Genomic DNA, 230,686 nt, shown 5'->3' on the forward strand with positions numbered 1-230,686 from the left:
ATATGTTTTTAATTTCCGCAACGCTAATCGCACCCTACCCTTTACTGTTCCTAATGGGATTTGCTGCTCTTCTGCTACTTTTTGCTGCGTTAATCCCTTAAAATAAACGGATTGAATAATCTTTTTTTGGTCTTCAGACAATTTTGATACAGCGTGCCGTACTCTCTGCTGTTCTTCTTTCCACTGAAGCTGCTCGTCAATCTGAGGATGATCATCTTCAATAAAATCAAAAATCTCTTCTGAGAAAATAGGATCGGTTTTTCTTTTTCTCACAATATCAATCGCGGTATTTCTTGTAATCGTAAACAGCCATGATGAAAACTTCCCTTTTCCATCACTGTAAACTCCCTTTCCTCTCCACAGCTTAATAAATACTTCTTGAACAGCTTCTTCAGCAATATCAGAGCTATTTGTTAACCGGTATACAAACGAATAAAGAATTCGCTCATACTTGTCATACAGCAGTTCAAGGGCTTTTTTGTCTCGTTCTTTTATTCTATTGTATAAGACAACGTCGTTTTGCTCTTTCATACCCTTCTCCTTTAACTCTTATGAGTCTTATTATATAATCGAATTACCTTTGAATTCGGATCACTTTCACATCTTTTAAACGTACCTTTATTTTTCAAAAATGACAAGTAACTATACTTTTTTTATGGAATAGGAGCGAAATTGTCCAATGAAACATTTAATTCTTTTTGATGGTATATGTAATTTATGTAATAGCAGTGTTCAATATATTATTAAACATGATGAACAAGCTTTGTTTTCTTTCGCTTCTCTTCAATCAGATTTCGGAAAGCAGCAGCTAGCCTCTCACGGCTTACTTCCTGAGCAATTAGACAGCATTGTATATATTCATGGAAACCAAAGATATGTAAAATCAACGGCTGCTTTAAAAATCGCCAAGCGCTTAGATGGACCCGTTAAATTTTTATATGCTTTCATTATCATTCCTGCACCTATTCGAGATATAGTATACAACTGGATCGCTCGCAACCGATATAAGTGGTTTGGCAAACAGCAGCACTGCATGCTCCCAACTTCTGATACGAAAAAGCGGTTTGTTGATGACTAAAAAAGCTTGGGACATAGAGAAAAAACAGTTCTAAAGAGGACTATATTTATGTTAAGGAAGTCTATTCATTAAAAAATCCGAACTGATTCAACATTCTAATGAAAGAATGCTGAACTATAGTTCGGATTTTTCAGCTAACATATGGTTGTACGAGCTTTTTTAGCTTCCACCCATTGCTTTTCTATTCGTTGCTTCAATTGCCTGCTTTATTATTAAGGAAAAGTCTTGTTCTTTCATCACTTTTAACCCTTCGGCAGTAGCGCCGCCTGGAGTTGTTACCTGCTCTCTTAAAGACGCAGGATCTTTGGTTTCATGCAACATTTGTACAGAGCCATACATCATTTGAATAACTAAATCTTTGGCTGTTTTTTCGTCCACACCGTAAGCAGTAGTTGCATCAATTAACGATTCTGCAAAATAATATAAAAATGCCGGTGCACTGCCAGTTACAGCCGTTAGCTCATGTACTTCTTTCTCTGAACACTCATGCGCTTCACCAATTCCTTTTAAAATCATTTGAAGCACTTCTTTATGCTCTTTTGTGGCAGAAGTTCCAAGTGTATACAGTGACATCGATTGTCCAATCATAGCAGCTGTATTTGGCATAATCCAAGCGACAGGCGTATCCTGCGGAAGATGACTTTCTAAGTAACTCGGACCAATTCCTGCCGCTAACGTTACGACAAATTGTTGATTTAAATGAGTCGAAAGTTCCTTGAGCACGGAAGGATGGGCCTCGGGAGGCATCGCTAAAATAATAACATCCGAATTGTCAACTTCTTGGCGCCAATTTTGCGTCGTTTGTACGCCGTACGTTGTTTCAACACGCTGTAACCGCTCAATATCTCCGTTGTTTGACATCACCACTGCCTCAATACTGTCAGCGCTGCTCGTAACCAAACCAGCCGCTACAGCTTCAGCCATTCGTCCTGCTCCAATAAATAAAATTCGCTGTTTTTTCATCTGTTACTCCCAGTTATATGTCCAGAATTCTTCTCTAGTTAATAAACGTTCCATTTGCGGATAGTCAGATAAGCGATCGAAGTCAATTGCGTTCATCATTCCTTCTGTTTGAGAACGATGGGCTTTTAACGCTTCAATTTTTTTATCTTTCATCGCTGTTACATCAAAAATAACATCTGGTTCTCCAATATGTTCAATACGATCTTTTGAAAACGCATGACACCAAACAACCGGACGCTTTTCTTTTGGCATACGTTTTACCGCTTGAATCGTAGCTGCACCCGTAGCATTATGATCAGGGTGTACCGCAAAGCCAGGGTAATGCGTTAAAATGTGAGTCGGCTTTACATCGTTAATGATTTCTTCAATTTTATCTGCAAAAACATCAATATCAAGAAATTCCAGCGTTTTATCACGAAGCCCTAGCATACGCAAGTCTTGAATATCTAAAACGTTCGCTAAATCTAAAAGTTCTTTTTTTCGGATTTGAGGTAAAGTTTCACGGTTAGCAAACAGCGGTCTACCCATATTTCGTCCCATTTCACCTAGCGTAACACAGGCATATGTAACGGGCGTTCCTTTTTGTCTAGCTTGCGTGATCATTCCTGCTGCTCCATATGCTTCATCGTCAGGATGCGGAAATACAATTAATAATCTTTCTTCCATGTTCTATTCTCCTCTCTTTTCTGTTATGAAAACGGATGTTCACTTAATTGAAGGGCAACTGCTAAACGACCTTCAAAGTCATGCCCAGCTAGAAGAAGTCGGCCTTCTTCATCAATTTCCCAATCTGTTAATCCCTCTGCATAAATCCATCCTAAATCAATTTGAAGACCTACACGATAAGGACCTTCTCCAGTTATCTTTCCGTTTGAAATAGTGACTTTACCATTGCGAATAAAAGCCCCAACTGTCATTACTTTTTCATTTACGTGTGAAGCATATGCACCGTTTGTCGTTTCAAGGTGTACATATACGTCTTTATTTAAAAATGTTTGTATTTTTTTTTGGACTGTTTCTTTATGAATTGGTTGCACGCTTGTTACTCCTTTCTCATGTTCATAAATTGTATTGTACTAAAAATCATGAGCGAATCCTAATGTTTAGTTCTAGACTTTGAATTTCTTTATTCCATCGTTCATAATCATACATAAATGTTAATTTTTCCCAAGTCAACATACTGATTTCTTGAATGTCTATAATAATCTCAGCGAGTTCACGACTAAGCATACCTAGTTCTTTTCCTTCGACCAGCTTTTTTTTGTAACGATTAAAAGCTGGATCTAATTGTTCAATTTGTGCATAAATTTCATGGATAGAGCCATATTGTTGAATAAGAGGCAGTGCGGCTTTTTCTCCTACACCAGGAACGCCCGGAATATTGTCAGATTTATCACCAAGCAATGCTTTTACGTCCACCCATTGACGAGGATGAATATTGTATTCTTCTTGAAAGTGCTTAAAGCCATAAACAAGATCGCCAACCTGCTTTTTGGCAATAATTTGCGAAATATGTTGATCTAGAAGCTGAAGCAAGTCTCGGTCATTGCTATAGATGTACCCTGGACTTTGCTTTTCCTTACTCCACTTGCTTGCAAGTGCTCCAATTAAATCATCTGCTTCATAAGAAGACAATGACATTTGATAAATGCCTACTGTGTCAAAAAATTGTTTTAACGTTTCGTACTGCTGAATCAGCGGCTCAGGCAGCTCTGCTCTTGTTTGCTTATATAGGGCGTATGTATCTTTACGTTTTGTATCCTCACGCTTAACATCCCAAGCGACGAAAATATGGCTTGGCTCATATTGGTGAATCAATGCATGCATTTTTTGAATCGTTACTCTCAGGGCATTTGTAAATTGGCCCTTACTGTTTCTTGTCAACGCTGCTTCATCTCTGCCATAAGAAGTAGCAAAATAACAGCGGCTTAATAAATTAAATCCATCAATTACTAATAGTGTTTCGTTCACATAGTCACGTCCTTTGAAAACTTTGCTCCTTTAGCTTTTAGAGCAAACATACTATAGCACTTGTTCTTTGCACGCGTCAATGAAGCGCACAAAGCTCAAGACACGCCCATTTTTTTCTCTCAATGTAAATGTAGTATAAAGATGTTAAATTGTTGTTATGATTTATTCGTTTGACTTTTAGAACTTTTGACTATCCTATAAAATGAGGATGAAAGATCAATCCTACAAATGAAGGTGAAAAAAGTGAATAAAAACACGATGATTAAAACATTAAAAGTTATATCTGTTGTGTCGCTTCTCGCTTTGTTATTTATCATTGCTTATGATCGTTCCATGTCTACATCCATGATTATTTTGTTCAGTTCGCTCATTTTCTTTGTATTTGTACTTAGCGACTTTTTTTTTGATCGCAAGCCGTGGGGATTAAAAGGCCTTCAATTATATATATCACTGATGTTATTCATCATTGCCATTTTTGAAATGCATCAAGTTGTCAGTTCACTTTGCGTTATTTCCATTATGGCTCTACCAAAAGTTATTGACGAATTAGCTTAAGTGTGAATGATAAATGATAAAATCCATGATCACAATGATCATGGATTTTATTACGTTTTGAGTAATTTTTCAGAGATGCGAAGAGCTTCTTCTATGCCAAATTTACGCACTAAACTGATGGCTTCCTTTATTTCTCGTTTTTTCAAATCATGGGTCGGATTTAAATTTAACAACACTTGAATAACAACTAAATCCCGCATCGTAAACATCATATTCTTTTTCATATCTCGCTGAAATGTATACTGCTCTTTTAAGAGCCGGTCACTTATTGCTAACACTTTCGACTCCGGAAGATGTAGCTGCGCTCCTGCTTCTTGACAAGACCACAATTTTTTCACTCGATCTTCAGCATTCATATTTGCGACTCGTGCATATGTAATATCGCTGTTTTCTTGACGAATCTCTATCTCTTTTAACGTTGGCTTTAGCACCGTTTTTCGCTTGGAGACTTTTTTCTTATCAACTCCTGTATCCCTGAGGACTCTGCCGTGAACGGTGTAAATGTCGTATTCATTTTCTCTTTTTACATCTTGTTTATTGTATTTTGGAAAATAACCATTTACAAGCATCGTTCTCAGCATATCTAATTCTTTTTTTAATCCATGAACTTCAATATATCCAACAGCATAAATTTCTTTGTGGAATTTTTTTGTGTTGCTAACGCCTTTTCCTGCAACGTGAGCTCTTACTCTTTCTAATAGAGAGCCCGTCGTTGTTCCGATATACAAAAGCCTGCCGGGTTTATCAAAGAAAAAATAAATGCCGGGAGCGGAAGGCAATTGTCCTATTTCTGCTGTACTTAGCAGCTTCTGCAGTACCTGCATGACTGCTAAATCAATTTTCGCTGTCATTATTTTTGATAACCTTTTAACATTTCTTCATACACTTTTAGATGCGTATACACAGTTTGAAGAAGGGGTACGTGTATAGACGATTTTTCAGCTAATGTCAACAAATATCCTTGAAGGTGGTCTCCTTCAATTTGAAAACTTTTTTCCATATCACGCTGCATCGATGACTTCATGTCATACGTCATTTTGTCCATCGTATTCATATGCTGTTCAATAATCCCTTCAGCTAATGGTGCATCGTATGCCATCATAATATTTTCAACTTCTTTAAAAAGCTCTTGTACGAATTGACGCCCTCCTTTTGCCGCTAGCACTGGGCCAACAGGTGCGCGCATAAGAGTGGTCATGCCTGACATAACCGTAATAAATAAATACTTATGCCACATATCCTGTTCAATATATGAACTTTTTACAAACGAAGCTTTTGTACCACTGAACGCTTGCTCAATCAGTTGTAATCTTTCTGTTTCCTTCTGCTTAAATTCACCGAATACAAGTCTGTGAGCGGGACTCGTCTGGACGACATCTCCATCTTTGTTTAAAGTTGTTTCAATAAAACACAGTCCTCCAATGACTTTTTCTTCCCCAAAAGCTTCTTGTAAAGGAACGATGTGAGCCATACCGTTTAACAAAGGTACGACAACTGTCTGATTCCCTACAAAAGGACGCACATCCTCAATTGCTTGTTTAAGATGATAAGCCTTAGTTGTGAACAAAATAACATCATAAGGCTCTTTCATCTCAGATTTTGTAATAGCTTGTACAGGTGAAGTGAAGTCACCGTGTATGCTCTTGATAACAAGTCCATTTTGTTCCAGCTCTTTTTTTCTGCGTTCTCTAACAAGAAAAGTAACATCCTCTCCTTTTTCCACAAGCCTGCCTCCAAAATAACCTCCAACGCCGCCTGCGCCTAAAACTAATATTCGCATAACTTTTGCTCCCCTTTTTCTTTTTCTTTTATTGTAGCACAGCTAGTTTGAAATTTTATAATATTCTTATTTCATTGTATTTTGAGTTTTTTACAAAAGATAGCCATAGTGCTTTTAAAGTTGTTATAATGAATACAAAAAAGCATAAAAATTTACGCATAGATATTTATCCCCTCTTGGATATACTATTTACCAATCCGTAATCGGAAAAGTTTCGATTTAAACAATGTTATTTACATAGGAGAGACTGAAATGAAAACAGAAATCTACATTTTATCTGGATTTTTAGGCAGCGGAAAAACAACGTTACTTAAACAGCTGCTTCAGCAAGAAAAAGATCGTAATCGCAACATTGCTGTTGTGATGAATGAGCTTGGCCAAGTTTCGATTGACTCAAATGAAGTAGAAAAAGACACGCCGTTAAAAGAATTGCTAAACGGCTGCGTGTGCTGTACTATTCAAGGTCAATTTGAAACTCAGCTTCATTCACTTCTACAGGAGAACACATTGGATGCTATCTATATAGAAACAACCGGAGTTGCACATCCCATTGAAGTGTTGGATGCCTGTATGTCTCCTCTTTTTGCGCATCAAGTCACGATTAAAAGTATTATCACCACACTCGATGCAACAAGGTGGAAAGAACGTGGGTCCTTAAGCATTCAACTTCAAAAACTTCTTCAAGAACAAGTAAAACATGGGGATGTAATTTTATTAAATAAAACGGACATGCTGTCTGAGGCAGAAAAGTCTTCCCTGCTTTTTGAGGTTCAATCAATTAACGCTCGTGCAATAACATTATTAACGACATTTTCCCGCGTGAAGCTTGACGTGATTCAAAGAGCTCAGCTGTCTCAAAAACAGCCGCACCATAAGGCTCATGTTGAAGATCATCTTCATTTGAAAACATTTGTATATGAGTTTACAAAAAAAGTGGATCTTGAATTATTTGAAAATTGGCTGCGCCAAATGCCAGATACCATCTATCGTATTAAAGGCTATATGCGCTTTACTCATTCGGATGATACGTATTCGTTTCAATATTCATACGGCATGCCTCTATATATGAAAGAAATGATGAAGCTGCCCACCACTCTTGTCTTTATAGGGGAAAACCTCGACCACACTAAGATGAAACAAGAATTATTTAATCTTGAACAGCAGCCCAATTAAAAATCCCGCCTAGAGCGGGATTTTTTTTATTACTTATAAACAGGCATTTTGTACTCTGCGCAAAATTTCATATGCACGATTTCCAGCTAACTCTGTCAACTCTTCAAATTTTTCATCTCTTTTCAAATCAAGTTCAATAATTTCTTTTGCCAGCTCAATAATCTCTTCTTTTTTCAATTGTTGCACAGCCATTTAAAACGCCCTTCCCTTTTAGAATTTATGTATATTCTCACATTTATTTTCTATTCATCATTTTGAAAGCAAGTGGTTAACCACAAAGCTTTATCCTGTATGGTTAACCACTTGGGATCGAGTTAATCATTAGTTTATAGGACTCTTTTCCCTATTTCATTATTTATGTCACTTTTTCTCACATAGTAATTCAAAAATATAACATATATATGTTAGAATGTATTACATGTTATAAATTTTTGTATTTTTTTCCTTTATAATAATAACATACTACTACGTACTCAGGGGTGAGGGAGATTGTCTACGAATGAAGCGTCATATCGAGATAAAAAAGTCATGTCTATTGGGATTGTAAAAGAATTAACCGGTTTATCAGAAAGGCAAATTCGCTACTACGAGAAAAGAAGCCTGCTCTTTCCGGACCGAACCAATACGGGTATCCGGAAATATTCGTTTTCAGACGTCGAACGATTAATGGATATTGCCGATCGCATAGAAGAAGGAGTTCAAACGAGTGAAATACGCACAGAACTGGCCAAAAAAGATGAAGCGAGAAAAATGAAAGAAGTAAAAAACCAAATGCTTCAAGGTCAGTTGAACGCTCATTTCAAGCGGAAGCTATAAAGTATACATACGGTGACTTTCCCGTCTCCGTTTTTATTTCTTTACGGCAGACAAAAAAGCGCATATCTAAAGATATCCGCTTTTTTGTCCGTTAAGCTGAGCGCCCTTTAAAGAATTTCGGCTGATGAGAACTCATGAACTTAGTTTTAGATAAAATGAACATAACCGATCCGCCCCAAATGAACAAAAAGGCAATCATCTCTACGCTAGAAAACGGTTCATGATACACGAATACCCCTAATAAAAGCGTCATGGTAGGAGCAATGTACTGTAAAAAACCGACCATCGATAGCGGAATAAGCGGGGCCCCTTTAGCGAAATATAATAGTGGCATAGCTGTAGCAACACCGCCTCCAATTAAAAGAGCACTCAGATCAAGCGACTGAAGGGAAAAACTTGAAGATCCTTTCACTAAAAGAAAAATAAAATAAATAACTGCAATAGGTGCAACCATCATCGTTTCAATCGTTAATCCTACTTTTGCTTCTAATTGAATAGTCTTTTTTACAAGACCGTACAAACCAAAGCTAAACGCTAAGCTTAATGATACCCATGGGATATGCCCGTATGTAACTGTCATAACGATAACACCTATAGCAGCTAATCCAACAGAAGCACCCTGCCAAAAATTAAGCTTCTCTTTTAAAACGACTATACCAAGTAAAATACTAACGAGCGGGTTGATGTAGTAACCTAAACTTGTTTCAATAATATGATTATGGTTAACCGCCCAAATGTAAACGAACCAGTTGATGCTGATCAGCACTGAAGCCACAAATAAAATGACCGCTTGTTTCGTATTACGAAATAATAAACCAAGCGTCTTCTTTAAAGCACTCATTTGCTTTGTCACAAGCAAAAGTAAAAGCATAAAAACAAATGACCATATGACACGGTGAGCGAGTATTTCATTCGCATTCACCTCGCCAAGAAGCTTCCAGTAAAGCGGAAAAAGCCCCCACATAACGTAAGCGCTGGCTGTATAAACAATACCTGCTCGTTTAGAATCTTGATTCATTTCTCAACCTCTTTTCTTTATCTCTCTGTCTCTTATCATTATAGATGCATTTACCTCTTTTTTACAGCTTTATTTTGTCTATCGAAATAGCTCATTAAAAAAAACGATCGCTTTTAGCTCGACCGTTTTTTATACCTTATTTTTTAGGCTGTTTAAATACTTTGGCACTGCGAATATATTCTACATCTTGTACATTTTCTCGCGCGTTAGCGATTCGAGCCGCAGCAAAGAAATAATCGGATAAACGATTTAAATACTGAAGCACCGCCGCATTAATTTTATACTCACGCTGCACGCCAACAACAAGCCGTTCTGCGCGGCGTGTAATCGTCCGGCAAATATGAAGCGTTGTCGCTGCAGGTGTGCCTCCAGGTAAAATAAAACGCTCAATGGCCGGCGCTTCTGACATATAGACATCAATGCGTTTTTCAAGTACTGATATCATGTCGTTTGTTACTTTGTACGGATGATCATCTTTTGCAAATGCTAAATCACTTCCACAGTCAAAAAGCTCATGTTGAATCGTAATTAGCTCTTCTTTTACATCTTTTAATGTTGTTTCATCCAGCTGATAAATCGCTTGACCTACAAAGCCATTTAGCTCATCAATCGTACCGTATGCTTCCACTCGAATATCATCTTTATTTACTCGTCCTCCAATTAAGCTTGTCTGCCCTTTGTCCCCTGTTTTTGTGTAAATGTTCATTATATTTCCTCCTTCAATCGATTAGCAATTCCGTACCAAATGTGATCTACTTTCCGGGCATGTGCCGCTAAATGCTGATACGCATACCCGCATTCATCTCTCCACTGCCGTTCTGTTGGATCTAAAGGAACAATCCCTTTGCCGACTTCAGTTCCAATCACTATTAACTTTTCCCATACACCGCTGTCTCTCCACTTCTGTATTAACTTTTTAACAACAAGGTGCGGAGACTCCAGCTCGCTATGTATTAATTCCTTAACATAGTGCTCAAATCCTTCTAGCACTATGTAACTTTCTTCGAACTCAAGCGCTGGTAAAACAGGGTTTTCATACAAACAATGCCATTTTACCAACTCACTGGCATAATGCTGCTTCACCCATTTTCTTTTGCCGGTAAATGCACCGCCGAATACGAAATGCATGCTCTTCTCTCCTTTGCCTGTTTGTATGTACACGCTACTGAAAAACCTTCTCCATAAGAAAAAGAAACATCCCAAAGCGACGCTGTCTGTTTAAAGTGGGATGCAAGTAAACGCAGTGGTCCGCCGTGTGAAACAATAGCAATGTGACGCAATTGCTGACTGGCCGCCAAATCGACCGCTTCTTCCCACGCTGCCCAAATTCGGTTTGAAAAGCTTGAGAAGCTTTCACCATTCGGAGGCGTATGTTCTGTCCAGTGATCAATCCAATTTCTATACGCCCGTATGTTTTTTAAATCTTCATACGTCTTCTCTTCCCAATCTCCAAAATGCAGCTCACGCCAATTTTTACTTTTAACCACCTGAGATTTTGGAAAAACAACTGCACTTGTTTCTAGCGCTCTTTTTAAGTCACTGGAAATAACGAGCTGAGGTTCTAGAAAAAGCTCTTTCAATTCATTTTTCCCTTCTATACTTAAAGGCGGATCACTCCACCCTATATATTTTTTCTGTTGATTTTCAAGCGTCATGCCGTGACGAATACATGTGATAACCAAAGAATTATCCATAAAAGCGTTTCTCCTCCTTCAATGGTTGCCCCTATAACATCTCCTGTTACGCCACCAAACTGCGAACGATAAAATCGTATCCAGAGCCATAGAAAACCGGCAAAGAAAAGAATAATGAATTTATTGTCCATAAAAATAACGAAAATAGCAACTAAGAATAGGCTCATGATGATAAATCCGTAAATAGACCGTTTGGTGACTCCTTTTTGAAAATATGCAGCCAGACCCGTCTCTTTAGCGGGCTTATCTCTCAACAACAAAAAGGCTGCTCCAATTCTTGGAAGCGTAAAGACAATTAAGCATGCCCAAATTGATAAAGAAGAAAGAGACACTAATTCATAGATCGCACTAAAACGCAGCAGCAGCAGAACCATAAGAGAAAGAATAGCAAAAGACCCAACGTGCGGATCACTTAAAATCTGCAGTTTTTTTTCCTTTGACTGATGAGAAAAATACGCATCGCTTACGTCCATCCAGCCGTCTAAATGAAGGCCACCCGTTAAAACAAGCGGTAAAAGCAAAACTAAAATACTATCAACAATCGTAGTGATAGGTGAAGATTGAAGCAGCTGTAAAAAGCTATAAAACATCAAGCCTAGTAACATACCAATCCAAGGCAGCACAAAAAGTGAGCGTGCCGTTCTTTTTTCAGTCCATTGAACGGTTTTAGCCAGTGGTAAGATCGTAAAAAACTGGAGAGAAATTCGTAGTATAGCTATCCATTCTTTCATATATCTACACATTCCTTTCCTTTTTTAAAACGATAAATTCCCGCTTCTACACAAATAGCCACATCTGCTTTTTCTACAATATACTGATGTAATTTCCCTAACATCTTCATATAGCTATATGTGGGCTCTTCTAATACGCCCGCTTCAAACAGTTCATTAGATACTAGCACAACCGTCTGAGACTGCGCAAACAGCTTATCGAGCGTTTCTATCATATGAAGAAAAACCGCTTGTTTCCCTTCTTTTGTTTGCCACCTTCTTTCTGTTAAAAAAAGCTCATTGGCAAGCCAATTCGTGACACAATCCAAAAGTATAGCATCATCACTTTGAAGATTTGGCAAAATTTGTTGTAAATTTACAGACTGTTCGATCGTTACCCAAGGCGTGTTCGCTGCTTGGCGTTCTTTTTGATGAAGCTGGATGCGTTTTTGCATTTCCTTATCTGTTTGCCTGCTTGTGGCAATATAAACAGCGCGCTTTGTACAAAAAGTTTGAACCATATTCTCCGCTCCACGTGATTTTCCGCTTCGAACGCCTCCGCTAATAAAGATGATCATATTTCATCGAGTCCTTGTTTGATTACTTTAAGTAAATAGTCATTTTCTTCTTTCGTTTTCACGGCCAAACGGATATAGCGTCCATTTAAAAATGGAAAGTTTTCAGTATGACGAGCTACCACGCCATGGCTTGCTAAATAGACAAGCCATTCGCGCGTTTTAATAGAAGACGGAACGCTGCAAAGATAATAGTTTGTTTGAGAAGGAGAAACCAAAAGCCCCCATTCTTTTAGTTGACTCAAGATCCGTTCCCGTTCTTGTTTAATATAATGTACGGTTTTTTTCACAAAATCTTTTTCATCCACACATATCATTCCTACTTGCTGCGACAATCCATTTACACTCCAAGGAGGCTGCTTTTTAGACATCTTGCTAATGATTTTTTCATTTGCCAAAATATAGCCAAGACGAAGCCCGGCAATATTAAACATCTTTGTCATGGAACGCACCACAATGATATGCTCATAATCCAGAATAAGAGAATCAAATGAAGGCTGATGTTCGACAAAATCAATGAATGCCTCATCAATTATTAAGTATGTACCATGATGAGCAGCAGCTTTTACTACTTTCATCCATTCCTCATGACTATACATAACACCCGTTGGATTATTTGGATGGCAAATCCACAGTACTTTTATGTCCGGAAGAATACTCATAATCAACTCTATATCCCAGCTCCAGCCATTTTCTTCAGCTAAAGGAACGTATGTCACTTCACATCCATAAGCTTTACTTGCCTGTTCATATTCAACGAAGGTCGGCTGTACAATCCCTGCTTTCTCTCCTGAAAATAACGAAGCAATAAGGAAAAACGCTTCAGCGGCGCCATTTGTAGGCAGCACTTGAGCAGCTGAAACATGATGATGAGCTGCAAGTTTATTTTTCAGCTCTGTTACTTGAGGATCAGGATAACTAAACGCTGCATCCTTGAATTCGTTCCACTTTTCGTGAAGCACAAGGGGAGCCCCTAAAGGATTTGTATTCACGCTAAAGTCTTTTATATGCGATAAATTCTCGGCCCCTATTGCTTTTAAAAAGACATTAGGATTAGCTCCATGTGTAGGTAATAGCACTAATAACTCCTCCTAACAAAAGATATAATAACCACGTAGCATAGACCGTCCTTTTCATAATGAAAACAGCTTGTTCAATATGACCGGCTTGCAGGGGAATGAGTGGTTCACCCATTTTTGCACGATTAGATTCTATGCCTTTATATGTATTAAGCCCGCCGAGTTGAATACCTAAAAGAGCAGCCACTGCGCTTTCCCCGTATCCGCTATTTGGGCTTGGATGCTTCTTAGCATCACGCTTAATCAAACTCGTTACATGCCCAAGAGAATACTGACTTTTTACTACATTAACAGCCGTCATCACTACTGCAGTTAGCCGACTTGGAATATAGTTTAATACGTCATCGGTTTTTGCACTAAAGTAGCCGAACAGAAAGTAGCGGTCATTTTTGTACCCAACCATCGAATCACATGTGTTAATAGCTCGGTAAAAAAAGGCTAGGGCTCCTCCTCCTATAAATGCATAAAAAAGCGGAGCTGTAATACCATCACTTGTATTTTCAGCCACGGTCTCTACCGTCGCTCTGGCAATTTCTCCTTCTGACAAACGATCTGTATCTCGTCCCACAATCATACTTACTTCATATCTAGCTTTCTCCATATCTCCTAGCTGAAGCGGCTTTTGTACCTTATAAGCAGCTTCGCTTAAAGAACGAGTGGATATAGTAGTTGCAATCATTACGCCCTCTACTAAAACACCTGCTATAAAATCAACTCCGTACAAAGCATGGAGGAACAAAAAGGGAACAACTCCTGCTAGCACAGCCATACTTATCACAAGAAGCAATCCTTTGAATCGTTTTCCTGCACCTTTATTTAATCTGGAATCCATCCAATAAATCCACTTGCCAAACCAGCGAACGGGATGCGGCCAATTTTCGGGGTCGCCTATGATTCGGTCAATTAGTAAAGCAATCGTCATGGCCGTCATGTGTGCAATTATCGCTTGTGTAATACTCATTTTTTCACCTCTTTCCCTTAAGTCCCTGCTCTAAGCTTATTTTCACCAGCTTGGCTACCGCTTGACCTAAAGCGGTCATAGAGCCTGCATATTCATATAATGGTCCTTGCTGAGACGCTGCAACTGAGATGCTGTCCGTAGATGTTCCCGTAGCAATCGTCTTTGTAGCTGGATCTATGACCCCCAGCTGTGACAGCGTTTTTGTTTTAGCTTCTGTGGCCGCAATAAAAAGCTGTAAAAACGCAGCATCCGTAAGCGTACCTTCCACGAAAAAAAACATATTAATTGTACCGGGAGAGGAATAGAACGGGACAGCTTCGTCAGCTGTAATATCTACTGCGTTTCCTACTCCAGCCGTTATCACGGAAGCTACTCTTACTCCGTAGCCTTCATAACAGTAAACCGCTCTTTCTTTTAACCAAACGGCTGTCATCAACCCTACGATTTGCTCATGGCGTACATTTTCTTTCATCAAATATTGCTCATACTCCATAGAAGGAGTATCTGAATAATAGTCTTTGTGAACAAATCGATTGTAAAAGGTGTCCGTTTCCGTAATGCCTGTTCCTAAAACCCCTGAGCTGTATGTTTTATAAGAAGTCTCGGTTTTCATGATTAAAAGCTCAGGCCGTTCTTCAATTTTAAGATGTGAAAAGGGACCAATCCCCTTTTCAATTCGAACTGGAATATGGTCCCTCTTCTTATTTATTGTACACCTCAGGGTATACTGCTTTTGCTAAGTCCTCTAAGCCATCTACAATACGAGGTCCTAAGCGGTTGATTTTGTTTTGATCAACCTTCTCGATGTTACCCTCTTTTACAGCAGTCATGCTGCTCCAAGCGGGACGCTTCATAATCTCATTTTTGTCTGCATCATACGTTGCGATAATAACGTCAGGGTTTAACTTAACAACTTGCTCTTCAGAAAACTTAACCCAACCCTTTTCACTACCCGCTACGTTATCAGCACCGATCATAGTAAGCATTTCGTTCATGAACGTACCTTTTCCTGTTGTATAAATCTCAGGAGCTCCTGATACCTCTATCCATACTTTTTTACGATCTTCTTTTGAAATCGTTTTTGCTTTTTTCTCAATTGAAGCTACTTTTTCTTTCATGTCTTTAATTGTTTGATTAGCTTCTTTTGTTTTACCTGTTAATTTACCGATTTGCGTAATAGAATCATAAACCGTATCAAACGTTGTTGAATCTTTTACAACAAATACCGGAATACCCGCACTTTCAATTTGTTTAAATACTTCATCCGAAACGCCCATACTTGAAGCGTGTGCCAGCACTAAATCAGGATTTAAAGCAATAACTTTTTCTGCATTAACGTTCATATCTCCTACCTGCGCTTTTTTCTTTACGCTTTTAGGATAATCATCGTTGCTTGTAACACCGACTAATTCTTTTTCAAGGCCAAGGGCATATACAATCTCCGTATTACTTGGCATTAATGAAACAATTTTCTTAGGCTGTTTTTTCAACGTAATTTCTTTATCACGCGCGTCTTTTACCTTCACTGGAAATGCAGCTTGTGACGTTTGTGCCGTATCTTGCTTCGTTTTTTTATCACTGTTGCTTTGGCTGCCTGCACCGCATGCAGCAAGTACGATGACTAACAGTGCAATAATGGAATACGAAAGCCATTTTTTCATCTAAATACTCCCCCTATATATTGTTCATTGTGAATACGAAACCTCCACGTTAAAGAAAAAGCAAATGATCATGCAAAAAGCAGCGCTATCCCGTTTTTCCGCTTTGACTATGTATACTGCTCGCCGGCAGCTTCAAAATAAAAAAGCTTTACTTTCAATTGAAAGCAAAGCAGGTAACGTCAAGATAAGCAGGAAAAGAATCCGTTCACTATACTTGATATGTATGTTCATTACCCTGCTTCACCCTTCCTCGAAGGTTTCACAGCTAACAATAAGGCAGGTCTCCTGACTTACGCACAAAGCGCTTACAGTGGCGGGACCGCGCTGGTTTTTCACCAGACTTCCCTTTTCACTCAATCTTTAAATTGAGACCTTATTGCTTTACGATTATTCACTTGTCCTAGTATACCCCACTCATGGAAAAATGGAAATAGCCATTCTCACAAAAAAAGCTGCGAGAATGCTCTCGCAGCTTAAGGAATTAAAGAGTTGCTAAAAATTCACGGACCGCTTCAGGCGTTTTAGCATTTGCACTGTGCAAGTGTGCAATTTTTTCACCGTTTTTATATACAAGAAGAGAAGGAATACCCATTACATTGTTTTCAGCAGAAAGTTCTTCAAACTCATCCTTGTCAATTTTAAACCATGCTTTATCTGTATTTTCGTCAACGATTTCATCAATGAACATATCCAAACGTTTGCAATCAGGACACCACGTTGTCGTAAAAATCCCAACGCTTAGTGTTTCGTTCTTAATTTGTTCGCGAAATTGTTTTTCTTCCGTAAATTGTTTCATTGTGTTACCTCCAGCATCTATTCGTTCCTTCTCACTATTCTATGGTAAGAAGTCTGACTTCATTATAAACGATTTTTTTATCGTTGTGCTAATGTTTCAGCTTATTTAGACCATAACGGTTTTAGACGTAAAAAAATGCTAGCTTAAAAAAGCTAACATTTCGAAATCGTAGAATGTTGTGTCTATTATCAGCTAAACCATTTAGGCGGCATGTTTCGGTTCCAATAAATTTTCCCTAAATCATAATGCTTTTGAAAATTATCTGCAGCCGCATGATAGTGAAAATTAAACCAGTATCCATCTTTTGGAGGATTTTCACGCCGTACGTGAAACCGTATTAAGTCCTGACCGGTCTCCCGGTCATATACATGGAAAATCTTTTCACCGTAGCCAGCAGCAGGATGCTCGCTTATCTCGAGATTCTGAATTGACTGTTCACGTTCAGTGCCAATGTCGGTCAGCACTTCTTCAATTTTAGGTAACACTGCTTGACGAAATTCATCTTCAATGACAGGCCCAATTTTTGTTCCGAATTTTTCCACTGACTGTTTTTCAGCTGATTCCATTGCATACGTAACAAATGATGAAACGTCTTCGTATTTTGGTTCTTCATATGGCAAATGAATATCTTCTATAACAGCTGTGACAGGAGTTGTTTCTCTTACATACCCTGCTTTATGTTGCTTGTCCGCTTTTGCATCATCAACGTATAAATATTCTGGTGGAGTGACAAGCCCAAATGTAAATACTGTAATAAATACAACTAGCATTCTTTTTATCCATCTAGGCATTCGTATCTTTCCTTTCTCATCTTTTCCCATATGGTCTTTTCATATCGTAAAATTCATTGTTATAACTCACTAGGTATTGTATCATACTTATTAATTTTTTACCTATATTTGCTTATTCATTTATGCTGCCTACGGGCATTCGAAGACTTTTTAGTTAGCACCTTCCTTCTTCTGTTTGAGGTTGTCACACCGAGCGGAAACCTATACAAGATATTCCTTTTTTGCTGGATGCTTAAACACAAAAGTATTTTTATGTTCAAAAATATATCATACTTTTATGAACTTTAGATGAAATTCATAAAAAAAAACTTCCAAAACTTTTTAATTCCTAAAAGGTTTTGGAAGTCTTTTCAATGATCGGAATTCATTTTACTTTTTTGTTTATTATTGTATATCAATTGTCCCGTAATGAAATTTTGATGTTTTTCGTTTTTGTACGGTAAATCCATGTTCTTCAAAACGACTGCTTTTCCAATGATCTTTTAGCACGATCTTTTGTTTGGCTACTCTTTTTGCTTCTTGTATAGCCATTGGCGTCAGCGTAGTATACAGTGCTATTGCTTTAATACCGTTAATTCCATTCGATTCATCAATTTGCTCTTGAAACATAGGATCAAAGTAGACAACATCAAAAGAATTATCTTCACAACACGCCAAAAACGATTCAAAATTTTGATGAACCACGTTTATACGCTTCATTGCATCGTTCAACTCTTGTACGTCACTTTCCCAATTTAAAAGTCCTTGTTTGACTAAATAAGCTACATAGCGGTTGCCTTCTAGTCCGACAACTTTCCCGCTTTTCCCTACCGCTGCGCTCGCCATCATACTATCCGATGCAAGACCAAGTGTACAGTCAAGCACGCTCATTCCTTTTTCTAAACCAGCAGCTTCAATAAACGGATCACGTTCTCCGCGCAGCCATCTCTTCACTCTAAACATAGCGGAATTTGGATGAAAAAAAATAGGTTCCTCTTCGTTTTGAACGTGCAACTCTACTCTATTCTTACCGACAACCAGCACGTCTGCAGCTTGAAGATTCTGAAGATCGGCAACGGATTTCTTCTCTCTTACTACAAAAGGTATACTTAAATCAGCGGCTACTTGTTTGGCTTTTACAATCATCTGTTCATTTGTTCGACCAGCAGTCGTAACAATCACTTTCATAACTCCCCCTACACTGTTTGGCTATTTACATAAAGAAAAAGGATGCCGATAGACATCCTTTTTCTTATAAAGTATATGCGATTTTTCTCTAAAAATCTATATACTAGATGTGACAAAAGCAGGACATTTTATGAACAGTGCTGCTTAAAGCCATTTAAAATGTTTTCAAAAATAACTTCTAACGGCTGACCTTCAATTTCATGTCGAGGAATAAAATGAACGACTTCTTTTCCTTTTAAAAGCGCCATAGACGGTGATGAAGGCTCAATGTCCCCAAAATATTCACGCATTTTAGCTGTTGCTTCCTTATCTTGACCGGCAAAAACAGTTACCACTTGATCTGGTTTTTGCTCAGACTGTAAGTACGCTTGCGTTGCTGCAGGACGTGCTAAACCAGCAGCGCATCCACAAACTGAATTAACGACAACAAAAGTTGTTCCTTCTACGTTTTCCATAAAATCAACTACGGCTTCCTCTGTTGTTAATTCTTCATAACCAGCTTGAGTTAATTCTTGACGCATTGGTTTAACTAACTGACGCATATATTCTTCATATGCCATTGACATATTAACATTCCTCCTAACAATCATTCACGCTAAAAGCATACTATAAAAACCAGGAAAAATCTAGCTACTCACTCTTCAAATCCTTATCGTTGTCCCATTCTCATTTTTCATTTGACAAAAAAGATTAAAACCGGGTCATATCATCTAATTTTTTTCCATAAAAATGTCGATTTTTACTATTAATATTCCATTTTTTGTACTATAGTAGTAAATAGTAGTTTAGTAGAAAGGATTTTCAAATTGAACCAGCGATTTAAGCCAAACAAACGATTTAAGCCAAACAAACGATTTTATGCATTTTTGTCTTTAGTGTTAGTGATCGTCGCTTCTTTGTTTTTTATTACAGAAGTCAAAGGAAGTGAATCCGCTGCATCTCAGCAAGTCTTAGCATCTACTGCTTTGCCGCTGAAAGAAGCTGCATCTTCAGTACAGCCTGAGAAGCTGCTTAATACACTTCACCATAATATGTATGTAGGAAATACATTAAACGATCAAAATCAAGCTCTTACACAGCCTGTTTACCTTACGTTTGACGATGGCCCAACACCTGATACCCTTCACATTTTAGATGCTTTGCGTCAATATAACGTAAAAGCAACTTTCTTTATGTTAAAGCATCAAATTGAGGCTCACCCTGAAATTGCTAAAAAAGTAGCACAGGAAGGACATGCTATCGGCTGTCACGGTGTCTCTCATGATATTCATGTCATGTATAGTGAAGATGGCGCAGCGTTAAAAGAAATGCAGGAGTGTCAAGCGACAGTTAAGAAAGTAACCGGTGTTGACAGTAAGTTAATCCGCGTTCCTTACGGCAGCGTTCCTTATTTAAAAGAGCCCCACCGTACAGAGTTGCTAAGCCACTTTAAATTATGGGACTGGAATGTAGACAGCGAAGACTGGGCACTTCGTTCTGCACCTAGAATTATTCAGGGCCTTGAACCTCATATTCAAGGGGTTAACTCCAATGGAAGAACACCAGTCATTTTATTTCATGATAAATCCTTTACGGCACAATCCCTTCCTGCTATTTTGACTTACTTAAAGCAGTCGGGCTATCAGCCTATTAAAATTGATAACACTATGCAGCCTATGCAGTTTCCAACTCCCGCTGCAAAACAGTCGTAAAAAAAGATCATTCAAGTGAATGATCTTTTTTTATGCTTTTCTGCTTTCCGTCATTTGTTTCCAAACAGAACCTTTTGCTTCTTCTCCGCCTTCGATACGTTCAATTGCTAGCTTGATTTGTAAATCTACCTCAAATTCTTTATCATTCTCTGCTGCTTTTAATGCAGGAAGAGCCGTCTCGTCCCCTACCTCGTATAAATACATAGCTGCACGCCAGCGAACAAGCTTGTTTTTATCACCAAGAGCTTCACACATTGCCGGAATACCTTCTTCAAAACCTAAATCTGACATGCAGTCTCCAGCAGTACGGCGCACAGTGACTGATTTATCTTTTAATGCTTTGTATAAATAAGGCAGTACCGCTTTTGATTCAATCATTCCTAAGTAGACCGTAGCTAAGCGGCGAATAGATGCTTTTTCATCATCAAGCGCTTTATTTAAAACGTCTAAATCAGCTTCTGTTGGATCCATTTGTTCTAAATGGGCATAGCGCACTGACCAATCGTTGTCTTCTAGCATTTCTTCTGTAACTTTATAGGTTTTACGCGGCTGTACAACTTTTCCGCCTTCTTTTTCTTCTTGTGCATTAGACACAAGGCGAGTTAATCTTTCTTGCGGATATGCTGCTGCTAACTCTTCCACTACTTCGTCTCCGATAGCCGATAACTCTCCATAACGAACGCCTTGTTCTTTCCATTTCCGTTCTAATACCACATTATCTGAAAAACGTTGAAGTTCTGCTACCGCTTTTGCAAATCGCTCGGGCAGACCAAAGCGCTTTTCTTCATTTCCGTCCGTTAGCTTGACTTGCATCGGTACATTTTTGAACATTTGAACTGACACATTGACCTCACCAAAATGCTCATTCATTTTGTGCTGTTCACTGTTGCTTTGCAAATCTTCACCAAACGCTGCACGAACTTGCGGCAAAATTTGCTTCCAGTCATATTTGGCATTTCGCTCTACTGCCAAGAAGTCCGCTACGTGGTAGACTCCTTTTACCCCTTCTACTTTCAAAATGTCTTGAACAACTTCAGGGGCTGCTTCAGCATTTTTTTCCGTATAGTTATTGCTTTTTCCGCCTGATAGCACTTCGTCTAAATTAATTTTCATTGTATTCGGACTTGGCGTTGGCTCAATTGATTTAATGTTCATGTCGTATCGTACTCCTCTCATTAAAATTGTAGCATGTGGCTTATACTCAGTCTAACGACTTGTTTACGCGTTTTCAATTTCTTCAATCAGCTCTGAAAGCTCTGCCCAGCGATCAAGCAGTGCACTTAATTCTTCATTTGCTTTTTCTTGTTCTAACGATAGGTTATGCGCTTTTGTATAATCGCTGCCCACCTGTTCAATTTCACTTGTTAAGCGTTCAATTTCTTCTTCTTTTGCTGCAATATTATCTTCGATTTCTTCCCATTCTTTTTGTTCTTTATACGTTAAACGACGCTTTTTCGTTTTCTCCGGCTGTTTTGGCTTTTCTTCTTTCACTTTAGCCTGCTGAACCATTGCCTGCTTCTTCATCGCTTCTTCCAATTGATCTGTATAAGCTCCAAAATAAATCGAAATGTTTCCTTCTCCTTCAAAAACTAGTAAGTAATCTGCTACTTTATCTAAGAAATAGCGATCATGCGATACGGTGATAACAACACCTGGAAATTCTTCGAGATAGTCTTCAAGCACCGTTAGCGTTTGAGTATCCAAATCATTAGTCGGCTCATCTAGAAGCAATACATTCGGCGATGTCATTAATAATTTCAACAAGTATAAACGACGGCGCTCTCCTCCGGACAACTTTTGAATCGGTGTTCCGTGCGTATGTGAAGGAAATAGAAATCTCTCAAGCATTTGCGAGGCAGAGATCATTTTCCCATCCGTCGTATGCACAACTTCTGCCGATTCTTTAATATAATCAAGCATGCGTTGATTCAAGTCCATATCATCGCTTTCTTGGGTATAGTAAGCAACTTTAACCGTTTGTCCTCTGTCAATTTCACCGCTGTCCGGCTCAATGCGTCCTGCAATCATATTCAAAAGAGTAGACTTTCCGCTTCCATTTTTTCCTACAATTCCAATTCGATCTTGTTTTTTCACGATGTGCGTAAAGTCTGAAAGAATGATTTTATTTTCATACGTCTTAGACACATCTTTTAATTCAAACACTTTTTTCCCAAGGCGACTGCCTGCTAAACTTAAATCCAGTGATTCTTTTTCAGAGGAATCGATTTTCCCTTCTAATTCATCAAATCGCTGAATACGCGCTTTTTGCTTAGTCGTACGCGCTTTTGCTCCTCTGCGAATCCAAGCCAATTCATTGCGGTATAAGTTGCTTAATTTTGCTTGAGTTGCTTTTTCCTGCTCTTCTCGAATCGCTTTTCCTTCTAGAAAAGCAGCATAGTTTCCTTTATAGCTATATAAATTTCCACCGTCTAATTCAAAAATTCGGTTTGTAACAGCATCCAAGAAATAGCGATCATGAGTAACAAGCAGCACGGCTCCTTGATATTTGGATAAATATTCTTCGAGCCATTTAACGGTCTCATAATCTAAGTGGTTAGTCGGCTCATCTAAGATCAGTAAATCAGGTGTTTGAATTAGACTTTGCGCAATGGAGACGCGCTTTTTCTGTCCACCTGAAAGCTCACCGATTTTTGCACTCATATTTGAAATTCCAAGCTTCGTTAAAATCGACTGTGCGTTAGAATTGGCTTCCCACGCGTTCATCGCATCCATTTTCTGCTGCAAATCATACAATGTTTGCTGATTTTTTTCGTTTGCAGAGTCTTGCTCTAACGCATACAGAGCTAGCTCATAGTTTTTTAATAAGTTAAGAAGAGGCGTATCTCCGCTGAAAACTTGCTCCAAAACCGTTAAGTCTTCATCAAAATCCGGATGCTGCGGTAAATATGTCACGCTGTAGTCTTTAGCATGAACAATATCTCCTTCGTCCCCGAGCTCTAAACCTGCGATAATTTTAAGAAGCGTTGATTTCCCTGTTCCGTTTACACCGATTAAGCCGATTCGCTCATTTTCCGTAATGGTAAATGTTAGTTGATGAAACAGCTCTTTTTCTCCATACGTTTTTGTTAAGTTTTCAACAGTCAGCATTTTCATAATGATAATTCCACTCTTTCTTAAATTGAACTAAAAATTCTTTCATATATGTATGTCGCTCTTGCGCTAGAGACCGTGCTGTTTGAGTATTCATTAACGCAGTGAGCTTTAATAACTTTTCATAAAAATGTGCAATAGCCGTTGATTTCCCGTGTCTGTATTCTTCTTCCGTCATCTCACTTCGTACAGCAATGTTTTCATCATACAAAACCGTGCCTTTAGCACCTGCGTACATAAACGTACGTGCGATACCAATTGCACCGATCGCATCTAAACGATCTGCATCTTGAACAATTTGACCTTCAAGCGTAGCCATAGCCGGACGGTTTCCGCCTTTAAATGACATCGTTTGTAAAATGTGAACGATATGCTTGCAGTTCTCTTCTTCTACCTGCTGACTCTTCAGCCACTCCCGCACTTCTTCGTACGCCTTTTCAACATCTTCCACTAGCTTATCATCTACAACATCGTGTAAAAGCGCAGCTAGTTCGATAACTTCCCGATTGCCGCCTTCTTTTTTATATAAAAGCACTGCATTTCGACGCACGCGATCGATATGCTGCCAGTCATGACCCGTTGTGTCATGCGCAAGCTTTGCTTGAACCCACTTTTCCGTTTCCACTATTTTATTCATTTGCTCACCTCAATTATATCCACCATTATTTTAGCACAAAGTAAGGCGCTCGTCTCACTGACAGCGGATCACCGTTTGAAAATCCTCGCTGAAAAATAAAAAACAGATGGAGATCCACCTGCTTTTACAGCAATTCTTTTATATCTTTTTGAATATCTTTTGGTGCAGTTTGAGGTGCGTATCGCTTCACGACTTCACCTTGACGATTCACTAAAAACTTTGTGAAATTCCACTTTATCCCTTTGGAACCTAGTAGACCCGGTGCTTGTTCTGTCAAGTATGTAAATAACGGGTGTGCATGCTCCCCTTTTACATCTACTTTTGCAAACATCGGAAACGAAACGCCATAGTTTAACTCGCAAAATTGTTCAATATCATTTGAACTTCCTGGCTCTTGACCACCGAACTGATTGCAAGGAAAACCTAGAACCGTTAGGCCGTTTTCTTTTTCTTCTTCGTACAGCGCCTGCAAATCTTTATATTGAGGGGTGAAGCCGCATTTGCTAGCTGTATTCACAATCAACAGCACGTCACCTTGATAGTTAGATAGCGATACGTCTTCGTCTTTAATTGTTTTTGCCGAGTATTCATACACGCTCATCAAAACGCCTCCTTTTCCCTATTGTAATTCACTTTATTTCGGAAGTACAACTGAAACGCTCTTATGATTTGTCGTAAAGAACCTTTAGCTGATCAGTCGTTTGCAGCATGTAATCAACCATCTCGATTAAATCTCCTACTTGGTCTTCGTAAATAAATCGGTTAAAGGTTACCTCAATATTGTTTTCGTATTCACTTCCTCCGACTTCATGAGTAATACGCTGCTTAACAACTCTTGTTGTTCCCCAGATCCTCTCACACATTTCCTGTATGTTTTGAAACTCAGCTTCTTCAAACGGTTTTTGTTTTTTCAGCTGAAAATGAATATAAACTGTACACCCTGGTTTTTCTACACGGGAAGGCGTTAATTCGGCATGAATGTTGTCTAAGTCGGTTGATAAAGTTAGCGACGCGGTACAGCAAAAATGCTGTTGAAAAGAAATGCGGTACGTTCGAGTAAACTGAGCTAAGTCTACAAAATCTTCGCGATTCGTAACAGATACTTGCCCAGATAAGTCAAGATCATAGATCTCTCCTTCTACAACAACTTTTAAATTATCAAATACAATCGGATCAAACATTTCAACTACTTCCTTTTTTATAAAATACGAACAGTCAGCTCTTCTTCTTTCTTGCCAAATTAATTCATAACATACCTGTTATTTTATTTTATATTGCAAGAAAGAGATTGAGACACAACTAAGTCCACCCAATCTACATCTAGAAGCCACTACACCCATGAAACTTATTTTTACCATAACTATGAAAAAATCCGAACGAGTTTGATTCTTCATCAAGAATCTTGCTTCATCGTTCGGATTTTCCTTCAACTAAAATACTCTTACCCTAGCCTCTTCTCTTAAAAAATCCCTAGTGCATGTCCATTCTCGTCAATATCCATATTGAGCGCAGCAGGTTTTTTTGGAAGTCCAGGCATTGTCATAATTGAACCTGTTAGCGCCACGAGAAACCCAGCTCCGAGTGAAGGACGGAATTCCCTTACCGTAATCTTAAAATCAGTTGGTCGCCCAAGCTTCGTCTGATCATCACTTAACGAATACTGCGTTTTGGCCATACAGATCGGCAGATGATCCCAACCGTTTGCTTCAAATTGCTGTATTTGCTTTAACGCTTTTGGAGCAAAATCTACGCCTTTTGCTCCGTATACGGTTTTAGCAATAGCTTCTACTTTTTCTGGAATCGAAGCTGACACCTCGTAAAGAGGAGAAAATTGACTTTCTGTCTCGTTCATGACTTCAAGAAGTTTTTCAGCAAGCATGACGCCGCCTTCTCCGCCTTTTTCCCAAACTTCTGTTAAAGCAACGGGAACATTCTTTGAAGTACACCAATTCATAAGCGCTTCTACTTCGCCTTTTGAATCCGTTACAAAACGGTTCACGGCTACAACATAAGGAACGCCGAATGCTTGAATCGTTTCAATATGCTTTTCAAGGTTTTCAATTCCCGCTTCTAATGCCTCAATGTTTTCTTCATTTAACCGCTCTTTAGGAACGCCTCCATGCATTTTCAGAGCGCGAATTGTCGCAACGATTACCACCGTTTCTGGTTTAATATCTGCCATACGAGCTTTAATATTTAGGAATTTTTCTGCGCCTAAATCTGCCCCGAATCCCGCTTCTGTTACTACATAGTCGCCTAGTTTTGCAGCCATTTTTGTTGCAATGACGCTATTGCAGCCGTGGGCAATATTAGCAAAAGGACCTCCGTGAATGAGAGCTGGAGTATGTTCCAACGTCTGTACAAGGTTTGGTTTAATCGCGTCTTTTAAAAGAAGAGTAAGCGCTCCTTGTGCACCTAAGTCTGCAACCGTTACAGGCTCATTATCCATGTTGTAAGCTACCACAATAGACGCTAAGCGACGTTTTAAGTCTTGTAAATCTGACGCTAAGCAGAAAATAGCCATAATTTCTGATGCCACCGTAATATCAAATCCATCTTCTCGAGGAACACCTTGCATCGGACCACCTAATCCAATGACAACCTGACGCAACGCGCGGTCGTTTAAATCAACCACTCGTTTCCACGTGATTTTACGTGTATCAATGCGCAGTTCATTGCCTTGATGTATATGGTTATCCAAAATAGCGGCCAGCGCGTTGTTAGCTGTTGTGATGGCATGCAGGTCTCCAGTAAAGTGCAAGTTAATATCCTCCATTGGAAGCACTTGAGCATAACCGCCTCCAGCGGCACCTCCTTTAATTCCCATTACCGGACCAAGAGATGGTTCACGCATGGCGACAATCGCTTTTTTACCTAATCTATGTAATGCCTGAGCTAAGCCAACCGTCACTGTCGACTTCCCTTCTCCTGCTGGAGTTGGATTAATAGCTGTAACTAAAATCACTTTTCCATCTTGTTTTGTGTGTAAACGTTCCATAACGGACAAAGAAAGCTTGGCTTTATAATGTCCATACGGCTCTAACTCGGCCTCTAAAATATCTAGCTGCTCGGCAATCTCTTTAATCGGTTTAATCGTTGCCTCTTGTGCAATTTGCAAATCACTTTTTATTTGCTTCTTAGTTGTCATATAAAAACCCCTTTTCTGCTGAGAATTCTTTTTAAACACTTCATCAAAAAAGGATAAAATCCGTTTTCTGGGGGAGATATGAAGTTTAATGAATACAGGAACGACTGTGCTATAAATTTTACTGAGTTTCAGTCACGCTAAAAAAGCATAGCAACGCTCCAGTTTAACCTTATTGTACCATTTCATTTTAGCCATTACGCATATTAATGCTCTTTTTTTTTCAAAATTCAATTGCTTAATATTCTGTATATTCCTATAATAGTATATTGTACATAAATGTTGAACCTCATCTTCACGTGAGAAAGAACATTTATACGCGTCATTACTTCGAAATCGAATAGGAGGAATTTTATTGCCTATTAATATTCCACGTGATCTTCCGGCAAAAGAAATTTTAGAAAAAGAGAGAATTTTCATCATGGACGACGTGCGCGCGGTTAACCAAGAAATTCGCCCGCTTAATATTGTTATCCTAAACTTAATGCCGGAAAAAGAAAAAGCTGAAACGCAATTATTACGTTTACTCGGGAACTCACCGCTGCAAGTGCATATTACACTTCTTTACACAGCAAGCCATAAAGCAAAAACAACGAGTAAAAATCACCTAGATCAGTTTTATAAAACGTTTGAACAAATTAAAGAACGAAAATATGACGGAATGATTATTACAGGAGCACCTGTAGAACATATACCATTTGAAGAAGTAAACTACTGGAAAGAACTTCAAGAAATTATGGATTGGTGTAAAACAAATGTGACTTCTACCCTTCATATCTGTTGGGGAGCTCAAGCCGGACTTTATCATCACTTTGGCATTGACAAGCGACCTCTTTCTGATAAATGCACGGGTGTATTTACACATGTTGTATCGAGTGAAGAACCGATTAAGCTGCTGCGAGGATTTGATGATGTCTTTTATTCTCCTCATTCTCGTCACACCGACGTCGACATGAATGAAGTAAAAAACCATCCTGACCTTGAGCTTCTTTCCTACTCTGAGGAAGCTGGTGTTTATATGGCGATGTCTAAAGACGAAAAGTTTGTTTTCGTTACAGGACACCCAGAATACGACGTTCAAACACTGCAGGAAGAATTTCTTCGAGATACAGAAAAAGGGCTAGAGCCAAAGCTTCCGGAACACTATTTCCCAAACAATGATCCTGACAAAAACCCTTTAAAAACATGGCGTTCTCATGCCAACCTGCTGTTTATGAATTGGTTGAACTATTATGTTTACCAAGAGACTCCATATCTGTGGGAATGAAAGAACCGCTCTGTCCCAGTGTTCAATTAAATTACGCATGCTCTTTTTTATGTTAAAACTGCAGCAAATGAGAAATAAAATAGAAAACCTGCTGCTCGTTTAGAGAAGCAGGTTTTCTATTACTAATTCTTCTTTATTCCGCAATTAAAGCTTTCTTTCAGAAATTCAGCATCAACAACACTGCTTTTGAGATCTAACATTCACATACTATTGCTCATTCCCCCTTTTCATCTTCATTTAGTTTTGTTTCATCCATTTCCTTTTTTTGTTCTTCTATCATTGTGTCCAGCCATTGGGGCGGCTTACCGTCTTGGCTTTCATTGTATACTTCTGATATATCTTTTTCTTCCAAAGAGGATAAGATGTCCTGAATGTCATTTTGGTTGCCTAAAATATTGCCAAATCCTTGACTCACTTTTTTATGACTTCTGAAGTTTGTCGGAAAATTATTGCCAAAATTCACAGCTGAAGCATCTTCAATTGTGCCAATGTGGATGTCACCTATGCTAAAAGCTGATTCTAGAGCTTGATCAGGCTCCCCCATTTCTTCCGTATGGGTTAGTGTATAAGGGACACTTCTTTCATTAATTTTAACTGATATTTCAGAAGGACCCTTTTCTTTATTATTCTGACTACCCGATTTTCGACTGACATCAGATTCATTTGTTGTTTTTTTACCTTTCTTTCCCGGCGCTTGATATTGATTCGTTTGCGAAGGAAAAGTATTACCAATATTCAAAGTTCCACTAAGTTCCTTTACATCAATGTGCTCTAAATAATAAGACAGTTCGTCCAAGTTTAGTGTTTGAACGTTCTTTATATCTAAATGAAAAGAATGGACCGTTTTTTTTGAAAGTTCATTCATGTTTTTTTCTAAATCTGTAAGCCTTTTTTCAATGTTTTGGAGTATATTCAGCACCTTTTCATCCATAGAGTTTGACCCCTTATTTGATTTAACACTTTTAGCCCATCTACAACATACAATAGTGTATTAGATGACTTCTATTAATGTCTCATATGTATCGGGAGGAATTATGAAAATACATCTTCGTTCTCCTCAGATCGTTTTTGATGATCTCACCGTAAATGCGGTTAAAAACAACGCAGGAGTTTTTATAGGGAAGAATGTGCAACAAAATTGGGAAACTACGATCAGCAGCAGTAATTCAGGTTTTGGTACAATTTTGGGAGATGATAATCAACTATCCTATAACACACATCTTGTTCTTGGTGAAGATGATGTAAATGATTCTTTTGAACAGGTCAGAAAGGAGGATTGACTCTACGTTTTTATTCATCATTCTTTTTAGGGATTTTCGCAATGGTGGTATTATTTAAAATTTTATTAGAATTACCAACTACTTTTCCGAAACCATCAGAAATTCGACTTTTATGATTCCACTTATATTGAATATTAACGCCGTAAAATAGGCCTGAACTATTTTGAATTTTGTTTACTTTAATCGAATGATAGTGAATATTAGCCATAGACAACACCTCACAGACAGAAGTTTGCTTCATCTGATTCAATATAAAACTGAAAATACATTATCTTATGTTTAAATTCTTATCTATTTACCTCAAATTGAATGTCACTTTAACCATTTGAGCTTTTACGTCTTTTCTATGATACTTACTCCGTTTACGATAAAAGTATTCCTGTCATTACCTTTTAGTCTATGTTAATAGCTGCGATTACACCCTAAAATAAGCTAGCAAAAAACCATCTGTATAAAAGATGGTTTAACTCTATTACTAATCTATTCTCGCCACTCTAACAGAATAATTAATAGAGTGCTTAAACGGGTATTTGCGGAACCCGTTTTTCCTCATTTAACTTTGTGTAACAGGGGCGTTGTTGACATCTATATTTTCAGAAAAATAGGAATCAACGACGTCATTATCGTTAATGATATTTACAATTTGAGAGGCAAAGTTGTTATAGCCGATTATTTCACCAAACCCCGTATTACTTTTCCAATTTACTTGCCAATCTGATTGAGTATTTTCCCCTGTGAAAATACCAGAATTAGTAGAAATATACGTAACATTAAGATTAGTAAATTTTATAATCAACTTTTTCAACTTCTTTCGTCTTCTGTTTTCCTAGAACTGAGAAACTGGTTGAGGATTAATATTTTCCGGCTGGGTAATTGGCGTGTCACAAACATCCTGATCATTAATGATATTCGTACTGCCCAATATAGCTGAATTTACAGCAAATCCGTTTCCTAAGTTAAATTTACCTTGGGAATTCCAATCTGGCTGGCTATTTTGTCCCGAAGCAATTACTGAATTGGAAACCATGCTCACCACATTTATTTGGTTAAAAATGACGGAAACAGGCATTAGTCCATTCCTCCGTTTTTTAAAAATTTTAATGTAGTATATGCGTTCTTTTAAAGGATGGTTCAATCGATTTTCTGCAGTTACAAATGTTAGTCATTTCTACAGCCACTAATTTTAAATGTTCTTCTCATAAGCCGTTTTGCACTACCCCTAATTAGCAAGCGTGAAATGGGGAATTTCTCGATTATCTTGGCTAAAAAAAGTATTTAGTCATCGTTTCTTTTTTGTACACAGCTATGTTTTTCTCTTTAATTCGCATTTAGAACATAGTTTTACTAAAAAATAAAACACAATCTTTTAAGAGATTGTGTTTTATAGCTCTTTAATATATTCAATGACAGAGTCTGGAAATTCATTTCGACTTCCGCAATTTCCACAGTAAAATCCGCTATATTCGTCTGTCGCAACGTACTGTCTTAAAAGAAACAATGTTAACCTGTTTGGGAGACCGCATTCTGTGCAAAACGCCAAGTACTTGCTGCGCTGTCTGTTTGCTGACATACGTTTCATCCTTTCGATTAACTATAGAAAGCGTTTTCTTATTTATATGGAGCTTTCTTATCAGTTTATGACAGCAATTACGGCCTATCTCCAATTATTGTCGCGGCGAGAAGAGCGAAAAAAGCGCAGAATTAAATTAATGACAAGCACAATAGCCAAAATATTAATTAATAACCCAAAAATCCCGCCCAGTGCCCCCATATGACCAAGCAAACCTCCAAATAAAAGTCCTGCTAGCCCTCCATACAGAAGTCCACGGGCGAATCCCCCGCGGTTTGAACGAGTAACGCCTCGATTTACCGTTCCATTTCTGCGGTTTGAAAAATTAGACCTTGGCTCATTTTGTCTAACGCTTGGCTGTCTATTAAACGAACGCTTTCCCGAACGATACGACCTTGCATTTGCGTTATAGTCATCGTGATAGGAAATATATTCAGCTAAGGGAGATAAACTTAGCGAAAAGATTAATGCTACAGCGATCAGTATTTTTTTCATCTGTTTTTTCCTTTCTTGACCTAATAGTAACTGTTTATTATAGTGCGCTGTTTCATGCATATCATACGTTTTGGAACAAAAGGGCAATTCAGCTTCATACAAATTTTTTAATCGGGTATCATAACGTTATACTTTGTCCTAGAAAGGAGCGTGCATGTACATGATACGAAGAATTAGTATACTGCTTCTCACACTGTGCTTCTTATTTAATGGAGCCCTTCCTGCACTATGTAAAGCGGAACAAGTAAAAAATATAGCTGTGCGTGACCGTTTGCTTTATCAAGGTAATAACCACCTAAAGCAAACCGCCCTAACATTTGATGATGGACCGGATCCGCGCTTTACTCCACATGTATTGGACCAATTGAAAAAGCATGGTATTAAAGCAACCTTTTTTCTTATTGGGGCAAAAGCTCACGAACATCCTGAGCTGGTGAAAAGAATGGTAGCTGAAGGTCATGCTGTTGGGATTCATACCTATTGGCACCCCAATTTACTAAAAGAATCGACTGAAAAGTTTCACTGGGAAATTGCCAAAACTCAGGCTATTATTAAAAACATTACCGGTTTTGAAACACAGCTGTTTCGTCCTCCATATGGAAATTTAACGCAAGAAATGATCAGCGAGCTGCCAAATGAAAATGTCTATGCGATTAACTGGTCTTCTGATTCATTAGACTGGAAGCAAATCCCAGAAGCAGAAATCACCAAGAATGTATTTAAGAACATGCATGCCGGAACAATTGTTTTGATGCACGACGGAGGCCATTGGACCATGGACCTTTCCAACACCGCAAAGTCGCTGGATACCATCATTCCTAGACTTAAACAAGAAGGATATCATTTTGTGACCGTCCCAGAACTTTTGCACATCCCTTATCCAAAAAATTAAGCTCCAACGAGTTTCTGATTTAGAAACTCGTTGGAGCTTTACGATTTCCCTTAATAGAAAGTAAATATGCCCCTCCTACAAAAAGAGCGTGTCAAAAGATCTAATTCAAATCCATCTTAAAACTCAAACATATGCCTTATTTCTTCAAAACGTTATCATACTAAAGATACAAAATGAGGCATTCTTTTTTTGTTCCATCGCTCTACAATAGAGGGAATTTACGGATAACCTCTAAAATAGGTTTTAAGTTGCATGATTAGGAGTAAATATTATACTATAACTACTCTCATATTTTTAGACAAGCTGCATATAGATAAAATGAGAGAGTCGAACGCATTCCACATATCCCTAAATTTCTTCTTCTCACAAAAAAATTGACGAACTTTTTTTGTCAACAGGTGCGTATAGATATGATAGAATTCCTATATAATGACCTGGATTCATTTCTAAACAAGGAGTTTTGACTATGATTAATGAACAAGAGACGTTGTTATTTATTAAAGAACTTGGCCGCTTGTTGAAAGACTATCAAAACTGTTCAAACGCCTCTGTAAAAAGTGAAATATATAAAGATATCGTGTTGTTGAGCAATGTTATCCAGTTAGATCACGTGAACGTTTCTTACGCTTAGAAAATCCTTTTTATTTCTTTATAAATTTCAGTTTTTCTACTATAACTACAGAAAAGGAAGAAAAGAGACGATTTCCATCCATCTCTTTTCTTCCTTTTCTCGTTCTCATATTTTTATGGTTATTTAGAACATAGTTTTATTAAAATTTCTATAGAGTTTTTCGAGTGTCTTCGGTCCAACTATTCCATCTACCTGCAGATAAAGTGCTTGTTGAAAAGCTTTTACCGCTTTGAGAGTGGAAGACCCGAATATACCGTCTGCTCCTCCAGAAAGAGAATAACCTAAGTGAATAAGCATACGTTGAATTAACTGTACATGATTTCCTCGACCTCCGTATTCAATTAGCACTCTTGAAGCCTTTTCCGTCTGTTTCTCAGGTTTTTTTCCACTTCGAAGCTCCGACAAAGATAAACCGAATGTATATTGAAAATGAGGGTAATCTTTTAAGCTTGTCCAATCTCCTCCCCATTCCAACCCGATCCTTTTTCCTATCTCTCCCGCTTTTTTCCATCTTCGATCAATGGTCCAGTCAACTTCTCCGTTGTCATCAAGCAGCGCAATATCAAAAGCTAGTCCATAATTATGATAAGAATAGCCGCCTTTAGCATTAGTCACGATACTTCCTGGTGTTGCTCGGCCTTTTGAATATAGTTTATGCTGCTGCTCTATCGATCTAAATCCTTCAGTTATCACAACAAATATGCTTTCTTTATATGCTTGCCTAATGAGCTCGTACGATTTTTCTTGCACTATTTCATGTACATTCTGCAACTTATTTTCTGCTTTTTTTAACAGCTTGTCTAATGATAAACCGCTCATACTCCCCACTCCTTAACTAGATGGCTTCTCCTTATATATACGTATAAGACGAACTCTAAGGGAGGCATCCAGTATCAGTTTATGCGGGAAGTAGTTAAATGGTGCAACAGTGCCTGCTGTGTAGAGCTGCTGTTATTTCAGCACCCAGTGGCTGATAGCCTTCGCTACTCCGTTATTGACATTTGTATCTGTCACCCAGTCCGCTGCTTCTTTTACAGCTTCCTGAGCATTTCCCATGGCGATTCCACAACCTGCCGCTTCAATCATAGCCATATCATTTAAGCTGTCTCCCATTGCAATGACTTCATCCATTGAAATGCCCAAACGTTCACATACCGTCATAATCCCTTTTGCTTTGTTAATACCAAGTGCATTAATTTCTAGATTCGTTAAACTAGAGTTGCTGATTTCAAAATCTGAAATGCCTGCTATTTGTTTCAGCACTTCTTCTCGTAAAGCATCATCTGGAATATCGTAGCCAAACTTCAGCCATTCCTGTGAAGCAATATCTTCTGGAAATTCATCTCTCCATACTTTATCCGTAGTCACAGCCCAAAAGTTAAGCTTATGCTCTTGCGTTAAATTCCACATCTTCTCGATGGAAGAAGCATCAATTAACTTTCGTTCTACAAGCTGTCCAGATTCATCCCAGATTTCGCTTCCGTTTACTGTAATAAGGTAAGAAGACAGCTGAAGAGACTGCGCATATTCACGGCATGTTAAAAGAGATCGCCCCGTGCTTAGCACCACATGAACACCTTGTTCTTGAGCTTTAGCAATGGCCTCACGATTTTCTTTAGAAATTTCCTGCTGATTGTTCAGCAGCGTTCCATCCATATCTAGTGCAATCAGTTTAAATTCTTTTTTTTCATTTGTTGGCATCTTTCTCTCTCCTTCTTATGAATAGTAGATATAACATTACGCTGAACATTTGGCTTACACTATGTAACTCTTACTACAACTGTAGCACAGGAGCATTTCCCTCTGCATCAGATAAATGCTGAAATGGTCAATTATTCTACGGGGAATAATTGAAGGAAAATAAAATAGCTTTGCCGTAATTTATATTTAACGCTTTTTATTTTTATTTATTTCAACTAGAATGTTGGTAAAAGGATGTGAATATTATGAATACTATTATTTCACCACGCGAATTACATACTGCATTGCAACAACCCCAACAATCCATTATTTTGCTTGACTGCCGATTTACCCTTGGAAAGCCTGAGGCAGGCTCAGATGCTTATCAAAATGAGCACCTCCCGGATGCTCATTATTTGGATTTAGAAAAAGATTTGTCCTCTGTGGCTACTTCCCACGGAGGCAGACACCCGCTGCCCGATGTTCAAAAGCTAGCTCAAAAGCTCGGCAGCTTAGGAATTAATGCTGATTCCAGAGTCGTCGTTTATGATGAACAAAATGGGATGATGGCTTCAAGAGCATGGTGGCTACTGCGATATATAGGAATTGAATACGTACAAATTTTAAATGGAGGTTTTACTAACTGGAAACAATCGGGATATGAAACAACTAAGAGCGTTCCAGCAGCTTCTCCTCAAACTTTTGTACCTTTCGTTCAACAAGATTGGGGACTTGCAGGAGTTGAATACGTAAAAGAGAATCTTCATAACCCTAATGTTGTTCTTGTCGACTCTCGTGAAAAAAAGAGATATCTCGGCTTAGAAGAACCCATTGATTTTGTAGCAGGACATATTCCAGGCGCCATTCATTCTTTTTGGCAAGATGTGTTAACTTCAGAAGGTTTATGGAAAACAGATAAAGAGTGGAAGGAGATGTTTTCTGCTATTGATTCTCACGCTGAAATCATTGTATACTGCGGATCGGGTGTATCTGCTTGCCCTAACGTTTTAGCTTTAAAATCAGCAGGTTTTCCAAATGTAAAATTATATGCCGGCAGCTGGAGCGATTGGATTAGCTATCGTGACAATCCAATCGAGAAAAACAGATAGACAAAGAAGGCTCAGTCTCACCAAAAGTATAGGGACTGAACCTTCTTTTTTTGTATTCTTCTTATTAGCCGCATGTTATTTGCTGAGCCTTAACATAAAATCATGAAGCCGCTCTAAGGTAAGCAAATTTTGATTACATGCTTCGCTATCTTGACAAATATAATTTCCTCGTTGTGTAAATGTCCCTTGAACAGTTCCTTTGATTTCAGCAGTGAACATACCGACTTCCTCGTAGCTGTGGCAAAGCGTGCATATTCCTTTCTGATTGATAGGCTTAAACGTTCCTTGAATACCTTTTAACTTCTGGGTATACGGCTCCTGCGCTACGATAAACTTTCTGTTTGAGCCTTTATCGATCCAGCTAACATAGGAAATGCTCGTTATATCAATGCTATCAGCAGAAGGGACTTTTAACTTTTTCACTTTTGGAAACAACTTTTTTACGCCAGCTTCTGTAAAAGATTTAAATGGAATCACGTAAGGCTTTATCGTTTCTAAAAACACCTCTGCTTGCTCCTTATTTCTAACTTCAGCAACTGACAGCAGTAATTCTTCCTGTTCCTCGCTAAGAACATCAAACACATTTAATACTTTTTCTTTTGCAAGAGCTTTTAAAGCCTGCAGCACATCAGAATTGTTTACTGTTCCATGCCCATTGATAAGGATTTGCGTTTGGCTTTTGATAAAGTTATATTGATCATTTCTTATAAACGCTTCCACGTTCTTCACTCCTTCTTCATTTAATCAGCTACTTTTTACTTTACCGTACAGATTCCTTTTATGAAATGTAAAAAATAAATCAGAAATAAACTATACCTAAAAAAGCGCGGGCATTCAGTTGCCAGCGCTTGATTTCTACCGTTGCTTTTTATATACAATTTTTTTGATGGTTTCGGTTGATAAAAAGTATTCACGGGCTAGTTCCTCAATTGAAGTTCCTTTTTCAAAGAAATTCTTAATCCGTTCGTTTCGCTCGTCAATCAACTTTCTTCCACCAGAGCAAGTTCCCCATTTTCTTTTTGCCTTCTGCGGCTTTGGAATATAAATGGTTTCTCCTTGAATATATTTTTGAATTTCACTAATCAGCTCTTCAGGTAAAACATTTGTTGCTTTTACATACGTCATTTCTGCCAGCTCCTTATGTGGTTTTGCTTATACAATAAGGGGCAAAGCCGTATATATTAGAAATGAGATATGCGCGGTTAGGCGATGTCTATTACTAAACCGTCCACCCCATGCAAAGTATCGCCTTTCTAATATCAGGCTTTGCATGAGACGCTGCAGTATCCGGTAAACATCTTTTATTTACCATTTATTACACCTCCACTTTACATCGACTGTAAACCAAACTTGTATAAAATTACAATTATTGGCTCAGATTTTATTATAAGCTATCTATAATCTTGCACACAACACCTTCTTACTTATAAAGATGACACCAAAAATAAAACGAACTTGCAGTGAGCTCGTTGTTCTCCCTGCAGGTTCGTTTTATTTTTGTTATGAACGCTTCTGCTTTTTGTTAGCTGAACTGCTTTGAACACCTTGTTCAGAAGTGGTCGTCCCTTGTCCTTCTACATTTGGTGAACCTAGCTCTGATTTTGAGCGGTCTTTTTTAATTTTACTCATGTCACTCACCTCCAATTTGTAGTGTACCCTTTGTACAGCTACATATAAGGAGAGGTGTGCTGTTTTTATTGTTTCTTGAGCATAAATAGCCATAGAAACGTTAAAGCTTGCTTTAATTCATTTGGGAGCTGTCCAATCAGCTTATCAGTAACATTTCGCTTGTATACACCTTCGCCATCGATTACTTCCCATCCATTTTCTTTTGCAAGCTGTTCAAACTCCCACGGCATCATCGTATTGCAAATGACGTGTTCACCATATAATCGTCGAAAGCTATTGGTACGAGGCTGAGCAGTTGGTCCAAGAATACCTACGCATGCATATCCTCCTGGTTTTACAACTCGGTACAATTCCTTCAAAGCTAATCGAGGATGCTCGGTCCATTCTAGGGCGTTGATTACCATAACCCCTTCTACTGATTCAGAAGAAAGCGGCAGCTTCATAATATCAGCTTGAGCGAACGACAAATTTTCACTTTTATGCAGCTGGGATGCTTTTTGAATCATTTCTTCCGATAAATCAAGACCGATTGCTTTATATCCAGAAGCAGCTAGAAGAGACGTTCCAAACCCATCACCGCAGCCCACGTCTGCCACCATACCACCTGATTTAAGATATTTTTGAATAAATGGAATCACTGTTTTCCGACTTCCGTTTTTCCACATTTCTTCACTTCGGCTATTCCAAAATGATACTTTTTGGTTCCACTCGTCTTGAGCTTGATCATGCCAATTAAATGTTGTCATTTTTTATCCCCTTTGTACTCTTTTCTTTACCTTATCACTTTTTGCAATGAATAAAAACGACTATTTCAGCAACCATATAGATGTAAAGGAAGGTGTTTATTTGTATGAAAGAACGTTTCGTTGCAGTACGTAAAAATGCAGACGGTGACCTCTTAGAATTCCAAACAGCTTCAGGAGACGTTTTAACCTATGAAGAAGCCTTAAAGAAAGTAGAAGCAGGGGACGTTGAGCATGTGAGTACCTTTGTAGGGAAAGATGGCGGTACGTATATTCGCAGCATTCCTGATCATGACAAAACAAATAATCTCGATGCATTGCCATCGTTTTAAAGGAGAATGAAGATGACTAAAAAGAATAACAAAGGAAGCGCTAATCAAAGTAATCCAAAAACGCAGCACCATCTTGTAGAAATGGGTGAAGAAATTTCAAGCGGGGATAATTCAAAAGGAAACAAACGCAACAAAGATCAGTCAAGTAAAACACAATAAAAAAAGCCGTGCTTCTTAGCACGGCTTTTTCTTATTAATGTTGGCTAGGAAGACCTAATGTTGAAAAATCTCCTGTTGCTACGCTTGTTCCAACTGACGCAACACCTGCTACTAATGTAAACGCTAATGCCATACCGACTAATACTTTTTTCATAATTATTTCCTCCTCTTTCTTTGATTTGACTCTAGTGTATCACAGGATAAAAGTAGATGAATTCCTTTCTATCAGCATTTATCCCCTTAAAATCACGGATTTCCTCCATTTTGATAGAAATTTCTCAAAAATTATAATGATAGGAATATTTTAAACAAATAGAGCTTCAAGTTCTTTTTCTACTAGCTTGACGAATCGCTCATTTCGTTGCAGGGTGAAAATGGTCATAGACTTTTCCATATATTCTTTACCTTGTTCAATTTTACCTAATTTGATTAAGCTCTCTCCTGCTTGGTAATGAAGTTCTCCAAATAAATACATTGATTCATTACTAATGCACAAATCGATTCCTCGGTTGCTATATATTAATGATTCATCATAGTTACTCATATCTCCAAGCGTTTTGGCAAGTGCATTTAAAATTCTAATTTTTATATTTTCGTCTTTTGTTTGGGGCAGCTCATTTAAGCTTTTGAGTGCTGTTTGATATGTATCTAGAGCCTGTTCATACTCTTTCTCTTCATAAAGAATAATCCCAATGCTATTTAAAATTTCAATTTCTCTTTCCTTATAAAATGTTGCCGATTGCTTAGTAAGATCGATCGCTTGGTACATTTTAGACAGCGCATCTTCTTTGTTGTGATGAATGTAATACACGCAAATACCTTCGTGCCACATTAAAAATTGCTTGTTCAGCGGGTTTTGAAACAGGGGACTTTCTTTTTCTTTTACAATGATATTATGAATAGCATCATAATCTCTCTGACGAATATATTGACGAATTAACGATTGAACCGCATCTACGTAATCAAGTCGAGGTGATTCTACACTATCAAAAAAGTAGTTAACATCTACGCCAAGGCGCTTAGAAATTTTATAGAGGGTAATGCTTGATGGATATTCTTCACCGTTTTCAATTTTGCTGATTTGCGCTTGTGTACAAATGTCTCTTGATAATTCTTGTTGTGTCAACCCTGCCATTTTGCGAAGGTCTCTCATAACACTCCCAATTCTATACTCTCTCATCTCTTTTCTCACCCTTACTTTCACATAATATATTCTCTCTATAAACATATAGTGATTTTATTTAGATAGTCAACTGTAAACTCGTTAAAAATTTATACAATGTTTCGAAATTGACCATTCCCTATAATAGCAAATTAATCTATAATAGTAAAATAGTGTATTATTTCTCTTCTCTAAAAAATCCTGCAAAAAAATAATATTGAGACATAACGAAATCAATCCAGTCTACAGACGAACAAATAGGATGAATAAGCTAATATAGATCACTTGTTACACGGCTAAAAGCACCTGCATACATGAAACCTATGTTCACCATAACAGCAAAAAATCCGAACGATTTATCGTTCGGATCTTCCTTCACCTAACATATTTTTGTTCCATCCTCATTCACATTTTTATTTATAAACAGGATATCCAACAAATTTAAAGTCTTTGCCGATTGACGTCACAGAAAGACGCTCCACGTCCACTGCGTCCCACATTTTCTCTACGCCTTTTCCTTCTAGGAAAGTAGGAGCTTCTTTTCCTCCTGAAAGCTTTGGAGCCATATACAGCACCAATTTATCAATTAAACGATTCTCTAAGAATGCGGCATTCACTTCGCCCCCTCCTTCAATTAAAAGAGACGACACAAATTTCTCACCTAGTATAGAAAGCATATCTTCAAGATTTACTTTGTCCTCACCGCTTGTAACAAATACTTCGACGCCTTGCTTTTCGAGCTGTTCTTTTTTTTCTTTTGAATAGCCCTGACTTGTAAATACCCACGTTGGAGCTAAAGAATCTGTTGCTAGCTTAGATTCAAGCGGCATGCGCAGCTTTGAATCCATCACAATACGAATTGGACTGCGGCCGCCTTCAATGCGAGTTGTCAGCTCGGGGTTGTCCTTAATGACCGTGTTCACCCCTACTAAGATACCCGCTGTTTCATGACGCAGCTGATGTACATCCAAACGAGCTTCCTCAGACGTAATCCACTTGCTGTGAGAAGAAGCAGTTGCTATTTTACCGTCTAACGTAATCGCTGACTTTAATGAAACAAACGGCTTCTTCGTTACAATATACTTATTGAAGACCTCATTCATTTGACGTGACTCTTCTTCACATACACCTGTTATGACCTCAATGCCTGCGTTTTCTAAAATTTTAACTCCATTACCTGCTACTAAAGGATTGGGGTCTAAAGTTGCTATGACCACTTTTTTTACACCGGCTTCAACTAGCGCTTCAGCACAAGGACCTGTACGTCCGTGGTGTGAACAAGGCTCTAGCGTTACGTAAGCAGTCGCTCCTTTTGCTTGTTCGCCAGCCATTCGCAGCGCATGAATTTCAGCGTGCGGCTCTCCCGCTTTTAAATGCGTACCGATTCCAACGATTCGATTATCGTTTACAATGACAGATCCTACAAGCGGATTTGGATCTGTTTGTCCTTTTGTTGCTTTTGCGTTTTGTAAAGCTATATTCATATAAAATTCGTGATTGATCAAAGAAGAACCTCCTCTTTTAAGTGTCCTGAACGTTTAACTTTAGTGTCTAGATACTTTTCATTAAACTGAGATACATCTCCCCAAAGTGGAACGCGCCCGGATAAAAGTGCGCCATTTTTCTCAAGCGCGATTAGCTTTTTCGGATTATTTGTAATCAGCGTAACAGGTTTTTGACGCAGCACTTTTAACACGCTGATGGCATCACTATAGCTGCGAGTATCATCTTCAAATCCTAACCCTTCATTCGCCTCTACCGTATCAAATCCGTTTTCTTGAAGAACGTATGCCATTGCTTTGCTGAATAGGCCAATGCCGCGTCCTTCATGATTTGCTAAATAAAATAGCGCTCCGCTTCCATTTTCGACGATCATTTTCATAGATTGTTTTAATTGAAAACCGCAGTCGCAGCGTTTGCTTCCGAATATATCTCCCGTATGGCAGATACTGTGCATACGAATTAGTGCCTCATGCGATTCTTGAAAATCTCCGTACACAAGAACACTCGATTGCTGCATGTCAGCTAAATTAGCTCCTTGCATTTTTTCAATAAGCTCTTCCGTACTTAAAGATCCTTCTTTTACATTATCAGAACGCAGCCATGAATACCAACTAAATACTTGTGTCTCTCCATCTAGATTCACCGGAAGCGTGATAGGTCCTACTATATAAATAAAATGATCATCATTTTTTACTACGTTAATTTTATCTTTTAAAATTGAAACAACTTTTTCGTTAATCACAGTCATTTCCTCCTCTTATGTGTCTTTCACTTATCTACTATTTTCACATTGTGTTCAATCTCTCACATGAACAAATATTTTTTCTAGCACTTCACTACATTTATCTTTTTTAATTGATGTATCAGCTTACTAAAAGTAAGTAACTTTACTTGCTTAAAGTATTATATGACGATACATTTATCTTGTAAAGCTTTTATGTTCTTTTTGTTACTTTTAGTAATTAACTTCTTTAATTATATAAATTATATAATCAAAACATAAAAGCGTAAAGTAATTTATGTTCTTTAAGTAATTAAATTACACAACACTAGATAAAATGCTGACTTTGTTTTATAATATAGGAAGAGAATGGAGGTAATAACATGGACGGTTTAGCACTCTGCCCACGTTTTGAAAAGGCTGTTACTATACTAACGAAACGTTGGACGAGTTTGATCATTTTTCAGCTACTTTCCGGCTCACAGCGGTTTTCTCAAATGCAAGAAGCACTTCCAGTAAGCGGAAGACTCTTATCCGAGCGCCTAAAAGAATTAGAGCATGAAGGAATCGTCATTCGTACGGTTATTCCGGAAACTCCTGTTCGAATCGAGTATTCGTTATCCGACAAAGGATTAGCACTAGCGCCGGTAATTCAGGAAATTCAGACATGGTCCAGTGAGTGGATTACAAAAGAAGAAGTGGAATAAAAGAAATCTCTAAAGAAATCAGGAGAGCTTCTATATCGATATGCTCACAGCCGTTTTCTTTAGAGCTCCATAAATAAAAAAGGCATGCTCCCCTTGAGCACGCCTTTTTTTATTTATGTTATTTTCCTAATGATTCATTTTGAGAAATAATACGCTGTTTCTGGCTTTTTCGGCCGTGCAATACAAGGTATGCTGCTATAGCTAAAAGAGCAACAATGGAACAGAATACATACATTCCTTTATAACCGGCTGCTGTGGATAAAATGCCTAATAAAAAGGACCCTAAGCCCATTCCAGAATCAAAAAACACAAAAAACGTAGCTGTGGCGACACCTCGGCGATGAGGAGAAGCTTTTTTTACAGCAATGGATTGAAAACTTGATGTAATCGTTCCAAAGCCTAATCCAATCAATGCTCCAGCTAATAAAAACACCCAGCTTGTTGTCGCTTGGCTAAGCAAAAAGATACCGATAGCTAAAGATAAAATGGACGGATATACCACGCTGTTTTCTCCGTATTGATCAAACCATTTTCCAGTAAAAGGTCTAGAAGCTAATAAGCACACCGCGTAGACAACAAAGAAAAAGCTTGAAGCTTGCGTAAAGCCCATTTCTTTTGCATAAATAGACACAAACGAAATAACACTTGCATATGAAAAAGCTACCACAAGGCCAGCAACAGAAATAGGCAGCGAACGGTATTCAAAAAACGCCGCAAGACCTTTAGCTGGCTGTATTTCATTTGTTGCAGAAGAAGCTTGCACCTCAGGTACACGAAGTACTAGACTGCATAATACTGCTAAAACAGAAGATACAACCGCAACGGTAAAGACCGCTGTATGACCCAAAGTATTTGTTAACGTTAAGCCTACAAACGGACCTACTACCATCGCTAAGTTCATAAACGTCGCATAGTACCCCATCCCTTCGCCTTTCCTCTGTTCTGGAATTACATTTGCAACGATTGCTCCTGTGGCAGTTGTGCTCATTCCAAAACCAATACCATGAAGCACACGCAGCAGCAGCAGCGCAGATAATGAGTGAATGTTCATATATAAAATAGAACCAATTAAAAAGATAAAGACACCTATTAATAGTACTTTCTTTTGTCCTAATGTTGTCATCCACTTACCGGCTAGCGGTCTGAACACAATGCCGGACACTAAAAAAATTGTCACAATTAGCCCTAGGCTTTGTTTACTTGCATGAAGTTCATCCGTTGCAAACAGCGGCAATGTGACAGTTAACATATAAAAAATGACAAAAACAAAAAAGCTGGTCAATGAGACCGCTAAAAAATCTTTTGTCCATAATTTTGATTTCTGCATGATTTTCCTCCTTTTATTTGTTTGTTCGTATCTATTTATTAAAACAAACTAAATCATAGTCTAGAAATAATATGTATACGAATTATCTCAACTCAAACTATTATAGGGTTCATATATGTAAGTGTCAACATGTATTTATCGATTTTGATTTCCGTGCAAGACTTCGCTTTTCCCGCAGGAGTCTTCGCCTTGCCCTCCAATCAACCGCTAGAAAGACCTACACACATGAAACCTACGTTTACCACAAAAAAACAAACCATGAATCAAACACTTTGATCAATGGTTCGTTTTTCACTTCGTCTAATATTCTTTTGTCCTAGCCTCTTTTAGAACCTTCACTTCTTTAAATGAGAAATAATTTGATCCGTTACTTCACTAGTAGTTGCTCTGCCTCCAACATCTGGTGTAATGATGCCCGATTCCGTCACTTGTTCGATAACCTCTAATAAATGACTGCCTAATTCTTGTTCACCAAAATGATCCAACATCATTTTAGCCGTCCAAATCTGTCCGATTGGGTTTGCAATTCCTTTTCCGACAATATCAGGAGCAGACCCGTGTACCGGTTCAAACATCGAAGGATATTTTCCGTTCACATTAATATTTGCAGCAGGAGCAACGCCAATACTTCCCATAATAGCAGCTCCGATATCTGTTAAAATATCTCCAAATAAATTGCTTGCCACAATTACATCAAAACGACTTGGATTTGTAACGAAAAAAGCCGCCAGCGCATCGATGTGCTGTGAGTCTGTTTCAATATGAGGATAACTCTTTGCAACATCTTGAAACACTTCGTCCCAAAACGGCATGGAATGAACAATTCCATTTGACTTCGTTGCGCTTGTAACTTTCGCTTTTCTTTTAGAAGCTAATTCAAATGCGTAGCGCATCGCTCGTTCTGTTCCTTTTCGAGAAAAAACCGCATTTTGAATAGAAATTTGATCTTCTCCTTGATAAATCCGGCCTCCTACTTCACTGTATTCTCCTTCACTATTTTCACGAACAACAATTAAATCAAAATCTTTTGGGTTCGTTAGTGGAGATGCGATGCCTTTTAACCTTTTGGCTGGACGAATATTAATTACCTGCTGAAATTCTCGACGAATCTTAATGAGCAGACCCCATAGCGACACGTGATCTGGCACAAGATTTAAATTTCCTACGGCTCCTAAAAAAATTCCGTCAAAGTGTTGAAGCTGCTTTAGCCCATCTTCCGGCATCATCTGTCCGTACTTCAAATAATAATCACAGCTCCAAGGAAATTCTGTAAATTCAAATTTTAATCCCCCGTGAAGATCTGCAATCGTGTGAAGGACCCTAACCGCCTCCGGCACAACTTCTTTTCCTACTCCATCTCCTGGTATGTTCGCTATTTTTAACGTTTTCATCAAAAATCCCCCTGCGTCTTTTATGTAAAAAATTATCGGTCGACCGTCGACTGATATTATCTATTTGATTATACGTAAAAAGAACGCTTTTAACAAGAAAATTCTGAATATATTCATTCTCTTCAAAAATTCAAAATTATTATGACTCTTATGAACAAGCGTATTATAATTAGGAAATAAATGATTATAAATAAACGAGGTATATCAATGAACAATTTTGATTTACACAAGCCGTTACCATACTATCTTCAATTTTATGAAAAAATTAAGCAAATGATTGTGAACGGTGAATATGAACCGGGTCAGCGAATCAATGAAACCCAGCTAGCTAAAGCATTTGGGGTCAGCCGCTCTCCCATAAGAGAAGCAATGCGTTTATTAGAAAAAGACGGCCTTTTAGTTGCAGATCAAAAAACAGGCTTTATTGTTTATTCCCTGTCTCCTGAAGACGTAGAAGAAATTTATCAAATTCGTACGGCTTTAGAGTCTTTAGCCATTGAGCTGTGTATTACTCGCGCTTCTGATGAAGAGCTTCTTTTCATTGAGCAGCTGTTAGACAGAACCGCTGAGGAAATAAAGCAAGGAGCCGAAGATTCTCGACTTATTGAGCTAAATGAACATTTTCATCAGCTGATTCTTCAATACAGTCATAATAAACATTTAAAAAAACAGCTCGATAGCGTAAATGTATTGATTTATTTTTGTCGGGTGCTTAATTTTAAAGGTAAAGGACGCGCTGCTGAGATTTTAGATGAGCATCAGCAAGTGTTCACCTTTATGAAAAAACGCAGTTTAAAAGCTGTTGAACATATGCAACAACATTTACATCATGATCTTGTTTATTTACAAAAACGATTAAACACCAAAAGAGATTGAGACATAACTAAATTCATTCAATCCAAAGACGAACAAATGAGATACATAAAAAAATCCGAACGATGAATCGAGATTCTCCATCAAGAATCTCAATTTATCGTTCGGATCTTTCTTCAACGAAAAAAATTTTGTCCTAACCTCTTTTTTTAAATAGGCAAAAACACTCCAGGTGCTTCCCCATGCTCATCGTCATCGAGCCACCACTTAAAGCCTTCTTGTTCAACTAATTTCTGGGCTTCTTCAGGGCCTTGTGAGCCGGATGGATATTCATAAAGCGGCAGCATATCAGCTTCAAATGCATCTAATACAGGCTGCACCCACTGCCAAGATAGCTCTACTTCTTTCCAATGAGCAAAAAACGTGGAGTCTCCGATTAATGCGTCGTAAATAATTCGTTCATATGCTTCCGGCACACTTTCTTCTTCTCTTGAAAACGTAATACGAACCGGCTCAATAACACCATTTTTTAATGGGTTTTTGCTGTTAAGCTGCAAAGCGACGTTTTCGCTTGGACTGATTTCGATAATAAATAAGTTTGGTGCTACTTTGTCATAAGGAGTTTCGTACAGACCCTTTAAAGAATCTTTAAATTCTACGACGATACGAGTTGATTTTTCTTTCATTCGTTTGCCCGTTCGAATATAAAAAGGAACGCCTTTCCAAAATGGATTATCAATCCATAAACGTGCTGCCACAAACGTATCATTTTTAGAGTCTGCTTCTACGCCAGGCTCTTCTTTGTATCCTCTAACAGATTTGTGATTGATTTCTCCGTTTCCGTATTGTCCTCTTACAACATCGCGAGCTACTTCTTTCGCTTGAATTTTCCTCAGTGACTCCATTACTTTTTGCTTTTCTTCTAAAATGTTTTCTGAGCAAATTCGTTTTGGAAGATGCATAGCTGTCATCATGAGAACCTGCAGCATATGATTTTGAATCATGTCGCGTATGGCCCCCGTATGATCATAATACCCTGCACGATTTTCAACACCGACTGTTTCACTTGCCGTAATTTGTACGTTCGCAATGTGTTTGTTATTCCACAGCGATTGCAGCACGGGGTTCGTAAATTCAAGCGCTTCTAAATTTTGCACCATCGGTTTACCTAAATAATGATCAATTCGATAAATTTCTTCTTCTTTAAACGTACTGCTTAGCTTTTCATTAAGCTCTCTTGCTGAAACAAGATCATGTCCAAATGGCTTTTCAATCATAAGACGCTTCCACCCGCTGGTTTGATCCAAGCCGCTTTTTTTTATATGCAGAGCAATTACATCGAAGTATTCGGGTGCTACGGACAAATAAAACAAACGATTTCCTTTACTTCCATGAGTTGTTTCTTGCTCATTCACAACCTTTAATAGCTGTTTGTAATCTTCTGTTTTGCTTGCGTCTACTGCTTGATAATGAAACAGGGACAAAAAATCTTCTTCGTTACTTTCCATTTTCCGTCTCGAAAAATCGTTTATAGATTGCTTTACACGCTCTTTAAAATCCTCATGAGACATCTGCTCGTACCCCGATCCAATAATAGAAATAGCATCAGGGAGCTTTTTGTCTGTAAATAAATTATAAAGAGCGGGAAAGATTTTTCTTTTTGCTAAATCACCCGTTGCGCCAAATAAAACAAAAGTTAAGGACTCCACTTTTTTTTCCTCCCGTCAGGTTGTATGTATGATGGATTTTCTCTTCTCCTAGCTTACCTCTGTTTATTTGGGAATATCCTTTTTTCATCAAAAAGGACGCTCACAAGTGCGAGCGTCCTCAGTTATTTACATTAAAATGTTTGTCATTCCCCACAGCAGCAAAAAACTGAGCAGAATCGTCATATTTGAAACGGTGCCGACAAATTTTTGATCGTATTTGAATTCTACTGCGTAAGGTAAAACTGACCCCGCTACTGGTAGAATGAAGCAAACTAAGATTGTATACCGGAACATATCTTCAAATGGAAGCAGGAAAAACAGCGCAATTCCTACGCCGAGTCCGATTATGTAGCGGATACTTAAAAACATAATAATTTTTTTCAAGTAGCTTTTTTGGAACGAAAAATTTAAATATACGCCTAAAAGCAAAAGAGAAAGCGGCATATTAGCTTTAGAGATAATGCCTGAAACGTCTAATACATATGATGGTAAATGAATGCCTATAATCGCAAGAAGACAAATGATTACGTAGGTAAGAAGCGGCATCGATTTTAATACTTTGTATAAAATCTTTTTAAATTCAATGTCAATATCATCTCCTGAGTAGTAGCTGCCAATCACATAGCATAAAACAAAAATAACAAAGGCATTTCCGACATCAAACATACCAAAATATTTAAGCCCTTCTTTTCCCCAAATGCCTTCTACTAACGGATAAGCAAACATTCCAATATTAAACCCTGGAATCATCATCGTCAGCATGCCTTTCACTTTTCTTTCATCTTTTCGAAAAACAAAAATTCCTACCGCAGCTAACAGCAAGCCATAGACAATTCCAATAACTAATAGTAAAATAAGCGATCCATCAATTTTAATACTGCTGAATGTGACAATAATCAAGCAAGGCATTGTAATATTAAAAATAATTCTGGCTAAAGCTTCCCCGTCTTTTTGCTGAAGGAGGTTTGTTCGTTTTAGTATGTATCCTAATAGAATGATTGTAACGGAATACAAAAACTGACTGTTAAAGCTGCTCATAGACCTACTCCCTTGCCCTCTAAGATAAACGTTTTATAGAAACGTTTTTCATATCTTTTATACTTATTTAATCGATTGTTTTACCCTGTCTTTTTTAATCCTTGTTTCATTATAATATAAGCAGCTTAAAAAGAAACTAGAGAATTGGATGCAGTTTACCTGTTTGTTAGACAAAAACAGCTTAGAAACAATTGAAAAAACTTTCCTCCAAACTGATTTTAAAACAGGAGATTTTTCTTTTTTATGGAATTTGTTTAAAAGGTATGTAGTATTTTTATGAGGAGGAAGAAACGTGAAACGAAAAATGATAGCGCTTACTTTTTCTGCTGCTCTTTGTTTTTCAGCTTCAGGATCTCTTGCTGAAGCTTCTAACAAAACAGATGTAATTCCAAATGCTGATCAGTCGGCAGAAACCTATTTCGACGGAGCGAACGGGAATTGGCTCACCACTAAAAACCCCACTCAATATCAGCAGGCTACGCTCTATGGCAATATTGGGCTTACTCCTTATAACTGGGGGAAACCTGAAGATGGATCGGGCTGGTATCGAATCAATCAGCCCGCTGAGGTCAAAGGAACGCAAGTAAATGGCATTTTTGAAGACGCTCAGTTCGTCATCCGTGTTCCTGATAACTGGAACGGAAAACTTGTGATAGCCGGCATTCCTGCCACGCGCAACGAAACGTCCACCGATTTATTATTCAGCGATTACGTTCTTAAAAAAGGCTATGCATTTGCAGCCACCGATAAAGGAACGCAAGGAGAAAGTGACCCTAACGATCCTTTTGCTAAAGTAAAAAATGCACTCGCTAACGATGACGACAGCGTAGCAGAATGGAATATGCGCTATCGTCAACTGACAAAAGCTGCCCAGCAATACTTGACTACTCATTATTCAGACAAGCTAATCAACCCGTCCAACCGAAAAAATCCTGCAAGCGATTTGATTCGAAACGATCATAAAGTACCAACGTATGCAATTGGCATTTCAAACGGTGGATACGTCGTCAGATACGCACTTGAGCACGATGATCCAAAGCAAACAAAAGAGCCTCGTTTATTTGATGGAGGCGTCGATTGGGAAGGCGTATTATGGAGTTCAAAAGCACCAAATTTAATTAGCTCACTAACACCTGTTGTCAACAACGCAGAAGAAGCGCTGTACGGAACGGGAAAAGAGCAGAAAAAAGCCATTAAACAAATGTATAAAGCAGGTCTTCCGAAAGGATCAGAAAAATTGTGGAATTACCATGATCAAGTGTACTGGTCGGTCACATTAAACATTTACCGTGATCACTTTGATCCAACTGCTCCCGGAAGAACAAACTGGCACAACTATTTAAACTTTACTTCAGCAGGTTTACGTGATCGCTCATGGGATTATATCTTTGAAGATTATCGCTATCAAACCCGTCCAAAAAGTGTAAAAGAAAATGTAGCAAAAGTAGAAAATACAGGCGATATCGATGTACCTCTTATCAGTATGGCGGGCTCTCTCGATTCACTTATCTTCCCGTCTATTCACGCGGAAGGCTATGAAAAACTCGTTAAAAAAGCTGGCACGGCAAATCTTCATCGTCTTTATACCGTTAAAAACGGAAATCACGTTGACAGCTTAGTATGGAATAAACAAACGGATCCAAATCAAGAGCTTCAGCCCCTGCTTCCATATGCCCATCAATCTTTTGATTTGTTAGTAGACTGGGTGGAAAATAAAAAAGCTGCACCTGCAAGTAAAGATATTAAAGCACCTCAAAATAGCCTTAAAGTAATGGATATAAAATCCGGACAAGAAGTAGATCCACGCTGAGGTTGAAACATAACTAAATGAATCCAACCTAAAGACGAACAAATGAGATACATGAGCTGAACCGCTTATGACACCGCAGTTGATTTCCGTGCAAGGCTTCGCTTTCCGCGGGCGGTCGCTGAGCCTCCTCGTTGCTTGCGCTCCTGGGGGGTCTCATCTGTTCCGCTTTTCCCGCAAGAGTCTTCGCCTTGCCCTCCAATCAACTGCTAGAAGGAACGAAACAGATAAAACTATATTCGCAATCACAAAAAACGAACCACTAATCAGACATGTTGATTAATGGTTCGTTTTTCACTTGGGCTAAAATACTTTTCTCTCAGCCTCAGTCTTCATAATAATCAAGATACAAATGACCTGCTGAGTCTGCTTGACCTAAAAATACCTTATCGGCTGCAGCACCTTTCTTTTTGAGCTGTTCTTTAACCCACGCTACGCTATATCCCAGCTCATGAACCGCTTCTTTCATTATATTTCCGTCCATGATAATCGTTTGAGGTAATCGTGTCGCCTCTCCTTTTATTAATAAATCTTCTCTCGTAACGTTTTGCTTTTCTTTTTTTAACAGCACGCTTAATTCGCCGTTGGTTTCGAGCATGGCAAAAGCTACGTCTTCCACATAAAAGATGTCTTTTTTTCGAAGCTGCTCCATGAGCTCATCTACTGTATATTTTTCTTTTTTTACATTTTTCTCAAGAATTTTTCCTTCTTTAATGAGGATCGTTGTTGTCCCTTCCACCGCTTTTCGAAAGCTTATACTTTTTAACGATACGTTTGATACAAAAATAAGAAACGATGCCCACACTAAAATTGCGACTACCCCGTGACTTGCCTGTAAATCTACATCCATTGAAATTGTTCCTGCAATATCTCCAATTGTAATGCCAACGATATATTCAAAAAAAGAAAGTTTGGATAACTGTTTTTTCCCCAACAGCTTTGTGATAAAAAACAAGCCAAGTAAAATCAGCACTGAACGAAGTACTACTTCCATCCAATGATTCAACGCATGCACCTTCTTTACTAAAATTGATGTATCCTTTATCTTGTACTTATTTTTATGTATGAACACGTTTTTTTCATCTTCCATTATTTACATACCTTTCACGACAGGTTAGAGTAGAAAGAAGTAGGAAGCAAATGGGGGTTTTATGATGAACGATGAAGTGTTAACCGTATTTAACGACCAACAGCAGCGCATAGGAACAGCGTCTCGCAAAGAAGTTCATGAAAAAGGCTATTGGCACGAAGCGTTTCACTGCTGGTTTGTCAGCCGTGAAAATGATACAGACTATATTTATTTTCAAATTCGAAGCGAACAAAAACAAGATTATCCCGGTGCGCTTGATATCACAGCTGCCGGACATTTGCTTCATACAGAAACCGCTGTGGACGGAATAAGAGAAATTCACGAGGAACTTGGTGTAAACATTTCATTTGATGAACTGCTTCCTTTAGATGTCTTTAAATACGAAATATCTCAGCCGCACTATGTTGATAAAGAATTTGCACACGTATTTTTATACCACAGCTCTCATCTGCTCACTGCTTTTACGTTGCAGCAAGAAGAAGTATCAGCACTTGTAAAAGCGCCTTTTTCTCACTTTTGCGAACTGTGGCTTGGAAATCAAACAGAACTGATCATTGAAGGGATAACAAATAAAAAAGAGCCAATTCACCGTACAGCACATAAAAGTGAATTTGCTCCTCATCCCAAAGCTTACTATGAAACGATTATTTCATTCATTAGGCAACAGCTGCATTCAGCAGAAAAAGCTTAGAACCCTAAGCTTTTTCTACTGAAAAAATCATATATGTTGCACTGCCAAGCGCAACAAGTTTACCGCTGCTGTCTTCAATTTTCACTTCTCCAACTGCAAGCGTTTTGCCGCAATGAGACAGTGTAGACTTTGCAACTAAATAATCACCTATACCCGGCCTTGTGTAATTTACTTTTAACTCAACTGTACTGGCGCTTTCCTCCTCAGAAAGAGAAGATCGCACAGCCGAACCAACCGCCGCGTCGATAAGCGTGGCAATAACGCCTCCATGAACCGTTCCTCTTCCTTGCAGAAGCTGAGGCTGAATCGTAATTTTCAACTCTGCATACCCTTTTTCAAGCAGCGTTTCTTCAATGCCAATATAATCCCAAAACGGAATCATCCCTTTACTCGTTCGTTTCATCAATCTCATCCTTTACATAAATAAACTATGTAAGAAATTCTAGAAAAGCTGGAAAACTCCTGTTTTTATATACAAAAAGCGCTTGCTCTTTAGCAAACGCTTTTTATTCCTCTATTTTTCAAATAAAAACTGCACTTTGTTTTCTTTCCATTCTAACTTGGCATTAAAGGTTTTATCGCCTTTTTTAAAGCCTTCAATTAAATCTGTTTGTCCTTCGCTTAACAGCTTTTTTAAATTAGCCTGCGTAACTGTTTTACCTAAAATCTTTTTCGATACGGTAAACGTGCATTTTGTTTTTGCATAGTTTGAGCATCCGTAAAATGAGCCTTTATCAACTACTTTTCCGTCGCAAAGCTTACATGAACCAAACGATTTAGAAGAAAAGCCTTTACCTTTTCCATTACCTTTTCGCTGAATGGATTCAGTATCGTATCCGCTGAAGTTCCACTTGCTTTCTGCTTCGACAGCGTCTTCGATAATTTTAGCTGACAGCTTCTTTGTTTGTTCCATAAAGGCAGCGGCCGATGCTGTTCCTTCTCCAATTTCAGCTAGACGCTGCTCCCATTTAGCCGTCATTTCTGGAGAAGCTAAAATTTTATCGCCAATCGCGTCAATCAATACCTTTCCTTTATCAGTCGCAAATACTTGGTTTTTTTTCACATCAATATATTTACGATCTTTAAGCATTGTAATGATTCCAGCGCGCGTAGCTTCTGTTCCTAAGCCTTCTGATTTTGCTAAAATTTTCTCCAGCTCGTCATTATCCAAATGCTTGCCTGCTGTCTTCATCAGTGTAATCAACTGACCTTCCGTGTAGCGTTTTGGAGGCTGTGTTTTACCTTCTTTTACGTCTACTTTAATAACTTTTCCTTCTTCGCCTTCTTGAACATTCGGAAGAATAACGTCGTCATCTTTCTCATTTTGAAAAATTACTTTGCGCCAGCCTTCTTGGATTTGCTGCTTTCCTTTTGAAATAAAAGCTGCTCGCTTTTCCACTAGTGTCGTAATCGTTGTATAGTCGAAAATCGCTTTTTCGTAGTGTGCCGCAATTAGACGTCTTACGACTAAGTCGTAAATTTTCTGTTCGTCTCCTGACAGTTTGCTGGGGTCCTTCACTTGTTCCGTTGGAATAATCGCATAGTGTTCCTGAAATCAAGAGTACTATTATAAAATGTTATATATATAAGAGGCTTAATCGTAAAATACATGTCTTAAAAGATAGTCAGGCATTTTACTCTATTTCATTTTCTAACTTAGATACCTCTAGCTAATTATCAAAATTCCAAAACGTATGTTCTCAATATATTTTATCATCAAAGTACCCTTAATAGTAACCCCATGTACATTAGCATTAAAATATAATTGAATAGGGAACATATGCGAAAAGCTCCACATCAATAAACCTTGATGTGGAGCTTTTTATAAACCGTCAAATATTTAAATAAATCAAAAGGCTCTTCAAAGATTTCACTGTTTTTCAAACTCCATCTTCTAACTAAAATTTTCAATTGTTATTGACAATTAGCTTCAACAAGAAAAAATATTATTAGGTAAATTCTAAAAAAACCCCTGTCCATGAACTATCTACACGTATTATTGCATTCCCACATTTATCCGATTTATATCCAAAACATCGGTGATTCCTTTCTCATTCATTCTTTCTAGCAGATACTCATACCCTTTTTCCAATGCAAGCTTTCTTTCTTCTTCATAGATAGGAACAAGTGTATACATATTTATGTCTTTATCTCGAGTATGAACGTTAGCCAGTCCGGACTCTTGAGGACGACAGATCATTACGCATGATAATTTTGTATTTGATGCAAATGGCTGAGGAGGTTCTCCATTTGGAAGAATAACTCCTTCCTCAAGCCATCCATCATAAAGGTGTGGAATATGAGCCACGTTCCTTAACCATCCAAAGGGCCAATAATGATTTGGATCTTTCATATTATCCTTTTCGACTACCCAACTTGAAGGTAACTTTAGTAACAGCTCTGCATACTTAAATGTTCTTTCTTCATCTGAATAATCCATAGGTTCATCACTCATACCAGTCGTTACAAGCGTGACGAAATCTTTATTCACTGACGGAGGGATTATGTGAATAGTAACTGATACTCTACTACCTGGAACAGTTTCACTTATAGTATCTTCAATAGGACCAAATTGCTTCGTAATATGATTTAAGACCTCAATATGACGGTCCTGATCAGTATGATTTGTTGTAGTTACATCTGTAGAGAGCCCTCCCTGACTTTCTAACAACTTAACAATTTCTTTTTGGCCTTGTTCCTTTGCAAAAGTCAATGCGCCTACTTCTCTCATAGATTCACCACTATATGTAACATTCGTATCTATACCACTTTCAATTAATAGTTCTGCAATATTAGCATGACCATTACTAATTGCACCAAACAATGGATTTCTTTCTGGATCGCTTACATCCATATCTGCTCCACAAGATAATAGATACCTGACTATATCAATATGACCTGCAGAAGCTGCTTCGTTCAATGCTCCGCCACCATACACTCCTCCAAGTACATTAACATTTGCACCGAGTTCTATTAGTTTCTTAACAATATCTAACTCTCCTCTAGAAGCTGCAACATGAAGCCAGGTTCCAAAAGGGGTCATCATATTTAAACGTTCAGCATCGGAGCCGATTAATTCAACTACCTTTTCAATATCGCTTTTTTTTATAGCCGAACGAATTTCTTTTGCAATTTGTTTATTATCCATTTCTAATTACCTCCTCCTCTTGGCAATGTCACCAAGCTTTTCAAGCATTTCTACCATGTCTTCCCTATCTCCACCAGCATCTCTTACTTTTCTTAGCATCTTCTATGTGTATTATTGTAATTTTTACAATTATATCCTAACAGATTATTACTATCTACATAATGATACTTAAATGGGAACTATAGTTCATTTGAAATTTGACCCCCTCTTAAAATCTTGACCTACAAGCATTTCTAAACATATTATAAAACTCCAGAAAATTTCATTTTCCACGCTGACAGTGTTGTAAACTACATAAATTGGAGTGTTTTTATTTCTCGTTAATTTATTTAAAAACGCTATATCACGGACTATTTTTCTACATTTGAATATAATGAATTTATATTCTTGAAATGAATAGTTCGTCTTCCTAAGAGTGAATCTTCTTAACAATATCTACCTAAAAAAACCATTGGCTAAGCCTTAGCCAATGGTTTTTTTGTTGGGTTCTTTATTTTACCTATTATTTAAGCATTGTATTATTCTAAATCAATGTAATACTCATTATCATTAATAAATTTCTTTAAAAAATCCTCTAATGAGTCTGCTATCTGAGTGTCAAAATAAAAAACTGGATTATTGGGCAATTTTAAATCTAACGATATATATATCCCCTCATTCACTTCAAAGAAAATAAGTTTATCTTCTTCATCCAGTTCCTCTAAATCTGGATCGAATTCAAAAACTCCTTCTCGTAATTTGACATTTGCTACCGTTCCTGGTCCCATAATTCTATTGATTGCATTATTACTTGGCTCTTTAATGAACCCATATCCAACTTCTAAATATAACTGTCTTAAATCATCGGGAAAACGGATACCCATTCTGTCTTCCGCTTTTAAAATCTCCTCTTCAGATAAATTATAAATTTTATTTTCTCCATTATTAATAAACTTAAAATCCGCCATTATTATTACCTCCTAGGGAATAACATTCTTGATGGTGCTCCTTTTCCATGAATCCCCTGCTGATGCTCGTCAGGGTATTTAGCAGGATGAATATTCCACCATTCATGAGGACCAGAAAAATTGTTTTCTATAAGATGATGAGCATCGTATGGTTGACCAATATGTCTAGCAATTTCTCCACTTTGATCATATACTTCCTCTGTATATCGTGGCCACTTTTGATTGGTTTTTTCTTCCCATTCTTCAATTAACTTGTTTTTTAGGCTTGTAGTAAATCTACCTCTATGCTTAGCTGTTTCTTTAGGTGTTAATTTTTCAAATTTATTATTTCTTAAGGATTCTTTTAGAAATTCCACCTGTATTTTGTGAACCTTTAACCTTGTTTTGGATTCAACATCCTTTAAATATGCTTTTACTAAATCAGGATCAAACACTGACGTACCCTTCATTGAATCATTCTGCTTATTAACTGTAACTGATTCTACTACCGGTACTTCCAAAGGTTGAACGTTCCCGCTTCCAGCTTCGTGAACAAGATTTGGACCACGAGTAAACTGCCCTGTCTCTTTATTTCGATAACGTTTAGCGTCTTTATTGATATAAAAAAGAAGGTAGGTGTCTTAAAAAAATGACAACTACCTCCTTCATTATTAATACTAATAAAAAACTTACTTCTCAAACTCCATTTTCCAACTAAAATACTCATTATCAGCATTCTTTTCATATCTTAATTTCGCATCAAACTTATTCCCTTTTTTACTCGTTAAACCTTTCACAGGAGCAATACCATTTTTCAATAATGCCTTTACCATAGTCTTAGTAGGCTTCTTTTTCATTGTTGCTAAGAACTTGTCATTCTTCCAAATAACAAACTTGCAGCCATTTTTCCAATTGCTACAGCCAAACCCTTTTTGCCCCTCAATTACAGCATGACCACAAACCGGGCATTTACCTATTATTTCGTTCGATTTACGCTGAGAAGCTACTTCGTTAATTGTAACTTCTTTCTCATTTTTGATTGTTTCTACTGCCTTTGTAGTAAAATCAAAAATCAACTGTAAGAACTCATCTTTTGTAAAGTTTCTTTTCTCAATATCATTCAACGATTTCTCAAGACGACCTGTAAATTCGAGATTAAATAAATCTTTGATCGGGAAGGTTTCTATCAGCTTTCTTCCAAGCTCCGTACAAAGTAAATTCTTATTCTGTGTTGTTATATAACCAACATCTTTTAATTTTTTTATCGTTTCAGCTCTTGTTGCAGGTGTACCGATACTAAATCCACTTAAAATCGCATTTAGGCTTTCTTCATCCGTACCTTCTCCATCGTAGTTCTTTCCACATGTCTCCATAACTCGAAGCAACGTTCTTTCTGTATGCTGCTTAGGTGGCTTTGTCACATGTGTAGTGATTTCATGCTTCACTAAATCTACGTCATCATTAACTTGTACAAGAGGCAGAATCGTATCCTTAGATTGAACTTTCTCTACTTTCTTCCACCCTTCTACGAGCTGAACTTTTCCTTTAGAGATAAATAACCCTTTTAAATCCGCACCAGTAATTTTCGTTTCAATTCTTGTTTCCTCATACTCAGCTACAGGCATAAATTGCATAATGAATCTATTTTTAATTGCTTGATAAACTTGTTCTTCATCAGTTGATAACTTTTTAGGTTTCAAATAAGTAGGTACAATTGCACTATGGCTCTCTACTTTAGAGTTATCAAAAATTCTTTTTGATTTAACAAACTTCACTTCGTCTTTGTATGGTAAATCTTCTGTTAGCGTTTCTAGAACCTTTGCCGTCTTACCTACTAAACTTTCTTCCAGAGCTACGCTGGCCGTACGTGGATATGTGATGAATTTTTTCTCATACAGAGATTGCGCTACTTTTAACACTTTATCAGAGGTCCAACCTTTGTATTTATTCGTAATATATCCTTGTAAGTTGGATAGATTGAATAAAAATGGCGGGTATTCCTTCTTTTTTTGTACCTGCTTATCGCTTACAATTCCTGATTTATCAATTAGTTTTTGCTGAATCTCTTCTAAGGTTTCTTTACTTTTAAACTTCTCTTCTTTACCTTCAATATACGTTCCTTCATACTCTTGTTCTTTTTTTGTTTTAAAGGTTGCTTGAAGTTTGTAATAGTTCTCTGGAACAAATTTTTCAATTTCTTTATCTCGATCATAAATAATTTTTAAAGTTGGTAATAAAACTCGACCAATGTTCAGAGCTTTCCCTTTACCTTTTTGGTATTTAAGAGTAGCCACGGATGTCAGATTAATTCCAATAACCCAGTCAGCCCATTGACGGCTAACGCCAGCATCCTGTAAAGGTCTTAATTCTGTATTCAGCTTAATATTTTCCAGCCCATTCATAACCTCAGCCGGTGTCCATTCGTTTAATAAAAGTCTATAAACAGTTTTATCGGTCTTCAGATTATAGATAATACTATCTCCTATGACTTGACCTTCACGATCATAGTCACAAGCCGAGATAATTCCATCAACATCAGGTCTCCTCATCAAGCTTTGGATAATTTTAAGTTGTTTTTTAGCACCTGTATCAGGCTTTTCTCTATCGCGAGGATTACTTTTCACTTTATACTTAAAAACTTGCGGAATAAATGGGAAGTTTTCCATTTTCCATGTGGACATCTTATCGTCATAATCTTTTGCATCATATAATTGAAGTAAATGTCCGAATGCCCATGTAACAATGTAGCCATTTCCCTCAAAGTAGCCGTCTTGTCGGCCTTTTATCTTTAGTGCATCTGCAATGTTTTTTGAGACAGATGGTTTTTCTGCAATAATTAACTTCATTTAATTAATCACCTTACGTTTAAAATTTCCAAAATAAACTTACTTAGTTTTATTATTTTATCATAGAAAGAGCTGTTGGAGTATGAATGAAGAGAAAAGTAGCTTAGATGAGAAATACCTATCTCATTTTAAAAACGTGTCGCTATCCGTTATACCTTTTCAATAAAAAAGCTGTAGATCATTTTCTACAGCTTCGATACACATCTGAATTTTTCTGGCAACAGCCATTATCATATCGACTAAAACAAATCTCCTTTAGGACGTGTTATGAAATAATCAATAACCAAATATACAAACCAACAAGCGTAATAAACAATGTCGGAATCGTTAAGATAATACCTGTTTTAAGATACGTTCCCCATGAAATCTTCACGCCTTTTGTTGAAAGAACATGAAGCCATAAAAGCGTCGCTAAAGAACCAATCGGGGTAATTTTCGGACCTAAATCCGATCCAATGACGTTTGCATAAATCAATGCTTCCTTGATTGTTCCGGCTGCGTGTGTTGCATCGATTGCCAGTGCATCAATCATAACGGTTGGCATATTGTTCATAATCGATGAAAGAATAGCCGCAGTGAATCCCATACCAATTGTTGCTGCAAACAGTCCATGGCTGGCTGTTGCTTGGATCACGTCAGCCAGAATTTCTGTTAAACCAGCATTACGCAAGCCGTATACAACGACATACATGCCGATAGAGAAAAAGACAATCGCCCATGGAGCTCCCTGTAACACTTTTTTTGTATGAACCGCTCGGCTTTTTTTGGCCATCATCAAAAACAGAATAGCAATAATACCTGCAATAATCGAAACAGGGACGCTGAAGAATTCTCCAATTAAATAGCCTAGCACTAACAAAACTAAGACAATTCCGGATAACCGAAACATCTTTTCATCTTTGATGGCATCCACTGGCTTCTGCAAATCTGCTACATTGTATTTCTTAGGAATTCTTTTGCGGAAATACAGATATAAGACCATAATACTTGCAAACAGAGAAACCAAATCTGGAACAATCATGCGTGATGCAAATTCAGAAAAGCTAATACCAAAGAAGTCGGCTGATACGATATTTACTAAGTTACTAACAACAAGGGGCAGCGACGTTGTATCTGCAATAAATCCACTTGCGATGATAAACGGAAAAACCATTTTATCGTCGAACTTTAATGCCCGAACCATGGCTAGTACAATGGGTGTTAAAATCAACGCTGCTCCGTCATTAGCAAATAGCGCTGCTACAACGGCTCCAAGAAGAGACACGTAAACAAACATACGCACGCCGTTCCCTCCTGCAGCTCTAGCCATATGAAGCGCTGCCCATTCAAAGAAACCAATTTCATCTAAAATTAAAGAAATAATAATAATAGCAATAAACGTAAGAGTCGCATTCCACACAATGCTGGTTACCTCAAGAACGTCTTGAAAATCAACAACGCCTGCCAGTAAAGCAATCATAGCTCCCCCGCAAGCCGACCAGCCGATTGATAAATTTTTCGGCTGCCAAATGACAAAAATTAATGTTACTAAAAAAATCAATGATGCTAGTACAACTGATGCCACTTTTTAAACCTCCAATTATTCACAACAACTAATACGCAGTCCTTGTTTTTCCAGCTCTTTTAAACGTTCGTCCTGACTTGGCACAGATTCAAGTATGCCCAGAACGAACTCATAGTACTGGCTTTCCTTATTAAGAGAATAAAAAACCCATTGCCCTTTTCTTCTTTCCTTCACAAGCTCAGCATCTCTTAATTTTCGTAAATGCTGACTAATTGAAGGTTGGCTAGCTTGATAGATATCTACGAACTCACACACACAGCATTCATTGTTCTCTATTAATTTCACCATCGAAAGCCTTGTTTTATCTCCCAATAATTTTAAGATTTGGGCTGCCTTTTCAATACTATCTATAGATTTTGTGCTCATTAATGAATACCTCCTACTCCCTTTTAGTTGATAGATAATAATGTGCTTATGTATTAATGCTCATTACTATAATTGATTTATATATTATTTACAACTCTTCTAGCAAAATGCAATGGATGAACTATGAAGAATAATAACTAGGTCTGATTCTTAGGCTGTTTTTTAATAGATGTAATTTATATAGTTGACAATTTTCATCATAAGATTCATCCTGTCAGCTGCCCCAACTGTCCTTTTTCCTGTCTTATCTTTTTGAAATTCATGAATTCTCGTTAATTCTCGTTAAGCTTTCTTTTCATTTAAACTTTGTCACAAAAAGAGGCTGGGACAAAAGTATTTTAGCCCAAGTAAAAAACGAACCCTTGATCAACATGTTCGATGAGTGGTTCGTTTTTTTGGTTATGGTGAATACTGCTTCATCTGTTTCGTTCCTTCTAGCAGTTGATTGAAGGGCAAGGCGAAGACTCCTGCGGGAAAAGCGGGACAGATGAGACCCCGTAGGAGCGCAAGCGACGAGGAGGCTCATCGCCCACCCGCGGAAAGCGAAGCCTTGCACGGAAATCAACTGCGGTGTCATAAGCGGTTCAGCTCATGTATCTCATTTGTTCATCTTTAGGTTGGATTCATTTAGTTATGTCCCGGCCTCTTTTTAATTAATCCGCTTATTTCAGAACTTACTTCGCTTTTTCTCTTTGTTGTAAGAAAATAGAAGCACTAATCCAAGAAGTAATCGGAATAATAATAGCTACACCAATGCCTCCGCTCAAGATAGAAATGACTTCTGCACAAAAGGTTTTTGAATTGATAATATCTCCAAACGAATACGACAATCTCTTAAACCATATAATTAAAGTTAAATATCCCCCTACAAATGCAAAATACAGTGTATTGGTTGTGGTGCCTAAAATATCTCTTCCGATTTTCAATCCTGAATTGAAGAGATTTTTTTTAGTTACGGACAGATCATGAACAAATAATTCATTCATAGAAGATGAAATAGATAGCGAAATATCAATGATTGCTCCTATGGCTCCCATAATAATGGTACAAATGGCTATTTTAGCAAAGTCAATTCCAACGTAAAGTGAAAAAGCGTTAATTTCTTCTTCTTGTTCTTCTCCAAACCCTTGAATCATGGCATGATGTTCAATGATAAAAATAAAGAGTACTAAAACGGCTAAGGTAATAATCGTTGAAACAAACGCAGCAAGCGTTTTATGATTGAATTTATTAATATAAAATAAATTAATGCAGCTAATGATTGTACAAGCGATTAACGTAACAATAATCGTATTTTTTATAGACAGCATAAAGAGAATGGTTAGAAAAATAACGCCAAAATTCAAGAACAAAGCAAGGAACGATCTAACCCCTTTTTTTCCGCCCACAATACTCATCAAAATAAATAAAATAAGAGCAAGCAATAGTAAAACGTTCACTTTCTGTTCCCCTTCCTAAAAATAAAAAGAATCGAAAGATAGAGTGTAATTGGAATCGTTAGCACAATGCCAATACTGCCAGTAAGAGCACGGATTAACTCTAACGAAAAATTCATCGAAAACGTGTATCCTAAAGGAGAGCCGTTTTTTAAATAAAGAAGAACCATTGGAATTGTTCCACTTATATATGAAAAAAATAAAATATTCGTCATGGCTCCCATGATGTCTCCGCCAATTTCCTTGCCCGATTTTAGTAAGTCTTTGTGCGCTATCTCTTTATTCTTTTCATATAGTTCATAGACAGAAGAAGTAATCGTAATAGCTACATCCATGACAGCTCCTAAAGATCCAATTAGTACCTCACTCATAAATATTTTTTGAGGAGGAATCGTCACAAACTCCATTCCTTCATAATGAAGACCATTAGAATCTGTTAGCTGCATAACGATGTATGCAATTAACAGAGAAATAAACGTACCTATTAAAGTTGAAATAATTGCTACATGCGTTTTTTCTTGATTACCGCTTACTAATAATAAAGAAATAACCGTAAAAAGAACGACCGCAACAATACATACAGCTAGCAAGCTCACATTCCCTAGTGCTAGATATACATTTAAGGCTCCGATTAAAAGAACAATATTAATAAGTAAGCTGATAATTGAATAAAAACCTTGTTTTTTTCCAATCGCCAGCAAAATCAGTATAAATAAGCCTGCGACAGCGGTAACCTGCTTGTCCCGCTTCACTCCTTCAATCGTGCCGCTTAAAGCATGCTGTGAATTCTTTTCTAAGGAGACAAAAAGATCTGTTCCGACATTGTACTTTTGATCATAAGCACCTGAGTATGAGTACGTATTCTCTAAATGGATAAGCCTTCCTTTATATTTTCCGTTCATGATTTTAGCAACAATTTCCTGAGAATACACGGTATCTTTATTATGATTTAAATCAGTAGATTTATGTTGTTCTACAACATTCGTCTTCACTACCTCCGCTATCGGTTTTTTATAAAGCGAATAATTGTGGTTTGTTACTATTAGCGCTATACACAAACAGCAAATTCCTAGTATATAGAGAAAGATTTGTTTACGCGATAATTTATTAAACTTTTGCTTCGAAAAAAGATTCCTTATATGCTGGAAATACAGAGGTGACATCACATAATTCCTTTCTGGTTATTATTTGAACGCAGAGCTCTTGAACATGAAGAGACTGCAAAGAGATCTAAGACCCTTTGCAGTCTTTTCATTCGTTTATTTATTATGGGCGCTATACAGCAAAACACACTATGATCATGCAAGACACTCCACATGCTATTTTTCATTCCGTACTGTATCAGAGAAAAGTGAAATTATAGTGAAAACATAGAACGATTTATCTACTTCACTAGTTTTTTATGACTATCTTATATAATCATAGGAATATAAAAACAAATAGAAAACTGTCTGCGCTATAATAAATTGACTTTATAGCTACTGATTAGTTATAAAACTCATGAAAAGCGACAAATAGTTGCTAAAAACAAGGAGGTTATTTCATGTTAACGAAAAAAACACTTGTCATGCTTTCTACTCTTACACTTGTAACAACATGCGTAGCATTCAGCACTCCAACTACTGAAGCAGCTGCTAAAGATGCCTACTCAAAAAAAATTGAGGCTAAAGCAGAAACGAGGCCTACGCTTCGTAAAGGTTCTCACTCTAGCTACGTAAGAGATTTACAGCAAAGCTTAAAGGATGTGAAGTATAACACATCAGTTGATGGAATTTTCGGTACGCAAACGCAAAATGTAGTAAAAGAATTTCAAACCGATCACCGCTTGTCTTCAGATGGTATTGTTGGCCCCTTAACATGGGCAGCTTTAGATGAGAACAAGGTAGAAAGAAAGCAATTTCCTGTCAGCACGGCTATTACATTCGGTAAAAAAGAACTCGGTGACAACATTGTTTTCAGTACAGACGACCGCTTACGGAAAGATAACAACGATAAAGCTTACTATAGATTCGTAGCAAAAAATAAAGACTGGATGGATCAAGGAGGATCAGGTACCATAGGGTGGTATCATATTTACAAAAATGGAGATGTGATTGAAGCATCCAATTAAATCTATTTACAAATAACGGTTCGCAAAAAAACCTTTATAATCACTCTTTTGAGTGATTTACTGCCCGCCTTACAGAATGCTAAAATTTAAAGGAATCATTCCGTAGGTATTTTACTTGAACAAGAACAGCTGTTACTCCCCGTCGCTGTTCTTGTTATTTTTTTAGGTAAAAATACAAAAAGCAGCATGTAAACATTCCACGCGCTGCTTTTTGCAATTACATGACTACTCTGCGGGTCGAGGTCCTGCTTCTCGTCCTGAGCTCTCTACCGTTAGTATTGGTCGAACGGTGATATCTTCATTTACACGAATTTGACATGATAAGCGCAAGTGATCTTCAATTGAACTTTCTGAGTATGCATTTTTCTCCGCGTGTGTTAAATCACAATATTCACCTTCGAGCACTTCTACCCTGCAAGTTGTGCATTTGGCTTTCCCGCCGCACCGATGAAGAATATTTATACCATTGTCTTCAAGTGCCAAGACAAGCTTTTTTCCTTTTTCCACTTCAAAACTTCCGTGTCCTAAAACGGTTACTCTTGGCATGTATCTCCCTCTTTCCCTCTACTGTGTACAAGCGATTTAAATTACACTATATGCAGTTTCTTTTTATTGCATGCCTAAATAAGTTACAATCCATTATTTCTACTGATTGCGACGCTTGTTTGTACGTTACAGGCCCCTTTTGCATGCCTAGATCCAATTAAGAAGACCATCATTTTGTAATACGGCAACTAAAACGACAATCCCAAGTATAATAACAGGTATCAGTGCTTTTAAAATTTGATACTTAGATAATTCTACGCGTTGAGGCTCCTTTAATGAGTGGCTTTGTTTTAACTCAGTGTTGTTTTCACTTTCTTTGTGATCCATGTTCCTCTGCCTTTCTATTTTTTATAGTGCGGTTCATATCTACTTCTGCTGAAATCACAAAAATAGACACAGAATTTCTTCATAAAAACCAGCTTAACCTTTTTAAGAACATGCTATACTAACAATTCTATTTTAAAATACGCACCTATCTTAAATTTCAGACAAACAAATTCACCATGATCATAAAAAACACGAACTATTCATCCATTCATGATAAATAGTTCGTGTCTGACTTTACCTGCACTACTTTTGTCTCGAGCTTTTTACTTTATATGTTGTTTTTTTGGAATTTTAATTTGTTTAATATCTCCAAGCACATAAATATAAAAAATTAAGCCTAGCAACAATACAATTCCCGCTACAATAAAGCTTAGATTAAAAGAACCAGTTTTATCTAAAAGATATCCCGTTAAAGCTGTAGCTATAATTCCACCAAACAAATTATTAGCTAAATTAACAATAGAACTGAGAAGAGAAATAGAGCCTGCAGGCGCAATTTCAGCAGAAATAGACCAGCCGATTGGTGCCGTTGCAGATATACCTGCCAGTCCAATCGAAATACAAATCATCGCTACGACGACATTATCGGTGAAAATAGAGCCTAAAAACACAAACCCTAAGCATAACCCTACTACAATGATCGTACGATATACATTTTGACTGTTATACCCTTTTTTTATAAGGTAATCAACAAGCCAGCCGCCAACTAAAATGCCAGCAAATGTAGCAATTAGCCAAGGTACTGCCGTAAGCAGACCCGATGACATGATATCCATACCGTATTTTTCTTTTAAAAAAGTTGGCAGCCACGTTAACAGTAAATTAAACGTATATCCATAGCCTGTAAACCCAATCATGAGCCCCCAAACTTTTCGATTCGTAAATAATACTTTTAAGGTATGTAAAAATTTTGATGTTTGCTCATCGTTTGCATTTAGATTATTTTCTTGAATATACTTCAACTCATCATCTGATATACGTCTATGCTTTTCTGGCTTTTCGTAATAAAACCAAAACAGCAGCGTAAACAGCACGTTTATAATTCCAATGGATAAAAATGCTGTGCGCCAATCAAATTTGGTGATGAGAAACGCTACAAGAGGCGCGCCAAGTACATTTGAAAATTTGGCCGCTGAATCAAACAAAGAATTTGGTAAGCTTCTTTCGTTTGGAGGAAACCATAGCGACGTAGCTTTTGATGCTGCCGGAAATGCGGAAGCACTCATTATTCCTATTAAAAACCGGACAATATAGAGAAGAAGTTTTCCTTGCAAAAAAGCCATCGACATCGTTAATAAACTCCAAATCACCATACCGACTCTTGTCACCCAAGCTACTCCGAACCGATCAAGCAAGCTTCCGGCAGGTATTTGCATGATCGTATAAGAATACGTATAAATAGAAAAGACAATTCCGAGCTCTGTTCCTGTTAAGTGAAATGCATCTTGTATTGCAGGAGCGGCTACTGACACCGCTACACGATCAAAATAGTTTAAAATAATCATACTGCTTAACAAAGATGAAATGAACCATCGTGTGCGTCCTGTTCGCTTTACTGTATGTTCACTCATAGCTAGCTCCTTTCATCAGTAGTTTGTTCGTTTTATTACCGTAGCATTCTACTTAATACCGCAACTTCTTTTGAAAGAAACATGCGTTTTCTTCATACATCATGTCAGAAATTCATCATTATAAAACATAAAACAAGAAGTAAACAAAAAGAGATTGAGTCATAACTAAATCAATCCAAACTACAGCTAGAAGCCACTACCTACATGAAACCTGCGTTCACCATAACAATGAAAAAATCCGAACGAGTTGGATTCTCAATCAAGAATCTCGATTCATCGTTCGGACCTTCCTTCACCTAAAACACTTTTGTACCAGCCTCTTTTTTCGCTAACAGTCTATTTGGTTGAAAGTTCACTTTCGGTTACCCATTTGTGATTTTTTACTTTCTCTCCGCCTGTAGTCGGTTTGTAGTCTACCATATACACCGTTGTTTTTTCGGCTGAATCAATCGTTGCTTTTGCCCCTTTCATACCTTTCATATGATCTGCTTCAATCGTCACTTCGCTACCTGGCTTTAACTGTTCGTTACCCGCATCTTTTATTTCTTCTTGAATAACCCACTTATGATTTTTTACTTTTTTGCCGCCAGTCTTTGGCGTATACGAAACGGTATAGGCCGTAGTGGCGTAAGCACCAACAATTGTTGCTTCAGCCCCGTTCATGCCTTTCATATGATCTGCTTTTATAACGGCTTTATCTCCAACTTTATATGTTGGATTCTCAGCTTGCTTTAATCCTTTTGGAACCTCTCCTGAACTAGAGTGATTCATCTCTGAGTGATCGTGCATGGATTCGTTTTTGTCAGTTGAAGGCTTTTCATGACTAGAATCGTTTCCGCATCCGCTTAGTCCAATAATGACAGATGCACCAAGAATAAATAGCTGTTTTTTCATAACAGTCCCTCTTTTCCACATAATAAATTTTAAAATAAAAATCATTTAATCCTTAAAAACAACTTATCTTTGCCTACTCTTCTACTTTTCTTTATTGTAGCCAGACTTTGTGCAGATTTTGTGAAGATGAAGGTAATTGGGTACGAAAAATTCCTGTGCCTAAAAAAGGCTTTCGTATGAAACACTTACCACAAGGAAAAAGTATAAAAATAAAAGGAGGAAAGAAACATGCTAAAAATACGCTTTGCTCTATCCTCACTCTTACTTGCAGTTAGCTTGGTGATGGGAGCCCCCTTTGCTTTCGCACACTCCGCGCTCTCATCTAGCGTACAAAAGATAGAAGTAACGTCCATTAAAATGAAAACGCTCAAAACATTTATCGATGAACAAGATATGAATGCATTCACCAATAGTATAAAAAAGGCACAGCATATGAACATTCTCTTAGATGAAGAATCTGCTGGGAGCATCGATTGCAAAATGACCATTACCTATGGAGATGGTTCTAGCCGTCATTATTTCATTTGGATTATGGATGATGGACGCGATGTGTTAATTGCTCATCAAAAGTATCCCCAGGACCTTCATCTTAAAGGGTATGAATTAAGCCAAAAAAATTCCTTGCACCTAACAAAGCTGCTAAAGAATATTCTTTAGCAGCTTTGCTTTTGGATCACTTTCACCGAGAGTGGCTCGATGACTCCAATATTTTTTAGTTTATATTGCCCACATAGCATATACTGCTATGACTGCGAGCACGTACAAAATAGCTGAGATGATCCACTTTTTCATATCTTATAGCCTCACTCTCTGCAATCGCAGTGCATTTAATACAACCGATACAGAACTAAAGGCCATTGCGGCTCCAGCGACCCAAGGAGCTAACAGCCCAACTGCTGCAATTGGAATACCAAGCGTGTTGTAGCCCATTGCCCAGAATAAATTTTGCTTAATATTAGAAATCGTTTTTCTACTCATTTCAATCGCATCTGCAATGCTCATCAAGTCTCCTCGCATCAGCGTAATATCAGCGGCTTCCATCGCTACATCCGTTCCTGTTCCGATGGCCATTCCAATATCAGCTAACGCAAGTGCAGGAGCATCGTTAATACCGTCTCCTACCATTGCGACTTTTTTACCTTGCTGCTGAAGCTTTTTCACTTCTTCTGCTTTTCCTTCTGGCAACACTTCTGCTATAACATGCTCAATACCCGCTTGCATCGCAATAGCCTGAGCTGTTTGACGATTATCACCTGTAATCATCATCACTTCTAAGCCCATTTCTTTTAACCTGGAAACTGCTTCTTTAGAAGTTGCTTTAATGGTATCTGCAACAGCAAGCATGCCGGCATATTTTCCGTCAAGAGCAACGAGCATGGCTGTTTTTCCTTCTTGTTCTAAATTTGTCATTTCTTCTAAGGCTGTATCAATATTCACTTTATACTGGTTCATAAGCTTTCTTGTTCCCACTAACAGCTCTCGCTCTTGTACAGTTGCTTTTACTCCATACCCTGGAATAGCTTCAAAAGATAACGGGTCTTGAATCTCTATACCTTTATTTTTTATACCTGCTACGAGTGCTTGAGCTAGAGGGTGCTCTGATAAACGCTCAGCCGATGCAACTAACTGTAATAGCTCATTTTCTTTGTATCCTTGTGCAATACGCACATCGGTTAACTCGGGGGTTCCATTTGTCACAGTTCCCGTTTTATCTAAAAGAATCGTATCGATTTTATGCGTTGCTTCTAAATGCTCGCCGCCTTTGAATAAAATACCAAATTCTGCTGCGCGGCCCGACCCCGCCATAATGGAAGTTGGAGTAGCTAAGCCTAACGCGCATGGACATGCAATCACTAGTACAGCAATAAGCTTCTCTAAAGCCGGCGCAAATTCGCCAGGCGCAATCCAAATATACCAAACAAAGAAAGTAAGAAGAGCAATTCCAACTACAATTGGCACGAATATACCCGAAATATAGTCAGCTAATCGCTGAATAGGCGCTTTAGACCCTTGCGCTTCTTCTACTACTTTAATAATTTGCGCAAGCGCCGTCTCTTTTCCAATGTTCGTAGCTTTTATTTTTAGAAAACCATTTTTATTGAGTGTAGCTCCGATTACTTTATCTCCAACGTTTTTATCTACCGGTACGCTTTCACCTGTCAGCATGGACTCATCTAAAGCTGATTGCCCTTCAATAATCTCTCCGTCTACTGGTACTTTTTCACCAGGTTTAATAAAAATAACTTCACCTTTTTGCACTTCTTCCACTGGTATTTCAACTTCCGCTCCGTCTCTTACTACAACGGCCGTTTTAGCTTGTAAGCCCATCATTTTTTTTATCGCTTCTGAAGAACGGCCTTTGGCATTTGCTTCAAACAATTTCCCTAAAAGAATCAGCGTAATTAATATAGCGCTCGTTTCATAGTAAAGCTGATCCGTATGAGCAGATGACCCAAGCGATTTAAGAGAAGAGTATAAACTGTAGAAATAAGCTGCGCTTGTGCCTAATGCTACTAAAACATCCATGTTGGCGCTTTTGTTACGAAGAGCTTTAAATGCGCCTACATAAAATTGCTTCCCTACCACGAATTGAACAGGCGTAGCTAAAGCGAGCTGAACCCATGGATTCATCAGCATATGAGGCAAAGGAATAAACGATGTAAACGTAAAATGGCTAACCATTGCCCACAATAACGGTACGCTTAAAATCAATGAAAACCAAAACTTCCCTTTTTGTTTACTGAGTTCTTTTTCTCTGTAGCTTTGCTCTTCTTCTTTTTCTTCTGACTTTAGCTTTGCTCCGTATCCAAGTTTTTCAACTCGCTGCGTTATATCTTGCGGAGCTATTTGAGAAGGGCTGTATTCAACAGAAGCCGTTTCTAAAGCAAGATTAACGCTTGCCTTTGTCACGCCTTCTAATTTGTTTAACCCTTTTTCAATACGAGTCGAACAAGCGGCGCACGTCATGCCCGTAATAGCAAATTCGGCTTTTTCACTTACAACTCCATACCCAAGCTTTTCGATTTTTTCTTCAAAGACCTGTGGACTTGTTTTAGACGGATCAAATATGATAGTAGATCTTTCCAAAGCCAAATTCACGTTTGCTTCTTTTACACCTTCTATTTTTTTTAATCCTTTTTCAATTCGGTTAGAACACGCTGCACATGTCATACCTGTAATTTGCAAGGTGGCTTCTTTTTGTTTATCACCCATCACGTTTCGCCTCCTGTTATATACCTATAAGGGGTATATATTTTTCCTAAATCAAGCGTGCGAAGGTATTCGCACGCGATGCTGTTTATGCTACGTCATAACCTTGGTCATCAATAGCCTCTTTAATATCTTCGACCGTTACTTGACTTGGATCAAATGCAACCGTTACTTTTGCATCTTCTAAGCTTACTTCTACGCTTTTAACGCCATTAAGTTCGCCTACGCCGCCTTCAACAGCTTTGACACAATGACCGCAAGACATTCCTTTTACTGATAATGTTACGTTTTCCATTTCTAGCATCTCCTTTATTTCATTAATCGTTTAATGGTTGTTAATAATTCATCCACTACTTCTTCATCACCATCTTGCACACGTTCTACAATGCAATGCTTCAAGTGGCCTTCAAGCAAAATTTTACTTACACTATTTAAAGCAGACTGCGCAGCTGCGATTTGAGTAATCACGTCGTCACAATACGTATCTTTTTCAATTAATCCTTTAATTCCTCGAATTTGTCCTTCAATTCGATTTAATCGGCTTGTTAGATTTTTTTTCACTTCTGGAGAATGGTGACTTTTTCTTTCACTATTTATCGTACAACATTTTTCTTCACTATTCATGTGATTCGCTTCGACCATCTAACATCCTCCCTTCATAACTTCATGATACTATACCCCCCTACCCTATGTAAAGAAAAAAGCTCGCTTCTGCTTACTTTATCTTTTCACCAATTTCACCAGCTATGCTTATATCATTTTCAACTAACATCAACCCACTTATAGCCTATTCCCCATACGGTTTGCAGGTATTCGTCTACAGGAAAGCCCGCTTTTCTTAGCTTATCCCGAACATTTCGCACATGAGAGTCAATAGTACGGTCTCCAATCTCCGCCTCATATCCCCACACTAACACAAGCAAGTCGTCCCGGCTGAACACACGATTTAAATGCTGAAGAAGTAACCCCACTAATTCAAACTCTTTAGGCGTCACTTGAATGTGCTGATTTTTATATTGTAATACGTGGTCTTCCTTGCTCCATACTAACCCTTTGTGGGTGATTTCATGTTTTTCTTTTAACGAACGTCTAAGAACCGCGCTGATGCGTGCAACCAATTCTTCTTCGCTAAACGGTTTGGTAATATAGTCGTCTGCCCCTATATTTAATCCTTTTACTACATCTAACGTTTGGCTGCGGGCTGTGAGCATAATGACCGGTAGATCAGACATTTTCCTTACTTTTTGACAAATCTCCCACCCATCTTCGCTTGGCATCATAATATCTAATAACATCAAATCTGCTTTGTTACCTTCATAAAGATAGCGCAGCGCTTCTGTGCCTTTTTCAAATTTTATACATGTAAATCCGTTTGGCAGCAGATAAAGTTCTAGTAAATCCAGCATCCTTGCTTCATCATCGACTAATAAAATCGTTGTCATCCTATCCATCCTCTCTTAATGCAATTTCTACAGTCGTTCCTTTTCCCGTCTCGCTTGTGATGGTTATTTCTCCTCCATGAGCTTCTACAATCTCCTTTACAATTGATAAGCCTAATCCGTAACCTCCGCTTTTTCTCGAGCGGGATTTTTCCACTCGATACAGCTTGTCAAATACGTAAGGTAGATCTTTTTCTGGAATGCCTATTCCTTGATCTTTAAGAGTTATTGTCAATGATTCAGCTGATTTTTTTACCATTAAATCGATTTTAGTCCCTTCTTTTGAATATTTCATTGCGTTATCAAGTAAATTGATAATCACTTGCTGAAATCTTTCAGGATCTAGTGAAATATAAAGACCTTGAGAGCAGCTTATGTCCAGCTCCATCTCTTTTTCTTTTAAAGCTAAATGAAAATGCGCGCATATGGTGTGCAAATACGTAGCCAGTTCTACTTTTTGTTTTTGAATAAAAAATGTATGCTGATCCACCTGCGCCAGCTGAAACAAATCTTTGACTAACTGTGAAATTCTTCCCGCTTCTTCTTCCACAATAGCAAGATATTTATCACGTTCTTGCGGTGTATTAGAAGGCCTTCTTGCTACGTCTGCATAGCCCTTTAAATACATCAAAGGAGTTTGAAGTTCATGTGAAATGCTGCTTAAAAATTCATTTCTCTCTTTTCGTAACCGCTGCAGCTCATTCGCTAGCGACTGAATGGACATTCCTAATTGTCCAAGTTCATCTCTTGAATGAGCACCCAGCTTTACAGACAAGTCTCCTTGACTCAGCTTCTCTGTTGCTTTTTTCATCTTGATTAAAGGAGCGGTTATAAATTTAGACAGAGCAAAAATAGTCACAATCGAAAATAAAATGGAAACAGCTCCTGCTACGTAAAAATGATGCTGTAGTCTCGCAATCATTTCGTGAATATCATTTGTGTTTTTGAACATATAAACCGTTCCAAACTGCTGACGGCCTTTTTCAATAGGTGATGCTGTGGCGATATAAGGTTTGCTTTTCCAGTCGCCTTGCATAATTTCACCTTTGTATGTAAGAGACTTTCCTTTCCATTTCTCTACTGCTTTTCTTGCACCTTGAATTAAAGGCCTAGACGAACTGATAATCTTTCCTGTTTTATCCGTTATGACAACATCAGTTTCTGCTTCAGATTCCATCAGTGCAACATGGTTAAGCGTAGCCGAATCATGATGCTTCTCTAGTACTTCCCGGTGACTGTTTCCTCTTAAACGCAAACTTTCTAATTCCTCTGAAATTCGTGTGTTGGCAAGACCGCTATATAAGTAAAAAAAGAGCGCAGCTTCAATTAGTAAAATGAACATTAAAAATAAGAGTCCAAGCTTAATAGAAATTCTATTCATTTATTCACATCCTTTGCTTTCATTATAAAAGTAATAATTGAAGAAACTGTGCAGAATAAAGCATACCTGATTAAATAACCATTATTCTCTGACAGTTTACCACAGGTATCTGACAGCTTAGCGTATAAAGTACGTTTATCATACAGTAAATTTCGAACTCGCGAAGCGTGCAACACATACATACACATGAAACCTACGTTCACCATCACATAAAAAAAATCCGAACGAGTTGGATTCTCCAGCAAGAATCTCGATTCATCGTTCGGATTTTTCTTCAACTAAACTACTTTTGTCTCACCCTCTTTTTATTTAACAATGATAATAGGACATTCTGCGGATTGAGCAACTTCGTGACTTACACTTCCTAAAAATGTCTCTTTAACAAAGCCCTTTCCTCGGCTTCCTATTACAATGACGTCTTGTTGATTGTCATGTGCGTATTCGATAATTTTCTTTGAAGCGGTGCCTTCTAAACCGTATGCCTTATATGGAATACCTGATTGAGTTAAATGATTGTGAGCTTCAGATAAAATATCGCGATTTTCTTCTTCTATCAGTGCGTCTAAGTCAACGCTAAAAACAGGCTGCTGCAAGTGAATTCTTTCCTTAATATGTACAATTGTCAGCTTATTGGCATTTACGCTTTTAGCTAGTTTACTTGCATGTTGAAGAGCACGAATGGAAGGTGCCGAACCGTCAAAGGCAACTAAGATTTTGTTATACATATAAAGAACCCTCTCTCTTTTTGTTCTTTCGTGATGCGCTGCCATCTAGATGCTGTAGATGATAAAGCAAAAAATAATAAAGTAAGAGACTTCTTGATTTTTGCTTTATCATCCATACTATACTTTTACCGCTTTCAGAAAAAACAAAACATTTATCCGTTTTTTTCCATATAAAAAGCCTTTGCTCACTAGAAGCAAAGGCTGATCGTTTATGTTAGTAGGTTATTTAACAAACTTCTTTTAACTCTTCAGTTAAACGTAAAAAAGTTTCTTTATCTCTTTTTTCTAAAGACTGATCAATTTGCAGTAAAAGCTGTGCTTTTTTAAAGTCACGAAGAGATTTGTTTAGCACTAGTTGAGCTGCTGTCGCGTCTGATACTTTTACTTCTTCTTGTGTCATTTTGCGGGACGTATAGTTTTCCATTACAAGTCAACTCCTCATCCTTTTCGCTATTATATAAGAAATCATATAATTATTCAAATATTTTTTCTTATTTTTCATTTTAAATTTGCCCCTCAAAATGAGGTTGGAACATACCAAAATCAATTTAGTCCAAAGGCGAACGAATTGGATTAAATTGATTTCCGTGCAAGGCTTCGCTTTCCGTGGGCGGCCGGTGAGCCTCCTCATCGCTTACACTCCTGCGGGGTCTCACCTGTTTCGCTTTTCCCGCAGGAGTCTTCGCCTTGCCCTCCAATCAACAGCTAGAAGCAACAGAATATACAAAATCCACGTTCACCATCGCCATGAAAAAATCCGAACGAGTTGGATCCTTTATCAAGAATCTCGATTCATCGTTCGGATTTTCCTTCAACTAAAATACTTTTGTCTCAGCCTCTTGATATCACAACCACTCTGGGCATGAAGAACCTCGAGGAACCAGAACCGTCTTATATTTCCCTGGAGTTTCCGACATTTCGATTTGTTCTGTAAGCCCTTGGTACAATCCTAAAGGTGTTTGGGCTGTAAAGAGATTCGGTGCAATGTACTCGTGCTTCTCTGACGAACCAGCTGTTTGATGAGCGTACGCTTTGTCATAGATGCCCATTGATAAAATCCATAAAGATACGCGATCCAATGATACACGCACGCGGTAGCTGCCTCCTTCTTTTGCTCTTCTTTCCAGTGCCATTAAAGCACCGACTTCAAGCAACCAAGAAACCGCATAATCATTGACAACTACAATAGGAGGCAGCTTAGGATTTTCTGGCGATCCTTCTAACGCCATGACTCCCGTTACACTTCCCGCTGTCTGATCAAATCCATTTCTTTTTGCCCACTCTCCTTGCGTTCCATGCAGGTTAACGGTGCAGTGGATGATTCCTGGTTTTAGTTCTGCACACTCTTCAGCTGTTAGACCGTATCTCTCTAGAAATCCGTATCGACGGTTCGCAAAAAAGATATCGGCTTCTTTTAGAAGTTCAACCATTTTTTCTTTTCCTTCTTTTTCACCGATATCCAGCGTTGAAGAGCGCATACCGACATTAGACGTAGCGTAAATCGTATCATGCTCCCAATCCGTTGGCTTCCAAATATTTAAGACGTCCGCACCGTGTAAGGCAAGAGCTCTACCAAATCCTGCTCCCGCAATAACATGACCAAGCCCTAATGCTCGAATACCATCTAGCGGCGTTTTAGGATCTTTTGAAAAAGGAATCGGCTCACTTTCTCCAATCTTTTCAATTTCAATTAAAGGAAGCTGCGCTACTTCTTCATACACGGACTCATTCATAAACTCTTCAATTGTCCGCACAACAGGCATGATAACTCCTCGCTCAGCTGCAGCTTTTTCTAATTCTTCTGCATTCCATCCGCGAATTGCTTTTGCCACTGCATCAGGGTCTTCTATACAATTTAACAGCTTTAGCGTTTCATGCTTGGAGCGTGGATATAGATTCAGCGGCATCACCCATTTGTCATCTTTTGTTTGATAAAAGCGAAAGCCTAATGGGTTATATGGATCATTTGCTTTACTTGGTGCGTACCCATTAAGCTTTTCCCATTTTTTATCGTAAAAAGGTGATAATCTTCGGATAGCTTTTCGTAAATCCATATGAATATCTTGACCTTTTCCTCCGCGTATTCTCCAAATTTTTGAGACAGCTACTGATTTAGCAACTAGTGCAATAGCTGCTGCTGAGGCAAGGCGCAGCGTACTAGGAACAACCGGATCTTCTCCGTAAAACGTAATGTTTCCTCCACTGTCTTTTGCTGATAAACCTACTCCTTGAAGCACATTTTCAAGCTCTTGATAGATATCAAAATCACTATTATCCGTTAAACGATTTTCATTTGCTTTCACAATAGATTTTGTTAGCTGATCTTTCGTAATGTTGCTCAAGTATAGTCCCTTCTTTCCTAATATAATTACCTCATTATGTCCCTGCTTGCTGAAGTTATGCCCTCATGGAGTTAAATCAAAACACTTTAAATATAACCTTTACGTTAACGTTAATATTACCTTAAAACGAATTTATCATATATCACTTATGCGAACAAATAATTTGTTTCACAGACAAACAAAAGCGCTTTATGTTTTTGTACATAAAACGCTTTTTTCCTATTTCATATTTTCTTTTTTGAACTACTTTTCGATTAGTTTTTTTAATGCATGTAAATTTTCTTCTGCAGAAAGCATGACTTGGTTCATAATATCTTCCGCATCTTTAATTGCTTGGTTATAAAAGTGAGGACCGATATGTTCTTTAATAAACTCTAATACATTTTCCGCTGCAAATTCACTTATTTCTTCATCTCGTTCGTTATAAAAAAACGTTTGAATTTCATTCAGCATTTTATCTTTGTCTTCTTTTGAAAAATTAATAAACATAAACAAAACTCCTCTTTACATTGATATCTGTCTACCTGACATCATAGCAAGAGGAGCTGAGAAAATGCAGTCTTTTTTTCTTGTTGTTTTTGTGTACAATGCTGATGCTAATTTTAATTAGCTAGACACCTTCATAGCCGGTTTTTCTTTTATGCGGCCTGAGCGCTTTTTCATATCTTGTAAAATTTCTAAATATCTCTTTTCCGTCAACTCATATTTTGCGAGTGGGACAAGTGATAACAAGCAGAGAATACCCGGAATGATTGTAAAGATTAAAGCAATCCAAACAAGCGTGCTGTGTGACTGAATTTGATTTGGCACGTATCCTACTGCTGAAAGGATATATCCGCCTACTGCTCCACCCACTGCTGAAGCGACCTTTGTTTTGAAAATGTTCGTAGAAAAAACCATTCCTTCCGCTCGGTTCCCGGTTTTCCACTCGCCGTATTCTACGCAGTCAGCAAGCATAGATGTTTGCGCAATATTGCTAACTCCACCGCCGAAAGAAGCTAAAAAGCTTAAAATCATCACCGGCATAACGTGAAAACCGGTTACAAACATTGTAAGAGTGGCTACAGCATTTAGCGCAATTCCCCCTATTGCTGCACGTTTCTTTCCAAATTTATTTGAAATAAAAGGAGACGCGATCGCCCCTACAATTTGTGCTGTAAAAAATAAGGTTAAATAAAGAGACGCGATGTTCTCTGCATTTAGATTGTATTTAAAATAGTAAATAGAAAAAGTAGTTCGAATTGTTAAAATCGTTTCGACTAAGAGCATCGAGAAAATCAGGTAGCGCAGCGGTTTATTTTGAATAAATAAGTTCCAAACTGCTTTTGGCGTCTGCTTTTCCTGTCTTTTTACGGTATAGTTTTCTTTTACTCCTGAAAATGTAATAATCATTGTAATCATTAAAATACACGCATAAATAAGATAAGCATAAACCAGTTTCCAAAATAATGAGCTAGTGGAAGAGTTAATAAACTAGCAAATAAAGACCCTACTGCTGCAATTGTTCTAGGAAAAGCCACTACTTTATTTCGTTCTTTTACATCTTGTGTAATCGTTGCTGAAAGCGACCAATAGGGAATATCCATGATGGCAAAACTTGTTCCCCATGCGATATAGGTGATATAAGCATAAATTAATTTTCCTGTATGAGAAAGATCAGGACTAATAAAACACGCCACTGTAGCAACAGCTGCAAAAAATCCGCCTATTAACAGGTAAGGTCTAAACTTACCAAATCTCGTTTCTGTATTATCAACAATCATTCCAATAATAATGTCTGCAATTCCATCCCATATCCTAGCAATAAGAAATAAAGTTCCTACAGCTGCGGCATTTAATCCTACGCTATCCGTATAAAAAATCATTAAATATGTACTTGTTAATGCATAAATAATATTGTTTCCAAAACTCCCCATTCCGTATGATAATACGGTTTTTAGAGAAACTTTTGACTGTACCCCCATGCTCATATAACTTAACTCCCTTCTCCTATAAAACGCTTTCATATCATTGGTGACTAGAATCTCATTGCTTTATGAGATTCTAGTCTTCTATTACGGCTGTATATTTTCCACAACTCGACTTTCGTAAGGCTGCAGAACAATATCTTTAAATACTTTTACTTCTGACGTATGGTTCATAAGGAAGTAATAACTTTTCTCTCCAAGCTTGCGAGGATATACTTCAATTCCATCTTCACTTTCTCTATGCTCAATATGCTGCTGTTTCACAATATCAAGCGCAATTTTTTCAAACGTTTGCTCCTCAATTCCACAGCCTACATAATAAACCGTTCCGCGACCAAACTGATTTTTTGTTACAGCTGCTTGATTATAAAATGGATCATCATACTCATACAGCACTTCAGCTGTTACAGGCGTGATAATATCTCTCCACACGGACGCACTTGATTCTTCTCCTTCATACGGTCCTTTTCCTTTAATAGCTGCTTTTTGAGTAGAAGACAGTGCTTCCACTTCATGAATTTCAATTCCTGTTATTTCTTTTACATATCCCGGGAGCGTCTGTTTAAAATGAATGTTATTTTGTTTGTCTTTAATGCCGGTTCTAAAAGTAAAAATAATCACGCCGCCGTTTTCAGTAAATTCAGTAAATCTCTTACCTAGTTCTTCATCAATGATTTGCAAAGCCGGAACAACCAGTACTTTATAGCTTGAAAAATCTCTCGAAGCAGGAATAACATCAATAGGTGTATTCAACTTATAAAACGGTGTATATCCTCTAAGAAGCTCTTGCGTAAAGTCAAATCCTTCACTTTGCTGCTGAAAGCGCCATGACCATATATTTTCATAGTCATATAAAACGGCAACATCGGATTTAATATCAGACTCAAGTACATGTTCGTAATGAACGATTTCACTAAATAACGACTGAACTTCTTTGTAGCGTCTTCCATAATGATTATCGTGACCTACAACTCCATAGCAGTATTGCTCGGCTCCTCTTGTCATTCCGCGCCAACGGAAATACAGCATATTCGTACATCCATGAGCAAAAGCCTGATAAGACCACATCTTTGCCTGGTTAGGTCGCGGAAGATAACCGATGACATCATGACCTTGAGCGCCCATTAATTCCTCTACAATCCAGAAGTTTTTATGTAGCAAGCCTCTATTAAAATCATGCCCTAGTGCAATATGAGCCGGAGTAATTGGCTCTGTTTGACCGCCCCATACCGGATAATTGTCATAGGATACAAAGTCCATTACTTCTAGATTTTCTTCATGATCAAACCATTTATCAAAGAAGCCTCCTGATACGTTCGTTGTCAACAGCTGGTGATCACCTTTATATTTCTTCACAATCGCCGTTTGTTCGTGAGCGTATCTGTTTAATGAAAAAGAGCGAAAGCGCGCCCAGTCAAGCTTTAGCGAAGGGCTGTGTGTCGTAATTGTTTTTACAGGCATAGGCACTTCAGTAAACTCGTTATATGTTTGTCCCCAGAAAATAGTGCCATACTTTTCATTTAGCTCATTAATATCTTTATATTTTCTTTCCAAAAACTGCTGAAACTCTTTATGACATTGTTCGCAGTAACACATGTCACTGCCTTCATGGCCAAATTCATTGTCAACTTGCCATGCTACGATTGCTTCTTCTGAGCAGTAGTGCTTTACGAGTTGTTCTGTAATCTGGGCGCTATACTTCCGGTAAAGAAGCGAATTAAAACAATATTGACGTCTTCCTCCAAAGGCTCTGACCGCCCCGTTTTCATCTTTTGATAAAATGGAAGGATGCTGCTTCGCAAGCCAAGCCGGAAAAGTGGCAGTAGGCGTACCAAACATAACATCAATATTCTGTTTTTTAAGTTTATTGATAACGCTATCAAAAAAGGAAAAGTCATAGTGCCCTTCTTTAGGCTCCATAAGATGCCAAGCGAACTCTCCTATTCTCACCATGTTTGATCCTAGCTCTTTAATGCCTTGGATATCTTCTTCTATCATATTCTCTGGCCAATGTTCAGGGTAATAATCGACGCCGATGTACATTTTTCTCTACTCCTATCTATTTCTTTATTTCATTAAATGAACGATTTGCTGCTAACTGTTAAGGTCTACTCGGAAACGGTAATCAAAAGCAAAAAATCACATTTATTTTCTTCATAAATAAATCTCTATTCAACTTTCAAGATAAATACTTCCTAATCTTTTAAAACGCTTACAAGTTTATTTTATGAACTTTATTCAAAATATTCAATGGTAAAAATTTAGAGAAAAACATCCTTTTTTTGCTCTTTATTAAAACAAATAATAAAACGCTTACAGAGACAAATGTTTTTATGGTTCTTTTATATATTCCCTCTCATACTTTCCATATCCACATTTAGGTAATAAATTGCTAAGAAAACCATCATCAAAAGTCATTTCTTTTACACATGCTATCTATCAATTAGTAAGAGTCATTTGACTTATCTATAAAACAGTAAAAATTACAGAGCAGTTTTTTACCATTATTAACACATTAAACCTACGTTCACCATCACAATAAAAAAAGACCGCACAATTAATCAATAATCTCGATTAATTGTGCGGCTACTTCCTGGGCTAAAATACTGTTGTCCCGCTTTTTACTTACAGCTGATTATAAACACACTTTTACCGGTTTGTGTTCATGCAGCTTCCATTTATACAAAGCTCTTCAAACTTACATAGAGCTTATACAAGGGTAATAAGGCGAACGGCTGTCTTTAATGCTATAATTAATTTCGTATGCAAAATATCACTACTAGCATTTAAACCATACATAGCCGCTTCACCTTATTTTCGTATCATTTAAAATAAAGGAATTTTAAAGAGAAAAGTGAATAGTATAAACATGCACTTTATTTACTATCTCTTTTTAATTTTCATATATTCATTGCTTTTAAAGGAGAGGATATCATGCCAGGAGCTACAAGCATGGTCGTAATCGGAATTACTGCCTTAATTGTATTTGGACCAAGTAAATTGCCGGACATAGGACGAGCATTTGGACATTCCCTGCGAGAATTTAAAAATGCGGCGGAAGGAATTATACAGGATGACGACAAACAAACTCCAGAGAATACCACTGAAGATAAAGAGGAAAAATCCTAATTTTTATGTAAATGAAAGTTATACAGACTAAAAAGCCCACTTTTCACGTGCAGTGGGTTTCTTTTTTGATGTATGATAGTAAAAAATAGTAAAGAAAGAGGGTAACTTTTTGTTTAAATCGAAACTGCATTTTTGGACATTAGAACTATTAATGATTGCTTTACTGATTTACATTTGTAAACATATTTCGTTTGTTTTTCTACCAATCGGTGTGTTTATCTCCACTTTGTTTTTCCCTATTCTCGTAGCTGGTTTTCTTTTCTTTTTATTCGAACCAATTGTGTCATTTCTCACAAGAAAAAAAGTGCCAAAAACACTGGCCATTTTACTATTATACGTTGTTTTTATCGGCGTAATTGCTTCTATTGTAGGCGGTGTGGGACCTACTTTATCTAAACAATTAACTGATTTGGCTAAGAATATTCCGTCTTATATTGTAGAAACGAGAGAGTACATAAATGATTTATCTAACTCAAGATGGTTTAACTGGCTCGTTGAACAAAAATATGTGTCGCTCGATCATATTGAAGAGTCACTTTTAAACTACGCGTCTACTTTACCTACGAATCTCACAAACAGTATTTCATCTGTTTTAAGCGTCGTAACAAATATTACACTTACGGTTGTAACCGTTCCTTTCATTCTTTTTTATATGCTTAAAGACAGCCATAAACTTCGTAAAAATACGCTGCGTATGGTTCCTGCTTCTTACCGAAAAGAAACGTTACGTACAATGAAAGAAACAACAAATACGCTAGCTACTTATATTCAAGGCCAAATGCTCGTTTGTTTGTTTGTCGGTATTAGTACATTCATTGGTTACCTCATCATCGGGTTGCCCTATGCATTAATACTCGCACTAATAGGAGCCCTTACTAATATTATCCCGTACGTCGGCCCTTTTATTGGCGTAGCACCCGCTTTAATCGTAGGTTTATTATACTCTCCTACAAAAGCGGTATTAGTAATTATTGTCGTCGTAATCGTTCAACAGCTCGACGGGAACATTATTTCTCCGCTAGTAATTGGAAAGAAATTAAACACACATCCTTTAACAATTATTATTTTATTGCTTGTTGCGGGTAATATTGCAGGAATACTCGGAATGATCTTAGCGATTCCGGCTTATGCTGTAACAAAAACCATTGTGATAAATATTGTAAGAATGATTCAATTCAGAAACAAATCTATCAAGTTGTAAAATGCAAAGGCAATACAATAAAAGGACCTTCTCTTGAAGGTCCTTTTATTGTTCCATAGGTTCAGCACTGACACACCATCAGGTGATTTCCATCCGGATCTTTAAATGTAAACCAATGATTGTGTTGAATTCCTGTCGTTAGCTCTACTTTTTTCTGTTTCATATATTCATAAGCTTCTTTAATATCGTTTGTATTCAAATGAAAAGCTGGCGTTTTAAAAAGCGTATTTTTTGAATAAGTTTTGCTATCTAATACAATTCCTGTTCCATTCATAGGTATCACATATAAATGATCATATAAAATATCTCCATCTGCTATCAAACCTAGTATGTCACAATACCAGTCGTGCTTTTTTTATGTCCTTTACAGGAATAAAAACCGTGCCTACTTCATTTAATATAGGGTTCATTTATGACCTCCGGTATGGATTTAGTAGTTTTACAAAGTATTCTCTTTTAATCGCTGATAACCTTTTATTTTGAGATACTTTCTATCAGTCCATTAAACTCGGTAGCAGAATTAGTAGTCTTGCGGACACGGTTATTCTCCATACATAAGCTACACGGCAAATGTATATACTTCATGACCAAATGTAGATTACTAAAAAAGAAAATGAGAAAATCTCCCCCTTCCTCTGCTTTGCACGTGTATAATGAAAAATAGACTATAGATAGTAGCCTTCTTTTGTTTGTAGCATCGAACTTTCGTGCATTACAATAGATTTAAAGCCACTATCCAGCTAAGAATTAAAATGACTAACTTAAGGTTAAGGAGGTTAGATGTGTATGGATTATTCATCTTTACTCATACGCGAAGTCATTGATAGAGTATCTAAATTACGCCTCTTATCTGTTTATAACGAAAGTATAAAAGGAGATTTAGAAAGCACCATCCTCCCTCTTTATCAGCAGCACTTTGAAAATAAAGATGTAAACGAAGCGTTGAGGATTTTAAAAAAAGACTTTCTCAATCGTACGAAACGCAGATGGTTAGATGCTGCTATACGCGACTATGAGCAAAAAAAACCTAAGAAGAATAAAGAGCTGATTGGAGAATACAAAGCGCTAACAGCTTATTATAAAACGAATGGAAAAGAACTCTTTTGCAAACAGTTTGAAAATGTATCATCTCCGGAAGAAGTCATTGATAAACGAATTGATATTCTACGTGAATGGAGTCAAGAAGATAGCTTCTTCTTAACGGATTATCCTTATATTCATCAAAAAACCAAGACCCAGCGAGAAAAAGCAATCCATACGGATATATCTATTATTATTGGGCTGACTATACTGGACCCAAGCTTCCAAAATGGAAATCATAGTATTATTGAAAGCCCTTTTTCAACTGTAGAGAACCCTTTTTTCTCTAACTCAAGAGCAAAGCTTCTCGTTGAGCAACCCCTATTAGAGAAAGAAGGAAAAGAATATTTCTTAAGTACTTATAACTCTGAAGACGGGACAGATTACGAATTGTTAATAGAAAAAGAATACGCTGAAGAAAACGGAAATAAAATTAGTGATTTAGATCGGTTTGATTATAAAGTGTTTTTAGAGATCATGAGCCAGCGCGATGAATTGTTCGCTACACAGAAAATCATTAACGTAAAAATTGGTGACCTTGTGAAAGCACTTTATAAAACAGACAGTAAGCGCAACTATCAGATGATAGAAGAAAGAATTACGAAAATGAAGCACTACAGCATGACAAAAGTGCAGCATAATAAAAAAATTGCTTATGGTATTTTTGACTTTGTGGATATTACTACGATGCCGAACGGAACGCGAATTGCTGAAATTCACGTCAATGAAGTGATATATAGAGACTATATTCAACGTCAAACGGTGCGTATCTATAAAAATAAAGTAGAAAAATTAAGTTTAGACGCCGCTTACCATTTGCTATTCGTTATGCAAAAAGAGCGTCTCATTTGCTATGAAACAAAATCTTCATACAATGTCACAAGAGATTATTTATATTTTTCGACAAGAGTCCGCTTTCGAAAAAGACGAAAAAAAGAAAACCTTGTCGAAATTGAAACAGCCTTAGATGAGCTAGTCGAACAAAAACTAGCCGTCCAATCCTATAAAAGAGTAGGCCAAGTGTTTCAAATTACCTTTATTCCTGTGGGAGAAAGTGAAGTAAAAGACTTATTAGCCGGTGATTACGAATATGCTCCCCTTTCTATTTATCAAAACGTAACAAGTTCTATAGGCTAAAAAAGAATGCTCTTATAATCTTTATAAGAGCATTCTTTTTATCTATCTACTATTAATCACTGCATTTTTTGCTCCATATTTCCGTGCAAAAGTGTTTTTTTGCTCCAATTCTTCATGTAAACATATTATTTCCCCTGCTAATATGGCAGTTAAACTTCACCTTTCTCGTCATTTTGTGAACTTTCTGTGTCTAAAAAAGGTATTATAATTATTTTTTGCTCTAGATTCCCGTGCAAATGTGTCATTTTTCTTTTTATCCTGCATTTACTATAAGTTTGGCTCCAATCTTCCGTGCAAATATGCCACTTTTACATAAATTTTCTTGTGACAGCGACTTTTCCCCTTCGTTTTCTCCATTTTTTGCTCCACATCTCCGTGCAAAAGTGTTTTTTGCTCCAGATTTCCGTGCAAACATGTCACTTCCTTAAAAAAAACACCATTTCCGCTGTAAATGTTTGTTTATCCCCTTTGAAAATGTGAACTTTTTGTGTCTCAAAAAGGGCATTTTTCTTTTTTTTGTCCCTATTTTCCGTGCAAATGTGTCACTTCCTTGCCTGAATCTTTACTTTTATCATTTTTGCTCCTATTCTCCGTGCAAATATGTCATTTTTACATCAAAAATTTTTTTGAATTTGTCGCATTTTGTGTATTTCATCCGTCATAATACGACATTTAGCTTAAGAATGCTGTTTTATCAACGTTTATGAAATATAACGTTATTTTTGCTCCACATCTCCGTGCAAATATGTCACCTTGTAAATAGGTGTTTCATCCCTTGGTATCACTAGTCTTTTAAAAAAATGCACCATTTTCCCGTGCAAACATGTCATTTTACAGCCTATATGACTGTGTCTATACTGTAAAAGACGACGTCTATAGCTTTGGAAAGGAGGTCACTATATGAGTATACAAAAGCTTTCACTAAAACGGCACACCCTTGTAGCAAACAAGCTGCTGATTGTCATGAGCGGCTTAAATAGAAAGACGAAACGAGACAACAGCTATTACTATGAAAAACATTCATTCGGTCTAGCAAAAAACTTTGTAGACATAAAGTGGACGGGTTCTCTGATGAAGCAAATTTTAGCTTACGTAGCCAAATGTAACAGCCAGGGGCATATTTCAATTATTTCTGAGCAAGAACTGGCTAATACAATCCAATGTTCCGTTCGGACCGTTCAAAATAATAATAAGCTTTTAGAAGACTATGACATCATTCGCTGGGATCGTTTATGGGGAGACTATATTCAAGTTTCTTTAAACAACTATTTAGAGGATTTTTTAGATTTACATATAAAAGAAGCTGCTGATGTTCAAAACATATCATATAATCCTGGAATGCTTGATGAAGATAACAATACATATACTTCAAAAGGTGGTTATACTTCTGTTTCGATGGAAGTGATTTATCAATTGCTGGCTATTAAAAATATCAACATGCTGCGTCTGGCTTTACGTGCGTTGTACGTATACGAATCTGATGTAAACGTAAAGAAAGATTCAGAAGCACTTTTATCTTACACCGAGGTAAAACACATTCTTCCAAAATACATTGGCTATAAAGCTGCTATTAAAGAAATGGCTAGTAAATTGAGTACAATTTTCCGTATCGATGTGCTAGAAAAAGATGATTGTGTCAAAACATTATTAGAAGAAAAGCAGCCAAGAAAATCAATTATTGAAAAAATCAAGGATGGTTTTATTTTAAGCTTTAATTTAACTGGTGCTCATGATAGTAAAAAACAAAAAGAAATCGAAAAAATCCGTGGAGAGCATGCATTTGCTCAGTTTAAGAATTTCTTTAAATCTTTTGGACATTATTCAATTAAAAAGGAAGATATTCATTCCATTGTACATGAGTTTGGTTTAGATATAATCGAAAAATCATTAACGTCCGTTCAGCGTCACCTACAACAAACTTACATAGAAGAAAGTATGGATGCATTTCGCCCTCTTGTGCATGAAATGGAGTCAAACTTCTTTACGTATATCCGCAAAATTGCCAACGGGTATTATCAGGCAAAAATTAACGCTCTATAATACTCTTTTTTGTTATGCCTTTTTTTACTCATTTCTACTCTATTTTCCTTCCATTCTTTCTTTCTCTTTAACTTACTAAAACATAAATGTCTGTGAGCTATAATAAATCCTTTTAAATGATAATGATTTTCGTTTTCATGAAAAAAATCAACTAAATGAACAAAAAACACAATAAATAAACGTTATTTTCCGAACTACTGCGTAGAAAATATGGCTGTTATAAAAAAATCCTATATTTTTTCGTGAAAATTCTTGTAGTAAACTGCAGTTTTTTTGATTACTTTATTCCCTTTAACCTCAGTCAGCAGAAGGCTTTTACCCATATAAGTTTTAGCAATGTTTTTAATGTTTTTAATGTCTTTTTAATCTCTTATAAATATATAGTAATTTCTATAAAACAATGGACAGCAAATAAACAGCATTTATATATCCGAATACATTAAATTAAAATATATAACTCACTGAAAAAAGCGCTCCCATAAAATAGAAACGCTCTTTCTTACTTCATGTATCTGTATAACTTCATAAAAAAACACACAAAACAAATTCTTTACATCTGCTTTGTGTGTTTTTTTTATTTAGTAGGATTATATTGTTTAAGAACTTTATCACGTACATATTTAAGATGATGATACATTTTCTTGAATGCATCATCGGGGTCATGATTAGCTAACGCATTATAAATAGCGGTATGATGTTCTACAGTAAGTGCTGGTTCTCTAAAGGTAATTTCGCTATCTGTTTTTTCATGAGTGAAGAGCAGGGAATTAATCATACCTTCTACCACTGGATTATCCGCGCTAACAGCAATAATTCGATGGAATTCCTTATCCGCTGCACCGTAATTGTTATCTGTGCTCTTTTTTATTTCCTCGATCGTTTCTTTTAACTGTCTTAATTGATCATCGTTTATTTTTTCCGCCGCCATGGTTACTAGGCCCAGTTCTAGTGCCATGCGCGCCTCCACTACTGCAGGTAAATTATCGATTGATAACGCTAACATAACGGAAAAAGGATGTGCTCCTATTTTGTTATTAAAATACGTACCTCCACGAGTTTTTCGTGTAATTACACCAAGTACTTCTAATGCACTCAAGGCTTCTCTCAATACAGGGCGACTTACATTCAGTACGTCTAATAACTCCATTTCAGTTGGCAGCTTATCTCCTGGCTTTAATTGCCCGCTGACCAATAACTGAATAATACGGTCGACTACTTGTTTTGCCAGCGTATTACGATTAACGGATTCAAATGACACTTTTTTAGTCGAACCACTCATCTTCATCCACCCTTTTCTGAATATTGTTTATTTGTAAGACTAATTATATCATATAGAGTTTTTTTATGTATTACCAACCACTACTTCTTAACTATTCTTATTTCTTATCTACATAGGATTATGTATTAAACTGCTCGTTATTATAAAAAACAGAAGCTCGAACAAAGACGTAGAATTGTTCGAGCTAAAAGCACCCTGTAATTATTTTTGAAAAAATTTTTAACGTACCAGACAAGGACGTTTATTATCAAAGCTCCAATTTTTAATTAAATACTGCATAGCTTTTGAATCATCACGTGCTCCTAATTGCATTTTCTTATATAGCTGATGTGCTTGCTCGATTCGTTCTAAATCCACCTCTATGCCAAGTCCTGGTTTTTTAGGTACTGCTACTCTTCCTCCCTCAATTTTAAAAGGATCTTTTGTCAATCGCTGACCATCTTGCCAAATCCAATGCGTATCAATAGCCGTTATTTTTCCAGGAGCGGCAGCAGCCACATGAGTGAACATGGCCAGTGAAATATCAAAATGATTATTTGAATGTGATCCCCATGTAAGACCCCATTCATGACACATTTGAGCCACACGAACCGAGCCTTGCATCGTCCAAAAATGGGGATCAGCTAGAGGGATATCCACAGCGTTTAACTGAATAGCGTGACCCATTTGACGCCAATCTGTAGCAATCATATTTGTAGCAGTTGGCAGTCCAGTTGCTCTGCGAAATTCCGCCATTGTTTCTCTTGCTGAATATCCATTTTCGCTACCGCAAGGGTCTTCTGCATAGGCCAATACATGATGTTTATTTTTACATAGTTGAATAGCTTCTTCCAAAGACCAAGCCCCGTTAGGATCTAAGGTAATTCGAGCTTCAGGGAAGTTTTCAGCTAATGCTGCTACCGCTTCTATTTCTTGCTCACCTTTAAGAACACCGCCTTTTAGTTTAAAATCGTTAAATCCATACTGCTGATGAGCTGCCTGTGCAAGTTTTACGATTGCTTCGGGAGTCAGAGCTTCTTCATGGCGAAGTCGAAACCACTCCACTTTTTCATTTTCACCACTTAGATAGTCCAAGTCAGTTTTTTTGCGATCTCCAATATAAAATAAATAACCTAGCATTTCAACATGTTCCCTTTGCTGGCCTTCTCCTAATAATGCTGCAACTGGTACATTAAGAAATTTCCCTACTAAATCTAATAAAGCTGCTTCCAGTGCAGTAACGGCATGAATGGTCGTCCGTAAATCGAATGTTTGAAGTCCTCGTCCTGCCATATCTCGATCTCCAAATTTTTTACGTACTGTATTTAAGATGTTATTATAATTTCCGATTGATTGATCTACTACAAATGTCTTCGCATCTTCAAGCGTTTGACGAATGTTTTCACCTCCAGGTACCTCTCCTACCCCTGTGCTTCCAGTACTGTCTTTTAAAATAACAATATTTCGAGTGAAAAAGGGACTATGGGCACCGCTGAGATTAAGCAGCATACTATCATACCCAGCCACTGGTATAACCTGCATATCTATAATTTGAGGCGTAGTCGACTTTTTTTCGTTTTGAATTTCACTATTTGTAAGAACATAATTATTCATGCTTTTCACTCCTGATCTAAGTTTTTTGAATCCGCTTACATATTGAGCGTACTTTCATCCTTTGAGGAGATATTCTTCAGTTCTACTCGTTTAATTTCTCCTACTAAAAGAAGATAACAGAGAATAGCTATAAGAGCGTTAGCGCCCACAAAAACCAATGCTCCATTAAAAGAGCCTGTTGCATTGACAATGTATCCAATAATAATAGGCGTTGTAATAGAAGCAACGTTCCCAAATGTGTTAAAAAGCCCACCGCTTAAACCGGCTATTTCTTTAGGGGAAGTGTCAGCAACAACAGCCCACCCTAATGCCCCAAAGCCTTTTCCAAAAAAAGCAAGTGACATAATTACTACAACAATCCATTCAGCATCTACATAATTGCAAGCAACCATGCTACAGGAAAGCAACATGCCAATAACGATAGGTGTCTTACGTGCAAAAGTTAATGAACGACCTCTTTTTAAAAAGAAATCAGATACAATTCCCCCTAACACCCCTCCTAAAAATCCGCATATGGCAGGTAGAGAAGCAATAAATCCAGCTTCCAAAATTGACATTCCGCGTGCTTGAACTAAATAAACAGGAAACCATGTTAAAAAGAAATACGTGAGCGTCGTAATACAATATTGTCCAATATAAACACCTAACAACATTCTGCTTTTAAGAAGTTGTTTAATTTGATTCCATCCTGGGCCAGTATTTTTCTTTGTTTCTACTTTTTTTTCATCCATATCAATGAGCCCGCCGCCCTGCTGGATGTAATTTACTTCTTCTTTTGTAATGCGAGGATGTTTGCTTGGACTGTAGATCACTTTCATCCAAACAGCAGCTAAGATTACTCCTAAGACACCCATAATAATAAATACAAAATGCCAGCCGAACCTGTGAGTAAGCCATGCCATAATAGGCGAAAATAATACTAGTGCAAAATACTGAGCCGAATTAAAAATCGCAGAGGCTGTCCCACGTTCAGATTTTGGAAACCAGGCTGCTACAATACGGCTATTTCCCGGAAAAGAAGGGGCTTCAGCTAACCCAACCATAAAACGAAGCGTAAATAAGATAATTATAGCAGCACCGCCACTAAAAAAACCGATAAATCCTTGAAAAAAGGTAAAAATAGACCAAAAAAATACACTGCATGCAATGATTGTCTTTGATCCGAATTTGTCTAAGAACCAACCTCCAGGAAGCTGACCAATTACATAAGCCCATCCAAATGCTGAAAAAACATACCCCATTGAAACTGAATTTAAGCCTAATTCTTTTTGAACAGAGTCTCCTACAATGGACAGCGTCGCTCTATCTGCATAATTAATCGTTGTCAAAACAAAAAGCATAAATACGACAAACCAGCGTACATGGCTTTTCTTGCTGCTTCCCGCTTCCAATTTTGGTTTAGCTTGCATAATCACCTATTCCATCCCCCTCTTATTGTTTTGTTCTTTTCCTATGTTTATCTCTCTTAAAAAGGAGGAATTTTCCTCCTTTTTAAGAGAGTAAAAGGTTCATAATACAATAAAGGTATTTAACTTTTTATAAAAACAGTTTTAATAGCTGTGAAAAATTCTTTAGCAGCCTCCCCTTGTTCTCTAGAGTGAGAACTTGATTGTTTCATGCCTCCAAAAGGTGCCTGAAGTTCAACGCCTGCGCTTTCCGAGTTAATTCGAATAAGCCCAGCATCCATTTCATTAATAAAAGAAAGCATATGAGAAATATTTGTAGTGAAAATAGAAGCACTTAGCCCATATTGAACATCGTTAGCTAGTGCTAATGCTTCCTCGATGGATTCTACTTTCATCAATGCTATTACGGGGCCAAAAATTTCTTCTTGTGATATCGTCATATGCGATTCTACGTTTTCAAAAATAGTAGGTTCTACGTAAAATCCATTTTCATATTCCCCGTCAGTCAACTGACGTCCTCCGTATAAAAGAGTTGCACCTTCACTTTTTCCTTTTTCAATATATGACAATACGGTCTGTAACTGATTTTCGCTTGCACATGGTCCCATCCACGTGTCTTCGTTTAACCCTTCTCCAACGGTAATTTCCTTCGTTTTTGCTAATAGTTTTTGTTTGAATTTTTCATATACCTCATGCTGAACAATTACCCGACTAGTCGCAGTACATTTTTGACCTGTGGAACGGAATGCACCGCTGATCGTACCTTCTACTGCTAAATCTAAATCTGCATCCGCCGCTACAATTACCGGGTTCTTCCCCCCCATTTCTAACTGATATTTAGCTCCTCGAACGAAAGCCTGTTGACCAATTTGTTTGCCTACTCGATCGGATCCTGTAAATGTAATCGCATTAATTTCTGGATGTTCAGCAATAGCTTGACCAATGATTGATCCAGAGCCCGTAATCATATTTACTACACCCGCTGGAATTTCTGCTTCTTCAAAACATTCGATAATCTTAGCGCACGTAATAGCTGTTTCAGTAGCTGGCTTAATTATGACAGTATTTCCGTAAACAAGTGCCGGAGCTATTTTCCATATAGGAATAGCAATAGGAAAGTTCCATGGGGTGATAACTCCAACAACGCCTAACGGTACTCGAGATGTAAACATCAATGCTTCAGCATCGGTAGAAGGAATTACATCTCCCATTTTTCTCATACCTTCCCCTGCATAGTATCGAAGAATAGCTATTCCGCGAGCTGTTTCTCCTTTTGTTTCAGCCAAGGTTTTTCCCATTTCACGTGTAGCACATTCCGCAATTTCATCTAGTCTATTTTCCATAATATCCGCAGCTTTGTGAAGGTACTGTCCGCGAGCTGCGCCTGACAAGCGCTTCCATTTTTCTTGAGCTTGTTTAGCTGCTTTTATCGCTAGATTTAAATCTTCAAGAGTTGATTTTTGTACATATCCTACAGCCTCTTTCTTATTGGCTGGGTTTAGACTCTCCATCATCTCTTGAGACGATGATGGAACACCTTTTCCGTTAATAAAATTTAAGTATTGTTTGTCTTGAACACTAATTGTCATATGAACTCTCCTTTTTATAAAGCGTTTACATTTTATTAATTAAGATAAAACTTGTTTAGAGGATTTAGGATATTGATCAAATGCTTGTGTTAAAATCTTTTCAAGCTGTGCGTAATGTTCTTTATCTACTGAAACAATAGGAGGCCTTACTCTATCTGTAACAGGTAAACCTATAATTTCCATCCCTGCTTTAATCAATGAAACAGCATATCCTTTTTTTTGCTTGCGAATATCGTTAATTGGAAGAATTATATTTTGGTAGAGTTCGCTTAGTAACTCTTGATCGTGACTTAATAAAGCGTTGTAAAACATTCTTGATATGTGCGGAACATAGTTAGAGATTGCTGAAGAATAAGAATTAAATCCAATTGGAGCGTATGCTGGCATCGTTACTTCAGCCATCGGCATTCCGTTTAGCCAGCCTAGTCGTTTTCTTAAAGACTGGGTTAATTCTATATTTAATTCCATATTTCCATATCCGTCTTTTAATCCTACTAGTTGGTTTAATTCTGTAAGTTTTTCTAAAGTTGGCAACTGTAAAATGGCATTGTCTCTTTGATAAACAATTGCGTTTAAATTTGTATGCTCAATGATTGCTTTTAGATAGTTGTAAAGGCCCTCTTGTTCTCCTTCAATTAAGTATGGAGGTAAAATTAAATAGCCGTCTGCCTGTTTTTCCTCTGAAATACGAGCCCATTCTAAAGCTGTAGAAAGATTACCGCCCACACCTGTGTAAACGGGAACTTTTCTGTTGACGACAGATATAGCTACTTCTAACATTGCTGTATATTCTTTTGTATTTAAGGATTGAAATTCTCCTGAACCGCAAGCGATGAAGATAGCCTCTAACCCTTCGTCTAATAAAAATTGAATATTTGCTTCTAAAGCTTTTTCATCTAATTTTCCTTGGTTATTAAGGGGAGCGACGGGAAAACCTAAAATTCCTGTAGGTGCTTTTCTATTCATATTCACATGCATATCCTCCTATAAATTTTCAGATAATTTTTACATTTTTATTGTAAGACAAATTAAATTGTTTGTCAATAAAATAAATAAGCTTAAATTATTAAATAAAAAATTTTAAAATAGAAACGAAAAACACCTCTAAGAAAGAGGTGTTTTTCGTTTCTATTTATACGCCTTTTTTATTTCAATTTCATAGTTTCTCAACTTACGGTAAAGTGTACTTCGATCAATTCCTAACAATTTAGCTGCTTGAGATATATTGGAATGAGTTTCTGCTAAAGCAAGTAAAATTTGCTCTTTTTCAGATTGAAGATGATTGGTGGTTTCTGCTTCTTCACCGATGTAATTTGTTTCAAAAGCATTTTCGTTTAGCTGCTCTTTCATATCCTGATCCGAAACTACATTATTTTTACTGATCACTACTAACCTTTCAATAAAATGCATCAATTCTCTTACATTTCCTTTCCATTTATAGGTAGTTAATTGTGAATAAGCTTTTTCTGTAATCTCTATATTTTTCTTTTGATAGAGATTCGTATAATAGACTAAAAAATGCTGAGCAAGGTAACGAATATCACTTTTTCTTTTACGGAGCGGTGGAATATTTATAGTTAAGACCTTAAGCCTGTAAAGTAAATCCTCTCGAAATTTGCCTTTTTCTACGACTTTTAATAAATTTTTGTTCGTTGCTGCAATAACTCTTACATCTACAGGAATATATTTATTATCACCTAAGCGCATAACCTGTTTTTCTTGTAAAACTCTAAGTAAGCGGGATTGTCCATATGTATCCATCTCCGAGATTTCATCCAGAAAAATCGTTCCTCGGTGCGCCATTTCAAACAAACCTTGCTTTCCTTTCCTTGTCGCTCCGGTAAAGGCCCCTTCTACATATCCAAATAACTCACTTTCCAGTAAATTAGGCGGAATAGCTGCACAATTAACAGCAACAAAAGGACCGTTTTTCCGCAAACTTTCTGCATGAATACTCTGAGCAAATAATTCTTTCCCGGTGCCGGACTCACCAAAAATTAAAACGGTTGCATCTACAGAAGACACTGTCTGTCCAATCCGTTTAGCTTCACAAATTTCCTTAGAATGCCCTAAAATATCAGAAAATGTGTAGCGTGTTTCAAACTTTCTTGACAGTACTTCCCCTCTAATTTTAGCTTCCATTTCTTGAATACTTGTAATATCCTGAAAAGTTATCATTGCTCCGATAATGTCTTTCTCCACTTTAATTGGAGCAATATTAAATATTAAACTTTTGTTTTTGATTTTTTTGATTATACCTAAATGCTCTTCTCCTCCAAAATAATTTTTAATAGGTAAAAAGGGCATAACAGCATCAATCTGCTTCCCTAGCACTTCTTGCCTTTTTAATTCTAGCAAGTGCTCAGCAGCATGATTAAATACTTCTACTTTTTTATTTCGATTAATACTAATAATTCCTTGTATAGAATAATCAATAAGGGCTTTAACTGTTTGGGAACGCTCTTTTTCAATTTTTCTTCCTAAAGAAATCTTTTTAGCTTCTAAAAGCGCTGTCCGAACGGCAGAATTTCCAGATTCAATAGAAATTGCCTTAAAGCCTTTTCTAAGTGATAAAGTTGTTGTTTTCATTCCTCCAATAACAATATCTGTTTCTCCTGAGGAAAGTTGCTCAATATAAGTCGGAATATCTTCAACTGAATCAAGAAGATAAATAGAAAGGTTGATACCCAAAATATCTGCTAAAATTTCCACATCATTTTTCATATTCTGAAATGCGAGCATGGCCACTTTAGGATTTTCTAAGTTTGTTACCTGCTTGCTTTTATAAAAGGCTTGAGCTAAATCTTGTCCTGTAATTGGAATTTCGACTAGAGGAATTCCAATTACAGAATCAGTAATTAACCTTGCAGTCCCTCCTCTGCAAACGATAACATCACAGCTGGATTCTAATTTATTGGCGAGTTTTACGGCGCGGCTTAACCTTGCAAGGTAGATTTCAACCTCTCCTTGCAACCCTAACTCTTGAATTACTCTTTTTCCTTGTAAAAACAGTTGTTTATCTGGGGCAATAAAAGCAATTTTTGACATATTCTTTTCCTCCTGATTAGTTAGAATATTCTAGTTATTATAACGTATTGGTACAACAATTGTTGCTTTATGTACAACAATTGTTGTATATTTCATCACTTTTCTTCGGTACAAAGGCTTTTTTACTCGTTAAAACACTTGGCATGCTTATTGCAATAAATAAAAATGAACATGTTTAGAAAGAAACTAAAAACGATTAAGGAGAGATAAATCATGTCTTTGCAAATCAATCAAACAGAAAAACCCCTTTATATCAAAGTAAATGAAAACGATAATGTTGCTACGATTGTAAATTCAAAAGGATTATCGAAAGGAACTGTGTTTCCATCTGGTTTAGAGCTAAAAGAATATATCCCTCAAGGACATAAAGTTTCATTAAAAAACTTTGAGAAAGGTGACAAAATTATTCGCTATGGAGAAGTTATCGGAGCTGCTTCCTCAGCGATTTCTCAAGGAACTTGGGTAAAAGAATCATATGTTACCCTACCTGATCCCCCTATTTTAGAAAAGCTGCCTTTGGCAACTAAAGTTTCTGCCCCTTTATCTCCTTTAGAAGGATACACATTTGAAGGTTACAAAAATACAAATGGAAGTGTTGGCACAAAAAATATACTTGGGATTACGACAAGTGTTCAATGTGTAGTAGGAGTACTTGATTATGCGGTTAAAAAAATCAAAACAGAACTTCTTCCTTCTTATCCAAATGTAGATGATGTAGTAGCTTTAACTCATAATTATGGCTGCGGAGTTGCCATTAATGCACCGGACGCCATCATTCCGATTCGTACATTACAAAATCTTTCTATTCATCCAAATTTCGGCGGTGAAGTTCTAGTAGTTGGCTTAGGGTGTGAAAAGCTGCTTCCTGAACGTTTGAGTCCACAAGAGATTTCAGGAAATATAACACGCTTGCAGGACCATGCGGGTTTTAAGCAAATGATTGCTGCGATTATAGAGATGGCAGAAGAAAAATTAATTAAACTAAATAGCCGGACGCGTGTAACCTGCCCTGTGTCTGATTTAACGGTAGGTTTACAATGTGGAGGAAGCGATGCCTTTTCCGGTGTTACTGCCAATCCAGCAGTTGGATATGCGGCAGATTTACTAGTAAGAGCAGGCGCTACTGTTTTATTTTCTGAAGTTACTGAAGTTCGAGATGCTATTCATTTGTTAACGCCACGAACAATTAATAAAGAAGTTGGTCAATCCCTGATTAAAGAAATGAAGTGGTATGATCAATATTTAAAAAGAGGCGAAGCAGATAGAAGTGCAAATCCTTCACCTGGAAATAAAAAAGGCGGACTTGTAAACGTAGTAGAAAAAGCACTTGGCTCCATAGCTAAAGCTGGAACAACTCCAATTGTCGAAGTTTTATCGCCTGGAGAAAAACCGACTAAAAAAGGCTTAATCTATGCAGCAACTCCGGCGAGTGATTTTGTATGCGGAACATTACAGTTAGCTTCTGGAATGAACATGCATATTTTCACAACAGGGAGAGGAACTCCATATGGCCTGGCAATGGCACCTGTTCTTAAAGTATCTACTAGAAGTTCATTAACTGAGCAATGGCATGATTTAATAGATTTAGATGCGGGAAGAATAGCACAAGGAGAAGCAACCATTGAGGAGGTTGGTTGGGAGCTCTTTCACTTAATTATAGAAATTGCAAGCGGCCATAAGAAAACATGGAGTGATTATTGGGGGTTGCATAATGATTTATGTCTGTTTAACCCTGCTCCCTTAACTTAACAAGATAACGAGAACCTGCGCTTGCGCTGTTTCTAAACAGGTTCTCGTTACTTTATGACAAGTTGTATAACTAATTGGAGTTTAAATGACCTCTGTCTACTGCTTCTGGCGGTGTTTCCATCCAGCCGTTTTCCATCATAATATCCGCGGCCTCCTTTCCAAACTTTGAGATGTTTGTCATTGATTTTCCGTATAAAAGCGCTAGATCATGCCTTCCATCTATAATCTCCTAATTCGATTTGTTCTTAGGTTGGTCTTTTCTATCTTATCTATTCCTCAACTTTTGCCCTTTGTTGGAAGAGTTAAGAATCTCAGGTGAGATATGCAGGCTTAAGCATTTTAATCTACAGTCAGACCTATTCACGGCAACCACTCCTTCTTTCCGGGAAATTTACTACTGGTAGCTTATCCTAAATTTCTCATAATATAATTGAGAATCATTATTCCAAAAATAAAAAAGAGCTGTTTTATACGTCGTATTTCTCACGTATAAAACAGCTCGGCCTGTTATTCACTTGTTTTCATGAAGCCCTATTGTCTGCATATTATTCACTGCGTTCAATTACTAGTTAGCTGGACTTCTTTCTTATCTTCATTTTCTTCTATTCCCGCTTCTTTTATATTCACAAAAGGTTGATCAGCAACGGTCACAAGCTCGCCGCCGCAAACATGGCGAACAACGGTTACTAGTTCTGGAAAAGCGGGAAATTTGCCGTATAACGTTTTTAAAGGAAGTGCGCCTTTACATATCTTACTGTTATGTGGTTCATACCCTCTGAGCGTATCAAGCAATAATTGTTCTCCGCTTTCAGTCAATTTGATGTAGGTGTTTCTTTTATCATTTTCTCTTTTGGACAAATGCAGGTATCCTTGATTTTCTAATTTTTTCGAAAAATTAAACGCTGTAGAGATATGCATAGCTCCTAAATTAGCTAACTCTGACATAGAGATTTCTCCCGTGTTACTAGCTAAACATAAAATATGATGCTCATTTACGTTTAGTCCATAAGGTTTCACCCATTGCTCCCAGTCATCTTCCGCAGCTCTCCAGATGGCTTTACTTACCTGCATTAATTTTAATCCAAACAATGATGCATCTTTTATTGTGTATTCACTTTCTTGTTCTTGTTTCGACATACTATCATTCCTTATTTGTAGGCTGTTGTAAGTTAGTTTATTTTTAAAACGCGTAAAAACATTTTTATTTCATCTAATTTATCAGTATACCTACAAAATCAGACGAAAAAATACACGTACAGTTTAATTTATCAGCTTTATTCCACAAAATTTCTACAATTCTGAAGAAGTGTCTACCAACTAAAAAGAGGTACTTACTTTATTTTTATTAAAAAAAGTAATACGCGTCTTTTTAATTACTAATAGATGATGCGGATTCTAAGTGAGCAAATGCTTGTTCTAAGTCTGCAATTAAATCTTCCGTATCTTCAATTCCAACAGATATGCGAACCAGTCCTTCAGATATTCCAAGGGCTTTACGTTCTTCAAGCGTACATTCTACGTGACTAGTCGTTCTTGCTGGTCCATAAATCGTTTCAACCGCTCCTAAATTGCCGGCTTTATTTGCATACGTTAACTTTGGCAGCAAAATTTTAATAGCTTCCATTTCTCCTTTTAAAACAAAGCTTAATATTCCGCCAAAGCCTTTCATTTGTTTTTTGGCAATATGATGATGAGGGTGTGTTTCCAATCCAGGATAATAGACGGCTTCAACAGCTTCTTTCTTTTGAAGAAATTTAGCAATTTCCAAAGCGCTTCGTTCTTGTTGACGTATACGTAATTTTAACGTTTTCATCCCTCTTAAAATAAGATACGCTGACATGGGATCCATGGTCGCGCCATTGATCTCACGGTAGTGATACACTTGCTGCATTAATTCTTTAGAGCCGCATACTGCCCCTCCTAAGGCATCCGCATGTCCGCTTAAAAATTTTGTTGCGCTGTGAATGACAAGATCTACCCCTAATTGAAGAGGGTTTTGATTAATGGGTGTCGCAAACGTATTATCAATAATGACGACTGCCCCTGCAGATTTTCCTGCTTTTGCTATTCTTTCAATATCAATAATTTTCATCGTAGGATTTGTAGGTGACTCTAGATATAGTACTTTACATCCTTTATTTACTTCCGCTTCAATTTCTTCATGATTTCCCGTATTACATAAGGTTACATCAACTCCGATGTTAGGAAGGAACTCAGTGAAGATTTTATTTGTTCCTCCATATGTATCTTTTACCGATACGACGCGGTCTCCAGGTTTTAAAAACGTGTATAATGTGCTGCTAATAGCCGCCATACCGGAGGAAAATGCGACCGCTTCTTCTGCTTCTTCAAGTATCCTTACTTTTTCTTCAAAAGCTTTTACCGTAGGATTACTCATGCGATTATACGTATAGCCTGGTTTATTTCCTAACGCAACTTCTTGCCATTCGTCTACATCATCATAATTATAAGCTACGCTGAAGACGACAGGAACTTGAGTAGCATTGTAAGCAAGCGATTCTTTTTCTCCTGCCCATACCGCTTTTGTTCCGTCTTGTACATTTCTAAACTGTTTGTCTGTCATTCACTCATCACCTCTGATTTTATTAATTAGATAATGATTAGATTATATATTGTATACAATATACTGTATATAGTACAGAATAATCTGATAATAAAATAACCATACTTACCTTATTAAATTTAAAGAGGTTGAGACATAACGAAATGAATCCAATCCAAAGACGAACAAATAGGATACATGAGCTGAACCGCTTGTGACACGTCAGTTGATTTCCGTGCAAGACTTCGCTTTCCGCGGGAGTCTTCGTCTTGCCCTCCAATCAACTGCTAGAAGGACCTAAACAAATCGAACCTACGTTCACCCTAACAAAAAAATGAACCACTAATCAAAAATCTTGATCAATGGTTCATTTTTTACTTCGTCTAAAATACTTTTGTCCCACCCTCTTTTTTTATTCAGCTTTCACCAAAATTTTCACCTGTTCTTTTTCTTTTAACAATGTCTCAAAACCTTCTTCAATTACATTCTCTAGCTTGATACGTTTTGTCACCAGTTTATCAGCAGAAAAATAGCCTTTTGCCATTAAACTAATAACCGCTGGAAATACATCGCGGTAGCCAATAATACCTGTTACTGTACGCTCTTGTAAAACGATTGTTTGGGGATGAATGGACGCTTCTTTTTCAAATATGCTAACAATCATTGTCTCCCCACCACTTTTGGTAGAATTAATGGCTTGAGTTAAAACTAAGGGAACACCCGTCACTTCATAGGAAACATCCACACCTCCACCTGTGCGCTTATGTACTTCTGCTACGGGGTCGTATTCTTGCGGGTTAATCACAATCGCCCCAAGTTCTTCAGCTTTCTGTCTGCGCTGTTCCGATAGTTCGATCGCATAAATTTCAGATGCACCCGATGCTTTTAACGCTTCAATAACTAACAAACCGATTGGTCCCGTCCCAAATACGGCAGCTTTATCTCCTACCTTTAGTTTGCTTTGACGCACAGCATGAAGAGCCACAGCTGAAGGCTCTACGAGAGCTCCTTGCTCGTAAGATACCACTTCCGGTATTTTATGAATCATTTCTACCGGTATGGAGGCATACTCAGAAAAACCTCCGCCACCTCCGGCAAGACCATAAAACCCCATTTTATTACAAAGATTATACTTTCCTTGTTTACAGTTTTCACACTCTCCGCATGCATAGATAGGTTCTACCACTACTCTGTCTCCGACTTTTACATTCGTAATACCTTCTCCGATTTCTACAACTTGTCCAGAAAATTCATGCCCCAGCACAACCGGCGCTTTATCTTTACTTAATGGATGGGGTTCTTCTGTAGGAATAAAAATGGGTCCTGCCGTGTACTCATGCAAATCACTTCCGCAAATTCCACACCATTCTACTTTAATTTTCACTTTCCCTTGAGAGACGGTAGGTTCTGCAATATGTTCTAACCTTACATCTTTAACGCCATGCCATCTTAATGCTTTCATTCTACTCAGCTCCTATCCTTATTTAAAAATTTAAAACAGCTAAAAACTCTTTGCTTACAAATTGAATCTTTTTAATCTGTTATAAAATGTACTTCTTGGTATATCTAACAGCTTAGCGGCAAGTGACACATTTCCCTGCGTTTTACGTAAAGCATCCATCATTAAGTCTTTTTGAACTTTTTCACGAAATGTGAGTGCGGGTAAGGACGTAAAATCATTTTCTTCTATTTCTTGTGAAGTATCAAAGTGGGAGATGCTCTTCTGACCGCCAAGATTTAAAGAACTTAAATAATTCAATATCCTCTCTTTTTCTGTTTCTGTTTTAAGCGAGATCTTCAAGCGTTCAAGTACATTAAATAATTCTCGAATATTGCCGGGCCACTGATAATCTATTAATTTATCTACTAACTCTTTGGAGAAATTCATATTCCAAGCATTCTTTTGACAAAAGTAGCGCATCAGATGTGGAATATCTTCTTTCCTTTCTCGCAAAGGCGGAACATGCACGGGATACACGTGAAGCCGGTAATATAAATCTTCTCGAAACTTCCCTTCACTGACAAGTTGACGAAGATCTCGATGAGTAGCGGTAATAATCCGGATGTCTACCGGAATTTCCTGATTGCTTCCAACAGGCGTTACCTTGCGCTCTTGCAATACTCTTAACAAAGAAACTTGCATAGAATGAGGAAGTTCACCTATTTCATCAAGAAAAATCGTACCGTGATTAGCCTGCTCAAACTTTCCTTGATATCCTTGACGCCGTGCTCCTGTAAACGCTCCTTCCACATAGCCAAATAATTCACTTTCCATAAGTTCCTTCGGAATAGCACCACAATTAAGAGCAATAAAAGGCCCGTTTTTACGCGAGCTGTTTTCATGAATTGTTTGAGCTATTACTTCTTTTCCAGTACCTGTTTCCCCTAAAATATAGACCGTTGTATCCGTAGGAGCCGCATGCTTTATTTCTTCTAGTGTTTGCTGAAAGGAACGGCTTATGCCTGCTTCTCCTTTAAAAGAAAATGATTGAGCAGGGATCTGTGTAGATGTTTGGTTATGGTGCGCTTCTTCTGATAGATAAATAATCTTTCCAATAGAATGACCGTGTCTTTTTGAAATGACAGGCACTTCCATCACTATACGAAATCCCTGTTGTACAATCGTATTTAACTGCAGGCCTGACCATTTTGGTATACATTCCCGAACGGTTTTGCTTGCTCCCACAATCACTTCTTTGTAATTGCAAAGCAGCAAGAGCTGTTTGCTATCAACAAAATTCATAGAAGCGTGAACCAACTCAATTTCGTCTTTGTGCATTCGAATGCTTAACTCCCGCTCAATTGTATAAGCAATGGACGTAACCATTCCAAGTGTATAAGGGTGAGCTCTGTTTACAGGACAAGAAATATTAATAATCCCAATTAAATTTCCATCGTCATTTCGAACAGGAGCTGCCGAACAGCTCCATTGATGCGAAGCAATTGAATAATGTTCTGTACCCGTTATCATAATGGGCTCTTCCGTTTGCAGAGCCGTACCGATTGCATTTGTGCCTACTTCTTTTTCTGTCCAACAGGCACCTTCCACAAAATTAATTTTCCTTGCTTCATTCAGTGTAAGTCTATTTCCTGTAATAGATAAAATATAGCCTTCTGGGTCAATTAATAAAACAACCATTCCTAAGTCCGCCGCTGATTGTCTGATTCTTTCTAAGTGCGGCAAAGCCGTCTCAAGAAATAAAGAGTTCATTTGTTTTCGAGAATGAAAGGCTTCATTTCTTAAAATCGATCTGCCTTTATCTAGGTAAGGATTAACATCTGCGCTTTTACAACGATGCCATGACTTTACAATAATGTCGTTTAACCTTGAAGATTCAAGTGCTCCTTCGTTTACAAAACGCTTCCATGTGTTTAAAGAAAGTGTGGATTCCATTTCTTACCTCTCCCCTATAAACTTAATTGAATATAGTAAATCAAGGCTTGTTATCATTATTATAAATCACAAAGAAAACGTTATCATTACCAAAGAGAGATTCTTAAACTTACGTTATGTAAAAATTAATAAAGAAACTAGACGAGGATGCAGGAAAACTCCTATACCGCTTCCGTGATTCCTTCATCCTCTAGTTATCTTTTTGAATCATTCATTTTTACTTTTCATCCTCAAAGAGTTTAATAACTTGGGCACCTGCGTAATCAGGAGTGAACGGCCTGACCCGCCGACTGCAAAAGAGCTTCGTGAATGGCTTCAGATAATGTAGGGTGGGCAGCGATAAAGTCTTCCATTATATCTGTGGTCAACTCTCCGTGCATCATAATGGTTCCTTGTCCAATTAATTCTGTAGCATGTGAACCTACAATGGAAAGCCCAATAATTTCATTAAACTGCGGTTCTACGATTACTTTCACTTTTCCAACGGACTCATTGGCAATCATCGCTTTGCCGTTTGCCGTAAACGAGAATTCTCCGACGCGAATATCGCCGTATTCGCTGCGAGCCTGCTTTTCTGTCATACCGACACTTGCAATTTCAGGGTGAGTATAAATGCAGCGAGGTACAGCTCGGTAATTTACGCTCTTATCTTTTCCGCATGCGTGTAAAGCAGCAACTGTGCCTTCATGAAAGGCTACATGAGCAAGCTGAATTCCGCCAACTACATCTCCACAAGCATAGATGTTAGGTATATTCGTTTGCATATGCTCATTAACATCAATTCCTTGTTTTGAAAAATGTACGCCAACCTGTTCTAAACCCAAACCTAGCACTCTAGGTTTTCTTCCAATTGAAATTAATGCATACTCAGCTTGCAGTTCATGCAGCTCCTCTTTATGTTTAAATAGAGCTGTTTTATCTTCTGGCTGCATTTCTGTTAACGAAGAGGATGTATAAATTGCTACGCCTTTTTTCTCTAATTCTTCCTGTAACGTAAATGCGATGTCGGCATCTTCACCAGGAAGCAGCTGATCTGCCGCTTCCACAATCGTTACTGTTGTTCCCATTTGGCTGTAAATGCTTGCAAATTCACATCCAATTACACCCCCTCCTACTATTAGAAGAGTTGAAGGGATAGCAGGCAGCGACATTGCTTGTTTACTGTGAATGATCCACTTTCCATCAAAAGGAGCAAATGGCAGGCTAGCAGGTTCTGAACCCGCAGCAATAATAAACTGTTCAGCCTCTATCTCTTCTACGTGATTTTCGTTTCGCACAGATAGACGATGATTTGTCAAAAAAGAAGCTTCTCCTTTTATGACTTTAATACTGTTCTTTTTCATCAAATAGCCAATTCCCCTGACCAAGTTTTTAACAATGGTTGTTTTATGATGCTGAACGCCATCCCAGTTAATTTTCACTTGTTCTAAAGGAATAGTGATACCGAATTGCTCAGCTTTCTTAATTTTCTCATAGGCTTCCGCGCTTGCTAATAGCGACTTTGTTGGCATACAGCCCTCATTTAAACAGGTTCCACCTAAATCTTTTTGTTCGATTAACGTAACTTGTTTTCCTTGCCGAGCGGCAGTGATTGCCGCCACATATCCTGCTGGACCGCCGCCAATCACAACTAAAGGTTTCACGGAATGCACCCCTTTCTATAAGAGTAGTAAAATAGGCTGTTCTAAGTATTGTTTAATAGTTCCAAGGAAATTAGCTGCAGGTGCTCCGTCCAGTACGCGATGATCAAACGTCAGGCTTAAAGGCAGCACGTTTCTTTTTTGTAATTCGTCTCCTTTATACATCGGTACATCTTCAGTAGCTCCAACACCAAGAATTCCTGTTTCAGGCGGGTTTAATACAGGTGTAAAATACTCTACTCCGTAAGCACCGAGATTAGTAATAGTGAATGTAGAACCTTGCATTCTATCAGTGCTCAGCTGACCTTGCCGAGCATCTGCTGCTCGTGTTTTGATCTCTGTAGCTAATTCAACTAACGACATCTTTTCAGCATGCTGCATAACTGGAACAACTAACCCATTTTCTAAAGCTACGGCCATTCCAAGATGAACATGGTTATAGAGTTGAATTTCGTTATCAATATAGGCACTGTTCATTTGTTTGTGTTCTTGAAGTGAAAGAACAACAGCGCGAGCAATAAAATCAGTTAGAGATATCTTCACCTTATGGCGTTGCTGGGTCACATCTTTAATTTCTCGTTGAAGAGACAGCAAATCCGTCACGTCAGCTTTCATATTAATCGTTAATTGGGCACTGTTTAATAAACTGTTATGCATTCGACTTGCAATGACTTTCCTCATGCCCGCTACTGGAAGCGTTTCTTTGTTTATAGCGGGGTTATCTCTTTCTACCGTTTGGGGACTCGATTCTGAAGCTCTTTCCGCCAGCACTTTCTCTACATCTGCTTTGGTGATTCTTCCTTTTGGTCCTGTGCCTTGAATCGTTTCAATATTAATGTTTTCAGATTCTGCTATTTTCCGTGCAATTGGTGAAATGCGGACAGTTTCTTTATTCTTTTTTGATGAAGCTGTGTTTGCTGGTCGCTCTTCTAAAGAGATAGCAGCCGCTACCTCGTTTTTAGGCGCTTGCAGCTCATTTGCTGAACGGTTCTGCTCAGTGAGCTGCTCGTTTGGCTTTCCAACATAACAGATAATCGTTCCAGGAGGCACTCCTACATCTTCTTGTACAAGAATATCAAGAATCACACCGTCCTGCGGCGCTTCAATATCCATTTCGATTTTTTCAGAATTAATGCTTGCAATCATATCTCCTTTTGAAACGGAGTCTCCAACTTTTTTGTTCCACGTCGAAACGGTTCCTTCTTTCATTGCCATACCTAGTTTTGGCATTACAACCTCTGCAGCCATTTGCTTCCTCCTCCTTTTCTTTAATTACATGCTTAGAAGCGATTTATCTCCTAGTAACTCCGATACAACTTCAATTACTTTTTGTGGTGTCGGCAGATAAATATCTTCTAATGGAGGCGAAAACGGCACAGGTGTATGTGGTGCTGTAATTCGTTTAATAGGTGCATCAAGCATGTCAAATCCTTTATCAGCAACTAGCGCAGCAATATCTGTTGCGATGCTGCATCTTGGATTGGCTTCGTCAATGACAATTAATCGATTCGTTTTTTCTACAGACGAAAGAATGGTCTCTTCGTCAAAAGGTGATAAACTTCGCGGATCGACTACTTCTACGTCAATTCCCTTGTGAGATAATTGATCTGCTGCCGCAAGTGCAGTATTTACTTGTTTTCCAATTGCTACAATGGTTAAATCTGTTCCTTCGCGTTTCACGTCAGCTTTCCCTAACGGAATCGTATAGTAGCCTTCAGGAACCTCTCCTTTCATGTTGTACAATGTTTTGTCTTCAAAAAAGATAACCGGATCATTGTCTTCGATTGCTGCTAACAATAACCCTTTTGCATCGTAAGGGTTAGAAGGCACTACTACTTTAATGCCAGGAATGCTAGTAAATAAGGCGTACAAGCTCTGAGAATGCTGAGCTGCAGCCCTAAATCCAGCTCCATGGGTTGTCCGAATCGTGACGGGCACTTCAGCTTTTCCTCCAAACATGTATCTAAATTTTGCGCCTTGATTCAGCACTTGATCTAAACAGCAGCCAATAAAGTCATTAAACATTAATTCTGCAACCGGCCTTAACCCTGTGGCTGCCGCTCCCATTGCAGCTCCTATATAAGCTGCTTCTGAAATAGGCGTATCAAGAATTCGTTCACGTCCAAATTCTTGTACAAGTCCCTTCGTAACTCCAAGGACCCCGCCCCACGCCTCATCATCTTGCAGGTGGTCAATTTCCGCTCCGCCAGCTACGTCTTCTCCCAAAAGAACCACATTCTCATCTTTTCGCATCGCTAGTTTCATAGCTTCGTTAATAGCTTCAGACATGCTTAATTTTCTAGTCATTTTCTTTTCCCCCTTTAATTAATAAGATACATAAACATCCGTTAATAGTTCCGAAGCATCAGGATAATCGCTTGTTTCTGCTAGCTCAACTGCGCGTTTTACTGCTTTTTCTACTTCACCATCAATATCTCTAAGCTCTTGTTCTGTTACTACTTGTTCTGAAAGCAAGTAATTTTCAAAAAGAGCGATAGCATCTTTTTCCTGGAGATGTTCTTTCTTTTCATTTCCTGATTTATACGTTTGTGCGTCACCTTCAAAATGTCCGTAATTTCGATACGTTACACATTCAATTAACGTTGGACCTTCCCCTCTGCGGGCTCGTTGAATAGCTTCTGCAGCTGCTTCATAAACTGCCATCACATCTTTCCCATCTACCCTTACCCCTGGAATGTTATAAGATGCGGCACGGTCTGCAATCGCACTGCAGCTCGAAGCATAAGAAAATGGAGTTGCCTCTCCGTAGCCATTATTTTCAGCAACAAAAACAACCGGCAGTTTCCAAATGGCTGCTAAGTTAATTCCTTCATGAAACGTCCCTTCATTGCCTGCTCCGTCTCCAAAAAAGCAAACGCTTACATCTTTTGTCTTTTTATACTTAGCAGTTAAAGCAGAACCGCATGCAAGCGGAAATCCTCCTCCTACAATTCCATTTGCTCCTAAAATTCCTTTATCTAAATCCGCGATATGCATGGATCCGCCTTTTCCTTTGCCTAACCCCGTTACCTTTCCAAAAAGCTCCGCCATCATGCCATCTAAATCGCCGCCTTTAGCAATACAATGGCCGTGTCCGCGATGAGTGCTCGTAATACTGTCACTGTCATTAAGATGAGCGCACATTCCAACCGCTACCGCTTCTTCACCTGCATACAGATGAACAAAACCAGGCAGTACCCCTTTTGCGAAAATTTGATGTACTTCATCTTCAAACTTTCGAATTTCTACCATTTTCTGATACATCCAGCTGGCTTTTTCTTTCGTAAGCTTTTCTGTTTTGTTTTGAGCAGTTTTCATTATGGTAAGCCTCCTCATTTGATTATCAAACTTCACTTAACTACTATTGCAAGTACCGTGCCAATAGTAAAATCGCTTCATACTAGCAATCTATTGTTGTATTTGGCCTCATAAAGTTAGACAAAATTGGACACTGTTCCAACTTTGTCTAACTTTGTCCAATCTTAGAGGAAACAATTATGTAAACTGAATTTAAGGTGCATAATAAGCGTGCGAGATGAAAATCGCATTGAATAATCAACAAGAAAGCTTTTATATAAATATGATATAATGCTGAAGGAATCGTCTTCATTTTGAAGAATACTAAAGCTCCTAAAGGAGGTTGGTTAAAGCAAAACAGGCTTTATAGAAGTTTTACCGTAAAGTTGGATGTAAATTAAACGATGAAAGATGAGGTGAAAACCTGGAAAACATCCAAAGTTTTTGTCATCTACACTTCGTGATGTCTAGATGATATATCGCCAGGTTACTGTTATGCACAATGCAATTCAACACATTACAAGTTTTCATGTATACGCAGCCATTATTATATTTATCATTACATATTTTTTGATTATGACCGAAAAGATCAATCGCGCTTCGGCAGCTCTTTTAGGTGCTATATTGATGATTTTGTTAGGTATTGTTGACTTTAATAAGGCCATTATGGAACACATTCAGTGGGAAACGATTGTCCTTCTTATGGGTATGATGATTTTAGTCGGCATTACAAACAAAACAGGCGTGTTTCAATACGCAGCCATCAAGTCTGCTAAAATCGCTAAAGGTGATCCTGTTCGAATTCTAGTTATTTTATCAATCTTAACAGGCGTCGGATCAGCATTTTTAGACAACGTAACAACCGTGTTATTAATTGTTCCCGTTACATTTTCCATCACTACTATTTTGAATATTAATCCTTTTCCCTTTCTTATATCAGAAGTGCTGTTTTCAAATATTGGAGGAACGGCAACTTTAATAGGCGACCCGCCTAATATTATGATTGGGGCAGCGAACCCTCACCTTGATTTTAATGCTTTTTTATTAAATTTAACTCCTGCAGTACTGATTATCGGTGTTGTTACGCTGGGGATTCTTGTTCTTATCTATCGTAAAAAGTTAAAAGTAGAAGATAGTAAAAAGCAAGAGCTAATGAGTTTAAATGAAAAAGATTATATTCAAGATTCCGTTTTAATGAAAAAATCGTTAACTGTATTAGTCTTAACGATTCTAGGTTTTACCCTGCATTCCGTTTTACATATTGATGCCGCTATGGTAGCTATTACAGGTGCAGCTGTATTATTGGTAATTGGATTAAGAACTCATGATGAAGTAGAAAGTGCGTTTGATTCTGTTGAATGGACAACCATTATTTTCTTTGCTGGTTTGTTTATTCTTGTCGGGGGATTAATCGATGTAGGCATCATTAAAAAGCTGGCTGCAGGCGCGTTAAACGTTACAGACGGTAATATCGCACTGTCAGCTTATCTCATTTTGTGGATTAGCGGAATTGCTTCAGCTGTTATTGACAACATTCCTTTTGTTGCTACAATGATTCCACTTATTCAAGATATGGCTCATGGAATGGGAATGAGCCCTGATTCTGCTCAAATCAGTGTACTATGGTGGTCACTGGCTCTAGGAGCATGTTTGGGAGGAAATGGTACGTTAATTGGAGCGTCTGCCAATGTAATTGTAGCTGGCATGGCTGTAAAAAAAGGACATAAATTTTCGTTTATGGATTTTTTGAAAATTGGAGCTCCAATCACGCTCGTATCTCTTTTAATTTCAACGTTATATATTTTCCTTCGCTATCTTTTATTTCTGTAAGGGAAGAAAAATTAAAATCTACGCGAACAGTAAAAAAGACTTCTCAGCTGAGAAGTCTTTTTTACTGTAAATACATGCCTCAAGCAGCCCAGACGAAGTTGATAATAAAAGCGGCGCTAATGATGTACATAATCCAGTGAATTTCCTTTGCCCTGCCGGCTAACAATTTAACGAATGTATAAGATAAAAACCCTAGCGCTAAGCCTTCGCCGATACTAAACGTTAACGGCATCAAAATGATGGTACAAAAAGCAGGCACAGCATCTGTTATCTCGTCTAAAGGAATGTTTTTGATTTCTGTTAACATGAGAGCTCCAACCATAATTAAAATAGGCGCTGTAGCAAAAGCAGGAATAATGCTAATTAATGGCGTAAATAAAATGCTCACTAAAAACAACATGGCAACGACCAGTGCTTTAAGGCCCGTTTTGCCTCCTTCTGCAATTCCCGCAGCATTTTCTACATACGCGTTCATTGCGGTAGATCCCATAGCAGCACTGGCTACAGTCGCAAGAGAATCTGCCATAAGCGCTTTATCTAACCCTTTGATTTTTCCTTTTTCATCCATTAATCCAGCTTTTTTAGATAATCCAATCATCGATCCTAAATTATCAAATAGCTCCACAAGTGTAAATGAAAAAATAATAGAGAAAAGACCGTAATGAAGAGCAGATTTAATATCCATTTGTAAAAAAGTTTCCGATATGCTCGGCATTGAAAACGACACCACGCTGCTGATGCTTTTTGGTGCTTCTACTATGCCCAGCATCATCCCGGCAATTGATACTAGCAAAATGCTAATCAGGGCAGCTCCTTTAATTTTTCGAGCAGTTAATACAGTTACCGCGATAAAACCTAATAAAGCAAGTAATGGGCCCGGTTTTGTAAGCTGACCAAGGGCTACTAAATTTTCTTTGTTGCTTACAATAATTCCTGCTTGCTTAAAACCGATAAAAGCAATAAATAGACCGATTCCAACAGAAATAGCACTTTTTAAAATAGCGGGTATCCCTTCAATAATCTTCTTGCGTAAGCCTGTTATGGTTAAAATAAAAAATACAACCCCTGAAATAAATACGGCTCCTAAACCTGTTTGCCACGTTAACCCTTCACCCAATACCACTGTATACGTAAAAAAAGCGTTTAGCCCCATTCCTGGTGCTACTGCAATAGGCATGTTCGCCCATAATGCAAACAAAAGAGTTGCAAAGACAGTGGCAAAAATCGTCGCCGCAATTGCCGCTTCTTTTGGAATGCCTGCATCTGCTAAAATCGTCGGATTAACAAAGATAATATAGCTCATCGTCACAAAAGTAGTAATTCCAGCAAGAATTTCTGTTTTTACATCTGTTTTGCGTTCGGTTAAATGAAACAGCTTATCCAACCATGAAGGGTTAGGTGCTGATTTTTTTATTAGTTCCATATGCTGAGTTTCAACTTTTTCATTTATCGCCACTTGCTTTTCACTCCTTTAATTTTCGATTCATCTTCTTTTAACTCGCTTTTACAACTCCTCTATAAAACAGTGTGTTTTTAACCATTTCCCCTCTCTTTTTTATGAAAATATCTATAAAAAGAGCCGTGAAAACAGAAGGGAATCCTTCTATCTTCACGGCTCTTTGCTTCTGTAAACAGAAGATAAGCATCCGTCTTTTACGTGTTTTGCACAACAAACGATTTCATCGAACGTTTTGCAATTTATATAGAGAAGTTATTTAAAGCAAATAACCGTACAAGAATTCTCCGTAACAGGATCATAGTCTCTAAATAAAGAAGTGACCTGGATATCAAATAAAAGCTCCACTTTTTGCTTTAGCATTTTTTTATATTTAGTCGACAAAGCGGCATCAAGAGACATCACTAATTCTCTATATTCTTCACTAAGTGCTTCTAGTGCCGGCATTCTTTTTGATTGAGCTAGTATAAGAATTTTATTATCAATAATATCTATTTTTTGAGTATTCACGCCTACATTAAAAATTTCTTGGCTAATTTGAGTATACAAAGTAGCTATCTTCTTTTTAGAGATCGGCTCCATATGCTTCACCTTTTTCATTGTTAAAAATATGTTTTTGCTATATTGTTTTCGCTTGATTATTGTCCTTTGACCAGCTGCCGACAAATTCAGGCTCATCATAGTCAAAGAAATTGGTTAAATTCTCATGGCGATTATCAATAAAAAGCTGATTGGCGACTTCTGAGACGAGCTTTGGTATCGCATATTTTAGCCCTGAAAGAGCGGATGCAGAAATTCCACAGCTAATTAAAGCGGAATAATTAAAAGCAAAAAGGCCATATACCATTTTTTGACCTTCCCTATTACGACTTAAAAAAGCAAAGCCGTTACTAAGGTAAGGATGGGCATCCAATACTGGGTTGGCAATTTCATGCGGTGCTTTGTAATGATCGTTCCAGCGGGCGATGTGTTTTTCAACAAGTTGCAATTCTGGACGCAGAGCCGGATCTGTTAGAAGTCCGGTGCTAATAATTAAATAGTCAAACGTAAACGTTCCCTGAGGAGTGGTTACAACTGCTTTGTCGTGTTTTTTCTCGACGTTGAGCCATGGGGCATGTACGTGCAAATGAAAACCTGGCCATGAGGAAGCGCGTCCAAATGTATCATTCGTAGGCGGCTGATTGTATTCGAAAAAATGAGCCATCACTTCATATTTTTCAGCATCTGATAGAGCATGGAAACGTTCAATCATTCCTGAAGCTTCCATTTGTCTGATTGGATTAATACGGGGAAGTTCTTTTCGTCGAACAAATACATGAGCTTCAGCAACCCCTTCAGAAAGCGCATAGTTGGCGTTATCAAACGCGGAAGCTCCTCCTCCTAAAACAGCTACTTTTTTGTTCTGCAACGTAGTAAAATCAATGGTTTGTGAAGTGTGAGAATAAAGATGAGGCGGCAATTTTTCAGAAATCATAGGTGGAACATGCCATTCTCCTCCTCCTTGAATTCCTGTAGCTAGTATAACTTTACGTGCCATCAGTGTAGGACACACGGCTCCATTCCCTTCAATATGCAAGCGATGGATACCTGTTTCTGCAGGCTCAATTAACGTTAATTTTATTTCATTTGCCACAGGAAGGTTAAGAATGTTCCGGTACCAGCGCAAATAATTCATCCAGTCTCCTCTTGGGATTTTGTCAAGAGCTTCCCAGCCTTCTGAGCCGAATTGTGCTTCCCACCACGCTTGAAACGTAAGTGAAGGCATACCTAAATCGATAGACGTTAAGTTTTTGGGCGTTCTTAGCGTAATCATTCGCGCGTACGTTTCCCACGGACCTTCTAAACCCGCACGGTTTTCATCAATAACAAGAATATTCGACACGCGTTCTCGCAGCAAGCCAAAGGCCGTTCCTAAACCGCTTTGACCTCCTCCAATAATGATTACATCGTATACGTGTCCGCTCTTAGGGATAATTGGCTGCACCTCTGTTGGTTTCCTGAAGGAAAGGTAAGAAAGATCGGTTTCTACTCTTTTATTTAAAGCTTCTAAGCTCATTGTTATCTCTCCTTTCAATAAAGTTTCTCCGTGATAAAAGTTTATTTTATACCTAACACAAAATGATAGGTTTTATAACATCATTTAATTTATATTTATATTATCACTTTTGGAATATGATTGTATCTCCATTCTCTCTAAAGTTTTTTTTGCAAATTGTATAAAATCACTAATATAATTTTTTATATCTTATGTATGGAAGCATATTTACATCGTTTAAAGGGAAAAAACCATTACAAAGTTTAAGGAAGAAAGCTTTTCTGACATAAATTTTAAGGTAAACATGTGCGAGTTTGTGACAGTTATTTGTTAATTACGCTCTACTACTTGACTATCGTATTCATCAAATCTATAGTCATAATTAGTAACTCAGCAAAGGGAGTCAACGTATGAGAAATTTATTTAAAATAACAGCTATATTTACAACGATTGTTATGTTTATTTTAATGATTGCCGGCAGTCTGGTCACAACCACAGGATCTGGATTAGGATGTGGAAACGAGTGGCCGCTGTGTAACGGGCAGTTAATACCCGAATACGCGGTAGCAACAATGATTGAATATACGCATCGTTTGATTACCGCATTTGCAGGTCTTCTCGTTTTAGCATTTTCTATTTGGGCTTGGATTCGTTACCGCAGAAACCGTGAAGTGAAAATTTTAGCGATTATGAGTATTGCATTTATCGTTATTGAGTCATTACTCGGGGCTTCTGCAGTTATTTGGCCTCAGTCAGCTGAAGCGCTAGCGCTTCATTTCGGTCTTTCGCTTATTGCGTTTACCGGCGTATTTTTACTTTCAATGTTTGTTATTCAAAAGGACCGTTCGGATCATTTTATTAAAGGAGCGGTTACAGGCAAATTTAAATGGCTCGCATGGTTTACGCTTCTGTTTACTTACTGCGATATTTATTTAGGGGCATATGTACGTCACAAAGGTGCAAGCTTAGCATGTACAAGCTTTCCTGCTTGTTATGGCAATACGCTTATTCCAAAACTTTCAGGAACAACAGGTATTCATTTTGCCCACCGCTTTGCTGCTCTTGTGCTGTTTGTTCTTATCATTTGGATTATGGTATCTGCCATCAAACAGTATAAAGAAACCCGCCGTGATATTTATTACGCGTCCATCATTGCGGTTGCTTTAACCATTGCTCAAATATTCAGCGGTATCTTTGTTGTCATGTCTCGTTTAAATGTCTTTGCTACACTGTCTCACTCGGCATTTATTACAGCGTTATTCGCTACGCTTAGCTACATTTGTGTACAGACTTTAAAAGGTAAAAGACGATAAAACCAAAAAAACACGTGCAGTTCATAACTGCACGTGTTTTTTTTGAGTTAAGCTAGTTCTATCCCGCCTGTAATCCCGTAAACTTGAGCTGTTACGTAGCTTGCATCCGTTGAAGCTAAAAATACGTATACATTTGCTAACTCTACCGGCTGACCAGCACGCTGCAAAGGTGTATCTTGTCCAAAGCCTGGAATAGCGTCGCTTGGCTGCCCTCCAGAGATTTGCAGCGGCGTCCAGATAGGTCCTGGAGCAACGGAGTTGACGCGAATACCTTTTGGGGCTAATTGCTTGGCTAGTCCGCGAGTGAATCCGTTAATGGCAAACTTTGTAGCTGCATAGTCTAATAAATTAGGACTTGGGCTATAGCCTTGTACAGAACTTGTTGTAATAATAGAAGCACCTGCCGGTAAATAAGGCAGCGCTGCTTTTACGGTCCAATATAAAGAGAATACATTTACTTCAAAGGTTTTGCGCAGTTGGTCCGTTTCTAAATCAGCAATATCTTCTACTGCCTGCTGTTTGCCAGCTACGAGCGCTAGAACATCTAAACCATCTAATTCTTTATAAGCTTTTTCTACTAGCTCTTTGCAAAAAGATTCTTCGCCTACATCACCAGGTATGAGAACGGCTTTTCTTCCTTCTGCTTCAATAAGCTTTTGTACTTCTTCTGCATCTGCTTGCTCTTGTGGCAAGTAATTAAGCGCAACGTCTGCACCTTCTCTTGCGTAAGCGATCGCTGCTGCCCGGCCAATACCTGAATCTCCACCCGTCACAAGAGCTTTTCTGCCTTTTAATTTACCTGCACCTATGTAACTGTTTTCCCCGCAGTCCGGGATGACGTTCATTTCTTTCTGTACACCGGGCGGTTCTTGATACTGTTTTGGATAGTCTTCATGGAAATATTGAGTTAATGGATTATTTAGTTTTGACATATTCGTCACTCCTTTATAAATCAACCTTAACCAACTAAGGAAAAGTTTTCTATATACTTGTTCTTCCCGTCCTCTTCTTTAGTAAACATGTTTGATGTGCTCTATTATCCTCACTTTTCTTTCATTACCCTTCCCCTTCAATCAACAGCTAAAAACAGCTGCATACATGAAACCTACGTTCACCATCACAATAAAAAAATCCCAACGAGTCGAATTCTCTATTAAGAATTCGATTCCTCGTTCGGATCTTCTTTCAACTAAAATACATTTATCCCCCCTCTTTAAATAAATGGTGAGAGCTTTGTATTTTGCTGTGAACAATAAGCTTTCTTTCTCTTCTGTCCTGCTACTCTGTTAGTTCCACTTGTAAAGGCTTTGATTCTTCTTCGGCTTCTTTAGGAGTGCGAACGATTAACACATCACATTTGGCATAGCGTAAAATATGTTGAGATACGCTTCCGATTAAAATGCGCTCTACGGCGTTTAACCCCGTCGCACCGCATACAATTAAATCAACGTGCTTATCGGGAGCAATTTTTTTAGATATTTTTGTTTTAGGGGAGCCGTGTTCAATTAATGTCTCGACTTTCGTTACTCCAGCTTTGATGGCTAGGTTGCTATAGTTGGTCAAAAGTTCTTCAGCAAATTTCTCTGCATCTTGAAAGCGTGTATCCGTATAGAATGCATAAGGTGATGGACTTAACGCCTGTATGTCGATAACGTGACAAACTATCAAATGAGCGTTATTTTTTTTCGCACTGTTAACTGCTTTTTTGAATGCCCACTCTGCTTCTACAGAACCGTCTACTGCTACGAGGATGTTACGATAAGCCATATTCATCATAATCTCTCCTTTGTCTTTCGTTTATAAAGAACTTTCCTTGCTACACTTTTATTTTACTTCTTACGCAAACGAAAGTATGTGATTTTTATCACAAGGTAGAGAAATTAATAAAAATGGAGCCGTGTGTAGTGCACGGCTCCATTTTTATTGAACTTGAGAGTTAAAAGTCATTATCCAAATCGACCCTGCTACAATCGTAATAACAAAAACGATTCCAAGTATTAAAGCCATCACATTATAACGGGGCTTCTCTCCGTCTTTAATATGCATGAAGAAAAACAGTTGAATGAAAAATTGAAGCACGGCCATTCCTAGAATACTAGCTAGTAATATATTTTTAGCAAATACATGGTTTAATACGAGCATCAGAGGAATAACGGTTAAAATAATCGAGAAAATAAATCCTATTGTATAAGCTTTTAACGACCCATGGTTCTCCATCTACATCACCCCCATTAAATACACAACCGTGTAAAGGAAGATCCAGACAGCATCAAGAAAATGCCAGTATAAGCTGATAATCGTCACTTTTCGCTTTGTTACAGAAGTAATTCCGTATCGTTTTAATTGGATTGTAATTGAAATCATCCAAATGATGCCGACAGAAACGTGCAGCCCGTGCGTACTAACTAGCGTATAGAAAGCTGTAAAAAATGCGCTGGTGGAAATGGTTGCTCCTTCATGAACCATTGTTTGAAATTCATGAATTTCAAGGCCAACAAAGCACATACCTAAAAGCAGCGTTACGATTAGCCAGCCAATTAAAGGCTTTATTTTTCCCTTGTGCATGCTCAGCACAGCTAATCCGCTCGTAAAGCTGCTCGTTAATAAGATAAACGTTTCAGAAACAAATCCTGGAACTTCAAAAAATTCCTTTCCTGTAAGGCCACCCGCAGTATGATTAACAAGAACGGCATAGGTCGCAAATAACGCTCCAAATAAGATGCAGTCCGTTACGAGGAAAAGCCAAAAACCCATAACTGTGATTCCTTCATCATGTTCGTCATGATGTTCTTCGTGGTGCGCTGTCGCATAAGCCATGTCAGCCAACCCTCCCTACTGAATCTTCTGTATGTCGAATTTCGTCCACCGGAATATAATAGTCCGAGTTGTATTGAAAAGAACGAGCTAGTAAACAAGCTCCGACTCCTGTCAAACCGAATATCGCCATCCACACCCAGTGGAACGTTAAGCCAAAACCAGCAATGAACCAGAAAACCGCCATGATAAATGGAATACCTGAATTCTTAGGCATATGAATCGGAGAAAAAGCAGCTGTTTCCTTCGCTTTTTTCTTTTTTCTTTCTTCTTTTATTGCCCACCACGCATCTTGCCCCGTTACTGTTGGAATCACTGCAAAATTGTAGTGCGGCGGCGGTGAAGGAATGGACCATTCTAATGTACGTCCATTCCAAGGATCCCCTGTTACATCTCGTTCTCCGTACTTAATGCCATGAAGAATCTGCCATGCTTGAAAGATAAACCCTATGCCCATAAAGAAAGCTCCGACTGTAGAGATAACGTTCAGCGGTCCCCATCCCATGTCAAAGTCGTACGTATAAATACGGCGCGTCATTCCCATAAACCCTAATGCGTATTGAGGCATGAAGCATACATAAAAACCAATATTCCACGTCCAAAACGCCCATTTACCAAGACGGTCATTTAGTTTAAAGCCAAACATTTTTGGCCACCAATAGTACAAACCTGCAAAAAAGCCGAATACAACGCCTCCAATTAACACTTGGTGAAAGTGTGCAACTAAAAAGTAGCTATTATGATACTGATAGTCTGCGGGAGCTGCTGAAAGCATAACACCCGTTGCTCCTCCCACAACAAAGCACGGGATAAAAGCAATTGTCCATAGCATTGGCTGCGTCATTTGAATACGGCCGCGGAACATCGTAAATAACCAGTTGAACACTTTAACACCCGTTGGAATTCCGATAGCCATCGTCGTAATAGCAAAAAACACATTCACATTAGCGCCTGCACCCATCGTAAAGAAATGATGCACCCATGTGAAATACGATAGAACGCTAATAATCATCATTGAAAAAACCATAGACTTATAGCCAAATATCTTCTTTTGAGAAAACGTGGCAACGATTTCAGAAAAAATACCGAATGCAGGAAGTACAACAATATACACTTCAGGATGTCCCCACATCCAAATTAAGTTAATGTACATCATCGGATTTCCTCCGCCGGTCATAGTAAATAAGTGTCCGTCAAAGAAGCGGTCAATAAACAATAAAGCAAGCGTTACGGTTAATACAGGAAACGCGAAAATGATAATAATACAGCTTGCTAGAACGGACCACGTGAATAGCGGCATATGCATAAGTTTCATGCCCGGCGCACGCATTTTTAAAATAGTCATAATAAAATTAATTCCGGAAGCCAAGCTGCCAATACCTGATATTTGAATACCCCAAATATAAAAATCTTGACCTGGTCCAGGACTGAACTGCATGCCAGAAAGCGGCGGATAACTCAACCATCCTGCATCTGGCGAGCCGCCGATTACGAACGACAAATTGAAAAGCATGGCGCCAAAGAAAAATAGCCAAAAGCTTACCGCGTTTATAAAAGGATAGGCGACATCTCTTGCTCCAATTTGAAGCGGTACAACAATGTTAAAGAACGCAAACATAAGCGGCATTGCCATAAATAGAATCATAATGGTTCCGTGCGTAGTGAAAATTTCGTTGTAATGATTAGAATCTAGAAAATGCCACTGAGGGAATGCTAGTTGAATACGCATTAATAGTGCATCTACTCCGCCTCGAAACAGCATTAATAATGAAGAAAGCATATACATAATTCCAATTTTTTTATGATCCACCGTTGTGAGCCATTCACGCCATAGCCACTTCCATTTTTTAAGATACGTAAGAACAAAAATAATACCGGCTAGTGTTAACAAAATGGCGACATCTGCTCCATAAATCATCGGCTCCCCTGTCACAAAAAAACGAGATGAAAAATCTTTTAATTTGTCTAACAACTTATTTTCCTCCTTCCTGGTGCTCGTGCTGTGTATGTGTTTGTTCATCAGAAGCCACATTCATGGTCTTCATGTCTTCGTTTTTCATATGGTGATGCTGACTATAATATTGACCGCCGTTTTTAATGACAATTTTTTGGAATAAACCTTTAGGAATAGTAGAATACGATTTTTCCAAGGAAAGACCTTGTTTGGCAAGACTGTTATAATCAGCTTTTGTTAAAGCTGGTGCGGTTTCTTTCACTTGTTTTACCCACTGATTAAATTCTTTTGTCGATGTAGATTTAACTTTAAAATTCATATGAGCAAATCCTTCACCCGTAAAATTAGCGCCTGAACCAAAATATTCTCCCTTGTGATCAGCTTGCAGCCACAATCCCATTGCCATTCCCGGCATGGTATATAATTGTCCTCCCAGCTCCGGTACCCAAAAAGAATTCATAGGTGCATCTGACGTTAGCACGAATTGAACGGGCACATCTTTTGGAATTTCAACATAGTTGACTGTCGCAATATCTTGATCCGGATATTGAAATAACCATTTCCAATCAAGAGACGTTACTTCAATCGTTAGTGGCTTTACATCTTTTTCCGGCGGATCCACTAAGTCATACGTTGTTCTGGCCGTAGCAAAACCTAAAATGCCAATAATAATAATAGGAATGACCCACCAAATAAATTCCAGACGCTTACTATCGTCCCAGTCTGGTCGATACGGAGCCTTGTTTTCAGGCTTATCACGGTAGCGTAAAACGATATATACAAGCAGGCCTAACACAGGAATAACAACAATTGCGCATAAAATTATGGAAAAAATAATTAACTGGTATTCTTTTTGGGCCACCGCCCCCTGCGGATTTAAAATCAAATAACGACTATCACAGCCTGCTAAAAAAATTGTGATGAATACGGAGAGAATCATTAACTTGCTAATATGCATTGATTTTTGCTTTCTCACCTAAGCTCAGGCTCCCTTCCTCTAAATCTCTGTACATAATAATGGTATATAAACGTTCATATTAGAGATGCATCTCAACAGATCAAAAGGCTAAAAACCTCCTAACATATTGAAGTTTGTCATGACATATTGCTTACTCCTAAAAAATTATCATGTTGTGTTGTTAAAGGGTGTGATATTTATCACACTTAAATCGGTTTTTATCTATTTTAAATACCTTTACCATAATTTCGTCACATATTTGGGTAAATGTAGGGAATAAAAGGTGCCTTGTGACTGGCCTAATAAAAGAAAAAACTCTTCCAGTTTTTATTAACTGAAAGAGTTTTTTATAAGTACTAGATGAAGTATTGAGCTTTAACACTTACTGATTTGCTTGTTTGACCTACTGAAACATCCAATCAATCATTTTCTGATTTTGATACGCGGGAACCCATGAAGCATGATCATACTTTAATTCTTTAGGATATTCCGTATATAGCGGATGCCCCCAGATTTTTTGTAAATTCATTGCACCGTTATTTATATTTACGATGAAACACTCCTCATAAAGAAAACTATATTTCTATTTTCAAAGAGACTTATGACTATAGCAATATCTTTTAAAAAAGCTATCCACTTTCTTCATAAAGATTACATGTTAAAAACACCTAAAGATAGTTTAGGTGTTTTTGAAAGTTTTATATTCATCTTTCCTCTAAGCAAAAGCTCAATGGTTATATGGCCTTCTTACTCTTTGAAGCCCCTTGTTTTTTTCTCCACATATTTTCCATTTGTTCAAGAGTTCTACCTTTTGTTTCAGGGATAAATTTCCATACAAATAAAGCAGAAAGTACACTCATTAAACCGTAAAAACCATATGTTAATCCTCCGCTATATTCCATCATCACAGGATATGTAGAGGAAATAAAATAGTTAGCCGCCCACTGAGCAGCTACGGCAATAGCTACAGCACGACCTCTAATTTTATTAGGAAAAATCTCTGAAATGAGCACCCAACAAATTGGTCCCCATGACATCATAAAGGAAGCTGTATAAATAATGATAAATACAAGCGTCCCTATACCAATGATGTTTGAAAAAGCCATGCTTGCTACACCGAACATTCCAATGGTCATTCCGATAGACCCTGTTATTAATAAAGGTTTTCTTCCTAAACGATCGACCGTCAAAATTGCAATTACTGTAAAAATAACGTTTACTAATCCCATAATAATGGTTTGCAGCATAGAAGAACCTTTAGCTGCTCCCATGCTTTCAAAAATACGTGGAGCATAATATAGAGCTACATTGATTCCTACAAACTGTTGAAATACAGAAAGCAGTATACCTACAACGATAACTAATTTTCCATATGCCAATAATTTTTCAGACGAAACATTGGTAGAAATTGTTTGTTTAATATCGTCTAAAATTGATTTCGCCTCTGAAGATCCATTAATTTTAGTTAGTATGGCTAAAGCTTTTTGATCTTGATTCTGTGTAGCTAAGTAGCGAGGCGTTTCAGGAACTAAAAACAAGAGTGCTGCAAAGAGTAAAGCTGGAATAGCTCCTGAAGCAAACATGTATCTCCACCCTACATCATTAATCCATTCTAAGGTTTCCCCATTTGCAATACCCCAGTTCACGAAGTAAACGACTAACATTCCAAAAATAATCATAAATTGATTGAACGATACCAATCTGCCGCGAATATCTGCCGGTGCAATTTCTCCTATATAGATTGGACAAATGGCTGATGCTAAGCCAACACCAATCCCACCTATAATGCGGTAGAAGTTAAAAGCTAGTAACAAAGAGAGTGTCGGTTCCCCTTTTGTAAAAAATAAAAACTCAGGATAAGAAGCACCTAACGCTGAGACTATAAAAAGAATAGCTGCTAGTATAAGTGATTGTTTGCGTCCTAGTTTTGTGGCAAAATAACCAGAGATCAATCCTCCAATAATACACCCTATTAAAGCACTTGATACAGTAACACCATGTGCTAAAGATCCTAACCCTAAGCTGTCAATAAGATACACCTTTAATGATTCTTCAGCTCCAGATATTACAGCTGTATCATATCCAAACAGTAACCCTCCGATAGCGGCAACTAAAGTAATAGAAAAAATATATAATGAGTTTCGATTTTGTTTCATGCGTTGTTAAAAGCAGTTAAGAGTCACAGTAGAAGTTCCATTTCTAACTGAGTTCCCACTTATTTGAATGCGTTTTCAAATCCTTGGAACACAAAAGAAATTTTCTTCGTCCATTCTACTAACTGCTCTTATCCTCCCCTCTAATGTACGTATTTTTCTATTGAATCAAATCTTACTACAGCATTTTCTATACTTCCTTTTGTGTCAGGTATATCGATATACAACCATAATCAATTGATACCAGCTACTTTCATATGAAGCTCCTTTTTAAAGTAAGGTTGCATGTTTTGCAACCTATTACTTCCTTTTAAATTCGCCTAGCTTTTTACTTAAGTCGTTTGTTTGAAGGTAGACTTCTTTATATAATTCATAAAGCTGTTTATAGACTTGTACATGTTCTGCGTTAGGATAATATGTTTTTGAAGACGTAATAAATACGTTTGCACACTCTTCCAATGAGTTATACCAGCCACAGCCATAAGCTGCTAGCATGGCTGCTCCTAACGCCGGGCCTTGTTCAGTAGATAACTTTACAATTTTTGCATTAAAAACGTCTGCTTGAATTTGAAGCCAATGATCATTTTTTGCTCCTCCGCCAATTGATACAATAGACGTAATTTCCTTTCCGTTTTCTCGAAAGATTTCAATTGATTCATTTAATGAAAACGTAATACCTTCAATAACCGCTCGCGTAAAGTCGCTCTTTTTATGAGAAGCGTCCATTCCTATAAAACTTCCGCGAATCGTAGCATCTGCATGCGGTGTACGTTCCCCAACTAAGTAAGGGGTAAATAAAAGGCCGTTTGAGCCAATTGGTACATTTTTTAGGTCAGCCAACAATTCTTCAAACGTGTCTTTTTCTGCGAAATTCTCCTTAAACCAGCTTAAACTGTGACCCGCAGATAGCGTAACGCCCATCGTATAAAAGGCATTTTCTTTTCCATGATTAAAATAATGGACTCTTCCATTAAAGTCTCTATCGTTTCGTTCCTCATAAGAAAGAACAACCCCCGATGTCCCAATGCTACACAGTGTTTCTCCTGGCGATAAAATGCCGGCGCCAATTGCTCCGCAAGCATTATCAGCTCCACCTGCAAATACTTTTGTTGAAGTAGCTAATCCCGTTTTTTGAGAGAACGATTCACTAATATTGCCTATGCATTCACTAGATTCGACTAGTGGCGGACAAAGGTTAATATTGACTCCTACTAATTGGCAAAGCTCACCATCCCATTTTTTCTTGCTGATGTTTAATAATAATGTACCGGCAGCATCTGAATATTCACTATGAATAAAGCCAGTCATCTTAAAACGCAAATAGTCTTTGGGCAACATAAATACAGCTGTTTTTTCAAATATCTCCGGTTCATACTCTTTTACCCACAATAACTTAGGAAGAGTAAATCCTTCTAAAGCCTGGTTTTTTGTTATTTCTAAAAGACGTTTTTCTCCAATCACTTTATAGAGATGATGACATTGTTCTGTTGTTCTTGTGTCATTCCACAAAATGGCATTACGTAATAGGTTATAGTTTTCATCCAACAGCACAAGGCCATGCATCTGTCCAGAATAACTAATTCCTTCTATATCTTCGGGTTTTATATTAGCGTTAGCAATTAATTCATTTAAAGCACTAGCCGTCTGCTGAACCCATTCTTCTGGATTCTGTTCGCTATACCCTGTTTTTTCATGAAGGAGAGGATAATTTTTAGAAACCACAGCGCAAATCTCGCCTTTTGTATCAACTAAAACCGTTTTTACGGCGCTTGTTCCTAGATCAATTCCAATTACATATTTCATCTTGATACCTCCGTGTTTATAAACGAGAGTAGAAATTGTTTCTACTCTCGTTTGTCCTTTAAACTTCCAAAATATATTGATTTAAAATAGCCTTTAATCGTTCTTGTCTTCCTGATTTATTCACAATATTCGGATTTTTAAACGCGTACTGCTCCAGTGTATGGAAGTTAGCTTTTCCTTCCACAATCTCAAGCCCAATTCCCTCTTTAAAACTGCTGTAGCGCTCGTTGATAACATTTTCGAAAACACGATCTTCTACTAATTTATGCGCTACTTTCAATCCTCGAGCAAACGCATCCATTCCTGCTACATGAGCATAAAGTAAATCGTCTTGTTCAAAAGAACCTCTGCGTACTTTGGCATCAAAGTTTAATCCTCCGCTGCCCAGCCCTCCATTTTGCAGGATTTCATACATTGCTAGCGTTGTAGAATATAAATCCGTTGGGAATTCATCTGTATCCCAGCCTAAAAGAGGGTCACCTTGGTTTGCATCCACTGATCCTAATAAGCCTTGTACTCTAGCTACTCGTAATTCGTGTTCAAATGTATGCCCAGCTAACGTTGCATGGTTAGCTTCTAGATTAAGTTTGAAGTATTTATCTAATCCGTATTGTCTTAAAAATGAAATAGTTGTTGCTGCATCGGTATCATACTGATGTGTCGTAGGCTCTTTAGGTTTAGGTTCAATTAAAAACTGTCCCGTATATCCAATTTCGGTTGCGTAATCTACAGCCATATACATAAATCTGGCTAAGTTATCTAACTCTAACTGTAAATTTGTGTTAAGCAGTGTTTCATATCCCTCACGGCCGCCCCAGAATACATAATTTTCCGCACCTAGTTCTTTTGCTGTTTCAAGCCCCTTTTTTACTTGAGCCGCCGCATAAGCAAATACATCTGCATTACAAGAAGTAGCTGCACCATGAACGAACCGGGGATTTGTAAACATATTCGCTGTGTTCCATAATAACTTTACGTTACTTGTTTGCATGTATTCTTTGATCATAGTGACGATAACATCAAGATTTTTATTTGTTTCTTGCAACGTACTGCCCTCAGGAGCAACGTCTCGATCATGAAATGCGAAGAATGGAACATTTAATGTTTCAAAAAGTTGAAAAGCTGCCTCAACTCTCGCTTTTGCTAAATCCATTCCATCATATCTATCCCAAGATCTTTGCATAGTAGCTGCACCAAAAGGATCCGTCCCATCTGCTGTAAACGTGTGCCAGTAAGCAACAGAAAAACGCAGCTGATCTTTCATCGTTTTACCGCCTACTACTTCGTCAGGGTTATAGTATTTAAAAGCTAAAGGATTTTTAGAATCTTTACCTTCGTATAAAACTTTGTTTGCGCTTTCAAAATAATTAATTTTATTAGTACTAGTTTGGACCATTTGTCATTTCCCCCTTTGATTTAAGTGAACAAGTTTATCCAATAACTATCTTAATTCGGTTAGTTTGTTTATCCAATAAACTAACTTTATTTCATCATATACAAAATAAATGTTTATTTCAATGTTTTTTTTAGAAAATTTAGTTATAATATTAGGTAAGATACTTTTAAATATCTAATTAAAGCTTCATAAAACGCCAACTTAGTTCGATAGATAAACAAAGGAGTGGTTATTATTCAAATTGCAGATCAAGCTTTAGTAAAAAAAATGAATCAAAAATTAATATTAGATGAAATTTTAAAGAACTCCCCTATCTCCAGGGCAACTCTCTCGGAGATTACAGGATTAAACAAGTCTACTGTCTCCTCTCAAGTAAATACACTGCTTGAAAAAGATTTTATTTTTGAAATTGGGGCAGGGCAATCCAGAGGCGGCAGAAGACCTGTAATGCTTGTTTTTAATAAGAATGCAGGCTACTCGATCGGTATCGATATAGGAGTCGACTATCTTAACGGAATTCTAACCGACTTAGAAGGAAATATTATTCTTGAGAAGACTTCTGACTTGTCTAGTTCTTCCGCTAGTGAAGTAAAAGAGATTTTATTTGCACTTATTCATGGTTTTGTAACCCATATGCCTGAGTCCCCTTATGGTCTAGTGGGAATAGGAATTTGTGTTCCAGGTCTTGTAGATCGTCATCAGCAAATTATTTTTATGCCTAACTTAAATTGGAATATCAAAGATTTGCAGTTTTTAATTGAAAGTGAGTTTAATGTTCCGGTTTTTGTTGAAAATGAAGCTAATGCAGGAGCATACGGTGAAAAAGTATTTGGTATAACAAAAAACTATGAAAACATCGTTTACATCAGTATTAATGTCGGAATTGGAACTGGACTTGTTATTAACAACGAATTGTATAAAGGTGTTCAGGGTTTTTCTGGGGAAATGGGTCATATGACGATAGATTTTAATGGCCCCAAATGTAGCTGTGGAAATCGAGGCTGTTGGGAATTATATGCTTCTGAAAAAGCGTTACTGGCTTCGCTCTCTAAAGAAGAAAAGAATATTTCTCGAAAAGAGATTGTGGAACGCGCAAATAAAAATGATGTAGAAATGTTAAATGCACTTCAAAACTTTGGCTTTTATATCGGAATTGGATTAACTAATATTCTTAATACATTTGATGTAGAAGCTGTTATCTTGAGAAATCATATAATTGAATCTCATCCCATTGTTTTAAATACGATTAAAAACGAAGTTTCTTCTAGAGTCCATTCTCATTTAGACAATAAATGTGAATTATTGCCTTCTTCGTTAGGAAAAAATGCACCTGCGTTAGGAGCGGTTTCTATCGTTATTGATTCTTTTTTAAGTGTTACCCCTATAAGTTAGTTAAGTGAACGCAAAGGTTAGCAAACTATATCACGTTTGATCTTAAGAATGAAGCAGCTATTTTCGATTAATTGATTTTCTATAAAAGGGAAAGAATTACCCTCTTCTAATAAGAGTGTTATGTCTGTCTCCACCACCTTTTTCATCCCATGCAGCCAGTCACCTATCATAACGGCAACTGGCTGTTTATATGTTATTGGCAACCTGCTTTTTTCTAAATTACGGAGAGTCTTGCCTTTTAGGTTAGTTTACCTGCTTTTCAAATTATGAAGCATGTCTTGTCAGAGTAGTTATGACTTCCTTATATTCCTCTAACTCTTTGGTCTGTGCGAGAGTATTGATTTTCTCTAGCGATAAAAGAGAGCTCTGAATAATAAATGTGCGAGGCTCCGTATCATTTTGCAGTAATTCATCAGATATAAACGTCACAAATTCCAGACCCTTCTTTTGTTCCTCTTCATTTATTAGTTTATTTTCAATCACCCGTTTTAACTTCGCGGTTACGCGCGTAAGCTCAGTCGAAAAATGACTTTCTGTTTTCTCATTAAATACCGCAGAGTAAACGGAAGGATTAAATAACTGTTCTTTTTGTTCTGCTACTTCGATTACGATTTCCTCTATACGCTTCATACAATAACGGACAATTTGTTCAATAGGCAATGGATAGTTTAGTGCTTTATTCATTTTAAATATATTGTTAAGCATTCCTTCTAGCAGCACAGCTCCATCAAATAAATAAGGAGAAGTCTTAGAGGGGAAAATCTCCTGAAAGCGTTCATATATCCAGTTGAATGTTGCTGCTTTTAACTCCTCTATATATTGAAATGTTTTGACCTCATTTAAAACGAGTGTACTTTCAATCATTTCAGGAATTTTGTTTTGCTCTGCAAAGCTCAGCATAAAAATTATCTGCTCTTCAAATAGCTTCTGATTATCTCCTTTATATTTAATGGCTACTTTTTCTCTTTGTAGAATAAGTGATTCTTGCAAAGACGAAAGTAATGAGAGAAGCAGTTCGCTTTTAGATGAAAAATATTTATAAAATGTTCCTTTTGAAATACCGCTTCTTTCTAATATATCTTGTACCGAAGTGTCTACGTATCCTTTTTCCATAAAAAGCTGGTGCGTATGCCCTAAAATATCGAGCTGTTTTTGATTCATTGCTGCTACTCCTCTGTTTACAATTTACTTTTTATTTAGTATAACTTATCTGCCTTTTCTTACGTGAACTTTATCCTTTTTCCTTGATAAATAAATAAAAATAATTATATACTATTAGTACACTTTTATACACTAAGTATAAAAGCGTACTAATAGTATAGGTAATTCAACAAAGTAATTATTGATCTAGCAAGTGACAACTACTAAGCGCTATGTAGCTAGTAGATTCCAAATTTATACCTATTCTGAAGGAGGAATAAGATCATATGAACAAAGAAGTCATTCCCGTTACAGAAATTCCAAAATTCCAATCACGTGCAGAAGAGTTTTTCCCTATCCAATGGTATAAAGAAATGCTGAACAACCACCCTGTTTATTTTCATGAAGAAACAAACACCTGGAATGTATTCCAATACGACCATGTTAAACAAGTCTTGAGCAACTACGAATTTTTTTCAAGCGATGGACAAAGAACCACTATTTTTGTTGGAGATAATAGTAAGAAAAAAAGCACATCTCCAATTACCAATCTTACAAACTTAGATCCTCCTGACCACCGGAAAGCGCGATCTTTGCTTGCTGCAGCCTTTACTCCTCGCAGTTTAAAGAACTGGGAACCGCGAATCAAACAAATTGCAGCAGAGCTTGTAGAAGCGATACAAAAGAATTTAACTATTGATATTGTTGACGATTTATCTTCTCCTTTTCCTAGTTTAGTTATAGCAGATCTATTTGGCGTACCGGTAAAAGACCGATATCAGTTCAAAAAATGGGTAGATATTCTGTTTCAGCCTTATGACCAAGAAAGATTAGAAAAGATTGAACAAGAAAAGCAACGTGCAGGAGCTGAATATTTTCAATACCTCTACCCGATTGTCATTGAAAAGCGCTCCAACCTTTCTGATGATATTATCTCAGACTTAATTCAAGCCGAAGTTGATGGTGAAACATTCACAGATGAAGAAATTGTACACGCTACCATGCTGCTTTTAGGTGCAGGCGTTGAAACCACAAGTCACGCTATTGCAAATATGTTTTATTCTTTTTTATATGACGACGAGTCGTTATACAGCGAGCTGAGAAACAATAGAGAATTAGCTCCAAAAGCAGTAGAAGAAATGCTTCGATATCGGTTTCACATCTCCAGACGAGATCGGACGGTTAAACAAGATAACGATTTATTAGGCGTTAAGCTAAAAAAAGGAGATGTGGTTATTGCGTGGATGAGTGCATGTAATATGGATGAAAATATGTTTAAAACCCCTTTTTCTGTAGATATTCACCGTCCAACTAATAAAAAGCACTTAACATTCGGAAACGGACCTCATTTTTGTTTAGGCGCCCCTCTTGCTAGACTTGAAATGACAATCATATTAGAAGCATTTTTAGAGGCCTTTTCTCACATCGAACCATTTGAAGATTTTGAATTAGAGTCGCATTTAACAGCTTCAGCTACGGGGCAATCTTTAACATATTTGCCGATGACGGTGTACAGATAAAGTCTATGTGCATGCCAAAGTAGAGAAACGTGAAAGAGGTTTATCTTCTCTCATGTTTCTCTTTTCTTTTATTATCTCGTTTAATTATTTATGTACCAAGTTTAGGAGGCCTTTAATATGATTTAAAGCTGACAGTATCGAAATTTAAGTGACGATGAGCCGGTTAACGAAATATCAGCTATTGTCTTCTCTGCCTTAATACATCTTCTATAAAATACTGATACAAATAATTAATAAGAGCAGTCGCAATCGAGATCACAAAAAGTTGAAAACGCGTCATGTTTACCATTTTGTATACCTTCAGTTTTTCTGCCAGACTGGTCAAAGGATAAGCAAATAGATAGTCAAATAGAACGTTAATCAGCAAATATTTTTTGAAATTCCCATAGGTCAACTTGAATACCCAAAAATTAGCTATAAAAAACGGTCCAAATATAAAAGAAATATCGCTTGAAAGTTTAGGGAAAAGAGGTTTCCTCACTTTCCACCATGTAAAGCTTTTAGATAACTCACTGATAAAAGCAATAACTAATGAACTAAATGTCAAAACAGGTAGGTATCTTTTAAAGACAAATTTATCAACTTTTACTGTAGACAGCCAAGGCAATAAAAGTACTGCCAAAAGCGTTAACTTTCCTTTCATTATGTACCCAACTTCTGCCGTTACGAAAATGTAAGCTAAATCATATTCTTTTTAGTTTGTGTAATAGGCTCTTTTTTATGTGTTTATTACACTGCGTTAATTCTTTTATTCGCCTTTTATTACAAGATTTTTTGCTTTCAGGAAATTATTGATTCTCATATTCTGCATGTGCATGGAGAAAATACGGAGGTGAATGTTTAAAAGGAGGAAATAAAGATGACTACAGTACGTGAAGTTATGACTAAAGATGTGAAAGCTTGTGCACCGCACGACCCAGTAACAGCAGCTGCAAAATTAATGCGTGATATTAATTGTGGTTCTGTGCCGGTGTGTCAAGAAAATCGAGTAATGGGAATGATCACAGACCGTGATATCGTATTAAACTGCGTGGCGGATGGAAAAGATTGCAACACTGTGCATTGCCATGATTGTATGACCAAAGATGTAATTACGTGTTCTCCGGATACGGATATTCACGAGTGTGCACGTATGATGGCTGACCATCAAATTCGCCGCATTATTGTAGTGGAGAATAATAATATGGTTGGAATCTGTGCAATCGGCGACCTTGCGACGGTTAACGTATATGTTGATGAAGCCGGTGCAGCATTAAGCGAAATTTCTAATCAAGTTCATTAAAACTTTTCAGCATATAAATCCTTAATGCTTGTACAAAATAACCCTGTCTGCAAGGAGGTGCTAACATGCCAAATTTAAACGATAACAAATTTAAAAAGATTCAGTCTGAGAGTCAAAAGCAAGGAAAGTCTCAAGAAGAATATGCAGCTGAGCTTGACGCTAATCGTGCAAAAAGCCAAAAGAAAAAGTAACAATAAAAAAGGATTACAATTGGCAGAGGCTCGTTTGTAATCCTTTTTATCATCCCGTTTTGTTACAGGCTGCGATCAGTTATAAATGTATAGTGAGTATATGCTTCATACTTTTCACCGGGCTTTAATACACAAGAAGGAAAATGCTTATGATGAATAGCGTCCGGTAAACCTTGTGTTTCTAGGCAAACACCGAGGTATTTCTCTGAGTGAACTCCTCTAATTTCGAATTCTTCGTCTAGATGATTTCCCGTATAGAGAACAACTGAAGGCTGATCCGTTTTGACTTCTATTTTGCGGCCGCTTGCAGGATCAAATAATGACATCTGATTTTTAGCTTCTGCTTCTAAAAGAAATGGATGATCGTACCCTTTACCCACTAATATGTTTTGCGGATGTGTGGATTCCACACCTTCCTTGAGACTATGTCCTTCTCTAAAATCAAATGGGGTACCTGTGACATTTAGCGTTTCTCCAGTAGGTAAAAGATCATCATTCAACTCTAAGAATTCGTTACTTTTCAGCTTCAAAACATGATCCAAGACCGTTTCTTTTAGATTTCCGCTTAAATTGAAATACGTATGATTTGTTAAATTGATAAGAGTGTCTTGATCTGTTGTTCCTTCATAAGAAATATGGAACTCATTTTTATTCGTTAATGTATACGTAACTTTCACTTCAAGGTTGCCGGGATACCCTTCTTCTCCGTCTTTACTTACATATGTAAATTCAACACCTACATGGTCACTTGCTTCAATTATTTTGGCATTCCATATCTTATGGCTGAATCCTTCTTTTCCGCCATGCAAATGGTTGTTTCCTTCATTTTTCTCTAGACGATAGGTTTCATTATTAAGCTCAAACGATGCTCCACCTATACGCCCTGCTACGCGTCCGACCACAGCTCCGAAATAAGGAGAATACTTTTGGTATTCTTCTATTGAATCAAATCCCAATACAACACTTTCAATCTTCCCTTCAGAATCCGGCATTTCAATATTTGATATCACACATCCATAGTCAAGGCAGGTGATTTTAAGCCCTTCATCATTTAATAAGGTATAAGCATGTACAGCTTGATTGTTTAGTTCGCCAAATTTCTCTGAGTTCACTTTCACTTTTAATCAGTCCAATCCTCTTTTTATTCGTAAATTGCTTAACGGACCCTACATGTTATAAACATCGGATATGTTGTTATAGTTCCCTCTGCAATACTTCCTGAATCTTCATTATTCTCATTTTATTGTAATCGTGTACATTTCTTAATTCAAGCTTGAATGATAAAGGCTGGCCACTGTGTGTCATTGCTATTTCTTTAGTATTCCTAAGTATTCTTCCCAAGGTCCTACATCTTCTCTATATCGTTCTGCCATTACTCGAACAATTTGCGCAATATGGGTTAAATCATGAGCAACCCAAGTCGAGAGCAACTCTCTGACTTTTACTTCCCCAAACGCCGGGTGTTCTCCTCTCACTTCAAGGTGCTTTTCATGCTTAACTAGCAGCTTTAGTTGATGTAAATTCTGTATTCTTATTTTTTTGAATTCAAGAAGCTTCTCTTCAATAGAACTAGCAGATTCCTTGTTTAAATGGGCATAGCGGTCAAACGGAGGAAAAGCTCCCTCTTTTCCTTTTTGAAGGATAAATTCTAGCCTTGGTATCCAATTGTTTTTTTCTGCTTCTATTAAATGTTCTATGACTTCGGAGGTATTCCACGTTCCTTCTCCTTCATTGCATTGCAGCCACCCTGCAGATAGACCAGACAAAAGTTTTTCAAGTGTTTGTGGCGTATGCTCAAGTATTTCAATCGCTTCTTTTAAATTAAAATTCATATCAATTCCCCTTTCTCAACGTAATGATGCTGAGCTATCAGTTATGTAAATCCTTTAGAGATTATAGTCAATTTTACCATAATTCGCTTCTATTAAAGGAGCCAACTATTTTTCTAATTCCTTTTATGATGACTAAAACAAAACAAGAACACACGTTTGGTTTTTCTCTAGAAATATGATAAAATATATATAGACTAAAACGCAGTGAGTATCAGTCTGAATAGGCACTGCTCATTCGTAAAATAGATTGCTAGCAACTTTTTCATCTTGAGCTTTTCGTGTGAATTGGAGTGAGACAACAGTGAGTAAAAATCAAAAGCGATGGACAAAAGAAGAAGATAGATTTCTTATCCAACACTATGGTGCTATGACGCTTCAAGAGATGGGTAAGCATTTACATAGAAGCAAGGAATCGGTTAATAAACGACTTACTCGATTAAATCTTCGTGCTTCGGATACAGCTTTACGTAAAAAATGGACGCTTGAACAAGATGCTTTTTTGCAGGAGAACATTGATATCATGAATAACCGTGAAATGGCACATTCCTTAGGCAGAAGTCCTTCTTCTATTGCTACGCGCATAAAAGTTTTGGGACTAACACGAAAAACGGCGATGCGAAGATGGACGCTGCAAGAAGACGAATATTTGCTAAGGTATTACGGGGTAAAACCTCTTTCACACATATCAGCTAAATTACAGCGAAGTGTGCAAGCGCTAGAATCGAGGTTGAACCGTTTAGAAGTGTATGGAGCCAAAGCACACGTAGGACATATTACAGCGTGTGAACTAGCAGCCTGCCTTGAAGTAGATGTTCATACAATTTACAAGTGGATTCATAAAGAGAATCTACCGTACAAAATGATCATTGCCAAGACCAGAACATTTATGGGAATTGACATTCAATCTTTTTGGAAGTGGGCTGAACAAAATAAATCGTGCCTTAACTTTTTTAAAATACCTAAAAATACGCTTATTCCAGAACCAGCGTGGGTGAATGAACAAAGAAAACTAGACTATGTAAAGCGCCCTAAATACGAGCATAAAAAGTGGACAGCAGAAGAAGATGCCAGATTGTGGCGTATGTTTTATCAGGAAAAGCGCAATCAGCGAGAAATTGGGCAGCTGCTCGGGCGTTCGAAAAATAGCGTGCAGCGACGCTTAGAGCGTTTACGTAAAAAGAAACTAGTTAGTTAAACGATAAAAAGCTTGGAATAAGCTATGCTTACTCCAAGCTTTTTTATTGATATGACTTTTTGTTAAGCTTTAACTGCTTTTTCCCAATCTGCTGAAAATTTTTCCATTCCTTGGTCAGTTAACGGATGTTTTGCTAATTGCTCAATAACAGCGTATGGAATTGTGGCAATATGAGCTCCTGCAAGTGCTACACGCGTTACATGATCCGGATGTCTTACAGATGCCGCAATAATTTGAGAGTCGATGTTTTGAACGCGGAATAACTCAGCAATTTTAGATACCAGCTGTACTCCGTCTTCTGAAATATCATCAAGACGTCCTAAAAATGGAGAAACATACGTCGCTCCAGCACGAGCTGCTAAAAGCGCTTGGTTTACTGTAAAGATAAGGGTTACATTTGTTTTTACGCCTTTTTTTGCAAGGTAACGTGTCGCTTCCAAGCCAGCTAATGTCATAGGCAGCTTAATCGTAATGTTTTTATCTCCGTCGTTAATTTTAATCAGTTCTTCAGCTTGAGCAATCATGTCTTCAGCAGAAAGTGCGTCAGGCGTTACTTCAGCAGAAACGGATTCAACTTCCGGTACCATTTGAAGAATTTCTTCGATACGGTCTTCAAATCTTACGCCTTCTTTTGCTACTAAAGATGGATTTGTTGTCACACCAGCTAGAACACCTACTTTGTATGCTTTCTTAATATCCTCAAGGTTTGCTGTATCAATAAAAAATTTCATCTCACTATTCCTCCTTATTGTTATACATCAATCTGCATTTCCATGTACGCGAACTATAGCTTAGCCAATTTGCTGCAGGGCATATAGATTTTCTATAGAAGCGTTTTCAATCTCTTTTGCAGTTAATACCTTTAATTTTTCTAAAAATTGTATAGCGTCCACTCGGTCTTCAATGTCTTCTTCTGTACGAATATTCTCCGTTTTAATCTGATGGATACATTCGTTGATGACTTCTTTGTACGCATTCGTTTGGATAAACCATTCTGCTAACAGCGTTTTTGTTGCTTCTCTTTCTTCTTCACTTTTAACTGCAAACAAACTCTCTGTTTCCGTTTCACTCAGCATAAGGCTGCTAAAATCGTGATTCATACAAAGCCAAAAATAACCTTTTTGGCTATCGTAATACTTTCCTTCTCTTAAAAGAAAATACTTGATTCCAAATTTAATTTTATGAGATTGGTTCTCTGAACTCGGCATATGAATTTCTTTTATTTCTACGCTTTCTGATACATCCAGATATGTTTCTAAACCGTACTTTGTATTCACTACTTTTGCATCCAATATGTCCATCCTCATTCTCCTTTTCTCAAGTTCTATTTATTTTTATAAAAAAACAGAGGCCTGATTTTATGTAATAACGAATCCAGTTTTTGTGGATGTTTTTCTTAACCAACCGACATGTTTCACTGTTTACGCTTTCATTATATATCAGATTATTCGAAAAATCACCAAAAACAATCAAATTCATTCAAAAAAAGTCATAAAATCGTAAAAAATAGTCAAAAAAGGTCATCATTCATTAAAAATAGATGTACTTTTATGTTAATTGCGTGCTTCAATGTATCTTAAGGGAATTACCTCTTCAAAAAAACCGGCTTTTATTACATACCCTCTCTGCAAAAATATACCCACTCATTTCACCGTTTTTTCACTTTAACATGCTATCCTGTAGTATAATTTTGTTTCACATGCTAATTCCCAATAATTTTTGCCGTTTAAGATTATTCGTTTTTATTAGTGGGAAAGTTACATAAATACAACACGTTATAGGGGGACTTTAACATGGATAAAAGAATTGAAACATTAAAAGAAAAGCTGCCTGATAATCATAAGGAGGTTGCTGTTCTGACCTCTCATATTTTTGATGCGCTTGATAAATTAACAACTGAGCATCGTAGATACGTTGATATTTCGGCAGCAGCCAAAATAAAGCCTAACCCGGATGAAGAGAGAGCTTTTTTTGATACCATTTATCAAGTAAAAACACTCATTATGTCAGAGCTTGAAAAAACCGTTGAGGATATCGAGCATAAAGGTGATAAAAACTGGCATAAGAACTATAAAGATGGAATCGAGTAACGATTAAATAAGATGTTTAAAAGCCTGTGCTTTGTGAAGCACAGGCTTTTTTCTATAAGTCCCTCTACTGGCTTGATTTGGAGAGCTCTTGAAATTCAATCATTGAAGATTTAATACCGTTACTTTTTCACGAGTCATGGATTCAATACTTTTACGAATGCCTTGAGCACCCATACCGGATCCTTTTACGCCGATAAAAGGAAAATGATCAGGACCGCGTTCTGTACGGCCGTTGATTTGAACGGAGCCGACTTCAATTTTGTTTGCAATTGAGAAGGCTTTATTAATATCTTTTGTAAAAACACTTGCTTGTAAGCCAAATTCTGATTCGTTTGCTATATCAACGGCTTCTTGATCAGAAGCGACGCGGATAATTGGTAACACAGGACCGAATGGTTCTTCCCATGCCACGCGCATAGTATCATTCACGTCATCTAAAAGCGTAGGATAGATAAGGTTTCCTTCACGCTTGTTTCCAGTCACAACTGTTGCACCTTTTCCTAGTGCATCTGCAATTAAAATCTGAATAAAGTCCGCTGCTTTGCTATCAATTAATGGAACGATCGTACATCCATCTTCAGGAGAACCGACTGATAGTTTATGTACTTCTTCTTTTAAAATATTTACGAGCTCGTTTGCCACTTTTTCATGCACAAGTACACGTTTAATAGCTGTACAGCGCTGACCGGAATAAGAAAATGCTCCGCTTATAATATGTTTTGCTGCTTCTTGTAAATCTGCATCTTCACATACAATACCCGGGTCTTTTCCTCCAAGTTCTAGTACAAGAGGAATCATGCCTGCCTTTTTAGCTAATTGAGTACCCGTGTTTGTTCCTCCGGTAAATGAAATCATGTTAATGCCTTTATGTTCAACTAAATAATCCCCAATAACAGATCCGCGGCCCGTTACGACGTTTACAAGACCTTGTGGAATACCTGCTTGATGAAGAGCTTCAATCATCTTAATACCGCTGATCGCTCCTTGCGTTGCGGGTTTGAAGATAACTGCATTTCCTGAAATAAGCGCAGGCGCCAGTTTAGCAGCTGCTAAATTTACCGGATAATTAAAAGGAGGAATTGCGAGTACAACCCCTAAAGGCACGCGTTCAACAATGGCAACTTTAGACTTAGAACCGCCAGGAAAACTATCTCCCTTCATGCTTTCTCCGTTCATATGAAGGGCTTCTTCAACTGTATAGCGAATGAAATCTGCTGTGCGCACTACTTCATTCCTGGCATCTTTTAAGCTTTTTCCAACTTCCTTCATAATAATTTCGGCAATTTCACTCTGCATTTTTACCAGCTCATCCGCCCAGTTGTATAAATATTTGGCACGTTCTTGCAGAGAAATTTCTGCCCACCCTTTCTGAGCTTTTTGCGCGGCATGTACTGCTTCATCGACCTCTTCTTTTGTGATAGCCTGCACTTTTCCAATCACGTCATGACGGTATGGAGAAACAATGTCGATTGTCTGCCCTGATTTGCTTTCTTTCCACTCACCGTTAAGATAAAAAGAATAAGTTGATACATTTAAAACCGTTGTTGTCATAAAAAGTCCCCCTTAATAAAAGTGAAATTATTATCAAAATTTTCAGTCTTTTTCACGAATGAAAACTCTGTGAATATCTGAGCAAAAAGAATTCTAGATGCATCCATTTCTATAACTTTTTATATCGCTTGTAACTTCCTTAAACTTGTTGCCTTTAAAGCAGCAGCTTTTCTCTTTTCGACTCAAAACCAAAGCATCATATAATTTAATGAATATTTTGTATTTTTAATATATATAAATTTCTTTCATTCGTACAATACAAAAAAGTTATCTCAACGATTAATAATTTTAATGATTTATATCCCCCATACGAAAAAAATTTATGGCTTCCTACTTTTTTAGGGAAAATGGGATAAGCTCCCTTGATTATATTTATTTTGAGGGAGATATTGAGGAGATGCACTACTCTTTTTGTTCTATGTGTTGAGAAAATAAAATAAGGGTATATAATAAATATAGGAAAATGAAGATAAAAGTAGAATATATATTCTAAAGGGAGGGATTTATTGTGATTGTTACTTTAGGTTTTGCGGCATCAATTATTGCTTTGTTTATGCTTTTTACTAACCGGGCGTCCAATATCCCGGAAGAAATAATCCATGAAACAACAAATGTTAATAAAGATGAGCAGTATATGTATTATATATAAAGCGTCTTAACAGACGCTTTTTTGTTGCGCTTTTTACAAAGTCTATAGCGGTTAGAAACAGCCCTCACCTATCATTTATCTTTATTTGTCAGTGCCTGATAGCCATAAATAGTTAAGCAGAAACTAATAAACGAAAAAAAGATATGTTTTGGCTTAAAGTTGACTAACTTAAATAAGTTCAATTTTTGATACAAGTAACTTAGCGGAAAAGCAAATAGTGAATCCATAAGTAAATTAACGAAAAAAAATCTTTTAAAGCTGCCAAACGTAAAATGAAAGATCCACAGTGTCCCTACCAAAAAGGGTCCAAAAATAAAACTACTATCGTTTAAAATTTTTCCTTTCCACCCTCCTTTTACACTCCACCACTTGTAAGGAATAGCTAATGAGCACATTCCAATTACTAAAGATGAGGCAAAAAGAGAAGCGGGAAAATAGGTTCTCATTGATTTTTTGGCATAAAAACAAGGGAAATCCACGGAAGAAACAATTGAAGAATTCTGATGACATTGGGCATATTAGTAAATTCTCCTTTCTTATGTTAACATGCCTAAATGTAATCGGATTATGCCTATATCCAAAAAACAGGATAAGCTCTGTTGGTCTGTGAGTTATTTACAACCGGGGAACAATCACAATTAAGATAGAGCACAGCTTCCAGCAAAACGTTTAAGAGCTAATTCTTTTTAAATGAAAATATCTGAATTCAAAATACGACAGACTTCGACACTATCTATTTGTTACTATATTTTTTAGGTTCTATTTTTAGATTGGAACCATTTTTACATAAATAATTCAACAATTTAAGCCTTTAAAATGACGTGGCAAGTGGAGGAAACTTAATGTGTTTCAAATGTAGACTACTGCTGATAAAGATAGAATTTATACGAAAAATGATGATGATGATTGCTCTAGAAGAAGGGTTTACAAGTAGTAATACGATTAAAATCAGTCAGGATCTAGATGTATTGTTAAATCGGTTTGAAGCTACTTGTTAAAAAATGTTCGTTGATAACAGAAAAAGGATCTTTCGATAAGATCCTTTTTTGCTGTTGGTAGACAATTATTTGTTTCAAAAAAAATGAAAGCTAATGTTATTTAGTAGTACATCTTGATCGCTCGTGCATACTCTATTCAATCATTCTGTGCTTCAAAAAAGTCCCACATCATTTTTGAAGCATTAGGACCTTTTGAATCAGTATCTGATCCATTGTCATTTCCTCCTGACCATGCATGCCCCATATCCTCTACCATAATTTTTTTCATCCAGATTTTATTTTCTGCATCTATGTAGTCAGACATTATGTAGCTATAATGATTTCCGTTGTCTTGTGACGTATAAAAAGCAGCATTTTCATGTAAGTTTATACCGAAATTCTTATAGGTATAAATCCACTGCTGAATTAATGTAGACGCATTAATTGGATTGACTGTTGTATCTGATTGACCATGAAACGTAATGATGGGAACAGGCCGTGCATAAGGTCCCATTTTTTTATAAGCTTCATCACCGTCAAGTTCAGGATTTAAAGAGCCGTATAGCATGACTTCTCCCGCTGTGATGAGGTCTACAGCATACGCATTACTGCCTGCTGAATGAATGCCTACCGCTTTAAATACATCGGGATAAGCAATAGCCATCACATTTGCCATAAAGCCTCCAGCTGACATGCCAGCAAGGTATATATTAGTAGAATCAATCGCATATTTAGCGGTTATGTGATCAATCATATCTTTTATTATGTCTGGCTCTCCATTACCGCGAAACTGGTTATACTCATAAAACCAATTCCAGCACCCGTTGGAATTAGCAAAGTAATTCATTTGAGGATAGAGAACAATAAAGCCTTTTTCTTCCGCTAGCTTATTCATCTCCGTACCTGCAGCAAAATCATCTGCATCTTGTTGACATCCATGAAGCATAACGATTAATGGTACTTTACTTAATCCAGTATATGTACTTGGAACATACACCTTGTAGGTAAAATAATCATCATAATTATACTCTTTCCAAATAGGTTGAAAGAACACGCTCTGTAATTCTATTAAAAACGTAGAAGCAGTTAAAACTGGATTTGTAAAAAAGGAACATAAAGTATTCACGGAGTTTACCCTCTCTCTATTTCTGATGTATATACTCTTTATTTCGTTATATCACAAAATAATCCTTTTATTATGTATCTCATCTTTCTTATATGTCTTCCATTATTTTTTTCTTCACTCTTTAGTGGTGCAAATTCATAGAGTAAGTTACGCTCTGCGCTGGATAACAACTTTAGTTAATTTTATTAAACTTAATATAACGACTATCCAATCGGGAAAATTTTAAAGGGAGTGTTCAAAATGCCGAAAGTAAAGCCTGGTTTTAAACATTACTGGAATGAGATCATTCAAGCCCTTATTACCACCAAATAATAGACAAAAATCCTACTACAGAAAAAAGTTGTGCAGCACGGATAGGTTAGTAAGGCTAGCCCTTTACCATAGCGATAAAACAGTGGGTCTTATCGAAGAAGGCACGCGTGAGTTTAGCTTAAAAGAACCTATCTTTCCATATTCTGAACCGACTACAAAATAATTGTCTTTTAAGAGAATAAAAAAAGGCTGGCTATAGAAAGCCAGTCCTTTTTGTGTTATCGAACGCTTATTGGTTTAAACAAAATTAAAAACTTACATTATTTGGCGGGATGCTGTCGTCTTTGTCATCTGTTTTCAACTCGGACTCTATGTATGAATCTTTAGAGGATTCTCCCATACGCCAATAAACAATAAAGCTGATGGCGATACATCCTGCTACATAGAAAAAGAAAAGTGATTCATGGCCGATACTTTTCAGCCATAGGGCGATAAATTCTGCAGTGCCTCCAAATATGGCAACTGTAAGTCCATACGGTAACCCAACACCAAGAGCTCGAATTTCTGTTGGGAAAAGCTCAGCTTTTACAATAGCGTTAATCGATGTATAACCTGTTACAATGATAAGTCCAATTGTCATTAATAAAAAAGCCATGACTGGGTTATGTGCTTGTTTCATAAAAAGAAAAAGCGGTACTGTCAGTAATGTTCCTAAAATACCAAAGCTCATTAACAGAGGTCTGCGTCCAATTTTATCAGATAGCATACCTGCTATTGGCTGAATAACAACAAATACAAGCAGCGCACAGAAGTTAATCCAGCTTACGACTCCTTTATCTAGCCCTACACTGTTTACCATAAATTTTTGCAAATACGTCGTATACGTATAAAAAGCGACTGTTCCTCCTAGTGTTAAGCCAATAACGGTCAACACTGCTTTAGGATGCTTCATAAGTGCTTTAATAGTTCCTGCATTTTCACGGCTTTCAGAGTCCATTTTAGAAAATTGCTCTGACTCATCCATTGTACGGCGCAGCCATAAAACGCTTAGCGCTCCGATTGCTCCAATTACAAAAGGAATACGCCAGCCCCATGAAATCATATCTGCTTCACTAAGAACGTTTTGCAGAATAATTTGAACACCTAATGCCACCAGCTGACCAGCAACAAGCGTCACATACTGAAAGCTTGAATAAAATCCTCTTCTCCCGCTGCTTGCCATTTCAGAAAGATAAGTTGCAGACGTTCCGTATTCTCCTCCTAAGGAGATTCCTTGCAACAAACGAGCGAGTACTAGAATAATTGGAGATAATAACCCTATCGTGCCATAGCTAGGAGTACAAGCGATAATAAAAGAACCGCTCGCCATAATTGTAATAGATAAGGTAAGCGCAGCCCGACGACCATATCGATCCGCATAGCGCCCCATTAATAAACTACCGATTGGACGCATCAAGAAACCGACAGCAAAGATTGCAGCTGTATTAAGCAGCTGACTTGTTGAATCACCTTCCGGGAAGAATTGCGATGAAAAATAGACGGCAAAAGCAGAGTAAACATACCAATCGTACCATTCAATTAAATTTCCGATAGATCCTTTAAAAATATTACTTGTAACACGCCTGTTATTTGCAGCTTCACTGGTATGAGCCATGATTAATCCCTCTTTTCTTTGAGTGTTTAATGTCGGTTCTCCTGTAACATAAAGTAGCAAGTATTTTACCAGTAGATGATTTTAAGCAGCTAACTTGTATTGCTTTCTATAAAACCTGTTCAACCAATTACTTATATAATGAGAGCGCTTAAAAAAGGTTGGATAATTCGTTTCAATATCATCTATAGATAACAAAATAAGCGGTTTTAAAAGCGGCTGCTGTCTATTACATATGTAGTGTTAATCCTCCCTTCTATTTATATATTGTACTATTGATTTATTAGAAAATATAATATTTTCTAATTATTTATACAAAAATTTTACAAAGTTCGGTTTTCTAATTTATATGACAAACTAAGGGAACTAAAAAAGCGAAACGCTCATGTCGGAGTGCGTTTCGCTCAAGGGAACTACATTTCAACTATCTTTTGTGATGTCTGCTAAACCTATGCGAATTACTTTTGATAAGTCACTTAACGTTAACTGTATTTGGTGACCTACACGTCCACCTGAAAAGTAAATCGTTTCGCAGTTTTCTGCTGTAGAGTCAATGAAGGTTGTGAACTGCTTTTTCATTCCGATAGGAGAACACCCGCCGTGAACATATCCTGTAAGGGGCAACAGCTCTCTTTGAGGAATCATTTCTAAGGACTTTTCACCAGCTGCTTTTGCCGCTTTCTTTAGGTCAAGCTCCTTTTCAACGGGTACCATGAAGACGTAATGTTCTTTTGATTTCCCTACGGTCACCAGTGTCTTGAAGACTTTAGCAAGATCCTCTCCGAGCGAAGTAGCTACCTGTACCCCACTCAGATTTTTAGTTTCGTAAGAATAATAATTGTACTCAATTTTTTTCTGATCTAAAATTCGCATGACATTCGTTTTATCTGCTTTTTTACCCATAATTATCACCGATACTATCATAACACGTTTTGTTTTCATATCTCCATATATTAGGATAGGTAGGTTAGTAAGGATTATTCATATCTTTTATATAAAAATGAATCTAATATGCTGAATAATGACTTTTCTCAACCCATTGAACCCGCTTTTTTCACAGAAAAAAAGCCACTAGAGGTACTAGTGACTTTTTCATTTTTATTTATTCAATTATGCTGCTGCATTACTACGTTGCTTTCTATATCTCTACAGCTTCTCAAATTAATTATAAAGATGACATTTTACTTTATGCTGGCTGTCAATCACTGTATCTTCAGGTGTTTCTTTCATGCAGCGGTCAAATGCGAACGGGCATCTTTTATGAAACGCACAGCCTGAAGGCGGATTAAGAGGAGAAGGAATTTCACCTTTAACCTCAATTTTTTCGCGTTTTTCATGTTCGTGAATTGCCGGGACAGATGATAAAAGAAGTTTTGTGTAAGGATGACGAGGATTTGAAAAAATCTCATCTGTTGGCCCTTCTTCTACTAATCTTCCTAAATACATCACACCAACGCGGTCTGCAATATGTCTTACGACGCTTAAATCGTGGGAGATAAAAAGATATGAAAGCTTCATTTCTCTTTGCAAACTGCGCAGCAGGTTTAAGATTTGTGCTTGAATGGATACGTCCAGCGCTGAAACCGGCTCATCACAAATGATAAGCTTGGGGTTTAAAATCAATGAACGCGCAATGCCTATGCGCTGGCGCTGACCGCCTGAAAATTCGTGCGGATAGCGGTTGTAATCTTCTTCGTTAAATCCGAGCTTTTTTAATAACTCAATGACAAGCTGCTTTCGTTCGCTTTTTGCGCCTACATTATGAATTGTTAATGTTTCTTGAATGGAAGCACCAATCTTTTTCCTTGGATTAAGGGAAGTATGCGGATCTTGGAAAATCATTTGTAAATCTTTACGAATTGTTCGTAAGCGTGATGCTTTAGATTCGAAAATACTTTCTCCATTAAACTGTGCTTCTCCGCCTGTTGGTTCTACTAATTTTAAAAGCGTGCGCCCCGCTGTACTTTTCCCGCAGCCAGATTCACCTACTAATCCATACGTTTCGCCTTCATAAATATCAAAGGATAAATCTTGAACCGCTTTGATTTGGCCTTTTGCTTTCCCCAAAGCAGAACGAACCGGGTAATATTTTTGCAGGTTGCGAACTTCAAGCAAGGGCTTGGCGCTTTGCTGCTTTGCTTCATTAGACATACGCAACCTCTCCTTCTTGAATTTTTTCATAGTGCCAGCATCGAACGCGATGTGTATCATCGGCATGCTCTAAAACAGGTACTTCTTTATGGCATTTTTCCGTTGCAAATGGGCATCTTGGTGCAAAACGACAGCCGTCTGGCACATTTGAAAGCGGCGGAACCGTTCCTGGAATGGACGAAAGCTCTTGTGTTCTGTCGCCATCTAAGTGAGGAACCGACTTAATTAAGCCCATTGTATAAGGATGAAGCGGCTTTGAAAACAGCGTTTTAACGTCCGTTTCTTCCATCACTTGTCCTAGATACATCACGGCTACTTTTGTACAAATATTAGCCACAACGCCTAAATCATGGGTGATGAACAGCACGCCCATGTTGAGCTTGTCTTTTAAATTCATCATAAGATCAAGGATTTGCGCTTGAATGGTTACGTCTAAAGCCGTTGTTGGCTCGTCGGCAATCAGAAGCTTTGGCTCACAGGCTAAAGCCATTGCAATCATAATTCTCTGCCTCATTCCTCCAGAAATTTCATGCGGATACTCTTTTGCCCGCTGTTCTGGAGAAGAAATGCCAGTCAGTCTCAAAAGCTCTACAACTTTCTTTTGCGCTTCTTTTTTAGAGACTTTTTGATGCAGACGAATGACTTCAGCAATTTGTTTTCCAATGGGCATAACAGGATTTAAGGACGACATTGGATCTTGGAAAATCATTGAGATTTCGTTTCCTCTTAGCTTTTGAATTTGCTTTGAAGACATGTCTAATAAGTTTTTTCCTTCAAACAAAATCTTGCCATCGTAGCTTGTTAGGTCTTCATCTAATAGCTGAAGAATAGATTCGGATGTTACGCTTTTTCCAGATCCTGATTCACCGACAATCCCTAATACTTCTCCTTTATTTAATTGAAGAGATACATTGTCAACAGCCGTTACTTCTCCGCCATAGGTTGTAAAAGTTACTTGTAAGTCTTCTAATTTTAAAAGGGCGTTACTCAACGTTTTTTCCTCCTTTTCTTCAGCATTACGTTTTTCGGATTTAACCAGTCGCGCAGACCGTCACCAAATAAATTAAGGCCAAGTACAATTAAAATGATGAATACACCAGGAAACACGGTCATCCACCACGCGTTGTAAATCGCAAGCTTTCCGTCATACAGCATATTTCCTAAGCTTGGTGTCGGCGCAGGAATCCCAGCTCCTAAAAAGCTTAGCGAAGCCTCTGTTAAAATCGTCACGGCAAACACGTATGTTACTTGAACGATTAAAGGCGATAAGACGTTTGGCGCCATATGAAAACAAATGATTCGAAGTGAGCTTGCACCTTGAGCTTTTAATGCTTCAATAAAGGTTTTTTCTTTTACAACAAGTGCAGCTGAACGAACAATTCTCGCGATTGAAGGAATAAATACAAGGCTCAGTGCGATAATAACGTTGCTTGTTTTCGGTCCTAAAGCAGCCATGATGGCAATTGCTAGTAAAATAGATGGAAAAGCAAACAAGCCGTCACAAATTCTCATTAAAATATAATCAAGAATTTTATAATAAGAAGATAAAAGTCCAACGATTAAACCAAGTACAGTAGCAATAATCGTTACTGCGGCTCCAATCATTAATGATATTCTGACGCCGTACATTGTCCGGCTAAATACATCTCGTCCAAAGTTATCCGTTCCAAACCAGTGCGTGCTTGACGGCGGTGCTAATCGATTTGCAGGGTCGATTTGTAAGCTGCCAAAAGGAGAAATGAGCGGAGCAAAAACAGCAATCAAAATCGATAATAAAATAAGTATCGCTCCTCTTACTAACAAACGGTTTGAGAAAAAGCGCGCTACCGCTGGGTTTCTTTTTTTCTTTGCAGTTACTGAAATGGTCTCTGTATTTTGTTGTGCGTTCACATTCATCACCCTCCTTTAATCATGATAAGAATTGCGTACACGTGGATCGATCACGGCATACAGCAAATCAACAACTAAATTGATGACCACATAAGCAACCGTAATTAAAAGTACGGCTCCTTGAATAAGCGCGTAATCTCGGCGTTCAATTGATGAAACAATCAGCTGACCTAGCCCTGGAATGTTAAATAATGATTCTGTTACCGCCGCTCCGGTCACAAGCCCCGCAAATGATTCTCCGATAACTGTTAAAATCGGTAAAAAACTCACGCGCAGCGTATGCTTAAGCATAATTGTGCGTTCATTTAATCCTTTTGCTTTTGCCGTTTTAACAAAGTTCTCAGAAATGGTATCGAGCAAAGATGAACGCGTCATACGCGTAATTAATGCAGCTTGAATCGCTCCAAGTGTAATCGTTGGTAAAACTAAGTACTTTAAATACTCAAATAATCCAGCATTTAACGGAGCGTATCCTGAAACAGGAAAAATTCGAAGCTGTACCGCAAAAAGCAAAATAAGGAATGAACCGAGAAGAAAGCTAGGAATGGAAATACCTAAAAGGCTGGCTCCCATAATGCTTTCATCACGAATCGTTCCTTTATGTTTAGCTGCATATATACCAAATAGTAAAGCAAAGGCCACACCAAAAATTTGCGCGAGTATAGCTAGAGAAACCGTAGGACCTACATTATCCCAAATTGCCCCGAGCACAGGTTTATTTAAAAAGTAGGAATAGCCAAAATCTCCGTGAAAAATGTTAGATAGCCAGATAAAGTATTGACTTACCACAGGCTCATCCAATCCCATTTCTTTGCTCAGCGCTGCAATTTGTTCCGGACTTGCGCCTTGTCCTAAAATGATTGCTGCGGGACTCCCAGGCGTTAAGCGCGTAATTAAGAACACAACAATAGATACAATGAATAAAACAGGAATTAGTGCAAAAAGTCTCTTAAGTGTATAAGCTCCCATCGTAAACTCCTTTCTAAAACAGAGAGCATAAGCCCTCTGTTTATTAGAATAATAAGATATTATTTTGTTAAACTCATATTGTAGAAAATTGGACCTAAATTATACTCATAGCCTTTTGCATTGTTAGAAACGGCATTGATGTTCACTTTATGACCAATAAGCGTGAACGGAAGCTCGTCCCATACGTATTGCTGAATGGCATCAATGTCACCGCGAGCTTCTTTAACAGAAGGAGCAGCTTTAATTTTGTTTAAGTAGTCCATTGATTTTTCAACTGATGTACCTTTTGTAGTCCAGAATCCTTGGAAGATGGTAGAACGAGCATTCCAGTCAACAGGATAGATGTCCCATTGGTTTGTATCACTCATTTTATCGCTGAATGTCGCCCAGTCGTATACTTCTAATTTTACATTCATACCAATGTCTTTTAACTCTTGTTGAACCACAACAGCTGTATTGTATTGATCTTGGTAATCACGAGACGCCATTAAGCGAATTTCTTCTCCGTTATAACCAGATTTCTTCAAATATTCTTTTGCTTTTTTCTTATCATGCTGGTTATATTCTTCTTTTCCAGCTGTACTGTAGTAATTTGGATACTCTTTGTTCACAATGGATGAAGAAAGCTTGTAATAATCCGAGCTTCCGTAAGAACTGTCTAAGATATCTTTTGAGTTAAGAGCTGCGTTAACTGCTTTTCGTGCATTGATGTCTTTAAAGACGCCTTTATCTGCGTTGTAGAAAAGTCCCATAAATCCGCCTGGTGATGTTTCTACTTTTGCATTTTGGCTGCCTTCAACTTGTTTGGCATTATCGCTCGATACAGATAGCGCAACGTCAAATTGTCCGGTTGTAATACCAGAAATCCTAGTTGACTCATCGCTTACGAAACTAATCTTAATTTCATCGACGTGAGGAGTTTTCTTAACTTCGCGGCCTTTCGAAGAATAATCTTTAAATTTCTCTAATAAAAGATATTGATTTTTCTTCCATTCTTTTACTTTATATGGACCTGTTCCTATGTAGTCTTTAATCCCTTCATCAGATGCATTGTCAACCACTTCTTTTGGTAAAATAGCTGCTGCGGGGATTGGATCAGCTAATAAAGATAGCGTGTTAACGTTTGGTGATGGTAAATGAAGCTCCACCGTATCATCATTGGTTTTTGTCATTTCAGCACCAGAGAAGTTTGTTTTCCCAAGGGATGATAGCTTAATCCAGCGGTTAATAGAAGCGACAACGTCATCTGCAGTCATTTCTTTACCGTTATGAAATTTAACCCCTTTTCTTAAATGGAACGTGTATGTTTTTTTATCATCGCTAATATCTACTTTAGACGCTAAGTCAGGCTTAGGATTTCCTTTGTCGTCTAAAATCATCAACCCTTCATAGATACTGCGCGTTGCGTCTTTCACGTCGGAGTCCCCAGTGATTTGAGCATCCAGCGTTGCTGGCTCACTTTGAGACGCGACGTTTAGCGTTCCGCCTTCTTTTCCTTCTTTTTCACTTGAAGTATTTTTACTTGCGTTACCACTGCACCCTGCTACCATGAGGACAATGGTTAAAAGAGAAATGAAAAGTAAATAAGTCCTTTTCACTAAAATCACTCCTATTTCCTTGTATAAAATTTTAATCCGACTATAATAAGAAGAATAGTAGGAATGTGAACAATTGTAGCACTACCTTCTACCTTTGGCAATTAGTATTTTTAACATACAGAGGCTATCATACCATTTTCTATTAAATAAATATGGTATATATGTATAATAGTTGAACAAAAGAACCATTTATTTCTTATAAAGCAAGAGATTGAACACACTTTATCCACGCAGGAAAAAGAAAAAACATCTCAAGAAATGGTAATTTAACAAAAAAGGAGAAAACAACAGTGGGATTTTTAATTGGTATATCAGGAAGCATTATTGTGGATCAAGGAGGACGCTTTCCAGGCTATAAGCGAGCGTATGTGAATAACGACTATATCGAATCAACAGCGCTCAGCGGCGGAGTTCCTTTTATCTTGCCAGTGCTAAAAGACGAAGAAATGATTAAAGCGCAGGCAGAAAGTATAGACGGGTTGATTTTATCAGGTGGACAAGACGTTAATCCCCTTTTATACGGAGAAGAACCGACAACCAAAACGGGTTCACCTTTTTTAGCACGAGATCAGTCTGAACAGCTATTGTTAAAGCATGTGATTAATCAAGGAAAGCCGGTATTAGCAATTTGCCGCGGCTTACAAATTTTAAACGTTGCTTACGGAGGCACTCTTTATCAAGACATGTCAGACATTAAAGAGTCATTTATCAAACATGATCAATACAACAATACAAGCGACCCTTCTCATTCCATCATGATTAAAGACGGAACACAGCTACATAGTCTTTATGGTAATCAAGCTCTTATTAATTCATTTCACCACCAAGCTATTAAAGACGTAGCGCCAGGTTTTGAAGTTTCTGCATGGGCAAAAGATGGAGTCATTGAAGCCATTGAAAAACAGGGAGAACAATTTGTAGTCGGCGTCCAGTGGCATCCAGAAATGATGGCAAAAGAACATACTTCAATGCTAAACTTGTTTAAACTGTTTATGGAGCATGTGCAGCAGTCGGCTGTAAAAAAAGTCGGCATTTGACGTTTCAATCTACTGTGTCCCCAATACAAAAAGGCAGGCCGTTATAATGGCCTGCCTTTTTGTATTACCTGAAGATACGCATAGGAATCTAGACAAATTTTCATCTATTAATTAGGTAAAAAGAAGAAAAACAGCACAAGCATCTTTAGCTTTTACAATATTTCAATATACCCTTCTGTTCCATGTACGCGAATTCGCTGTCCGTCTTTTATCAGCCGAGTAGCATTCTCTACTCCGACAACCGCTGGCAATCCGTATTCACGTGCAATGACTGCTCCATGAGTCATCAGTCCGCCAACTTCCGTAACAAGCCCCTTTATCCCTACAAATAACGGGGTCCAGCTGGGGTCAGTAAAGGAAGTGACTAATATATCTCCCTCTGATAGATTAGCATTTTCCATGTTTAAAATGACGCGCGCTCGCCCTTCTATCACTCCTGAAGAAACCGGTAAACCTACAATTGCTTGGGAAGGAAGATTTTCTCGTTTGTACGCACCTGTAACAATTTCGCCATGAGACGTGATGACACGCGGAGGTGTTAGCTTTGTGTATAATCGGTATTCTTCTTTTCGCTTGGTGATAATTTGATCATTCACTTTATGTGTGTACACGACTTCTTGAAGTTCTTCAAACGTCAGATAGTATATATCTTCTGTTTCATCAATAACACCGGCTTTTACAAGCTGAGCGGCTTCTTTCAGCAGAGCCTGCTTATAAACAAAATAGCGATTAATCATGCCGTATTTGGGATATTCACGATAACCGATAAAATTTCGGATGAGATTAATCTTTTCTTTTGTTTCTTTTGCTTTTTGTTCACCATCCGGCAATTGCTTCAAGCGGTTTAGTAGCTCTTGCTCTTTTTTCAAGGCTTCCTGCAGGCCTTTTTCAAATTTTTGCTTGCTAGCGTTAGCCTCAAAGTTTTTAATATTACCAAGAATCACGGGGATAAGTGCAGCCGGCTTTTCGCTCCAGCGAGTTTTCGTAATATCGATTTCGCCGGGGCATCGCATTCCGTATTTGCTGAGATAATCATAGATAGCGTCTTGAGTTTTCTCTCCGCCTTCAAACTTAACCAGTTTCTCCAAAAAGTTATCATCTTTTCCATGTTTTAAATAATGAATTACTTCTGGATAAGGACGAATCACATCTGCGACATCCAATAGCGCCAGACCCATTTCTGAAGTAATATTGTGTGGTACAGATTGAGAAAGCACGTCTGCTGCGTTTTTTTCACCTAGCCACGTCTCCATTTTTTCATTGATCCATGATGAAGCATCCATAGCGGCCATAAACACAGCTGAACTTTGTGGGTCAAATAAAATCTTCTTTAATGTCCCGATATCTTCTGAAATAAAATCGACTAATTCCGACCCTGATTTCGTTTGGATGGTTTGCTTTAGCTCTTCTATTGATGCTTGATTCTTCTTGATCAAGTCAGAAACGATGGTCGAGTCGTTTTCGATTTGTGCCTTAGGCTTCGTAGGCGGCACGCTTTTATTGCTTTTACCGGAACTTTGATCATTTGGTAAAGGTTTTATAAAGTCTCCTCGCTCTATTATGCTTATAAGTGCATCTTTCATGAGCGGATCATGTTGTGCCATGGCACCTAACATCATTTTTCTGCTGTCAGGTGAAGCTAGCATAGGGGTGACATCAACAAACAGCCTTCCACCGGCTGTACGCATCGGTGCATTAGTCGTTAACAGAAAAAAAGACAATCCCAGTGGTTTCATGGCATCGGTCATCATTTGTTGATGTCCAACAGATACATAAACACGATTTTCCTGATCATGTGCTTCAGGAATTGGATATAAAGTAGTAATTGGACGACTTTGGACAATGTAAAATGTATCATCGGCCAAGCACCATTCAATATCTTGAGGACAATCAAAATAAGCTTCAAGCTGTCTTCCAACGCGTTCTAGCTGTAAAATTTGAAAGTCAGTGAGCGCTTGCGTTTTTTGCAGATCGAAATGAACTTCCTTCGTTTCTGTTCCGCCTTCTTTTAATCCGTAGATAGCTACCTTTTTAGCTGCTATTTTTTTATCGCCGATTTCTCCTTCTTGTACTTTATAGCAATCGGCAGAGACCAAACCTGACACTAGCGCTTCTCCAAGTCCAAATCCCGCATCGATTGATAACAGCTTTCGGTTAGAAGTAATTGGGTCAGCGGTAAATAAAATACCTGAAGCCTGTGGAAAAACCATTCGTTGAACAATAACCGATACGTGCACTTGACTATGGTCAAATCCATTTTTAATACGGTAGGTTACCGCGCGATTTGTAAACAGGGAAGCCCAGCATTTGCTAATGTGCTCAAGGATGGCTTCTTTGCCTCTGATGTTTAAATAGGTGTCATGCTGACCAGCAAAAGAAGCATGTGGCAGATCTTCAGCAGTCGCACTTGAACGAATTGCATAAGCATGCTCTTCCCCAAACTGAGAGAGAGAATGAATAACTGCTTTTACAACGTCAGAAGGAATTTTTATTTCCAGAATGATTTGGCGAATTTTTTCGCTAATTTCACCAATTTGATCTCGGTCATCAGCTTTTAGCATTGTCAGCTGGTTCAGTAACGCTTGAAACGTTTCATTATGTTCAAGGGCTTTTTGATACCCGGCCGCTGTCACACAAAATCCGTCCGGCACTTGTATTCCTTGAATTTTTGATAACGCCCCTAAATTCAAGGCTTTTCCTCCAACAAGTGAAAGCTGTGTATCTTTTATTTCTTGAAAGCTAAGAACTAAAGAGTTCATTCAACATCTCTCCTAACCGGTAATGTTTTATTGATTTTACCAGCAGTAAATGAGAATAAACAGTCTATATTGACGTTTTTTTATGTGATATAATTAAAGTAGGAAGAGAAATACATACCTTTTTGTTTGCGGTTACATATTTAAAAGTTGTATAATTAACTTATCTAATTGATTCGTATCCTTTTTAAAGCAGGTAAGTACACGTTTGAAGTATTTGTTGATCTTCCTCATTTAGCACTTTCTTTTTAGCGGATAAAATTTCAGCAACTCTCCTCATTTTAACCCTTCTTTCATTTGGTCACCTGAAGAGTCTAGCTCATTAGATGACTAACTCTCTTTTTTTGAACTATTCCGAAACCATAGTATTACGAATGTATCTCTTTGCTCGTTTTCTAGCAAGTGTATAAATAATTACCTGCAGAACAAGTGCCGCAAGGCTTATCAGTACTACTTGTTCGACAGAATTAAAGGGCGAAAAATATTTCTCCCATTTAGAATCAGGAAGCCTTAATGCGTTATAAAAATATGAAGTACTAAAAGAAATTATATTTCCTAAAATAAGTGATAAATCCGCTCTAATAAGCCCACTTAGATAAGACAGTGCTACTGTAACTATGGCCATGATTATATAGTTTACCTTTGAATCATCCTCAAAATCTTTTCGCATAGATAAATAAACGTATGGAATGCAATAAATGGTAAAAATTATAAAAGGAAGTATTCTTCTCATATAGTAATCTCTCCAATATTTGGGATTCGACATAGTTTTCTATTATTATAAATTACCGAAGAGAATTTTTTCCAGTTTTTTGTACGCAGAGAGTGTAGAAATACTTATATGTATCATGATCGTTTTTAGAATCATTCCTTAAGGCAAAGTAAAAAAGCACGCTTATGAGTGCTTTTTTACAGCATATTTATTTAAACAGGATGTGTGTTTTAATCGAACATTTTCTGTTTACTGGTAACAATTACTTCTTTATTTTTCTCCTAAAATGGCTACAGGGCTAAACACCTCGTAATGAATACGTTCGTTTGGTATATCCCATCTACGTAATGCTTTAAGAATAGCTTCCATAAACGGAATCGATCCACAGAAATAAAAGACAGCTTCTTTTGAAGGAACAACGGATTGTAACAATTCTAAATCAATATAACCCTCTTTATCAAAATCAGTGCCAAGTCGATCCCCTTCATTAGGCGAACTATAACAGATGAAGGAGGTAACATTTTCGTTATTTCTATTTAGTTGAGCCACATGTTCTTTAAAAGCATGCGTTTTACCATTAATACTTGCATGAAGAAAGGTAACCTTACATGTAGGTTGTTTTTCTACAATGGTATTCAGCATACTAAGCAAAGGTGTAATACCTATACCTCCACTAATTAGCACAACGGGAAGTTCACTGTGATCAAGTACAAAATCTCCAGCAGGAGCTGAGAACTTAAGAGTATCTCCTGTCTGAACTTGTTTATGTAAATAGTTTGACACGATTCCTGCTGGCGCACCGTCATGCGCATCTTCTCGTTTTACACTGATTCGATAATAATCCTTTCCAGGGGCTTCAGAAAGACTATAGTGACGAATATGCGTGTATTTCTCTCCCGGAACAACTTCCCGTACTTAGGCTATTTAGCAGTTACCTTCAGTTGCAGAATTCTTTAGCTTAATTTATAAGCTGATTAGAAAGATATACGGGCAATTATAACGAATCAGCGAAAGCATCTAATAAGTCTTCACCTTTAGTTTCTGAATAGCTTTTAATACATCTTCTCTATTCTTAGCAAACTTCATCCACTTTGGCAGTCGACTCTCGACACTTAAATAATAGGGATGTGATTCCCTGAGTTCAGCTTCTATATAGCTTTCGATATAATTTAAATGTTCCAGGTTTAATGTCCATAAGGTGTTTCCACTACATTCAATTTGTAAATAGAGCGGAAGTTGAAAATACCAGTCGCAGGGATTTCCAATTAAAATTACTTCATAATCAGCTTTAGGTTCATACGATACTCTTGCTTGTCCGTAACCGTTTGCTTTTATAACTTTGTCTTTTGTGGTTCCGCAAGTAGTACAAACAAACCTTCTTCTGACGTTAGCGACGTAGGGACTCGAATCATCTAAAGCTATGACTTTTGCACAAGAGGCGCAATGTGGACAAACGACTAGAAATTCATATCCTAACCCTATAAGTGTTTTATTTTTATTTAGAAATGTTTTTTTAAAGACGTTTTCTCCCTTGAATTTATTAATTCATATTATCGAAGCGATGGAACTACAACATTGATTTCAGTTTTAATTTTACATTAATCGCCAGAGGCAAATACTAATTTATTTAGCTTTAGTGCCTCTAAGCAAAGGCCCTTTAATGCTTCAGCAAATGTTTTCGTCTTCAGATCTATCTCCGTTGGTTGTCTACAGATAGTCTGTAATGCTTCACATACCTTGATTAATTGATTTATTTCTTGTACAGAAAACAACTTGTCACCATATTGATCTAATCCTGTCAATAATTCAAACGAATCTTTGAATTCTCTTGTTAACAGGTAGTCGTGTACTCTTTCCTCAAATTTTACACATTTAGTAGAAAAAGCTGCTTCTTTCTTATTATCGGCAATATAGAAATCAATTCCTACCATCAGTCCCTTCCTTCCTCTACACTCTTTCTAAGTTTAATAGGTACTAAAAAAGAGGACAGCTAGGTATATACTAAACTACTATCTGTCCTCTTCTGGCCGTACTTTTATCCAAATCTTTTAACGAAGCAATAATTAAGTAACATCTTCTACAAACTCTTTTAGAGAATCATACATTTCTAAAGCGTCCCATTCCCCCATTCCGTGTTCAGCTGTGAAAACTGGGTAATTTTCATTCGCTATATTGATAAAGAGCGGGTCACCGCCTATTTCTTCATCATAACCTATGACAAACCAGTTTTCTTGCCAATCTTCTTCTTGATTTCCTATAAGGGAATTTGCTTCTAAATCTTCTCTGTAGCCTAATTGTCCATCTACAAACTCGCTTTTAAGGTAGATATAATAAGGAGTAGAAAGAGTTTCTCCCACTTCATCTTCAAATTCTACTTTCACTGACGTACCTGGAAGTTCTTTAAGAATTTTATAGATTTTCTCTATATCGGGTTTTATCATTTGCTTCTCCCCTTTAATGATCTGTATGACTTAACGTGGCTGTTACCCATTCTTCTAAGCTGTCTGCTATTACTTCACGCTGTTCCCAATCGTGCCAAAAGGTGATAATTTGGCCAACTTTCCCTCCTTCATCAGGATCCAAGTCTATACAAATATCATCTCCTCCCCCATTCGTGGCAATCGAAATCCAACATGGGTTCCACCAAAACTCTTTTTTTACTGGCCCAATAGGTTCAATTTCTGGAAAATCTTCAAATTCTCCTCCGTCTAAAAGCTCTTTTAATGTTTGCCACGTATACAGAATCTCCTCTAAAGGTAATAGAGTATAATTTTCAATAACTGCTATATATTCATCACGCTGTCCATTATGTATCATTAACCAGTCTTTAAGGTTTTTGGGAAATGTTAGTCCCATCTTTTGTTCAACCGCTGCAATTTCTGATTCACCAGCTGCTTCGTTAAGTGTTCCTACTGCTTTTGGTCGATTTGTCTTCAACCACTGTTCAAACTCATTCCAAACCTGCTTCATATTAGGAGCCTCCTTATATAACGTCATTAAATGAATCTATGAAAAATGATTAGATACTTTTTAAACTTATACTAATTATGTATGGAAATCTTATGTAAATAAACTGTTTTATTATTTTCTACTACATGAAACGAACATCAATTAGCTCGCTTAACCTCATTTTGTTCGTTTGCTTACATCCTTCATCTATAAATACAAATAAATCTCCAAGGGAATCTACAAATTGAATAACTCCTGTTTCCGTTATACATTGCCCGTGGTTGTAATACGTAAGGTATAATTTTTTATGTGTATGAAGAGCTTCGATCAAGGTAAAATTAATTTGTTCCATTTGATCTTCTGTTAAAAAAGGTTGAGGTATTTCTGATTGCTTTTTTATAACTTCTTGTAATCCTCTGTATTGCTCTGGCATAGTGGCGAATGGTCGCCATTTTTTCATTCCTCTGTTTTGCATATCATCTTCCTCCTTTATGCTTTATGACCTCCTAAAAGGCCGTTTCGATAACGAGCTGTTGAATGCTCGAGATGGCTTGAAGCTCGCAAAACACTATTCTTCCCATAACGCATCCGTATTTCATCAATCGTTTTAGCAAGTGCATAGGCTCTTTCGCGCTGGTCAACATCTTCAAATAAACTCATTTGCTCCTCTTCTTGAATAAGGGTGTTCGATAATGAAATCCCAATAGAACGAATTGGCATTCCGCTATCAAACGTATGTAAAATCGTTAAACAATAAGGGAAAATATCTTGACTTAAATTCGAAGCTCTTCCCATTTTCTTTTGCCTTGAGAAGCCCCCACCTGTTTGTTTGCTATATCCAATGGATAAATGGATAGTTTGTGCCAGGACTTGATGCATACGTAAACGAAAGCAAACATCGTCTAACAGCTCTAATAGCAGCAATTCCACTTCTTTTCGATTTGTATAGTCTTGAAACAGAATTTGACTCTTCCCGAATGATCTAGAGCTCGGAATATACACGTTAGAAATGCGACTAAAATCAATTCCGTTTGCATGTTGGTGGAGTTCTTCTCCCAAGATGCCAAACTCTTTTTGTAACATCTCTTTTGAAGAAAGAGCGAGTTCTTTGATGGAGTGAACGCCCAAACGATTTAAGCGCCTTTCCGTAGCGGATGAGATTCCCCAGAAATCCTTCATTGGGTGAATCGACCATAATTTAAAAGGAATATCTTCGTATCGCCAATAAGCTACCCCTGTTGGGCTATTCTTGGCCTCATGATCTAAGCTCACCTTAGCCAGTAAGAGATTCGGACCTATGCCTGCAGTAGCTGTCAGCCGTGTTTTACGATAAATCTCGTTAATGATTTTATGGGCTAATTCTTCTGGTGTACGAGCGAATAAATGCAAAGAAGCTGTAGCATCAATAAATAACTCATCAATGCTATACGCATGAAAATCCTCAGGAGCCACATACTGTAATACCAAACTAGAAACATAGTTCGAAGCCTTGACATACCTTTCCATGGATGGGTTTACGACGTGGATATCTTTCCTTCTAGGAATGTCGAAAAGACGGCTGCCTGTTTTGATTCCTTCTTTCTTTAATAAGGGTGTGGCAGCTAACACAACTGATCCCGACCGCTTTGTATCTCCTACAACTGCCAACTTTGTTTTTAATGGATCTAGCCTACGTATCACGCATGAAACAGAAGCAAAGAATGCTTTCATATCAATACAAATAATGACTCTGTTTGGTAGATATTCATAATCCATTGGAATAACTCCTCAAATAAAGAACGTTTGTTCTCTATTATATACGAACAAACGTTCTTTATTCAATAAAAACTCTAAATTTTTCCCGATTATTGTTACTCTAATAAGAGAAAAGAACATCGCATATAAATCGGAAGAATGGAGGGGTGACCTATGAATAGAAAAATGCCTAATTATATTATCTTTTTATCATGGTTTTTGTTTTTAGTTCTTTTATGGATTATCTTCTCATTTTTTAAAGGTGAAAATGGACAGTGGTGGTCTATGTATCGTTTAAATATAAAGAAATATGGTCCTTGGGCTTTAGAGGTTTCTTACATAAAAATTAGTATTGCTGCTGTTATCTGCTTAGTAATAGCTTATATGGGGAGTTTTGGCTTCAAAAGAAAAAGATAAGGTTAAATAAAGTGCTTTTAAGGTAATATATATCATTCAATTTAATCGTAATAAGCAATAAAGATAAAAAGACCTTAATTAATTTGTTAATAAGGTCTTTTCAGTATATATAAAATTTATGACATATTTTAAAAAAGAAAAAATGGTCATTATTACTTATCCTTTGACTGCTTGAGTGGAGTACCATAAGATAATGATTCAAAGGAAACAGAAACATTTTTGATTCTAGACAGTAATTTTACATTAGAAAAGTACTTTGTTTAGAGATAAGCTGTTGATTGTCAAATCACTAGCTCAGGAGATAAAAGTAAGCGTTCTTTATAAGACTTAGAACGCTCCATTTCTTGAAGTAATAAATCAACTACTTTTTCCTTTTAGATGTTTAGCTCATATTAAAAAGTTTTATAAGTTTCGTAGTACTATATTTACAAACTTTCTTGACTTAATTGCATATCATTCAATCAAATTAATTAAAAGGATAATATACGCGATTTGAATATGATTTATAATTTTTTAAAAATAATACCGTTATTAACCTACTTAACGTACGCATTTTGAATAAAAATCTGGGTTTTTAATATTATTTTTATTTTAATAATGGATAATGAACGGAAAATTGATAATTTTTTAAATTTTATCAAAAAAGTTTATTTTTTATATTGAAATATGTAATTTGACTGTTTATAATACAAAAAAGATAAGTTATTTGTAATTTAATTTGTCTGAAAATTTAATTTTTTGTGAAGAATATTATTAATGGGGGTTTCACCTTGTCAAACAAAGTACCGTTTTCTTTTATAGTAATCATTGGTTTAATGTTATTTGCATTATTTTTTGGAGCTGGAAATTTAATATTCCCTGCTATGCTTGGCCAGTCAGCGGGAGCAAATATCTGGTCAGCAAATGCGGGTTTTTTAGTTACTGGAGTAGGCTTGCCTTTACTTGGTGTACTAGCTTTTGGATTCTCCGGAAAGGAAGATTTACAATCATTAGCAAGTCGCGTACATCCTATCTTTGGTTTAGTATTTACAACTGTTCTTTATCTAGCTATTGGACCTTTATTTGCTATCCCACGAACAGGTAACGTCTCTTTTGAAATCGGACTTAAACCTTTCATTTCTGAAAGCTCTAGTTCTATAGCTTTACTCGTATTTACTATTATATTTTTCAGTATTACATGCTTTTTTTCTCTCAATCCTGCGAAAATTGTCGATATTGTTGGAAAATTCTTAACGCCAATTAAATTAACATTCATTGGAATTTTAGTTCTAGTTGCTTTTATTCATCCTATTGGAAAATTTCAAGCACCCACAGAAAAATATGTAACAAACTCTTTTTTTAATGGGTTCCAAGAAGGATATCTCACAATGGATACTCTTGCATCTTTCGTTTTCGGAATCATTATTATCAATGCAATTAAAGAGAAAGGCGCTAAAACAAAGAAGCAAATTATAACTGTTTGCCTAAAAGCTACGGGAATTGCTGCTATTATTCTTGCAACTATCTATTCTGCCCTTTCATACATGGGCGCTTCAAGTGTAGAAAAGCTTGGGCATTTAGATAATGGTGGTACGGTGTTAGCGAAAGTTTCTGATTATTATTTTGGAGAATATGGAGGATTACTATTAGGCTTAATGATCACAGTAGCTTGTCTGACAACTAGCGTAGGGCTTATTACTTCATGCTCTTCTTATTTCCATAAATTATTACCTTCTATTTCTTATAAGAAAATTGCGATTAGCTTATCCGTGTTTAGCGCAATCATCGCAAATGTTGGATTAAATCATTTAATTTCTTTTTCAGTACCTGTTTTAACAGTTCTCTATCCATTAGCAATTGTTCTAATCTTTTTGACTTTCCTTCATTCTTTATTTAAAGGATGTGCTGAGGTATACCAAGGTAGCCTATTCTTAACATTTGTTGTAAGCCTGGTAGATGGATTAAATGATTTTGGCTTACACATCCCTGGTATTGACCAATTATTTACTTACTATCTTCCTCTTTACCATATTGGATTAGGTTGGATATTCCCTGCAATTATTGGAGGTCTTGCAGGTTATGGAGTTAACTTGTTTAAAAATAAAGAGCAATTTACTTCTAAATCAACAAGGTTAAATAAATAAATTTACTTTAATTCTCTGGATAAATTAAAGCATTTAGATGAACACTTTGAAGCCTACTTTTATTACTATTTGGTACTTAGTATAAAATGAAGCTTCAATTAACTTCTAAATAAGGAATATAACTATGGAGAAAACGTCACAAAATTATAGTTGTATGGATTCGTTAGTATTTAGATAAGATTAAAGAAAATTTAATCGAAGAAGATGAATCACTTAAAAATTCTCTTAAATAATAAAGCAAATGTAAAAAGAGTCTTTTACTATATGAAGTAAAAGACTCTTTTTACGCGTTGCTTTTATTATATATGTTTTTGATAAAATATTATTAGATTTCTGCTTTTAGACATAAACAAGCTTCTATATCCCCCTTTTTTGTAAAGATCAATCAAATCTCTTAAGGATCTTAGCTTTTTGAAATTAATTATAAATTAATCTAAGAATGATTCAGTCATTTATTTAAAAGCTCTTATTACATATTTAGGCAAGTTCTCTTACCATTTTTATACTTATTTTAAACTTATATCTATATCATTCTAAAAAAATGTTCGTAAAAGTGTAGAGTTTTCAAAAGACGTTCGTAATTCGTTTTTTAATTTAAACGAACGATGGAAATGATAGATTTTCTATATAATAGAAAAGTCCGTAAAGGTATACTTTTACGGACAAGATATTTAAATCTATTATAAAATGTTAAAGTAATTATTATCCTTAACAAAATAAAAAGCCACCCAGTATTTGCAGGACAGGTGGCTTTTTACTATAAAATGCATGTGCAGACACATAGTAACATATTTTCCCTATAAATACTGTATTTTAAAGGACAAGCATTTGTATAAAAGGTCAAGCTATATCATTTTGTTTGCGATATAGATGTATTTAATAACTAATTAATTTATAAATAATTTAGCACCTATGTAGTGTTTTTGCCAATAAGGATTATTAAAATGAGCAACCCCTACACCTGAATCGCCAGAATGAATCATTAAATTGTTACCAATATAAACTGCACTGTGGGAAGCTCCTTTTACATTATAGGTTTCTTCAAAAAATACTACATCTCCAACCTGCGGTGAACTTACATGCACACCATTATTTTTCCACATTTCTCTATGAGTTTAATCCAAACACAGGACCCTTTACTTCTACTGTTTTATAGTTTGGCACATTTTCTGTTGTAACAATAATCATTAACCATTTCTCCTTTTATTTATGATATTAACAAGATATTTAAAATGAAAGAGTTACATAGCAACCCTCAATTATTGTTTATTTGTATGTGTTTTTCACTCCCCCTCTATTGTACAGTTTTTTATATATTGCCGATTCACATGTGCTTTCAAGGTGTGTAGATTTCATCTCTTTGCACAAAATTGGCCTTCTTATACAAGGTCTAACTTATTTATTCTACTTCTAAATTAAAGACATTCACTAACTGAAACATTTACTAACCTAATTTTTTTGTGTTAAAATAGATTTATGCAAAAGTCCAACGTTGCATAACACATAAGAATATACATCTTAACCTTTTTCTAAGAAAAGTCCTATTGTCAGTGTTCAAAACTGCTTTGGGGCTTTTCTTTTCTATAAAATCATTAGTCTTCATTTGTTTTTTATGCTTTTTAAAAATTTCAGTATTAAAACCAAACAAAATTTGACAAAACAAAAACCTTAATCCTATTCTATACTTAATAATAAACTCAAGGAGTTATAACATAAATGGATACCATGCAACGTTTTGTAGAGTTAGTTTTAAAGTTTGAACAATCCTTAAATAGAAAGCTAACTAATCAAGAAAAGGAATTTCTAATGTGGGTTGTAAAAAAGGAAAAACAGATAGAAGCGTAATCTGAATTAATTACTCCTATCTGTTTTAGGAACGAAGGGTAGCCCCCTTCTTTTCAATTCTTCTTCCAGAATAAGAATGAAATCTTTATCTAGCTTTAATTCAATTGCTTTAAAGTACGATGCTAACCATGTTTGATCATTTAATTTCTCCATACTTCTCCTCACTTGTTTTTTTAAGCAACATCTTTAAATATATAACAAGTTGAATTTGATGTTAAGTATTTAAAAAATATCTATATCTTGTTTTTGGCTTATATAGTTTGCAGAACCCTAGCAAAAACGAGCTCTTGTCTTCAAGAGCTCACTCACCTTTACGCAGTTATCGTTTATGCACCATGTTCCCTTTTGATAACTCAACACTTTAGTTAGAATTATAAGTGAGTAAATATAATGAACTTTTAGCTCTTCTCAACTTACTGTTATAGAAACTGATATCTCTATAGAGTTTTCACTTAATATATTGTTTATTTTATCTAGAAAAGAAAAAACACTGTCCCTAAAACCTGTTTAACGATTTGTTGCTCTTCCATCGCCATCATCTTCTGTTAGATTAATCAATATTATCTTTATGATAAATCAAAAGAACCCATAAAAAAAGAAACACCTATGTACTAGATGTTTTCCACCTTTAAACATCATTGCTTACAGTAACTTTCTTCTTTTATTCCGTGTTTGTCAGGATGATTCCTGTAAATAAAGGTATTTCATTCGATGCCTCATCTTTTTCTTAATTCGGCAAAGTGCATTATCTACTGTTTTGTGGGAAAGATCTAGTTTTTTAGAGATTTGCATATATGTTTGTCCATTCATGTATAGGGCAAATACGTTTTGTTCGGTGACTGATAATATTTCTTGCAAGATTTGTTCTCTCTCTCTTTTATTCTCACTTTCTACAGCCGCCTTTTCCGGACATACTGTTTGTGGATGAGGAAGTATCTCCATAAGGGTTATGTCATCTTCTGCTCGTTTTGAATTTCTAGATATGTTTAAAGAAAGAGCATTATTTAAAGGCGAGTGTTTTTGACGATTCCCTGCCTTTATAGCTGTAATAAGTTGACGTGTTATGCATAGCTCCGCAAAGCCTCTAAATGAACTTTTCCCTTCTATTCTAAAATCTCGCGCAGCTTTATATAATCCTAACTTTGCCTCCTGTAAGAGATCTTCTCGATCTCCTCCTAATAAGAAGTATACTTTTACCTTCGAACAGACTAAATACTCATATTTCTTTACTAATAGGTTGAAAGCAACCTCGTCGCCCAGTTGAAACGCTTGAACACTCTCTTCATCACTTAAAACTGTCTTTTCTTCTCTTGGTTTTACGTTGGCTAATATGTTCATTTGCGTTCCTCCTCTTGTCTTATGCTTTCTATGCACTTTATATTATAAAAAAGAGAAGGTATAAAAAATGTCGAAAAAGCAAAGTGTAAAAAGAATATTCAGATAGAAAGAAGAGAGAGATTATACAAAACCTCATATGTGTCTTTATTTTATATATACACTAATAGATGCCAAATTAGTTAACAGAATCAATGTGATTTATGGTATTTACAAGCTTTGTTTACTCTACTGATCCGAGTTCCAATTACGACTGTAGCATCTAGTTCGACACAATGTGTCACTTTGGGATTTAGTCCATTTTGAGCAAGTATCTCAGCCGTTTGAAAGGCCTGTTTATGGCTAGTCTCGACAAGTAAATAACCACGGGGCGCCAGCCATATTAGTGCTTCAGAAGCTACCCGTTTCTGGACATCTAGACCTTCCATCCCTCCATCGAGTGCTACCCTTTTCTCATATTTACGTGCCTCCTGAGGTAACAACTCAATTGAATCCGTAGGCACGTAGGGGGCGTTTGCAACCAAGACATCGACACGGTTATGTAATGCGGATGGAAGGGGATGGTAGAGGTCACCTTCATACACATTCCCCCCAAAGAAAGTAGTATTTTGACGTGCACACTTTACTGAAGTTGGGTCGATGTCGGTTGCATACAGCTCAATGGGGCCTATGACTTTGGCCAGCGCGGCTCCAACTGCACCCGTACCACAACACAAGTCAACTATGATGGATCCTGGAGTAGCAAGAAAAGCTGCCTGTTTAACAAGAAACTCGGTGCGCGGGCGTGGTATAAAGACTCCCTGTTCCACTTCTATTCGAATACCGCAGAAATCTGCCCAACCAATAATATGTTCGAGGGGAAGACCAGTTACTCGCTGTTCCACCATGTCGGTGAGTTTGTCCAATGTCTGAGCCTCTGAAATAAGTAACCGAGCCTCATTCTCTGCAAAAACACAACCGGCAGTTCTAAGCTTCTTTATTATAATTTCCTCTGTTTTCTTGTCTATATAATTATGAATCTGTTTCTCCATTCATTTCACCATTCCAAATATCTTATTGAAGTTATATTCATTGATAACTAGTTCCTTGAAATTTAGAGGAGCCCTTCTTCAAGTGTCCTTTAATTGCATAAGCAAGGTGTATATCATATAGTTAGTTAAGTTAGGTGGGAGGGTATTCTTAAGAGTATCTTCCTACCGTAACTAGTAAAGAGTATCGCGTATAATGGAAGCTGCCGAAACTTAAAAGCCCATATTCTCTTAACTATAAGCCATGAAATCTAGCAATAAAGTTCATTAAATTAAGTTTTTGGCAATGTATGACTAAGCTCTTTACCAATAAGATTGGCTGAAACCGGTTTTTTTCCTATTTCCCTAGCCCATACTGATAATTGTCCAATATGGTGTATCTCGTGAGCAATCATATGACGCATAACTTCTCCCCAAGTATCAGTTACTATACTTCCATCTGGTTGTGGATCATAAAGAATATTATTTTCTTTTTCTACATTCCAAGACCTAACAAATTCTCTTACCTCAAGCTGAAAGTTTGTATCTAGCTGTCGAACTTTTTCTAAGCTTTGATATTCCTCAAAAATCTCTTGGAAATCATCTTTTCCCTGAAGAATACGAACCCAACTCCACTCTACATCAACAATGTGAAAGAGAGTATGTAGTATTCCTCCTACCCCTCCTGTTCGCTTCCTAAGCAATTCCTCTAGTGGAATATTCTCACACCATTGATACCACTCTTCTCTAACCATCCAGTTATAATGGAACATAGTTTGCAAATTAATTCCTCCCTTTATTGTATTTTTTACTTTGACTCTTTTTTAATGAGGTATTAATTAGTTCGACAAATATTTATAGATACCTATTTCATAGGAGTAAGAAAAAGTAATAAGTAAAGTCGTATAGGCTGTTTTGTTCCTAACTGTATTATGTTAACTAAAGATGTATAAGATATGCAGCTTAAAAACAGAAAAACCACTGGCTTATATCAGTGGTTTTCTGCGATGCATGTTGTCAACTCTATAAACCATGAGGATTTCCAAATGGATGCTTCACAGCGTCTTGAGTAGTTTGCTTAAGGTGCATAATAGTATGTATTTTTAATTATAATTATTGAACTTTTTAGTTATTCGTCTTTCTAGATCTTCTAAAGTGTTTCGTAACCAAAGAGTTTGGGCAAATGCTGCTATCATAGATATAAAACCCATAATTAAAACAAAGCTTAGCTTATTATTTATTTTTCGATACATATTAGGTTGAAGCCACCTTTACTGTTTTACATAGTATTCTCCTCCAAATCTTTTTTATTATAAAGATTCCTAGAAAATCCATTATGGTAACTAAACATATATATCATATTCATTAAAAAAATAAATGGTCCACTAATGAATTTATGGGCTATTTACATATGTATTATCCTCTTCAACAAACCGAACAGATTAGTTTAAAAAGCATTTTGTATTAACTAACCATAAATGCATATTTTCTTTCAAAAAAAGAAATTCTAAATAAAAAGAAATAAAAGGAAGTTTAAATATGTCAATGAAAAATAAGTGGTTATTTAATATTGCCATGGTATTATTCTCTTGGGTATCAATATCTTTTTTGGACCGGCGTAGTATAAAAAGATTTTTCCCGGCTTTTATTTTTGTGTTTTTAATAAATTGTATTGATGTTCCTGTTGGAAAGAAATTTAGATGGTGGTCTTTTTATAATAAACCACATTCCTTTATTTATAATGAATTTCCTTTTTTAATAGGTCCAATGCTGGCAGTGGCTTTATGGTCATTAAAATGGACATACGGAAATTTTAAAAAGTTTATTACTCTAAATGCTCTTTTTCAATTATTTTTTGCATTTTTAGCTAAAACTTTATTTGTAAAAATAAAATTATTTAAATTAGTTCGATTTAATGCATTTCAATTCTTTCTTTACTTCTTTTACAAGGCCTTTCTCCTGTATGGATTTCAATACATTTTTGAAAGTAAAAGAAGATGAACATAATCCACTAAAGGTTAGAAATATATATTTATTCTAGTCAAAAAGGGACGAAAAAATTTAGATTCAAAATTAGTTGTAGGACATAAACTATCATATGAATATCAAAAATCTTGTTGAACTAACAAAGGTATTAGTTCAACAAGAATCGCCTATTTAATTTCGGATAACTGTGATTATGCTAACTATCTTTGTATATCAAGTGTAATAGATTTCCTAGAATATATAAGCTCAAATCATGTAAATTTGTAACTTTTATGGGATTTATTCGTATATATTATGGGAGGCGGTATTGTGAGCGTAACAAGTATTAACTGGGGAGATATTGCTTGGCAGATTTTTAACCTGGTAGTTTTATTTGGAATTGGAGTTTTTATTTTTAATTTTATAAAGAAATTAAAGAAGAATTAACAACAGAACCTTCTAGAAATGGTCTAGAAGGTTCTGTTAGTTCCTAGAAGGTACATTATGGTGCGACAAGAAGTCGCTTTCTTACAGTGTAGCTAACGCTACTCATCTAGACGCGAAGATGATCTCCATCCGAAACGGCATTCTTGGTAACGAGTCTGTCGGTTGCATGAGGAAATGTGGAAACAGAGGACAAATGCATGGTCCAGAATACTGCTAGGAGAAGATAGGTATGGTAAACGAAAGTGAAGGTTTGTAAGCTTCGTAAGGGTTAGCTCAAGATAATGCACAGCTTTGCTTGGGTCGTGGCAAGAGGAAAAGTAGAATCATAATGCTGCTCTGATGCGTCCCGCATCTTGCCCGGAGTAAAGAACCTACCTACCCCTATCGCATCTGTAGGAAGTGGAACTTGGTAAGCCCTATGTCATCTGCATAAGCAGTAGGATGACTGTAAAGTCAAACGATGTGGCAGAGGGTATGGGATATGAGAAAAAGCGAAAGCCGTTACCCTGAAAAGGGACAGGAAAGCAGAAACATCGTATAACTGGACGGATACTGTCGTCTCTATTGACAATGACAGGCTCGAAAGAGCGCCCACTTCTCATGGGTCTTCAACACGAAAATAAATTTGTGGCTATCTTCTAACGAAAAGGAGCGTGCTGTTATGAATACCTCTCTACGAGCGTCGGCGCACGTCTCGCATAAAGATTGGTACTCTATTGATTGGAGTATTATACAAAAATATGTAGCGAAGTTACGACAAAGAATTTATCGTGCCGAACAGCAAAATCAACAAAGAAAAGTAAGGAAACTTCAACGTTTACTCCTACGGAGTAAAGCAAATCTACTGCTTTCCATTCGCAGAGTAACACAACAAAATAACGGTAAGCGAACACCTGGTGTAGATGGCTATACGGCTTTAAAACCAAGCGAACGTATCAAACTTTATAAACAAATAGTTAAATGTAATGTCTTTCAACATCGTCCAAAGCCAGCAAAACGAACGTTTATCCCGAAGAAAAATGGAAAAATGAGACCTCTCGGTATCCCCACGATACGAGATCGAGTGTATCAAAACATAGTAAAAAACGCACTCGAACCACAATGGAAGGTCAAGTTTGAACCAACTTCTTACGGTTTTCGTCCTAAACGAAGCACACACGATGCTATAAGTAATCTTTTTAATAAGCTTAACACGAATAGTAAGAAAAAGTGGGTATTTGAGGGAGATTTTTTAGGATGCTTTGACCATCTTAATCATGATTGGATAGTAGAACAAACATCTATGTTTCCAGGAAACACTCTCATCAAAAGATGGCTTAAAATGGGATACATAGAGCAGGATATGCTTCGTACGACAACAGAAGGAACCCCTCAAGGGGGTATTGTGTCTCCCCTTCTAGCTAATATCGCCTTATGCGGTATGGAAGAAGAAATTGGTATTGTTTATAAAAAGATATACAAACCAAACGGAGGATACGCAATCGATCCAAAATGTAAGATAGGACGTGTTCTCTATGCCGATGACTTTGTCATCGTAACGGAAACGAAGGAAAAGGCTGAAAGCATGTATGAGAAACTAACTCCTTACTTACAAAAGCGAGGAATTACACTTAGTAAAGAGAAAACTAGAGTTACACATATTGAGAACGGGTTTGATTTTCTCGGTTTCTCGCTGCGTCAATACAAGACGGAACAAGGCAATAAGCTACTAATCAAACCTAGCAGAGACAGCATTAAAAAAGCAAAAAATAAGATAAAAGATACGTTCGCAGTAATGAGAGGACGACCAATAAAAGAACTAATACGTGTTTTAAATCCAATTATTGGTGGTTACGGACAGTATTAGAAACATGTCGTTTCTAAAAAGACGTTTGGATATATGGATAATTACTTATTCCTCAAAATAACAAAACACCTTAAACGACTACATCCAAAGAAGGCGTGGAAATGGATTATTAAACGTTATTTTAAGAACCCCAACCATGGAGGGAATGATAAATGGACTCTCACATGTCCACTTACTAACATTCAATTGTTAAAGATGTCCTGGATTAAGATAGAACGGCATGCCATGGTAGCCTATAAAAACAGCCCAGATGATCCGAGTCTAAGAGAGTATTGGGAAAAACGAGACCGTAAGGTCTTTAATAATGAAAATACATTGGATAGGATGAAACTCGCAAGAAAACAAGGATATCGTTGTGCATTGTGTAAGCAGACTCTACAAAATGGAGAGAAAGTTACAGTGCGAAACCTAGAGGTTTCTACAGGTGAATTTGCTAAATTAGTACATGTACCATGTATTAAATAAACAAGTTGTTCGGATAAAAAGAAGGCTTGAGCCGTATGACGGGAAATCTGTCACGTACGGTTCTTAGGGGGGCGGGCGCTCGTGAGAGTGCCTGCCTACCCGACTCACCTACCTTTGTATAGCTTATACACCTTAAAAACAGAAAAAACTACCTTATGGATGGAGGTAGTTTTTTCTGTTTCACGACTTTATTCCATGAGACCTTTTGGCATCCTGAGTAGTTTGCTCAAAATATTTGATTTTATTATTTTTCTTTTGCTATTTCTTTTCTGTTAGGAGCAAGTGGTGGTTGTTCTAACCATTTATTCTTCACCATAATATCAAACCATTTTTTTGTTACGATTAGATTTTTGAGAATGATGCCTTCATAAGTTGTTACAAGGTCTGTTCGCATAGCTGATGCTAGACCTGTTCCGTGATACACTTGTGCAGCTTGGAACAAGAAACCAATATGATACATCATTAATTTATCAGAAAATGGAGAGTCTCTTGAAGTTGTAACTTCTGTTTCCCACGACATAGGGACTGGTAAATTGTCGGTATGCATAATTTTTGAAAAAGCTTGTATTTGACCATCAGCCGTTTTTTCCGAGTCCTCTAAAAACTTTCTTACTTCTTTTGATTGAGTGACCTGACTAAATCCAATAGAAAGAGTTTTAGCCATAATACTTTTTTTAAGGTTAAAAGAGATACTTATAATTTCAGGTGCAGATAGACGTCTTCCTTTTCCAAAAAAACCATCCGTGAAGTCTTGGCTTGAAATAAATTCAGGGTTCTCAGTAGGGTAAAAATAAGGGTCTCTCTGAAAATTTCCTTTCTCAAGTAATAATTCAATTGTTTGATGATACATCCTTTTTGCATCATTATCACATGAATCGTAAAAATGCCGTAGGTCTTCTCTGACGGAAACACCTAATGAAGTTGTATGTCCTAACAAACCATACAAAGTCATGATATGCAAGTAATTCAAGCAAAATATATCCGTGAACAATTTCTCAGTACCCTTATTAAGATCAGACTCAGTAAATCCAATTGGAACTGGAAACCCTTCGTTCTCTATAAAAGCTACGATTTGTTTTTTTTGTTTTGCGAAGGTTTTTATAGCATCTTCAAAAGTGGCTTTTATTGACTCATCCTCAATAATAGAGAACATATATCGATTTACTACATCTGTCATTGTTCCGTTTACATACTCTCCCCATAGTGTTCCTATTTCGGAAGATGTGAGTTTTAATTTATCCATACCCATATGATCACCTCTTGAATAATATTTGCTGATTCATTAATAGATATGAATTCTTTCTTAATAAAAAGGTTTTTTAGCATGTCATTTCCGATAACTGTGATTATGTTAACTAAAGATGTATAGAGTATACATTAGTTGAATTTCAATATTATACTGTATAATTTTGAATTAAAATGTTATTCAGCTTCTTATTTGAACCAAAATAAAGCCCTTTCCCTAAAATAACTAGGAAAACGGCTTTATTCTTAATGATACAAACCTTCTGTTTTTTTTGAACAAGTTGCATCTTATTTTTTAAAGATTCTTGCCAAAGAAATCTGTTAATTTAGGTACAGCTTGACCTACATATTCTGGGATATCATACATAGCAATATGCGTTGCACCCTCAACTTCGAACAATTCCTTTGGTCCATTCGACAATGCGTAGAATTGGTCGCTGTAACCGCGTGTATCAGCTTCAGTCCCTACAATCAATAACATAGGTTGAGTCAGGTAGATGCTAATTTGGCTACTTGCCGAGAATGACATGATTTTGTCAACGCTTGTAAATTTGAATCGATTCGTAGAATTAGGATGCTGTGCTCTAGCTGTTCTATAGTAGTCATAAGCTTCACGCATAAGCACAGGTGTATTTTCATCAATTTCTTCCAGCGTATCAGGCGCCCAAGTTTGTAGATTCACTTCTGTTCCATTTGCTTCTGCAGTACGCTGCTTCGCAACTGCCTCAAGTGTTTGTAATTGTGTTTCAACGCTCGCTTCTCCTCGGAACATAGCACCGATATCCACTGCACTCACAGTCGCTACTGCTTTGATGCGGCGTTCAGTTGGAGCTGCAGCTACAACATAACCGCCACCCGCACAAATACCAAGTGCTCCAATCTTTTCTTGATCAACATACGCAAGAGTCGTCAAATAATCTACTGCACAACGCACATCTTCCACTCGGGCATACGGGTCTTCTAGCAAACGTGGTTTTCCCTCGCTCTCTCCCTGACAAGATGCGTCAAATGCTAACGCAACAAAACCATTGTCAGAAAGCTTTTGTGCATATACCCCTGCAGTCTGTTCTTTTACTCCTCCACCAGGATGTACAACAACAATCCCAGAATATTTTTTACTTTCGTCAAATCCTTCTGGTAAATAAAGGTTCCCTGCCATATTTAAAATATTATTTTTAAACGTTACTGATTTTTTCATGTTTATTTCTCCTTTTCCCATAAATTTAACTCCTATTTCACAGCCTATATATTGAAGAAATTATTGCTTTTTTGACCACATTTATTTTGATTAAAGCCTAATTTGTTAGTAACTATAACGACAACCATGTCTTTTAAGTAATCTACATAGAAGGTACGTTAGTTAATCACTTCTTTTTGAAATTCCTATCCCTTCTTTCATTGAGATTTTCTGTTTTATTATGCTGTAGGTGTTAAATAACACGCGAAAGAAATAATGCACATTGATGTATTATTTCTTCTATGTATATAATATAAAAGGAAAACAGGATGTTTTCAAACGTCAATTTCGATGAATTCACGCATTAATGCACGAATGAATTTAAACTGTGTATTAATTTTTAAGAAAGTTTGGTGACGATGACCATGACTAAAATCGATAGAAGAATACTTAAATCTCAAGAAGCCATAAAAAACGCTTTTATGGAACTTATGTCAGAACAAGATTTTGATAAAATTACGGTAAAGGATATTTGCAATGGAGCGAATGTAGGAAATAGAACGTTCTATCTTCATTATCTAGATAAGTTTGATTTATTAGATAAAATAATTGAAGAACATATTCGTAAGCTTAGAAATTTGTGTGAATCAGTATCTGAACTAAGCTTTAAAGAAGCCAACGTTATTTGGTTCGAATACTTTGAAAGCCATTATTTATTCTTTTCGACGATGTTAACAGGGAAAGGAGCTTTTGCTTTTCGTAAACATTTCTTAGAATTCGTTATTGAAGAATTAAAGAATGACGTAGATATCACTGAAGGTAAAAATCAAGGCTTCAGTGAAAACATGATTCTTACCTTCTTTGGATCAGCTATCGTAGGAGTAGTGGAAACCTATTTCATGAAAGGAATGCCTGATCCACCTGAAGTTGTAGCAGAACAACTGGGGACGTTATTAGATAGAAATCTGTAGTTATAAGAGCTTCTATATATTACAAAAGGTGATTAACATAGAAGGAAAACAGCAGCAACACATAGACTTTTTTTGTTGCTGTGTATGAACAATTGGTTAAGATAATTAAAACGGTAAATGCCAAAAAATCCTTATGTATTAATATAAGGATTTTTTGTGCCGATAAAGCACATTATGGTAACTAACTATAGCATACATCCTGAACTGATACATAATCTCTGATAAAATGTAATTATAAGGAAAATAACGAGAGAGGAGTTAACGAAAATGAAAAAAAGACTTAAAAGGGAGGAAACTAAGTGAAAGAGATTGTTCGGTTTTTGATACGTTATTTAGGTCGATTTATTTGTTTTTTTCTAATAACTGCTTTTCTTTTATACGGAGCTATTACTTACTTTCCAAACAGCCTAATGAGTATTTATTGGATAGCCTTATCTTTATTAGTTTTGTTGCTAGTTTACAGTGTATATTTATTTAAAAGAAGTATTTGATAATAAAACCGACTTCTCCCTTAAATAGAAAAGCCGGCTTTATATATAGACTATTATGAGGAGAGCCCTGATTGTTAGATAAAAGTTATATTCACCTCAGTCTATTAGGACAGTCTTTTTTACACCGATGTAGCTCCTTGTCCACCATCAATACGATAATAAGAACCTGATATGAATGATGCCTTTTCAGAAGCTAAAAATGTGATTAAGTTGGCGATTTCAGTAGCCTCAGCATAACGATTCATTGGTACTGACGCTTCAAAAACGGATTTGGCTTCTTCCTCTTTACCTGGCATTGCATTTTTTTCAATAGAACGCATCATCTGAGTATCAACACCCGAAGGACAAACTGCAACAGAACGTATGCCATATTCTGCACCTTCAAGTGCTGCTGTTTTATTAAGAGCGATTACTCCGTGCTTAGATGCTACATATGAACTCATTCCAGGTGCACCTAGCAATCCACCATTAGATGCCATATTTACAATTGAACCTTCTTTTTGATTCATCATTACTTTCATGACATATTTTAAACCTAAGAATACTCCAATGACATTAATATTTAATACATTTTTAAAGTTTTCAACGGTTTGATCCACAATATTTGCAAAATCCCCATTAATCCCTGCATTGTTTACAAATGCATCAATTCTTCCATATCTTTCAACAGTATCATCAACATATTTTTTTACTTCTTCTTCATTTGTTACATCTGCAGTCAATAATAAAGCATCGTTAATCCCTGCTTCTTTAACTGCCTTTTCTAAGCTTCCCTTTTTTAAATCAACTAATGCTAGCTTTGCGCCTTCCTTAGCAAAAGCTTTTGCCGTAGCGATACCAATACCGCCAGCAGCACCCGTAATTAAAACAACTTTATTTGAGAAATCTCCCATGATGTATCATTCCTTCTATTAATTATTTATACGTGGTTTATGTGTTCTATGATAATTCACTCTATTATTACCTTATTTATAAATGAAATTATGATCGTGCAGTAACTTTAGTTTTCGCAAAAATCTTCAATATTTATAAGATTGACCACCATCGATTGGAATAACAGTTGCATTTATAAAGTTTGCTTGATCAGACAATAAGAATGCGACTAAATAAGCCACTTCTTCTGGTTTGCCAAATCGTTTCATCGGGTTTGTCTCAACAAATTGTTTTCCTGCTTCTTCCCATTTTTCTGAATCAATTTGTCTTAATGAACCTTCGACCATTGGTGTCATGATTGCACCGGGTGCAATGGCTTTGATACTGATTCCGTATTGACCATATTCAATTCCCGAGTTTCTTGTTAATCCAACTACACCGTGTTTACTAGCTGCGTAACCAGATTGGTTTCCTAAACCACGAATACCACCAACTGAAGCAGTATTAACAATAGAGCCAAAACCTTGCTCTCTCATGACTTTCAATACGCTTTTTAGGCCGTAAAACACACCATTTAAGTTAACATTAACTACTTTTTGGAATTCATCAATATCAAAATCTTCTGTGAGACTTTGTTTTCCTTCGATTCCTGCGTTGTTGAAGAAACCATCGATTTTCTTAAATTTCTTAACTGTTTTATTTATATAGTTTTCTACTTCTTTTTCATCTGACACATTTGCAGTGATAAGTAACACTTCTGCGTTCGGTACAACTTCTAACACTTTATTTTTTGTTTCTTGTAATGAAGAAGCGTTTAGATCAACGAGTGAAAGTTTTGCTCCTTCTTTTGCTACTTGTAAGGCAGAAGCTTGACCCAAACCGGATCCTGCACCGGTAATTAATATTACTTTCCCATCAAAACGATTAACCATCGAAAATTCCTCCTTTATTATTCTCATAGAAAATGGCAAATAAATTATGATAGATATTCTATTATGTTTCCTTTAATTAAAATATCTTGAAATAAAGATATATAATCATGTAAGTCATCTACTAGTACCCAAGTGGTACATTTAATCCGGCAAAGCTAACTATTTCCTGTTTAAAACTCAAAAAGCAAGAGGGTTCACCTTCTAAATTTATTATTGAGCTGTATATCCACCGTCAAGGGTTAAACTATTACCAGTCATATATGAAGAGTCATCAGAGGCCATGAATAATACTGCTTTTGCCATTTCTTCTGTTTTACCCAAACGTTTTAATGGTGTAATTGCAGCTAAAGCTTGTTTGTCTTCTTCTGGTATAATTGGTGTATCAATAAAACCTGGGCATAATGCGTTGATACGGATATTTTGTTCTGCATATTCAAGTGCAAGTGAACGAGTTAAGTTGATCACGCCGCCTTTTGCAGCGTTATAGGCAGCTGAACCGGGTGATCCAACCCAACCGTACATAGACGCTGTATTAACAATGGTACCACCATCTGTTTTTAACATTTCACGAATGGACTCACGTGCTACCAAGAAGACTCCATCTAGGTCCACGTTGACAGTTTTGCGCCATTCTGAGTACTCTAAATCGTGTGATGGATGAACCCGACCGATACCCGCATTATTGAAAACAACATCCACTTTACCAAACGTTTCAACAGTTTGTTTAAAAATATTTTTGACTTCTTCTTCACTCGTAATATTTGCCTTTATAAAAAGAACTTCTTGGCTAAGCTCTTTTAACTCTTTCTCAAAAGCTTTTCCTTTTTCCTCATTTAAATCTACAAGAACTACTTTGGCTCCTTCTGAAACAAATAAACGTGCCGTTGCTGCCCCAATACCGGATGCTCCACCAGTGATAACAGCTACTTTATCTTGTAATTTTCCCATTCTAAATCCTCCTAGTTATTGAAAATCATCTACCATATTTAGAGTAAAAATGCTAGATATATTTTATATCTGTGCTTTTTTGTTCATAATTTAATTGTACTACTCTGTTCATATTTAACAATCATTAAGATATCATTAAGTGTCCACTAACTAGACACTTACGATAAATCTGTCTACTTTAAAGGAGGTTTTTTCATGCATAATGAACAAAATACACCATCTCAACGTCAAAATCGTACAAAAGAACATTTAAAACAGGCATTGATTGAACTCATAAAAGAGAAGGGCTACCATACCGTAACTGTAAAAAATATTGTTGATTATGCTTCTTATAATCGCAGTACCTTTTATATTCATTACCCTGACAAAATTGAACTTGCTAAAGATTTGCTTGCTTCCATGCTTCAAGGGTTAGAATCTTCAGTAGGCAGTCCATATGTACCTGGTCGTAAAGTGTATACAACTAAGCTAAATGCACCGTATTTAAACATCGTTTTCTACATTTATAAAAACCGAAATTTTTTTGAACTCATTAATTACGATGACACCTTACCGGGGTTACATATACAGTTTCCTCAAATGATCTTAAAGATCTATAAGGAACAATTTATTTTTGAAACCATCAACAATATAGCAGTTAATATGGAGTATTTTAAACGTTATACAGCCTATGGATTTTATGGCCTTCTTCAGAATTGGATTCGGAATGGATTTAAGGAAAACCCAGACGAATTTATTCACGAAGTCATTGATCTAGCGAAAACACATATATACTCAATCGAGTATATTGGAAATAAAAAGTAAATAAACTAATAACTTTAGCATCTTGATTAGTTTGCTCAATACATGTAAATTTGCTCATTTATATAAAAAATAAAAAAGAGGAGTTCAGAAGCATGATCTTCTCTTTTTGTTTATAGGTTCCGGTAACATTGATTATGTTAACTTTGACATAGGATATGGAAAGGTTTCAGTGTATTATAAAGAATATAAATGGAGGTAATTTATGTTCTTTAAAAACTTATTTAATAAGGAAAAATGCAAACATAATACATATAAATTAGAAGCTGATTTCTCCGCAGATCCCATCTGGTGTAATGATTGTGGAGAAAACCTTGATCTTGAAGAATTTCCTTTGTCTGAAAATCTTAAAGGTGAGCTTGAAGAGTGGATTGATGATTATGGAAACTGGATTGATTTTGATACCGATTCTTTAAGGGAAAATGGAATAGAAATGGAAACTAAATATAACAAAAAAGGCTTACAGCTCTTTGAACAAGTAAAAAAACAATTAGGTATAGACTATCCGATTGTTTTTGTTCCTTCTAAATCAGGAGAACTATACAAAGACCTATAAGAAAAATAAGCAGTCCTTAATTAGAGGACTGCTTATTTTTCACTACCGATAACGTGTTTTATTTCTAGGAACTAAAAAGCTGAAAGAGCCCCATCGTTGGTCTTTCAGCTTTTACTTTTATTAACTAAGTCAATATCCAAGGAACGTAACATATAAATACCGTTTCTTCTAATTCTGGTCGTGCAGTAGCTTCTTCATGAAAAAAGTAACCATGTTTATATACTAAACCTATCCTTTTCTCGCTTAAAAAATTAAGTATTCCACCTGCTTCTTTATTTCTCCAAAGATGTAATTCCTCATTTTTTAAATAATCAACTATTAAATTTTTAGAAATGTCTTCTTCAGAAAATAAAATAACTGTATCTAAACTTTCGTTAAATAGATCAAGAGTGAGTGGTCCATCGTCATACTTGTTTAAGTTCTTATAACAATATTTAATAGTTCGAACCTCTTCCGATACAAAAGGTGTGTAATCCTTTTCATCCTTTACATAAGAATAGTCTAACTCTTTAAATCCCTTCTTTTGAAGGTTTCTTTCACATAATAGTTTTTGTATTTTACTGTGGCCTTCAACAGGCTTAAGGATATAAAAAATATAAGCTTTATTACTCAAAAACGAGAATAACTTATTTCTTTCAATTAGATATCTATTTACTAACCGCATTGCTTCAATACTATTATCAAATTTGTAGTCCCACTTATAAGCCCCTACTTTGGATGCTGGCTCATACTTAGCTAAAAACCATTTGTTATTTACATTCATCTCTATATTTTCCTTTATAACCTTTATATTTTGCCATCTAAATAGACTAAATCACAGGTTTATTCTATTTTAATTATATATCAAAATTGAATTGGGAAACTTGAATATCATATACAAAGTTAGTTAACATAATCACTCTTTCCAGAAAACATGTGAAAAACGATCCCTTGATAATCAAGGGATCGTTCACTTTTTGTTTTTCTTTTTTATCTTTGAAATACCATTGGTTATTGTACATTTTTACCACTTATAGCTTAAACGAGATTGTAAGAGATTGTCCTTAGTGACCCATAAAAAGTTCCCCTCCACGTATAGTGTAACCCTCACTCTCAAAGAGTAGTTTTTTCACACTATATTTAGAGGGGATAATACCAAATTTTACTTATTTTCTCGCATTACTTGAGCTACTTCAGTAAAAATTACGCCTAAGCCATGTGCACCTGCGTCCGGATAACCAAGACTTCTTTCTCCAACCGTACCAGCACGTCCCATACGTGCAACAATCTGTTCGGTTGATTTTGCTCCTTCAACAGCAGCTTCTGCTGCTTTGACAAGAGCATGTTTCAAGCTTTCACCTTCAGCAGCACTTGATGTTAACGTATCTGCATAAGGTACTAAGGCATCGATTAAAGTTTTATCTCCCACAACAGCTCCACGTCCAAAAGAACGTTCTCCTGTTGCTTGAATTCCTTTTACAGACGCTTGGACCATTTCAGCAAATTCTGCTAAAGTGAGTTCGGTTTTAGATTCGGTGTTCTTTCCAGCCGCACGAAACGCTGATCCCCAAATAGGTCCTGATGCTCCACCACAGTGCTCCATGATAACGATAGAACACGCCTCTAAAAAGTTGCCAATATCATTTGATTTATTTTCTAGAATTTCGTGCCATTCAGATTTCAACTGTTTGAATCCTTTAGCAACACTCATTCCAAAGTCCCCATCACCAGCATGGGAATCTAATTCACAGAATGGTATTTCATTTCTAATAATACATTCACTCATTTGGTCAACCATAAAAATAATATTATTCAACGTCAATCGATTTTCCGTTACTACGGAATATTCTTTGTTGGTTTGCACCTCATAGGACACTTTCGGGGCCTCCACGGTACCGATGATTTCATCATAAGTGACAGCTGGTACTTCACCTTTGATTCTTAGCGCAGGAGTATCGCACTCTTCAGATAAGAGACTCTTTAAGTTTTCATCTAATTTCATAATTGAAATAGAAGCACCGGCCATATCAATGGCTGTCATATAGTTTCCGACAAACGTTCTTGCAATCGTTACTTTTCTACGTGACAATTCACGAATGACAGAATGATTTAATAAATATAGTTCTTGAAGAGGTGTGCTTCCAAATCCATTAATTAGGACAGCCACTTCTCCTTTTCCATCTTCTATCCCTATTTCTTTTAATAATGCCGTTACCATGCGCTCTGCAAGTTCGTCTGCTGAAATAATTTTTTCACGACGGATACCAGGTTCTCCATGAATGCCAACCCCAAATTCCATCTCATCTTCTGCAATCTCAAACGTAGGAGTTCCTTTAGCAGGAACTGTACAAGAAGTTAGCCCAATACCAATGCTTTTAACATTCGCAATAGCGTTTTCTGCTGCCTCTTTCACTTTTGGTAGATCATATCCGCGTTCTGCTGCAGCACCTGCTATTTTATGGACAAGAACAGTACCAGCTACTCCACGTCTTCCAACTGTATATAAACTGTCCTGTACAGCAATATCATCATCTACTTTTACATAATCCACTTGAATTCCATCTTCTTCTGCCAGATAAGCAGCATTCTTGAAATTCATCATGTCACCACTGTAGTTCTTAATAACTAGTAAAGTTCCCTTATCACTTGCTGTTTCTTTAATAGCTTGATAAATCTGTATTTGAGAAGGTGAGGCAAATACATCACCACAAACTGCTGCATCTAACATGCCCTTGCCAACATATCCAGCGTGAGCAGGTTCATGTCCACTACCGCCCCCACTAATTATACTTACTTTGTTTTTATTAATTTGCTCTTTTTTAATGACTTTATATTTTTCAATTAAATTCAGTTCAGTATGTGCTAGAACCATTCCTTTACACATTTCAAGTACGACATCTTCTGGTTTATTAATAATTTTTTTCATCTTATATTAATCTCTTCTTATAATCATTTCCAATTTGATCTGCTGCGATGATAGCTGCAGCTACTGACTCTGGAGTAATAGGGAATGGCATAGAATAAATAGATTCCTCTGGAATACAAGCTTTATTAGCTACTTCCATTAACTCTTCTTGTGTGATTTGTTCTACTCCAATATCAGCAAGACAAACTGGAAGTCCTACTGCTAAACAGAAATCTAACACTTCTTCTATTTCCTCAGTTGGGGCATTTTCCAATACCAATTGTGCTAATGTACCAAAAGCTACTTTTTCACCGTGGAAGTAGTGGTGCGCACTCTCTAAAAGAGTAAGTCCATCATGAATTGCATGTGCGCCAGCTAATCCACCACTTTCAAACCCTAATCCTGATAATAAGATATTGGCTTCAATAATGTTTTCTAAGGCTGGAGTAACAACATTATAATCGCTTGCAGCTTTTGCTTTAACCCCGTCCTCTAATAGAGTGTTGTAGCAATGTTTTGCTAAAACTAACGCTGCATTTGTACCTTTTGCTGGTGCACATAAGTCCTCACGCACTCCACAAGGTAATCCAGCATTTACATTAGAGAAAGAACGTGCTGTTGCTCTTGCTTCGAAATAAGTGGATAATGCATCTCCCATACCAGATACTAAGAATCTAGTAGGTGCATTAGCAATCACTGTTGTATCAATCAATACAACACTTGGGCTTTGCTTAAAGTATGCGTAATCATCGAAAGCACCCTCTGGTGTATATATAACTGCGGAATGACTTGTAGGTGCATCTGTAGCAGCGATTGTTGGGACGATAATTAATCCCTCTCCCTCTGCCACACATTTTGCTGTATCAATTGCCTTACCGCCACCTAAACCAATTGTACAATCACAGTTGTTTTCTTTTGCTATTTCCTGCAATCTAGAAATTTCTGGTCTTGAACATTCGCCATTGAATCCGCCTTCAAAAAATGTAATACCATATTTTTCTGCTGTTGCATCTAATTTGTCTTGTACACGTTTAATATCTTCAGGATGTGCTATTAAAAGTGCAGAAGTACCAAATGTTTTCACGAAATAACCTAGGTTTAAAATTTCATTTTCACCTTGAATGTATTTTGAAGGACTAATAAATGCTTTCCTCATAAGTAAAACCTCCTAATTGACTTTGTAATCCCTTACAATTGGAATTTTACTATCTTTTGTCCAAGATTACATTAGTCTTAAATGACGAGTTTTTACAACCTTTTATCGTATTTTTTTGCTCTCTTCATTTAATATGGTATTATTATGACATTATTTCAGGTAAAAATATTACCAAGTTCATGTTGAGCAGAGATGACCTTTATCGCTAAGAACTCTTTTATTTCATGAACTAAAGAATAAAGAAAAAGTATTCTCAAATAGTTGATTTAAACTACCACAAGGTAAGTAAGGGAGATAAAAACATCATTGAAAACTACTTACATGAATTTAGATAAAATACTAGATTTAAAAAAGTGGCGAAATCTTCAAGATTCGCTTGCTCTTGTTACAAAATTAGCGATTGTCACGGTTAACTATAAAGGAGTGCCCATTTCTCAACACAGTGGCGTACGTCCATTTTGTGAGACTATGCGTAAAAATCCTAATACAGCAAAACTTTGTGAAAAGTGCGATGCGCGGGGAGGACTAGAGGCAGTCAGAACCAATGCTCCTTATATCTATTTATGCCACTGGAATATTGTCGATATTGCCATTCCCATTATAATTGATGATAAATATGTAGGTGCCATCATGGCGGGAGAAGTGAAAATTAAGGATGGTGACAAACATCCTCCCTTGGAACAAATGCTTACTGTTCCATCAAAGGGATTTGAACAGAATTTAAATAATAATGAGGAAATACAGCGTCTATATGATTCTATTCCTACTCTATCCTATACAGAAATTAACGACGCTGCTCAAATGTTATATAGGCTTTGTAACTACATTGTAGAGGAAGCTATGAATAAAAACTTAATTTTAGAAGTATATGAAAAGATGGCTCCAGTAAAAGAGGACCTTTCTACTGAAGACATTTCTTACGGTTATTCTCTAGATAATATTCAAAATATAAAAAAGGAATTAGCCAACACAGTTACTAATGCTTACGTAAAAACGTCTATTAACGATCACTTAGTTTGTAAAAACAAAGTATTACAGCCAGCCTTTGACTACATTTATAAACATAAAAGAGAAAAAATATCTCAACAAAAGATGGCCGATTTATGTCACATTAGTACAGGTTATTTCAGCCGTATATTTACCAAAGAAACGGGTATGAATTTTTCTGTTTTTGTTTCTCTCAAAAAAATAGAGTGGTCCAAACAATTATTAGAAAAAACGGATTTGTCTATTGCACAGATTAGCGATGAATTAGGTTTTAACGACCCCGGGTATTACATCAAGACATTTAAAAAATATGAAAATATAACTCCTAACGTCTATCGGAAATATTATCAAGAAAAGCTGTAGAATTTTCAGTCCTGATGTAAGAAATATATATAACTTTTCCATACTGATACTATTACTCTAAAAAGGGATACTCTCAGTATGTAAAAGCAAAATCTCTTTAAGTGGAAACACGATTGATTTTTATCTGAGTAAAATAAGAAATAAACAAGCAGCATATTAAATAAACAAATTTTTTATTTACTCCATCCACTTAATTGGGAGCATATCACACATGAATGAACCCATACAAAAAGACACCTTGATTGCCAATATCGAGGTGTCTTATACTTTTTTCATAAAAAATAAGAACTAATCAGCCGTAGAGGCCTCTTTTAATTGGTTTAGCAATTGATCAATGGATTGGCTAATTACAATGGTATTTTCACTGGTGAATCCTTCTTCTAAACCAACTTGAATCATAAGTTCTCTTCCTGCCTCTATATCTACAAGTAAAGCTTTTATTAAAAATTGTTCTTTATATATACTTGCACTTACCTAATCACCTATTGCTCTAATTTGCTACTTTTTTATTTAACACTAACTATATTTTGGCTTTCCAACAATGTTTTTTCCTGTAAAATCCAATTAAAAGCTCGGAATCCCCTTTTTAGGATTTGAATAGCTCATTTTTTATATCGAATGCGTGTTATAATACATTTTGTAGATGCAAATAAAATTTCCATTCCTAATTTCATAGTTAAGAAAAGTCCTCAATTTATGAGGACTTTTTTATAATTAACATAGAGATATTCAATTTTTAAATTAGAAATTGAATATTTACCCTACCACCAGAATGACAAAAAGGACAAACATGATGACTTGTTTGTCCTTTTTACGTAGATGATATGTAAGATTTAATTTGCTATCAATCACTTATTTGTTTTAAACGTACTAAAGTTAAACAGTATAACAGCAATAATAAGCTCTATGATAGCGCCTATTTTTCTTTTAAATCAGAGGTAGGCATGAAGAAAGAGACATTTTACAATAAGGTAAAAGTATACGGGGCAAGGAAGTAAAGTCTTCTTCGTTTCCTAATTTTATTAGATGTCCTAACAAAATAAGTGACTCAACAGTTTGTTAATAATCAAGCTTATAGCTTTAATAAAATCACAGTTTTTTTAAAATACGTTGATTTTAAAAAACACCCTGAATTAGGTATTCTTCATTTAGATATTCATACTTCCAATTTGGATCATGTTCAACTACTGTAATGTTCATTTTTCTCCCCCTTAATCATTTATTACATGGACAATATAATAAATGATTAAATTAATTCAAAAATCTTAGTATCTCCTAAATTATAATATGTGCCTTCCTATAAAGTACCCTTATTCTCCAATGCCATTAACGATGAGGGTGCTTTTTTCTATTTGAAAAATTCATGAGTGCTTGCCAACTGTATGATACAAGTATGGTTTGATAAAAATACATAGCGAACAGGTGTAATTAACATGACAGAAAGGAAGAGGGCTGCTCAGTCTTCTGGCTGCAACTCCAATCAAAATATCAAATAAAAAAGAGCTTATTTCTTTTGCAAGTTTACATAAGATAAATTATAAGAAGTAACAAACCTTTAAAATTCCTATTATTAAAGGTTTTTGTATAGTTGTAATTCAAATGTTGTAAAAGAAAAGTTCCTAAAAGGATAATAACTCTTGCCTTGTTATATTCTTTAGGATAAAATACAATACTGAGATATATTCTCACCATTTTTATTCTGATTTGAAAACCTACTGTACTCTTGTTTGCACAGTAGGTTTTCTATTATAGAAAAGCGTACAATTCAATCACAGTACAAATGATTGGAAAAGGAATGATTAACTACTAAATAGTGATAATTGTTATCTTTATGTAAAATCTAATAACTCTTCTTATAGCTGTAAGTAGATAAAAAACATATTGACATTTAATTTCAAACTAACTAATATGATATACATTACATACACTTTAATTTAATAAACAAAAGCTAAGATAGGATCTTAAGTAATCCTAATCTCCCTGTTATAGAGAGCTGATAATTGGTGGAAGTCAGTACAAAGGTTAGAGATGAAATTCACTCCTAGAGCTTCCTCTTCTAATGGTGTTTTAGAGAGGACGGATAAAACCGTTATGCTAATTAAGAGGTAAGATGTTTTTACAATATAGGGTGGTACCGCGAAATTTTCGTCCCTGCTGAATAATTCAGCAGGGACTTTTTTATGTTAAAAGGAGGGCATCATGAAAGAAAATACTGCATCAAAGAATACGTTAAAAAAGCAATTATTACCGCGACACATTCGAATGATTGCTATTGGAGGAATGATTGGGACAGGGATTTTCAAAGGGAGTGCTGATACAATTGGATTAGCAGGACCTTCGGTTATCTTTTCGTATCTATTTGCTGGACTATTGCTTCTTATTGTAATGGGAGCTTTGGCTGAAATGGCTATTGTATACCCATCCCACAATATGAAAGATCTAATTCAAAAAGCTTTTGGAAGACGTTTTTCTTTTGTAACGGGAGCTACTTATTGCTTTATGTGGCTTACTGTATGCGTTATTGAAGTCATCGCTGCAGGTAGTTTTCTGCAATATTGGTTTTCTTCTATCCCGTTATGGATTCTTTGTCTTATTTGTTCAATTGTACTTATTTTAATTAATGCTACAAGCGTAAAGTCTTTTGGAGAAATTGAGTTTTGGTTTGCTGGTATTAAAATCTTTGTTATTATTGCTTTTATTTTATTAGGTATAGCGATACTATTTGGAATTATGCCAAGCAATAATTCATCTTCTCATTATCTTCATAATTATAGTGATTTTATGCCAAATGGCTGGAAAGCCGTTTTCTCTACATTACTTGTAGTCATTTTCTCGTATGGAGGATCAGAACTCATTGGTTTAACTATTACAGAAACGAAAGATGCTGAAAAGGTATTGCCAGGGGTAGTTAAAGGCGTTATGTGGAGAGTAGTTCTGTTTTATACTTTGCCTATTTTTATTATCTGTGGCTTGATACCATGGGATAAAATTGATGCAAATGCTAGCCCTTTTGTCCAAGTATTTGAAACAGCCGGGCTTCAAGGGGCTTCTCATGTTATGAACTTTATTTTATTAACAGCTGTCCTTTCAGCAGCCAATTCAGGTATTTATGGCTGTACAAGGATGCTTCATTCTTTATCTCATTCGGGAGATGCTCCTAAAAGTTTGTCCTATGTAAATAAACAAGGCGTACCTGTTTACAGTTTAGCTTTCAGTGTCCTATTTTTATTATTGGGAACGTACCTCGTATACTTATATCCTGAAAAAGCTTTTTCTTATTTATTAGCTATTCCTGGATTTACAGTTTCTCTTATATGGATTAGTATTTGCTTAGCTCAGCTAAAGCTACGTCCTCAATATAAAGAAAAACCATATTTTAAACTTTGGGGCTTCCCTTATTTAACGCTTTTTGCCGCATGTACATTAATTATTAGCTTCATAGTCTTTCTCATAGACAGTGCGAATAGGTTAAGCTCTATAGTTTGTGTAGCATTCGTTCTTGTAATGGTAATTCTTTCATTTTTCAAAAGGAACACCAAACCTACTTCTCTTGAAGTACCGAATGATACCAATTAGATTTTACATTCTTCAAAAACTTAAATCAAAAAAAGATACTTTATAAAGTATCTTTTTTTGATTTATAGAATCACTTGCTTCATCTGAGAGCATTTTTAGTGATTTAACGATTTGTTTTTGGGATTTTTGCTCTTCATTCCAAGCCTCTAAGGTTTCAAGGCCTGTTAAGTGCAAGATACTCTTTGCATCTCCTTATAGTTGTTTTCGCTGCGAGTGTAGTTTATTCCTTTAGCGTAATATGCCATATTCATTTTGAACAATTCTTTCATTTTCTGCATAGCTTGTAGATTAAAATAAGCAACATCGATTTCCATTAAGTGCCCAAAATGGTGATGTACGATTGTGTTTGACATACCTTTGTTATCCACACTGTAAATTCGTTAATCATGTTAATTAACTCACGAATGTACTTGTTTTTGTGATGATCAAACTGTTTGTACGTTTCCTCTACTTTGCTAAAATCAATCCATTTCTTTAGTTTAATCATAGGCGGATTAGTGCTCAAAAAATACGCGAGTTCTTGCAGCTGATTACTGATCCTCAGCCATGTTCCTGCTTTGATTTCTGTCACTTGGGTAGGTTGATACTGTGGCACATACTTGCAAATCGTGGTGTAGAAATAAGCAAAAGCTTCATCAGCAAAATAGACCGATTCTTTATTCCAATACTTTGCATTGTACTCACCTGGTTTCACTTCTATATAATAAGCATTTTCGACCTTGTCCACATTGGTTATCATTTCAAAAGGAGATTCCATAGTAACACCTCTTTTTTAGATAACGTTAGTATGTCCTTTTTTATTAGTGATTTACCTAAAAATTACTCCTAAGTTAATATCATGTACTTTTATTTTTTTAACCATTTATAAAACATAGGTATGATTGCCTTTCCTTTGAATAGGTTAGTTGTAAAAAACCATATAGCCGAAAGGAAGTAGCAATTATGCATATAGAAATGAATATCTTATTTACTTTAGGTTCTTTACTGGGTTTATTAGTAGGAGGAGGAATTCTCAAATTAGTAAACCATCTGGCAAGGGGAAGAATCCAATTTATGTATGCTATATGCGGTGGAATCTTATTGGGCTTATTGTTCTTTGATATCCTTCCGTCTACTTGGCATCTATATGATTTAAGAGGCGTTTTATTAGGAATTGTAGTCGGATATATCATCATGCTATGCATTGATCTCTTTTTGCATAAACAAAACAGCGAAATTTCCCCCTTACAGGCACTTATCTTATTAACGGTTGCTATCTTTTTTCATAATGTCATCACAGGTATTACCTTTGGAATAACAGATATGCACCAATCAGCTTCTGTATTCGCAGCTACCCTTTTACATCAGGTCCCAGAGGGGATGGCAATTATGACAGTCCTCTCTATAGCAAAAATACCGAACACCTTCTTTTTGCTAATTATAGCCCTTCTATCGCTGTCCTTAGGAGGCAGTTTATTTATTGGTGAAAGTGTACAAGTTTCCTCACTTAAACTACAAGCTTTATCGACTGGTGCAGCAATCGGTACACTGTCTTTTGTTATCTTTCATGAAATAATTGGAAATACCATCAAGCACTTCAGGAAATTGCATGTATGGCTACTAATTTCGCTAGGATTCGTAATTATTTATGTTTATCAATATTCCCTTTCATTATTTCATGGCCATTAGAATGATTAAGTTTAAGTGTCAAAAAGACAACTACAAATGTATGCAGCTATACCTCACTCTGATCATTTATAAAATTAGAACATTCATGATTATGGTAACTAGAAATGAGTGTTATATAATGAAACCACAGGAGACAATACAATGACAAAAAACACCTTAAATCATGGCATTATAATTTTATTAGAATTTTATCCAACTTGGTTAGCATTACCTCGTGAAAAAAGAAGAGAGCTTGCAGAGGATTTATATTCAATAATCGAAAAATACAGCGAGAACGTTAAAGTGAAGTTCTTTGACGCTGATGCCTTTGGAGACGGTACTTATACGGATTTCATTTTTTGTGGAACATCAGATTTAAAAATGTATCATTTTATGTGGGAAGAAATTCGTGATACATATGCCTATTCAAATGGTTACTTTAAAATGAAAAAAGTGATGATGGGCGTACAGAATGCTTATCAAAAATTCGAGGAAGAAGTCTTAGAAATGGGTTCTGAACACAAATAAAATCTTAGTGTAGCAAAAGATGAAGACGAAATAGATCTTACATTTAAAAAAGGCTGCACAATATTTTGGGGTTATTACGATAGCATACCTATCATTTCTACCTCTCACAACAATCTATTGTCATTCAATTATTAACTCATCCTCAACAAACATCAATGGGGTTGAATTTAAATATAAAAAGTAAATTATAGATTGTATCCTTTATACCTTTTAGTTAACTAACATGTATATAATGCTATTTATGACTATGAAAAAGAAGCCACGCTATCTTAGTGGCTTCTTCCCACATGTACAATGTAGTTACTATTTTAGTTAGACCATTTTTCTTCACTATCAATCCATTTGTTCTCATTTAAATCAAACGATTCTATGTCATCATGAAAATTAAGATAAACAGGCAGCTTAATTTCACTGTCGCTGGCTTTATTCCAGCAAGAAATAAACCAGTTTGTAATTAATTCTTTCTCAGCAGCAAATATTTCTTCTTCATTTGCTTCATAGAATTCCCAAAACTCACCCGAATGCTCGTCGGCTAGCTCATAGTATTCAAACTCTTCAAGTAACTCATAACTTCCTGAAAAAATGGCACGATTGTTCCTTTCATAGAAAACTTCGTTCGCTTCATTGTCCATAGAAAACATCATAATAGACAAATCAAATGGTTGGATAAAGATTTCAAAGTCCAGTAAATCAATGCCTTTATAATAATGAAAAGTATGTACTTTTTCGATATTGTTAATTAACTTATCCTCATTTTGCTCAAGTATTTTCTTTAATGAACCAATATATGAATCAACCGTAAATAACTCATTACTTTTATTTTCTTCTTTTGTATGCTTCCAAGTATTAAAACGCTTATTAATCTTTGTTTTAATAGCCTCATAATTGTTCCACGTATCTTCTACCTTATAAAGTGATTCTACATGAGGAAATATATCTTCATAATCATCTAAATAAATTCCTTTATCGAAATCAAAATAATCTTTTGTAAAAGCCTTTCCTTCTGCATTCAGCATATCGCTTGCAAAGATGCCATCCCATTCCGTGTAAACTTCAGTTCCGGTCATATTTTTTTGTTTGAATTTTAGGATCTCCTGTGCAGCTTCTTCTTCAAATTCTTTGCTGTATAAGTTTTCTTCAATGATCCATCCAAGATACATTCCAGTATGAACGAACGCCTGCTTTTCACTCAAGTTATTTGGGAAATCTCCTTCGTAATGCCATTTAGCTTTATCATAAACGGTTGTCATAGACCCTGTCTCTTCTTTCTCTGCATCTTCTGTCAATACATTTTTTTCCTGTTCGCGACTACTTTTTTTATTTAACGAGTCTTCACAACCTTGTAGTAATAAAATAATAAATACAAAAAACGGAATACACTTTAATTTATACAAAATTCCCTCCATACATTACATCAAAAGTAAACGATATACTGCATTATATACTGTAGAGGCTAAACAATATATATTTTAACTGATGAAAATAGGATTATAGTAAAAAAATGTGGTTGAGGTAAGGATGATTACCAGTAACAATTGTGTTAAAATTTAATATCTATCCACTGTCCTGCTACCACTTTCTCGTATGTTCCCCACTGAGGAGAACTAGTGTCTATCCCCTTAACTCTTACTGGTTCAATAAGGTCTTCCTGACAATTCTTCATAGGGTTTGATACATACACCCAGGATACCTCATTATTTGTTTCTTTTAAGAATGTCCGAATAAAAAAGTCCTCTGCTTCTTGCAGTGTTTCGAAACTATAATCTCCGATCGAAGGTTTATCATCTAGCGTATCGTAAAGAAACATAGTTACTTCATCTCTAAATTGAACTATCATAACTTTCTTAACATTGTTTATAGATATATCTAAAGCTATATATTTTCTCATTGAATCTCCTAGTTTAAATAAACTTTCACCTAACATAATAAATATTGTGAGGTGCATTAGCTATTTATAAATAGGCTACAGAATTCTTGTTTTGAACGTATCCGTAAATCTTAATAACATTGCCGTTTGCTTGTCCTGTAAGCTTTTATAGTGCCAATTAATATGGTCAAGTTCTAACTCTATTTCAATTAATTGTTCTATAACTTTCTCTTTATCTAATGAAGAGCTAAGAAGAGCTTTAATTAACCGCTCAAGTTTATTACTACTCTCAGAAATGTCATTTAAATCTAAATCAGTCTATTTATTAAAATAAAAAGCACCTCAATTAATAGATGCCTAGTTTTTATTATTATTTTTCTTCTGTAATCATAAACTGTACCACATTATTTAAATTGATGTGCACTAGCTCTTTTTCATTCGAAATGAATCTTTCATATTTTGTTATATGACTAATGACTTCTTTCTTTGATGGGGCTTCGAATTTTAATTCCTTTGTCCTGCCATTTATAAATTCGAAAATAACTTTAAATTTAAGCATAGGTGTATCTCCTCATTATCTACTTATTATTTTTGTTTCATTAATTCTTCTTCAAAGAAAAAAACACTTGAATATTTAGTAACCGTATAAGAGTATCTTTTCATGTTTTTTACATAATGACTTTTTAAGATTGTTACTAATTCATTCGATACTCTTATAGTTACTGTTTTTCCATTACTAAATATTTTCACGCTTATATCCTTCATCTTCTCTCCTATTAAAAATAATAAGATTATCGTATTATTCTTATAATAGAGCTGAGAAAAGCTTACATCAACCCGTATAGATTTCCCTCATTCTGGTATATGGGCTCAAAAAGTATATAGTTATAAAATAGTAAAGGATTATTTTCTATAGATTTTTTTATGACCTACTGTCACTTTTCTACCTCTCCTACGTTCTGCTCTTGCCTTTTTAATAGCGAACAGAGCCAAGGAATGTTCGCTATTAATGATGGGTGTAAAAAATGTGTCAGTCCCTAGTCATTCCTACTATCTTTGGGCTAACATTTACATACGCATCAATGCGCCATTAGGCTTTGGTAACTCCTCAGCTGTTATCAGATTCATTTTACAAAAATGTTCAAAAAATTGTTGTGCCAGCTCTCTTTCCTTTGGGTCACTTTTCAACTCAGCTATATCAAGCAAAATTTGAGCCATCCATAAATTATCAAAATAACGGTATTTGCCTGTATTCCATGTCATTTTTTGGGATGACCTTTCATTTACATAATATTTCCAAAAAGGCATCTGATCCGATTCCTGTTCTGTAAGTTGGAGTCTGTATTTTGAATGAGCAGGAATATATCCATCTTCACAAAGCTTACCGATAAAATCTTCATTCACCATATAGACGCCTAAGATACGTCTGTCTTTTTCAGGCATACTGGAATCTATTGCTGTTAACAAGACAGCACTATTTTGGTGCAAACGGATGGGTTTGGTTGGCTTCCCCTTGTTATTACCGCTTTTTATTACGCCTGAAAAAACCTTCCACTCTAAAAGAGAACTATTCTGTTCTTCTGTGTCACACCAAAAAACCATTTGTGATTCAGAATGAAGTTTATGATTTTTCATAAGTTTTTCAAGTCCCCAGCGAAGTTCTTGGTTTTTTCGTTGTAGTTTTTTTTCCTCTTCCTTCTTCCGTTCTTCCTCGTTGTGTTCCATTTCCTTTTTTTCTATAATTTTTTCGAGTGAATGAGCAACACTTTTATCATGCAGTTTTAGATGCTTTCCAAATACATCGGGGAAAACAAACTTTTTATTTTCCGATGCGAAATGTATTTCAATACTAGAATCATTATATTTAACTATACTACCTATCCCAAAAAGCTTGTGTGTAACTTTCTTATTGATTAAATTCATTATTCTAGACCTCCTTGTAGAATAAAAACTCGGTTACTATTAGATAGTAAATTAATAATTTTATTCAACTAACTTACCTTTAAAGCTCACACAACTGTTTGAGTTTTTTTAGTTTAAAAAAGTATTGAAAAAATGTATCCATAATTCTATCTGAAAAAAACACAGCGGAATTTAGAATACGATCGAAAAAACAATTGTAAAACTATTATAACATTTTTTGAAAATATTACAAATTTTTCATTGACAATATATTTTAATTTGAGGTAAAATGGAGTTTTGTTATTTATAATAACTCGAAATAAAAGTCTCCAACAAGTCACGAAACTTCTGGAAAGTCCCTATAAATAACAACTTGATTACCGGTGATAAGCGAAATGATTCCACCATTAAACTAATCTTTAAACTAACCCTCATTACGTTGGAGGCTTAGTTTAGGATGTACTACTACAGTAAGTGTTACAAGTAAAAAGCAAAAGAAGAAGATATGAATATTATTACCAAGTGTTTAGAAATTCTCATATCAAAAATTCCGTGCATTATTCAATGAAAATAAAATGGTAAGAAACACTAATTGATATAAATGATTATTACTCCTTTATAAGCTATAATATAAAATGAGGAGTAGTGATGTTAGTATGTATTATTACGGCAAAAGAAATCAAGAACCTTTAGCTCAAGAACAAACAGAGGTTTGGGAATGTACAGTAGAAGACTGTAAGGGCTGGATGAGAAAAGATTTCTCTTACGACAACCACCAAAAATGCCCTTTGTGTGGAAATCACATGGAAGCTGGAGAACGGCTTATTAACAAAATTCCCCTTAATCCCCATCGAAGATAATTTGTACCAAATTATTTAATTTAATTGAAAATATAGTTAATTCATTTGCATTTGCTTTCTATTTCTATTGTATGTTATAACTAGTTATACCTTGTATCGATCGTCTTGTCTAAAACCCAGGCTTTTTTTAAAGCCTGGGTTTTCTATTGAACTAATAGTAGATAAATCATGGTTTTCTAATTATAAGACCATAAAAAAGGACTCCTTCATAAGGAGTCCTTTTTGTTATCACTTTTAATTATGCTTTGTGAACGTTAGCAGCTTGTGCTCCACGTTGACCTTGCTCGATATCAAAAGTAACTTTTTGACCTTCTTCTAATGATTTGAAACCTTCACCTTGAATAGCACTGAAATGAACGAATACATCGTCTCCGCCTTCGATTTCAATGAAACCGAAACCTTTGTCTGCATTAAACCATTTTACTGTACCTTGTGTCATAATATTGCCTCCTGCTGTGGAATACTCCACAAATGTATTACCTCTCTTGCCCAATCATACTATTTCAAGATAAAAACTTCTGTTTAAGGTTTTTTCTTCTCTCAATCTTATACCGAACAAAAATAAGTTAAGTATAGTGTAACACATAGAGATATTCATAGCAAATAATTGCTTTTTTCCATTCCTTCACAAAAAACAGTATTATGAGAAACGCTCAGAATTGCAACGAGTGGACAATGACCCGCGAAATAAAGAATATCTTCTTCTGGTAGCTTATCAGTACAACATTTCAACACTTATGCACCAGAATCCCCTTAACTATGTATAGTTAATTTATGGTTAAGGTTGTCCAATATAGATAGTCTCAAAAAGTACACTTTTTGGGATTGTGAAAAAATGCCTTAAAAAACAGCTATCCCATCCGAAAAAGTATACTTTTTCGGACTCCTAATTCTATACTTTATTCAAACACTAAAGGAATAAAGTTAAAAAATTTATTGGAATTAATAAAATTGCTTTAACGAAACTCAAATAAAAGGTTAATTAATACTTTTTTATGAATTAATTTACTTTTAATTTATTTTTAACCATATTTTAATGATTCAATATAATCATTGGATTATAATGGAATTACCAAAGTGATTATCCTTCTTTCAACTTGCTTTCTATCTAAAGCAAGTCTTTTTATTTATCGGAATGAAAATGACTAGAATGATATAGGTTGCACCGTATCCACATATTTCATTAGTAATCAAATTAAAATATATTTCAAATATACAGAGAAACGCTCTCTGAGGGAATGAACTTTGGTTTTACATATAATAAATGGTTCGACATAAATTTGAGCAATTTAGAAGCTCTTATTTTCTTCTTATTATTGATTTTGAAACACTTGCTTTTTGAAATTAGTTAACCTAATGTCACTCTCAAGAACTACAAACGCCTTTCATCAAGAAGTATTTATAACGTGCTATATTTAATAAACTTCATTTCTATATACAATCCAAAAGTTAATAACATATATACTGATAAAGCATGGAAATAGGAGAGGATATTCTTGACTAAAAATCATCCATATTTAGATGAGAAAGTTATGACTATAAAAATCGTTACTGAAATGACAGGTTTATCAGAAAGGCAAGTTCGTTATTATGAAGAGCGAGAGCTTATTTTCCCGAAACGAAACTCTTCAGGTACCCGAATGTATTCCTTTTCCGACATTGAAAGGTTAATGGACATCGCAGAAAAAATTGAAGATGGGGTTCGAACACGAGAATTGCGTAAGGATTTATTTTAAAATAGGTAAATTTGATTTGTTCTTTCAGTCTTTGTTCATGTTTACTCAATCCGTATCTTCAATATTTAATGGATCATTTTCATTTTAATTTTTATAAGTGTATATAAAACAAGATTTTTATGCATCCCATTACCATTTAGCCTAGAGAGAAACATTGATACATAAAGAATGTATAAAAATTTGCATATTCTATAAAAATGACTCTGTTAGAACCCTTTACTCCCATAAGGGTTCCTTTTTAGGTTGTGTACCGTAAAGAGGTATTATGTTAACTGAACATTCATAGGTTATAGAGTCAAAAAATAGAAGGAACTACTGTCCCTCAACAGTAATTCCTTGCTGTAATATAAATGTATTTTGGATGATCTAATTTATCTGAAGTGGTTTATACAGAAAGAATGATTGACGAATAACTCACAGAGATAGATTCTTTTTTAGTTATTTACTAACTTCCACTACGAATGGAACTATAAAGACTTTGTTACTGCGCTGAAACTCTCCCCAAATTTTATAGATGCCAGGTGAAGGAAATGTTGTATGGAACATAGCATTAGATCCTTTTACCCTTTCATCCATCGGATGTACGTGCAGATATTTTGTTGCGTCTTGATTTAGAATGACAACGTGTCCTACAGCTCCAAGGTATGGTTGTAAATCCTGAATAGGCTGTTTGGTTTGAGCGTCTTCAAAATAAAAATTTAGCATAGTTTCCTGATTCGCTTTTAGCTGGCTATCTATTTTAAGAGACACTTGATTCCCATTCGCAGTTTTTACCAATGTCTTATCAGGTGTAAGGCTAACAGGAGCTGGTGTATTTCCCTTAACAGAAACCGTATGCATTTGAACTGTATCCGATTGTCCTTTCGGTACAAGGTCAGCAATTAACTGAAATGATCCTCCCTGAGTAAACGTAACAGGTACTGTGAACACACCTTTTCCCTTATAAGTAGGATGGATGTGTTGATATTTTGACAAGTCTTTGCTTGCAACAATCAGATGCATTTTCTTTTCGTGATTTACCTCAAATTCAGAAATAGGCTTCCCTTTATTATCTTTGATTGTGATTGTTAACTGGTTGGTTGTATTAGCCTGAGGATAATGTACAAACTTCCAATCGGTTTGTACTGCAACTTGTTGTTTTTCTTTTGAAGAATCGTTATGGTCCATGTTTGCCATGTCGTGTTTCATCTGCTTATGTTCAGAATCCTTATTACATGCAAACAAAGCAATCATAGTTAAGAGAGATACCACGATAAATAGTAACTTTTTCATATATACACCCTTTCATTTGAATCAATACATTCAAGGGTTATCTACTAATTCAATTTATAAGCACGTTGAGGTCTTTATAAATCATATGCCTGTTTTTAAAGTGCTATGACTTTTTGTCCTTTAAAAAACAAACTACCTAAAAATAGAAAAAACTACTGGGACAGCAGTAGTTTTTTCTATTGCAAACTATGTTTTTATTGATGACTTTAATCATCATGAATAGTGTGGTTACACTAATGAATTTTATCCCTAGATAATCGATAAGAAAGAAAGCTGCCAGGGAGGGCAGCTTTCTTTCTTACAAGGTTGCAGTGGAAGACGCCGTTCAGACATCTTGAGTAGTTTGCTCAAATGATAAAAAAGTATTCAATTTAGGCAAGTTGCCTGATAAAGAATGAAAACATATAGTGTAGTCAGAATGCTTTCAGCTCTGAATCCGTATTTTTTATAACTTCCCTGATCTATAAAATTAAAAAGCGCTTTTCCGATAAAAACATTCATGACAGCTAGCTAAAGCTTATACATATAGTAAGAGATAAATTGACTGAAAAGGTGATTATTATTCGGAAAATACTGGTTGTTCTAGTCGGAAGCTTATTGTTAAGTATAGGAATTAATGGATTTTTAGTTCCTCATTATTTGTTAGATGGGGGAACAATTGGGATTGCTCTCATCCTTCACTATTATTTTGAATTTCCTACAGGTGTGATGATTATTATTTTGGGTTTTCCATTATGCTGGTTTGCTTGGGTTTATGAAAGAAATTATTTTTATAATAGTTTTTATGGTTTAGTTATTTCTTCTTTATTGATTGATTGGCTAGAACCTATTAAAGACCAGTTTCAACTTCCTGTTTTTCCTAGTGTAATTCTTGGAGGAGTGTGTATTGGGACGGGGATTGGTCTTATGCTTCGATATGAGACAAGCACAGGAGGAACAGATTTACTAGCACAACTTATATCAAAAGCTTTTTCTTTAAACATAGGGATGGTTATTTTAATTATAGATGGTTTTATCATAACAGCAGGTCTTCCTTTATTAGGACCTAAAACGTTTCTTTTTTCATGTTCGACAATTTTCATAGGTGGAATGACGACTTCGTTAATTACTAAAAAAGAATAATTTGGATTATAAAATTAGTATCTTCTATCCTCCATTTTTTGCACTTTCTTGATTTTTATAAATTTAAAAGGCCCTTATAATAATTCTGAGATTGACTAAAGGGTTCTCTTTTATGGTTCGTTCCTAGAGAATCCATTATGGTAACTAAAAGGCGAAAAAGCTACCTTTGGGGAAGATGGCTTTTTCTACTGATAAATAAATTAGGTTGTAAGTGGAGTCCTAAAAGACTTCTTAAGTAGTTTGCTCATTATATAAGTTTTTATCAAAGTTATTTTATTACTCAATTGGACCAAGCATCTGTTGGGCCATATCTTTATACTCTTGCATCCCAGAGCTTTTAGCAAACTCAGCAACAGTAATTGCCTGTGTTGTTGCTAACTCTATGATATGCTCTTTCATAAGTGGCCACGCTTTTCCCCCTGCTTTCTCATATGCAGTAATAGCTTTTTCCAATCCACCTTCTCCAGTAAATAAATAGTGAGCAAGAAAATCACGAGATACATCTGTAACGGCTACTTCGGTCCAATCTATTAAGCCAGTGACCTCTGATTGGTGATTAATTAAAATATGCCCCGGATGAATGTCACCATGGCTAAGGCTGGTATAGTTTGGCCACATATCATCATTAGCTACCCAGGCTTCCCAACGATTCAACAAATTATTACGCACCTCATATTCATCTTTTACTTTTTGCATTTTTTCTTTCATTAACTCTCTTGCTTCCGTTGCCGTATAAACCTTAATACCAGCCTTCTTTACTACGTTTGTTGGCAGTTGATGTAACTCTGCTAACATGCGTCCGAATGATTCGTAATATGTGGATGGAATATTTTCTATATCTAAAACCCACTCGTAATTTTGAATTTTAGGATTAATGGTACCCACAGGCACTCCGTCTAATAATCTATAAGCAATGAGTTCATCGGTGGAAATTTCCCAATTGGGTGCTTGAATGGCTGTATATCGATTTACAGCATCTAAAACCATCTTTTCTTGATTAGCTTTTGCCATAGAGTCTAGTCTGCGCGGGATTCGTAAAATCCATTTTTGTCCCTGCTCATCCTCTGCATGGGCAACTTGAAAATCTAAGCCTGATTCATTCAATTTCATTGTTTTTTCGATTACATTTAGGCCTTTTCTTTTTGCTAATTCTTTAATTTCTAGTTTATTCATCTTAATTATCCTCCCATAAATATTCAATTTTTTTTACTTTGTTCGTTGCCCTTTTTATTCTCTACAGCTCTTCTTCTCACAACTAATGTTATCAATTAATAGCTATTTATCAGTATAAATCAACAGTTAGAAACACAAAAAAACTGCAGAAATCTCTGTCTGCAGCTTAAAGTAACCAAGTATCAACCTCCATGTACTCAGTAATACCTCGAAGAAACCATAACAGTAGATTGTTCAAGGTAAATGAGTGCATTTTTAGGTTAGGTATAACAAAAGAAAGATAGATGAACCCACCTTTCCTCATGTCACACATTGCTATGTCCGTTGAAGATTATTAAAAATGGACAGACTGATCCTGTTTACTCTGCAAGTATTAAACAGAGCCTTTGAACATATTAAATTACTTGTTCAAAGTACGGATACGCAATCTGATTGAAGCAGTCATTTTTAATAATCCTCCTTATTGTAGAATACTTTCATTTTATAACATAAAATTATTATTTTCCATCCCCCGATAAAAGTCTATTTTACTTATCTAAAAGGTCTATTGCTAGGAGTAATGTTTGCACGAGAATTAACATATTAGGTAATACTTATCAAAAAATTTACTCTATAAAGATTTATACTAATACTCTTCCGGTAATGATCATGTTAACTAGATATGTATGCGGTATTGATGTTATTAAATAAGCTTATAAGGATTACCATGCTTGGGATACAAACGAACAGATCAGTTTGGATTTAAATAATATCAATACAGCATTGAATTTACCGATATTATGAAAAATTTCCTGGAACAGTTTAACACTAATCAAATAAACTGTTTCTATTAAACCATTTTGATTTTATTTGGCAGAAGTAAATAAATTTAATACTTCTTGCTTACTCGTGTTTGTTTTACACTATATAATGAAAACAATTAATTGACTATTTTTATTATGAAAAGGTTGGAGCAGGAAATTCATCAATTTTGATACGAAGTAAACTATAAGGTTTCTCTCGTAAGTCTTTTCCATAATGAAATCTAGGCTGTCGATGTAATTGGTTTACAATGACATACAAATATTGATCCGGGCCAATTGAAAAAGTATCCGGCCACAAAATTTTCGGATCATGTGCGATAGTTTCCATTATGCCATTTGGCAATATCTTACGAATACTGTTGTTCTCGTAATCTCCAGCATAAACAGTTCCCTTTGCATCGGTGATCATTCCATCAGACGCACCTTTTTCTCCCCAATACTCCACATGATAAATTAAATCTTTATCTGGTATAGTTCGGTCCCTTAGAACTTCTGTTGAAATCGAGAAAAGATGACGACTGGTTAGTGGACAAAAAAATAAAACTTTGCCATCGGGAGAAATTGCTATTCCATCAGAAGCCAACCTAAATGGGGAAGTTGAGCCATCTATGTTTCTATTCATCAAAATTTCACCTTCTACCTTCGGTAAAAAATAGGGATCGGGTGAAGTTGATTTTTCTCCATTTAATCGTCTAAACGCGTTTCCATTTGATAAATCTACGACAATAATAGCTCCTGGTCCTCTTGAAGAAGAATCCGTTATATAGGCATAACCTGCTTTTCCAACACGAAAATCAAAACGGACATCATTCAGATAAGTTGTAGGTAGAACAACATCTTCTGTAAAGGTATATACTTTTCTTATTGTATTGGTTTCTAAATCAACAGCGACTAATTTTGCTCCCCCTTTAATAGGTTCAGAAAAATTGGGTGCCGCTGTATCTAATATCCAAAGCGTTCCCCTTCCATCAGCAACTACACTTTGGACACTGATGAAAGTCATTGTGATATTTTCGGAGTTAACCAAATTGGTTTGTAAATTAGGATAAGACTGCAATTTATCCTGAATAATTTCCGCCACTGTAAATTTAACATCGTCTCCCCATTTCGGAAAGCAAATGAAAATACGACCGGTTTCTGAAACAGTAACACCTGTAGGCATAGCACCATAAAATGCATAAACTAGTTCTAAATTACCGAAATATTTTTCACTAGGTAACATAGGTTTCATAATATCCTCCTCAAACATTCAAACGGGATATCTCATATATATGGTTTATATTTTTTCTAATGCATGTTTCTTAATAAGTTTTTCTATACGAAAAGATGATTGAATTGATTGTTTTCGAAATTTAATAAGTCTGTCAGAAGAAAGGAAACATTTTAATTTAAAGGTCTCCAGATGAAGTAGAATTCAATTAGCAGGTAGCGAAGTTCAATATTCCCGAATCAACATTAAGCTGTTATAAATAAGAAATTAGGAAAATTTTCTTTTTTAACTTTATGAAGAAATGTATTTAAGCTAAACTGCCTCTTTAGCACAATAAGCACTTCAACCTTTAGCAATTTAAGTCCACTACTCTTTTATCATAGCTTTGCTTTTTAAAGAATTTTCGTATAAAGTGATGATTACATAGAATACTGTATCAGTCAGTGGTTTAATAACATTTCGGAGGAAAAATGCCAATGAATACAAAAGACTTAAGAAATATCCATGCCCTCGTAACAGGTGCTTCAAGCGGCCTAGGATTTTCCATGGCGGAGGCTTTGCTTCAAGCTGGAGCCACGGTGGCGTTAGCTTCTAGAGTTGGAACTAAATTGGATCAAGCAGTAGAGAAATTAAAGCGTGAGGGTTATCCTGCTGTTGGAATTCCTTTGGATGTTCGATCAGAACAATCCGTCAATAATGCGATCAAATGGGTGAAAAGAGAATGGGGGAAGCTCGATGTTCTCGTCAATAATGCGGGAATTGGGATGAGGACAGTAAACCCGCGTTTTTTAGTCGAGCCTCAGCCATTTTTTAAAGTAACACCAGAGGGGTTTCGAGATTTAATTGATACCAATCTCACAGGATATTTTTTAGTAGCTCGAGGGTTTGCTCCTTTAATGATGGAACAAGGTCATGGGCGAATCATTAATATTTCTATGAATCATGAGACTATGAAAAGAAAGGGTTTTGTACCTTATGGACCATCGAGGGCAGCCACTGAATCACTCTCATATATAATGGCCGAAGATTTAAAGGAATATGGAATTATGGTGAATATGCTTTTACCGGGTGGTGCCACTACTACCGGGATGATTCCGGACGAAGTTCGAAAAGAGATTGAATCAAAATTCCAGCTATTAGATCCAAGGGTTATGGCCGAGCCGATTGTTTTTTTAGCCTCAGCTGCTGCAGAGGGAATCACAGGTGAAAGAGTAGTTGCCACCGATTTTAAAGACTGGCTTCTCAAAAGAAAATAAGTTTTTAATCACAGGGACGGATCCTTTCCTCTTTGAAAAAGTAGAGCTGTCCCTGTGATTATTCTTTTATATTTTATAGAATGTCCAGCTCCAGCACGGGTATAAGCCAATCCGTCAAGAAGACTAAAGAGCAAACCTTCTCGCTAGCTTGTCTGGAGTCACGCCTCTCATCTACACGCTTCCGCTTTTGTTCCTTCGGGTTCTGCATAGTTTTACAACACCTGTTATTCATAGCCAAGGAAAGAATTCCTTCTTCAACTAACCTGCCCCATTACTTTAAGTACATTCCTCCACCAACAAAGAAAGCATCGCCCATGACAACATCATCAATGATGTCAAAATTGGGCTTACTGCCGTTCAATTTCCCCGACTCATCCCCATTCATATAAAATCGATATCTCATAGATCGCAAACCCCTACAATTAATTTTACTTTTAAGTACTTCTCGTTCACATCGCTTATAATACAGGCATTTCCGTACAATGGTATAGTCGTTTTCTGTAATTAATTTAGTGAAAAAAAAGAACCCAAATTGAGTTCTTTTTCACGGTGACCGTTTCTATTTCAAATAAGTGAGAAAGCGATTGTACATATTAAGCATTTGCTAGCCGTTAATTTAAGTGAAAATGTTCATAACCAGGAAACAATTTTATATCAAAATAGAACCTTGCTTATTCACTGTTTACTGATCTAAAATTGGAATTTCCTTAGTATAACCTCCTACATCAAAGATAAACTATCTTTGTGGAGGTGCTAAACATTGGGTCGAAAATTTGAAATAAACCTTGTAAAATTCCTTTATTTCTTTGGTATTAGTTCTTTTATATATTTAATAAAAAAACCACTTGCAAAGGAATGGCTCCTTGTTTTCTTTATAAAAAGTTACTATGCATCATTGGTCGATAATCTGGTTGTAAAAAGAGGCTATGTTCAATATCCCACCCGATTTCCAAAACAAGTTAAAACAAGCGTGTTGTTTGATTACATACTTTTCCCAATTACGTGTGTCTTTTATAATCAACTAACTAAGGATTCCCGCATCATTCAGTGCCTTTTAAAAGTTCTGTATTTCAGTATACCTATGACTATTGCTGAGCTATGGTTAGAAAAAAATACACGTCTTATTAAATATAAAAATGGATGGAATTGGACAACTACTTTTTATTCTCTCTCTTTTTCCTTATTATTGGTTAGATTTACAATGTCTGTTATAAGACTTATCTTCAATAATAAGTACGATTTATCTTAGATAGAGGTTGTCAATCAATAATAAGAGCCAAAAAGAATATAGGGACATTTGAAGAATGATTAAATCTGCATATTTGTTTCAATTATTCACAATTTCTTCTCTACATTAACTTAAATATCCTACTGATTTTCTGTTAATAAACACCAAAAACGGTCAGTTATATGGAGAACTTTTTTTAATGCGTTAAAGGTATCAATAGTTTCTTTAGTCACTTCGATAATTTTGTATGTAGTTACAATTCGATTGTTTCTTTTATCAGTTGATACAGCAAGTACTTTTGGTATTATAATTAAAGTTACTGTGCCTATTCTAGCTTTAGCTACAATCTTAGAGTTTATTTATTCTTTCTTTATCATCAATAGAAGAAACACGTCAAAAAAATGAGCTTTACTCTACAAGAGCAAATAGGTATTTGCTGTATTAAATGTGGAGGAAATCGCTGACTAAGAATTAGAGCAGAAGGGCTAAGAAAGAAGAGTTATTTATTAATTTTGCATATGAACAACCTTAATACGATGGATACTTTATTTCTGCGATTATCTCATTCGATTCATACACTTTAGGCAGAGATTCTTTAAATGGGAGTATAAAATACCTCATGCATTGTTAACATCTCTAAAGAATTTACCTGTTAACTTGTCCATTAGGAAAATAAAAAAATCCATGAAATTATTTGAATTTCAAGGACTTTTTTATTATGTTTGTTATATGATATCTACTCACTTTAGTACTTCGTTAAAACAGTATAAAAGCCTGTCTGCCATATTGATTATCCTTACTTTCAACCCACTTGTTTCTCAGGTGAATAATTGCTTTTGTTTTGTTTTTCTTCACCTGGTAATTTCATAAATATCATCAAAATAGCACTAACAAAATACAAACCAGCAAATATCCACATGACTCCGTGTACACCCATGCTACCAATGAATGTTCCTACAATTGCAGGTGCAATAAAGTAAGACATTCCAGCCCCAAAACTTACAATAGCCATAGCTGAGCCTTTCTTTTCAGGTGCTAGTGAACTTACTAGAGCAGAGAGTGGTACATAACCACATAGAACGATTCCAAAAAATATGCCTACCACAGTTAATGCCCAGAAATTATGCCCGAACATTTGAGGAGTATAAAGCATAACCAGAGTCATTACACCGCAACCGAAACTGCCAATCCACATAATTGTCTTTCGCCAACCTAACCATTTGTCACTGATATAGGGAATGACTAAGTTAAAAGAGATATTGGCCACCCACATAGTTCCCCATATTTGTAACCATTCTTCTGTACTGTATCCATATTCAGAGGACAAGTATAGAGGGAAAAAGATTGGAAGAGCACCTACGCCGGTGGAGTTTATTATACGAACAACTCCTCCTATTGCAATTTTTGGCTTTTCAATACAAATAGTTAGTCCACTGAGTAAATTTTTCAATTTTTCCTTGCCGTTACCCTCACGTTCATGTACTTGGCCTTTTACAACAACAACTCCAATTAATCCACCGATTAACACCCATACGACCGCACTCCACATTAATCCGATATATCCGATTTTCGGAATCATATAAGCTGGAAAATAACTTCCAACAACATAAAGACCCCCACTCCATGCTGCCCAAAATAGCCCTATTGCCGTAGCTAAAATACGTTCAGGACTGCGATACGTAACCCAAACTAAAAACGAATAGCAAAATAAAGGATAACCAAATCCTCGAATAGCATAAGTTGGTAACATAACTGCATAATTATGCGGTTTTAGACCATATTCAATAAAAAGAATTTGACCTACTAACCAGATAACCAAGCCTGCTATCATAACCTTTCTTGGTCCCCATGCTTCTGTAAGGACACCCGAAAAGTAGGAGGCGATTGCTAATATAGCTCCGTATGCTGCAAAGAGAGTAGAAGATTGTTGAACGGTTAAGCCATGTTCAATAAGATACGGTGAAAGCCAACCATGTTCGAGACCATCTCCTACCATAAAAATTAGAGTTGCGATATAGCCCCAAATCATAGCTGATGGAAGACCTTTGGTGTTTTGCTCTCTTTTTGAAATCGCATTCATTTTAATCACCTCAAAATTATATATTTAACAATGCTAATAGTCACATTTACTCATTAGATGGTTCTCTTTAATGGTTAATGATAAATACCCAACCGAGTATTTATCATTAACCATATAGGAAATATACTGTTACGCCCACCACATTTCAGTTAATTGTTCTTTAAATTGTGCGCCTTTTAATAAAGAGATGGCCTTACTTAACCCTTCATCTAACGAAGCTAGCATATCTTCATGTTCAATGGATATCACATAGTCATATCCTACCGCACGAAGCGCACTCACCATATCTTTCCATACTTTTTCGTTTTGCCCATATCCTACGGATCTAAATGTCCATGAACGATTCAAAGTATCACTGTAATGTTTTGTATCTAATACTCCATTAACACTAATATTTGCCTGATCCAAATACGTATCTTTTGCATGAAAATGAAAAATAGCCTCTTCTCGACCAAGTTTTTTAATGGCTTCTACTGGATTAATCCCTTGCCAAATCAAATGGCTTGGATCAAAATTAGCTCCAATACTTGGCCCAGCATGCTCTCTTAATTTCAAGAGAGTTTCAGGGTTATACACAACAAACCCCGGGTGCATTTCAAGCGCAATTTGATGGATACCGTGTGACTCTGCAAATTTTACTTCCTCTTTCCAGTAAGGAATGACTACTTCATTCCACTGCCAATCTAGGATTTCCGTATATTCCGGCGGCCAAGAACAGGTTACCCAGTTCGGATTTTTGGCACCTGGGTGGTCACCTGGGCACCCAGAAAATCCATTAATCACCGGCACTTCTAAACGTTCAGCTAATAAAACTGTTTTTCTCCACACATCATGAGCCTTTCTGGCAACCATCTTATTTGGATGCAGTAAATTTCCATGACAACTTAGACCACTTATTGTAAGTCCTCTACTTATAAGGGCAGCTTGAAATCTTTTTAATTTCTCTGGGTTCTCTAGTAATTCATCGGGATTACAATGACTGTTTCCTGGATAATTGCCTGTGCCCAATTCAACGGCCTCTACACCCATTTCACATAGTTTGTCCAGCATCTCTTCAAAAGGTAAGTTTTGATAAAGAACTGTAAACACCCCTAATTTCATGCACGTACCTCCTGCTTTACCGTCACCTTCATCCATTTTTGTTGTTCATGACTTGCTAAAATGGCGTCGGTAATGCACATGGACATATGTCCATCTTCAAATGTCGCGAAAGTGGCTTTATCACTTAAAGGATTTTTACCTTCTCGAATAAAGGTATAGAAATTCAACAATCCATTTTTTAATGCATCTGGCCAGCCTTCATTATGGCCCCCAGGATGATGAATGGACGATTTTGCTTCAGGATTAAATAAAGCAGGATCTGCAAGAAGAGTTTGATTTGGTTGATCTCGATAGCCAATCCACAGCTTTTCTGGTTCTTCTTGATTCCAAAAAGCAGAATTTTGACTGCAAGCGATTTCGAAGCTTAGCCTATTTTTTCGCCCTGCACTTACTTGAGACACAGTAAATAAGCCTTTTACCCCGTCTTCAAAACGTACAAGAACAGATGCATAGTCTTCTGTGTTAATCGGAATATCTTCATATGCTTCTTCTTGTCCTTTTTGTCCCCCAAAAGTAGATCCTTGAGAAGTAGATTTTTTTCTTACTGGTATAACAGTTGCTAGATCAGCAAAAACTTCGACAATTTTTTTACCTGTTACATATTGAACTGTATCACACCAATGAGAACCGATATCCGCTACCGCCCGTGATTTCCCTCCGACTTCGGGAGCTAAACGCCAATTAAAGTCTGTTTCGAACAATAACCAGTCTTGTAAATAACTTCCGTGCACTAAGTTGACTTTCCCTAACTCACCGTTTCTGATCATCGTTTCTAATTGTTTTACAATCGGAAATTGGCGGTAGTTAAAGTTTACGCCATGTACGACCTGGTGCTCTTTAGCTAATTTCAATAGCTCGGCTGATTCTTCACTAGACATAGCTAATGGTTTTTCCGATAACACATGTTTGCCTGCTTGAATAATTTCTTTATTAATTTGAAAGTGAAGGTGATTAGGTGTACAGTTATGAACAACTTGAATATCACTGTCTTTTAACATGTCACGATAATCCCCATAAGCTTTCGGAATTCCAAGTTCAACCGCTTTTTGTTCCGCTACTTCCTGGCCATGTTCTGCTAATCCAACTACTTCTACAAAACCAAGTCTTCTGATAGCCTCAATATGAGTAGGTCCAATAAACCCTGTCCCAATAACTCCAACTTTTATTTTTTCCATTTCTTTCTCCACCTTAATAAACTGTATTTTCTATAATTTCTGTTGTTTACGTAGTAGCTAAAAAGAGAATTAAAACCTTTATAGCTCTTTGTTGACTTGTCTTTATTGATCCGAATCACAAATCAACAACTCTATTTCTAATAAAGGCTAGTCTACTAGGACTAGCCACTACTAAACTATTATTTAAGCTTTCACTAAATTTTCTGTAAGATTAACCCATACACCTTTTTCAGCTGATTCAAGGATAGCATCTGAAATAACAGCGATTTGATAACCGTCTTCAAAATCTGGTGATACGCTTGTATCTTCAGCGATTGATTTGAGGAAATCATATGTTTCAATAATTTTTGTTTCCCCGTAGCCAATCCCTAATGCTGGGATTGGCCATAGACCTTCTCCATATGGATGTGCAGGTCCTGTATAAACCGTTCTGAATCCGCGGCTATCACTTGGATCATCGGAGAAACATACTTGAAGCTCATCACGGCGTTCATAGTTAAAGTATAATGAACCTTTCTCTCCGTGAATTTCAAATGTTAAGAAGTTGTTGCGACCCCAGGCATTACGAGTCGCTTCAATACTTCCTACTGCGCCGTTATCAAATTTAATTAAAGTTGAAAACTCATCGTCTACATCAACTTTACCCTTTGGTACATCAGCTTCTGCTTTTACTGTTCCTAGTTTATCTACACCGCCACTTTGAATCGGTCTTTCACCAATCCATGTCTTTGCAACAGCCATTACCTCTGAAATGTCACCCACAAGATATCTTGCATAGTCGATCACATGTGTTCCGATATCACCTAATGCACCTGAACCAGCTCGTTCTTTTTGGAAGCGCCATGATAAAGGCGAGTTACGATCCGCAGACCAGTCTTGCAGGTACGTACCTCGGAAGTTTAAAATCTTTCCGATTCTTCCTTCCTCAATATATTTTTTTGCTAGAGCAACGGCCGGTGTTCTGCGATAGTTAAATGCAACCATATGTTTAACACCTGCTTCTTTTACTGCGTCAAGCATTGTTTTTGCTTCTGCTGCAGTTCGTGCTAAAGGTTTTTCTGAAATGATATGTTTACCTGCTTTGGCAGCTGCAATGGCAATCTCTGCATGAGAGTCATTTGGTGTTACAATATCAATAATATCAATTTCAGGATCTTCTACTACCTTTCTCCAATCAGATGAATAGTTTTCAAACCCTAAACGTTCCGCTGCATCTTTTGCTAACTCTTCGGTCACATCAACGACTGTGTGTCGTTGAGGAATTGCTGGTGCTGGCCAAAAAAACATTGGCATACCTGCATAAGCAAGTGCATGCGCCTTCCCCATAAATCCTCCGCCAATCATACCTACGTTTAACTTTTTCATTTTTATTCTCCTCCTATGAAAGTAGTCTATTTATTCGGATCTACTACCTTTTAAATAACATCTGCTATATCGTTATGGTAAATCAGATTCCAAGTTTCTAATATATTATCCCTGTTACTTTCTCCTTGACCTTAAGACTTATTTGCCGTTTCAAAACTTAATAAGAAGTTAAAACTGATTTCTGCTCCTTTTTTCGGATCATTATAGCTGTCTAATTCTACTGTAAGCCATTCATCATACCCAATCCCATCCAGCGCTTGGATCATCTGGTCAAACTTTTGATGTCCTTCTCCTAAAGGAAGAAATTCTCCATTATAATAATCTTTGAAATGAATATATTTAATGCGATCTGCATATTTTTTAATTACTTCTACCGGATTCCCTCCACCTGCTTCGATATGCGCTGTATCCGGACATAAATTAATCGTTGTTAGTGCCATTAATTTGTCCAGCTGGTCTGGGGCCTCTACGTTTGTTCCTAAATGCGGGTGATAGCTTGGAATAAGATTATATTTCTCTGCAATTACTACTACTCGATTAAGCGCATTGCCTAAATCAGCGTAATCGCTTTCTAAAATACCATTCGTACGGATAGCTCCTCCGCCAATTACTAGATGCTGCGCTCCTAGTTCAGAAGCAAGAGCTGCAACCTCTTCAATTTTTAATAATTCCTCTTCCAAAATATCCGGGAAAATAAAATTCCCTCCAGTGTAAACTCCAATAAAGTCTAAAGAGTAACGGTTCAGCAATGCTCTAAATTCTTCTTTTCTATCTTTAAATTCCATTAGATTTCCGTCAAACATTTCAAATCCTTTATATCCAACTTCTGCAATATCTTTTAAAGCTTCTTCTGTTGATCCATTTGCAAGGTAATAAAGGTCTTTTATCGAAGTGACTCCGGCAGGGTGCCCTACTACCCCGCCCCACGTATTTGTCTGATATCCTAGTTTCATGGTTTCTCCCCTATCTTTAAAGATTCCTTATGAGTGCATAGTGTATTAATACTGGGATTTCATCACCTCCCTAAATTAATTTAGATAAGAAATAATTGAATCAAAATACATGTAATCGATTACAAAGTATTCTAGACAAAGACTGTATTTTTTAATTTATTATAAGAAGAAGTTGTTTTTACTACCTGTAATTGTACTTGATTGTACTTATCAGAAATCTAAACTAAAAATCCCTTTTTAATCGGATATTAAATAATTCTTTTTCCAACCATTTGTAATCGATTACATCTTAATTTTTAAAAAACAAGAAGATTTAAATCATCAGATACATTTTCAAAAGAACTCTTCTTCCCTTATGAAATATGTGTTGAGCATGAATCACGTATGATAAGCTGATCTTCCATTAGGTATTGATGTCTTTCAATTTCTTCCTTATTCATCAACTTTATAAGTAATTTCATTGCCATCGTGCCCATCTCAAAAGCTGGCTGTGAGATGGTTGTAAGAGCCGGTTTGAAAATAGATGAAAATTTTATATCATCAAATCCTACTACGGAAATATCATGTGGAACACTTAATCCTTTTGAAGAAATAGCATTTATAGCTCCAAATGCCATCTCATCATTGGCTGCGAACACGGCTGTTGGAGGATGATTAAGATCCAAAAATTGATTCATTATATTAAAACCGCTTTCATAAGAAAAATTACCCTCCTGCACTAGAACGGACTCAATTGTAAGGGTGTATCGTGCCATTGTCTGATAAAATCCTTTTAATCGATCCTGGCCTATCACTCCATCTAGAGGACCTGATATAAATCCTATTCTTTTATGTCCCAGCTTAACCAAATATTCTGTTGCTTTTTGAGCCCCACTGATATTATTAATAGAAACGGTGGGGATGGCTGAACCTTCTATATATTCACATGCCAAAACTACAGGATATTTGAGAGCCATTTCCTCAATGTTCTTCGATTTCATTCTCGCCGTTAGTAAAACCATTCCATCAGCTTTTTTTTGGAGAAGTATGTTTAAATACCCATTTTCTCTTTCCAAATCATTGCCCGTATCCCCAAGCAGAACTTGATATCCGTTTATGACGGCTACAGACTCAATTCCTCTTAATACTTTAGAAAAAAAAGGATTTGTTATATCAGGTACAATGACTAGAATCGTTTTGGTTTCTAATGTTCTTAACTGGCGAGCTAATGCATTTGGCTGATAGTTTAATTCTTTAATTACTTGTAATACTTTCTCAGTCGTTTCTTCCGTTACAGTGTTAGGTTTACTTAGTACTCTTGACACTGTAGCAGTTGAAACATTTGCTTTTTTTGCTACATCTATTATTCGCACCATTTTACGACTCTCTTTTCTTGTTCTTCTCTATAACAGAATTGTAATCGCATACAAAATTATTGTCTAATTGGATTCAGACAACATTTTCTGAGATTCAAACTCTTTAAATTTCCTTTTAAGCGTCGTTTTTATCCATATAAACAAAAAAACAACAAATTAAAAAAACTCAGCACTTATTGCTGAGCTCCATGTTTATAATAATTTGTACCTTTGCAGATTGTCTACTTTATGCTTGGAAATCCTTGCAGTTTCCTTATAATCTTTAAAATAAGCTTTATACATTTGACCAGTTGCTTCGATTCTTGTTAAAAGTTCCACATTTATAATATAAGATCTATGAGATATCATAAACCTAGAATCAACGGCACCTTCCAAGCTGGTTAAAGCTTCATTTGTCTCAAATTTACCATTTTTAGTATGAATGACAGATTTCCGATCAAGTCTTTCAATAAAGATAATTTCTTCTAATGGAATAAAAACTATATTTTTCTGCTGTTTAATCATTAAATCCTTTTTAAATGAATGTTCTTTATCAACTAGTGAAATAGACACTTGGGAGGCTCTTTCTAAAGCACCATATAAACGATTTCTATCAATTGGCTTTAAAATATAGTCCACTGCCTTTACGTTAAATGCCTCAAGTGCATAATCATCATGCCCCGTAATAAAAATAACTTGTAAAGTCGGGAAAAGTTCTTTACATGCTTTAACCGCTTCCATCCCATTCAATAAGGGCATTCCGATATCTACTAAAGCAAGATCCGGTTTTTCTTTCGTAACATAGTGTATCAATTCTTCACCGTTGGCGGCCTCTCCGACAATTTTATATTTGGATAAACTCCCAATAAAGTACCTTAACAATTTTCTTGAGGTAACATCATCGTCTGCGATCAATACTTTCATCTTGTTGTTCCCCCTTTTCCTTAGCGCTTCTTGATTTCGCAACACTTTGAATAATATCTGGAGCATCTTCATGATAAACGAGCTGCCAAGCATCAATTACATTTTCTTTCATTACTTTTAGAGACGGAACGGCTACATAAGGTGGCGCTTGTTTTCCAAGTAGGCCGTACCCTGCTAGAATCGCTTCGGCGACTCCTTGCTGGTATGGTAGCTGGGCACCTAGTCCTTTAATAGGTCCATCCTGTGCAATTTCCAAGGCGACATTCATACCCAAATCCATTGTCGTAATGACTAAATTGCTTTTTTTTGCAGTACGAGTTGCCCTCAAAGCTCCTTCAGCCGGTACATCCCATACAACAAAAATACCATTTAAATCCTGATGTTCAGCAATCATAGCGGATGCCACTTTTTCTCCATCATTCGAATCAGTAATGCCCCTGCGATCGACAATTTGAATGTCAGGGTACTTTTCCTTTATAGTTTTTTCAAATGCTTCCGTTCTTTGTTTGGTTGCAAAAAAATCAGCATCATGATAGATAATCCCAACCTTACCTTTTCTATCTAATTTTTCAGCCATGATATTGGCCGATTCAATGCCATTTCCATAATTGTCAGCTGAAACAATACTTACATAATCCTTCCCATGCTGCAAACCATTCGGTGTATTGTCCATAAACACCAGCTTCACACCAGCTTGGGCCGCTTTTTGATATACGCTTGCAGTCAATTCTGGATCAACTGGAATGCTCACCAGGATATCGGGGTTTTTGGCTAAAATGCTTTCAATGTCGGCTACTTGCTTTTTCCATTTAAATTCTGCATTTGTCACGGCTACTACCTCAATGCCCATTTTCTCAAAAGTAGTTTGCATTCCTTCCAATTGAGACCTTGACCAATCACTTCCAGTATAATGCATGGCAATAGCAGCCCTATATTTCTTTTTCTTAATTTTTTTTAGCTCTTTCAAAGATAACCGAAGTGTTTTTGCTGAGACAGCTTCCTCGCCATGTGGTCCTGTACTTAAAATTTTATGATCCGGAATATTTTGATTAATTGTATTGTTTAGCGTTTCACTTAGGATTGTCAAAAACTCTTGTACATGAATGGGCTTTGTTAAATAGTTATTAAATCCTTTATCCAATGTATATTGAATATCCTTTGGCATTGCATTGGCACTTACAGCGATGACAGCAATATCTTTCGTTTCTTTGCCTGCTTTTAAAATTTCAAATACTTCATATCCGTTAATATCTGGGAGGTTAATATCAAGAAGAACCAAATCTATTTTTTCGTTTGCTACAATTTCTATTCCTTCTTTTCCTGTACAAGCTGATAAAAGCGTATAGGAAGGCTGTGATTTAATGATGTTACTTACTAAGTGCAAGTTGGATTCGTTATCTTCAATATATAGCAAACGATAGTTATCTTCCTTCCTATTATTTGTTGGAGGAAATTTAGTTTGTTCACCCCATTGTATGACAGTCTTTAAATCATTTGGAAGAGGAAGACTAAAGCAAAACTCACTTCCTGTTCCTTTATTGCTTGTTACATTAATCTCCCCTCCCATTAGATGCACCAGCTGTTTAACTAAAGATAACCCAATCCCTGTACCTTCTTCTTTTGTACTTTCAATTCGATAAAATGGAACAAACACTTTAGTATATTCCTCTACAGAAAAACCCACACCTGTATCTACGATATGAATGTACTGCTTATTCTCTTGTAAACGACAGAAAACGATGACTTTTCCATTTTCTTGATTGTATTTAATAGCATTATCAAGTAGGTTCAGCAATATTTGTTTAAGACGTATAGGATCAGCAAGAACGATCATATCTTCCCATTGATCCAGTTGGCTATAAATACTGATATTCTTCTTCTTAGCCAATGGTTGTACAATATTGATGCATTCCTTGATGACAGTTAGAAGATGAACTTCCTCTACAGAAATCTTTAAATTTCCTGTTTCTATTCTTGACACGTCTAAAATATCATTAATTAAACTTAATAAATGGCTTCCTCCACTTAAAATCTCCTGTACAAAATCACGCTGCTGTTCATTTAAAGATTCATCCATCTCCAATAATTGAGCAAAACCCAGAATTCCATTCAGCGGCGTACGCAGTTCATGACTCATCTTAGACAAAAAACTTGATTTGGCCATGTTCACTTTTTCAGCTTCTTCTTTTGCCTGAATAATAACTCTTTCCATTTTTTTTTGTTCTGTGATATCCTCAAACTCCCACAAGTAGCCTACAAAATCATTTTCCTCATTTAAAGGAAAACAATTGTAGCGTAGTGTCATACCTGTATCTATTTTAATTTCTTTCGTAGTTCTCGTTCGTTTTTCTCTATTTTCGAACTTATTTTTATTAATTTCCTTATCAAAAAGATAATGTAAATCCGAAGCCTGCATCCCAATATGGCAATCAACTTCCCCCTTCAACTGGAAAAGCTCATAAAATTTCCTATTTAAGAGCCTTATTTTTTTATTGCAATCTGTTACTGCAATCCCACTATGTAACCGATCAATCAAACTACGCTGGAATGCATAAGAATTCATTAATTTTCGTTCTTGTTCTTTTTGAAGAATGTCATCTTCCATAATCTTTTTGTTAGTAATGTCCACACAAGTTCCGACTACTTCAGCTACTTTATCCTTATGAAATAAAGGTCTTAAATAAATTACATAATAGATACCTCTAAATTCACCTTCATATTCAATGTACTGTCCTTCCCATGCTTTTTTGTAATAACCGTTTAGTAAATTGGCAGTGTCAATATCATCCCAATAAAAATCATGAAGCGTCTTTCCGACGATATCCTCTCGATTAAAACCCAATGTATACAGTAATTCTCCCTCGGCAAAAGTATGAATAAACTCGTTACTTCTTTGTACAAACTTAAAAATCATCCCGGTATCAGTAAAGCCTGATTGTGAAATATATCTGGAATCCTTCATTTGTTTCGCCCCTAGTTAGTTAAAAAAATATAATATGGATTCTATATGATGAATCCCTTACTTTACGTTCTTTACAGTGCTTAAAGATTAATTTGAAACCAATTATTCATTTGTAATGATTATTGTAATCGCTTTACAAATTATACTTTTCTTATTATAAGCTTCACTATATTGATTAGTCTAACAATACTTACCCATGGGGCTGCCAAACCTTTATTAAAGAAGGAAGGGATCAAAACAGGGAGTCGTCTTTTTGACATTCCTAAAAGGAAAGATATTTATGTCGTTAATCCGTCTATGGAACTTTACATAAAAGCTTCGAATTATGAATGCCCATTTTTCTTCATCTGTTCTTTCTGCTTTTAACGGGTCATCAAAACCCCAGTGAACTTGTTTCACATGTAGAGGAGTTACAGATCAATGCTCTACTGCGTATCCGCATAGTGTCACAACTAAAGTAGTATTATCAAGAATTTCAGGATTGATTACATAAGATACTTGGTTTGAGATATCGATTCCTACCTCTTTCATTACTTTTATGGCATTAGGATTTAAAGCATGAACTTCAAGCCCAGCACTTTTTAGCCCAACTTTCTGCCATGCCATATTTAAATCAAAAAAATTTGATGTAATTAAAAGGGTTTCTTGTTCAGCTAACCTATCAGTTAGCTAACAAGAAAAAAACTATCGAAGCGTTTAGCCTCTGCTATCATAAATGAATTAATTTTATTAATTATTAGAATATTAAACAAACCAATATAATTCACCTATACAAAAATTATAGAATGTTTTCTCCTATATTCGGAACAATAACATTGTATTTACGTAAAAAGGAGGGTAATCAGAAATGGATATTCAGAAATTAGCCGATCATGAGTCATTGGATCTACATGAAGTTATTAATTTTAAAACCCTTTGCTTAGCGAAATCAAAACTAATGCAAGGACTTGTATTTGATGATGATTTGAGAGCATTGATGCAAAAAGATGTTGAACAATCGATACAAGCGCTGGGAGAATTACAGGCAATTTATCAACGTGCACCTTTTGAAGCCCCTGTTCCTCAAAACCGGCCAACACCAATAATAAATTAAAAAGGAGGTAAATTCATTGAATCATGACTATTTAGATCCTATAAACTCGCTACACGTACCAGAGCTCGCAGATACCACATTTGCGATGGACTTTCTTCTTCGTGCCAAGGAAGGTGTTCGCAATATCGCAGTCGCATTAACGGAGTCCGCATCACCTGATGTTAGAACTCTCTTACGAAAACAGTTAATGCAAGGAATTGCCATGCACCAAGAAATTACAGAACTAATGATCAGTAAAAAATGGTTCCATCCATACGAATTAAGTGAACAATATCAATTAGACCAACTTTCTGCCAACAATACATTGATGATTGGCAAAATGAATCTATTTCCTGTTGAGACCAATAGAAAAGGTCTGTTTGACCGAACACCTGATGAACACTAACACTGGAGGCTATATATCATGAAGGCAGTAACGTATCAAGGCATTAAAAATGTTGTAGTCAAAGAAGTTCCAGATCCAAAGATTCAAAAACGAGATGACATGATTATTAAAGTAACCAGTACAGCTATATGCGGATCTGATTTACATTTAATTCATGGCATGATTCCTAACCTGCAAGAAAACTATGTGATTGGCCATGAACCAATGGGAATCGTCGAAGAAGTTGGTCCAGATGTGACGAAGGTAAAAAAGGGAGATCGTGTCATTATTCCTTTTAATATAGCATGCGGTGAATGTCTTTACTGTAAAAACCATTTAGAAAGCCAATGTGATAATTCCAATGATAATGGTGATATGGGTGCCTATTTCGGATATTCTGGTACGACGGGTGGCTATCCAGGTGGGCAAGCTGAATATTTAAGAGTACCATTTGCCAACTTTACTCATTTCAAAATTCCAGAGACTTGTGAAGAACCAGATGAAAAGTTAGCAGTTATTGCCGATGCAATGACTACTGGTTATTGGAGTGTTGACAATGCAGGCGTAAAGGGTGGAGACACAGTTATTGTTCTTGGCTGTGGTCCGGTTGGTCTTTTTGCTCAAAAATTCTGTTGGCTAAAAGGAGCAAAGCGTGTCATTGCCGTAGATTATGTAGATTATCGTTTGCAACACGCCAAACGTACCAACAAAGTTGAAATTGTAAATTTCGAACATTTTGAAAATGCAGGAATGCATTTGAAAGAAATGACGAAGGGCGGCGCTGATGTTGTCATTGATGCAGTTGGTATGGACGCTAAAATGACTGATATGGAGTTCCTTGCGAGTGGAATGAAACTGCAGGGCGGAGCATTTGGTGCGTTTATCATGGCTTCACAAGCAGTACGTAAAGGCGGGACAATCCAAGTTACAGGCGTTTACGGTGGCAAATATAATGGATTCCCAATGGGAGATATTATGAACCGAAACGTCAATATTCGCTCTGGACAAGCACCTGTGATTCACTATATGCCATATATGTTTGAATTAGTTTCGACCGGAAAAATTGATCCAGGAGATGTCGTGAGTCATGTACTTCCACTTAGTGAAGCAAAGCGTGGCTATGAGATTTTTGACACCAAAATGGATAATTGTATAAAAGTCTTGTTAAAACCTTGAGGAAGGAGGTAGAAAAAATGAATTACGCCTTACATGAAGTTCTTGAGGTCCATGAAATGGCTGCATTTAAGACCAATTGTTTGACTAAGTCCAAAACGATGAGAGGGTTAGTTACAGATCAGCAATTAAAAGATATTATGCAACAAGATATTGATGTATCTGCGAGACAATTACAAGAATATGCTTCTATCCTTTCCAACGCTAAGCAGTAAAATAGGAGATGAATGAACATGAATCCAATTATTGAAAATTTAACTGGCATGAATGCACTATCGGATCAAGTGGTTGCAATGGATTTATTGATTGCAGCTAAAAGTGGAGTTAGAAATTACGCCATGGCAGTTACAGAGGCAGGAACACCTGAAATTAAAGAAATGCTCACTCGCCATTTAGTGGAAGCTCTTGATATGCATGAACAAATTTCTGCATACATGGTAGAAAAAGGATGGTACCATGCTTGGGATACAAACGAACAAATCACTTTAGATTTAAATAATATCGATACAGCATTGAACTTACCCACTCTATAAAAATAAAATAGGAGCAGTTTAACATTACCAACCTAAACTGTTCCTAATAAACCATTTATATTTAAATAATGGAAATATACGATTGCACTGGCCATTTTCTTTTACGATTACAAATTTGATGTCTTTTCTTTTAGAATTAGAGATAAATGAAGCCAATTACGAACTATTGGCTTCATGTTTACCCGTTCAAAGATTAAAAAATGAACCAATTATTCTTTATACCAAATAGTAGTATAAGGAAATTAATCAATTTTCATATGAAGTAAACTATAAGGTTTCTGTCCTAAATCTTTTCTAGAATGAAATCTAGCCTGCAGATGTAATTGAGTCAAAATGACATACAAATATTGATCCGGACCAATTGAAAAAGTATCCCGCCACAAAATTCTCGGATCATATGCGATTGTTTCCATTATGCCATTCGGCAACATCTTACGGATACTGTTGTTTTCATAGTCTCCAGCATAAACGGTTCCTTTTGCACCTGTGATCATCCCATTAGACGCACCTTTTTCTCCCCAATACTCCACATGATATAATCCATGTCCGGTATCGTTCTGTCTCTTAGGGATTCTGTTAAGATTGAGAACAGATGACAACTGGTAAGTGGATAAAAAAATAAAATCTTTCCATCGGGAGAAATCGCTATACCATCAGACGCCAATCTAAAGGGAGAAGCACCGCTATCTGGATTTCGATTCATCAAAATTCCACCTTCTACTTTCGGTAAAAAATAAGAATCCGGTGAAGATGAATTTGCTCACCTTAGTGGAAAATGGGTTCAATTAGCTTTCTCTACTGATGTACCTATTACATCTACTATCCAGGAATTGGTAAATGTGCCTCTCTTAAAGGTTGCCAAAAATAGTGATCGATACCTTATAGAAGTAGCAAATGAAGAATTATTGAAAGGACTTGTTCCTAATTTAAACCTCCTTGCTACTCTGCCTATTACGGATTTAGTCGTAACCAGTCCTGCAACTAAGTATGATTTTATTCCTCGTTATTTTGCTCCTAGAATTGGAATAGAAGAAAATTTTGTAACGGGTTCAGCCCATTGTGGTCTAGCTCCTTATTCGAGTCAAAGATTAAGTAAAAAACAGTTATATGCTTTCCAATCCTCTGAAAAAGCTGGAGAGTTATTCAGTTATTATCAAGATGATTTAGCTTATATAACTGGTAAGGCCATTACTATTTATAAAAGTCATTTCAATGAATTGTTACTCTAAGGAAAAAACATTCAACAACAGAAAAAAGGGTTCTGGTGCAATAATTTCATTTTTTTCTAAGAGGTATAACTGTCCTGTTGGTGTTCAATCTTATAAAGTTATTCCAAAAAGAGTGATTATGTTAACTAAACATGTATAAGATATACAGCTTAAGGACAGAAAAAACGCTGGGCCTATTCAGTGGTTTTTTTTGTTTATTGAAAGGTAGTCGTAAAGTGATGATTCAATCCGTCTTAAGTAGTTTATTTAAAGAAATAAACTTTATGAAAAAAGATAGAAAAAGCTAATGAAGCCTTGAGGAGTGAACTTTGTTCTTATACAAATAACAAAGGTTATAATTTACTTAATAGGCTTGGATAAAGTAGCAATATAATGTTTAAAGACTACAAAGAATAAAAATGATATAAAAGGCAACTCTAAGAAAAAATAAGCTTAGGAGATTATACATGAGAACAATTAAACCAACTAAAATAGGCTCAAAAAAGTCAAATTTCAATGGAAAATTGACAGCACCAGAAATGGGAAAACTTTGGGCAACCTATATGGGTAACAGCATGTCTAATTGTATTTTAAATTATTTTCTACAACATGTTGAAGATCAAGACATAAAAAAACTAGTAGAACATGCGAAAAGATTAACTGAAGAATTTCAAAGGAGTGTAAAGGAAATCTTTATCAAAGAAAACATACCTCTTCCACATGGTTTTACGGAGGATGACGTTAATCTAGGTGCTCCAAGATTATTTGCAGACGAGTTCTATGTACATTACTTAAAATATGCAGCAAAAGCAGGACTTAGCATTTATAGCATTGCTATACCTTTGATGTATAGAGAAGATGTACGCAATTTCTTAACTTATTGTATGAACTCGACAATGGAATTAGTGGAAGAAATTAAAACAATTTTAATGGATAAAAGCCTTATTATTGAACCACCTATTATTCCAGCTCCAGAACAAGTAAGAATTGCCGACACTGATTATTTGAGTGGTTTTGTTGGAGACGTTCGTCCCCTACACGCATTAGAAATAGCTCATTTATACGATAATATTGAAAATAACGTAACAAGCAAAGCCTTAATCATGGCCTTTAGTCAAGTTGCCAAAAGGGAAAAGGTTAGAGACATATTTATAAAAGGGAAAGACATTACAAATAAAGCAGTTGAACGTTACATGGAAAAACTTCACTATGAGAGCTTACCAGCTCCAGGATTTATTGATCATTTAGTCACCACTTCAACTTTTGCACCTTTTTCTGATAAATTAATGCTGTTTCATAAGGTCGATATGTTTTCCATGAAAATACGAGCATTTGGGAATTCACTAGCTGTAAATGGAAGACATGATTTAGCGTTACTATATGGAAAGTCATTAATGAATATAGCAAATTTTGTTAAGGACGCATCAAATATTCTGATAGAGAATGAATGGATGGAAATCCCACCCGAAGCTGTAGATAGAGAAAATCTAGCTTCAAAATAGTATCTTTGATAAAAGTGAGAAAACAACAAAAAAGCCTTAATAAAAGGGATTTTTTGCATGTGATTTCTGATAAAATCCATTATGGTGCCTAAAGAAGATACGACATCAAATGGACCTGCAATGAGAGGCTTGAGCCGATGCGTGTTAAAAGGGACTCGCACGGTTCTTAGGGGAGGCAGGGGCAGTGATGCCCCTAACTTACCCGACTTAACTAAACATGTATATCATATAAAGCTTAAAAACAGAAAAACCACTGCTCCCGTACATTAGTTTTTCTGTTACACATATTTTATGTTTAAGTACTGATGCCTCATGACGTCTTAATTAGTTTTACGTATATTTAACACTTTATTCGTATTATCCTAACATTCTAAGATCTTTTGCCAGATAAAGTGTTATCTTTTACATACATTTCATAGTGTCCATTTATGTAACTAGATACCTTTAAATTAAGTAAAAGAGCTTTTAGGTTAACTATTTTTTCAGTATCTAACCCACACTCTTTTGCTATATCTTCAATCCCCTTTTTACTGATTTGTATGTTATCTTCCAAATCGGTTACTGTTTCTTTACTGTACTGGAAAGGAACTTCATCTATAACTTCTGTAATTAATTGATCCTGCCCTTCATACTCTAGTCTCCCTTTGACTGCAGCATGTTTTCCAATTAATACAGCTTGCTCCTTTATATCCGACAGCAGAATCATTAATCTAATTCGTTGATTCATTAGAATATGGTGTTTATCAAAAATAGAGATAATTTTGGTTTGATAATCATCCATGGTTGTATGAAGTTGATGTTTTGCTTCTCTTATTACTTCTTCGCTGTTTTTAATAAGTATCATACTCAAATTCTCTACCCTCCCCGTATCATACATACTTTCATTATAACAAACTATAAAAAGGGAACGTCATTTTTCACTACTTATCACGATAAATAATGTACATAAACAAATATTATCATGGATTTATTAATCATTAACATTGATTGTAGGGAAATATACCGACTCATAGTTTTTAAAGATTTACACCAATAATAAGCGACCTCATTAATTTCAATTAGAATTATAAGGTCGCTTATAAGAAATTCTGATTCAATTTTTGTATTTTTTCCGTTCTTTTATTGCAAAGCAATTGTTTTTTCATCAAACTCTCGTCTCATTTTTAACATGTATATCAATTATACTGAGCAAATAAATAAGGTAAGAATTTAATTTGAATTGCTTCTCTTCAATAAAGTCAGATAACATTAGAGTAGTATTACTAGTCACTCCAATTTACATTTTATCTCTTTCTCATGCATGATGACCATGATTATTGTTTTGACCCATTTTGCGCATAATAAAGCTTACAATTAACACTAAAATAATCGATCCAATAATAGCTGGGATAATTGCAAATTCACCTAAGACTGGTCCCCAATTACCTAAGATAAGTCCACCTAACCAGGCACCAATAAAACCAGCAATAATATTACCGATAATTCCTCCAGGGACATCTCGGCCTGTAATTAAACTAGCAAGCCATCCGATAATCCCTCCAACAATTAGCATCCATAGTATTTCCATTAAGAATCGTCTCCTTGTTAAAAGATTTAGTTGACTTTACCCCTAAATGAGACGAATTAATCGTGGGATTTTTTCTTATTTGGAGGCTTTTCTCTCAGTTAAGTAGAAAATTTCACACAGATTTCTTTAAATAGTTACTAAGTGCTATTCCTATTCACCATATGAATTTCCTAAATAAAAATAATCCATATATCATAAATTTATTTGTTTCTATGGGTCGTATAATTCGTTTTATGTTAACTAGAGATCACTAAGATATCATCGCTACTATGCATATTAGCAATGATCTGTCATTGTCTCCTTTTTATTTCGTTTAAGTGATAAGAACCTATTCTTTTATATAAAAAAGAGAAAAACAATCCGATTTAAAGATCAATTGTTTTTCTAAACAAATATATAACTTCTACTATCTAGATATTCTTTTTTCATATCCATATTTAATTACTTTTTTTAAAAATACTATCTGATTGTATAACTCGTTCTTAGTAGGTAGAAGCCTACACTTATCATAATCCGCAATTAAACATTTAATTTCCCTATACAATAGGAAACGTTCATAGTTATCGAGCATCTCCTTCCCTCCTGATGTTATATCTTTTACATTACCCTTTCGACACATATTGACACATGATCTCTGATAATTTACATTATGGTAACTAATCTCTTATATGATATATATCTTAAATCAACTTAACTCAAGAAAGCTAGGAACTTTAATCCCCTAGCTTTCTTGAGTTGCTATTGCTTGTTTAACAGTTGCATAAGTTTTAATAGAGGAGAAATCAATGCCATTTCTAACAACTGTTTGGGCAAGTTCAGGTCGTATACCTGTCATCACTACCTCAATACCTTGTAAGCGAAGAACACTGTAAATATCAAAGAGGTAACGTTCAGCTATACTGTCTATATTTAAAATACCTGAAAAATCAACAATTAGATACTCTACCTTCATTTCAATAATTTTCAAGATAACATTCTCTAAGATATATTCAGCTCTTTCTGAATCAATAGAGCCAATTAGTGGGAGAACAGCGGTTTTATCTTGAATGGGGACCACAGGAACAGATAATTTCAATACTTCTTGTTGCGCTTTTTGAATAATTTTATCTTTCACTTGTTCAAATACTACAATCGTTTCATTAATACTTATATCGAGCAAATAGTTAAATCGTTTATTAATAAATACAAATTCTTCTGAAGAAAGTCCATGCTCTATACTTATTTTAGTAAGGTAATCGATGAAGACTAGGCGCGTAGGAGGATAGCGTGTAATAATCATAGAGACTCTCTCCCCTTGAGATGCTGTACGCTTACCATTGGTCTTACTCCATTCAACAAGTCCTTCAGGTACGTTGTTTTCACTGCTATGGAGACTTTTTCCTAAAAACCTAATAAATTCAGTATAGACGATAATTGCTTGTTCAAGTTCCTCCTTTAGAGCCTCAAAGTTAGGGCTTTGAGAAATTTTTTGAACAATTTCATTTGCTAACATTTCTGCGTTATCATTTAAGTATCTAGCAACGCCTATAATCCCTTTCAATAATTGTCACTTCCTCATCTTCTTATTCATGAATACGTTTAGTTAGTCATTTTATCTCTTGCTTTCTCTATTTATTGTTTTTGACACGAATAAGTAGATCTTCTATCGCCTTTTGTAAACTTGATTTTATAGTTAAGCTACTAAAATCAATACCTATACTTACAATGGTCTGTGCAACTTCCGGACGAATTCCTGTCAAAATTGTTTCTACACCGAGAAATCTTAAAGAGTCTATCACTTTAAAAATTTGATCTGCTACCATGGTATCTATAATATAAACACCCGACAAATCTACTATTAAACGTTGAAGCTGCAGTCTGTTTGCTGATTTCAACGTTTCTTCCATTAGATAATTGGCTCTTTCCGTATCTATATTTCCAATAAGAGGTAACACAGCGATTTCTTTGGCTAAAGGTACCACAGGAACCGATAATTCAAGAAATGTACTTTGCGCACGTTCAAGAGTTAATTGATAGAAATGCACATAACTTAAACTAAAGGAATAAGCTGCATGATCGAGAAGAGGATCAATAATTCCGCCTACTTCAAATACAGTATCTATTGACATCTTATCTTTCTTTATTACTTCCTTTAGTGTCTCCCATAAGAAAGTTCGATAATACTTTGTATCTTTTAACGCTTCATCCAATGAAACCTTCAAATTGAAAAACATTTCTCCTGTTTCTTTTCCCCATTGTGTAAATTTTTGGAGTGCTGTTTCTTCATCTAGATGATCCCTAAGAACTTCACCAAATAGACTTATAAAGTGAGCACGAATATTAATAAGTTCAACTTCAAAAGGAGCCAATTTCTTCTTTTCTTCTTCTGTAATACCACTAATTCTACTCTCATGTACCTCATTAGCGATTTTAAATCTATATTCTAAGATTTTATCCCCTAAAAATCCTATTTCATCTTCCATCTTTTCCTCCGAAAAGCCTGTTGAGGCTATTATTTAGTTTTTATATTAATTATACCACCACGTGTCAAAATACTTATTTTTTCGTTAATTTCTTAGTATAAAATTCTCTATTATCATCTTTAGTACTTATTATACAAATTTGTTACAAAGGGTAAAAAATCAAAGTCGAATTCGTCTGCTATGATATGATTAATCCAATAAATAGAAATCTTGTATGTTATACACATCATAAAAATAGACGTTAAGCTGATGCTCTATGGCAACTTGAATAGTTTACTCAATATATTAAAGGACGTTCAACATCGGAATATGTAAAATTAACACAAATAGGAATATCTTATTATTCTATAGGTTTTTAAATTTTTTTGCTAAAATCACTCTGAGGTGAACTATGAAAACAGTTAATCCTATATCTAATTCTAAAAAATTTGATATAGGTCATGTCTTTTACCGTTTTGAAGATAAACAATTTCACATAAATAATTTAATGAGTTTTATTAAGAATGGATTAGAGAGTAAACAACGTATATTGATAATTGAGAATATGAGGGCACTTCCTCTAATAAAAGCTAATATTGATAAAAAGTTTAATCATAAACAAAAAGAATCTATTCGTTTAATTAATAATTTTGATTATTAATTGGCAAATGGTGATTTTTACACCAAAACTATTCTTACTCATTTTCAAGAAGATTTGTCTATGTTGAAAATGAAAAATACAATGACAAAAACATGGGCTCACGTAGAATGGGCTTCAGAGAAACCAGATGTTCTTTTACTAGAAGAATTTGAATCAACTGCCGATAATTTTGTTAAGGAGGAAGGTATGATTTCAGTTTGTGCATATGCTGCTGATTCTTTATCTTGTACTTTGGATACTATTCTGCAGCAATTACATCAATACATTATGACAGATCATAACTTTTTTATTTCCCCCTTTTACAATGGGTGAAGTTATTAAAAGTATGGCCAACAATCTACTTTTTCTACAAGTTATATAAATGTAAAAACTATTATAGCGAAAGTATTTCACTATTTACTTAACATTATAGAGTTTCCATACATGTTTCTCTTTATAATCTATATATTTACTCCAACGTTCTCCTTCTCTAATATAATCTTCAAACGTAGCGTTTCTAATTACAATATAACCACCACATTCATCCGCGGTCTGTTTTGCAATGGATTGTGTGTCAAAGAGAAATGAGGCCAATTCATCATTTGTAAATTCGTAACTAGAGATTTCTTTCCTTTTTACGTTTCTACATGATTAATTTACATAATATAACTTACCTAACTTTATAAGGTAGTATAGATATTCTTTGTTAGGCAATTTACTCCCCTCCATTTCTACACCCTTCAATTGCTTTATAAGTAAATATTAACCTATTATTTGGACTTAAAAACCTAAAATCCTTTTAAAAATCCACCCTTTTAGAATAGCTTCAATTACGCAATGTGAATGTGTTATGCTACCGAAATAGATACCAATTAGGTAAGGGAATCGGAATTCTTTAGATACTATGTAGCTACTAGAGTAAGATTGCCTGTCCACTCGAAAAATGACAGATAAACCTTACTGCAGTAGGTAAGGAGTAGGTGGTTATGCAGGATGTTCTCATTTCTTATATACTGAAGGTTGTCCTTTTGAAATCAATAGCACCACAACAAATTGTATATCTCAGTTTCTAAAATAAGCAATCAAAGCAAAAAAAGAAGGATTGAAACCCTTCTTTTTTGCTATATAATTATTGGGCTGGTTTTGCTAATTTGAAGGAAGTAAAGACAATAAAATTTAAAACTATCTTCTTGTTTGCATTTCAATTTGTTGAGTAACCTTCTTCCCAAGTTCCTCTGATGCACTGCATAGATAGCTTAATACAATATTTTGTGTATCCTTTGATATGCCAGCAAGATCAGTGGAGAGGTTGTCCACTAAATGTTCTTTCTGCACAGGAGAAAGAGAACAATAGTATTCACCAGCCTGCGTAAAATCATCGGTTTCAGGCAAGTCCGATCGTATAAGTCGTCCCTCTACCCATCTACCATTTCCACTAGTCATGAGGGAGTCAGGTGACCAATTTTCTTGATGGTTGATTCGAATTTTACGAAAATCTGGCCCCAAGCGCCGACGTTGTGAATCCGAATAAATATTTGCACGCCCTTGAAGCATTTTATCGTCGGATAATTCAACTCCCTCCAGAAGATTCGACGGTGAAAATGCTATTTTCTCTACTTGTTCCATAAAATTAGTTGGATTACGATCCAATACTAATCGTCCAACCGGTAACAAGGGGTATTGCTGTTCATCCCATACCTTGGTATCGTCTAAAGGATCGAAAGAAAGAATAGCTTCATCTTCTGGCTTCATAAGCTGTACATAGAGCCCATACTCCACCGTCTTTCCCATTGCTATGGTATCATATAGATCCTTACCAGCAATATCAGGGTTTTCGCAGGCTAACTGATGTGCCTCATGACGGTCAATATACTGTTCACCAGCAAATGGAATCCAACGATATTTGACATAATGACGAGTTCCTCGTGCATTCCTCCATACATAGGTATTTACACTATGACCAGAAATATGACGCAGACTTTTCACTGTGCCGGCATCCGAGTAAAGTCGAACAAGGAAATGAGTTGATTCAGGGGCTCTAGCTACAAAGCTCCAAAATCGTTCAGGGTCTATTAAATTATTTACTGATGAGGGTAAAAATGCCTTAATGGACTCTGGAAAACGAATAGGATCTCTCACAGAAAACACGGGAATATGGTTAAAAACAAGATCAAAAACACCTGCTTGTGTATAAAATTTAGTAGCAAATCCACGCACATTACGAGAGGTATCTGGAGTACCCTTATTACTTACAGCAAGAGAAAACCTTACTGTGGTGGGAACTTGTTGGCCAGGTTGCTGTAAAAAACAAAGTGTTGTGTATTCGGACATAGAATGCTGTGTCTCAAAGTATCCAAAAGCGCCAAACCCTTTCACATGTACCGGCCTTTCTATAATCTTCTCATGAACAAACGTTTCCATTGTTTCATGCAAAATACTGTCCTGCTCTAGTATTGGACCTCTTTCACCTATAGTTTGCGAATGAAATTTTGCTGGTATATCCTCTGCCCATTGTGTAGACCTAGGATTTTTTAACTTATTACTTTTCTCCGTATTCTTGTTTTCTTCCATAATCCTACCTCCTATATGACCAACTCAATTATTTTAATACAACACAACACTTATGTATGCTAAGTCTCATGGCAATTATGACTAAAAATATTAAAATTACGAGTGGGAATTTTGGCTTAGAAACATTTTTTGGCTTCAAGCAAAGGTCAAATAAATTTAAAAAACGAAGAAAATATTCTCATGAAAATTAACAAGCTTGTAGTAGATACGTAAGCACTTTGGTAACATTGCATATCCACTCAAAAAATAAAGAAGAATTCTTACGGCAG

222 protein-coding genes, 7 pseudogenes, 1 riboswitch and 1 other annotated feature (1 of these 231 running past the window's edge) are annotated in these 230,686 nt (G+C 36.5%); of the genes and pseudogenes, 60 read left to right on the forward strand and 169 right to left on the reverse strand.

The features are described 5' to 3' along the window. Positions 1 to 531, reverse strand: the 5' portion of a protein-coding gene (locus tag AC4NPH_RS05100; RefSeq protein WP_013056718.1) for an RNA polymerase sigma factor. The gene continues 36 nt to the left of window position 1, outside the view; 531 of the gene's 567 nt are visible here — the first part of the coding sequence; its start codon is at positions 529 to 531; its stop codon lies beyond the left edge, outside the window. Positions 532 to 679: 148 nt separating this feature from the next. Here AC4NPH_RS05100 and AC4NPH_RS05105 point away from each other — a divergent pair, with 148 nt between their 5' ends. Further along, complete coding sequence (locus tag AC4NPH_RS05105; RefSeq protein WP_013056717.1) at positions 680 to 1,078, forward strand: thiol-disulfide oxidoreductase DCC family protein; 399 nt, start codon at positions 680 to 682, stop codon at positions 1,076 to 1,078. 159 nt (positions 1,079 to 1,237) lie between these two features. On the opposite strand, the gene proC is transcribed toward AC4NPH_RS05105, so the two are convergent. The 4 genes from proC to AC4NPH_RS05125 are packed head-to-tail and all read right to left on the reverse strand — an operon-like array spanning position 1,238 to position 4,012. Next, a complete protein-coding gene (gene proC, locus AC4NPH_RS05110) occupies positions 1,238 to 2,041 on the reverse strand; it encodes a pyrroline-5-carboxylate reductase (protein ID WP_013056716.1) in 804 nt (267 codons plus the stop codon). A 3-nt stretch (positions 2,042 to 2,044) separates the two neighbouring features. Continuing rightward, positions 2,045 to 2,707, reverse strand: a complete 663-nt coding sequence (gene bshB2, locus AC4NPH_RS05115) for a bacillithiol biosynthesis deacetylase BshB2 (RefSeq protein WP_013056715.1) — start codon at positions 2,705 to 2,707, stop codon at positions 2,045 to 2,047. A 23-nt stretch (positions 2,708 to 2,730) separates the two neighbouring features. Further along, positions 2,731 to 3,078, reverse strand: coding sequence for a YojF family protein (locus AC4NPH_RS05120; RefSeq protein ID WP_013056714.1), 348 nt, complete (start codon positions 3,076 to 3,078; stop codon positions 2,731 to 2,733). Between the two features lie 46 nt (positions 3,079 to 3,124). Next, complete coding sequence (locus AC4NPH_RS05125; RefSeq protein ID WP_013056713.1) at positions 3,125 to 4,012, reverse strand: 5'-3' exonuclease; 888 nt, start codon at positions 4,010 to 4,012, stop codon at positions 3,125 to 3,127. A 243-nt stretch (positions 4,013 to 4,255) separates the two neighbouring features. On the opposite strand from AC4NPH_RS05125, the gene AC4NPH_RS05130 reads away from it, so the two are divergent. After that, positions 4,256 to 4,567: a hypothetical protein gene (locus AC4NPH_RS05130; RefSeq protein ID WP_016763842.1), complete on the forward strand. Its 312-nt coding sequence runs from the start codon at positions 4,256 to 4,258 to the stop codon at positions 4,565 to 4,567. A gap of 50 nt (positions 4,568 to 4,617) precedes the next feature. On the opposite strand, the gene AC4NPH_RS05135 is transcribed toward AC4NPH_RS05130, so the two are convergent. Together AC4NPH_RS05135 and panE are read right to left on the reverse strand one after the other, a co-directional pair. Further along, positions 4,618 to 5,418, reverse strand: a complete 801-nt coding sequence (locus AC4NPH_RS05135; RefSeq protein WP_013056711.1) for a GIY-YIG nuclease family protein — start codon at positions 5,416 to 5,418, stop codon at positions 4,618 to 4,620. Next, positions 5,418 to 6,347, reverse strand: a complete 930-nt coding sequence (gene panE / locus AC4NPH_RS05140; protein WP_098196407.1) for a 2-dehydropantoate 2-reductase — start codon at positions 6,345 to 6,347, stop codon at positions 5,418 to 5,420. Before panE ends, AC4NPH_RS05135 begins: the two co-directional genes overlap by 1 nt. Before the next feature lie 252 nt (positions 6,348 to 6,599). Between panE and AC4NPH_RS05145 the strand changes: the two genes are divergently transcribed. Continuing rightward, complete coding sequence (locus AC4NPH_RS05145) at positions 6,600 to 7,520, forward strand: CobW family GTP-binding protein (RefSeq protein ID WP_098196406.1); 921 nt, start codon at positions 6,600 to 6,602, stop codon at positions 7,518 to 7,520. Positions 7,521 to 7,553: 33 nt separating this feature from the next. On the opposite strand, the gene AC4NPH_RS05150 is transcribed toward AC4NPH_RS05145, so the two are convergent. Further along, positions 7,554 to 7,712: a hypothetical protein gene (locus AC4NPH_RS05150; RefSeq protein ID WP_013056708.1), complete on the reverse strand. Its 159-nt coding sequence runs from the start codon at positions 7,710 to 7,712 to the stop codon at positions 7,554 to 7,556. A gap of 297 nt (positions 7,713 to 8,009) precedes the next feature. Here AC4NPH_RS05150 and AC4NPH_RS05155 point away from each other — a divergent pair, with 297 nt between their 5' ends. Beyond that, the gene (locus AC4NPH_RS05155) at positions 8,010 to 8,336 is read left to right on the forward strand and encodes a MerR family transcriptional regulator (protein ID WP_013082852.1); all 327 of its coding nucleotides are present in this window, start codon (positions 8,010 to 8,012) and stop codon (positions 8,334 to 8,336) included. Between the two features lie 91 nt (positions 8,337 to 8,427). Here the strand turns inward: AC4NPH_RS05155 and rarD are convergent, their stop codons facing one another. The 14 genes from rarD to AC4NPH_RS05225 form a co-directional block, all read right to left on the reverse strand. Beyond that, positions 8,428 to 9,354 carry an EamA family transporter RarD gene (rarD, locus tag AC4NPH_RS05160; protein WP_013056706.1) on the reverse strand — a complete coding sequence of 309 codons (927 nt, stop codon included), beginning with the start codon at positions 9,352 to 9,354 and terminating at the stop codon, positions 8,428 to 8,430. A gap of 136 nt (positions 9,355 to 9,490) precedes the next feature. Further along, on the reverse strand, positions 9,491 to 10,060 hold the full coding sequence (locus AC4NPH_RS05165) for a cob(I)yrinic acid a,c-diamide adenosyltransferase (protein ID WP_013056705.1): 570 nt from the start codon (positions 10,058 to 10,060) through the stop codon (positions 9,491 to 9,493). Next, positions 10,060 to 10,482 carry a bifunctional adenosylcobinamide kinase/adenosylcobinamide-phosphate guanylyltransferase gene (locus AC4NPH_RS05170; RefSeq protein ID WP_061859743.1) on the reverse strand — a complete coding sequence of 141 codons (423 nt, stop codon included), beginning with the start codon at positions 10,480 to 10,482 and terminating at the stop codon, positions 10,060 to 10,062. Before AC4NPH_RS05170 ends, AC4NPH_RS05165 begins: the two co-directional genes overlap by 1 nt. Next, entirely contained in the window at positions 10,434 to 11,048 is a 615-nt protein-coding gene (locus tag AC4NPH_RS05175; protein ID WP_013056703.1) for a histidine phosphatase family protein, read from the reverse strand. The genes AC4NPH_RS05170 and AC4NPH_RS05175 overlap by 49 nt, the downstream gene beginning before the upstream one ends. After that, complete coding sequence (cobS, locus tag AC4NPH_RS05180) at positions 11,006 to 11,779, reverse strand: adenosylcobinamide-GDP ribazoletransferase (protein WP_013056702.1); 774 nt, start codon at positions 11,777 to 11,779, stop codon at positions 11,006 to 11,008. The genes AC4NPH_RS05175 and cobS overlap by 43 nt, the downstream gene beginning before the upstream one ends. Continuing rightward, entirely contained in the window at positions 11,776 to 12,336 is a 561-nt protein-coding gene (locus tag AC4NPH_RS05185; RefSeq protein WP_029321347.1) for a bifunctional adenosylcobinamide kinase/adenosylcobinamide-phosphate guanylyltransferase, read from the reverse strand. The genes cobS and AC4NPH_RS05185 overlap by 4 nt, the downstream gene beginning before the upstream one ends. Continuing rightward, positions 12,333 to 13,412, reverse strand: coding sequence for a threonine-phosphate decarboxylase CobD (gene cobD, locus AC4NPH_RS05190; RefSeq protein ID WP_013056700.1), 1,080 nt, complete (start codon positions 13,410 to 13,412; stop codon positions 12,333 to 12,335). Before cobD ends, AC4NPH_RS05185 begins: the two co-directional genes overlap by 4 nt. Then, the gene (cbiB, locus tag AC4NPH_RS05195) at positions 13,387 to 14,373 is read right to left on the reverse strand and encodes an adenosylcobinamide-phosphate synthase CbiB (RefSeq protein ID WP_029321344.1); all 987 of its coding nucleotides are present in this window, start codon (positions 14,371 to 14,373) and stop codon (positions 13,387 to 13,389) included. The genes cobD and cbiB overlap by 26 nt, the downstream gene beginning before the upstream one ends. Before the next feature lie 4 nt (positions 14,374 to 14,377). Continuing rightward, the gene (locus AC4NPH_RS05200) at positions 14,378 to 15,094 is read right to left on the reverse strand and encodes an adenosylcobinamide amidohydrolase (RefSeq protein ID WP_491009143.1); all 717 of its coding nucleotides are present in this window, start codon (positions 15,092 to 15,094) and stop codon (positions 14,378 to 14,380) included. Further along, on the reverse strand, positions 15,075 to 16,034 hold the full coding sequence (locus AC4NPH_RS05205) for an ABC transporter substrate-binding protein (protein WP_013056697.1): 960 nt from the start codon (positions 16,032 to 16,034) through the stop codon (positions 15,075 to 15,077). The genes AC4NPH_RS05200 and AC4NPH_RS05205 overlap by 20 nt, the downstream gene beginning before the upstream one ends. A gap of 258 nt (positions 16,035 to 16,292) precedes the next feature. Beyond that, positions 16,293 to 16,425, reverse strand: a riboswitch (cobalamin riboswitch). Between the two features lie 90 nt (positions 16,426 to 16,515). Then, positions 16,516 to 16,830: a thioredoxin family protein gene (locus AC4NPH_RS05210; RefSeq protein WP_013056696.1), complete on the reverse strand. Its 315-nt coding sequence runs from the start codon at positions 16,828 to 16,830 to the stop codon at positions 16,516 to 16,518. Positions 16,831 to 17,018: 188 nt separating this feature from the next. Beyond that, complete coding sequence (locus tag AC4NPH_RS05215) at positions 17,019 to 17,621, reverse strand: YpjP family protein (protein WP_025752035.1); 603 nt, start codon at positions 17,619 to 17,621, stop codon at positions 17,019 to 17,021. 384 nt (positions 17,622 to 18,005) lie between these two features. Beyond that, positions 18,006 to 18,782 carry a class I SAM-dependent methyltransferase gene (locus AC4NPH_RS05220; RefSeq protein ID WP_041816686.1) on the reverse strand — a complete coding sequence of 259 codons (777 nt, stop codon included), beginning with the start codon at positions 18,780 to 18,782 and terminating at the stop codon, positions 18,006 to 18,008. A 134-nt stretch (positions 18,783 to 18,916) separates the two neighbouring features. Beyond that, the gene (locus tag AC4NPH_RS05225; RefSeq protein ID WP_013056693.1) at positions 18,917 to 19,354 is read right to left on the reverse strand and encodes a BrxA/BrxB family bacilliredoxin; all 438 of its coding nucleotides are present in this window, start codon (positions 19,352 to 19,354) and stop codon (positions 18,917 to 18,919) included. Between the two features lie 240 nt (positions 19,355 to 19,594). Here AC4NPH_RS05225 and AC4NPH_RS05230 point away from each other — a divergent pair, with 240 nt between their 5' ends. Then, positions 19,595 to 20,479, forward strand: a complete 885-nt coding sequence (locus tag AC4NPH_RS05230) for a polysaccharide deacetylase family protein (RefSeq protein WP_013056692.1) — start codon at positions 19,595 to 19,597, stop codon at positions 20,477 to 20,479. 30 nt (positions 20,480 to 20,509) lie between these two features. Here the strand turns inward: AC4NPH_RS05230 and AC4NPH_RS05235 are convergent, their stop codons facing one another. The 6 genes from AC4NPH_RS05235 to AC4NPH_RS05260 all read right to left on the reverse strand — a co-directional run bounded on the left by AC4NPH_RS05235 (position 20,510) and on the right by AC4NPH_RS05260 (position 27,375). After that, positions 20,510 to 21,634, reverse strand: coding sequence for a conserved virulence factor C family protein (locus tag AC4NPH_RS05235; RefSeq protein ID WP_013056691.1), 1,125 nt, complete (start codon positions 21,632 to 21,634; stop codon positions 20,510 to 20,512). Positions 21,635 to 21,697: 63 nt separating this feature from the next. After that, on the reverse strand, positions 21,698 to 23,593 hold the full coding sequence (locus AC4NPH_RS05240) for an ABC-F family ATP-binding cassette domain-containing protein (protein ID WP_013056690.1): 1,896 nt from the start codon (positions 23,591 to 23,593) through the stop codon (positions 21,698 to 21,700). Continuing rightward, positions 23,574 to 24,227 (reverse strand): HD domain-containing protein, encoded by a 654-nt coding sequence (locus AC4NPH_RS05245; RefSeq protein WP_013056689.1) that lies wholly within the window; start codon positions 24,225 to 24,227, stop codon positions 23,574 to 23,576. The genes AC4NPH_RS05240 and AC4NPH_RS05245 overlap by 20 nt, the downstream gene beginning before the upstream one ends. Before the next feature lie 124 nt (positions 24,228 to 24,351). Beyond that, positions 24,352 to 24,828 carry a glutathione peroxidase gene (locus tag AC4NPH_RS05250; protein WP_025752029.1) on the reverse strand — a complete coding sequence of 159 codons (477 nt, stop codon included), beginning with the start codon at positions 24,826 to 24,828 and terminating at the stop codon, positions 24,352 to 24,354. A 61-nt stretch (positions 24,829 to 24,889) separates the two neighbouring features. After that, a complete protein-coding gene (locus AC4NPH_RS05255; RefSeq protein ID WP_063671410.1) occupies positions 24,890 to 25,408 on the reverse strand; it encodes a hypothetical protein in 519 nt (172 codons plus the stop codon). Positions 25,409 to 25,686: 278 nt separating this feature from the next. Further along, on the reverse strand, positions 25,687 to 27,375 hold the full coding sequence (locus AC4NPH_RS05260) for a formate--tetrahydrofolate ligase (protein WP_055989356.1): 1,689 nt from the start codon (positions 27,373 to 27,375) through the stop codon (positions 25,687 to 25,689). 352 nt (positions 27,376 to 27,727) lie between these two features. On the opposite strand from AC4NPH_RS05260, the gene metA reads away from it, so the two are divergent. Further along, positions 27,728 to 28,639 carry a homoserine O-acetyltransferase MetA gene (gene metA / locus AC4NPH_RS05265; protein WP_013056685.1) on the forward strand — a complete coding sequence of 304 codons (912 nt, stop codon included), beginning with the start codon at positions 27,728 to 27,730 and terminating at the stop codon, positions 28,637 to 28,639. Between the two features lie 214 nt (positions 28,640 to 28,853). Here the strand turns inward: metA and AC4NPH_RS05270 are convergent, their stop codons facing one another. Continuing rightward, the gene (locus tag AC4NPH_RS05270; RefSeq protein WP_013056684.1) at positions 28,854 to 29,570 is read right to left on the reverse strand and encodes a hypothetical protein; all 717 of its coding nucleotides are present in this window, start codon (positions 29,568 to 29,570) and stop codon (positions 28,854 to 28,856) included. A gap of 103 nt (positions 29,571 to 29,673) precedes the next feature. Between AC4NPH_RS05270 and AC4NPH_RS05275 the strand changes: the two genes are divergently transcribed. Next, entirely contained in the window at positions 29,674 to 29,919 is a 246-nt protein-coding gene (locus tag AC4NPH_RS05275) for a hypothetical protein (protein ID WP_025752024.1), read from the forward strand. A gap of 10 nt (positions 29,920 to 29,929) precedes the next feature. Here AC4NPH_RS05275 and AC4NPH_RS05280 read toward each other — a convergent pair whose 3' ends face one another. From AC4NPH_RS05280 to AC4NPH_RS05300, 5 genes are all read right to left on the reverse strand, one after another. Further along, positions 29,930 to 30,127 (reverse strand): hypothetical protein, encoded by a 198-nt coding sequence (locus AC4NPH_RS05280; RefSeq protein ID WP_029321332.1) that lies wholly within the window; start codon positions 30,125 to 30,127, stop codon positions 29,930 to 29,932. Positions 30,128 to 30,472: 345 nt separating this feature from the next. Beyond that, entirely contained in the window at positions 30,473 to 30,724 is a 252-nt protein-coding gene (locus AC4NPH_RS05285; protein ID WP_034275938.1) for a hypothetical protein, read from the reverse strand. Positions 30,725 to 30,745: 21 nt separating this feature from the next. Further along, positions 30,746 to 30,988 (reverse strand): hypothetical protein, encoded by a 243-nt coding sequence (locus AC4NPH_RS05290; protein ID WP_029321328.1) that lies wholly within the window; start codon positions 30,986 to 30,988, stop codon positions 30,746 to 30,748. Positions 30,989 to 31,300: 312 nt separating this feature from the next. Next, a complete protein-coding gene (locus tag AC4NPH_RS05295; protein ID WP_013056683.1) occupies positions 31,301 to 31,489 on the reverse strand; it encodes a hypothetical protein in 189 nt (62 codons plus the stop codon). An 84-nt stretch (positions 31,490 to 31,573) separates the two neighbouring features. Continuing rightward, complete coding sequence (locus tag AC4NPH_RS05300; RefSeq protein WP_097812403.1) at positions 31,574 to 31,984, reverse strand: hypothetical protein; 411 nt, start codon at positions 31,982 to 31,984, stop codon at positions 31,574 to 31,576. A gap of 160 nt (positions 31,985 to 32,144) precedes the next feature. On the opposite strand from AC4NPH_RS05300, the gene AC4NPH_RS05305 reads away from it, so the two are divergent. Together AC4NPH_RS05305 and AC4NPH_RS05310 are read left to right on the forward strand one after the other, a co-directional pair. After that, positions 32,145 to 32,876 (forward strand): polysaccharide deacetylase family protein, encoded by a 732-nt coding sequence (locus AC4NPH_RS05305; RefSeq protein ID WP_014460482.1) that lies wholly within the window; start codon positions 32,145 to 32,147, stop codon positions 32,874 to 32,876. A gap of 466 nt (positions 32,877 to 33,342) precedes the next feature. Further along, entirely contained in the window at positions 33,343 to 33,507 is a 165-nt protein-coding gene (locus AC4NPH_RS05310; RefSeq protein ID WP_013056680.1) for a hypothetical protein, read from the forward strand. Between the two features lie 123 nt (positions 33,508 to 33,630). Here the strand turns inward: AC4NPH_RS05310 and AC4NPH_RS05315 are convergent, their stop codons facing one another. After that, a complete protein-coding gene (locus tag AC4NPH_RS05315; protein WP_013056679.1) occupies positions 33,631 to 34,326 on the reverse strand; it encodes a peptidoglycan-binding protein in 696 nt (231 codons plus the stop codon). A gap of 132 nt (positions 34,327 to 34,458) precedes the next feature. After that, complete coding sequence (locus tag AC4NPH_RS05320; RefSeq protein WP_013056678.1) at positions 34,459 to 35,208, reverse strand: Cof-type HAD-IIB family hydrolase; 750 nt, start codon at positions 35,206 to 35,208, stop codon at positions 34,459 to 34,461. Positions 35,209 to 35,453: 245 nt separating this feature from the next. Between AC4NPH_RS05320 and AC4NPH_RS05325 the strand changes: the two genes are divergently transcribed. Next, on the forward strand, positions 35,454 to 36,296 hold the full coding sequence (locus AC4NPH_RS05325; RefSeq protein ID WP_029321314.1) for a sulfurtransferase: 843 nt from the start codon (positions 35,454 to 35,456) through the stop codon (positions 36,294 to 36,296). A 75-nt stretch (positions 36,297 to 36,371) separates the two neighbouring features. Here the strand turns inward: AC4NPH_RS05325 and AC4NPH_RS05330 are convergent, their stop codons facing one another. The 4 genes from AC4NPH_RS05330 to AC4NPH_RS05345 form a co-directional block, all read right to left on the reverse strand. Continuing rightward, the gene (locus AC4NPH_RS05330) at positions 36,372 to 37,016 is read right to left on the reverse strand and encodes a FusB/FusC family EF-G-binding protein (RefSeq protein WP_097812405.1); all 645 of its coding nucleotides are present in this window, start codon (positions 37,014 to 37,016) and stop codon (positions 36,372 to 36,374) included. Between the two features lie 135 nt (positions 37,017 to 37,151). Beyond that, a complete protein-coding gene (locus AC4NPH_RS05335; RefSeq protein ID WP_013056675.1) occupies positions 37,152 to 37,421 on the reverse strand; it encodes a CD3324 family protein in 270 nt (89 codons plus the stop codon). 375 nt (positions 37,422 to 37,796) lie between these two features. Beyond that, positions 37,797 to 37,925, reverse strand: a complete 129-nt coding sequence (locus tag AC4NPH_RS05340; protein ID WP_013056674.1) for a YuzL family protein — start codon at positions 37,923 to 37,925, stop codon at positions 37,797 to 37,799. Between the two features lie 65 nt (positions 37,926 to 37,990). Next, the gene (locus AC4NPH_RS05345) at positions 37,991 to 38,671 is read right to left on the reverse strand and encodes a class I SAM-dependent methyltransferase (RefSeq protein WP_097812406.1); all 681 of its coding nucleotides are present in this window, start codon (positions 38,669 to 38,671) and stop codon (positions 37,991 to 37,993) included. Positions 38,672 to 38,775: 104 nt separating this feature from the next. Between AC4NPH_RS05345 and AC4NPH_RS05350 the strand changes: the two genes are divergently transcribed. Together AC4NPH_RS05350 and AC4NPH_RS05355 are read left to right on the forward strand one after the other, a co-directional pair. Next, entirely contained in the window at positions 38,776 to 39,000 is a 225-nt protein-coding gene (locus AC4NPH_RS05350; RefSeq protein WP_013056672.1) for a DUF3892 domain-containing protein, read from the forward strand. Between the two features lie 12 nt (positions 39,001 to 39,012). After that, positions 39,013 to 39,159 carry a hypothetical protein gene (locus AC4NPH_RS05355; RefSeq protein WP_013056671.1) on the forward strand — a complete coding sequence of 49 codons (147 nt, stop codon included), beginning with the start codon at positions 39,013 to 39,015 and terminating at the stop codon, positions 39,157 to 39,159. A gap of 304 nt (positions 39,160 to 39,463) precedes the next feature. Here the strand turns inward: AC4NPH_RS05355 and AC4NPH_RS05360 are convergent, their stop codons facing one another. From AC4NPH_RS05360 to AC4NPH_RS05370, 3 genes are all read right to left on the reverse strand, one after another. Next, on the reverse strand, positions 39,464 to 40,339 hold the full coding sequence (locus tag AC4NPH_RS05360; RefSeq protein WP_029321308.1) for a helix-turn-helix domain-containing protein: 876 nt from the start codon (positions 40,337 to 40,339) through the stop codon (positions 39,464 to 39,466). A gap of 395 nt (positions 40,340 to 40,734) precedes the next feature. Further along, positions 40,735 to 41,826: a bifunctional diaminohydroxyphosphoribosylaminopyrimidine deaminase/5-amino-6-(5-phosphoribosylamino)uracil reductase RibD gene (gene ribD / locus AC4NPH_RS05365; protein ID WP_013056668.1), complete on the reverse strand. Its 1,092-nt coding sequence runs from the start codon at positions 41,824 to 41,826 to the stop codon at positions 40,735 to 40,737. After that, complete coding sequence (locus AC4NPH_RS05370) at positions 41,823 to 42,566, reverse strand: GTP cyclohydrolase II (protein WP_013056667.1); 744 nt, start codon at positions 42,564 to 42,566, stop codon at positions 41,823 to 41,825. The genes ribD and AC4NPH_RS05370 overlap by 4 nt, the downstream gene beginning before the upstream one ends. Before the next feature lie 362 nt (positions 42,567 to 42,928). On the opposite strand from AC4NPH_RS05370, the gene AC4NPH_RS05375 reads away from it, so the two are divergent. Next, entirely contained in the window at positions 42,929 to 43,252 is a 324-nt protein-coding gene (locus AC4NPH_RS05375; protein WP_014460492.1) for a winged helix-turn-helix transcriptional regulator, read from the forward strand. Between the two features lie 118 nt (positions 43,253 to 43,370). Here AC4NPH_RS05375 and AC4NPH_RS05380 read toward each other — a convergent pair whose 3' ends face one another. Both AC4NPH_RS05380 and AC4NPH_RS05385 read right to left on the reverse strand, forming a co-directional pair. After that, entirely contained in the window at positions 43,371 to 44,579 is a 1,209-nt protein-coding gene (locus AC4NPH_RS05380; protein ID WP_013056665.1) for an MFS transporter, read from the reverse strand. A 335-nt stretch (positions 44,580 to 44,914) separates the two neighbouring features. Continuing rightward, positions 44,915 to 45,970, reverse strand: a complete 1,056-nt coding sequence (locus AC4NPH_RS05385; protein WP_013056664.1) for a tartrate dehydrogenase — start codon at positions 45,968 to 45,970, stop codon at positions 44,915 to 44,917. A 207-nt stretch (positions 45,971 to 46,177) separates the two neighbouring features. Between AC4NPH_RS05385 and AC4NPH_RS05390 the strand changes: the two genes are divergently transcribed. After that, positions 46,178 to 46,846, forward strand: a complete 669-nt coding sequence (locus AC4NPH_RS05390) for a GntR family transcriptional regulator (protein ID WP_013056663.1) — start codon at positions 46,178 to 46,180, stop codon at positions 46,844 to 46,846. Between the two features lie 146 nt (positions 46,847 to 46,992). Here AC4NPH_RS05390 and zwf read toward each other — a convergent pair whose 3' ends face one another. Both zwf and AC4NPH_RS05400 read right to left on the reverse strand, forming a co-directional pair. After that, a complete protein-coding gene (gene zwf / locus AC4NPH_RS05395; protein WP_013056662.1) occupies positions 46,993 to 48,492 on the reverse strand; it encodes a glucose-6-phosphate dehydrogenase in 1,500 nt (499 codons plus the stop codon). A 126-nt stretch (positions 48,493 to 48,618) separates the two neighbouring features. After that, on the reverse strand, positions 48,619 to 49,530 hold the full coding sequence (locus tag AC4NPH_RS05400; protein WP_013056661.1) for an AEC family transporter: 912 nt from the start codon (positions 49,528 to 49,530) through the stop codon (positions 48,619 to 48,621). Positions 49,531 to 49,822: 292 nt separating this feature from the next. Between AC4NPH_RS05400 and AC4NPH_RS05405 the strand changes: the two genes are divergently transcribed. Beyond that, positions 49,823 to 51,340 carry a tannase/feruloyl esterase family alpha/beta hydrolase gene (locus AC4NPH_RS05405; protein WP_098196405.1) on the forward strand — a complete coding sequence of 506 codons (1,518 nt, stop codon included), beginning with the start codon at positions 49,823 to 49,825 and terminating at the stop codon, positions 51,338 to 51,340. 65 nt (positions 51,341 to 51,405) lie between these two features. On the opposite strand, the gene AC4NPH_RS05410 is transcribed toward AC4NPH_RS05405, so the two are convergent. Together AC4NPH_RS05410 and AC4NPH_RS05415 are read right to left on the reverse strand one after the other, a co-directional pair. Continuing rightward, positions 51,406 to 51,543, reverse strand: a complete 138-nt coding sequence (locus AC4NPH_RS05410) for a hypothetical protein (protein ID WP_170959516.1) — start codon at positions 51,541 to 51,543, stop codon at positions 51,406 to 51,408. Positions 51,544 to 51,662: 119 nt separating this feature from the next. Continuing rightward, positions 51,663 to 52,352: a DUF421 domain-containing protein gene (locus AC4NPH_RS05415; RefSeq protein WP_231101800.1), complete on the reverse strand. Its 690-nt coding sequence runs from the start codon at positions 52,350 to 52,352 to the stop codon at positions 51,663 to 51,665. Positions 52,353 to 52,488: 136 nt separating this feature from the next. Between AC4NPH_RS05415 and AC4NPH_RS05420 the strand changes: the two genes are divergently transcribed. Then, on the forward strand, positions 52,489 to 53,118 hold the full coding sequence (locus AC4NPH_RS05420) for an NUDIX hydrolase (protein ID WP_081252138.1): 630 nt from the start codon (positions 52,489 to 52,491) through the stop codon (positions 53,116 to 53,118). A 4-nt stretch (positions 53,119 to 53,122) separates the two neighbouring features. On the opposite strand, the gene AC4NPH_RS05425 is transcribed toward AC4NPH_RS05420, so the two are convergent. The 10 genes and pseudogenes from AC4NPH_RS05425 to AC4NPH_RS05470 all read right to left on the reverse strand — a co-directional run bounded on the left by AC4NPH_RS05425 (position 53,123) and on the right by AC4NPH_RS05470 (position 64,567). Continuing rightward, positions 53,123 to 53,521 (reverse strand): PaaI family thioesterase, encoded by a 399-nt coding sequence (locus AC4NPH_RS05425; protein ID WP_055989387.1) that lies wholly within the window; start codon positions 53,519 to 53,521, stop codon positions 53,123 to 53,125. Between the two features lie 111 nt (positions 53,522 to 53,632). Next, positions 53,633 to 54,667 (reverse strand): annotated as a pseudogene (locus AC4NPH_RS05430) (type IA DNA topoisomerase); the annotation flags it as partial. 447 nt (positions 54,668 to 55,114) lie between these two features. After that, positions 55,115 to 56,266 carry a suppressor of fused domain protein gene (locus tag AC4NPH_RS05435; protein WP_063671354.1) on the reverse strand — a complete coding sequence of 384 codons (1,152 nt, stop codon included), beginning with the start codon at positions 56,264 to 56,266 and terminating at the stop codon, positions 55,115 to 55,117. A 518-nt stretch (positions 56,267 to 56,784) separates the two neighbouring features. Then, entirely contained in the window at positions 56,785 to 57,213 is a 429-nt protein-coding gene (locus AC4NPH_RS05440; RefSeq protein WP_053487199.1) for an SMI1/KNR4 family protein, read from the reverse strand. A 5-nt stretch (positions 57,214 to 57,218) separates the two neighbouring features. Continuing rightward, entirely contained in the window at positions 57,219 to 57,713 is a 495-nt protein-coding gene (locus tag AC4NPH_RS05445; RefSeq protein WP_231101718.1) for an HNH endonuclease, read from the reverse strand. A gap of 168 nt (positions 57,714 to 57,881) precedes the next feature. Continuing rightward, on the reverse strand, positions 57,882 to 60,038 hold the full coding sequence (locus AC4NPH_RS05450) for a type IA DNA topoisomerase (protein ID WP_063671350.1): 2,157 nt from the start codon (positions 60,036 to 60,038) through the stop codon (positions 57,882 to 57,884). Between the two features lie 265 nt (positions 60,039 to 60,303). After that, complete coding sequence (locus tag AC4NPH_RS05455) at positions 60,304 to 61,602, reverse strand: arsenical efflux pump membrane protein ArsB (protein ID WP_016763796.1); 1,299 nt, start codon at positions 61,600 to 61,602, stop codon at positions 60,304 to 60,306. A gap of 15 nt (positions 61,603 to 61,617) precedes the next feature. Then, a complete protein-coding gene (locus AC4NPH_RS05460) occupies positions 61,618 to 61,968 on the reverse strand; it encodes an ArsR/SmtB family transcription factor (protein WP_013056623.1) in 351 nt (116 codons plus the stop codon). Positions 61,969 to 62,642: 674 nt separating this feature from the next. Beyond that, positions 62,643 to 63,407, reverse strand: a complete 765-nt coding sequence (locus AC4NPH_RS05465; protein WP_098314888.1) for a YibE/F family protein — start codon at positions 63,405 to 63,407, stop codon at positions 62,643 to 62,645. Then, positions 63,404 to 64,567 (reverse strand): YibE/F family protein, encoded by a 1,164-nt coding sequence (locus AC4NPH_RS05470; RefSeq protein ID WP_491938633.1) that lies wholly within the window; start codon positions 64,565 to 64,567, stop codon positions 63,404 to 63,406. Before AC4NPH_RS05470 ends, AC4NPH_RS05465 begins: the two co-directional genes overlap by 4 nt. A gap of 380 nt (positions 64,568 to 64,947) precedes the next feature. Here AC4NPH_RS05470 and AC4NPH_RS05475 point away from each other — a divergent pair, with 380 nt between their 5' ends. Next, positions 64,948 to 65,514, forward strand: coding sequence for a peptidoglycan-binding domain-containing protein (locus tag AC4NPH_RS05475; RefSeq protein ID WP_029321277.1), 567 nt, complete (start codon positions 64,948 to 64,950; stop codon positions 65,512 to 65,514). Positions 65,515 to 65,739: 225 nt separating this feature from the next. Here AC4NPH_RS05475 and AC4NPH_RS05480 read toward each other — a convergent pair whose 3' ends face one another. The 4 genes from AC4NPH_RS05480 to AC4NPH_RS05495 form a co-directional block, all read right to left on the reverse strand. Beyond that, positions 65,740 to 66,060, reverse strand: a complete 321-nt coding sequence (locus tag AC4NPH_RS05480; RefSeq protein ID WP_013056619.1) for a 2Fe-2S iron-sulfur cluster-binding protein — start codon at positions 66,058 to 66,060, stop codon at positions 65,740 to 65,742. A gap of 147 nt (positions 66,061 to 66,207) precedes the next feature. After that, positions 66,208 to 66,387, reverse strand: a complete 180-nt coding sequence (locus AC4NPH_RS05485; RefSeq protein WP_013056618.1) for a hypothetical protein — start codon at positions 66,385 to 66,387, stop codon at positions 66,208 to 66,210. 263 nt (positions 66,388 to 66,650) lie between these two features. Continuing rightward, positions 66,651 to 67,958 carry an MFS transporter gene (locus AC4NPH_RS05490; protein ID WP_013056617.1) on the reverse strand — a complete coding sequence of 436 codons (1,308 nt, stop codon included), beginning with the start codon at positions 67,956 to 67,958 and terminating at the stop codon, positions 66,651 to 66,653. Positions 67,959 to 68,294: 336 nt separating this feature from the next. Beyond that, a complete protein-coding gene (locus AC4NPH_RS05495) occupies positions 68,295 to 68,852 on the reverse strand; it encodes a YdhK family protein (RefSeq protein ID WP_013056616.1) in 558 nt (185 codons plus the stop codon). A gap of 228 nt (positions 68,853 to 69,080) precedes the next feature. Here AC4NPH_RS05495 and AC4NPH_RS05500 point away from each other — a divergent pair, with 228 nt between their 5' ends. Continuing rightward, positions 69,081 to 69,509, forward strand: a complete 429-nt coding sequence (locus tag AC4NPH_RS05500; RefSeq protein WP_013056615.1) for a hypothetical protein — start codon at positions 69,081 to 69,083, stop codon at positions 69,507 to 69,509. A 138-nt stretch (positions 69,510 to 69,647) separates the two neighbouring features. Here the strand turns inward: AC4NPH_RS05500 and AC4NPH_RS05505 are convergent, their stop codons facing one another. From AC4NPH_RS05505 to AC4NPH_RS05560, 12 genes are all read right to left on the reverse strand, one after another. After that, positions 69,648 to 72,065 carry a heavy metal translocating P-type ATPase gene (locus AC4NPH_RS05505; RefSeq protein WP_063671348.1) on the reverse strand — a complete coding sequence of 806 codons (2,418 nt, stop codon included), beginning with the start codon at positions 72,063 to 72,065 and terminating at the stop codon, positions 69,648 to 69,650. 85 nt (positions 72,066 to 72,150) lie between these two features. Next, complete coding sequence (copZ, locus tag AC4NPH_RS05510; RefSeq protein WP_013056613.1) at positions 72,151 to 72,357, reverse strand: copper chaperone CopZ; 207 nt, start codon at positions 72,355 to 72,357, stop codon at positions 72,151 to 72,153. A gap of 14 nt (positions 72,358 to 72,371) precedes the next feature. Further along, complete coding sequence (locus AC4NPH_RS05515; RefSeq protein ID WP_013056612.1) at positions 72,372 to 72,704, reverse strand: metal-sensitive transcriptional regulator; 333 nt, start codon at positions 72,702 to 72,704, stop codon at positions 72,372 to 72,374. 119 nt (positions 72,705 to 72,823) lie between these two features. Beyond that, on the reverse strand, positions 72,824 to 73,504 hold the full coding sequence (locus AC4NPH_RS05520) for a response regulator transcription factor (RefSeq protein ID WP_013056611.1): 681 nt from the start codon (positions 73,502 to 73,504) through the stop codon (positions 72,824 to 72,826). 1 nt (position 73,505) lies between these two features. Further along, entirely contained in the window at positions 73,506 to 74,882 is a 1,377-nt protein-coding gene (locus tag AC4NPH_RS05525; protein ID WP_053487191.1) for a sensor histidine kinase, read from the reverse strand. 305 nt (positions 74,883 to 75,187) lie between these two features. Beyond that, positions 75,188 to 75,607: a universal stress protein gene (locus AC4NPH_RS05530; protein WP_335481536.1), complete on the reverse strand. Its 420-nt coding sequence runs from the start codon at positions 75,605 to 75,607 to the stop codon at positions 75,188 to 75,190. 226 nt (positions 75,608 to 75,833) lie between these two features. Then, positions 75,834 to 76,031, reverse strand: a complete 198-nt coding sequence (locus tag AC4NPH_RS05535) for an IDEAL domain-containing protein (protein ID WP_013056608.1) — start codon at positions 76,029 to 76,031, stop codon at positions 75,834 to 75,836. A gap of 421 nt (positions 76,032 to 76,452) precedes the next feature. Next, positions 76,453 to 77,949 carry a CoA transferase gene (locus AC4NPH_RS05540; RefSeq protein WP_335481539.1) on the reverse strand — a complete coding sequence of 499 codons (1,497 nt, stop codon included), beginning with the start codon at positions 77,947 to 77,949 and terminating at the stop codon, positions 76,453 to 76,455. Positions 77,950 to 78,192: 243 nt separating this feature from the next. Next, entirely contained in the window at positions 78,193 to 78,438 is a 246-nt protein-coding gene (locus AC4NPH_RS05545; RefSeq protein ID WP_013056606.1) for a DUF2164 domain-containing protein, read from the reverse strand. Positions 78,439 to 78,555: 117 nt separating this feature from the next. Next, the gene (locus AC4NPH_RS05550) at positions 78,556 to 79,350 is read right to left on the reverse strand and encodes an MFS transporter (protein ID WP_491938637.1); all 795 of its coding nucleotides are present in this window, start codon (positions 79,348 to 79,350) and stop codon (positions 78,556 to 78,558) included. Further along, the gene (locus tag AC4NPH_RS05555; RefSeq protein WP_491938638.1) at positions 79,350 to 79,919 is read right to left on the reverse strand and encodes an MFS transporter; all 570 of its coding nucleotides are present in this window, start codon (positions 79,917 to 79,919) and stop codon (positions 79,350 to 79,352) included. The genes AC4NPH_RS05550 and AC4NPH_RS05555 overlap by 1 nt, the downstream gene beginning before the upstream one ends. A gap of 84 nt (positions 79,920 to 80,003) precedes the next feature. Next, positions 80,004 to 81,959, reverse strand: a complete 1,956-nt coding sequence (locus AC4NPH_RS05560) for a beta-galactosidase (protein ID WP_160203444.1) — start codon at positions 81,957 to 81,959, stop codon at positions 80,004 to 80,006. Between the two features lie 891 nt (positions 81,960 to 82,850). Between AC4NPH_RS05560 and AC4NPH_RS05565 the strand changes: the two genes are divergently transcribed. Continuing rightward, a complete protein-coding gene (locus AC4NPH_RS05565; protein WP_013056603.1) occupies positions 82,851 to 83,045 on the forward strand; it encodes a twin-arginine translocase TatA/TatE family subunit in 195 nt (64 codons plus the stop codon). A gap of 109 nt (positions 83,046 to 83,154) precedes the next feature. Next, complete coding sequence (locus tag AC4NPH_RS05570) at positions 83,155 to 84,246, forward strand: AI-2E family transporter (RefSeq protein WP_055989405.1); 1,092 nt, start codon at positions 83,155 to 83,157, stop codon at positions 84,244 to 84,246. 61 nt (positions 84,247 to 84,307) lie between these two features. Here the strand turns inward: AC4NPH_RS05570 and AC4NPH_RS05575 are convergent. Beyond that, a pseudogene (locus AC4NPH_RS05575) lies at positions 84,308 to 84,656 on the reverse strand (VOC family protein). Positions 84,657 to 85,032: 376 nt separating this feature from the next. Between AC4NPH_RS05575 and AC4NPH_RS05580 the strand changes: the two are divergent. After that, on the forward strand, positions 85,033 to 86,463 hold the full coding sequence (locus AC4NPH_RS05580) for a hypothetical protein (protein ID WP_013056600.1): 1,431 nt from the start codon (positions 85,033 to 85,035) through the stop codon (positions 86,461 to 86,463). A gap of 253 nt (positions 86,464 to 86,716) precedes the next feature. Here the strand turns inward: AC4NPH_RS05580 and AC4NPH_RS05585 are convergent, their stop codons facing one another. Further along, positions 86,717 to 86,878: a hypothetical protein gene (locus AC4NPH_RS05585; RefSeq protein WP_179879714.1), complete on the reverse strand. Its 162-nt coding sequence runs from the start codon at positions 86,876 to 86,878 to the stop codon at positions 86,717 to 86,719. A 485-nt stretch (positions 86,879 to 87,363) separates the two neighbouring features. On the opposite strand from AC4NPH_RS05585, the gene AC4NPH_RS05590 reads away from it, so the two are divergent. Further along, the gene (locus AC4NPH_RS05590; RefSeq protein ID WP_053487186.1) at positions 87,364 to 88,503 is read left to right on the forward strand and encodes a hypothetical protein; all 1,140 of its coding nucleotides are present in this window, start codon (positions 87,364 to 87,366) and stop codon (positions 88,501 to 88,503) included. Positions 88,504 to 89,077: 574 nt separating this feature from the next. Here AC4NPH_RS05590 and AC4NPH_RS05595 read toward each other — a convergent pair. From AC4NPH_RS05595 to AC4NPH_RS05620, 6 genes are all read right to left on the reverse strand, one after another. Continuing rightward, positions 89,078 to 89,782 carry a FadR/GntR family transcriptional regulator gene (locus AC4NPH_RS05595; RefSeq protein WP_013056598.1) on the reverse strand — a complete coding sequence of 235 codons (705 nt, stop codon included), beginning with the start codon at positions 89,780 to 89,782 and terminating at the stop codon, positions 89,078 to 89,080. Positions 89,783 to 90,001: 219 nt separating this feature from the next. Then, positions 90,002 to 91,375, reverse strand: a complete 1,374-nt coding sequence (gene gudD / locus AC4NPH_RS05600) for a glucarate dehydratase (RefSeq protein WP_013056597.1) — start codon at positions 91,373 to 91,375, stop codon at positions 90,002 to 90,004. Positions 91,376 to 91,410: 35 nt separating this feature from the next. Continuing rightward, positions 91,411 to 92,784: an MFS transporter gene (locus AC4NPH_RS05605; RefSeq protein ID WP_013056596.1), complete on the reverse strand. Its 1,374-nt coding sequence runs from the start codon at positions 92,782 to 92,784 to the stop codon at positions 91,411 to 91,413. 119 nt (positions 92,785 to 92,903) lie between these two features. Then, on the reverse strand, positions 92,904 to 94,370 hold the full coding sequence (gucD, locus tag AC4NPH_RS05610; protein WP_098287412.1) for an alpha-ketoglutaric semialdehyde dehydrogenase GucD: 1,467 nt from the start codon (positions 94,368 to 94,370) through the stop codon (positions 92,904 to 92,906). Between the two features lie 39 nt (positions 94,371 to 94,409). After that, a complete protein-coding gene (gene kdgD, locus AC4NPH_RS05615) occupies positions 94,410 to 95,342 on the reverse strand; it encodes a 5-dehydro-4-deoxyglucarate dehydratase (RefSeq protein WP_041816538.1) in 933 nt (310 codons plus the stop codon). A gap of 156 nt (positions 95,343 to 95,498) precedes the next feature. Beyond that, on the reverse strand, positions 95,499 to 97,418 hold the full coding sequence (locus AC4NPH_RS05620) for a sigma 54-interacting transcriptional regulator (protein WP_491938641.1): 1,920 nt from the start codon (positions 97,416 to 97,418) through the stop codon (positions 95,499 to 95,501). A gap of 213 nt (positions 97,419 to 97,631) precedes the next feature. Here AC4NPH_RS05620 and garD point away from each other — a divergent pair, with 213 nt between their 5' ends. Beyond that, entirely contained in the window at positions 97,632 to 99,167 is a 1,536-nt protein-coding gene (gene garD, locus AC4NPH_RS05625; protein WP_053487183.1) for a galactarate dehydratase, read from the forward strand. A 70-nt stretch (positions 99,168 to 99,237) separates the two neighbouring features. Here the strand turns inward: garD and AC4NPH_RS05630 are convergent, their stop codons facing one another. The 10 genes from AC4NPH_RS05630 to AC4NPH_RS05675 all read right to left on the reverse strand — a co-directional run bounded on the left by AC4NPH_RS05630 (position 99,238) and on the right by AC4NPH_RS05675 (position 110,082). Continuing rightward, on the reverse strand, positions 99,238 to 99,393 hold the full coding sequence (locus tag AC4NPH_RS05630; RefSeq protein ID WP_306472192.1) for a DUF3231 family protein: 156 nt from the start codon (positions 99,391 to 99,393) through the stop codon (positions 99,238 to 99,240). Positions 99,394 to 99,725: 332 nt separating this feature from the next. Continuing rightward, positions 99,726 to 100,304: an HTH-type transcriptional regulator Hpr gene (locus AC4NPH_RS05635; protein WP_098314578.1), complete on the reverse strand. Its 579-nt coding sequence runs from the start codon at positions 100,302 to 100,304 to the stop codon at positions 99,726 to 99,728. A gap of 232 nt (positions 100,305 to 100,536) precedes the next feature. Next, positions 100,537 to 101,751: a cystathionine gamma-synthase family protein gene (locus tag AC4NPH_RS05640; protein WP_057274843.1), complete on the reverse strand. Its 1,215-nt coding sequence runs from the start codon at positions 101,749 to 101,751 to the stop codon at positions 100,537 to 100,539. A 119-nt stretch (positions 101,752 to 101,870) separates the two neighbouring features. Further along, the gene (locus tag AC4NPH_RS05645) at positions 101,871 to 102,014 is read right to left on the reverse strand and encodes a hypothetical protein (protein ID WP_013056589.1); all 144 of its coding nucleotides are present in this window, start codon (positions 102,012 to 102,014) and stop codon (positions 101,871 to 101,873) included. A 128-nt stretch (positions 102,015 to 102,142) separates the two neighbouring features. Next, positions 102,143 to 103,192 carry a 2,3-butanediol dehydrogenase gene (locus AC4NPH_RS05650; protein ID WP_098314579.1) on the reverse strand — a complete coding sequence of 350 codons (1,050 nt, stop codon included), beginning with the start codon at positions 103,190 to 103,192 and terminating at the stop codon, positions 102,143 to 102,145. 54 nt (positions 103,193 to 103,246) lie between these two features. Beyond that, positions 103,247 to 105,124 carry a sigma-54-dependent Fis family transcriptional regulator gene (locus AC4NPH_RS05655; RefSeq protein ID WP_491938644.1) on the reverse strand — a complete coding sequence of 626 codons (1,878 nt, stop codon included), beginning with the start codon at positions 105,122 to 105,124 and terminating at the stop codon, positions 103,247 to 103,249. Between the two features lie 263 nt (positions 105,125 to 105,387). Beyond that, positions 105,388 to 106,767, reverse strand: coding sequence for a dihydrolipoyl dehydrogenase (lpdA, locus tag AC4NPH_RS05660; protein WP_013056586.1), 1,380 nt, complete (start codon positions 106,765 to 106,767; stop codon positions 105,388 to 105,390). 15 nt (positions 106,768 to 106,782) lie between these two features. Continuing rightward, positions 106,783 to 108,012: a dihydrolipoamide acetyltransferase family protein gene (locus AC4NPH_RS05665; protein ID WP_098314581.1), complete on the reverse strand. Its 1,230-nt coding sequence runs from the start codon at positions 108,010 to 108,012 to the stop codon at positions 106,783 to 106,785. A gap of 24 nt (positions 108,013 to 108,036) precedes the next feature. Then, positions 108,037 to 109,071, reverse strand: a complete 1,035-nt coding sequence (locus tag AC4NPH_RS05670; RefSeq protein WP_098314582.1) for an alpha-ketoacid dehydrogenase subunit beta — start codon at positions 109,069 to 109,071, stop codon at positions 108,037 to 108,039. Between the two features lie 18 nt (positions 109,072 to 109,089). Further along, positions 109,090 to 110,082, reverse strand: coding sequence for a thiamine pyrophosphate-dependent dehydrogenase E1 component subunit alpha (locus AC4NPH_RS05675; protein WP_053487179.1), 993 nt, complete (start codon positions 110,080 to 110,082; stop codon positions 109,090 to 109,092). A gap of 474 nt (positions 110,083 to 110,556) precedes the next feature. Here AC4NPH_RS05675 and AC4NPH_RS05680 point away from each other — a divergent pair, with 474 nt between their 5' ends. Then, on the forward strand, positions 110,557 to 111,891 hold the full coding sequence (locus AC4NPH_RS05680; protein ID WP_057274839.1) for an ArsB/NhaD family transporter: 1,335 nt from the start codon (positions 110,557 to 110,559) through the stop codon (positions 111,889 to 111,891). A 79-nt stretch (positions 111,892 to 111,970) separates the two neighbouring features. On the opposite strand, the gene AC4NPH_RS05685 is transcribed toward AC4NPH_RS05680, so the two are convergent. From AC4NPH_RS05685 to AC4NPH_RS05695, 3 genes are all read right to left on the reverse strand, one after another. Next, complete coding sequence (locus AC4NPH_RS05685) at positions 111,971 to 113,347, reverse strand: NCS2 family permease (protein ID WP_098196395.1); 1,377 nt, start codon at positions 113,345 to 113,347, stop codon at positions 111,971 to 111,973. A gap of 255 nt (positions 113,348 to 113,602) precedes the next feature. After that, positions 113,603 to 113,929 carry a Na-translocating system protein MpsC family protein gene (locus AC4NPH_RS05690; protein WP_013056580.1) on the reverse strand — a complete coding sequence of 109 codons (327 nt, stop codon included), beginning with the start codon at positions 113,927 to 113,929 and terminating at the stop codon, positions 113,603 to 113,605. A gap of 37 nt (positions 113,930 to 113,966) precedes the next feature. Continuing rightward, entirely contained in the window at positions 113,967 to 115,403 is a 1,437-nt protein-coding gene (locus AC4NPH_RS05695; RefSeq protein WP_098196394.1) for an NAD(P)-binding domain-containing protein, read from the reverse strand. 389 nt (positions 115,404 to 115,792) lie between these two features. On the opposite strand from AC4NPH_RS05695, the gene AC4NPH_RS05700 reads away from it, so the two are divergent. Continuing rightward, positions 115,793 to 116,695 carry a COX15/CtaA family protein gene (locus AC4NPH_RS05700; protein ID WP_013056578.1) on the forward strand — a complete coding sequence of 301 codons (903 nt, stop codon included), beginning with the start codon at positions 115,793 to 115,795 and terminating at the stop codon, positions 116,693 to 116,695. A 47-nt stretch (positions 116,696 to 116,742) separates the two neighbouring features. Here AC4NPH_RS05700 and AC4NPH_RS05705 read toward each other — a convergent pair whose 3' ends face one another. The 9 genes from AC4NPH_RS05705 to xylA form a co-directional block, all read right to left on the reverse strand. Beyond that, complete coding sequence (locus AC4NPH_RS05705) at positions 116,743 to 117,627, reverse strand: SDR family oxidoreductase (protein ID WP_013056577.1); 885 nt, start codon at positions 117,625 to 117,627, stop codon at positions 116,743 to 116,745. A 346-nt stretch (positions 117,628 to 117,973) separates the two neighbouring features. Continuing rightward, positions 117,974 to 118,468 (reverse strand): universal stress protein, encoded by a 495-nt coding sequence (locus AC4NPH_RS05710; protein ID WP_053487177.1) that lies wholly within the window; start codon positions 118,466 to 118,468, stop codon positions 117,974 to 117,976. A 147-nt stretch (positions 118,469 to 118,615) separates the two neighbouring features. After that, positions 118,616 to 118,912: a cytochrome o ubiquinol oxidase subunit IV gene (gene cyoD, locus AC4NPH_RS05715; RefSeq protein ID WP_013056574.1), complete on the reverse strand. Its 297-nt coding sequence runs from the start codon at positions 118,910 to 118,912 to the stop codon at positions 118,616 to 118,618. Next, positions 118,913 to 119,512 (reverse strand): cytochrome o ubiquinol oxidase subunit III, encoded by a 600-nt coding sequence (gene cyoC / locus AC4NPH_RS05720; RefSeq protein WP_098196393.1) that lies wholly within the window; start codon positions 119,510 to 119,512, stop codon positions 118,913 to 118,915. It abuts the gene before it with no gap. A gap of 1 nt (position 119,513) precedes the next feature. Then, entirely contained in the window at positions 119,514 to 121,481 is a 1,968-nt protein-coding gene (qoxB, locus tag AC4NPH_RS05725; RefSeq protein ID WP_098314584.1) for a cytochrome aa3 quinol oxidase subunit I, read from the reverse strand. Position 121,482: 1 nt separating this feature from the next. Then, positions 121,483 to 122,421: a ubiquinol oxidase subunit II gene (locus AC4NPH_RS05730; protein ID WP_098196696.1), complete on the reverse strand. Its 939-nt coding sequence runs from the start codon at positions 122,419 to 122,421 to the stop codon at positions 121,483 to 121,485. Positions 122,422 to 123,155: 734 nt separating this feature from the next. After that, positions 123,156 to 124,577, reverse strand: a complete 1,422-nt coding sequence (gene xylE, locus AC4NPH_RS05735) for a D-xylose transporter XylE (protein WP_098196391.1) — start codon at positions 124,575 to 124,577, stop codon at positions 123,156 to 123,158. Between the two features lie 297 nt (positions 124,578 to 124,874). Continuing rightward, positions 124,875 to 126,377 (reverse strand): xylulokinase, encoded by a 1,503-nt coding sequence (gene xylB / locus AC4NPH_RS05740; protein WP_098196390.1) that lies wholly within the window; start codon positions 126,375 to 126,377, stop codon positions 124,875 to 124,877. Positions 126,378 to 126,435: 58 nt separating this feature from the next. Then, positions 126,436 to 127,773 carry a xylose isomerase gene (gene xylA / locus AC4NPH_RS05745; RefSeq protein WP_013056568.1) on the reverse strand — a complete coding sequence of 446 codons (1,338 nt, stop codon included), beginning with the start codon at positions 127,771 to 127,773 and terminating at the stop codon, positions 126,436 to 126,438. A 234-nt stretch (positions 127,774 to 128,007) separates the two neighbouring features. Here xylA and xylR point away from each other — a divergent pair, with 234 nt between their 5' ends. After that, positions 128,008 to 129,165, forward strand: a complete 1,158-nt coding sequence (gene xylR / locus AC4NPH_RS05750) for a transcriptional repressor XylR (RefSeq protein ID WP_491938734.1) — start codon at positions 128,008 to 128,010, stop codon at positions 129,163 to 129,165. Between the two features lie 264 nt (positions 129,166 to 129,429). Here the strand turns inward: xylR and AC4NPH_RS05755 are convergent, their stop codons facing one another. Continuing rightward, positions 129,430 to 130,326, reverse strand: coding sequence for a TetR/AcrR family transcriptional regulator (locus AC4NPH_RS05755; RefSeq protein ID WP_013056566.1), 897 nt, complete (start codon positions 130,324 to 130,326; stop codon positions 129,430 to 129,432). 266 nt (positions 130,327 to 130,592) lie between these two features. Here AC4NPH_RS05755 and AC4NPH_RS05760 point away from each other — a divergent pair, with 266 nt between their 5' ends. Further along, on the forward strand, positions 130,593 to 131,825 hold the full coding sequence (locus tag AC4NPH_RS05760; protein ID WP_029321191.1) for a cytochrome P450: 1,233 nt from the start codon (positions 130,593 to 130,595) through the stop codon (positions 131,823 to 131,825). A 178-nt stretch (positions 131,826 to 132,003) separates the two neighbouring features. On the opposite strand, the gene AC4NPH_RS05765 is transcribed toward AC4NPH_RS05760, so the two are convergent. Next, positions 132,004 to 132,468 (reverse strand): hypothetical protein, encoded by a 465-nt coding sequence (locus AC4NPH_RS05765; RefSeq protein WP_098196389.1) that lies wholly within the window; start codon positions 132,466 to 132,468, stop codon positions 132,004 to 132,006. 216 nt (positions 132,469 to 132,684) lie between these two features. Between AC4NPH_RS05765 and AC4NPH_RS05770 the strand changes: the two genes are divergently transcribed. Together AC4NPH_RS05770 and AC4NPH_RS05775 are read left to right on the forward strand one after the other, a co-directional pair. After that, positions 132,685 to 133,107 carry a CBS domain-containing protein gene (locus AC4NPH_RS05770; protein ID WP_013056563.1) on the forward strand — a complete coding sequence of 141 codons (423 nt, stop codon included), beginning with the start codon at positions 132,685 to 132,687 and terminating at the stop codon, positions 133,105 to 133,107. A 65-nt stretch (positions 133,108 to 133,172) separates the two neighbouring features. Then, positions 133,173 to 133,298, forward strand: a complete 126-nt coding sequence (locus AC4NPH_RS05775; RefSeq protein WP_013056562.1) for a hypothetical protein — start codon at positions 133,173 to 133,175, stop codon at positions 133,296 to 133,298. Between the two features lie 62 nt (positions 133,299 to 133,360). Here AC4NPH_RS05775 and AC4NPH_RS05780 read toward each other — a convergent pair whose 3' ends face one another. Both AC4NPH_RS05780 and AC4NPH_RS05785 read right to left on the reverse strand, forming a co-directional pair. Further along, a complete protein-coding gene (locus tag AC4NPH_RS05780; RefSeq protein WP_013056561.1) occupies positions 133,361 to 134,416 on the reverse strand; it encodes an aldose epimerase family protein in 1,056 nt (351 codons plus the stop codon). A gap of 189 nt (positions 134,417 to 134,605) precedes the next feature. After that, the gene (locus AC4NPH_RS05785; RefSeq protein WP_098196387.1) at positions 134,606 to 135,130 is read right to left on the reverse strand and encodes a DinB family protein; all 525 of its coding nucleotides are present in this window, start codon (positions 135,128 to 135,130) and stop codon (positions 134,606 to 134,608) included. Between the two features lie 301 nt (positions 135,131 to 135,431). On the opposite strand from AC4NPH_RS05785, the gene AC4NPH_RS05790 reads away from it, so the two are divergent. Beyond that, positions 135,432 to 136,325 carry a sigma-70 RNA polymerase sigma factor region 4 domain-containing protein gene (locus AC4NPH_RS05790; RefSeq protein ID WP_098196386.1) on the forward strand — a complete coding sequence of 298 codons (894 nt, stop codon included), beginning with the start codon at positions 135,432 to 135,434 and terminating at the stop codon, positions 136,323 to 136,325. A 62-nt stretch (positions 136,326 to 136,387) separates the two neighbouring features. On the opposite strand, the gene fsa is transcribed toward AC4NPH_RS05790, so the two are convergent. Next, a complete protein-coding gene (gene fsa / locus AC4NPH_RS05795) occupies positions 136,388 to 137,056 on the reverse strand; it encodes a fructose-6-phosphate aldolase (RefSeq protein ID WP_098196385.1) in 669 nt (222 codons plus the stop codon). 60 nt (positions 137,057 to 137,116) lie between these two features. Beyond that, positions 137,117 to 137,626, reverse strand: a complete 510-nt coding sequence (locus tag AC4NPH_RS05800) for a hypothetical protein (RefSeq protein ID WP_025749002.1) — start codon at positions 137,624 to 137,626, stop codon at positions 137,117 to 137,119. A 492-nt stretch (positions 137,627 to 138,118) separates the two neighbouring features. On the opposite strand from AC4NPH_RS05800, the gene AC4NPH_RS05805 reads away from it, so the two are divergent. Beyond that, positions 138,119 to 138,415, forward strand: a complete 297-nt coding sequence (locus AC4NPH_RS05805; RefSeq protein WP_013056556.1) for a hypothetical protein — start codon at positions 138,119 to 138,121, stop codon at positions 138,413 to 138,415. Between the two features lie 99 nt (positions 138,416 to 138,514). Here the strand turns inward: AC4NPH_RS05805 and AC4NPH_RS05810 are convergent, their stop codons facing one another. Continuing rightward, a complete protein-coding gene (locus AC4NPH_RS05810; protein ID WP_055989435.1) occupies positions 138,515 to 139,966 on the reverse strand; it encodes an NADP-dependent glyceraldehyde-3-phosphate dehydrogenase in 1,452 nt (483 codons plus the stop codon). A 508-nt stretch (positions 139,967 to 140,474) separates the two neighbouring features. On the opposite strand from AC4NPH_RS05810, the gene AC4NPH_RS05815 reads away from it, so the two are divergent. Then, a complete protein-coding gene (locus tag AC4NPH_RS05815; RefSeq protein ID WP_491938649.1) occupies positions 140,475 to 140,615 on the forward strand; it encodes a hypothetical protein in 141 nt (46 codons plus the stop codon). A gap of 842 nt (positions 140,616 to 141,457) precedes the next feature. Beyond that, complete coding sequence (locus tag AC4NPH_RS05820) at positions 141,458 to 141,613, forward strand: aspartyl-phosphate phosphatase Spo0E family protein (RefSeq protein ID WP_016763750.1); 156 nt, start codon at positions 141,458 to 141,460, stop codon at positions 141,611 to 141,613. Positions 141,614 to 141,749: 136 nt separating this feature from the next. Here AC4NPH_RS05820 and AC4NPH_RS05825 read toward each other — a convergent pair whose 3' ends face one another. From AC4NPH_RS05825 to AC4NPH_RS05860, 8 genes are all read right to left on the reverse strand, one after another. Further along, positions 141,750 to 142,718, reverse strand: a complete 969-nt coding sequence (locus AC4NPH_RS05825) for an extracellular catalytic domain type 1 short-chain-length polyhydroxyalkanoate depolymerase (RefSeq protein ID WP_029321176.1) — start codon at positions 142,716 to 142,718, stop codon at positions 141,750 to 141,752. Between the two features lie 559 nt (positions 142,719 to 143,277). Then, positions 143,278 to 144,624: an MFS transporter gene (locus AC4NPH_RS05830; RefSeq protein ID WP_098314587.1), complete on the reverse strand. Its 1,347-nt coding sequence runs from the start codon at positions 144,622 to 144,624 to the stop codon at positions 143,278 to 143,280. A gap of 417 nt (positions 144,625 to 145,041) precedes the next feature. Further along, a complete protein-coding gene (gene ybaK / locus AC4NPH_RS05835; protein WP_029321172.1) occupies positions 145,042 to 145,524 on the reverse strand; it encodes a Cys-tRNA(Pro) deacylase in 483 nt (160 codons plus the stop codon). A gap of 258 nt (positions 145,525 to 145,782) precedes the next feature. Next, positions 145,783 to 146,772: an ABC transporter ATP-binding protein gene (locus AC4NPH_RS05840; RefSeq protein ID WP_098314588.1), complete on the reverse strand. Its 990-nt coding sequence runs from the start codon at positions 146,770 to 146,772 to the stop codon at positions 145,783 to 145,785. Further along, positions 146,765 to 147,763 carry an ABC transporter ATP-binding protein gene (locus tag AC4NPH_RS05845; protein WP_057274828.1) on the reverse strand — a complete coding sequence of 333 codons (999 nt, stop codon included), beginning with the start codon at positions 147,761 to 147,763 and terminating at the stop codon, positions 146,765 to 146,767. The genes AC4NPH_RS05840 and AC4NPH_RS05845 overlap by 8 nt, the downstream gene beginning before the upstream one ends. After that, positions 147,760 to 148,668 (reverse strand): ABC transporter permease, encoded by a 909-nt coding sequence (locus tag AC4NPH_RS05850; RefSeq protein ID WP_061859769.1) that lies wholly within the window; start codon positions 148,666 to 148,668, stop codon positions 147,760 to 147,762. Before AC4NPH_RS05850 ends, AC4NPH_RS05845 begins: the two co-directional genes overlap by 4 nt. Positions 148,669 to 148,677: 9 nt before the next feature. Continuing rightward, entirely contained in the window at positions 148,678 to 149,631 is a 954-nt protein-coding gene (locus tag AC4NPH_RS05855; RefSeq protein ID WP_098314589.1) for an ABC transporter permease, read from the reverse strand. A gap of 59 nt (positions 149,632 to 149,690) precedes the next feature. Then, positions 149,691 to 151,229, reverse strand: coding sequence for an ABC transporter substrate-binding protein (locus tag AC4NPH_RS05860; RefSeq protein ID WP_098278540.1), 1,539 nt, complete (start codon positions 151,227 to 151,229; stop codon positions 149,691 to 149,693). Positions 151,230 to 151,519: 290 nt separating this feature from the next. Between AC4NPH_RS05860 and AC4NPH_RS05865 the strand changes: the two genes are divergently transcribed. Next, a complete protein-coding gene (locus AC4NPH_RS05865) occupies positions 151,520 to 152,266 on the forward strand; it encodes a gamma-glutamyl-gamma-aminobutyrate hydrolase family protein (protein WP_061859771.1) in 747 nt (248 codons plus the stop codon). 152 nt (positions 152,267 to 152,418) lie between these two features. Here the strand turns inward: AC4NPH_RS05865 and ppsA are convergent, their stop codons facing one another. From ppsA to AC4NPH_RS05905, 8 genes are all read right to left on the reverse strand, one after another. Next, a complete protein-coding gene (gene ppsA, locus AC4NPH_RS05870) occupies positions 152,419 to 155,025 on the reverse strand; it encodes a phosphoenolpyruvate synthase (protein WP_098314590.1) in 2,607 nt (868 codons plus the stop codon). A 346-nt stretch (positions 155,026 to 155,371) separates the two neighbouring features. Continuing rightward, complete coding sequence (locus AC4NPH_RS05875) at positions 155,372 to 155,755, reverse strand: hypothetical protein (RefSeq protein WP_055991478.1); 384 nt, start codon at positions 155,753 to 155,755, stop codon at positions 155,372 to 155,374. A 249-nt stretch (positions 155,756 to 156,004) separates the two neighbouring features. Then, entirely contained in the window at positions 156,005 to 156,517 is a 513-nt protein-coding gene (locus tag AC4NPH_RS05880) for an NO-inducible flavohemoprotein (RefSeq protein WP_476643696.1), read from the reverse strand. Positions 156,518 to 157,332: 815 nt separating this feature from the next. Beyond that, on the reverse strand, positions 157,333 to 157,665 hold the full coding sequence (locus AC4NPH_RS05885) for a hypothetical protein (protein ID WP_098314591.1): 333 nt from the start codon (positions 157,663 to 157,665) through the stop codon (positions 157,333 to 157,335). 132 nt (positions 157,666 to 157,797) lie between these two features. Further along, entirely contained in the window at positions 157,798 to 158,175 is a 378-nt protein-coding gene (locus tag AC4NPH_RS05890; protein WP_098314592.1) for an SMI1/KNR4 family protein, read from the reverse strand. Between the two features lie 13 nt (positions 158,176 to 158,188). Beyond that, positions 158,189 to 158,704 carry an SMI1/KNR4 family protein gene (locus AC4NPH_RS05895; RefSeq protein ID WP_098196378.1) on the reverse strand — a complete coding sequence of 172 codons (516 nt, stop codon included), beginning with the start codon at positions 158,702 to 158,704 and terminating at the stop codon, positions 158,189 to 158,191. A gap of 121 nt (positions 158,705 to 158,825) precedes the next feature. After that, positions 158,826 to 159,158: a YolD-like family protein gene (locus AC4NPH_RS05900; protein ID WP_491938652.1), complete on the reverse strand. Its 333-nt coding sequence runs from the start codon at positions 159,156 to 159,158 to the stop codon at positions 158,826 to 158,828. A 14-nt stretch (positions 159,159 to 159,172) separates the two neighbouring features. Continuing rightward, positions 159,173 to 160,438: a Y-family DNA polymerase gene (locus AC4NPH_RS05905; protein ID WP_098314593.1), complete on the reverse strand. Its 1,266-nt coding sequence runs from the start codon at positions 160,436 to 160,438 to the stop codon at positions 159,173 to 159,175. 153 nt (positions 160,439 to 160,591) lie between these two features. Here AC4NPH_RS05905 and AC4NPH_RS05910 point away from each other — a divergent pair, with 153 nt between their 5' ends. Together AC4NPH_RS05910 and brnQ are read left to right on the forward strand one after the other, a co-directional pair. Next, the gene (locus AC4NPH_RS05910; RefSeq protein WP_013056539.1) at positions 160,592 to 160,834 is read left to right on the forward strand and encodes a hypothetical protein; all 243 of its coding nucleotides are present in this window, start codon (positions 160,592 to 160,594) and stop codon (positions 160,832 to 160,834) included. 770 nt (positions 160,835 to 161,604) lie between these two features. Next, positions 161,605 to 162,957, forward strand: coding sequence for a branched-chain amino acid transport system II carrier protein (brnQ, locus tag AC4NPH_RS05915; RefSeq protein ID WP_029321146.1), 1,353 nt, complete (start codon positions 161,605 to 161,607; stop codon positions 162,955 to 162,957). 887 nt (positions 162,958 to 163,844) lie between these two features. Here brnQ and AC4NPH_RS05920 read toward each other — a convergent pair. Beyond that, the gene (locus AC4NPH_RS05920; RefSeq protein WP_491938653.1) at positions 163,845 to 164,060 is read right to left on the reverse strand and encodes a C40 family peptidase; all 216 of its coding nucleotides are present in this window, start codon (positions 164,058 to 164,060) and stop codon (positions 163,845 to 163,847) included. Positions 164,061 to 164,673: 613 nt separating this feature from the next. Here AC4NPH_RS05920 and AC4NPH_RS05925 point away from each other — a divergent pair. Then, the gene (locus tag AC4NPH_RS05925) at positions 164,674 to 164,802 is read left to right on the forward strand and encodes a hypothetical protein (RefSeq protein ID WP_255286331.1); all 129 of its coding nucleotides are present in this window, start codon (positions 164,674 to 164,676) and stop codon (positions 164,800 to 164,802) included. Between the two features lie 6 nt (positions 164,803 to 164,808). Here AC4NPH_RS05925 and AC4NPH_RS05930 read toward each other — a convergent pair whose 3' ends face one another. From AC4NPH_RS05930 to AC4NPH_RS05945, 4 genes are all read right to left on the reverse strand, one after another. Continuing rightward, entirely contained in the window at positions 164,809 to 164,955 is a 147-nt protein-coding gene (locus AC4NPH_RS05930) for a sporulation histidine kinase inhibitor Sda (RefSeq protein ID WP_491938654.1), read from the reverse strand. Positions 164,956 to 165,477: 522 nt separating this feature from the next. Continuing rightward, the gene (locus AC4NPH_RS05935) at positions 165,478 to 166,140 is read right to left on the reverse strand and encodes a sigma-70 family RNA polymerase sigma factor (RefSeq protein WP_098196374.1); all 663 of its coding nucleotides are present in this window, start codon (positions 166,138 to 166,140) and stop codon (positions 165,478 to 165,480) included. A gap of 188 nt (positions 166,141 to 166,328) precedes the next feature. Next, entirely contained in the window at positions 166,329 to 167,168 is an 840-nt protein-coding gene (locus AC4NPH_RS05940; protein WP_371399880.1) for a putative protein N(5)-glutamine methyltransferase, read from the reverse strand. A gap of 269 nt (positions 167,169 to 167,437) precedes the next feature. Next, positions 167,438 to 167,926 (reverse strand): DinB family protein, encoded by a 489-nt coding sequence (locus AC4NPH_RS05945; protein ID WP_098196373.1) that lies wholly within the window; start codon positions 167,924 to 167,926, stop codon positions 167,438 to 167,440. A 757-nt stretch (positions 167,927 to 168,683) separates the two neighbouring features. Between AC4NPH_RS05945 and AC4NPH_RS05950 the strand changes: the two genes are divergently transcribed. After that, a complete protein-coding gene (locus tag AC4NPH_RS05950) occupies positions 168,684 to 169,145 on the forward strand; it encodes a hypothetical protein (RefSeq protein WP_098196372.1) in 462 nt (153 codons plus the stop codon). A 1,072-nt stretch (positions 169,146 to 170,217) separates the two neighbouring features. After that, a pseudogene (gene ltrA / locus AC4NPH_RS05955) lies at positions 170,218 to 171,867 on the forward strand (group II intron reverse transcriptase/maturase). Positions 171,868 to 172,111: 244 nt separating this feature from the next. On the opposite strand, the gene AC4NPH_RS05960 reads toward ltrA, so the two are convergent. After that, on the reverse strand, positions 172,112 to 173,116 hold the full coding sequence (locus AC4NPH_RS05960; RefSeq protein ID WP_013056520.1) for a DUF3231 family protein: 1,005 nt from the start codon (positions 173,114 to 173,116) through the stop codon (positions 172,112 to 172,114). A 291-nt stretch (positions 173,117 to 173,407) separates the two neighbouring features. Beyond that, the gene (locus tag AC4NPH_RS05965; RefSeq protein WP_041816676.1) at positions 173,408 to 174,310 is read right to left on the reverse strand and encodes an alpha/beta hydrolase; all 903 of its coding nucleotides are present in this window, start codon (positions 174,308 to 174,310) and stop codon (positions 173,408 to 173,410) included. Positions 174,311 to 174,714: 404 nt separating this feature from the next. Between AC4NPH_RS05965 and AC4NPH_RS05970 the strand changes: the two genes are divergently transcribed. Next, on the forward strand, positions 174,715 to 175,260 hold the full coding sequence (locus AC4NPH_RS05970) for a TetR/AcrR family transcriptional regulator (RefSeq protein WP_098598653.1): 546 nt from the start codon (positions 174,715 to 174,717) through the stop codon (positions 175,258 to 175,260). A 610-nt stretch (positions 175,261 to 175,870) separates the two neighbouring features. On the opposite strand, the gene AC4NPH_RS05975 is transcribed toward AC4NPH_RS05970, so the two are convergent. The 3 genes from AC4NPH_RS05975 to AC4NPH_RS05985 all read right to left on the reverse strand — a co-directional run bounded on the left by AC4NPH_RS05975 (position 175,871) and on the right by AC4NPH_RS05985 (position 178,504). After that, positions 175,871 to 176,644 (reverse strand): SDR family NAD(P)-dependent oxidoreductase, encoded by a 774-nt coding sequence (locus AC4NPH_RS05975; protein WP_013056517.1) that lies wholly within the window; start codon positions 176,642 to 176,644, stop codon positions 175,871 to 175,873. Positions 176,645 to 176,770: 126 nt separating this feature from the next. Continuing rightward, on the reverse strand, positions 176,771 to 177,556 hold the full coding sequence (locus AC4NPH_RS05980) for an SDR family oxidoreductase (RefSeq protein ID WP_013056516.1): 786 nt from the start codon (positions 177,554 to 177,556) through the stop codon (positions 176,771 to 176,773). A 210-nt stretch (positions 177,557 to 177,766) separates the two neighbouring features. Beyond that, the gene (locus AC4NPH_RS05985; protein WP_055991162.1) at positions 177,767 to 178,504 is read right to left on the reverse strand and encodes an SDR family NAD(P)-dependent oxidoreductase; all 738 of its coding nucleotides are present in this window, start codon (positions 178,502 to 178,504) and stop codon (positions 177,767 to 177,769) included. Between the two features lie 195 nt (positions 178,505 to 178,699). Between AC4NPH_RS05985 and AC4NPH_RS05990 the strand changes: the two genes are divergently transcribed. Then, positions 178,700 to 179,308 (forward strand): TetR/AcrR family transcriptional regulator, encoded by a 609-nt coding sequence (locus tag AC4NPH_RS05990; protein ID WP_097812021.1) that lies wholly within the window; start codon positions 178,700 to 178,702, stop codon positions 179,306 to 179,308. A 202-nt stretch (positions 179,309 to 179,510) separates the two neighbouring features. Next, positions 179,511 to 179,861, forward strand: coding sequence for an immunity protein CdiI family protein (locus tag AC4NPH_RS05995; RefSeq protein ID WP_013056513.1), 351 nt, complete (start codon positions 179,511 to 179,513; stop codon positions 179,859 to 179,861). Between the two features lie 124 nt (positions 179,862 to 179,985). Here the strand turns inward: AC4NPH_RS05995 and AC4NPH_RS06000 are convergent, their stop codons facing one another. The 3 genes from AC4NPH_RS06000 to AC4NPH_RS06010 all read right to left on the reverse strand — a co-directional run bounded on the left by AC4NPH_RS06000 (position 179,986) and on the right by AC4NPH_RS06010 (position 183,901). After that, a complete protein-coding gene (locus tag AC4NPH_RS06000; RefSeq protein WP_013056512.1) occupies positions 179,986 to 180,624 on the reverse strand; it encodes a hypothetical protein in 639 nt (212 codons plus the stop codon). Positions 180,625 to 181,002: 378 nt separating this feature from the next. Further along, the gene (gene dhaK / locus AC4NPH_RS06005) at positions 181,003 to 182,766 is read right to left on the reverse strand and encodes a dihydroxyacetone kinase subunit DhaK (RefSeq protein ID WP_029324498.1); all 1,764 of its coding nucleotides are present in this window, start codon (positions 182,764 to 182,766) and stop codon (positions 181,003 to 181,005) included. Position 182,767: 1 nt separating this feature from the next. Continuing rightward, entirely contained in the window at positions 182,768 to 183,901 is a 1,134-nt protein-coding gene (locus AC4NPH_RS06010) for a glycerol dehydrogenase (RefSeq protein WP_098315187.1), read from the reverse strand. A gap of 306 nt (positions 183,902 to 184,207) precedes the next feature. Here AC4NPH_RS06010 and AC4NPH_RS06015 point away from each other — a divergent pair, with 306 nt between their 5' ends. Further along, positions 184,208 to 185,251 (forward strand): PocR ligand-binding domain-containing protein, encoded by a 1,044-nt coding sequence (locus AC4NPH_RS06015; protein ID WP_098315188.1) that lies wholly within the window; start codon positions 184,208 to 184,210, stop codon positions 185,249 to 185,251. A 288-nt stretch (positions 185,252 to 185,539) separates the two neighbouring features. Here AC4NPH_RS06015 and AC4NPH_RS06020 read toward each other — a convergent pair whose 3' ends face one another. Beyond that, complete coding sequence (locus tag AC4NPH_RS06020) at positions 185,540 to 185,713, reverse strand: aspartyl-phosphate phosphatase Spo0E family protein (protein ID WP_306471725.1); 174 nt, start codon at positions 185,711 to 185,713, stop codon at positions 185,540 to 185,542. 1,479 nt (positions 185,714 to 187,192) lie between these two features. After that, positions 187,193 to 187,407, forward strand: a binding site (T-box leader). A 43-nt stretch (positions 187,408 to 187,450) separates the two neighbouring features. Between AC4NPH_RS06020 and AC4NPH_RS06025 the strand changes: the two genes are divergently transcribed. Further along, positions 187,451 to 188,827 carry an amino acid permease gene (locus AC4NPH_RS06025; RefSeq protein WP_098315189.1) on the forward strand — a complete coding sequence of 459 codons (1,377 nt, stop codon included), beginning with the start codon at positions 187,451 to 187,453 and terminating at the stop codon, positions 188,825 to 188,827. A 12-nt stretch (positions 188,828 to 188,839) separates the two neighbouring features. Here AC4NPH_RS06025 and AC4NPH_RS06030 read toward each other — a convergent pair whose 3' ends face one another. Further along, positions 188,840 to 189,001, reverse strand: a complete 162-nt coding sequence (locus AC4NPH_RS06030; RefSeq protein ID WP_155660512.1) for a hypothetical protein — start codon at positions 188,999 to 189,001, stop codon at positions 188,840 to 188,842. 139 nt (positions 189,002 to 189,140) lie between these two features. Next, positions 189,141 to 189,584, reverse strand: coding sequence for a hypothetical protein (locus AC4NPH_RS06035; protein ID WP_098315191.1), 444 nt, complete (start codon positions 189,582 to 189,584; stop codon positions 189,141 to 189,143). Between the two features lie 185 nt (positions 189,585 to 189,769). Between AC4NPH_RS06035 and AC4NPH_RS06040 the strand changes: the two genes are divergently transcribed. Together AC4NPH_RS06040 and AC4NPH_RS06045 are read left to right on the forward strand one after the other, a co-directional pair. Continuing rightward, positions 189,770 to 190,495: a ZIP family metal transporter gene (locus tag AC4NPH_RS06040; RefSeq protein ID WP_013056505.1), complete on the forward strand. Its 726-nt coding sequence runs from the start codon at positions 189,770 to 189,772 to the stop codon at positions 190,493 to 190,495. A 141-nt stretch (positions 190,496 to 190,636) separates the two neighbouring features. Then, positions 190,637 to 191,002, forward strand: a complete 366-nt coding sequence (locus AC4NPH_RS06045) for a darcynin family protein (protein ID WP_029324491.1) — start codon at positions 190,637 to 190,639, stop codon at positions 191,000 to 191,002. Positions 191,003 to 191,829: 827 nt separating this feature from the next. Here the strand turns inward: AC4NPH_RS06045 and AC4NPH_RS06050 are convergent. The 5 genes and pseudogenes from AC4NPH_RS06050 to AC4NPH_RS06070 form a co-directional block, all read right to left on the reverse strand. Further along, positions 191,830 to 192,252, reverse strand: a pseudogene (locus AC4NPH_RS06050) (DUF7832 domain-containing protein); the annotation flags it as partial. Between the two features lie 290 nt (positions 192,253 to 192,542). After that, positions 192,543 to 192,890 (reverse strand): hypothetical protein, encoded by a 348-nt coding sequence (locus AC4NPH_RS06055; RefSeq protein WP_491938655.1) that lies wholly within the window; start codon positions 192,888 to 192,890, stop codon positions 192,543 to 192,545. Positions 192,891 to 193,239: 349 nt separating this feature from the next. After that, a complete protein-coding gene (locus AC4NPH_RS06060; RefSeq protein ID WP_063671277.1) occupies positions 193,240 to 193,428 on the reverse strand; it encodes a hypothetical protein in 189 nt (62 codons plus the stop codon). 26 nt (positions 193,429 to 193,454) lie between these two features. After that, entirely contained in the window at positions 193,455 to 193,634 is a 180-nt protein-coding gene (locus AC4NPH_RS06065; protein ID WP_053487163.1) for a hypothetical protein, read from the reverse strand. 303 nt (positions 193,635 to 193,937) lie between these two features. Then, a complete protein-coding gene (locus tag AC4NPH_RS06070) occupies positions 193,938 to 194,792 on the reverse strand; it encodes a hypothetical protein (protein WP_025601729.1) in 855 nt (284 codons plus the stop codon). Between the two features lie 635 nt (positions 194,793 to 195,427). On the opposite strand from AC4NPH_RS06070, the gene AC4NPH_RS06075 reads away from it, so the two are divergent. Continuing rightward, a complete protein-coding gene (locus tag AC4NPH_RS06075) occupies positions 195,428 to 195,631 on the forward strand; it encodes a cold-shock protein (protein WP_016763693.1) in 204 nt (67 codons plus the stop codon). 238 nt (positions 195,632 to 195,869) lie between these two features. On the opposite strand, the gene AC4NPH_RS06080 is transcribed toward AC4NPH_RS06075, so the two are convergent. Next, positions 195,870 to 196,070 carry a cold-shock protein gene (locus AC4NPH_RS06080; protein WP_013056497.1) on the reverse strand — a complete coding sequence of 67 codons (201 nt, stop codon included), beginning with the start codon at positions 196,068 to 196,070 and terminating at the stop codon, positions 195,870 to 195,872. Between the two features lie 1,093 nt (positions 196,071 to 197,163). Here AC4NPH_RS06080 and AC4NPH_RS06085 point away from each other — a divergent pair. Beyond that, positions 197,164 to 197,361, forward strand: a pseudogene (locus AC4NPH_RS06085) (MerR family transcriptional regulator); the annotation flags it as partial. Between the two features lie 444 nt (positions 197,362 to 197,805). On the opposite strand, the gene AC4NPH_RS06090 reads toward AC4NPH_RS06085, so the two are convergent. Then, positions 197,806 to 198,639, reverse strand: a complete 834-nt coding sequence (locus AC4NPH_RS06090; protein WP_098315192.1) for a DUF8832 domain-containing protein — start codon at positions 198,637 to 198,639, stop codon at positions 197,806 to 197,808. Positions 198,640 to 199,179: 540 nt separating this feature from the next. On the opposite strand from AC4NPH_RS06090, the gene AC4NPH_RS06095 reads away from it, so the two are divergent. Beyond that, positions 199,180 to 199,761 (forward strand): YitT family protein, encoded by a 582-nt coding sequence (locus AC4NPH_RS06095; RefSeq protein ID WP_057274758.1) that lies wholly within the window; start codon positions 199,180 to 199,182, stop codon positions 199,759 to 199,761. A gap of 276 nt (positions 199,762 to 200,037) precedes the next feature. On the opposite strand, the gene AC4NPH_RS06100 is transcribed toward AC4NPH_RS06095, so the two are convergent. Together AC4NPH_RS06100 and AC4NPH_RS06105 are read right to left on the reverse strand one after the other, a co-directional pair. Beyond that, a complete protein-coding gene (locus AC4NPH_RS06100) occupies positions 200,038 to 200,934 on the reverse strand; it encodes a macrolide 2'-phosphotransferase (protein ID WP_098315193.1) in 897 nt (298 codons plus the stop codon). A gap of 936 nt (positions 200,935 to 201,870) precedes the next feature. Then, on the reverse strand, positions 201,871 to 202,968 hold the full coding sequence (locus AC4NPH_RS06105; protein WP_057274757.1) for an L-dopachrome tautomerase-related protein: 1,098 nt from the start codon (positions 202,966 to 202,968) through the stop codon (positions 201,871 to 201,873). Positions 202,969 to 203,423: 455 nt separating this feature from the next. On the opposite strand from AC4NPH_RS06105, the gene AC4NPH_RS06110 reads away from it, so the two are divergent. Beyond that, entirely contained in the window at positions 203,424 to 204,203 is a 780-nt protein-coding gene (locus AC4NPH_RS06110; protein WP_231101713.1) for an SDR family NAD(P)-dependent oxidoreductase, read from the forward strand. A 271-nt stretch (positions 204,204 to 204,474) separates the two neighbouring features. Here AC4NPH_RS06110 and AC4NPH_RS06115 read toward each other — a convergent pair whose 3' ends face one another. Next, a complete protein-coding gene (locus AC4NPH_RS06115) occupies positions 204,475 to 204,606 on the reverse strand; it encodes a hypothetical protein (protein WP_255256000.1) in 132 nt (43 codons plus the stop codon). 357 nt (positions 204,607 to 204,963) lie between these two features. Here AC4NPH_RS06115 and AC4NPH_RS06120 point away from each other — a divergent pair, with 357 nt between their 5' ends. Then, positions 204,964 to 205,452, forward strand: a complete 489-nt coding sequence (locus tag AC4NPH_RS06120; protein WP_041816532.1) for a CBO0543 family protein — start codon at positions 204,964 to 204,966, stop codon at positions 205,450 to 205,452. Between the two features lie 781 nt (positions 205,453 to 206,233). Here the strand turns inward: AC4NPH_RS06120 and AC4NPH_RS06125 are convergent. From AC4NPH_RS06125 to AC4NPH_RS06165, 9 genes and pseudogenes are all read right to left on the reverse strand, one after another. Continuing rightward, positions 206,234 to 207,511 carry an MFS transporter gene (locus AC4NPH_RS06125; protein ID WP_013056483.1) on the reverse strand — a complete coding sequence of 426 codons (1,278 nt, stop codon included), beginning with the start codon at positions 207,509 to 207,511 and terminating at the stop codon, positions 206,234 to 206,236. Positions 207,512 to 207,640: 129 nt separating this feature from the next. Next, positions 207,641 to 208,612, reverse strand: coding sequence for a sugar phosphate isomerase/epimerase family protein (locus tag AC4NPH_RS06130; protein WP_491938657.1), 972 nt, complete (start codon positions 208,610 to 208,612; stop codon positions 207,641 to 207,643). Then, complete coding sequence (locus AC4NPH_RS06135; RefSeq protein WP_057274751.1) at positions 208,609 to 209,787, reverse strand: Gfo/Idh/MocA family protein; 1,179 nt, start codon at positions 209,785 to 209,787, stop codon at positions 208,609 to 208,611. The genes AC4NPH_RS06130 and AC4NPH_RS06135 overlap by 4 nt, the downstream gene beginning before the upstream one ends. A 183-nt stretch (positions 209,788 to 209,970) precedes the next feature. Next, on the reverse strand, positions 209,971 to 211,152 hold the full coding sequence (locus tag AC4NPH_RS06140; RefSeq protein ID WP_057274750.1) for a levoglucosan dehydrogenase: 1,182 nt from the start codon (positions 211,150 to 211,152) through the stop codon (positions 209,971 to 209,973). 131 nt (positions 211,153 to 211,283) lie between these two features. Further along, positions 211,284 to 212,105 carry a sugar phosphate isomerase/epimerase family protein gene (locus AC4NPH_RS06145; protein WP_057274749.1) on the reverse strand — a complete coding sequence of 274 codons (822 nt, stop codon included), beginning with the start codon at positions 212,103 to 212,105 and terminating at the stop codon, positions 211,284 to 211,286. Between the two features lie 353 nt (positions 212,106 to 212,458). Further along, on the reverse strand, positions 212,459 to 213,460 hold the full coding sequence (locus AC4NPH_RS06150) for a LacI family DNA-binding transcriptional regulator (protein WP_098197795.1): 1,002 nt from the start codon (positions 213,458 to 213,460) through the stop codon (positions 212,459 to 212,461). 192 nt (positions 213,461 to 213,652) lie between these two features. Next, positions 213,653 to 214,363 carry a LytR/AlgR family response regulator transcription factor gene (locus AC4NPH_RS06155; RefSeq protein WP_013056477.1) on the reverse strand — a complete coding sequence of 237 codons (711 nt, stop codon included), beginning with the start codon at positions 214,361 to 214,363 and terminating at the stop codon, positions 213,653 to 213,655. Then, positions 214,338 to 217,325 (reverse strand): substrate-binding domain-containing protein, encoded by a 2,988-nt coding sequence (locus AC4NPH_RS06160; RefSeq protein ID WP_308334102.1) that lies wholly within the window; start codon positions 217,323 to 217,325, stop codon positions 214,338 to 214,340. The genes AC4NPH_RS06155 and AC4NPH_RS06160 overlap by 26 nt, the downstream gene beginning before the upstream one ends. Before the next feature lie 318 nt (positions 217,326 to 217,643). Continuing rightward, a pseudogene (locus AC4NPH_RS06165) lies at positions 217,644 to 217,904 on the reverse strand (low molecular weight phosphatase family protein); the annotation flags it as partial. A gap of 268 nt (positions 217,905 to 218,172) precedes the next feature. Here AC4NPH_RS06165 and AC4NPH_RS06170 point away from each other — a divergent pair. Genes AC4NPH_RS06170 through AC4NPH_RS06190 form a run of 5 tightly spaced genes read left to right on the forward strand, consistent with a single transcriptional unit; the run spans position 218,173 to position 220,488 of the window. After that, positions 218,173 to 218,418 (forward strand): hypothetical protein, encoded by a 246-nt coding sequence (locus tag AC4NPH_RS06170; protein ID WP_013056474.1) that lies wholly within the window; start codon positions 218,173 to 218,175, stop codon positions 218,416 to 218,418. Between the two features lie 16 nt (positions 218,419 to 218,434). Continuing rightward, entirely contained in the window at positions 218,435 to 218,803 is a 369-nt protein-coding gene (locus AC4NPH_RS06175; protein ID WP_013084321.1) for a spore coat protein, read from the forward strand. A gap of 18 nt (positions 218,804 to 218,821) precedes the next feature. Continuing rightward, positions 218,822 to 219,958, forward strand: coding sequence for a zinc-dependent alcohol dehydrogenase (locus tag AC4NPH_RS06180; protein ID WP_013056472.1), 1,137 nt, complete (start codon positions 218,822 to 218,824; stop codon positions 219,956 to 219,958). A 17-nt stretch (positions 219,959 to 219,975) separates the two neighbouring features. Beyond that, positions 219,976 to 220,170: a hypothetical protein gene (locus AC4NPH_RS06185; protein ID WP_013056471.1), complete on the forward strand. Its 195-nt coding sequence runs from the start codon at positions 219,976 to 219,978 to the stop codon at positions 220,168 to 220,170. 18 nt (positions 220,171 to 220,188) lie between these two features. Then, positions 220,189 to 220,488, forward strand: a complete 300-nt coding sequence (locus tag AC4NPH_RS06190; protein WP_029324473.1) for a spore coat protein — start codon at positions 220,189 to 220,191, stop codon at positions 220,486 to 220,488. Between the two features lie 242 nt (positions 220,489 to 220,730). Here the strand turns inward: AC4NPH_RS06190 and AC4NPH_RS06195 are convergent. Then, positions 220,731 to 221,248: pseudogene (locus AC4NPH_RS06195) on the reverse strand (L-dopachrome tautomerase-related protein); the annotation flags it as partial. A 79-nt stretch (positions 221,249 to 221,327) separates the two neighbouring features. Between AC4NPH_RS06195 and AC4NPH_RS06200 the strand changes: the two are divergent. Both AC4NPH_RS06200 and AC4NPH_RS06205 read left to right on the forward strand, forming a co-directional pair. Next, on the forward strand, positions 221,328 to 221,717 hold the full coding sequence (locus AC4NPH_RS06200) for a PhzF family phenazine biosynthesis protein (protein ID WP_491938658.1): 390 nt from the start codon (positions 221,328 to 221,330) through the stop codon (positions 221,715 to 221,717). A 446-nt stretch (positions 221,718 to 222,163) separates the two neighbouring features. Beyond that, a complete protein-coding gene (locus AC4NPH_RS06205) occupies positions 222,164 to 223,198 on the forward strand; it encodes a DUF3231 family protein (protein WP_057274744.1) in 1,035 nt (344 codons plus the stop codon). A 370-nt stretch (positions 223,199 to 223,568) separates the two neighbouring features. On the opposite strand, the gene AC4NPH_RS06210 is transcribed toward AC4NPH_RS06205, so the two are convergent. The 4 genes from AC4NPH_RS06210 to AC4NPH_RS06225 all read right to left on the reverse strand — a co-directional run bounded on the left by AC4NPH_RS06210 (position 223,569) and on the right by AC4NPH_RS06225 (position 227,227). Beyond that, on the reverse strand, positions 223,569 to 224,042 hold the full coding sequence (locus tag AC4NPH_RS06210; RefSeq protein WP_049787047.1) for a hypothetical protein: 474 nt from the start codon (positions 224,040 to 224,042) through the stop codon (positions 223,569 to 223,571). A 450-nt stretch (positions 224,043 to 224,492) separates the two neighbouring features. Next, complete coding sequence (locus tag AC4NPH_RS06215; RefSeq protein WP_429582280.1) at positions 224,493 to 224,765, reverse strand: GlsB/YeaQ/YmgE family stress response membrane protein; 273 nt, start codon at positions 224,763 to 224,765, stop codon at positions 224,493 to 224,495. Positions 224,766 to 225,486: 721 nt separating this feature from the next. Beyond that, positions 225,487 to 226,305: an STAS domain-containing protein gene (locus AC4NPH_RS06220; RefSeq protein ID WP_279824880.1), complete on the reverse strand. Its 819-nt coding sequence runs from the start codon at positions 226,303 to 226,305 to the stop codon at positions 225,487 to 225,489. Between the two features lie 67 nt (positions 226,306 to 226,372). Further along, positions 226,373 to 227,227: an STAS domain-containing protein gene (locus AC4NPH_RS06225; RefSeq protein WP_057274742.1), complete on the reverse strand. Its 855-nt coding sequence runs from the start codon at positions 227,225 to 227,227 to the stop codon at positions 226,373 to 226,375. 391 nt (positions 227,228 to 227,618) lie between these two features. Here AC4NPH_RS06225 and AC4NPH_RS06230 point away from each other — a divergent pair, with 391 nt between their 5' ends. Both AC4NPH_RS06230 and AC4NPH_RS06235 read left to right on the forward strand, forming a co-directional pair. Next, positions 227,619 to 227,867, forward strand: coding sequence for an MEDS domain-containing protein (locus tag AC4NPH_RS06230; RefSeq protein ID WP_231101712.1), 249 nt, complete (start codon positions 227,619 to 227,621; stop codon positions 227,865 to 227,867). A gap of 60 nt (positions 227,868 to 227,927) precedes the next feature. Next, positions 227,928 to 228,179, forward strand: coding sequence for an MEDS domain-containing protein (locus tag AC4NPH_RS06235; protein WP_255286350.1), 252 nt, complete (start codon positions 227,928 to 227,930; stop codon positions 228,177 to 228,179). Between the two features lie 849 nt (positions 228,180 to 229,028). Here AC4NPH_RS06235 and AC4NPH_RS06240 read toward each other — a convergent pair. Continuing rightward, on the reverse strand, positions 229,029 to 230,417 hold the full coding sequence (locus AC4NPH_RS06240; RefSeq protein ID WP_491938659.1) for a catalase: 1,389 nt from the start codon (positions 230,415 to 230,417) through the stop codon (positions 229,029 to 229,031). Positions 230,418 to 230,686 lie beyond the last annotated feature (269 nt).

It is taken from the genome of Priestia sp. MDV22-iso46 (assembly GCF_058629175.1).

What these genes read in the sequence shown, in the direction of transcription:
- AC4NPH_RS05105 (WP_013056717.1), top strand. Translation starts at nt 680, where the DNA reads ATGAAACATTTAATTCTTTTTGATGGTATATGTAATTTATGTAATAGC.
- proC (WP_013056716.1), bottom strand. Translation starts at nt 2,041, where the DNA reads ATGAAAAAACAGCGAATTTTATTTATTGGAGCAGGACGAATGGCTGAA.
- bshB2 (WP_013056715.1), bottom strand. Translation starts at nt 2,707, where the DNA reads ATGGAAGAAAGATTATTAATTGTATTTCCGCATCCTGACGATGAAGCA.
- AC4NPH_RS05135 (WP_013056711.1), bottom strand. Translation starts at nt 5,418, where the DNA reads ATGACAGCGAAAATTGATTTAGCAGTCATGCAGGTACTGCAGAAGCTG.
- panE (WP_098196407.1), bottom strand. Translation starts at nt 6,347, where the DNA reads ATGCGAATATTAGTTTTAGGCGCAGGCGGCGTTGGAGGTTATTTTGGA.
- AC4NPH_RS05145 (WP_098196406.1), top strand. Translation starts at nt 6,600, where the DNA reads ATGAAAACAGAAATCTACATTTTATCTGGATTTTTAGGCAGCGGAAAA.
- AC4NPH_RS05150 (WP_013056708.1), bottom strand. Translation starts at nt 7,712, where the DNA reads ATGGCTGTGCAACAATTGAAAAAAGAAGAGATTATTGAGCTGGCAAAA.
- rarD (WP_013056706.1), bottom strand. Translation starts at nt 9,354, where the DNA reads ATGAATCAAGATTCTAAACGAGCAGGTATTGTTTATACAGCCAGCGCT.
- AC4NPH_RS05165 (WP_013056705.1), bottom strand. Translation starts at nt 10,060, where the DNA reads ATGAACATTTACACAAAAACAGGGGACAAAGGGCAGACAAGCTTAATT.
- AC4NPH_RS05170 (WP_061859743.1), bottom strand. Translation starts at nt 10,482, where the DNA reads ATGCATTTCGTATTCGGCGGTGCATTTACCGGCAAAAGAAAATGGGTG.
- AC4NPH_RS05175 (WP_013056703.1), bottom strand. Translation starts at nt 11,048, where the DNA reads ATGGATAATTCTTTGGTTATCACATGTATTCGTCACGGCATGACGCTT.
- cobS (WP_013056702.1), bottom strand. Translation starts at nt 11,779, where the DNA reads ATGAAAGAATGGATAGCTATACTACGAATTTCTCTCCAGTTTTTTACG.
- AC4NPH_RS05185 (WP_029321347.1), bottom strand. Translation starts at nt 12,336, where the DNA reads ATGATCATCTTTATTAGCGGAGGCGTTCGAAGCGGAAAATCACGTGGA.
- cbiB (WP_029321344.1), bottom strand. Translation starts at nt 14,373, where the DNA reads ATGAGTATTACACAAGCGATAATTGCACACATGACGGCCATGACGATT.
- AC4NPH_RS05205 (WP_013056697.1), bottom strand. Translation starts at nt 16,034, where the DNA reads ATGAAAAAATGGCTTTCGTATTCCATTATTGCACTGTTAGTCATCGTA.
- AC4NPH_RS05210 (WP_013056696.1), bottom strand. Translation starts at nt 16,830, where the DNA reads ATGAAACAATTTACGGAAGAAAAACAATTTCGCGAACAAATTAAGAAC.
- AC4NPH_RS05215 (WP_025752035.1), bottom strand. Translation starts at nt 17,621, where the DNA reads ATGCCTAGATGGATAAAAAGAATGCTAGTTGTATTTATTACAGTATTT.
- AC4NPH_RS05225 (WP_013056693.1), bottom strand. Translation starts at nt 19,354, where the DNA reads ATGTCAATGGCATATGAAGAATATATGCGTCAGTTAGTTAAACCAATG.
- AC4NPH_RS05235 (WP_013056691.1), bottom strand. Translation starts at nt 21,634, where the DNA reads ATGAACATTAAATCAATTGAGCCAACGCCAAGTCCGAATACAATGAAA.
- AC4NPH_RS05240 (WP_013056690.1), bottom strand. Translation starts at nt 23,593, where the DNA reads ATGAAAATGCTGACTGTTGAAAACTTAACAAAAACGTATGGAGAAAAA.
- AC4NPH_RS05245 (WP_013056689.1), bottom strand. Translation starts at nt 24,227, where the DNA reads ATGAATAAAATAGTGGAAACGGAAAAGTGGGTTCAAGCAAAGCTTGCG.
- AC4NPH_RS05250 (WP_025752029.1), bottom strand. Translation starts at nt 24,828, where the DNA reads ATGAGCGTGTATGAATACTCGGCAAAAACAATTAAAGACGAAGACGTA.
- AC4NPH_RS05255 (WP_063671410.1), bottom strand. Translation starts at nt 25,408, where the DNA reads ATGTTTGATCCGATTGTATTTGATAATTTAAAAGTTGTTGTAGAAGGA.
- AC4NPH_RS05260 (WP_055989356.1), bottom strand. Translation starts at nt 27,375, where the DNA reads ATGACAACTAAGAAGCAAATAAAAAGTGATTTGCAAATTGCACAAGAG.
- AC4NPH_RS05270 (WP_013056684.1), bottom strand. Translation starts at nt 29,570, where the DNA reads ATGGATGAAAAGGTGCTGAATATACTCCAAAACATTGAAAAAAGGCTT.
- AC4NPH_RS05275 (WP_025752024.1), top strand. Translation starts at nt 29,674, where the DNA reads ATGAAAATACATCTTCGTTCTCCTCAGATCGTTTTTGATGATCTCACC.
- AC4NPH_RS05280 (WP_029321332.1), bottom strand. Translation starts at nt 30,127, where the DNA reads ATGGCTAATATTCACTATCATTCGATTAAAGTAAACAAAATTCAAAAT.
- AC4NPH_RS05290 (WP_029321328.1), bottom strand. Translation starts at nt 30,988, where the DNA reads ATGCCTGTTTCCGTCATTTTTAACCAAATAAATGTGGTGAGCATGGTT.
- AC4NPH_RS05295 (WP_013056683.1), bottom strand. Translation starts at nt 31,489, where the DNA reads ATGTCAGCAAACAGACAGCGCAGCAAGTACTTGGCGTTTTGCACAGAA.
- AC4NPH_RS05300 (WP_097812403.1), bottom strand. Translation starts at nt 31,984, where the DNA reads ATGAAAAAAATACTGATCGCTGTAGCATTAATCTTTTCGCTAAGTTTA.
- AC4NPH_RS05305 (WP_014460482.1), top strand. Translation starts at nt 32,145, where the DNA reads ATGATACGAAGAATTAGTATACTGCTTCTCACACTGTGCTTCTTATTT.
- AC4NPH_RS05310 (WP_013056680.1), top strand. Translation starts at nt 33,343, where the DNA reads ATGATTAATGAACAAGAGACGTTGTTATTTATTAAAGAACTTGGCCGC.
- AC4NPH_RS05315 (WP_013056679.1), bottom strand. Translation starts at nt 34,326, where the DNA reads ATGAGCGGTTTATCATTAGACAAGCTGTTAAAAAAAGCAGAAAATAAG.
- AC4NPH_RS05320 (WP_013056678.1), bottom strand. Translation starts at nt 35,208, where the DNA reads ATGCCAACAAATGAAAAAAAAGAATTTAAACTGATTGCACTAGATATG.
- AC4NPH_RS05325 (WP_029321314.1), top strand. Translation starts at nt 35,454, where the DNA reads ATGAATACTATTATTTCACCACGCGAATTACATACTGCATTGCAACAA.
- AC4NPH_RS05335 (WP_013056675.1), bottom strand. Translation starts at nt 37,421, where the DNA reads ATGACGTATGTAAAAGCAACAAATGTTTTACCTGAAGAGCTGATTAGT.
- AC4NPH_RS05340 (WP_013056674.1), bottom strand. Translation starts at nt 37,925, where the DNA reads ATGAGTAAAATTAAAAAAGACCGCTCAAAATCAGAGCTAGGTTCACCA.
- AC4NPH_RS05345 (WP_097812406.1), bottom strand. Translation starts at nt 38,671, where the DNA reads ATGACAACATTTAATTGGCATGATCAAGCTCAAGACGAGTGGAACCAA.
- AC4NPH_RS05350 (WP_013056672.1), top strand. Translation starts at nt 38,776, where the DNA reads ATGAAAGAACGTTTCGTTGCAGTACGTAAAAATGCAGACGGTGACCTC.
- AC4NPH_RS05355 (WP_013056671.1), top strand. Translation starts at nt 39,013, where the DNA reads ATGACTAAAAAGAATAACAAAGGAAGCGCTAATCAAAGTAATCCAAAA.
- AC4NPH_RS05360 (WP_029321308.1), bottom strand. Translation starts at nt 40,339, where the DNA reads ATGAGAGAGTATAGAATTGGGAGTGTTATGAGAGACCTTCGCAAAATG.
- AC4NPH_RS05375 (WP_014460492.1), top strand. Translation starts at nt 42,929, where the DNA reads ATGGACGGTTTAGCACTCTGCCCACGTTTTGAAAAGGCTGTTACTATA.
- AC4NPH_RS05380 (WP_013056665.1), bottom strand. Translation starts at nt 44,579, where the DNA reads ATGCAGAAATCAAAATTATGGACAAAAGATTTTTTAGCGGTCTCATTG.
- AC4NPH_RS05385 (WP_013056664.1), bottom strand. Translation starts at nt 45,970, where the DNA reads ATGAAAACGTTAAAAATAGCGAACATACCAGGAGATGGAGTAGGAAAA.
- AC4NPH_RS05390 (WP_013056663.1), top strand. Translation starts at nt 46,178, where the DNA reads ATGAACAATTTTGATTTACACAAGCCGTTACCATACTATCTTCAATTT.
- AC4NPH_RS05400 (WP_013056661.1), bottom strand. Translation starts at nt 49,530, where the DNA reads ATGAGCAGCTTTAACAGTCAGTTTTTGTATTCCGTTACAATCATTCTA.
- AC4NPH_RS05420 (WP_081252138.1), top strand. Translation starts at nt 52,489, where the DNA reads ATGATGAACGATGAAGTGTTAACCGTATTTAACGACCAACAGCAGCGC.
- AC4NPH_RS05425 (WP_055989387.1), bottom strand. Translation starts at nt 53,521, where the DNA reads ATGAAACGAACGAGTAAAGGGATGATTCCGTTTTGGGATTATATTGGC.
- AC4NPH_RS05435 (WP_063671354.1), bottom strand. Translation starts at nt 56,266, where the DNA reads ATGGATAATAAACAAATTGCAAAAGAAATTCGTTCGGCTATAAAAAAA.
- AC4NPH_RS05440 (WP_053487199.1), bottom strand. Translation starts at nt 57,213, where the DNA reads ATGGCGGATTTTAAGTTTATTAATAATGGAGAAAATAAAATTTATAAT.
- AC4NPH_RS05450 (WP_063671350.1), bottom strand. Translation starts at nt 60,038, where the DNA reads ATGAAGTTAATTATTGCAGAAAAACCATCTGTCTCAAAAAACATTGCA.
- AC4NPH_RS05460 (WP_013056623.1), bottom strand. Translation starts at nt 61,968, where the DNA reads ATGAGCACAAAATCTATAGATAGTATTGAAAAGGCAGCCCAAATCTTA.
- AC4NPH_RS05470 (WP_491938633.1), bottom strand. Translation starts at nt 64,567, where the DNA reads ATGTCACCTCTGTATTTCCAGCATATAAGGAATCTTTTTTCGAAGCAA.
- AC4NPH_RS05475 (WP_029321277.1), top strand. Translation starts at nt 64,948, where the DNA reads ATGTTAACGAAAAAAACACTTGTCATGCTTTCTACTCTTACACTTGTA.
- AC4NPH_RS05480 (WP_013056619.1), bottom strand. Translation starts at nt 66,060, where the DNA reads ATGCCAAGAGTAACCGTTTTAGGACACGGAAGTTTTGAAGTGGAAAAA.
- AC4NPH_RS05485 (WP_013056618.1), bottom strand. Translation starts at nt 66,387, where the DNA reads ATGGATCACAAAGAAAGTGAAAACAACACTGAGTTAAAACAAAGCCAC.
- AC4NPH_RS05490 (WP_013056617.1), bottom strand. Translation starts at nt 67,958, where the DNA reads ATGAGTGAACATACAGTAAAGCGAACAGGACGCACACGATGGTTCATT.
- AC4NPH_RS05495 (WP_013056616.1), bottom strand. Translation starts at nt 68,852, where the DNA reads ATGAAAAAACAGCTATTTATTCTTGGTGCATCTGTCATTATTGGACTA.
- AC4NPH_RS05500 (WP_013056615.1), top strand. Translation starts at nt 69,081, where the DNA reads ATGCTAAAAATACGCTTTGCTCTATCCTCACTCTTACTTGCAGTTAGC.
- AC4NPH_RS05505 (WP_063671348.1), bottom strand. Translation starts at nt 72,065, where the DNA reads ATGGGTGATAAACAAAAAGAAGCCACCTTGCAAATTACAGGTATGACA.
- copZ (WP_013056613.1), bottom strand. Translation starts at nt 72,357, where the DNA reads ATGGAAAACGTAACATTATCAGTAAAAGGAATGTCTTGCGGTCATTGT.
- AC4NPH_RS05515 (WP_013056612.1), bottom strand. Translation starts at nt 72,704, where the DNA reads ATGGTCGAAGCGAATCACATGAATAGTGAAGAAAAATGTTGTACGATA.
- AC4NPH_RS05520 (WP_013056611.1), bottom strand. Translation starts at nt 73,504, where the DNA reads ATGACAACGATTTTATTAGTCGATGATGAAGCAAGGATGCTGGATTTA.
- AC4NPH_RS05525 (WP_053487191.1), bottom strand. Translation starts at nt 74,882, where the DNA reads ATGAATAGAATTTCTATTAAGCTTGGACTCTTATTTTTAATGTTCATT.
- AC4NPH_RS05530 (WP_335481536.1), bottom strand. Translation starts at nt 75,607, where the DNA reads ATGTATAACAAAATCTTAGTTGCCTTTGACGGTTCGGCACCTTCCATT.
- AC4NPH_RS05535 (WP_013056608.1), bottom strand. Translation starts at nt 76,031, where the DNA reads ATGGAAAACTATACGTCCCGCAAAATGACACAAGAAGAAGTAAAAGTA.
- AC4NPH_RS05545 (WP_013056606.1), bottom strand. Translation starts at nt 78,438, where the DNA reads ATGTTTATTAATTTTTCAAAAGAAGACAAAGATAAAATGCTGAATGAA.
- AC4NPH_RS05550 (WP_491938637.1), bottom strand. Translation starts at nt 79,350, where the DNA reads ATGATTACAATGATTATTACATTTTCAGGAGTAAAAGAAAACTATACC.
- AC4NPH_RS05555 (WP_491938638.1), bottom strand. Translation starts at nt 79,919, where the DNA reads ATGAGCATGGGGGTACAGTCAAAAGTTTCTCTAAAAACCGTATTATCA.
- AC4NPH_RS05560 (WP_160203444.1), bottom strand. Translation starts at nt 81,959, where the DNA reads ATGTACATCGGCGTCGATTATTACCCTGAACATTGGCCAGAGAATATG.
- AC4NPH_RS05565 (WP_013056603.1), top strand. Translation starts at nt 82,851, where the DNA reads ATGCCAGGAGCTACAAGCATGGTCGTAATCGGAATTACTGCCTTAATT.
- AC4NPH_RS05580 (WP_013056600.1), top strand. Translation starts at nt 85,033, where the DNA reads ATGGATTATTCATCTTTACTCATACGCGAAGTCATTGATAGAGTATCT.
- AC4NPH_RS05585 (WP_179879714.1), bottom strand. Translation starts at nt 86,878, where the DNA reads ATGTTTGCACGGAAATCTGGAGCAAAAAACACTTTTGCACGGAGATGT.
- AC4NPH_RS05590 (WP_053487186.1), top strand. Translation starts at nt 87,364, where the DNA reads ATGAGTATACAAAAGCTTTCACTAAAACGGCACACCCTTGTAGCAAAC.
- AC4NPH_RS05595 (WP_013056598.1), bottom strand. Translation starts at nt 89,782, where the DNA reads ATGAGTGGTTCGACTAAAAAAGTGTCATTTGAATCCGTTAATCGTAAT.
- gudD (WP_013056597.1), bottom strand. Translation starts at nt 91,375, where the DNA reads ATGAATAATTATGTTCTTACAAATAGTGAAATTCAAAACGAAAAAAAG.
- AC4NPH_RS05605 (WP_013056596.1), bottom strand. Translation starts at nt 92,784, where the DNA reads ATGCAAGCTAAACCAAAATTGGAAGCGGGAAGCAGCAAGAAAAGCCAT.
- gucD (WP_098287412.1), bottom strand. Translation starts at nt 94,370, where the DNA reads ATGACAATTAGTGTTCAAGACAAACAATACTTAAATTTTATTAACGGA.
- AC4NPH_RS05620 (WP_491938641.1), bottom strand. Translation starts at nt 97,418, where the DNA reads ATGTCAAAAATTGCTTTTATTGCCCCAGATAAACAACTGTTTTTACAA.
- garD (WP_053487183.1), top strand. Translation starts at nt 97,632, where the DNA reads ATGTCTTTGCAAATCAATCAAACAGAAAAACCCCTTTATATCAAAGTA.
- AC4NPH_RS05635 (WP_098314578.1), bottom strand. Translation starts at nt 100,304, where the DNA reads ATGTCGAAACAAGAACAAGAAAGTGAATACACAATAAAAGATGCATCA.
- AC4NPH_RS05640 (WP_057274843.1), bottom strand. Translation starts at nt 101,751, where the DNA reads ATGACAGACAAACAGTTTAGAAATGTACAAGACGGAACAAAAGCGGTA.
- AC4NPH_RS05650 (WP_098314579.1), bottom strand. Translation starts at nt 103,192, where the DNA reads ATGAAAGCATTAAGATGGCATGGCGTTAAAGATGTAAGGTTAGAACAT.
- AC4NPH_RS05655 (WP_491938644.1), bottom strand. Translation starts at nt 105,124, where the DNA reads ATGGAATCCACACTTTCTTTAAACACATGGAAGCGTTTTGTAAACGAA.
- AC4NPH_RS05665 (WP_098314581.1), bottom strand. Translation starts at nt 108,012, where the DNA reads ATGGCTGCAGAGGTTGTAATGCCAAAACTAGGTATGGCAATGAAAGAA.
- AC4NPH_RS05670 (WP_098314582.1), bottom strand. Translation starts at nt 109,071, where the DNA reads ATGACTAGAAAATTAAGCATGTCTGAAGCTATTAACGAAGCTATGAAA.
- AC4NPH_RS05675 (WP_053487179.1), bottom strand. Translation starts at nt 110,082, where the DNA reads ATGAAAACTGCTCAAAACAAAACAGAAAAGCTTACGAAAGAAAAAGCC.
- AC4NPH_RS05680 (WP_057274839.1), top strand. Translation starts at nt 110,557, where the DNA reads ATGCACAATGCAATTCAACACATTACAAGTTTTCATGTATACGCAGCC.
- AC4NPH_RS05690 (WP_013056580.1), bottom strand. Translation starts at nt 113,929, where the DNA reads ATGGAGCCGATCTCTAAAAAGAAGATAGCTACTTTGTATACTCAAATT.
- AC4NPH_RS05695 (WP_098196394.1), bottom strand. Translation starts at nt 115,403, where the DNA reads ATGAGCTTAGAAGCTTTAAATAAAAGAGTAGAAACCGATCTTTCTTAC.
- AC4NPH_RS05700 (WP_013056578.1), top strand. Translation starts at nt 115,793, where the DNA reads ATGAGAAATTTATTTAAAATAACAGCTATATTTACAACGATTGTTATG.
- AC4NPH_RS05705 (WP_013056577.1), bottom strand. Translation starts at nt 117,627, where the DNA reads ATGTCAAAACTAAATAATCCATTAACTCAATATTTCCATGAAGACTAT.
- AC4NPH_RS05710 (WP_053487177.1), bottom strand. Translation starts at nt 118,468, where the DNA reads ATGAATATGGCTTATCGTAACATCCTCGTAGCAGTAGACGGTTCTGTA.
- cyoD (WP_013056574.1), bottom strand. Translation starts at nt 118,912, where the DNA reads ATGGAGAACCATGGGTCGTTAAAAGCTTATACAATAGGATTTATTTTC.
- cyoC (WP_098196393.1), bottom strand. Translation starts at nt 119,512, where the DNA reads ATGGCTTATGCGACAGCGCACCACGAAGAACATCATGACGAACATGAT.
- AC4NPH_RS05730 (WP_098196696.1), bottom strand. Translation starts at nt 122,421, where the DNA reads ATGCATATTAGCAAGTTAATGATTCTCTCCGTATTCATCACAATTTTT.
- xylE (WP_098196391.1), bottom strand. Translation starts at nt 124,577, where the DNA reads ATGAAACAAAATCGAAACTCATTATATATTTTTTCTATTACTTTAGTT.
- xylB (WP_098196390.1), bottom strand. Translation starts at nt 126,377, where the DNA reads ATGAAATATGTAATTGGAATTGATCTAGGAACAAGCGCCGTAAAAACG.
- xylA (WP_013056568.1), bottom strand. Translation starts at nt 127,773, where the DNA reads ATGGTCCAAACTAGTACTAATAAAATTAATTATTTTGAAAGCGCAAAC.
- AC4NPH_RS05755 (WP_013056566.1), bottom strand. Translation starts at nt 130,326, where the DNA reads ATGAATCAAAAACAGCTCGATATTTTAGGGCATACGCACCAGCTTTTT.
- AC4NPH_RS05760 (WP_029321191.1), top strand. Translation starts at nt 130,593, where the DNA reads ATGAACAAAGAAGTCATTCCCGTTACAGAAATTCCAAAATTCCAATCA.
- AC4NPH_RS05765 (WP_098196389.1), bottom strand. Translation starts at nt 132,468, where the DNA reads ATGAAAGGAAAGTTAACGCTTTTGGCAGTACTTTTATTGCCTTGGCTG.
- AC4NPH_RS05770 (WP_013056563.1), top strand. Translation starts at nt 132,685, where the DNA reads ATGACTACAGTACGTGAAGTTATGACTAAAGATGTGAAAGCTTGTGCA.
- AC4NPH_RS05775 (WP_013056562.1), top strand. Translation starts at nt 133,173, where the DNA reads ATGCCAAATTTAAACGATAACAAATTTAAAAAGATTCAGTCTGAGAGT.
- AC4NPH_RS05785 (WP_098196387.1), bottom strand. Translation starts at nt 135,130, where the DNA reads ATGAATTTTAATTTAAAAGAAGCGATTGAAATACTTGAGCATACGCCA.
- fsa (WP_098196385.1), bottom strand. Translation starts at nt 137,056, where the DNA reads ATGAAATTTTTTATTGATACAGCAAACCTTGAGGATATTAAGAAAGCA.
- AC4NPH_RS05800 (WP_025749002.1), bottom strand. Translation starts at nt 137,626, where the DNA reads ATGGACATATTGGATGCAAAAGTAGTGAATACAAAGTACGGTTTAGAA.
- AC4NPH_RS05805 (WP_013056556.1), top strand. Translation starts at nt 138,119, where the DNA reads ATGGATAAAAGAATTGAAACATTAAAAGAAAAGCTGCCTGATAATCAT.
- AC4NPH_RS05810 (WP_055989435.1), bottom strand. Translation starts at nt 139,966, where the DNA reads ATGACAACAACGGTTTTAAATGTATCAACTTATTCTTTTTATCTTAAC.
- AC4NPH_RS05820 (WP_016763750.1), top strand. Translation starts at nt 141,458, where the DNA reads ATGTGTTTCAAATGTAGACTACTGCTGATAAAGATAGAATTTATACGA.
- AC4NPH_RS05830 (WP_098314587.1), bottom strand. Translation starts at nt 144,624, where the DNA reads ATGGCTCATACCAGTGAAGCTGCAAATAACAGGCGTGTTACAAGTAAT.
- ybaK (WP_029321172.1), bottom strand. Translation starts at nt 145,524, where the DNA reads ATGGGTAAAAAAGCAGATAAAACGAATGTCATGCGAATTTTAGATCAG.
- AC4NPH_RS05840 (WP_098314588.1), bottom strand. Translation starts at nt 146,772, where the DNA reads ATGTCTAATGAAGCAAAGCAGCAAAGCGCCAAGCCCTTGCTTGAAGTT.
- AC4NPH_RS05850 (WP_061859769.1), bottom strand. Translation starts at nt 148,668, where the DNA reads ATGAATGTGAACGCACAACAAAATACAGAGACCATTTCAGTAACTGCA.
- AC4NPH_RS05855 (WP_098314589.1), bottom strand. Translation starts at nt 149,631, where the DNA reads ATGGGAGCTTATACACTTAAGAGACTTTTTGCACTAATTCCTGTTTTA.
- ppsA (WP_098314590.1), bottom strand. Translation starts at nt 155,025, where the DNA reads ATGAACTCTTTAGTTCTTAGCTTTCAAGAAATAAAAGATACACAGCTT.
- AC4NPH_RS05875 (WP_055991478.1), bottom strand. Translation starts at nt 155,755, where the DNA reads ATGAGAAGAATACTTCCTTTTATAATTTTTACCATTTATTGCATTCCA.
- AC4NPH_RS05885 (WP_098314591.1), bottom strand. Translation starts at nt 157,665, where the DNA reads ATGGTAGGAATTGATTTCTATATTGCCGATAATAAGAAAGAAGCAGCT.
- AC4NPH_RS05890 (WP_098314592.1), bottom strand. Translation starts at nt 158,175, where the DNA reads ATGATAAAACCCGATATAGAGAAAATCTATAAAATTCTTAAAGAACTT.
- AC4NPH_RS05895 (WP_098196378.1), bottom strand. Translation starts at nt 158,704, where the DNA reads ATGAAGCAGGTTTGGAATGAGTTTGAACAGTGGTTGAAGACAAATCGA.
- AC4NPH_RS05900 (WP_491938652.1), bottom strand. Translation starts at nt 159,158, where the DNA reads ATGCAAAACAGAGGAATGAAAAAATGGCGACCATTCGCCACTATGCCA.
- AC4NPH_RS05905 (WP_098314593.1), bottom strand. Translation starts at nt 160,438, where the DNA reads ATGGATTATGAATATCTACCAAACAGAGTCATTATTTGTATTGATATG.
- AC4NPH_RS05910 (WP_013056539.1), top strand. Translation starts at nt 160,592, where the DNA reads ATGAATAGAAAAATGCCTAATTATATTATCTTTTTATCATGGTTTTTG.
- AC4NPH_RS05920 (WP_491938653.1), bottom strand. Translation starts at nt 164,060, where the DNA reads ATGTGGAAAAATAATGGTGTGCATGTAAGTTCACCGCAGGTTGGAGAT.
- AC4NPH_RS05925 (WP_255286331.1), top strand. Translation starts at nt 164,674, where the DNA reads ATGGATACCATGCAACGTTTTGTAGAGTTAGTTTTAAAGTTTGAACAA.
- AC4NPH_RS05930 (WP_491938654.1), bottom strand. Translation starts at nt 164,955, where the DNA reads ATGGAGAAATTAAATGATCAAACATGGTTAGCATCGTACTTTAAAGCA.
- AC4NPH_RS05935 (WP_098196374.1), bottom strand. Translation starts at nt 166,140, where the DNA reads ATGAACATATTAGCCAACGTAAAACCAAGAGAAGAAAAGACAGTTTTA.
- AC4NPH_RS05940 (WP_371399880.1), bottom strand. Translation starts at nt 167,168, where the DNA reads ATGGAGAAACAGATTCATAATTATATAGACAAGAAAACAGAGGAAATT.
- AC4NPH_RS05950 (WP_098196372.1), top strand. Translation starts at nt 168,684, where the DNA reads ATGTCAATGAAAAATAAGTGGTTATTTAATATTGCCATGGTATTATTC.
- AC4NPH_RS05960 (WP_013056520.1), bottom strand. Translation starts at nt 173,116, where the DNA reads ATGGGTATGGATAAATTAAAACTCACATCTTCCGAAATAGGAACACTA.
- AC4NPH_RS05965 (WP_041816676.1), bottom strand. Translation starts at nt 174,310, where the DNA reads ATGAAAAAATCAGTAACGTTTAAAAATAATATTTTAAATATGGCAGGG.
- AC4NPH_RS05970 (WP_098598653.1), top strand. Translation starts at nt 174,715, where the DNA reads ATGACTAAAATCGATAGAAGAATACTTAAATCTCAAGAAGCCATAAAA.
- AC4NPH_RS05975 (WP_013056517.1), bottom strand. Translation starts at nt 176,644, where the DNA reads ATGGGAGATTTCTCAAATAAAGTTGTTTTAATTACGGGTGCTGCTGGC.
- AC4NPH_RS05980 (WP_013056516.1), bottom strand. Translation starts at nt 177,556, where the DNA reads ATGGTTAATCGTTTTGATGGGAAAGTAATATTAATTACCGGTGCAGGA.
- AC4NPH_RS05985 (WP_055991162.1), bottom strand. Translation starts at nt 178,504, where the DNA reads ATGGGAAAATTACAAGATAAAGTAGCTGTTATCACTGGTGGAGCATCC.
- AC4NPH_RS05990 (WP_097812021.1), top strand. Translation starts at nt 178,700, where the DNA reads ATGCATAATGAACAAAATACACCATCTCAACGTCAAAATCGTACAAAA.
- AC4NPH_RS05995 (WP_013056513.1), top strand. Translation starts at nt 179,511, where the DNA reads ATGTTCTTTAAAAACTTATTTAATAAGGAAAAATGCAAACATAATACA.
- AC4NPH_RS06000 (WP_013056512.1), bottom strand. Translation starts at nt 180,624, where the DNA reads ATGAATGTAAATAACAAATGGTTTTTAGCTAAGTATGAGCCAGCATCC.
- dhaK (WP_029324498.1), bottom strand. Translation starts at nt 182,766, where the DNA reads ATGAAAAAAATTATTAATAAACCAGAAGATGTCGTACTTGAAATGTGT.
- AC4NPH_RS06010 (WP_098315187.1), bottom strand. Translation starts at nt 183,901, where the DNA reads ATGAGGAAAGCATTTATTAGTCCTTCAAAATACATTCAAGGTGAAAAT.
- AC4NPH_RS06025 (WP_098315189.1), top strand. Translation starts at nt 187,451, where the DNA reads ATGAAAGAAAATACTGCATCAAAGAATACGTTAAAAAAGCAATTATTA.
- AC4NPH_RS06035 (WP_098315191.1), bottom strand. Translation starts at nt 189,584, where the DNA reads ATGGAATCTCCTTTTGAAATGATAACCAATGTGGACAAGGTCGAAAAT.
- AC4NPH_RS06040 (WP_013056505.1), top strand. Translation starts at nt 189,770, where the DNA reads ATGCATATAGAAATGAATATCTTATTTACTTTAGGTTCTTTACTGGGT.
- AC4NPH_RS06045 (WP_029324491.1), top strand. Translation starts at nt 190,637, where the DNA reads ATGACAAAAAACACCTTAAATCATGGCATTATAATTTTATTAGAATTT.
- AC4NPH_RS06055 (WP_491938655.1), bottom strand. Translation starts at nt 192,890, where the DNA reads ATGAGAAAATATATAGCTTTAGATATATCTATAAACAATGTTAAGAAA.
- AC4NPH_RS06060 (WP_063671277.1), bottom strand. Translation starts at nt 193,428, where the DNA reads ATGCTTAAATTTAAAGTTATTTTCGAATTTATAAATGGCAGGACAAAG.
- AC4NPH_RS06065 (WP_053487163.1), bottom strand. Translation starts at nt 193,634, where the DNA reads ATGAAGGATATAAGCGTGAAAATATTTAGTAATGGAAAAACAGTAACT.
- AC4NPH_RS06070 (WP_025601729.1), bottom strand. Translation starts at nt 194,792, where the DNA reads ATGAATTTAATCAATAAGAAAGTTACACACAAGCTTTTTGGGATAGGT.
- AC4NPH_RS06075 (WP_016763693.1), top strand. Translation starts at nt 195,428, where the DNA reads ATGTATTATTACGGCAAAAGAAATCAAGAACCTTTAGCTCAAGAACAA.
- AC4NPH_RS06080 (WP_013056497.1), bottom strand. Translation starts at nt 196,070, where the DNA reads ATGACACAAGGTACAGTAAAATGGTTTAATGCAGACAAAGGTTTCGGT.
- AC4NPH_RS06090 (WP_098315192.1), bottom strand. Translation starts at nt 198,639, where the DNA reads ATGAAAAAGTTACTATTTATCGTGGTATCTCTCTTAACTATGATTGCT.
- AC4NPH_RS06100 (WP_098315193.1), bottom strand. Translation starts at nt 200,934, where the DNA reads ATGAATAAACTAGAAATTAAAGAATTAGCAAAAAGAAAAGGCCTAAAT.
- AC4NPH_RS06105 (WP_057274757.1), bottom strand. Translation starts at nt 202,968, where the DNA reads ATGAAACCTATGTTACCTAGTGAAAAATATTTCGGTAATTTAGAACTA.
- AC4NPH_RS06110 (WP_231101713.1), top strand. Translation starts at nt 203,424, where the DNA reads ATGAATACAAAAGACTTAAGAAATATCCATGCCCTCGTAACAGGTGCT.
- AC4NPH_RS06115 (WP_255256000.1), bottom strand. Translation starts at nt 204,606, where the DNA reads ATGAGATATCGATTTTATATGAATGGGGATGAGTCGGGGAAATTGAAC.
- AC4NPH_RS06125 (WP_013056483.1), bottom strand. Translation starts at nt 207,511, where the DNA reads ATGAATGCGATTTCAAAAAGAGAGCAAAACACCAAAGGTCTTCCATCA.
- AC4NPH_RS06130 (WP_491938657.1), bottom strand. Translation starts at nt 208,612, where the DNA reads ATGAAATTAGGGGTGTTTACAGTTCTTTATCAAAACTTACCTTTTGAA.
- AC4NPH_RS06135 (WP_057274751.1), bottom strand. Translation starts at nt 209,787, where the DNA reads ATGGAAAAAATAAAAGTTGGAGTTATTGGGACAGGGTTTATTGGACCT.
- AC4NPH_RS06140 (WP_057274750.1), bottom strand. Translation starts at nt 211,152, where the DNA reads ATGAAAAAGTTAAACGTAGGTATGATTGGCGGAGGATTTATGGGGAAG.
- AC4NPH_RS06145 (WP_057274749.1), bottom strand. Translation starts at nt 212,105, where the DNA reads ATGAAACTAGGATATCAGACAAATACGTGGGGCGGGGTAGTAGGGCAC.
- AC4NPH_RS06150 (WP_098197795.1), bottom strand. Translation starts at nt 213,460, where the DNA reads ATGGTGCGAATAATAGATGTAGCAAAAAAAGCAAATGTTTCAACTGCT.
- AC4NPH_RS06155 (WP_013056477.1), bottom strand. Translation starts at nt 214,363, where the DNA reads ATGAAAGTATTGATCGCAGACGATGATGTTACCTCAAGAAAATTGTTA.
- AC4NPH_RS06160 (WP_308334102.1), bottom strand. Translation starts at nt 217,325, where the DNA reads ATGAAGGATTCCAGATATATTTCACAATCAGGCTTTACTGATACCGGG.
- AC4NPH_RS06170 (WP_013056474.1), top strand. Translation starts at nt 218,173, where the DNA reads ATGGATATTCAGAAATTAGCCGATCATGAGTCATTGGATCTACATGAA.
- AC4NPH_RS06180 (WP_013056472.1), top strand. Translation starts at nt 218,822, where the DNA reads ATGAAGGCAGTAACGTATCAAGGCATTAAAAATGTTGTAGTCAAAGAA.
- AC4NPH_RS06185 (WP_013056471.1), top strand. Translation starts at nt 219,976, where the DNA reads ATGAATTACGCCTTACATGAAGTTCTTGAGGTCCATGAAATGGCTGCA.
- AC4NPH_RS06190 (WP_029324473.1), top strand. Translation starts at nt 220,189, where the DNA reads ATGAATCCAATTATTGAAAATTTAACTGGCATGAATGCACTATCGGAT.
- AC4NPH_RS06205 (WP_057274744.1), top strand. Translation starts at nt 222,164, where the DNA reads ATGAGAACAATTAAACCAACTAAAATAGGCTCAAAAAAGTCAAATTTC.
- AC4NPH_RS06210 (WP_049787047.1), bottom strand. Translation starts at nt 224,042, where the DNA reads ATGATACTTATTAAAAACAGCGAAGAAGTAATAAGAGAAGCAAAACAT.
- AC4NPH_RS06215 (WP_429582280.1), bottom strand. Translation starts at nt 224,765, where the DNA reads ATGGAAATACTATGGATGCTAATTGTTGGAGGGATTATCGGATGGCTT.
- AC4NPH_RS06225 (WP_057274742.1), bottom strand. Translation starts at nt 227,227, where the DNA reads ATGGAAGATGAAATAGGATTTTTAGGGGATAAAATCTTAGAATATAGA.
- AC4NPH_RS06230 (WP_231101712.1), top strand. Translation starts at nt 227,619, where the DNA reads ATGAAAACAGTTAATCCTATATCTAATTCTAAAAAATTTGATATAGGT.
- AC4NPH_RS06235 (WP_255286350.1), top strand. Translation starts at nt 227,928, where the DNA reads ATGTTGAAAATGAAAAATACAATGACAAAAACATGGGCTCACGTAGAA.
- AC4NPH_RS06240 (WP_491938659.1), bottom strand. Translation starts at nt 230,417, where the DNA reads ATGGAAGAAAACAAGAATACGGAGAAAAGTAATAAGTTAAAAAATCCT.